General features: G+C 72.0%; 131 protein-coding genes, 5 rRNA genes, 3 pseudogenes and 1 riboswitch (1 of these 140 only partly in view). Of the genes and pseudogenes, 68 read left to right on the top strand and 71 right to left on the bottom strand.

The features are described 5' to 3' along the window. On the top strand, window positions 1–151 hold the final stretch of the coding sequence (locus BS80_RS03470) for a hypothetical protein (RefSeq protein ID WP_051965837.1). Its footprint begins 791 nt before the window's first position; the window shows 151 of its 942 coding nt (coding positions 792–942); its start codon lies off the left edge, out of view; it ends in the stop codon at window positions 149–151. Window positions 152–220: 69 nt separating this feature from the next. Here the strand turns inward: BS80_RS03470 and BS80_RS03475 are convergent, their stop codons facing one another. Next, the gene (locus tag BS80_RS03475; RefSeq protein WP_035793243.1) at window positions 221–1189 is read right to left on the bottom strand and encodes a helix-turn-helix transcriptional regulator; all 969 of its coding nucleotides are present in this window, start codon (window positions 1187–1189) and stop codon (window positions 221–223) included. 122 nt (window positions 1190–1311) lie between these two features. Here BS80_RS03475 and BS80_RS03480 point away from each other — a divergent pair, with 122 nt between their 5' ends. Continuing rightward, complete coding sequence (locus BS80_RS03480; RefSeq protein WP_051965839.1) at window positions 1312–2838, top strand: MFS transporter; 1527 nt, start codon at window positions 1312–1314, stop codon at window positions 2836–2838. A gap of 45 nt (window positions 2839–2883) precedes the next feature. On the opposite strand, the gene BS80_RS03485 is transcribed toward BS80_RS03480, so the two are convergent. Beyond that, window positions 2884–3396 (bottom strand): universal stress protein, encoded by a 513-nt coding sequence (locus tag BS80_RS03485; RefSeq protein ID WP_063771874.1) that lies wholly within the window; start codon window positions 3394–3396, stop codon window positions 2884–2886. A gap of 135 nt (window positions 3397–3531) precedes the next feature. After that, window positions 3532–5184 carry a SpoIIE family protein phosphatase gene (locus BS80_RS03490; protein WP_051965841.1) on the bottom strand — a complete coding sequence of 551 codons (1653 nt, stop codon included), beginning with the start codon at window positions 5182–5184 and terminating at the stop codon, window positions 3532–3534. Between the two features lie 148 nt (window positions 5185–5332). Between BS80_RS03490 and BS80_RS03495 the strand changes: the two genes are divergently transcribed. Then, window positions 5333–6853, top strand: a complete 1521-nt coding sequence (locus BS80_RS03495; RefSeq protein ID WP_198045433.1) for an MFS transporter — start codon at window positions 5333–5335, stop codon at window positions 6851–6853. Here the strand turns inward: BS80_RS03495 and purB are convergent. Further along, a complete protein-coding gene (gene purB / locus BS80_RS03500) occupies window positions 6850–8280 on the bottom strand; it encodes an adenylosuccinate lyase (RefSeq protein WP_035792409.1) in 1431 nt (476 codons plus the stop codon). The two genes, BS80_RS03495 and purB, sit on opposite strands and share 4 nt — an antisense overlap. Before the next feature lie 87 nt (window positions 8281–8367). Continuing rightward, window positions 8368–8805 (bottom strand): SHOCT domain-containing protein, encoded by a 438-nt coding sequence (locus tag BS80_RS03505; RefSeq protein WP_035792411.1) that lies wholly within the window; start codon window positions 8803–8805, stop codon window positions 8368–8370. 334 nt (window positions 8806–9139) lie between these two features. Between BS80_RS03505 and BS80_RS44245 the strand changes: the two are divergent. Then, window positions 9140–9679: pseudogene (locus tag BS80_RS44245) on the top strand (tyrosine-type recombinase/integrase); the annotation flags it as partial. Between the two features lie 132 nt (window positions 9680–9811). On the opposite strand, the gene BS80_RS40340 reads toward BS80_RS44245, so the two are convergent. Genes BS80_RS40340 through BS80_RS43425 form a run of 3 tightly spaced genes read right to left on the bottom strand, consistent with a single transcriptional unit; the run spans window position 9812 to window position 17881 of the window. Then, window positions 9812–10237 carry an SMI1/KNR4 family protein gene (locus BS80_RS40340; protein ID WP_157535828.1) on the bottom strand — a complete coding sequence of 142 codons (426 nt, stop codon included), beginning with the start codon at window positions 10235–10237 and terminating at the stop codon, window positions 9812–9814. A gap of 18 nt (window positions 10238–10255) precedes the next feature. After that, window positions 10256–11065, bottom strand: coding sequence for a hypothetical protein (locus BS80_RS40345; RefSeq protein ID WP_157535831.1), 810 nt, complete (start codon window positions 11063–11065; stop codon window positions 10256–10258). Window positions 11066–11107: 42 nt separating this feature from the next. Further along, window positions 11108–17881, bottom strand: a complete 6774-nt coding sequence (locus BS80_RS43425; protein ID WP_157535834.1) for an RHS repeat-associated core domain-containing protein — start codon at window positions 17879–17881, stop codon at window positions 11108–11110. A gap of 868 nt (window positions 17882–18749) precedes the next feature. On the opposite strand from BS80_RS43425, the gene BS80_RS03520 reads away from it, so the two are divergent. Then, entirely contained in the window at window positions 18750–22766 is a 4017-nt protein-coding gene (locus BS80_RS03520) for a LamG-like jellyroll fold domain-containing protein (RefSeq protein WP_035792417.1), read from the top strand. Window positions 22767–22913: 147 nt separating this feature from the next. Here BS80_RS03520 and BS80_RS03525 read toward each other — a convergent pair whose 3' ends face one another. The 3 genes from BS80_RS03525 to BS80_RS03535 form a co-directional block, all read right to left on the bottom strand. Beyond that, the gene (locus BS80_RS03525) at window positions 22914–23354 is read right to left on the bottom strand and encodes a MarR family winged helix-turn-helix transcriptional regulator (RefSeq protein WP_051965845.1); all 441 of its coding nucleotides are present in this window, start codon (window positions 23352–23354) and stop codon (window positions 22914–22916) included. A gap of 88 nt (window positions 23355–23442) precedes the next feature. Further along, window positions 23443–23826, bottom strand: a complete 384-nt coding sequence (locus BS80_RS03530; RefSeq protein ID WP_035792420.1) for a DUF3037 domain-containing protein — start codon at window positions 23824–23826, stop codon at window positions 23443–23445. Window positions 23827–23830: 4 nt separating this feature from the next. Further along, window positions 23831–24598 (bottom strand): HipA family kinase, encoded by a 768-nt coding sequence (locus BS80_RS03535; RefSeq protein ID WP_035792423.1) that lies wholly within the window; start codon window positions 24596–24598, stop codon window positions 23831–23833. Window positions 24599–24734: 136 nt separating this feature from the next. Here BS80_RS03535 and BS80_RS03540 point away from each other — a divergent pair, with 136 nt between their 5' ends. Further along, on the top strand, window positions 24735–26093 hold the full coding sequence (locus BS80_RS03540; RefSeq protein WP_035792426.1) for an NAD(P)/FAD-dependent oxidoreductase: 1359 nt from the start codon (window positions 24735–24737) through the stop codon (window positions 26091–26093). 116 nt (window positions 26094–26209) lie between these two features. After that, on the top strand, window positions 26210–27649 hold the full coding sequence (locus BS80_RS03545; protein WP_051965847.1) for a glycoside hydrolase family 47 protein: 1440 nt from the start codon (window positions 26210–26212) through the stop codon (window positions 27647–27649). Between the two features lie 52 nt (window positions 27650–27701). On the opposite strand, the gene BS80_RS03550 is transcribed toward BS80_RS03545, so the two are convergent. Next, complete coding sequence (locus BS80_RS03550) at window positions 27702–28880, bottom strand: GDSL-type esterase/lipase family protein (protein WP_051965849.1); 1179 nt, start codon at window positions 28878–28880, stop codon at window positions 27702–27704. Window positions 28881–29068: 188 nt separating this feature from the next. Next, window positions 29069–30421 (bottom strand): aminotransferase class I/II-fold pyridoxal phosphate-dependent enzyme, encoded by a 1353-nt coding sequence (locus BS80_RS03555; protein WP_035792429.1) that lies wholly within the window; start codon window positions 30419–30421, stop codon window positions 29069–29071. Window positions 30422–30456: 35 nt separating this feature from the next. Here BS80_RS03555 and BS80_RS03560 point away from each other — a divergent pair, with 35 nt between their 5' ends. The 10 genes and pseudogenes from BS80_RS03560 (at window position 30457) to BS80_RS03600 (ending at window position 38621) form a co-directional block, all read left to right on the top strand. Then, window positions 30457–31152: a pyridoxamine 5'-phosphate oxidase family protein gene (locus BS80_RS03560; protein ID WP_035792432.1), complete on the top strand. Its 696-nt coding sequence runs from the start codon at window positions 30457–30459 to the stop codon at window positions 31150–31152. Continuing rightward, window positions 31146–31772: an FMN-binding negative transcriptional regulator gene (locus tag BS80_RS03565; RefSeq protein WP_035792435.1), complete on the top strand. Its 627-nt coding sequence runs from the start codon at window positions 31146–31148 to the stop codon at window positions 31770–31772. The genes BS80_RS03560 and BS80_RS03565 overlap by 7 nt, the downstream gene beginning before the upstream one ends. 82 nt (window positions 31773–31854) lie before the next feature. After that, a complete protein-coding gene (locus tag BS80_RS03570; protein WP_083974149.1) occupies window positions 31855–33336 on the top strand; it encodes a sugar porter family MFS transporter in 1482 nt (493 codons plus the stop codon). 173 nt (window positions 33337–33509) lie between these two features. Next, window positions 33510–34226 carry a dienelactone hydrolase family protein gene (locus tag BS80_RS03575; protein WP_035792438.1) on the top strand — a complete coding sequence of 239 codons (717 nt, stop codon included), beginning with the start codon at window positions 33510–33512 and terminating at the stop codon, window positions 34224–34226. 261 nt (window positions 34227–34487) lie between these two features. Then, window positions 34488–34826 (top strand): annotated as a pseudogene (locus BS80_RS43760) (MFS transporter); the annotation flags it as partial. Window positions 34827–34888: 62 nt separating this feature from the next. Further along, on the top strand, window positions 34889–35665 hold the full coding sequence (locus BS80_RS43765) for an MFS transporter (protein WP_332262142.1): 777 nt from the start codon (window positions 34889–34891) through the stop codon (window positions 35663–35665). An 81-nt stretch (window positions 35666–35746) separates the two neighbouring features. Further along, the gene (locus BS80_RS03585) at window positions 35747–36103 is read left to right on the top strand and encodes a hypothetical protein (protein ID WP_157535837.1); all 357 of its coding nucleotides are present in this window, start codon (window positions 35747–35749) and stop codon (window positions 36101–36103) included. 34 nt (window positions 36104–36137) lie between these two features. After that, on the top strand, window positions 36138–36920 hold the full coding sequence (locus BS80_RS03590) for a glucosamine-6-phosphate deaminase (protein WP_035792442.1): 783 nt from the start codon (window positions 36138–36140) through the stop codon (window positions 36918–36920). 244 nt (window positions 36921–37164) lie between these two features. Next, window positions 37165–37785 carry a cyclodeaminase/cyclohydrolase family protein gene (locus BS80_RS03595; RefSeq protein WP_035792444.1) on the top strand — a complete coding sequence of 207 codons (621 nt, stop codon included), beginning with the start codon at window positions 37165–37167 and terminating at the stop codon, window positions 37783–37785. After that, entirely contained in the window at window positions 37782–38621 is an 840-nt protein-coding gene (locus BS80_RS03600; RefSeq protein ID WP_035792446.1) for a bifunctional 5,10-methylenetetrahydrofolate dehydrogenase/5,10-methenyltetrahydrofolate cyclohydrolase, read from the top strand. Before BS80_RS03595 ends, BS80_RS03600 begins: the two co-directional genes overlap by 4 nt. A gap of 198 nt (window positions 38622–38819) precedes the next feature. On the opposite strand, the gene BS80_RS03605 is transcribed toward BS80_RS03600, so the two are convergent. From BS80_RS03605 to BS80_RS03630, 6 genes are all read right to left on the bottom strand, one after another. After that, window positions 38820–39479: an MSMEG_1061 family FMN-dependent PPOX-type flavoprotein gene (locus BS80_RS03605; protein WP_035792453.1), complete on the bottom strand. Its 660-nt coding sequence runs from the start codon at window positions 39477–39479 to the stop codon at window positions 38820–38822. 81 nt (window positions 39480–39560) lie between these two features. Beyond that, window positions 39561–40109 (bottom strand): GNAT family N-acetyltransferase, encoded by a 549-nt coding sequence (locus BS80_RS03610; protein WP_051965851.1) that lies wholly within the window; start codon window positions 40107–40109, stop codon window positions 39561–39563. 160 nt (window positions 40110–40269) lie between these two features. Next, entirely contained in the window at window positions 40270–40989 is a 720-nt protein-coding gene (locus BS80_RS03615) for a Type 1 glutamine amidotransferase-like domain-containing protein (protein ID WP_035792455.1), read from the bottom strand. 122 nt (window positions 40990–41111) lie between these two features. After that, window positions 41112–42338 carry a PP2C family protein-serine/threonine phosphatase gene (locus tag BS80_RS03620; protein WP_035792458.1) on the bottom strand — a complete coding sequence of 409 codons (1227 nt, stop codon included), beginning with the start codon at window positions 42336–42338 and terminating at the stop codon, window positions 41112–41114. 177 nt (window positions 42339–42515) lie between these two features. Continuing rightward, the gene (locus tag BS80_RS03625) at window positions 42516–43103 is read right to left on the bottom strand and encodes a hypothetical protein (protein ID WP_157535840.1); all 588 of its coding nucleotides are present in this window, start codon (window positions 43101–43103) and stop codon (window positions 42516–42518) included. After that, a complete protein-coding gene (locus BS80_RS03630) occupies window positions 43100–44611 on the bottom strand; it encodes an alkaline phosphatase family protein (protein ID WP_198045416.1) in 1512 nt (503 codons plus the stop codon). Before BS80_RS03630 ends, BS80_RS03625 begins: the two co-directional genes overlap by 4 nt. A 221-nt stretch (window positions 44612–44832) precedes the next feature. On the opposite strand from BS80_RS03630, the gene BS80_RS03635 reads away from it, so the two are divergent. Continuing rightward, the gene (locus BS80_RS03635; RefSeq protein ID WP_035792462.1) at window positions 44833–45024 is read left to right on the top strand and encodes a YegP family protein; all 192 of its coding nucleotides are present in this window, start codon (window positions 44833–44835) and stop codon (window positions 45022–45024) included. An 81-nt stretch (window positions 45025–45105) separates the two neighbouring features. Continuing rightward, window positions 45106–45972, top strand: a complete 867-nt coding sequence (locus tag BS80_RS03640; protein ID WP_035792463.1) for a PhzF family phenazine biosynthesis protein — start codon at window positions 45106–45108, stop codon at window positions 45970–45972. A 25-nt stretch (window positions 45973–45997) separates the two neighbouring features. Here BS80_RS03640 and BS80_RS03645 read toward each other — a convergent pair whose 3' ends face one another. Beyond that, the gene (locus tag BS80_RS03645) at window positions 45998–46801 is read right to left on the bottom strand and encodes a CPBP family intramembrane glutamic endopeptidase (protein WP_408607333.1); all 804 of its coding nucleotides are present in this window, start codon (window positions 46799–46801) and stop codon (window positions 45998–46000) included. Between the two features lie 66 nt (window positions 46802–46867). Beyond that, window positions 46868–48370: a glutamate--cysteine ligase family protein gene (locus BS80_RS03650; protein WP_035792464.1), complete on the bottom strand. Its 1503-nt coding sequence runs from the start codon at window positions 48368–48370 to the stop codon at window positions 46868–46870. Between the two features lie 348 nt (window positions 48371–48718). Between BS80_RS03650 and BS80_RS03655 the strand changes: the two genes are divergently transcribed. Together BS80_RS03655 and BS80_RS03660 are read left to right on the top strand one after the other, a co-directional pair. After that, window positions 48719–49312: a hypothetical protein gene (locus BS80_RS03655; protein WP_035792466.1), complete on the top strand. Its 594-nt coding sequence runs from the start codon at window positions 48719–48721 to the stop codon at window positions 49310–49312. A 353-nt stretch (window positions 49313–49665) separates the two neighbouring features. After that, a complete protein-coding gene (locus BS80_RS03660) occupies window positions 49666–49857 on the top strand; it encodes a DUF5999 family protein (RefSeq protein WP_035792468.1) in 192 nt (63 codons plus the stop codon). Between the two features lie 90 nt (window positions 49858–49947). Here the strand turns inward: BS80_RS03660 and gcvP are convergent, their stop codons facing one another. Then, a complete protein-coding gene (gene gcvP, locus BS80_RS03665; RefSeq protein ID WP_035792472.1) occupies window positions 49948–52848 on the bottom strand; it encodes an aminomethyl-transferring glycine dehydrogenase in 2901 nt (966 codons plus the stop codon). 233 nt (window positions 52849–53081) lie between these two features. Next, window positions 53082–53187: riboswitch (glycine riboswitch) on the bottom strand. Window positions 53188–53358: 171 nt separating this feature from the next. Between gcvP and BS80_RS38485 the strand changes: the two genes are divergently transcribed. Then, the gene (locus BS80_RS38485) at window positions 53359–54390 is read left to right on the top strand and encodes a PRC and DUF2382 domain-containing protein (RefSeq protein ID WP_063771875.1); all 1032 of its coding nucleotides are present in this window, start codon (window positions 53359–53361) and stop codon (window positions 54388–54390) included. Window positions 54391–54572: 182 nt separating this feature from the next. Next, the gene (locus BS80_RS03675) at window positions 54573–56051 is read left to right on the top strand and encodes an MFS transporter (RefSeq protein WP_035792474.1); all 1479 of its coding nucleotides are present in this window, start codon (window positions 54573–54575) and stop codon (window positions 56049–56051) included. A gap of 145 nt (window positions 56052–56196) precedes the next feature. On the opposite strand, the gene BS80_RS03680 is transcribed toward BS80_RS03675, so the two are convergent. The 14 genes from BS80_RS03680 to BS80_RS03745 all read right to left on the bottom strand — a co-directional run bounded on the left by BS80_RS03680 (window position 56197) and on the right by BS80_RS03745 (window position 72810). Then, on the bottom strand, window positions 56197–57603 hold the full coding sequence (locus BS80_RS03680; protein WP_035792476.1) for a DNA polymerase IV: 1407 nt from the start codon (window positions 57601–57603) through the stop codon (window positions 56197–56199). Between the two features lie 36 nt (window positions 57604–57639). Further along, window positions 57640–58323 (bottom strand): SanA/YdcF family protein, encoded by a 684-nt coding sequence (locus BS80_RS03685; RefSeq protein ID WP_083974153.1) that lies wholly within the window; start codon window positions 58321–58323, stop codon window positions 57640–57642. A gap of 124 nt (window positions 58324–58447) precedes the next feature. Further along, entirely contained in the window at window positions 58448–59131 is a 684-nt protein-coding gene (locus tag BS80_RS03690) for a MerR family transcriptional regulator (RefSeq protein ID WP_035792479.1), read from the bottom strand. A 280-nt stretch (window positions 59132–59411) separates the two neighbouring features. Next, on the bottom strand, window positions 59412–59885 hold the full coding sequence (locus BS80_RS03695; RefSeq protein WP_035792482.1) for a bifunctional nuclease family protein: 474 nt from the start codon (window positions 59883–59885) through the stop codon (window positions 59412–59414). Window positions 59886–59987: 102 nt separating this feature from the next. After that, window positions 59988–60719: a transcriptional regulator FtsR gene (gene ftsR, locus BS80_RS03700; protein WP_035793274.1), complete on the bottom strand. Its 732-nt coding sequence runs from the start codon at window positions 60717–60719 to the stop codon at window positions 59988–59990. A gap of 143 nt (window positions 60720–60862) precedes the next feature. Beyond that, complete coding sequence (locus BS80_RS38990) at window positions 60863–61714, bottom strand: FHA domain-containing protein (RefSeq protein WP_083974155.1); 852 nt, start codon at window positions 61712–61714, stop codon at window positions 60863–60865. A gap of 202 nt (window positions 61715–61916) precedes the next feature. Then, window positions 61917–62903 (bottom strand): DUF881 domain-containing protein, encoded by a 987-nt coding sequence (locus BS80_RS03710; protein ID WP_232246330.1) that lies wholly within the window; start codon window positions 62901–62903, stop codon window positions 61917–61919. A gap of 17 nt (window positions 62904–62920) precedes the next feature. After that, window positions 62921–63253 carry a small basic family protein gene (locus tag BS80_RS03715; protein WP_035792488.1) on the bottom strand — a complete coding sequence of 111 codons (333 nt, stop codon included), beginning with the start codon at window positions 63251–63253 and terminating at the stop codon, window positions 62921–62923. Further along, a complete protein-coding gene (locus tag BS80_RS03720; RefSeq protein ID WP_083974157.1) occupies window positions 63250–64188 on the bottom strand; it encodes a DUF881 domain-containing protein in 939 nt (312 codons plus the stop codon). The genes BS80_RS03715 and BS80_RS03720 overlap by 4 nt, the downstream gene beginning before the upstream one ends. A gap of 111 nt (window positions 64189–64299) precedes the next feature. Continuing rightward, window positions 64300–66795, bottom strand: coding sequence for a mannose-1-phosphate guanyltransferase (locus BS80_RS03725; RefSeq protein ID WP_035792494.1), 2496 nt, complete (start codon window positions 66793–66795; stop codon window positions 64300–64302). A 125-nt stretch (window positions 66796–66920) separates the two neighbouring features. After that, entirely contained in the window at window positions 66921–67532 is a 612-nt protein-coding gene (locus tag BS80_RS03730) for a CDP-alcohol phosphatidyltransferase family protein (RefSeq protein WP_035792497.1), read from the bottom strand. 150 nt (window positions 67533–67682) lie between these two features. Next, a 5S ribosomal RNA gene (rrf, locus tag BS80_RS03735) occupies window positions 67683–67799 on the bottom strand. Window positions 67800–67883: 84 nt separating this feature from the next. Next, a 23S ribosomal RNA gene (locus BS80_RS03740) occupies window positions 67884–71004 on the bottom strand. A gap of 284 nt (window positions 71005–71288) precedes the next feature. Next, a 16S ribosomal RNA gene (locus tag BS80_RS03745) occupies window positions 71289–72810 on the bottom strand. Window positions 72811–73503: 693 nt separating this feature from the next. On the opposite strand from BS80_RS03745, the gene BS80_RS03750 reads away from it, so the two are divergent. Together BS80_RS03750 and ptsP are read left to right on the top strand one after the other, a co-directional pair. Continuing rightward, entirely contained in the window at window positions 73504–73953 is a 450-nt protein-coding gene (locus BS80_RS03750; protein ID WP_035792501.1) for a PTS sugar transporter subunit IIA, read from the top strand. Window positions 73954–74050: 97 nt separating this feature from the next. Further along, a complete protein-coding gene (gene ptsP / locus BS80_RS03755; protein WP_035792504.1) occupies window positions 74051–75721 on the top strand; it encodes a phosphoenolpyruvate--protein phosphotransferase in 1671 nt (556 codons plus the stop codon). A 54-nt stretch (window positions 75722–75775) separates the two neighbouring features. Here the strand turns inward: ptsP and BS80_RS03760 are convergent, their stop codons facing one another. From BS80_RS03760 to BS80_RS03770, 3 genes are all read right to left on the bottom strand, one after another. Beyond that, window positions 75776–77827 (bottom strand): acetoacetate--CoA ligase, encoded by a 2052-nt coding sequence (locus BS80_RS03760; RefSeq protein WP_035792507.1) that lies wholly within the window; start codon window positions 77825–77827, stop codon window positions 75776–75778. Window positions 77828–77951: 124 nt separating this feature from the next. Then, window positions 77952–78494, bottom strand: coding sequence for an NUDIX domain-containing protein (locus tag BS80_RS03765; RefSeq protein ID WP_035792509.1), 543 nt, complete (start codon window positions 78492–78494; stop codon window positions 77952–77954). 32 nt (window positions 78495–78526) lie between these two features. Next, window positions 78527–79321 (bottom strand): NUDIX hydrolase, encoded by a 795-nt coding sequence (locus BS80_RS03770; RefSeq protein WP_035792511.1) that lies wholly within the window; start codon window positions 79319–79321, stop codon window positions 78527–78529. A 150-nt stretch (window positions 79322–79471) separates the two neighbouring features. Between BS80_RS03770 and mmuM the strand changes: the two genes are divergently transcribed. The 6 genes from mmuM (at window position 79472) to BS80_RS03800 (ending at window position 86512) form a co-directional block, all read left to right on the top strand. Further along, the gene (gene mmuM / locus BS80_RS03775) at window positions 79472–80407 is read left to right on the top strand and encodes a homocysteine S-methyltransferase (RefSeq protein WP_232246332.1); all 936 of its coding nucleotides are present in this window, start codon (window positions 79472–79474) and stop codon (window positions 80405–80407) included. Between the two features lie 154 nt (window positions 80408–80561). Beyond that, complete coding sequence (locus tag BS80_RS03780; RefSeq protein ID WP_035792515.1) at window positions 80562–81326, top strand: IclR family transcriptional regulator; 765 nt, start codon at window positions 80562–80564, stop codon at window positions 81324–81326. Between the two features lie 399 nt (window positions 81327–81725). Then, window positions 81726–82445: an MIP/aquaporin family protein gene (locus BS80_RS03785; RefSeq protein WP_035792518.1), complete on the top strand. Its 720-nt coding sequence runs from the start codon at window positions 81726–81728 to the stop codon at window positions 82443–82445. Window positions 82446–82576: 131 nt separating this feature from the next. After that, the gene (gene glpK, locus BS80_RS03790; protein WP_035792520.1) at window positions 82577–84112 is read left to right on the top strand and encodes a glycerol kinase GlpK; all 1536 of its coding nucleotides are present in this window, start codon (window positions 82577–82579) and stop codon (window positions 84110–84112) included. A 124-nt stretch (window positions 84113–84236) separates the two neighbouring features. Then, window positions 84237–85832 (top strand): glycerol-3-phosphate dehydrogenase/oxidase, encoded by a 1596-nt coding sequence (locus BS80_RS03795; protein ID WP_035792522.1) that lies wholly within the window; start codon window positions 84237–84239, stop codon window positions 85830–85832. Between the two features lie 140 nt (window positions 85833–85972). Continuing rightward, window positions 85973–86512, top strand: coding sequence for a YbhB/YbcL family Raf kinase inhibitor-like protein (locus tag BS80_RS03800; protein WP_035792524.1), 540 nt, complete (start codon window positions 85973–85975; stop codon window positions 86510–86512). 110 nt (window positions 86513–86622) lie between these two features. On the opposite strand, the gene BS80_RS03805 is transcribed toward BS80_RS03800, so the two are convergent. Continuing rightward, window positions 86623–88035: a GntT/GntP/DsdX family permease gene (locus BS80_RS03805; protein WP_035793278.1), complete on the bottom strand. Its 1413-nt coding sequence runs from the start codon at window positions 88033–88035 to the stop codon at window positions 86623–86625. Between the two features lie 65 nt (window positions 88036–88100). Then, window positions 88101–88670, bottom strand: a complete 570-nt coding sequence (locus BS80_RS03810; protein ID WP_083974161.1) for a gluconokinase — start codon at window positions 88668–88670, stop codon at window positions 88101–88103. A 138-nt stretch (window positions 88671–88808) separates the two neighbouring features. On the opposite strand from BS80_RS03810, the gene BS80_RS03815 reads away from it, so the two are divergent. From BS80_RS03815 to BS80_RS03835, 5 genes are all read left to right on the top strand, one after another. Further along, complete coding sequence (locus tag BS80_RS03815; protein ID WP_051965855.1) at window positions 88809–89546, top strand: FadR/GntR family transcriptional regulator; 738 nt, start codon at window positions 88809–88811, stop codon at window positions 89544–89546. 82 nt (window positions 89547–89628) lie between these two features. Then, entirely contained in the window at window positions 89629–89946 is a 318-nt protein-coding gene (locus BS80_RS03820; RefSeq protein ID WP_157535843.1) for a hypothetical protein, read from the top strand. Between the two features lie 132 nt (window positions 89947–90078). Beyond that, a complete protein-coding gene (locus BS80_RS37450) occupies window positions 90079–91638 on the top strand; it encodes a serine/threonine-protein kinase (RefSeq protein ID WP_051965859.1) in 1560 nt (519 codons plus the stop codon). 44 nt (window positions 91639–91682) lie between these two features. Beyond that, window positions 91683–92141, top strand: coding sequence for a hypothetical protein (locus BS80_RS40350; RefSeq protein ID WP_035792527.1), 459 nt, complete (start codon window positions 91683–91685; stop codon window positions 92139–92141). A gap of 158 nt (window positions 92142–92299) precedes the next feature. Next, window positions 92300–92878 (top strand): hypothetical protein, encoded by a 579-nt coding sequence (locus BS80_RS03835; RefSeq protein ID WP_157535846.1) that lies wholly within the window; start codon window positions 92300–92302, stop codon window positions 92876–92878. A gap of 53 nt (window positions 92879–92931) precedes the next feature. Here BS80_RS03835 and BS80_RS03840 read toward each other — a convergent pair whose 3' ends face one another. After that, window positions 92932–94038, bottom strand: a complete 1107-nt coding sequence (locus BS80_RS03840; RefSeq protein ID WP_035792541.1) for an NADH:flavin oxidoreductase/NADH oxidase — start codon at window positions 94036–94038, stop codon at window positions 92932–92934. 120 nt (window positions 94039–94158) lie between these two features. Between BS80_RS03840 and BS80_RS03845 the strand changes: the two are divergent. The 4 genes and pseudogenes from BS80_RS03845 to BS80_RS03860 all read left to right on the top strand — a co-directional run. Continuing rightward, a pseudogene (locus BS80_RS03845) lies at window positions 94159–94506 on the top strand (ArsR/SmtB family transcription factor); the annotation flags it as partial. Between the two features lie 135 nt (window positions 94507–94641). Next, window positions 94642–95037, top strand: a complete 396-nt coding sequence (locus BS80_RS38490; RefSeq protein ID WP_083974163.1) for an SSI family serine proteinase inhibitor — start codon at window positions 94642–94644, stop codon at window positions 95035–95037. 328 nt (window positions 95038–95365) lie between these two features. After that, the gene (locus BS80_RS03855) at window positions 95366–99253 is read left to right on the top strand and encodes a Pls/PosA family non-ribosomal peptide synthetase (RefSeq protein ID WP_035792544.1); all 3888 of its coding nucleotides are present in this window, start codon (window positions 95366–95368) and stop codon (window positions 99251–99253) included. Between the two features lie 91 nt (window positions 99254–99344). After that, complete coding sequence (locus tag BS80_RS03860; RefSeq protein WP_232246334.1) at window positions 99345–100763, top strand: M1 family metallopeptidase; 1419 nt, start codon at window positions 99345–99347, stop codon at window positions 100761–100763. A gap of 141 nt (window positions 100764–100904) precedes the next feature. Here BS80_RS03860 and BS80_RS03865 read toward each other — a convergent pair whose 3' ends face one another. From BS80_RS03865 to BS80_RS03880, 4 genes are read right to left on the bottom strand one after another with little or no spacing between them, the layout of a single operon-like run. Further along, window positions 100905–101681 carry a group II truncated hemoglobin gene (locus BS80_RS03865; protein WP_408607334.1) on the bottom strand — a complete coding sequence of 259 codons (777 nt, stop codon included), beginning with the start codon at window positions 101679–101681 and terminating at the stop codon, window positions 100905–100907. Window positions 101682–101699: 18 nt separating this feature from the next. Next, window positions 101700–106253 (bottom strand): coiled-coil domain-containing protein, encoded by a 4554-nt coding sequence (locus tag BS80_RS03870; protein WP_035792549.1) that lies wholly within the window; start codon window positions 106251–106253, stop codon window positions 101700–101702. 35 nt (window positions 106254–106288) lie between these two features. Next, complete coding sequence (locus BS80_RS03875) at window positions 106289–107164, bottom strand: hypothetical protein (RefSeq protein WP_035792552.1); 876 nt, start codon at window positions 107162–107164, stop codon at window positions 106289–106291. Window positions 107165–107204: 40 nt separating this feature from the next. Further along, entirely contained in the window at window positions 107205–108737 is a 1533-nt protein-coding gene (locus tag BS80_RS03880) for a hypothetical protein (RefSeq protein ID WP_408607335.1), read from the bottom strand. 169 nt (window positions 108738–108906) lie between these two features. Here BS80_RS03880 and BS80_RS03885 point away from each other — a divergent pair, with 169 nt between their 5' ends. Both BS80_RS03885 and BS80_RS40355 read left to right on the top strand, forming a co-directional pair. After that, window positions 108907–109449 carry a hypothetical protein gene (locus tag BS80_RS03885; protein ID WP_051965962.1) on the top strand — a complete coding sequence of 181 codons (543 nt, stop codon included), beginning with the start codon at window positions 108907–108909 and terminating at the stop codon, window positions 109447–109449. Window positions 109450–109458: 9 nt separating this feature from the next. After that, window positions 109459–109602 (top strand): hypothetical protein, encoded by a 144-nt coding sequence (locus BS80_RS40355; protein WP_157535849.1) that lies wholly within the window; start codon window positions 109459–109461, stop codon window positions 109600–109602. A 7-nt stretch (window positions 109603–109609) separates the two neighbouring features. On the opposite strand, the gene BS80_RS03890 is transcribed toward BS80_RS40355, so the two are convergent. After that, entirely contained in the window at window positions 109610–110830 is a 1221-nt protein-coding gene (locus BS80_RS03890) for a saccharopine dehydrogenase family protein (RefSeq protein WP_051965861.1), read from the bottom strand. A gap of 281 nt (window positions 110831–111111) precedes the next feature. On the opposite strand from BS80_RS03890, the gene BS80_RS03895 reads away from it, so the two are divergent. From BS80_RS03895 to BS80_RS03910, 4 genes are all read left to right on the top strand, one after another. After that, window positions 111112–111888 (top strand): LamB/YcsF family protein, encoded by a 777-nt coding sequence (locus BS80_RS03895; RefSeq protein ID WP_232246335.1) that lies wholly within the window; start codon window positions 111112–111114, stop codon window positions 111886–111888. 17 nt (window positions 111889–111905) lie between these two features. Next, window positions 111906–112529 (top strand): 5-oxoprolinase subunit B family protein, encoded by a 624-nt coding sequence (locus BS80_RS03900; RefSeq protein WP_035793312.1) that lies wholly within the window; start codon window positions 111906–111908, stop codon window positions 112527–112529. Beyond that, a complete protein-coding gene (locus tag BS80_RS03905; protein WP_035792555.1) occupies window positions 112526–113395 on the top strand; it encodes a 5-oxoprolinase subunit C family protein in 870 nt (289 codons plus the stop codon). Before BS80_RS03900 ends, BS80_RS03905 begins: the two co-directional genes overlap by 4 nt. Before the next feature lie 89 nt (window positions 113396–113484). Next, entirely contained in the window at window positions 113485–114558 is a 1074-nt protein-coding gene (locus BS80_RS03910; RefSeq protein WP_035792557.1) for a MerR family transcriptional regulator, read from the top strand. An 84-nt stretch (window positions 114559–114642) separates the two neighbouring features. On the opposite strand, the gene BS80_RS03915 is transcribed toward BS80_RS03910, so the two are convergent. Further along, a complete protein-coding gene (locus BS80_RS03915) occupies window positions 114643–116106 on the bottom strand; it encodes a hypothetical protein (protein ID WP_035792560.1) in 1464 nt (487 codons plus the stop codon). A 311-nt stretch (window positions 116107–116417) separates the two neighbouring features. Between BS80_RS03915 and BS80_RS03920 the strand changes: the two genes are divergently transcribed. Next, window positions 116418–116783, top strand: coding sequence for a PAS domain-containing protein (locus BS80_RS03920; RefSeq protein WP_157535852.1), 366 nt, complete (start codon window positions 116418–116420; stop codon window positions 116781–116783). Between the two features lie 121 nt (window positions 116784–116904). Then, window positions 116905–117078: a hypothetical protein gene (locus BS80_RS41610; protein WP_198045418.1), complete on the top strand. Its 174-nt coding sequence runs from the start codon at window positions 116905–116907 to the stop codon at window positions 117076–117078. Window positions 117079–117088: 10 nt separating this feature from the next. On the opposite strand, the gene BS80_RS03925 is transcribed toward BS80_RS41610, so the two are convergent. Then, entirely contained in the window at window positions 117089–118558 is a 1470-nt protein-coding gene (locus tag BS80_RS03925; RefSeq protein ID WP_035792564.1) for a DNA-binding protein NsdB, read from the bottom strand. Window positions 118559–119106: 548 nt separating this feature from the next. Between BS80_RS03925 and BS80_RS03930 the strand changes: the two genes are divergently transcribed. Beyond that, window positions 119107–120228 (top strand): aminoglycoside phosphotransferase family protein, encoded by a 1122-nt coding sequence (locus tag BS80_RS03930; RefSeq protein WP_035792566.1) that lies wholly within the window; start codon window positions 119107–119109, stop codon window positions 120226–120228. A 47-nt stretch (window positions 120229–120275) separates the two neighbouring features. On the opposite strand, the gene BS80_RS03935 is transcribed toward BS80_RS03930, so the two are convergent. From BS80_RS03935 to BS80_RS03945, 3 genes are all read right to left on the bottom strand, one after another. Continuing rightward, entirely contained in the window at window positions 120276–121430 is a 1155-nt protein-coding gene (locus BS80_RS03935) for an acyl-CoA dehydrogenase family protein (RefSeq protein ID WP_035793315.1), read from the bottom strand. 377 nt (window positions 121431–121807) lie between these two features. Then, entirely contained in the window at window positions 121808–122302 is a 495-nt protein-coding gene (locus tag BS80_RS03940; RefSeq protein WP_035792568.1) for a hypothetical protein, read from the bottom strand. 578 nt (window positions 122303–122880) lie between these two features. Beyond that, on the bottom strand, window positions 122881–123102 hold the full coding sequence (locus BS80_RS03945; RefSeq protein WP_035793317.1) for a DUF397 domain-containing protein: 222 nt from the start codon (window positions 123100–123102) through the stop codon (window positions 122881–122883). A 339-nt stretch (window positions 123103–123441) separates the two neighbouring features. Between BS80_RS03945 and BS80_RS03950 the strand changes: the two genes are divergently transcribed. Both BS80_RS03950 and BS80_RS03955 read left to right on the top strand, forming a co-directional pair. After that, on the top strand, window positions 123442–123948 hold the full coding sequence (locus BS80_RS03950) for a PTS-dependent dihydroxyacetone kinase phosphotransferase subunit DhaM (protein WP_083974169.1): 507 nt from the start codon (window positions 123442–123444) through the stop codon (window positions 123946–123948). Window positions 123949–124108: 160 nt separating this feature from the next. After that, the gene (locus BS80_RS03955; RefSeq protein WP_035792571.1) at window positions 124109–125101 is read left to right on the top strand and encodes a polysaccharide deacetylase family protein; all 993 of its coding nucleotides are present in this window, start codon (window positions 124109–124111) and stop codon (window positions 125099–125101) included. Here the strand turns inward: BS80_RS03955 and BS80_RS03960 are convergent. Then, on the bottom strand, window positions 125015–125857 hold the full coding sequence (locus BS80_RS03960; protein WP_083974173.1) for a glutamate racemase: 843 nt from the start codon (window positions 125855–125857) through the stop codon (window positions 125015–125017). The two genes, BS80_RS03955 and BS80_RS03960, sit on opposite strands and share 87 nt — an antisense overlap. A gap of 71 nt (window positions 125858–125928) precedes the next feature. On the opposite strand from BS80_RS03960, the gene BS80_RS03965 reads away from it, so the two are divergent. After that, the gene (locus BS80_RS03965; RefSeq protein WP_083974175.1) at window positions 125929–127092 is read left to right on the top strand and encodes a glycosyltransferase; all 1164 of its coding nucleotides are present in this window, start codon (window positions 125929–125931) and stop codon (window positions 127090–127092) included. A gap of 6 nt (window positions 127093–127098) precedes the next feature. Here the strand turns inward: BS80_RS03965 and BS80_RS03970 are convergent, their stop codons facing one another. Continuing rightward, entirely contained in the window at window positions 127099–127788 is a 690-nt protein-coding gene (locus tag BS80_RS03970; protein WP_035792575.1) for a thiol:disulfide interchange protein DsbA/DsbL, read from the bottom strand. A gap of 230 nt (window positions 127789–128018) precedes the next feature. Here BS80_RS03970 and BS80_RS03975 point away from each other — a divergent pair, with 230 nt between their 5' ends. The 6 genes from BS80_RS03975 (at window position 128019) to BS80_RS04000 (ending at window position 135249) form a co-directional block, all read left to right on the top strand. Further along, window positions 128019–129203 (top strand): glycosyltransferase family 4 protein, encoded by a 1185-nt coding sequence (locus BS80_RS03975; protein WP_035792576.1) that lies wholly within the window; start codon window positions 128019–128021, stop codon window positions 129201–129203. A gap of 135 nt (window positions 129204–129338) precedes the next feature. Further along, complete coding sequence (gene mscL / locus BS80_RS03980) at window positions 129339–129779, top strand: large conductance mechanosensitive channel protein MscL (RefSeq protein WP_035792578.1); 441 nt, start codon at window positions 129339–129341, stop codon at window positions 129777–129779. 303 nt (window positions 129780–130082) lie between these two features. Continuing rightward, window positions 130083–130739, top strand: coding sequence for a DUF6643 family protein (locus tag BS80_RS03985; protein WP_051965867.1), 657 nt, complete (start codon window positions 130083–130085; stop codon window positions 130737–130739). A gap of 129 nt (window positions 130740–130868) precedes the next feature. Then, the gene (locus BS80_RS03990) at window positions 130869–131738 is read left to right on the top strand and encodes an MOSC domain-containing protein (RefSeq protein WP_035792580.1); all 870 of its coding nucleotides are present in this window, start codon (window positions 130869–130871) and stop codon (window positions 131736–131738) included. Window positions 131739–131915: 177 nt separating this feature from the next. Continuing rightward, a complete protein-coding gene (locus BS80_RS03995) occupies window positions 131916–134306 on the top strand; it encodes a right-handed parallel beta-helix repeat-containing protein (RefSeq protein WP_035792583.1) in 2391 nt (796 codons plus the stop codon). Between the two features lie 139 nt (window positions 134307–134445). Next, entirely contained in the window at window positions 134446–135249 is an 804-nt protein-coding gene (locus BS80_RS04000) for a DeoR/GlpR family DNA-binding transcription regulator (RefSeq protein ID WP_035792585.1), read from the top strand. A gap of 10 nt (window positions 135250–135259) precedes the next feature. Here the strand turns inward: BS80_RS04000 and BS80_RS04005 are convergent, their stop codons facing one another. From BS80_RS04005 to BS80_RS04015, 3 genes are all read right to left on the bottom strand, one after another. Further along, window positions 135260–135754: a GNAT family N-acetyltransferase gene (locus BS80_RS04005; RefSeq protein ID WP_035792587.1), complete on the bottom strand. Its 495-nt coding sequence runs from the start codon at window positions 135752–135754 to the stop codon at window positions 135260–135262. A gap of 44 nt (window positions 135755–135798) precedes the next feature. Then, complete coding sequence (locus BS80_RS04010; RefSeq protein ID WP_051965868.1) at window positions 135799–136899, bottom strand: PLP-dependent cysteine synthase family protein; 1101 nt, start codon at window positions 136897–136899, stop codon at window positions 135799–135801. A 138-nt stretch (window positions 136900–137037) separates the two neighbouring features. Next, window positions 137038–138234: an ROK family protein gene (locus tag BS80_RS04015; protein ID WP_035792593.1), complete on the bottom strand. Its 1197-nt coding sequence runs from the start codon at window positions 138232–138234 to the stop codon at window positions 137038–137040. Window positions 138235–138308: 74 nt separating this feature from the next. Here BS80_RS04015 and BS80_RS04020 point away from each other — a divergent pair, with 74 nt between their 5' ends. After that, window positions 138309–139559 (top strand): MFS transporter, encoded by a 1251-nt coding sequence (locus BS80_RS04020; RefSeq protein WP_035792595.1) that lies wholly within the window; start codon window positions 138309–138311, stop codon window positions 139557–139559. A 10-nt stretch (window positions 139560–139569) separates the two neighbouring features. Further along, window positions 139570–140073: a HutD/Ves family protein gene (locus tag BS80_RS04025; protein WP_035792597.1), complete on the top strand. Its 504-nt coding sequence runs from the start codon at window positions 139570–139572 to the stop codon at window positions 140071–140073. Between the two features lie 33 nt (window positions 140074–140106). Here the strand turns inward: BS80_RS04025 and BS80_RS04030 are convergent, their stop codons facing one another. From BS80_RS04030 to BS80_RS04045, 4 genes are all read right to left on the bottom strand, one after another. Continuing rightward, on the bottom strand, window positions 140107–140547 hold the full coding sequence (locus tag BS80_RS04030) for a GNAT family N-acetyltransferase (protein WP_035793328.1): 441 nt from the start codon (window positions 140545–140547) through the stop codon (window positions 140107–140109). Window positions 140548–140609: 62 nt separating this feature from the next. After that, complete coding sequence (locus BS80_RS04035) at window positions 140610–141368, bottom strand: acyltransferase (protein ID WP_035792599.1); 759 nt, start codon at window positions 141366–141368, stop codon at window positions 140610–140612. A 75-nt stretch (window positions 141369–141443) separates the two neighbouring features. Beyond that, window positions 141444–142226 carry an enoyl-CoA hydratase family protein gene (locus BS80_RS04040; protein ID WP_035792601.1) on the bottom strand — a complete coding sequence of 261 codons (783 nt, stop codon included), beginning with the start codon at window positions 142224–142226 and terminating at the stop codon, window positions 141444–141446. A 149-nt stretch (window positions 142227–142375) separates the two neighbouring features. Then, window positions 142376–143722, bottom strand: a complete 1347-nt coding sequence (locus BS80_RS04045; RefSeq protein WP_198045419.1) for an MFS transporter — start codon at window positions 143720–143722, stop codon at window positions 142376–142378. A 70-nt stretch (window positions 143723–143792) separates the two neighbouring features. On the opposite strand from BS80_RS04045, the gene BS80_RS04050 reads away from it, so the two are divergent. Continuing rightward, window positions 143793–144773 carry an ArsR/SmtB family transcription factor gene (locus BS80_RS04050; protein ID WP_035792603.1) on the top strand — a complete coding sequence of 327 codons (981 nt, stop codon included), beginning with the start codon at window positions 143793–143795 and terminating at the stop codon, window positions 144771–144773. Between the two features lie 34 nt (window positions 144774–144807). On the opposite strand, the gene BS80_RS04055 is transcribed toward BS80_RS04050, so the two are convergent. After that, window positions 144808–145983, bottom strand: a complete 1176-nt coding sequence (locus BS80_RS04055) for a geranylgeranyl reductase family protein (RefSeq protein ID WP_083974219.1) — start codon at window positions 145981–145983, stop codon at window positions 144808–144810. A gap of 229 nt (window positions 145984–146212) precedes the next feature. Between BS80_RS04055 and BS80_RS04060 the strand changes: the two genes are divergently transcribed. Next, a complete protein-coding gene (locus BS80_RS04060) occupies window positions 146213–147586 on the top strand; it encodes a dipeptidase (RefSeq protein WP_035792609.1) in 1374 nt (457 codons plus the stop codon). Here the strand turns inward: BS80_RS04060 and BS80_RS04065 are convergent. The 3 genes from BS80_RS04065 to BS80_RS37460 all read right to left on the bottom strand — a co-directional run bounded on the left by BS80_RS04065 (window position 147556) and on the right by BS80_RS37460 (window position 150587). After that, window positions 147556–148380 carry a DUF4184 family protein gene (locus tag BS80_RS04065; protein ID WP_035792610.1) on the bottom strand — a complete coding sequence of 275 codons (825 nt, stop codon included), beginning with the start codon at window positions 148378–148380 and terminating at the stop codon, window positions 147556–147558. The genes BS80_RS04060 and BS80_RS04065 overlap by 31 nt on opposite strands. Window positions 148381–148402: 22 nt before the next feature. Further along, window positions 148403–149464, bottom strand: a complete 1062-nt coding sequence (locus tag BS80_RS04070; protein ID WP_035792611.1) for an NUDIX hydrolase — start codon at window positions 149462–149464, stop codon at window positions 148403–148405. A 178-nt stretch (window positions 149465–149642) separates the two neighbouring features. Continuing rightward, window positions 149643–150587, bottom strand: a complete 945-nt coding sequence (locus BS80_RS37460) for an ROK family protein (RefSeq protein WP_051965873.1) — start codon at window positions 150585–150587, stop codon at window positions 149643–149645. 135 nt (window positions 150588–150722) lie between these two features. Here BS80_RS37460 and BS80_RS04080 point away from each other — a divergent pair, with 135 nt between their 5' ends. After that, window positions 150723–151286, top strand: coding sequence for a DUF1707 and FHA domain-containing protein (locus BS80_RS04080; RefSeq protein WP_035792617.1), 564 nt, complete (start codon window positions 150723–150725; stop codon window positions 151284–151286). A gap of 4 nt (window positions 151287–151290) precedes the next feature. Here BS80_RS04080 and BS80_RS04085 read toward each other — a convergent pair whose 3' ends face one another. The 4 genes from BS80_RS04085 to BS80_RS04100 all read right to left on the bottom strand — a co-directional run bounded on the left by BS80_RS04085 (window position 151291) and on the right by BS80_RS04100 (window position 155198). Beyond that, on the bottom strand, window positions 151291–152694 hold the full coding sequence (locus tag BS80_RS04085) for an acyl-CoA synthetase (protein WP_035792619.1): 1404 nt from the start codon (window positions 152692–152694) through the stop codon (window positions 151291–151293). Between the two features lie 88 nt (window positions 152695–152782). Next, window positions 152783–153745 (bottom strand): electron transfer flavoprotein subunit alpha/FixB family protein, encoded by a 963-nt coding sequence (locus BS80_RS04090; protein WP_035792622.1) that lies wholly within the window; start codon window positions 153743–153745, stop codon window positions 152783–152785. Between the two features lie 41 nt (window positions 153746–153786). Further along, window positions 153787–154572, bottom strand: a complete 786-nt coding sequence (locus BS80_RS04095) for an electron transfer flavoprotein subunit beta/FixA family protein (protein ID WP_063771876.1) — start codon at window positions 154570–154572, stop codon at window positions 153787–153789. Window positions 154573–154841: 269 nt separating this feature from the next. After that, window positions 154842–155198 (bottom strand): TlpA family protein disulfide reductase, encoded by a 357-nt coding sequence (locus tag BS80_RS04100; RefSeq protein WP_035792627.1) that lies wholly within the window; start codon window positions 155196–155198, stop codon window positions 154842–154844. A 317-nt stretch (window positions 155199–155515) separates the two neighbouring features. Here BS80_RS04100 and BS80_RS04105 point away from each other — a divergent pair, with 317 nt between their 5' ends. The 5 genes from BS80_RS04105 to BS80_RS04125 all read left to right on the top strand — a co-directional run bounded on the left by BS80_RS04105 (window position 155516) and on the right by BS80_RS04125 (window position 158984). Beyond that, window positions 155516–156304: a lysophospholipid acyltransferase family protein gene (locus BS80_RS04105; RefSeq protein WP_051965875.1), complete on the top strand. Its 789-nt coding sequence runs from the start codon at window positions 155516–155518 to the stop codon at window positions 156302–156304. A gap of 375 nt (window positions 156305–156679) precedes the next feature. Then, window positions 156680–157063, top strand: coding sequence for a hypothetical protein (locus BS80_RS04110; RefSeq protein WP_035792630.1), 384 nt, complete (start codon window positions 156680–156682; stop codon window positions 157061–157063). Beyond that, complete coding sequence (locus BS80_RS04115; RefSeq protein ID WP_157535858.1) at window positions 157060–158085, top strand: DUF4388 domain-containing protein; 1026 nt, start codon at window positions 157060–157062, stop codon at window positions 158083–158085. Before BS80_RS04110 ends, BS80_RS04115 begins: the two co-directional genes overlap by 4 nt. A gap of 34 nt (window positions 158086–158119) precedes the next feature. Further along, entirely contained in the window at window positions 158120–158569 is a 450-nt protein-coding gene (locus BS80_RS04120; protein ID WP_051965972.1) for a roadblock/LC7 domain-containing protein, read from the top strand. Window positions 158570–158609: 40 nt separating this feature from the next. After that, window positions 158610–158984, top strand: coding sequence for a hypothetical protein (locus BS80_RS04125; protein ID WP_035792633.1), 375 nt, complete (start codon window positions 158610–158612; stop codon window positions 158982–158984). A 169-nt stretch (window positions 158985–159153) separates the two neighbouring features. Here BS80_RS04125 and rrf (BS80_RS04130) read toward each other — a convergent pair. Both rrf (BS80_RS04130) and BS80_RS04135 read right to left on the bottom strand, forming a co-directional pair. After that, window positions 159154–159270, bottom strand: a 5S ribosomal RNA gene (gene rrf, locus BS80_RS04130). Window positions 159271–159354: 84 nt separating this feature from the next. Continuing rightward, window positions 159355–161491 (bottom strand): 23S ribosomal RNA (locus BS80_RS04135); the annotation flags it as partial.

A 161491-nucleotide genomic window follows, 5' to 3' on the forward strand; every position in this document is an offset into this window, starting at 1 on the left:
GATCGCGCCGGCCTCCACCACGCCGACGGGCCTGGCCTTCACGGGCACCAACGGCAGTGCGCTGGTCGAGGTCTCGGTCGGCGCCGCCGGCCTGCTCGTCGTCGGTGCCGGCGCCGTGGTCTTCGCCCGTCGTCGGGCCGCCAACCGCTGATCCCGCACCACCCAGCGGCCCGTGGCCACCGGATCTCCTCCGGTGGCCACGGGCCGCTTCGTATGCCGACTACGCTTGCCCGGCCGCGCGGGTGGCCCGGGCGCCCAGCTCGCGCAGGTGCCCGGCCAGCTCCGGCGGCTCCTCCACCCGGAACTCGCAGCCGAGCATCAGCAGCCTGGCCGCCAGCCACTCCAGCGTGTCGGCCTCGGTGCGCAGCCGGCAGTGCCGCTCGCCGAGCCGCTCCAGCCGCAGCCCGGCCCCGGCCCCACCGAGCCGGCGCTCCGCCTCGGCCAGCGACAGCTCCAGGACGGCCGTCGCCTGGTAGGTCCGCGCCCGGTGCTGGAGCTTGCGGCTGACGTAGGCCGCGGGGTCAGCGCCGTCCGGCAGCGTGCGCGGTTCGGTCCGCGCCCCGGTGGGCACCGGGTCGCTCAGCCGGTCCACCCGGAAGATCCGCCAGTCGTCGCGGTCGTTGTCGAAGGCGACCAGGTACCAACGGCGTCCGGTGGCGACCAGCCGGTGCGGCTCGACCAGCCGCCGGCTCACCGTGCCGTCGCCGGTCCGGTAGCCGAACCGCACCCGCTCGCGCCCGGTCACCGCCGCGGCCAGCACCGTCAGGTCGGCCGGGTCGACCCGCGGACCGCCGCCGGCCAGCGGGACGGTCGCCGCGTTCAGCGCGCCCACCCGCCGGCGCAGGCGCGAGGGCAGCACCTGCTCCAGCTTGGCCAGCGCGCGCACCGAGGCCTCCTCGATGCCGCTCACCGCGGCCCCCGCAGCCGTCCGCAGGCCGACCGCGATGGCCACCGCCTCCTCGTCGTCCAGCAGCAGCGGCGGCATCGCCGCGCCGGCGGCGAGCCGGTAGCCGCCCACCGCGCCCAGCGTCGCCTGGACGGGATACCCCAGGTCGCGCAGCCGCTCGATATCGCGCCGGATGGTGCGCGGGCTCACCCGCAGCCGTTCGGCCAGCTCGCTGCCCGGCCACTCGCGCGGGGTCTGGAGCAGGGACAGCAGGTTCAGCAGCCGGGCCGGAGTGTCGCTCACGGGATCCAGCATCGCAGCCATCTGGGACAGGACCTGTCCTAGATGCGGTCTAACGTCAGGGCCGAAGCGGAGCAGCCCGTCCGGGTGCCCGCACCGGCACCCGTCCCCGAAAGGCCGTACCCATGAGCGCCACCGTCCCGATAGCCGCCGCCGACCCGGTGTCAGCGGCCGGCGACCGCCGCCGCTGGATCGCCCTCGCCGTGGTGATGACCGCGTCCTTCATGGACCTCGTCGACGTCACCATCGTGAACATCGCCGTCCCCAGCATCCAGCACCACCTCGGAGCCTCGTTCAGCGCGATCCAGTGGGTCACCGGCGGCTACGCGCTGGCCTTCGCGATCGGCCTGATCACCGGCGGGCGGCTCGGGGACATCTACGGACGCAAGCGGATCTTCCTGATCGGCATCGCCGGCTTCACCCTCGCCTCGGCGCTCTGCGGTCTGGCCGGCGACCCGGGCGTTCTGGTCGCCACCCGGATCCTGCAGGGCGCCACCGCCGCGCTGATGGTGCCGCAGGTCCTGGCGATCATCCACGTGACCTTCCCGGCCCACGAGCGGGGCAAGGTGTTCGGACTGTTCGGCGCGATGATCGGCCTGGGCGCGGTCTCCGGCCCGCTGCTGGGCGCCCTGCTGACGGAGTGGAACCTGTTCGGCCTGGAGTGGCGGCCGATCTTCCTGATCAACCTCCCGGTCGGCATCGCCGGCCTGCTGCTCGGCCACCGCTACGTCACCGAGTCCCGGGCCCCGCAGTCGCTGCGGCTGGACCTGGTCGGCATGGCGCTGGCCGGCCTCGGGCTGCTGATGCTGCTCTACCCGCTGACCCAGGGCCGGGAGTCCGGCTGGCCGCTGTGGGGCTTCGTCTCGATGGGCTGCTCGCCGCTGGTGCTGGCGCTCTTCGTCCGGTGGGAGCGGATCAAGACCCGCCGGGACGGCTCGCCGCTGGTCGAACTCTCGCTCTTCGAGGTGCGCAGCTTCGCGGCCGGGGTGGGCGTGCAGCTGACTTTCGGGGTGGTCTGCGGCATCTTCTTCCTGGTCTGGACCCTCTACATGCAGCTCGGCCTGGGCTGGAGCCCGCTGCGGGCCGGGACGACCGGCATCCCGTTCTCGATCGCGGTCTCCACCGCCGCGGGGCTCTCGGTCGGCAAGCTGGTACCGCGGTTCGGCCGCAAGGTCCTCCAGGCGGGCGCGCTGGTGATGGCGGCCGGCGCGCTGATCTACCTCGCCGAGGCGAACCACTACGGCGCCGGCATCCAGCCGTGGCAGATGGCACTCCCGCTGGTGGTGATGGGCGCCAGCATGGGCCTGATCGTCGCACCGCTGACCGACTCGGTGCTCTCCGACGTGCCACGCGAGCACTCCGGCTCGGCCTCCGGGCTGATCAACACGACCCAGCAGCTGGGCAACGCGCTGGGCCTGGGCCTGGTCTCGGTGGCCTTCTTCACCGTGGTCGACAGCGCCGACCTGGCGCACTCCCCGGTCTCCGCGGTCTTCACCGACGCGTTCACCCACGCGATGTGGTGGGTGGTCGGCGGCCTGCTGGCGATGTCCGCGCTGATGCTGGCCCTGCCCCGCAAGGCCCGTCCGCACAGCGACGACCAGCCGCAGCAGGCTCAGCAGGCGCCGGCCGACCGGCCGCTGCCGGTGAGCTGAGCGGTGCCGGGCCCGGGCCGGGGGAGCAGCCCGGGCCCGGCACGCTCAGGCGCGGCTGCGGATCCCGGGCACCCGCTCGCCGAACGCGCGCAGCGGGAGCGCACCGGGCCGCAAGGTCTCCAGCAGCTCGGAGGGCGGGACGACCAGCACCTCGCAGCCGGCGTGCGCACGGCAGTAGCGGGCCACCTGGCCGAAGTGCCGGTGCAGCCGACCGGGCCGGCCGCTGCCGACCACCAGCAGGTCCGTGGGTCGGTCGGCGGCCGCCACCAGCGCCTGTGCGGCCTGGGCCCTGACCACCTCGGGGTGGATCAGGACGCCCGCCGGGTAGCCGCCGAAGGCCTGCTCGAAGACCCGGTCCAGCCGTCGGCGCGCCTGGTACTCCGGCTCGTCGAACGGCCGCAGCACCTCGTCCGCCCGCTGCCAGGCGGCCACCGGCACCAGTACCGCGTCGCGCCGGGCGGCCTCGCCGACCGCGCGGTACAGGGCCGCCAGACTGCTCGCCGAGCCGCTGACGCCGACCACGACCCGCCTGCCCCGAACGGTGTCGCTTCCCGTCATCACGATCGCTTCCTCTCCACGCCCGCCGGTCCCCGGGTCCACCTCCATTGGAGCCCCGCACCGGCCGCACCGCGCTGCCTCTTGACGCCCGCCCTACGCCCCGCCCGCCGTCCCTGACGACCTCTTGACGTCACCTCAGTCGTCGTCCCCGCCGTCCCGGTGCAGCAGCAGCATCGCCGCGTCGTCCTCGGCCTCCAGCCGCTCGCTCAGCGTGTCGCGGACGTGGTCGGCGAGCGCGGACAGCCGGACGGGACCGGCCGCGAAGACCTCGGCGAGCCGGTCAAGACCCTGGTCGAGGTCCTCGCCGGGCCGCTCCACCAGGCCGTCGCTGTAGAGCAGCAGGGTGTCGCCCGGTGCGAGGTGGAAGGAGGTCCGGGGGTAGGACGGCGGCCCCCACTCGGCCGGCAGCCCCAGCGGCGGGCCGCCGGCCACCTCGATCCGCTCCACCGTGCCGTCGGCGTGCCGCACCAGCGGCGGCAGGTGTCCGGCGTTCGCGGCCCGCACCGCGCCGGTCGCCAGCGACACCTGGGCGTACAGGCAGGTGGCGAACCGGTCGGCGTGCAGCTCGGCGAGGAACGCCGAGGCGCGCACCAGGACGCTCTCGGTGCTGTGCCCCTCGGCGGCGTATGCCGTCATCGCGATCCGCAGCTGGCCCATCACGGCGGCCGCCTCGGTGTCGTGGCCCTGCACGTCCCCGATCGCCACGCCCACGCCGCCGCCCGCCAGCGGCACCGCGTCGTACCAGTCCCCGCCGATCCAGGTCCCCACCCGGGCCGTCCGATAGCGCACCGCCAGCCGGCCGCCGACCAGCGACGGCAGTCGGCGCGGCAGCATCGCGCTCTGCAGGCCCGCCGCGATCTCCCGCGACTGGTCCACCAGCATCGCCCGCTGCAACGACTGGGCGATGCTGGTGGAGAGCGCGATCAGCAGGGTGCGGTCCTCGCTGCTGAAGCTCCGCTTGCCGTCGTAGACCAGCGCGATCGCCCCGACCGGGCGGCCCTGCGCGATCAGCGGCAGGAAGGCCGCCGCCGTGCCGCGGCTGTCGCCCAGGTACGGCGCCAGGATCGGGTAGCGGCGCAGGAAGGCCGAACGGGAGACGAAGAAGGCGGGCTCGCCGGAGCGGACCACGTCGTTGAGCGGCCAGGGCTCGGACAGCCGGGCCCGCTGCACCGCGCGGATCCGCACGTTGACCTCCCCCACCGCGCCGACCAGCCGCAGCCGTCCCTGGTCCATCACCCCCAGGGTGATCCCCTGGGTGCCCAGCCGGCGCATGCTCTGATCGCCGGTCAGGACGCCCACCACGTCGTCGACGGTGAGCGCGTCGCCCAGCGCCTGCGCCACCTCGCGCAGCGCGTCCTCCTGCTGGCGCCGGTCGTCCTCGGCCATCAACCGCAGCGCGGAGTGCGCCAGTTCCCGGGTGGCGTCGCGCACCACGCCGACCACCCGGATCCCCGGGCTGCCGGGGTCGCGGACCACCTGGCCCTGGGTGTGGGTCCAGCGCAGGACGCCGTCCCGCCGCCGGATCCGGAAGTAGCTGCTGTAGGCGTCGCTGCGGCCGGCGACGATGTCCTCCAGGAGCGAGGTCAGCCGGGTCGCCTCCTCGGGCGGAACCCGCTGGCCGAGGTCGTCCGCCGTCCCGTCGTACTCCTCCGGGAGCAGGTCGAAGACGTGCAGGCCGACGGCGTCCAGCGTGAAGCGGCCGGTGGCCGGGACCCACTCGAAGCAGCCGATCCCGGTCATCGCCATCGCCTCGGCCGCGTCGACGTGCGCGGCGGACTCCTCGCTCACGAGCGCTCCGCCTCCAGCCCCGGGAAGCACAGAACGGACATCACACCCAGAACGTACCCCGCCCCCGCCCGCCGCGCCGTCCATCGCCGGCGGCGGCGCCGCGCGGCGCCCTGTAGCGCCGCGCGGCGCTGTCCCGCAGGATCGGTGCGTGGAGAAGCAACCGAGCCGCATCCCGTCCGCCGGCGGCCTGCGGCTGGCAAGCCGTCAGGGGCGCTGGGTGGTGTTGGCCGCGGCGCTCGGCTCCGGCATGGCGATGCTCGACGGCACGGTCGTCAACGTCGCGCTGCCGCGGATCGGCGCCGACCTCGGGGCCTCACTGGCCGCCCTCCAGTGGACCGTCAACGCCTACCTGCTCACGCTGGCCGGCCTGATCCTGCTCGGCGGCTCGCTCGGCGACCGGTACGGACGGCGGCGGATCTTCGTGATCGGCGTCTGCTGGTTCGCCGCCGCCTCCGCGCTGTGCGCCGTCGCCCCCGGCGTGGGCGTCCTGATCGCCGCCCGCGCCCTGCAGGGCATCGGCGGCGCGCTGCTCACCCCGGGCTCGCTCGCCCTGTTGCAGGCCACCTTCCACCCCGACGACCGCTCCGCGGCGGTCGGCGCCTGGTCGGGCCTGGGCGGGGTCGCGACGGCGGTCGGCCCCTTCCTCGGCGGCTGGCTGGTGGACGGCCCGGGCTGGCGCTGGATCTTCCTGCTGAACGTGCCGGTGGCCGCCGCCGTCGCCCTCGTGACCCTGCGCCACGTACCCGAGAGCCGTGACGAGCAGGCCACGGGCGACTTCGACGTCTCCGGCGCCGTGCTGGCCGCGCTCGCCCTCGGCGGGGTCACCTACGCGCTGACCGCGGCCGGGGGCGGGGTGTCCGCGGGCGTCTGGGTCTCGGCGGTCGCGGGGCTGCTGCTGGGCTGGGCGTTCGTGCGGGTGGAACAGCGCAGCCCGCAGCCGATGCTGCCGCTGGAACTCTTCGACTCCAGGCTGTTCACCGTGGTCAACCTGGTCACGGTGGGTGTCTACGCGGCGCTGAGCGGAGTGTTCTTCTTCCTCCAGGTGCAGCTGCAGACGGTGGCGGGCTTCACGCCGCTGGTCTCCGGGGTCGCCTTCGCGCCGGTCACGCTGCTGATGCTGCTCTTCTCGGCCCGCGCGGGCCGCCTCGCCACCCGGATCGGTCCACGGCTCCCGCTCACCGCCGGTCCGCTGGTCTGCGCGGGGGGCGTCCTGCTGATGCTGCGGATCGGCGAGGGCGCCTCCTACTGGGCGGACGTCCTGCCGGCCGCCGTGGTCTTCGGCGTCGGGCTGACGCTGCTGGTGGCCCCGCTGACCGCGACCGTCCTGGGTGCCGTGGACGTGCGGCGGGCCGGGATCGCCAGCGGCGTCAACAACGCGGCCGCCCGGGCGGCCGGGCTGCTGGCGGTGGCGGCGCTGCCGCTGCTGGCCGGGCTGAGCGGCGAGCAGTACCGGAATCCGACGGCGGTGAACTCCTCGTTCCGTACCGCGATGCTGATCTGCGCGGGCCTGCTGGTGGCGGCCGCTCTGCTGGCGGCGGCCGCGGTGCCGGGCAGGGCGCCCGAGGTGGAGGCCGAGCCCGACGCGTCCTGGTACTGCGGCACGACGGCCCCGCCGGTGGACCCGGGACACGAGTGTCCGGGGTCACCGGCGGGGCCGGAGCCTGGCTAGAGAATGTCGCCCGGGGCGTACTTCGCGGCCTCGGGGTAACGGTCGGCGACCAGCTCGACCCGGCGGACCACCTCGGCCACCTGCGCTCCGGCCGCACCGGTGAAGGAGAGCCGGTCGGCGAGCAGCGCGTCCAGCGCGGCCCGGTCCAGCGGCATCCGCTCGTCGGCGGCCAGCCGGTCGAGCAGCTCGTTGTGCCGGGCACCGGCGCGCATCGCCAGCGCGGCGGCGACCGCGTGCTCCTTGATCACCTCGTGGCCGGCCTCGCGGCCCACGCCCGCGCGCACCGCGCCCATCAGCACCTTGGTGGTGGCCAGGAACGGCAGGTAGCGGTCGAGCTCGGCCTCGATCACCGCGGGGAAGGCGCCGAACTCCTCCAGCACCGTCAGGAAGGTTTCCAGTAGACCGTCGAAGGCGAAGAAGGCGTCCGGCAGGGCCACCCGGCGCACCACCGAGCAGGAGACGTCGCCCTCGTTCCACTGGTCGCCGCCCAGCTCGGCGGTCATCGAGGCGTACCCGCGCAGGATGACGGCCAGACCGTTGACGCGCTCGCAGGAGCGGGTGTTCATCTTGTGCGGCATCGCGGAGGAGCCGACCTGGCCCGCCTTGAAGCCCTCGGTCACCAGCTCGTGGCCGGCCATCAGCCGGATGGTCTTGGCCAGGCTGGACGGCGCCGCCGAGAGCTGGACCAGCGCCGAGAGCACCTCGAAGTCGAGCGAGCGCGGGTAGACCTGGCCGACCGAGGTCAGCACGTTGTCGAAGCCGAGGTGGCCGGCCACCCGCTGCTCCAGCTCGGCCAGCTTGCCGGCGTCGCCGCCGAGCAGGTCGAGCATGTCCTGGGCGGTGCCGACCGGGCCCTTGATCCCGCGCAGCGGGTAGCGGGCGATCAGCTCCTCCAGTCGCGTGAAGGCGACCAGCAGCTCGTCGGCGACGGTCGCGAAGCGCTTGCCCAGCGTGGTGGCCTGGGCGGCGACGTTGTGCGAACGCCCCGCCATGACCAGCTCGGAGTGCTGCGCCGCGAGCCGGGCCAGCCGGACCAGGACGGCGACCGTGCGGTCCCGCACGTGTTCCAGGGACTGGCGGATCTGCAGCTGCTCGACGTTCTCGGTCAGGTCCCGGGAGGTCATTCCCTTGTGGATCTGCTCGTGGCCGGCGAGTTCGCTGAACTCCTCGATCCGGGCCTTCACATCGTGCCGGGTGGCCCGCTCGCGCCGGGCGATCGACTCCAGGTCGACCTGGTCGACGACCCGCTCGTAGTCGGCGACGGCGGTCTCGGGGACGGCGATCCCGAGATCCTGCTGAGCCTTGAGGACGGCGAGCCACAGGTGGCGTTCGAGAACCACCTTGTGCTCGGGGGACCACAGCTGGGCCAGGGTCGCCGAAGCGTACCGGGAGGCCAGGACATTGGGGATCTGGGGCTTCGCGCTCACGCTTAGGAAGCCTAACAGCCGAGGTCAACGACCCCGCCCCCGCCTGCGGAAGTCGCCGCCCCGGCTGCCGGGACCCACCCACTCGCCTCAGGCGAGGAGCTTGGTCTTGGCCTTCTGGAACTCCTCCTCGGTGATCGAGCCGCTGTTCTTCAGCTCGGCCAGCCGGGCGAGTTCGTCGACGTGGCTGCTCGCCGCCCGCGCCCCGCCACCCGCGCTAGCGCTAGCGCCGCCACTCCCGTCATCGGCCGCGGCGTCCCGGATGTACGCCTTGAAGGCCGCGTCCGCCCGCTGCGCCTGTTCGATGTCGCGCTGGCCCATCGAACCGCCCCGCACGATGAGGTAGGCCAGCACACCGACCAGCGGCAGCAGGATCACGAAGATCGTCCAGAGCGCCTTCCCCCAGCCGCCCAGGTCGTGGCTGCGGAAGATGTCAGTGATGATCTTGAAGAGCAGGAAGAGCCAGACGATCCAGAGGAAGAACTCCAGCATCGTCCAGAACAGGTCCAGCAACGGGTAGTCGTGCATGGCACTCCCCTAGCGGCAGGCCACCGCGCCGCGGCGGCCACTCGGAAAACCGGGCCGCCCCGGAGAAGGGAGGCGGTCAATCGAGTCTTACCATGACAAATCGGCCATCGCATGTCCATGTCCGCCCGCTTGGACCCCCCGCAGTCCTCCGACGATGATTGCCTCCACGGAGCCCAGGGGTGCCTCAAAGTCCCGGCGATGACATGCAGTCCGCGCACCCCGAGCGATCTGGAGCGCCAGGGGCAACCCGTTCGAGGGGAAGAGATCCCGCACCTCCCTCACCGCCGCCCGGGGCCAGCTCCACGTACCATTCAAACCCCTTGGCCTTCGCTGAGAAGATCTCGACCTCGCAGGCGGAATAGCCAGCATCCGCCGCACCCTCCAGCGCACTAACTCCGGCAGCCTGACCGCCCTCCAACCAAGACCCACAACGCCGAGCGCCGCATCGCTCTGCTGACCCCGTGTCTACGCTCACTCGTACGCCACGGCGACCAGCAGTGCCAGGAACGCGAGGCGGCGGGCGCGGGCTGGCGGGACAGCGGCTACGTGTCCACCCGGCCCAACGGTGCCCCGATCGAGGGAGCCACACTCACCCGGCACTTCACCGCCCTGCTCCGCCGAGCCAGGATCCGTCGCATCCGCTTCCACGATCTTCGACACTCGGCAGCGACCCTCCTCCTCCAACAGGGCGTCGAACTCGTCGTCACCAAGGAACTCCTCGGTCACGCCCACACAGGCGTCACCGCCACCGTCTACACCACCTCCGACTCCGCCTCCAGCGCCAAGCCTCGACACCCTCCGCGCCCCCGCAACGGGCACCACCGAACCCGACGACGGCGACGAACCGGCACTTTGTGGAGCACCCGTCCGCTGACGTTGCCGTCAACTACTGCCGTCAGAAGACCCAGAAGCCCCACCGGGAACATCCCGGTGGGGCTTCTGGACGTTTTTCCTTTCGATCAGGAAAGGCAGCTCCACCGCCAGTCCTCCGACCAGAGGCGAAACATTACTGCCCTGCAGTCAAATCAAGATCCCGCGACGACTGGTCGATCAGGAAAGCACTGAATGACTCCCATCGAGCACGCAGTTCAGCACCACCCTCCTGATACATCGCGACGGGCGGATCGTCACCACGTGAAGATTCCATCCAATAGATCTGATAGCCCTGATGCATCGCAAATACGATTGAATTTTCTGCCATCAAGTGAGAGGCGCTACTCTCAGCAAGAAGTTCCAACGCATCGGACTTAATCCCCATCAACTCCGGATAGAAGGCATCCGTGCCGATGAGGAACCCACCAAGCCATCGACACCCTCGGCGATGCCCTCCGAGCCGCCAAGAGCCCTGACGACCCGCCACGTGCAGAAACCGTCCATTGACATTGCCGTCAAGACGCCGCGTGGCCCCGCCGAAGAGCTCGGCGGGCCACATGCACTGGATGCAACGGACCTATTCTTCGGCAGCTATATGGGGCCGAATACTCGCATTTCGAAATACGTCAGCAGCCACCTCACTGGCGACTCCGTCAGGGTCTGAGTCAGAATCGCTACAAATTCGATCTGCCACTATGTCGACAAGTGCCTGAGATTCCTCCATGGAAAGGAAAGGACTCAGTCGCCGAACCCATTCAACGATCATGCGGAGTCGATACGGGCTGATCTTCCGCAGGCCATCCACCCCCAGGGGCGATGTCAAGTAAATCAGTTTGACGGCAGCCGCGAGTCGATTAAACGGAAGATCGTGAGCCGACAGGATCAACCCGAGTTCATCTACCGGATCCAGTGGCATTCGCTCGACACTTCTAATCCGGGGCAGAGGATAATTCGGGACTGAATTTAGGTTACGTTCTTCATCGCCAGAGTCAATCAGAACGTCGATGCGAGAAGCGGAACCCGGGTCATCAACGGCGATAGTAACTCTATGCACACCTGCCTCGCCGAGCCTCGTGGAGTAACTAGACGATCCCGTAATATCGGTAACCGAAATAACCCCGTCAGCAAGCGTGAGATCTCCATTGAAGATCACCACGCCGTCGAACAGCCCCGCCCTGTGCCACAGTCGGACACGCACGAGACCGCTTTGAGCCCTGGCTGCGATCAAGACATGCTCGCCCGACACTGCCTGCGGAGCCCCACTGAGTTCCAACTTGCCATCGAGCGGCGCTGTCGCGCCAATAGCGATCACCGGATGATTCAAGTAGACGGCGACGCTACCAATGTTCATCTTCCCACCAAGCCTCGAAGTGGCGAATTTGGCCACGTGCCGGGCCCACCCTAAGGGGAGAGGGCCCGGCGTGCAACATCATTCGTCTGTGTGATCCGGCAGCATTTGCCGGAGATAATCGGGTGCGCTCAGGTACCCAGGCATTCCGGGGAATGTAGGGTCATGGTATCCGTGGTTCCGCAGAATTTGCTGCCCTCGCTGTACAGCCGTTGCCTGCTCACCGCTACAGACTGGACAGTGCGGGTATAGGTCCTGCGATGTACCCGGCCGAGTAAATCCCGTCGACGGCTGGTGATCACCGATCATTACCCAAGACGGGTCTGATTCCCCGCATGTGTGACAAGGCAAACCCTGCATCGCCTCGCTTTGCGCTGGACTTACCACAGGTCCGGTCGCAGGAACCGATTCGCCGGCGTGAGGGCCAACTTGGAGAGTATCCGCTTGCCTTTGCGTCAGCCTGATATTGCAGTTGTGGACCAGCACCGGCGTCGTCCCCGCCAGCACATAGTACGTGTGGACGGCGTCGATCGTCAGGTCGTAGGTGACCTGAGGTTTGACGTACGAACGCACTGTCAGGATGACAATGCTGCCACCGCCGGGCGTCTGCAGGCGGTCGCCCGCCTTGAGGGCGCCGCCGTTCGTCCACCGCTGGGTGGTCTCGTCGTAGTAGGGGTGGTTGGAGGTCGAGGTGATGGTCTGTGGGCCGTTAGGGGTCGAGATGGTGATGTCGGTGAAGTCGGTGTCCGTTGTGGTCTTGTGGACCGCGTCGACCCGGCGCTCTCTTACATCCGATCCACCGGGTTGCGAGTTTTCTATCTCATCGCCGACTCTGACATCCTGGATCTTCTTGCTGGACCCGTCGGCCATCAAGACCGTAACACCCGCAACAAAGCTGTGCCTGCAGAATGCCAGATCCCCGATGTCCCCGAGTGCCACGTCTTCGGGATTTGGAACCGCCATGGGAATGAAGGTCCCGGCGGCCCAGTTTGCGGTATCCGTATTTACGCCAGCGCTTATCACCCACTGCATGTAGCTATCTAGGGCAGTCGGCGACTTGGGATCGTAGGATGATCCTTCTATTGTTTTGTTATGGTAGAGGAAATTGAAGATATCTGAAACTGGTGCCACGAAGTCAGCCCCGAGTCCAGCAAGGAGGTCCCTATTGTTCCCCTCTCCATCGGCCTCGTTCTTTACCCGCCGCGCGTAGGCGAGGTGCTGCGCGTGGCTGAGCTGCTCGCTGTTGGTGATGAGGACTACTTCTTTGACGCGTGTCTTGAGCTGCTCAGTGGTACCGGCGGACACCCCGGTGTCGGAGTCGTATGCCATTTTGCCGCTCGGGTCGGCAAGGTTGACGGGGTTGTTGTTGCTGTAGGCGTAGCCGTTCCACTGCTGTGGGCTGGCGGCGTCCAGCAGTGGGTCGGGGTTGAGGAAGCGGCCGGTGGTGGGTTGGTATTCGCGGGCGCCGAGGTTGGTGAGGTTGGTGGTGGGGTCTTGGGTGCCGTTGATGAAGCCCTTGTCGCCGGCCCAGGTGCTGGGTTGGGTGCCGCGGGAGTTGCCGAAGGGGTCGGTGGGGCGGCGGGTTTCGGTGAGGGTGGTGGCGTCGATGGCGAGGGTGTTGGTGCCGTGGGGGTCGGCGAACTGGTAGGTGAGTTTGCCGGCCTGGCGGACCAGGGTGATGCCGTTGGGGATGGGGTAGTAGCGGGTATCGGTGGGGGGTGCCTTGGTGGCGGTGTTGTAGGTGAGTTCGTCGGTGCCCAGGGTGATGGTGACGGTGTTGGGGTCGCGGCGGATGAGCTGGTTGCCGTCGGCGTCGTAGAGGTAGGTGGTGGGGGTGCTTCCGGGGTTGGTGATCTGGTTGAGCTTGTCCTCGCCGTCCCAGGTGAGGGAGCTGGTTCCGGCTGTGCTGGTGATGGCGGTGGTGTTGCCGGCTGCGTCGTAGGTACTGCCGGTTGTGGTGGTGTTGCCGCCGGTGGTGACGGCGGAGGTGAGGAGGGCGTGCGGGCCGCCGGTGCCGGTGTTCGTGTGGCCGGGGGTGCCGAAGGTCTGGGTGGTGGTGATGTCGGCGGCGGTGTTGCCGGCGGGGTCGTGGTTGGTGAGGCCGGTGCGGTTGCCGGTGAGGTCGTAGGTGTAGCTCTGCCAGTAGGGAGCCGGGCCGCCGACCGTGGTGCGGGCGGGGGCGGTGACCCCGCTGGTGGGGGTGGCGTTGGCGCAGGAGCCCTGGCCGCCGACGGCGGGGTTGGGCTGCAGGTTGAGGTGTCCGGTGTCGGACCAGGCAGTGGTCAGGCGGTTGAGGTAGTCGTAGCTGAAGCACTGCAGGTCGGTGTTGGCGGGGTTGTTGTCGGGGATATCGCGGATCCCGGTGATCTGCCCGGCCTGGTTGTAGGCGTAGGTGGTCTGCTGGACGGCGCCGGTGCCGGCGGTCTGCTTGTCCAGGTAGCGGGAGAGCGGGCGTCCGGTCGACTCGTCGTAGACGGTGGTGGAGACGAGCTGGGTGCCCCAGGGGTTGACGGTGGAGCGGATCGAGCGGCCGTAGGCGTCGTAGTCCGAGGAGACGTCGTAGGCCACGCCGTTGGTGGCCGAGCTGATGATGTCCAGCGGGCCGTTGCTGTCGTAGAGGTAGTTGACGGTCTCGCCGGCGAAGTCGCCGACAGCAGAGTGGGTGTCGGAGGTGACGGCCGAGCGGGTGTCGGAGGTGACGGCTCCGGTGACCGGGTCGTAAACGGCGCTGTAGGTGTAGTTGAGGTTCTGGCTCTGGCCGATCTCGCTGCCAGGGATCGTCAGGGTCGTCGCGGTGGGGTGGTAGTCCATGTCGTACGAGCCGACGGCGCTGGTGTAGGCCGTGCCGGCAGCGCCGTTGACATAACGGGTCGAGGTGGCGGGCTGGCCGGGGAGCACGGTGTCGTAGGTGCGGGCGGTCAGCTGCTTCGTCGTGTCGCTGGTACTGGTACCGGCGAAGGAACCGGTCTGGCGACCCAGCAGGTCATAGGTGTAGGAGATGCTCTGCGCGCGGCCGTCCGTCGTGGTGGCGAGTCGGCCGTCAGCGTCGTAGCCCCGCGAGCTCGTGCCGGTGTCGGGGTCACCGGCTGTGGTCTGACGGCCGCGCAGGTCGTAGCCGTAGGTCCAGGTGTTCGCGGCGGCGTCCGTGCGCCCCGCGGGCTTTCCGGCCGGGGTGTAGGTGTAAGTGGTGACGTTGGCGTCGGCTCGGTTTCCGGTCGCGGTGGGGCCGGTGTACTGCCACAGTTCGGTGGTTTCGCCGCGGGCGTCGGTGACGGTGCTGGTCGGGGTGGCGCCGGTGGGCGGGGTGACGTCGGTGCGGTCCGCGCCGGGGTAGGCGGTGGTCGTCGAGTTCTGGACGGCGCCGTACGCGACGAACTGGGAGGTGACCGGGCGCCCGAGACCGTCGTAGATGGTGTGGGTCTGCGCCGGGACCTGCGCGGTTGCGGTCAGGTACGGGGCGGTGTTCGGCAAGTCTTCGTTGTTGTACCAGGGCGCGTTCGCCTGACGGACCCGGCCCTGCGAGTCGTAGACGGTGTCGCTGATCAAGCGCCCGCCGTAGCCCGAGACGCCAGTGGTGCTCTGCGTCTGAAAGGTGCGGCCGAGTCCGTCCATGATCTGGATGGACGTCATGTAGGTGGAGCCACCGGAGCGCAGAGTGGAGGTGGTGACGGTGGGTGGGTTGGCGGAGTTGCCGACTACTCCGGGGATGGAGTAGGCGAAGGTCTGGTCCGCGTTCTGTGCGGTGGTGCGGCCCGGCTTCCATACGGCGACAGAGCGGCCCAGTGCGTCGTAGGACTGGGTGGTCACGCGTCCGTTGGGGTCGGTAACGGTCAGCGGCAGCTGGCGCTCGGGGTCCAGGGTCGTGGTGGTCGTCCGGCCCGTGGCCGCGTCGGAGGCTCCGGCGGGGGCCGGCGTGGTGACGGTGACCTTGTTGGGCAGTTCCCCGGTGCCCGCCGCACTGTAGGCCGTTGTCACGATGGCGCCCGCAGCGTGGGCGCTGTCGGTGGAGTTGGGGTCGGTCGCGGTCAGGGTGCGGCCGTAGTCGTCGAACGTCGCCGTGGTCGTGGTGGTGAACTGCGCGGTGCCGGTGGCGTCGAAGTGGTCCAGGACCTGTGAGGCCGTGGCGTCGTGCGTGGCACCGAGCTGGCCCGCCGTTGTCAGGCCGTCGTAGAGCGTCCTCGTCCAGGCGGTGGTGTTCGCCGCGTTGGGGATGGCGGTGCAGGCTCCTGCCCCGCTGACGGTCGTGACGTCCGAGGCCAGCGCCGTGACCTGCGGGTCCATGGCATAGGCGGCGTAGGCGGTTCGGGTGCACAGATCGGGCAGGCCGTCAGCGGTGGCGAGGGAGGTGATCGTGCGGTTGTTGTTGGCCGGGTCGGTGGTCGCGGTCGTGGTGGTGGTGCGCCAGGTGCCGTCCGCCTTGAGCGCCTTGGAGGTCACGGTCGCGTTGGTGGCGGCGTAACGGGCGATGAGGTCGGGGACGGTGGGCTGGGTGGGGTGGGTGTGGGTGGCAGTGGGGAACGGTTTGCTGCTGGTGCTGATGGCGGCGGCGACGACGGTTCCGTTGGCCTGGTTGTAGGTGTCGGTCTCCAGGGCTTTGCCGGAGAGCCAGTCGTAGTCGGCCTGGGGTCCGCTGAGGTAGCCGCTGACGTTGGGGGTGCGGGTGCCTGCGGGGATGATGTCGCCGTACATGCCCTGGTAGTAGGTGGTGATCGTCTGGGACTGCGGGCCGTCGGCGGTGGCGCCGATGACGGCCCGAACTGTGGCGTAGCCGCGGAAGTCGTCCCAGGTGCGGTCCATCTCCTTGGTGAGCGGCGAGTCGTTGCGGTGCCAGGCCGCGTTCCCGTAGTAGTAGGTCGTCATCTGCGGGGTCGAGTTGACGGTGTTGGGGTTCACGGTGACGGACCGGACGGGGTAGCGCAGGAACCAGTCGTCAACCGGGTTGGCGCCCGGTTTCTCGTTGAAGGGGTGCCATTTCACGTTGAAGCAGGGCATCGTGTCGGTGTCCGCCGTGGCGGGCATGATGCCGTTGACGCGTGAGCAGCCCGGCATGCTGCCATAGTCGACGCCGATGGTGCCGCCGGTCTCGGTGGTGATCAGCTGGATCCGGGGCCGGTTGTAGTTGGGGCGGGCCGGGATCAGGTTGGTGCCGTCGACCCGGTTGGCCAGCAGCGCCGGGGTGAAGGAGACCGGCGGGAGGGGTGCGGGGATCGGCTGGGCCGAGGTGGCGGAGGCCGCGGTGTCCTGGCCGTTGCGCTGGACGGATGCGAGCCAGGGGATCTGGGTGTTCTCGGTGGCGTTGTTGACCTGTACGAACTGGTGCGTGAGCGTGTAGGTGTCCAGCGTCTTGAGCTGCCCGGCAACCTTGACGCTGGTGACGACGGAGCTGAGCCACTTGGTCGACCAGAACGTCGGGCCGTAGTTCGTGCAGGCCCCGCCCTGGGCGCAGTTCTGGTCCAGCGGTACGTCGGGCCAGTTGGCAGCGTTTGCGGTGTTGCGCTGTCCCGGGTCGCAAGAACCGGTGAGGCAACGCTCACCGGTGAAGAAGGAGATCTGTGCTGCACTCTGGTAGGTGCCGTTCGCGTTGAGCTGGTCCGACAGGTGCTGGCCGTAGGTGATGGTGGAGAGGACGCCGCCGCGGGTGTAGGAGACGGCAGCACCCGTGCCGTGGTTCTGGCCGCCGCCCACGATGTAGGAGTTGGCTTCGGGTGTGTAGCTGTAGGTCGTCAGGTTGTTGTGCGGGTCGACGACGTAGTCCAGGTTCCAGCGCCAAGCGGTCTGGCACCAGGACGCGTTGCCCTTAACGGGGTCGTAGCACGGGTCGCCCGGGTTGGGGGAGAAGACGGGGACGGTCCAGGCGGAGCCGCTGTTGGCTCCGACGGTGGTCGGCTTGCCGTCGGAGCCGGGCAGGTGGTTGAGGCCGAAGTAGAACACCAGGCCGCTGGTGTCGGTGACCTTCAGGTACGAGCCGTTGAAGGTTCCATTGGTCGCTCCGGTCAGGAATTGTACCTTCGTGCCGTCGTCGTCCTTGAGCCGCCAAGTGCAGTCCGACTGCTCCATCGCGTTCGAGGCGCTCTTGTTGCAGGTGGCGTCGTCGGGGACGAGTTCGCTGGAGTGACCGGCGAGTGACAGCGTCAGGTTGGCGCCGGCCCAGCAGTCGTCGCCGGAGCCGGTGATGCCGTCGTCGTTGCACGACTTGTAGGACCGCTCGACGAAGCCGGGGCTGTAGTCCCACCCGTCGCCGATCCAGGACGCCTGCGCATTGGTCGACGAGGTCTTGCCGTCCACCGACGAGGAGTCGTAGGAGAGCCCGACGGTCGGTGCCGCACCACCCAGGGCCGGTGGCACCGAGATCGGGTAAGTATAGGTGAAGGCGCCCGACGAACCTCCGCTCGCCCAGGACTGGGAGGGGTTGAGGCTGGTGGCGGAGTAGGTGCCCGCGCCGCTGGAGGAGCCGCTGACCGTGGCCAGCACAGTCGGCGCGGGTGTCTGCGCTGCTGCCGGGGTGGCGTAGCCGGCCGTCACCGCAATGCGCGGCGCTGCGGTCTTGGCCACCGCGACTGGCGCAGTGGAGGGCAAGTCGACGTCTGCCACGAGGCGGTCGGAGGCGCTGTCGTAGTGCGACGCCACGGGGGTCTGCTCAAGGCAGCCCGTCACCTCGGGGGTCGTCAGGGAGCAGGCCGGCAGCGACACCAGGTGTGATCGCGCTGCCCAGTCGCCGCCGAGGCCGGATCCCAGGCCCGCTATGTCCAGCGAGACCTGCACCGCCCTTGCGGTGCCCCCGTCCTGACGTGACAGTGAGACAATCGCGCCCGCCACGCCGGCGGCGGAGGAGGTCTTGGTGTCGGCCAGGGTCACCTTCACTGGTTCGGCGGGAGCTGGTGCCGTTTCGTCAGTGGCGGCTTCGCCGGGTACCCCTGCGATGGGAGCGAGGGTCACCGGCAGTGTGCCGGCCTGGGACTCCGGGCCCACGAGGGCGTCCGGCTGTGCGCCGGGCGTCTCGGCCTGAGGGTGGACGCCGACATCACTCGCGGTAGGAGTGGCGGCGAGCTGCACGATGTTCTCTCCGTGCGGCGCGGCCTTCACCGCCGGCGGTTTCCAGAAGGGGGGCACCGGGTGGGCGGGTTGGGCTACGGGAACCGGCGTGGCGTTCTTCCCGTGTACCGACGAAGTCTTGGGCAGCGCGGTCCCGGGTGGGGACCACGCCTTGGAGTAGTCGGGGCCATCAGCCGCCGCGGCAAGTGTGACGGGTGCCAGGAGCGAGGCCACCACCGTCAGGGCACTGGCAGCCGCCAGGCGCGATCTGAACCTGCGGCCGCGGTTTTTCGCATGCCGAACAGCGAACCCGGTATCGGGCACAGCAAACCCCCCAGCTGACCGGGCCTCAGCCCGCAGCCATCGTGACCATCCTGGAAATAGCTCTCACCCTATCGACGCTTGAACATCACCTGTCAATGAACATTATGAAGATGAGATGAGTGACTGATCTCACCGTCGTTACAGAGTTCGTTATTGACGACAAATCAGACAACCTCACTCGAGACACTCTTGCCCTCCCATCGTGCCGCCCGCAAGCATGCGGGTGATCTCTGCGCGCACAAGGGCGCGGTTCAGTACCAGTGGGGGGACCTTTTCCGTGACACCATCACGCCAACAGTGGCGGCACCGAACGCCGTGGCGCGTTCTCGCCACCGCAGCGGCGCTCGCCATGAGCGCCACACTTCCTGTGCAGTCCACTCACGCCGACACCACATCTGACCCACTGTCGGCGGCCTCGGTCGCAGCTGCGAACACCGCCCGTGCTGCAGATCTGCCGCCCGCGTCGGCCGCGGCCACCGCGATCGCCCAGGCCAAGACAACCGGCAAGAGCGTCCCGATCCCGTCCCTGTCGACGGAGTACTCCGAGACCGTCGCCACCCCCGCGGGGCACCTGAGCGAAACCCGGCACGTCGACCAGCAGCGCCTCAAGCAGAACGGCGCATGGGTCACACTGGACCCCTCCCTGGCCGCCAACCCGGACGGGACACTCAGCCCCAAGGCCGCCGCCAACAAGGTCTCGCTCTCCGGTGACGGCACCGGCCCGCTGGCCACCCTCAGCAGCGCGGACGGCAAACAGCTGTCCATCAGCTCGCCATTCCCCCTCACCACCCCCATCCTCAAGGGCGCCACCGCGCTCTACCCGAACGTCGCCCCCGACACCGACCTGCAGGTCACCGTCACCAAGGAGGGCGGCTTCGCCACCGTCCTGGTCATCAAGAGCGCCCAGGCCGCGGCCAACCCGGCCCTGAAGACGCTGCACTGGCCCACCAGCACGGTCGGCGTCACCGTCAAGACGGACAGCTCCGGCGGCCTCACAGCCACCGACGACACCAACACCACGGTGTTCGCCGCACCCACCCCGCTCATGTGGGACTCCAGCACCACCGCGCCCACAGCCCCGGCAGGCACGGCAGGCACGGCCACACCCGCCGGCACCGCGAACAGCCGTAGCGCCGGTGCGCACCTGGCCGTTGCCGCGGACGCCCCCGGCACCCCGAGCGCCACCCCGTCCCCGGACACCTCCGCCCCGGCGCCGGCCAGCACCGCCGACCACCCCGGCCCGGCCGCCACCACCGCTACCATGCCCGTCGCCACCGATTCCACCGGCATCGACCTGACACCCGACCAGGGCATCCTGACCAGCCCGACGACGAAGTACCCGGTCTTCCTCGACCCGGACTGGATCCACAGCATCGCGGGCTTCCAGTCCTGGACCTGGGTCCGCTCCGGCTACCCCGGCCAGAACTTCAATAACGACAGCCACCCCCTGGGCGTGGGACGCTGCGGCAACTACGCGACCGGCCCCAGGTGCACTCCCGACGACGTGGAGCGCACCTACTACCAGTTCGACATCAGTGGCTACAGCGGCGACGTCATCCACAGCGCCACCCTGACCACCAACGAGTCCACGAGCGCCGACTGGAGCTGCAGCAACACCTACCCCGTCAACCTCTTCCAGACCTGGGCGATCGACAGCACCACCACCTGGAACAATCAAGCTCAGCAGCCCAACTACCTCGCCACCAAGCAGATCCCCGGCTCCGGCGGCAGCACCTGCAACGGCAACGTCCCCGTCGCCTGGGACGTCACCGGCTCCATCCAGACAGGAGTAGGGGCCGCGAACTGGCACACCGTCGCATTCATGCTCCAAGGCGACGAGAACAACATCAACGCCCTCAAGTACTTCGACCACTCCCCCAGCCTCACCATCGACTACGACCGGGTCCCCCTCACTCCCACCAATCCGCACCTGGCACCCGTCGCCCCGCACATCGCCCCCGCCGACAGCCCCGCCACCGCAAACGTGCAGACCTGCAACGGCGAACCCTCCACCAGCTGGGGCTGGCTCGGAGCCGGCTCGGAGCAGGGTGGAGCAGTCACTCTCAACGCCACCGTCTCCAGCCAGACACAGGCCCAGGTGCAGACCTGGTCCCACATCTGGGACTACACCAACAACGGGCAAGAGGTCTACAGCGGCCTGTCCGCACCCGTCGCGAACAACTCCAACGCCTCCCTGGCCCTGCCCGCCGGATCACTGCAGGACGGCCACGGCTACGGCTACGGCATGAGCGCCGACGACGGGGTCGCCGGAGTGAGCTGGTCGCCTCCCACCTCGACCTGCACCTTCCTCGTCGACCTCACCAACCCCCAACTCTCCTTCCCCACCGTCAACTCGGACGGGCTCACGGCAGCACAGCTGGCGGCCCACCAGTTCCCGCCCTCCGGGAACGGCCAAGCCCCTCAGAGCTTCGCCGGCCAGCTCGGCTACGTCCCCTTCACCGCGGTCGACCCGAACCCGAGCGGCCACATGGCCTCCGGCGTCGCCTGCGCCAAATGGGGCTGGGACCCGCAACTCGCCGACGGAACCTGGCACTGCGGCTCAGCCTTCCCCGGCGCAGCCGGCATCCCCGTCGTCCCCGGGCACTGGGGCACCAACATCCTCTTCGTCCAGGTCATGGACAACGCCAACAACGTCTCCCCGATCGGCTCCTATGCCTTCTACGCCCCCTGGAACCCCAACGGCACCCCGCCGGTCTTCGGTGACATCACCGGCGACGGCGCCCCCGACATCGTCGCCCCGGACACAGCCGGCAATCTGCGTGCCTACACCGTCCCCGGCAACCCCGTAGCCACCAGCCCCGCCACCATCATCGCCTCCCCAAGCATCCTGTCCCCCGACAACGTCAACTGGGCCGACTTCCAACTCACCCACCGCGGCGCCCTCACCGGCGGCAAGGCCGTCGACGACGTCTTCGCCCACAAGACCAACGACAGCGTGCTCTACCACTTCGACAACCCCGACGGCACCGCGATACCGGGAAAGCTCGGCAAGAACGAATCAATCAACAAGCCGGCCGTCTGCACCGTTGCCCCCGCCAACCCCGTGAACACCAGCTGCGCCGGCTACACGACCGACTGGAGCAACACCCTCTCCATCGCGGCCCTCGGCGACCCCATGACCACCGACCTCGAACCCTCCATGCAGTTCAAGAACGCCACCGCGCTGCTCACCACCGAGCGCAACGCCACCGGCGACGCAGCCCTCTGGTACTACCCCGTCACCGGCGGCAGCTTCCAGCACCCCGTCATGCTCTCGGCCACCGGCTGGGCCAACATCGACCTCATCAGCCCCGGGGACTGGTCCCAGCAGGCCGACCAGAACGGAACCCGCCACCCCGGTCTCTGGGCGCGCGACCGGAACACCGGCGATCTGCGCGCCTACACCTTCTCCACCGGCACCCCCAGCTACACCGACACCAGAATCGACCCGGTCACCCACGCCACCACCAGCGTGACGTCCACCGGCCCCTCAGTCACAGGCATTGCCACGAACACCGTGATCGGCAACGTCAACTCCAAGACGTTCCCGACCATCGGATCCGACGGCGACCTCACCGGCAACGGTCACTCCTCCCTGTGGGCCGTCAGCAACACAGGGAGCATCCAGGTCTGGACCGGCCACCCCACTGGCACCCCCACCGCACCCGGCTACGGCTGGGACACCGGCCCCACCGCCATCGCCAGTACCGGTATGCCGGTCTACGAGTGGAAGCTCGACGGACCCAAGCCCGGCCAGCCCCAGCCGCTGGACATCAACGGCGCCAATCCCCTCACCATCAACGCCACCGGCGCGTCCCCCTACAGCTGGGGCCCCGACCACAACGGCACCAGCAACGCCGCAGCCACCTTCGCCAATGGCAACTACCTCCAGGCCGGCATCCCCGCCCTCGACACCACCCAGAGCTACTCCGTCTCCGCCTGGGCCATGGTCAACAACACCAGCGACTACCAGACCGTCGTCTGCCTCGCCGGCAACCAGCGCAGCCCCTTCTACCTCCAGTACTCCAAGGCCCTCGGCAACTGGGCCTTCGTCGCCACAGGCAGCGACGACATCAACACCCCCGTCTACTACAGCGCCACCGCCGACAACACGAAGACCCCGCTCCAGGTCGGCAAATGGACCCTCCTCACCGCCACCTACAACGCCGACACCAAGGCCATGACCCTCTACATCAACGGCCAGGCGGCCGGCAGCGGCTACAACCCCGCCCCCTGGAAGACCACCGGCCCCACCATCTTCGGGGCCTCCGCCGCCACGGGATACAACCTCACCAACCAACTCAACGGCTCCATCGGCGACGTCCGGCTCTACCCGTTCACCCTCACGAACGAACAGATCCGCAATATCTTCAGGAGCAGCTGACCCACTCGCGTCATCCGGGGTCACGCCCGGATCATGATCGGAGGAGGACCGGGCGCGGCACCCCGGTCCTCCTCCGAGCTGGCAGCGCGGGCAGCACCAGAGCCCTCCTCGCCCGCCTGCGTCCCTGCGCCAGCGCGGGATCCGGGCTCAGGCCACCAGCAGGGGCAGCACCTGGCGGCAGAGGTCGTTCAGGATGGTGCGCTGCTCGGGGCCGAGCGAGTCGAAGGCGTGGTGGGTGCGGGTCATGTCGGCCCGGACCAGGCGCAGGACCTCGGCGCCCTCCGGCGTGATGGTGACCATCTTGACCCGGCGGTCGGCGGCGGCGGCCTCCCGGCGGGCGAGGCCGAGCGTCTCCAGGCGGTCGACGATGCCGGTGACGTTCGAGGCGTCGCAGCCCAGGCGGCCGGCCAGGGCGCGCATCGGGACCGGCTCCAGCACCGCGGCCAGGGCCTTGGCCTGCGAGGAGCTGAGCCCGTGCCGGCCTGCGGCGGCGGCGAAGTCCAGGAAGTACGCGGAGCCCACGGCGGCCACCGCCTCCATGAGCTCGGCGGTGGTCACGGGAGGAACGGCGGTCGTCATCGGGGCCATGCGATCAGGGTACGCATAAACGTTTTAATGACTCCAGTTTCGAATCTGCCAAGCAGCCCGCAGGGCTCCCGGACCTGGACTCCCGGAGCTACCGGACCAGCAGGTCGAAGAGGTGGTCCAGCTCCGCTGCCGGGTCGGCGGTCAGCCCGGTGTGCACCGGGCCGGGCTGGACGACGGCGCTGCGCGGCGCGGTCAGCCAGCGGAACCGCTGCCCGGCGCTGTCCCCGGCCGCCGGACCGGCGGCCGCACCGCCCTCGCAGACCGCCTCGACGCCGCGCAGCGCTCGCGCCACGCCGTCCAGGTCCACCGCCGGATCGAGCGCCAGCAGCTTGGCCGGCGCCAGCAGCGTCCGGGCCGACAGCCGGCCCGCGTGGCGGCAGTAGAGCAGGACGCCGAGGTTGACGCACTCGCCGCGCTCCACCCGGGGAACCGCCCGAATCAGCGCGTACTCGTAGTCGTGCAGGGTCGTCACCGGGTCACCTCGGGGAGTCGGGCAGGACGGGCAGCCAGTCGCGCGGCCCCGCCGCCCGGGCGCAGAGCTGTGCGACGTACGCGGCGCGGACCGCGTCGGGGCTCTCGAAGCCCGGCTCGTCGTGCAGGAACTCGTCGGGGATCCGCGCCGCCGCCGTCGCGAACAGCTCGGCGGTGGCGAGGGGGGCCAGTGCCCGGTCGGCGGCCGCGAGGTCGGGGGCGAACCGCGCGAGGGCGTGGTCGCCGGCGTCGTAGCGGCGACGGGTCCAGGCGGCGGCGCCGGGCCAGTGGTGATGGAAGATCAGGCTGGCGCCGTGGTCGATCAGCCGCAGCCCCCCGTCGGCGACCAGCAGGTTGGGGTTGCGCCAGGAGCGGTCGACGTTGCCGATGAGCGCGTCGAACCAGAGCACCCGGCCGGCCAGAGCGGCGTCCACCTCGAAGCAGAGCGGGTCGAAGTTAAGCGCGCCGCTGAGGAAGGCCAGGCCGACGTTGAGGCCGCCGCTGGCCCGCATCTGCTCCTGGATCTGCTGCTCGGGCTCGCTGCGTGCCAGCACCGGGTCCAGGTCGATCCGGACCAGCTCGGGCACCGGCAGGCCGAGCTCGCGGCCGAGTTCGCCGGCCAGCACCTCGGCGACCAGCGCCTTGCGTCCCTGGGCCGCGCCGGACCACTTCAGCGCGTAGAGACGGCGGTCGTCGCCCTCCACCAGGCCCGGCATCGAGCCGCCTTCTCGCAGTGGCGTCACGTACCGGATCGCCGTTACCTCTCGGAGCACGCACACCACCCTACCCATCGGCGCCGTTGCGGTGGCGGGGGCCCTTGCCGCATGCCAGGGTGGCGAGGAAGCGGCCGGGAGCGGACAGACCATCAGCGACCGGCCGGCACCGGACCGGCATTGTGAGGCAGACGTCATGGAACGACCTCGGATCCTGGTGGTGGGCGGCGGCTTCGCCGGACTGGAGTGCGCCCGTCGGCTTGAGCGCAAGCTCGCCCCCACGGAGGCGCAGATCACGCTGGTCGCCCCGTTCAGCTACCAGCTCTATCTCCCGCTGCTCCCGCACGTGGCCGCCGGGGTGCTCACCCCGCAATCGGTCGCGGTCTCGCTGCGCCGCACCCTGCGCCGGACCGACATCATCCCCGGCGGTGCGATCGGGGTGGATCCGCGCTCCAAGGTCTGCGTGATCCGCAAGATCACCGACGAGGTGGTCGCCGAGCGCTACGACTACCTGGTCCTCGCCCCCGGCAGCATCACCCGCACCTTCGACATCCCGGGCCTGAGCGACTACGCCCGGGGCATGAAGACGCTCGCCGAGGCGACCTACGTCCGCGACCACGTGATCGCCCAGCTCGACCTGGCCTCCGCGACGCTGGACCAGCACGAGCGCGAGTCCCGGCTGCAGTTCGTGGTGGTGGGCGGCGGCTACGCCGGCACCGAGACGGCGGCCTGCCTGCAGCGGCTCACCACGGCCGCGCTCACGCGCTACCCCCGGCTGGACCCGCGGCTGATGAAGTGGCACCTGATCGACATCGCCCCCAAACTGATGCCCGAGCTCGGCGACCACCTGGGCACCCGGGCGCTGGAGATCCTGCGCAGGCGCGGCATCGAGGTGTCGCTCGGCGTCTCGGTGGCCGAAGTGGGCCCGGAGACGGTGAAGTTCACCGACGGCCGGGTGCTGCCCTCGCGCACCCTGATCTGGACGGCCGGGGTCGCGGCCAGCCCGCTGATCGGGACCCTGGACGCGGAGACCGTGCGCGGCCGGATCGCGGTCACCGCCGAGCTGCGCGTGCCGCAGTACGAGGGCCTGTTCGCGCTCGGGGACGCCGCCGCGGTGCCGGACCTCGCCAAGGACGACGGCGCCGTCTGCCCGCCGACCGCCCAGCACTCGGCGCGCCAGGGCAAGCGGGCGGCCGACAACCTGATCGCCACCCTGCGCAACCAGCCGCTGCAGCCGTACTTCCACAAGGACCTCGGCCTGGTGGTGGACCTCGGCGGCAAGGACGCGGTCTCCAAGCCGGTGCACGTGGAGATGACCGGGGTACCCGCCCAGCTGGTGGCCCGCGGCTACCACCTGATGGCGATGCGGACCAACGCGTCGAAGTTCCGGGTCGGCGCCAACTGGCTGCTCAACGCGACCGCCGGCGACGACTTCGTGCGCACCGGGTTCCTGGCCCGCCAGCCCGCGCGGTTGCAGGACTTCGAGTACACCGGCGCCTACCTCACCAGGGACCAGGTCCGCGAACACGCCCAGGCGCTCCAGGCCAGACAGTAGGCGTCAATCCCGTGCGGGACGGGTCAGCAGGACGAGTGGTTTGCCCTCACCCGTCCTGGTGACCCACCGCACCCAGGAGGACGGACCGCCGAGCGGACGGCTAGCGTCCGGTGCCCATGCGCCCCCTCCCCGCACCCGCCGTCCCGCTCCCCCGCCGCCGCGCCGTCCTCGGTGCGGCGGCGGGGGTGTTTCCGCTGCTGCCCGTCTCCCGCGCGGCGGCAGCGGCCGCCCCGGCCCGGCGGGCGCCGCTGCCGACCGACGCGACGGTGGCGCGCGAGGTGCGCGAGGAGTTCCTGCACGCCTGGGAGGGGTACCGGCAGGCCGCCTGGGGTTACGACGAGGTCCGGCCGCTCTCCGGCGGGCGACACGACTTCTTCGCCGACGGCCAGAGCTTCGGGCTCTCCGCCGTCGAGGCACTGGACACCCTGTATCTGATGGAGCAGGACGCCGAGGTCGCACGCGTCGCCGACTGGATCGAGGCGCACCTGGATCCGGCCGCCGACGCCGAGGTGCACGTCTTCGAGGCGGTCATCCGGCTGGTCGGCGGGCTGCTCGCCGGCTACCTCTGCACCGGGCGGAGCGGGCTACTGGACCGCTGCCGGGAGCTGACCGACCGGCTGCTGCCGGCCTTCACCGCCTCGCCCACCGGCATCCCGTACACCCGGGTGAACCTGCGCACCGGCGCGGTGGCCGGCACCGCGCCGCCACTCGCCGAGATCGGCAGCAACGTGCTGGAGTTCGGCCTGCTCTCCCGGCTCACCGGCGACAACCGCTACTACGCGGCGGCCAAGCGCGCCTACCGCGCGGTGCTGGACCGCCGCTCGGCGCTCGACCTGCTGGGGACCACCCTGCACACCGAGACCGGCCAGTGGCTGGACACCACCTCGTGTGCCCCCAACCCGCCGGTGGACTCCTTCTACGAGTACCTGTGGGCCGGCGGCGAGTTGCTGGGCGACCGTGAACTCACCGACTGGTACCGGCTGCTGACCGACGCCGTGCTGCGCCACCAGCTGGTCCGGCAGGACGGCGCGACCTGGTTCCAGCAGGTCGGCGCCACCGACGGCGCGGTGCTCGGGCAGGCCCAGTCGGAGCTCGCCGCGTTCTACGCCGGGCTGCTCGGCAAGGGCGGCGACCTCGCCACGGCCCGCGCCTACCACCGCTCCTGGAGCGCCGTGCTGGAGTGCCACCCGGTGCTGCCCGAGGAGCTGGACTTCGGCACCGGCGCGCTCACCTCGGTCCGCGACGACCTGCGCCCGGAGTACGCCAACGCGGCCTTCGACCTGTGGCGGCTGACCGGCGACGCGGAGTACAAGGAGTCGGCCTACCGCTACTTCCAGGGCCTGCGCGGCAACCTGCGGGTCCCCGGCGGCTACACGGTGGCGCAGGACGTCACCACCTCGCCGATCACGTTGGGCGACCTGACCCCGGGGTACTTCTTCGCGGAGAACCTCAAGTACGTGTATCTGATCTTCGCCGCCACGCCACGGTTCGACTACGCCAACGGCCTGCTCTCCACCGAGGGCAAGGTACTGCGCGGTGCCGTCCGCCGCAGGTGAGGGGCGGCGGACGGCACCGCAGTCCACAGAGCCGGTGTCCGGAGCCGGCGGCTCAGGACGCGGACGTCAGGTACATCCCCGAGGCGTCCGTACCGGGGGTGTTGCGGCAGGCGTAGTCGCTGCCGCTCTGCGCCCACAGGAGCGTGAGGCAGCGGCCCAGCGCCAGTTGGGCGTAGTAGTTCGGGTGCATCGACTCCTGGACCGTGCCCTGGGAGGCCGACAGGCCCTCGTCCACGAACCGCGCCCACTCGCTGGTGGTGGCCGACGGCGCCGTGCCCGGGGCGGCCTGCTGGTCGCTCGTGGAGCAGACCTCGCGGCCCTGCAGGAAGTCGCGCAGGTCGAGGAACTGCACTCCGCGACCGGCCGCGACGGCCGCCAACTGTTCGGAGATCTCCGGGACCATGGTGTCGCGGGCCCAGTCCGAGTCGGCGTCCCAGAAGGGACAGCCGCCGGCGTCGGCGCGGTCCCAGCCGCTCTCGGAGTAGCGGTTCTCCGAGCTGCGCGGGATCGGCGACGGGTAGGACTGCAGGACGATCCGGTAGGAGGAGGCCGCGTAGCCGTCCTTGGACATCGCCGCGCGGATCTCGTCGATCGACTTGCCGACCCCGGCCATCGCGGTGCTCATCTTGGAGTCGATGGCGGCCTGCTCGTCGCTCGCGCAGTAGGAGTCCCAGATCAGGTAGTCCTTGACGCAGCTGGTGATGACGTCCGAGAAGCCGAGGTCGTTGCCGCCGATCGAGAGCGTGATCAGCTTGACGTTGTTCTTCGCCGCGACGGTGGCGAGCTGGTCGGCCTGCGGCGCCTCGCCCTTGAGGCTCTGGCCGCCGTCGGCGGCGCGGAAGACGTTGGCAGTGGTGGCGCCGGAGCAGGCCAGGTTGATCTGGGTCTGGGAGATCCCGGCGGCGCTGCGGATCTCGGCCGAGTCCGAGCGGTCGCACCCGCTGGCGTAGGTCGAGCCGTAGACCGCCGACGGGTTGTACCCGCTGCCGTTCCAGGAGCGGTCGGTGCCGTCCCGGCTCCCACTGGCGGTGTCGCTGTTGCCCTGCCAGCGACCGGCCTCGCCGGAGATGTAACTGTCGCCCATGGAGACGCTCGCGGTGGGGAGCGAGGCCGCCCGGGCGGGGGTGGCGAGCGCCAGGAGGCTGGTGGCGCAGAGCGGGAGGGCCAGCAGGCCGGCCAGCAGGCGGTTGGATCCGGGGACGCGCGTGGTGCTGAGGCGACTTTCGAGCACGGCGGAACTCCTGCGATCAGCGCCTGCCTGAGGTGGGGCAGGGAGGCGCTACGAGTGAGGGTGGGCCGCCGGCCGGTGGCGCTGAGAATGTGACATGCCCGCGGTTGTTACCGCTAGGTATCTGCAGCACCTTTCTCGCTGAGTTACCGGCCGGTTCTCTTCCGTCGTCCTCACCGTCCCCGGGGGCCTCAGACCAGGCGGGAGGCACCGCCCGAGGCGCCCAGCACGTCGGCGAGGTCGGCGGCCAGCCGGGGTGCCTCGGCGGGGTCCAGCTCGGCCACCGTGATCCGGATCGCGGGCTCCGAGTGCAGCCGGTAGCGGATGCCGGGGGCCACCGCCCAGCCGCACTGCGCCATCGCCAGCACGGTGCCGGTCTCGTCCGCCACCGGGATCCAGACGTTCAGGCCGCTGGCGCCGTGCGCGCGGATACCGTGGCCGGCCAGCGCGGTCAGCAGGGCCTCACGGCGTTGGCGGTAGATTCCGGCGATCCGCTCCACCGGCGCAGCGTCGGCCCGCCACAGCTCGGCGGCGGTGCGCTGGAGCAGGTGGCTGACCCAGCCGGTGTCCAGCCGCTGACGGCCGAGCAGCCGCACGACGGTGTCCCGATCGCCCGTCAGCACGCCCAGTCGCAGGTCCGGGCCGAACGCCTTGGCCATCGAACGCAGCACCGCCCAGCGGGTGGTGACGGCTCGTCGGTCGGGACCGCAGGAGAGCGTCTGGAACGGCAGGTCGACGATGCCGTGTCCGTGGTCGTCCTCGATCAGCAGCGTGCCGGGGTACTGCGCGAGCACTGCTCTCAATTCGGTCGCCCGCTCTGCGGTGAGAGCGGCGCCCGTCGGATTCTGCGCGCGGTTGGTGATGAACAGGGCCCGGGCACCGGCGGCCAGCGCCTCCGCCACCGACTCGGGGCGCGGGCCCTGGTCGTCCAGCGAGACCGGGATGGTCCGCAGCCCGTGCGCGGGCAGCAGGTCGAGCAGGCTGCCCCAGCCCGGGTCCTCGACGGCCACCGAGTCGCCGGGGCGCAGCTGGACGGCGAGGATCCGGTCGATCGCGTCCAGCGCGCCGGCCGTGACGGCCAGCGGGCCGTCCGGCACCGCGTCGGCGCGGAAGCTCGCGGCGGCCAGCGCCAGCAGCTCCGGCTCGGCGGCGGCGTGGCCGTAGAGGACGGGCGCCCGGTCCAGGGCGGCGGCGGCCAGCGCCACCGCCGGGGCCAGCGGCGGCAGCAGCGCCGGGTCGGCGTTGCCGGTCGAGAGGTTGCGGGCGTGCGGCGGGACGGGGACCCGTTGCTCGTCGCGGGGCGCGCTGCTGGGCCGTGAGCGGACCCGGCTGCCCTTGCGCCCGGCGGTCTCGATCACCCCGCGGTCACGCAGCTGCCGGTAGGCGGCGGCAACGGTGTTGGGGTTGACCCCCAGGTCCTCGGCGAGGTCACGCAGCGGGGGCAGCCCCTGGCCCGGACGCAGCTCGCCCGATGCAACGGCGCGTTCGACGTCGGCGGCAATCTCCGTGGCGCGCCGACCCTGAATCCGATAGTCTCCTAGCACAAAGAAGATTATGCACTAGTACATAGAGGTTTGTCATGCCGACGGACACGACCCTCCCGGACGCCGCCGCGAACTATGCCCGGACCTCCCGCACCACGCCCACCCGTTACAAGGACCGGGCGACCTGGGAGCGCGAGGCGATCCACCGCATACTCGACAGCAGCTGGATCTGCCACCTCGGCTTCGTCTCGGACGGCGCCCCGGTCGTCCTGCCGACCATCTTCGCCCGGGTCGAGGACCGGCTCTACGTGCACGGCTCCACCGGCAGCCGCCCGCTGCGCGGCGCGGGCGCCGACCAGGGCATGCCGGTCTGCGTGACGGTGACCCAGCTGGACGGCATCGTGCTGGCCAAGTCCGCCTTCAACCACTCCGTCAACTTCCGCTCGGTGGTGGCGCACGGCGTCGCCCACCAGGTGACCGACCCGGACGAACTGACGGTCGCGCTGAACGCCCTGGTGAACCACGCGGTCCCCGGCCGCTCCGAGGACTGCCGCCCGGCCAACGCCAAGGAGCTGGCCGCGACCGCGGTGGTCCGCCTCGTCCTGGACGAGGTATCCGCCAAGACCCGTGACGACGACGCCGACGACGACGAGGAGGACCGCGGCCTGCCGCACTGGTCGGGTGTCGTCCCGGTCTCCACGGTCTACGGAACGCCCGTCCCGCACCCGGACAGCACCCGCGAACTCCCGGACTACCTGCGGGGGTTCCAGCCACAGGACCCCGCATGCTGATCCGCTCCTGGGACCGCGGCAGCGAGGCCGAGTGGCGCGCCTGGATGGCCGGGCGCGACTTCGGCGTGCTGGCCGCCAACTCCCCCGAGGGACCGGTACTGGTCCCGCTGCACTTCCTGCTGGACGCCGACCGCGGCGAGATCCTGCTGCACCTGGCCGCGCCCAACCCGCTCTTCGCGGCCGTCCGCGCCGATCCGCACGTCACCCTCGCGGTGACCGACGACTACGCCTTCGCGCCCGGCCACTGGCGGGAGGGCCAGGTGCCGACCAGCTACTACGCCTCGGTGCAGTTCCACTGCCTGGCCGAGCCGGTGGAGGACGCGGCGGGCAAGGCGGAGATCCTCAACCGCCAGCTCGCGCACTTCCAGCCGGAGACCCCGCAGACCCGGGTCGTCCCCGGCGCCGAGCCGTTCGGCCCGCTGCTGTCGGGGCTGCGCGGCCTGCGGCTGACCGTGCGCGAGGTGCGGGCCAAGTTCAAGTACGACGACAAGAAGCCGGTCGAGCAGCAGGCCGCGATGGCCCCGCTGCTGGCGGCCCGCGGCGGCCCGTCGGACGCCGGCGCCCGGGCCCAGCTGCTGCGCCGCAACGCGCTGCGAGCGGGCGGCTGCCCGCAGGGGTGAACCGGGCCCGGGTGGACCAGGCAGCGGTGCACCGGGCAGGGCCTCTCGGGTGCGACATGGCGTCATACCGGTTTCATTGCGGATGAGTCGGGCAGGCGCCTGGTCTGATGGAGATCGTCTCGCCCAGTCGGCCGCACCCCGGGAGCCTGCCCTGTCCACCACTCAGCAAGCACCGTCGGCGGACCACTCCCACCTCGGCCACGTCGTCTTCATCTCGGCGGCCGCGGCCATGGGTGGCTTCCTGTTCGGCTACGACAGCGCGGTCATCAACGGCGCCGTCACCGGCATCCAGAAGCACTTCAACGTGGGCAGCGGAGAGACCGCCTTCGTCGTGGCGATCGCCCTGCTCGGCTCGGCGGCCGGCGCCGTCGCGGCCGGGCGCCTGGCCGACCACCTGGGCCGGGTCAAGACCATGTTGCTGGCCGCGGTCCTCTTCGCGGCCAGCGGTGTCGGCTCGATGTTCCCGCCCAGCATCCAGGTGCTGGCCACCTGGCGGGTGCTCGGCGGTGTCGCGATCGGCATCGCCTCGGTGATCGCCCCCACCTACATCGCCGAGGTCGCCCCGACCGCCTACCGCGGCCGGCTCGCCTCCTTCCAGCAGATGGCGATCGTGCTCGGCATCACCATCTCGCAGCTGGCGAACTACGCCCTCAACTCGGCGGCCGGCGGTGAGTCCACCGGCCACCTGGGCGGCATCCAGGCCTGGCAGTGGATGCTCGGGGTGGAGACCATTCCGGCTGTCATCTACGGCGCGATGGCGCTGGCCATCCCGGAGTCGCCGCGCTACCTGATCTCGATCGGCCGCGACGACAAGGCCCGCGGCGTCCTGGCGGAGGTCGAGGGCACCGGGGGCGACCTGGACGCCCGGATGGCCGAGATCAGGGCGGTGCTGGACACCGCCCACAAGCCGAAGCTGAAGGACCTCACGAGCGGCCCGTTCCGGCTGCTGCCGATCGTCTGGATCGGCATCGGTGCCTCGGTCTTCCAGCAGTTCGTCGGCATCAACGTGATCTTCTACTACTCGTCCATCCTGTGGCAGTCGGTCGGCATCAACGAGAGCAACTCGCTGCTGATCAGCCTCTCCACCTCGATCGTCAACGTGATCGGGACGGTGATCGCGATGGTGCTGGTGGACCGGATCGGCCGCAAGCCGCTGGCGCTGGCGGGCTCGATCGGGATGACCGCCGCACTGGCCACCGCCGCCTGGGCGTTCTCCTACCGCAGCGGGACCGGCACCACCGCGACGCTGCCCAGCCTGCAGGGCACCGTGGCACTGGTGGCGGCGCACGTCTTCGTGCTCTGCTTCGCCTTCTCCTGGGGCGTGGTGGTCTGGGTGCTGCTCGGCGAGATGTTCCCGAACAAGATCCGCGCGCTGGCGCTGTCGGTGGCGGCCTCGGCGCAGTGGCTGGCCAACTGGGCGATCACCGTCACGTTCCCGGACCTGGCCGACTGGAACCTGTCGGCGACCTACGTCATCTACGCCTGCTTCGCGCTGCTCTCCATCCCCTTCGTGGTCCTGTTCATCAAGGAGACCCGCGGCCGGGCCCTGGAGGAGATGGGCTGAGCCGCCGCGGCGCGGGCGGAGTGATCCACGACACGCCCACGGCTGAACGGGACTGACGGACACTCGCCTCCCCGCCCGCATAGCATCGTGCCCGCGGGCCGCCAGGCCCGGCCGCTCGCGCACCGCGCGGCGCCGCCGCTCCGCCGCTCGCGCGGCTCACCGGGAGAAGCTCGATGGCCGACTCCGCCGCCGCCCACCCTGGCAACGCCCGACAGAACGTCACCTTCCCCAGCGGCGGAGGCCGAGCCCACGGGTACCTGGCGCTGCCGCCGAGCGGGCACGGGCCCGGCCTGCTCGTCGTCCAGGAGTGGTGGGGGCTCACCGCCCACATCGCGGACCTGGTCGACCGCTTCGCCGCCGAGGGCTTCGTCGCCCTCGCCCCCGACCTCTACGGCGGCGCCGTCACGCACGACCGCGCCGAGGCCGCCGAGCTGCTCCACAGGCTCCCGGCCGAGCGCGCGGTGCGCGACCTACGAGGCGCCGTCGACTTCCTGCTCGGCCACCCGGCGCTGGAGGGGGACGCGGTGGCGGTGGCGGGATTCTGCATGGGCGGCGGCTTCGCGCTGCGGCTGGCCGCGCTGGAGGGCGACCGGGTGGCCGCCGTGGTCCCGTTCTACGGCCTCCCCCGGGAGCCGGGCTACGACTACCGCGGCCTGACCGCGCACGTGCTGGGCCACTTCGGCGAGCGCGACCGCTCGCTGCCGCAGGACGTCGTGGACGAGGCGGCGATCCTGATCGGCGAGGCCACCGACCGCCGTCCCGAGTTCCACTTCTACCCCGCCGGCCACGCCTTCATGAACGACGAGAACCGGCCCGGCAGTTACGACGACCTCCAGGCCAAGATCGCCTGGCGGCGGACGCTCAGCTTCCTCCGCGGCCACCTCGGCTGAACTCCCGGCGGCCACCGGGAGCCGCCGCGACCCCTGCGAGCAGCACACTCGTCGGGCAAACGGGTCGAGCGAAGGTCGTTCGCACCGTGGACACAGGCCTGTGCCACCGTCATAGTCGAGCGGGTGGCGTACCGAACCGACGAAGACCCGACGACAACCGGTCGCTTCGCCTGGGCCGGGCGCAGCTACCTGATCCAGACCGGCGCGACGGTGGTCAGCGGCCTCGGCAACGCCGGTGCCCCGATCGCGACCGCCTTCGCGGTGCTGCACATGGGCGGCGGCGCGACCGAGATCGGCTATGTCACCGGCGCCCGGCTGCTGGCCACGCTGGTCTTCCTGCTGATCGGCGGCGCGGTCGCCGACCGGCTGCCCCGGCACCGGGTGATGGTGGCCGCCAACGTCGGCAACGCGCTCTCCCAGGGCGTGCTGGCCGCGCTGGTGCTGGCCGGCTCGGTACGGCTCTGGCAGCTGGTGCTGCTCTCGGCGGCGGGCGGGGTGGGCCAGGCGTTCTTCGCCCCGGCGGCCGAGGGCGTGATCATGGAGTCGGTCGACCAGCAGCAGGCCCCGCGGGCGTTCGCGCTGTTCCGCACCGCGCTGAACTCCTCGCTGATCGGCGGCGCGGCCCTGGGCGGCGCGCTGGTGGCGGCGGTCGGCCCGGCTGGGTGCTCACACTGGACGCGGTCTGCTTCGCCGCCGCCGGCGCCCTGCGACTCTTCCTGCGCCCGCCTGCCCCGCTGCCCCGGCGCGAACCCGGCCCTGGCATGCTCGCCGACCTGCGGGACGGCTGGCACGAGTTCACCTCGCGCCGCTGGCTGTGGACGGTGGTGGTCCAGTACGGCGTGGTGAACGCCTGCCTGTTCGCGGCGGAGTCGGTGCTCGGCCCGATCGCCGCCGACCAGCGGCTCGGCGGCGCCGGACCCTGGGGTCTGGCGAACGCCGCGATGGGGGCCGGCCTGGTGGCCAGCGGCCTGCTGATGGTGCGCTGGCAGCCGCGCCGGATCCTGCTGGCCGGCAACGTCGGCGTGCTGCTCTTCGCCCTGCCGGCGGTCGCGCTGGCGGGCGCCGCGCCGCTGCCCGTACTGGCCTGGGCGATGTTCGCCTCCGGCACCGGCGGGACGCTCTTCGGCGTCTGCTGGATGATCGCGCTGCAGCAGGAGATCCCGGCCGAGAAGTTCTCCCGGGTGGCGGCCTACGACTGGTGCGGCTCGGTCGCGCTGGCGCCGATCGGCACGGCGGTGGCCGGCCCACTGGCCGGGGGCCTCGGCCTGGACGGCGCGCTGTGGGCGTGCGCCGCGGTGATGACCCTGCTCTCGCTGGTGGTGCTGGCCGTGCCGGAGGTGCGCCGGCTGGCCCGCACGTCCGGCGCGGCCGCGACACCGGCCTCCGCCGGCGCCACCCCAGCGGCCGTCCCGTCCGGTGTCCCGCACGTGGCGGCCTGAACCTGGCCGCCGCGGCACAACCTTCCGGGCGCGGTGCTGGTCGAACCTGTCGGGGCCGCACCGCCCGGGGAGGGAGACCCGTTGCCACGAGCCGTACTCTGCTTCACCGTTGACGAAGCATCAGATCCGGTGGCCGAATGCTGGCTGGTCGAGCTGGCCGGCGTCGACGGCCGCCGCTACGCCTACCGCGTGTACGCGCCACGGAACGCGACGCCCGGCGACCTGTTCTGGTCGGCCCTACATCACCACGAGGAGGGCCCGCTCCCCCGCGTCCTGGACCTCTTCGACACGGCGCTGATCCGGCCGCTGTGGAACCTCTGCGAGCAGGCGGCGGCCCGCGGCGTCGTCGGCGACGAATCGGACACGATCGCGTCCGGGCAGGGCACGGCAGGCGAGCGGAATGGACCTGAGGGAGGGATTCACGACAGAATGGTCTAGACCTCCACGTCGATTCCAGAAATGGTGGACCAGCATGGAAATCGTGATCGTGCCCGACGCCGTCGCCGGCGGCAGCCTCATCGCCACGGCGATCGCCGATCTGCTGATCGCCAAGCCCGACGCACTGCTCGGCGTGGCCACCGGCTCGACCCCGACGCCGATCTACCAGGCACTCGCCGCGCGCGTGGCGGACGGCAGCGTGGACGCCTCCCGTGCGCGGATCTGCCAGCTGGACGAGTACGTCGGCCTCCCGGCCGGCCACCCCGAGTCCTACCGCTCGGTGGTCCTGCGCGAGGTCGTGGAGCCGCTCGGGCTGACCGAGGCGTCCTTCCTGGGCCCCGACGGCAACGCCCCGGACATCGCCGCCGCCGCGGCGGAGTACGACCGCGCGCTGGCCGAGGCCGGCGGTGTCGATCTCCAGCTGCTCGGCATCGGCACCGACGGCCACATCGGCTTCAACGAGCCCTGCTCGTCACTCGCCTCCCGGACCCGCATCAAGACGCTGACCCGGCAGACCCGCGAGGACAACGCCCGGTTCTTCGACAGCCTCGACGAGGTCCCGCACCACGTGCTCACCCAGGGCATCGGCACCATCCTGGAGGCCCGCCACCTGGTGCTGCTCGCCACCGGCGAGGCCAAGGCCGAGGCCGTCGCCCTCGCCGTGGAGGGCCCGCTGTCCGCGATGGTGCCCGCCTCGGCCCTGCAGCTGCACCCGCACGCCACCGTCGTCGTCGACGAGGCGGCGGCGTCGGGCCTCAAGCTCGCCGACTACTTCCGCGACACCTACGCGGCCAAGCCCGTCTGGCAGGGCCTCTGAGCGGTTCGTTGGTGGGAGTGGGACGTCTGCGACCGACGAGGGCGGCAGCCCCGCCGCCGGTCCGCCGGCGCCGGCCCGGGCAGCACGCGTTCTGACGCGTCGTCAGCCCGGGCGGGTGGGCGCGGCGCGGTCGCCGGACGAACCAGCGGAAACCGGGGTGCGTAGAATCATGCCCCGGGGCGCTGCCCGCAGTGCCGCGCGCACCCGCCCTCCCCACGACACACCGACTCCCTGAGGGAGACAGATGCGCGACCTGACGATCGGCGAGTTCCTGCGGCAACTGGGGGCCCGGGTGCCCGCGCCCGGCGGTGGCGCGAGTGCCGCGCTGCACGCCGCGCAGAGCGCCGCCCTGCTGAGCATGGTGGCCCGCTACAGCACCGGCGAGCGCTACGCCGAGGTCGAGGACGCGATCACCCGGATCCTCGCCGAGGCCGAGGAGCTGGGCGCCACCGCGCTGCGCCTCGCGGAGGAGGACGCCGCCGCGTTCACCGCTGTCACCGACGCCTACAAGCTGCCCAAGGCCACCGACGAGGAGAAGGCGGCCCGCTCGGCCGCCATCGCCCGGGCCCTGGTCGGCGCCGCCCAGCCGCCCGCCGCCACCATCGCGGCCGCCCGTCGCCTGGTCGAGCTCGGCGAGGAGCTGGCGCCGATCGGCAACCGCAACGTCCTCACCGACGTCGCGGCCGCCACCGAGGCGGCCCGCGCCGCAGCCACCACCGCCCGGGTCAACGTCGAGATCAACCTCGGCGGGATCAAGGACGAGGCGGTGCGTGCCGAACTGCTCGCCGCCACCGCCGATGTCGACCAGATCGCCGCCGCGGCCGAGGCCGTCACCAGTGCGGTGCGCAAGGAGATCACCAAGTGACCGCGAACGTTCTCGCCGGCGGCCCGCTCGCCACCCGGATCCGTACCGACGTCGCCGAGCGCGCCGCCAAGCTCACCGAGCAGGGCCGCACCCCCAAGCTCGCCGTGGTCACCGCGACCGACGACGAGGCCAGTGCCTGGTACGTCCGTTCGATCGCCAAGGCCGCCGGCAAGGTCGGCATCGACTGCGACATCGTCGACCTCGGCGCCGCAGCCTCCGCCGCGGAGATCACCGCCACCCTGGAGCGGCTCTCCGCCGACGACGGCGTGCACGGTCTGATGCTGCAGACCCCGCTGCCCAGCGGCGCCCGGCTGGAGGAGCTGGCCGGTGCGATCGCCCCGGCCAAGGACGTGGACGGCGCGAGCCCGCTCTCGCTGGGCCGCCTCGCCGCCGGCCTCTCCGCCTTCGCCCCGGCCACCGCCGAGGCCGTGCTGGCCGTGCTCGACCACTACGAGGTCGAGCTGCAGGGCAAGCACGTCGTGGTCGTCGGCCGCTCGACCGTGGTCGGCAAGCCCGCCGCGCACCTGCTGCTGGACCGCAACGCCACCGTGACGGTCTGCCACTCCCGCACCACCGACCTGGCCGCGCTGACCAGCACCGCCGAGGTCCTGGTCGCCGCCGTCGGGCGGACCGCCCTGATCACCCCCGCACACGTGCGCCCCGGCGCGACCGTGATCGACGTGGGCACCAACCCGACCGAGGACGGCGGACTGGCCGGCGACGTCGACCCGGCCGTGGCCGAGACCGCCGGCGCGCTCACCCCGGTGCCGGGCGGCGTGGGCCCGGTCACCACCGCGCTGCTCCTGCGGCACACGGTGCAGGCCGCCGAGCGCTGACAGCATCGGTAGTACGCCGGATTCGTCCGGGCGTCGCTGCTGCCAGGAGGCAGCCCGCGCCCGGACGTCCGGCGGAACCGACAGACCGTCGGGCTGATCTCCGCCCGCAGCTGTCATGACCCCTCCCGCCCCCGGCGCAGCCCGTCAGCTCAACCGCTCACACGTCGGCGGCCGGGCCGTGGAGGCTGAGTCAGGCCGTTACGCGTAGCGGTACTTCAGCGAGTCCGCCTCCGCCTGCTCGATGTCGGCGATCGTCAGCTCCGGCATCCGCAGTTGGGCCAGCATCACCTCGGCCGAGGCCGGCTGGGCGTCCGCCGGCAGCCACTGCTCCGGCTTCCAGGCTGCGCTGCGCAGCAGCGACTTGGGGCAGTGCGGGTAGACCTCTTCGATCCCCAGCACCAGCGCACTGGCCGGTGGCTTTCCCACGGCGGTCAGTTGCGACAGCAGGTCCGGGCGAGTGGAGACGCAGGCCCTGCCGTTGACTCGGAGGGTTGTGGTGCGCCCCGGGATGACGAAGAGCAGTCCGGCCCAGCCGGTGGCGATGACGTTCTGCAGGGTGTCCAGACGCTTGTTGCCGGTCGCGTCCGGTATCGCCACCGTCCGTTCGTCCAGGACGGCGACGAACCCGGCGGGGCCGCCGCGCGGGGAGACGTCGCAGTGGCCCTCGGCGTCCGCGCTGGCGATGAACACCAGCGGCGAGCAGCCGATCAACCGCCGGGTCTGCTCGGTGAGCTCGGTCATCTGCTTGCGCACGGCCGCTTCGCCGGGGAGTTCGTAGGCCCGGCGCAGCGTCTCCTGGTCGGGCACGGCGTCCAGGCGGAGCGAGTCGAAGGCACTGCCGGCGAGGGGTGTTGTCATATCTGCGACCCTAACGGGCGGACTCGCGACTGATCTTGGGGGATACCGGGACGGCCACCCGAGGTGTCCGGTGCGTGAGGCTCAGCGTGCCCGGGAGCACACGCCGAGCCACTGCTCGGCGCCGTAGTCCTCGAAACGCTCCACCTCGGTGAACCCCAGCTTCGCCGCGACGCTCATCGAGGCCTCGTGGGCGGTCTGCGTGGAGAGCACCACCGGCTCTCCGGGATGCGCGTCGACGAACCAGTCGAGCGCCGCCGCGCACGCCTCGGTGGCGTACCCGCGTCCCCACACCTGCGGCAGGAACATGTACCCGAGCTCGGGCTCCAGACCCTCTGGACGGATGTGCCCCTTACGCTCCGGGTCGCGCCGATCGAGCGTGATGACACCGATCGTTGTTCCGTCGAGCTCGACCACGAAGAAGCCGAAGCGCCGCCCGGGCACCTCGGGCATCGCGCGCTCGAGCTCGTCACGCGGCCGGGCGCCACCGACGTAGGTGCCCACCTCTGGCGAGGCGGCCAGCTCGATCAGCGCAGCACGGTCCCGGGCCTCGGACTGGCGGAGCACGAGCCGCGCAGTCTTAATCGGGGCGGGTGGCCAGGCGACGGGATGCGCAGTGATCTCATCCGACACGGAACGGCTCCTGGTTCTCTCGGCCGGACGGTCCGACCGCCTAAGGACTCCGAGACAACGGCTTCTGACGTCGTCACACCTCGAGACGTGCTCCGCCGAGATGCCGGTTGCGTTCGCCCGGAAACGAACGATCGCTTCAGCCAGTCACCGACCTCCCTGCTCAGCGCACCTGGCCGAGCCGGAGCCGCTCACCGGCGCGGTACGCGCGCACCGTGACACCCTGGACGCCGGCCCGCACCAGGTGGACCCGGCCGAGGCCGCGGACCTCGGCCTCGGTGCCGTCCACGGCCAGCACGGTGTCCTCGTCGATCGCGACGCCGGAGGTTGTCAGATCCCGCGCCACCGCCTCGATCAGCCTCGGCAGGGTGCCCCACTGGGCGGCGTGCACGTCCACCGTGACCTCGACCAGGCCGAGCCCCGGGCGGACCTCGATCTCCTCCAGGTCCTCGGCGGTCTCCTCCGGGCAGACCCGCACGCCGTCCGAGAGCCAACCGCCCACCAAGGCACGCCGGGCGGCGATCACGGCGCCCGCCGAGAAGCCCGCGTACGGGAGCGGGCGGCGGGCGAGGTACGCGGCGAGGGGTTCGGCGATCGCGTCCTGGTAGGCCGGGGTCAGGCCGCCGCAGACAAGGACAGCGTCGACCGAATCCAGGACCGACGCGTCGAGCGACCCGCCGATGGGCACCAGCACTGCTTCCGGGCGGCAAGGCGCCGTCCTGCGCAGCGCGTCCGCCCAGCGGGCAGCCTGCTCCGGGCCGTCGCCCTCGTCGAGGTAGATGCAGGCCACCGCCGGATCGGGGCCGGCCTGCGCGAGGAACGGCCCGTAGACCTGCCCGTACGCCGCCTCGTTCCACCCACCACCGATCAGATGAACCGTCATCTGCCCCTCCTCGCTCATGGTCGCCGCGCCACAGTAGCCGCCGGAGCGAGCGGCAGCACGATCATTTTCGCCGGCCCCGGTGCTCACCGCCCACCCCCGGGGTTCACCGGTAAGCCCTGGCGTCAGAGCCGGACGATGACCAGGGCGGTGTCGTCCGTCGCACCGCCCGCCGGGAGAAGGTCGAGCAGCAGGGCATCGGCGAGGGCCTCAAGGGCCAGCCCGCTGTGGCGCACCAGGGAGGCGGCGAGGCGGGCGAGGCCGGTGTCGATGTCCTCGCGTCGGCGTTCGATCAGGCCGTCCGTGTACAGCACGAGCGTGTCGCCCTCGCGGAACGCGGTGGTGGCCTGGGGGCGGGGGACGTGCTCAGGGCGCGCGCCGAGCGGCGGGTCGGTGGCCTGGTCCAGGAACTCGACGCTGCCGTCGGTGTGCAGCAGTGCGGGCGGGGGATGTCCTGCGCTGCTGTAGGCGAGGGTGTGGGTGTCCCAGTCGATGTAGGCCTCCACCGCCGTGGTGCTCTCGGCGCCTTCGACCGAGCGTGCGTACAGGCCCAGGACCTCCAGCGCGCGGGCGGGGCCGTCGGCGACGAGCGAGGCCGCGCTCAACGCGCTGCGGAGCAGGCCCATGACGCAGGCGGCCCGAAGGCCGTGGCCCACCACATCTCCGACGGCGACCGCGATGCGGTCACCGGGCAGGTCGACCAGGTCGTACCAGTCGCCGCACACGTTCAGCGCACCGACGGCGGGCCGGTAGCGCACGGCGGCCCGGTGGTGCCCGACCCGCCTGGGGGCGGGCAGCATCGCCTCCTGCAGAGCCAGGGCCACTTCGCGTTCGCGGGCGTGGGCCTGCCGCAGCCGCTCGTTGAGCTCCTGCAGCTCGCGGGCCCGGGTGTAGAGCTCGGCCTCCAGCACCCGGGCCCGGCTGCCCTTCGGGCCACCGCGGGCCCTGATGAGCTCGGTGACCTCCTCCACCCGGTGCACCAGCAGCACCACCCGGCCATCCGGCCCGAACACCGGCGCGTTGACCGGGCTCCAGTAGCGCTCCTGCCACTCCCCCGGCCGCTCCACGGACTCGACGTCGTACCGCTGCAACGCCATGGCGTCGCGCTCACCGCTCTCCAGCGCCCGCTTGAGCGACGCCTCCAGGTTCCGGGCGCCCGTCGCCGCAGGGTCGTTCGGATTGTCGGGGAAGACGTCGAAAAGCTGCCGGCCCACCAGCTGCTCGCGCGTACGGCCCGACATACGCACGAACTCCTCGTTCACGTCCGCGTACACCAGCTCGGGAGTCAGCACCGCCACCATGCCGGGCAGCGCCTGGAACACCGCCGCGTAGTCGATACCCGGATCCGTCATGCCAGTCCGCCTCAGGCTCGCCGCGGTCGTGTGGTTCAACCATAGGAGCGGAAGCCGGACGGCCGCAGATCAGAAGGACCCATGAGGTGGTTCGCGGTCATCCGGTCGAGGAGCCGGCCCAGGCGGCGGAGGACGCACGGGCCGCGGTCATGGGCCAACGCGGCCGACCGCAGCCGTTCAGTCGAGTTCGACCTCGAAATCCCAGGTGGCAAGCGGCCTTCCCGCGTTGTTCCAGGTCAGCGTGGAGTGGCCGGCCGCGAAGGTCCCGGAGAGGTGCAGGACGCCGTCGCGTCCGGGCACGGCGGTCACCGAGGCGGCGTCCACGGTGACCGGGATGCTCCGGCCCAGCTCGTCGGTGGCCACCAGGTCCTGTGCGCTCAGCTGCTGGCTTCCCGTCAGGACGTGCAGCCGCACGGTGACGGTGCCCGGGGACTGGGTCGGCGGCGCGGCGCCCGGCGAGGGGGCCGTGACCGCCAGGTCGGGCCCGGTTGCGGTGATCTCGCCCTGCTGGGCTCCCAGGTCGAGGTGGACGGCGTCGCCCATGGCGACCAGCTGCGCGTGTCCGGGGACGGCGGTGGGCACGATCGGTGCGGCCGGCGCGCTGGGGATCGGCACCCGTCCCAGGTCCGGTGCCTTCGCCGCACTCGCGCACCCGGCGGCGCCGGCCAGCAGCAGGAGCGGGACGAGCAGCACGGCCGCTGGACGGCGACGGCCGAGGCCGCGCCCACGGGGGGCACGGCCTCGGCTGCTGGAACGCTCGGTCACTTGCCGGCTCCGGGCTTCAGGCTGTCGTCGACGGCGGTGGGGCCGGTGAAGGCAGGTGCCACGACGGCTGCCTGGTCCTGCGGCTGCTGCGCGGTGGCCGACCAGACGCCGTTGCTGCCCATCGCGGCCGGCTGCATGGCCCGCCCGCTCGGGTTGGTGTAGACGTCGGGGCCGAACGGGCGCAGGCCCGGCGTCGCGGCGTAGCCGAGGTGGCCGTGGCCGTCGGTGCCGCCCTTGGTGACGTGGAAGAGGTCTTCCATGCTGCGCAGCCACGAGTAGTGGTTGTACGGCTGGTCGCTGATCGTGCCGGGCTTGATGTAGCGGGAGATGAGCACCGAGCCGGTGATGCCGCCGCCAGGGGTGGTGTCCTGGCCGAAGGCCTGGTCACCGGGCTGGGTGACGTTCGGGCCGGGCAGTTCGTTGCAGCAGGCCACCACGGACTGGGCGGTGTCGGTGGGGGTGTTGAGCGTCGGGTCGGTGTTGCCGGTGTAGTCGGCGGTGGAGTTGCCGTAGAGCTTGTAGGGCGGGAACGCCTCGTCGAAGGTGATGTCGATCATGCCGCCGTCCTGGAAGGCCGGCGAGGCCATGATCTGCGGGATCCACTTCTGCAGGAACAGGTCCGAGGCGTAGAGGCCGCCCTGGTGGTTGTTCGGGTCACCCGAGCCGTTGTCGCCCTTGCAGGTGGAGTCGTGCGCGTCCGAGCAGTTGTCCGGGGTGATCCAGGAGAACGCGGGCGTGCTGGCCTCGCTCTGCAGATCCTGGGCCAGGCCGCTCACCGCGTCGTGGCCCGGCTGGGCGGCGCGGCCGTCCAGCGGGACGACCTGCGCGCACTCCTGCGGGTCGTCGATCAGCGAGTGGAACCACGCGGTCGGGTTGTGCTTGGGCACGTACTGGTCCTGCGCCGTCGCACCTCCCGGGTCCACCACGCCCGCGCCCGACGGGTCGCCGGGGACGCCGCACTTGTACGGGTCCTCGCGGCCGGGGGTGTTGCCCATGTCCTGCATGTAGGCCTTCCAGCTGACGTTCTTGTCGTCGAGCTGGTTGAACAGCGTGTACACCGAGTCCGGGTACACGCAGCCCGAGGCCGCGTGGATCTGGCCGTCGGCGGCGGGCGTACCGGGCGCCACGTCGGTGTACTGCGGACAGTCGCCCTGGGTGGCAGGCGCCGGGGCCTGACCGCTGACCGCGCTGATGTAGTTGTCCAGGCTGTAGTGCCCGGTCCCGTAGTACTGGCGCAGCAGTTCGCCGTACTGCGGCAGGGTCTTCCACAGGTAGCTGTTCTGGTTGAGGCCGGTGAACGAAGCCTCGTACGACTTGTTCTCCAGCATGATCATCCAGACATGCTTGATCTTCGGCGGCTGGAAGTTGTGCGAGTCGGCCGACGCCGGGCCCGCTCCGCTGCCGCCCACCAGCCCCGCCGCGGCCAGCGCCCCCGCCACCAGCGTCGCGGCTATCCGCGGTCGGCTGGCCTTGCCCGTCCGGCTCAGCCGGAGTCCCCTGAGATTCATGGACCCTATGCTCGCGGGCACTCTACGCGCGTGCACCCACCGGAAAGTAAATCTTGCGTGAACCTCATGTCGCTGAAGTGTGACCGTACTTGTGCCTTCGCCAGGCATCGTCCAGCCCCTGACCGACTCCCACCCTGACGCCCCGCCCGGCATGCGGCGGCCCGCCGCCCGACCTACGGTGCGTCAGGAGGGGGCTGACCCAGTACGAGAGGTGAATCTCCATGGCAGGGAAGTTCGAGCTCTACACCGACGAGAGCGGCATGCACCGGTTCCGGCTCAAGGCGAGCAACGGAGCCGTCGTCGTGGTCGGCGATGCGCACGAAACCAAGGAGCAGTTGCTGAAGAACATCGAGTCGCTGCGCAAGCTCGCGCCCTACGCGGAGGTCCGCGAGGCGGCAGCCGCTCAGGGCTGAGCCGTACACGGCGGTGGGGAGTGGTCGGTCGACCGCTCCCCACCGCCGTACCGGCGTTCCCCAGCGGTCTAAGCTCGCGGAATGCGGATCAAAATCATCGACGCGTTCACCGAGCGCCCCTTCGCCGGGAACCCGGCCGCCGTCTGCCTGCTCGAAGGCCCGGACTGGCCGGCCGAGCGGTGGATGCGTCAGGTGGCCCGCGAGATGAACCTGTCGGAGACCGCGTTCGTCCGCCCGCTGCCGGCCGAGGAGGTCGTCCGGGCCGGGGCCGAGTGGGCGCTGCGCTGGTTCACGCCCGTCACCGAGGTCCCGCTCTGCGGCCACGGCACGCTGGCCACCGCGCACGCGCTGCGCACCGAGGGCTTGATCGACGACGGACCGGCCCGGTTCAGCACGCTCAGCGGGGTACTGACCGCCGCCACCCGGACGGACGGCACGATCTGCCTGGACTTCCCCGCCGCGACCCTGCAGTCCGTCGAGATCCCCGCCGGCCTGGAGGAGGCGCTCGGCACCCGGGTCGTCGGCTGCTGGACCACCGGAGCGCTGGACGTCCTGGTGGCGCTGCTGCGCAGCGAGCACTCCGTACGCGGCCTCTCCCCCGACCTGGCCGCCGTCACCTGCCAGGACGCCCGCGGCGTGGTGGTCACCGCCCAGGCCGAGGACGCCTCGGACGGCTACGACTTCGTCTCCCGCTACTTCGCGCCGGCGGCCGGCGTGGCCGAGGACCCGGTCACCGGCAGCGCCCACACCGCGCTGGCCCCGCTCTGGGCCGAGCGCCTGGACCGCCCCGACGGTGTGCTGACCGGCTACCAGGCCTCCCCGCGCGGCGGCCTGATCCGCTGCGAGCTGCGCACGAACGGGATCCCGCCGGCCGAGGGCCGCGGCAGGGTGCTGCTCTCCGGCCACGCCGTCACCGTGCTGGACGGGACGCTCCACAGCACCCCGTGAGCCGGACGCGGCGCACCGGGCTCCGTCAGCCGGTCGGCAGCCAGCTGACGTGCCCGGCCAGCAGCACGTAGCCGACGAAGGCCACGGTGTCGATCAGCGCGTGCGCCACCACCAGCGGCATCACCCGCCCCCAACGGCGGTACAGCAGGCAGAACACCGCGCCCATCACCATGTTGCCGACGAGCCCGCCGACTCCCTGGTAGAGGTGGTACGACCCGCGCAGCACCGAGCTGGCGGCCACCGTGGCGGGCCACCCCCAGCCGCGCTGGCCGAGCCGGCGGACCAGGTAGCCGAGGACGACCACCTCCTCCAGCACCGCGTTCTGGCAGGCCGAGGCGATCAGCACCGGGATCCGCCACCAGACGTCCGGCAGGCCGGACGGAACGACGGTGAGGTTGAAGCCCGCCGCGCGCGAGCCCAGGTAGAGCGCGAGCCCCGAGCCGCCGATCGCGGCGGCCACCATCGCCCCCCGGCCGAGGTCGGAGAGCTTGCGGCGCAGGTCGAAGCCGAGCACCCGCAGCGAGCTGCCCTCGCGCACCAGCAGGTACCCGACCAGGACCACCGGCATCAGGCCGCGTCCGACGTAGTACAGCTGCCAGGCCAGGTCGATCCACGGCCGGCCGGGCGCGAGGGAGGAGTTGAGCGGCGCGATCTGCTGCCCGAGCGAGACCGTCCGGGTCACCGAGTCGACGAAGCTGATCACGGCGCTGAGCCCGCTGGCGCCGAGCGAGAGCCCGAGGACGATCAGCAGCTCCACCCCGAGCAGTTTGCGGGTGAGGGGCGGGGACGGCTGGGCGTCCGCAGGCTGCTCGGTCGGTGCGATCATCATGGCCGATGATCCTGCCATAGGACGATGAGGCGACCCGGGAAGAGGCCGCTCAACAGGCTCGCGAAGTCAGGCCACCGGCCAGCTGTGGACGGGTTCCCCCGTGCGCATGTACTCCATGTAGCGACGGGTCATGGTGGCCAGCGCCGCGCCGCGGTCCATCCCGTACCGCTCGCGCAGCTGGTGGACGGTGGCCGCCTGCCAGGAGGCGCCGTTGGTGCGGCGCAGGCAGCGCTGCTCGATGATGCCGAGGTAGCGGTCCCGGTCGGACGGCTGCACGCCCCACTCGTCCAGGCCCTGCTGAGCCAGCGGCAGCAGCTCGCCGAGCACCAGGTCGACCACCGGCACCTCGGTCAGCGCCCCGCGCCCCGCGCGTCCCTGCTTCGGCCAGGCCAGTACGGCGTCGATGCCGTAGCGGGCCGCGGTGTCGAAGTTGCGGGCCGCCCGGTCGAACGGCAGCCGGCTCCAGATCGGCCGGGGTTGTTCACCGAGCGCCCGGACCAGCCCGTAGTAGAAGGCGGCGTTGGCCAGCGTGTCGGCGACCGTGGGGCCGGCCGGCAGGCAGCGGTTCTCCACCCGCAGGTGCGCCACTCCGTCGGCCACGTCGTAGACCGGGCGGTTCCAGCGGTAGATGGTGCCGTTGTGCAGCCGCAGTTCGCCGAGCCGCGGGACCCCGCCGGAGGCCAGCACCTTGATCGGGTCCTCGTCGTCGCAGATCGGCAGCAGCGCCGGGAAGTAGCGCAGGTTCTCGGCGAACAGTTCGAGCGGGGTGTCCACCCAGCGCTCGCCGAACCAGGTGATCGGGCGCACGCCCTGCGCCTTGAGCTCCGCCGAACGGGTGTCGCAGGCCTGCTGGAAGAGGACCGGACGGGTCTCCCGCCACAGCTCCCGGCCGAACAGGAACGGCGAGTTCGCCCCCAGGGCCACCTGGACGGAGGAGATCGCCTGGGCCGCGTTCCAGACCGAGGCGAACCGGTCGGGGGTGACCTGCAGGTGCAGCTGCAACGAGGTGGCCGCAGCCTCCGCCACCATCGACACGGAGTCCAGCACCAGGTGCTCGACCCCCTCGATGTCCAGCGCGATGTCCTCGCCGCGGGCGGCCATGATCTGGTCGCTGAGCAGGCTGTACCGGTTGTTGTGGGACATCGCGTCCAGGCCGGTGTGCTCGACGCCCAGCGTCGGCAGCACGCCCACCATGACGATCCGGGCGCCGGCCTCGGCGGCCTGCCGGTCGGCGTAGCGCAGCCCGGTGTCGATCTCCTCGCGCAGCTCCTCGAAGACGTGCCCGGTCAGCCGGTGCGGGGCGATGTTGACCTCGATGTTGAACTGGCCCAGCTCGGTCTGGAAGTCGCTCGAACCGATCGCCGAGAGCACCTGGTCGTTGCGCATCACCGGTAAGCCCTGCTCGTCGGCCAGGTTGAGCTCGATCTCCAGGCCCATCATGGCCTTGGGACGGTCGAAACGGCCCTCCCTGAGCATGCGCTCCAGTGCCTCCAGACAGGACTGCAGCTTGCGTCGGTACTGCTGCCGGTCCGACAGGTCCGCGCGGCTCGCGACGACCTTCTCCCCCATGGGTGTGCCCTCCTCGGCCGGATCCACCGTGCATCCATCATGCCCACCCGGAAGATCGATACCCGATGCCACTGAATGCCGTGCGACACACGATGTCTGACGGTGCGTCAGCTAGTCCCCGACTTGCCGACCCCCACGGAAGGTGATAAACAGGTCACCCTGCGCACTTGTTCGAGTAGACTCCGCGCTGCAAGCCGATCCGGCCCCGAGCCGGCGCGGCTCCCCTGCGTGCCGCGGAGTCCGCTCCCGCGCCCAGCCACGCGATCACGCCCAACCGGACCCGGCCTTGTCGCGCCACGCCGGTATGCCGCATTCGCACGCCGATCTCGCACGGAGAGGCGACCCGCCATGACCCTGCAAACGCCCCAGCCCCCGCCCAGTGCCCTGCGTGCCGTTCTGGCCGCGCTGACCTCCGACGCCGCCCTGCGGCAGTCGGGGGCCGGACCGCTGCGCAGTCCCACCGGCCCCCTGCTGCCGGCCCACCCCCTGGCCGTGCACCAGCTGCCGCCCGGGGGTGGCAGTACGCGCGCGCTGGCCACGGCGCCGCGTACCGGGTGGCGGTTCCTGATCAAGCACGGGGGCGAGGTGGTGGCGGCGGCCGAGGTGGTACGGGCAGCCGAGGGCCATACGTTCTCGCACTTCGCGGCCGGTCCGTATCTGGACTCCACCGTCCAGGCGCTGTCGCAGGCATGGCAGCTGGCCCATCCGCTGCGCTCGCGGCACCAGCCGCGCCTGCTGTCGATGCCGGGCCACTACGCCACCGCGCTCTGGCTGCACTGCACCGACACCGATGCGGACGGCGACCTGCTGATCCCGCTCGCGCCGGCTCCCCTGGGCGTCACCGCCCACCGCGCCTACCCCGCCGCCGAGCTCCTCGGCCTGCTCGCCCGTCCCACCACGACCACCGTCTCGGCGCCGCTCGCGGCCGTCCCGGCGTTCTGACCCACCCCGCCGACTTGTCCCGCCGGGTGGACGGGACACCCGGACGGACTACCTCGCCCCACCCGGCCGGGCCACCGGCCGGGTGACCCGTTCGGCACCGGGCGCTCGCCGGAGCCATCTGAATGGGTGATCTCTGACCCAGAGTTGTGGCGCAAGTCACCAAACTGCTGCGGGACGGCCGCTGGATGCCGACACTGGGAACCAGCGTGGAAGGACCCCCTGTCCTACCCACAGAAGTGCCGACTCACACCTGGGCCGGCCGGACAGGATCCGATCATCGGCACGACACCTCGGCCCGGCGGGTCGCGGGGCCGCTGCGGGGGCGAGGATCGCGAACAGAGCGAGGTACGAAGATGTGCCAGCACCGACCTGAGTGCCCGTCGGCCGAGTCCGCCGACCGGGAAGCGGCCATCCCGGTCGCCCGCCACCCCGAGCAGGGCTGGAGCCTGCTCTGCAACGGCGTCCTGCTCTTCGAGGACACCGGCGAGCTGCTGCCGGACGGCCGGGTGATCGCCCCGCACCGCGCGTTGGCCATCGCCGCCTGAGCGCCCTCGGCAGCACCGGGGCCGGGACGGCCGGAGGCCCGGCAGCGGATCCACTCCGCTGCCGGGCCTCCGTCATGCCGACACCAGGACTCAGGCGTCGTACGCGTCCATCGGCGGGCAGGAGCAGACCAGGTTGCGGTCGCCGTACGCGCCGTCGATCCGGCTCACCGGCGGCCAGTACTTGTCCGCCGGGTTCACCCCTGCGGGGAAGACCGCCTCGGCGCGCGAGTAGGCGTGCTCCCAGTCGCCGGCCATCGTGGCGGCGGTGTGCGGCGCGTGGTGCAGCGGGTTGTCGACCGCGTCCCAGTCACCGGTGCCGACCTTCTCGATCTCCGCACGAATCTCGATCATCGCGGCGCAGAACCGGTCGATCTCGTGCAGGTCCTCGGACTCGGTGGGCTCGATCATCAGCGTGCCGGCCACCGGGAACGACATCGTCGGCGCGTGGAAGCCGTAGTCGATCAGGCGCTTGGCGATGTCGTCCACGGTCACGCCGGTCGCCTTGGTGAGCGGGCGCAGGTCGATGATGCACTCGTGCGCGACCAGTCCGCCGGGGCCGGTGTAGAGCACCGGGAAGGACGGCGCGAGGCGCTTTGCGATGTAGTTGGCGTTCAGCACGGCGACCTGGGTCGCGCGCTTGAGGCCCTCGCCACCCATCAGCCGGACATACGCCCAGGAGATCGGCAGGATCGCCGCCGAGCCCCACGGCGCCGCCGAGATCGGGCCGACGCCGGTGGCCGGGCCCGCCTCGCTCTGCAGCGGGTGGTTGGGCAGGTACGGCGCGAGGTGCGCGCGAACCGCGACCGGGCCGACGCCCGGGCCGCCGCCGCCGTGCGGGATGCAGAAGGTCTTGTGCAGGTTCAGGTGCGAGACGTCCGCCCCGAACTTGCCCGGCTTGGCGAGGCCGACCAGCGCGTTCAGGTTGGCGCCGTCCACGTAGACCTGGCCGCCGGCCTCGTGCACGGCGGCACAGATGTCGGTGATCTGGGTCTCGAAGACACCGTGCGTGGACGGGTAGGTGACCATCAGGACCGCGAGCTGGTCGCGGTGCTGCTCGATCTTGGCCTGCAGGTCCTCGACGTCCACGTCACCGTCGGTCAGCGTCTTGACCACGACCACCCGCATGCCGGCCATCGCGGCGGAGGCCGCGTTGGTGCCGTGCGCCGAGGCCGGGATCAGGCAGACGTCACGCTGGGTGTCGCCGTTGGCGTGGTGGTAGGCGCGCACCGCCAGCAGGCCGGCCAGCTCGCCCTGCGAACCGGCGTTCGGCTGGATGGACACGGCGTCGTAGCCGGTCACCTCGACGAGCTGCTGCTCCAGCTGGCGGATCAGGGTCAGGTAGCCCTGGGCCTGCTCGATCGGGGCGAAGGGGTGCAGCTGGCCGAACTCCGGCCAGGTGACCGCCTCCATCTCGGTGGTGGCGTTGAGCTTCATGGTGCACGAGCCCAGCGGGATCATGCCGCGGTCCAGCGCGTAGTCCCGGTCCGAGAGGCGGCGCAGGTAGCGCAGCATCGCGGTCTCCGAACGGTGGCTGTGGAAGACCGGGTGGGTCAGGTACTCGTCCTCGCGCAGCAGCCCGGCGGGCAGCGCGTCGGCGACCTCGGCCACCTCGGCGCCGATGACGCCGAACGCGGTCCAGACCGTCTCCAGGTGCTCGCGGGTGGTGGTCTCGTCGCAGGAGATCGAGACCAGGTCGTCGCCGTCCTGGTAGAGGTTCACGCCGGCCTCGCGGGCGGCGGCCACCACCTCGGCGGCGCGGCCCGCGACGCGGGCGGTGACGGTGTCGAAGAACTCGCCGTGCAGCAGCTCGACGCCGCCGGCGCGCAGGCCGGCCGCGAGGGCGGCGGCGTAGCGGTGGGTGCGGCGGGCGATGTCGGCCAGGCCGTCCGGGCCGTGGTAGACCGCGTACATCGAGGCCATCACCGCGAGCAGCACCTGAGCGGTACAGATGTTGCTGGTGGCCTTCTCGCGGCGGATGTGCTGCTCACGGGTCTGCAGCGCCAGCCGGTACGCGCGGTTGCCGTCGGCGTCGACCGAGACGCCGACCAGCCGACCGGGCAGGTTGCGGGCGTACTCGGCGCGCACGGCCAGGTAGCCGGCGTGCGGGCCGCCGAAGCCCATCGGGACGCCGAAGCGCTGCGAGGTGCCGCACGCGATGTCGGCGCCGAGCGAGCCGGGGGACTTCAGCAGGGTCAGCGCCAGCAGGTCGGCGGCGACCGCGACGACCGCGCCCAGGCCGTGGGCCTGTTCGATCACGGCGGTCAGGTCGCGCACCGCGCCCGAGGCACCGGGGTACTGGAGCAGCATGCCGAAGACGCCGCGCTCGGCGATCTCGGCCGGGATGCCGTCGGAGAGGTCGGCGACGACGACCTCGACACCGGTCGGCTCGGCGCGGGTCTGGATCACCGCGATGGTCTGCGGCAGCGTGTCGGCGTCGACCAGGAAGACGCCGCCCTTGACCTTGGTGACCCGACGGGCCAGCGCCATCGCCTCGGCGGCGGCCGTGCCCTCGTCCAGCAGGGAGGAGCCGGAGGTGGCCAGACCGGTCAGGTCGGAGACCACGGTCTGGAAGTTGAGCAGCGCCTCCAGGCGGCCCTGCGAGATCTCCGGCTGGTACGGCGTGTAGGCCGTGTACCAGGACGGGTTCTCCATGACGTTGCGCAGGATCACCGGCGGGGTGAACGTGCCGTAGTAGCCCAGGCCGATCATCGGCGTGAGCACCTGGTTGCGGCCGGCCAGCTCGCGCAGCTCGGCGAGCACCTGGGCCTCGCTGCGACCGGCCGGCAGGTCCAGGCCGGTGATGCTGCGGATCGCCTCGGGCACGGCGGCGGCGGAGAGGTCGTCGAGCGAGCTGTAGCCCACGTGCGCCAGCATCTTGGCCTGCGCGGCGCTGTCGGGGCCGATGTGGCGGGACTCGAACGGGCTGGCGAGTTCGAGCTCGGTGAGCGTCGCGGAGCTGTGGGGGCGACCGGCGGTCGGCTGGGCATTCATGGTGGTCGAGGCCTCCTGGTCACGGACCGGCGGGGGCACGCACGCCGGTAGGCCTTCGCCGCTGTGACAGCGGGTCGACCTGGGACGGACGAGCCCAACAGGCCTCCCCCTCTGTCATCGGGACCTGAGAGCTTCGCCCGCGCGGGGCTGCTGCCCCGTCGGCTTGCACCGTCGGTGAGGGTGGTGGCCGTCGGCTCCCTCGCCGGCGGTCCTGCCCTGCTTTCCAGAGTGACCTATCCCACACGGTACGGATGCCTGAGAGATTCCGGGGAGGAGTTGCTCCTTCGGCGCCCCGATCCCCTCACGTACGAGGGGCGAGGACTCTCCCGAGCGGGTTCGGCGGTCGCGCCCAGGGTACCAGCGGAGACCGGTTCGATCACCGGTTGGGTGATCGATGCCACTCACCCGGACGGCGCAGCCTGCGCCCGGACGGCGGCGCTCCGCTCGCTGCTGTCCGCTTCGTGCCTTTTGGTGTGAACGGAGGCCGCAGCAGCCCACAGGAGGAACAGCGTGCAGACCGACATCGACCCCCGAGACCTGATCGGGCACAAGGCCGTCGACCGCAACGGCGACAAGATCGGCACGGTGGACGAGGTCTACCTCGACGACGCGACCGGCGAACCGGAGTGGGCCGCCGTGCGGACCGGGATCTTCGGGCGGGACGCCTTCGTCCCGCTGACCACCAGCGAGTTCTCCGGCGAGGAACTGCGCGTCCCGTACGACAAGTCGCTGATCAAGGACTCGCCGGACTTCGGCGTGGGCCAGCACCTCTCGCCCGCGCAGGAGCTCCAGCTCTACCGCTACTACGGCCTGGACTCCCCCGGCGCCGACCGCTCGACGGCCGGCGACTCGGCGATGCACGGGCGCAAGAGCGACGACCTCGACTTCGGCTCGGTCACCACCGCGACGCCCACCCCGGCGCAGATGGCGGCCCCGATGGCCGCGGCCGCCGCCGCGACCACGACGGCCCGCCCGCTGGCGAACGCCACCTCGACCTCCACCGCCACCTCGGCCGCACCCCCGCAGCCCAGCAGCGCCCCGGTGGTCGCGCCGACGACGGTGGGCCTGGACAAGCCGGTGGGCACGAGCACCAAGGCGACCACACCGGACCCCGTGCACGCCGCCGCCCCGAAGAGCGGCGCGGCGCACGGCCAGGCGACCATGCCGCCGCCCGGCCCGGTCGAGCTGACGCTGCGCGAGGAGCGCCTGGAGATCACCAACGAGTGGCACGTGATCGGGACCGCCCGGCTGCGCAAGTACGTGGTCACCGAGGCGGTGGAGCGGCGGGTCCCGGTGGTCCGCGAGCGGGTCCGGGTGGAGCGGGTGCCGGTCGGCGAGGCCGAGCACGCCACCCTCTCCGAGCAGGAGATCGCCGAGGCGGTCGAGGAGGTCACGCTGCACGAGGAGCGTCCGACGGTGCGCAAGTTCGTCGCGCCGATGGAGCGGGTGCGGCTGATGGTCGAGCGGTACACCGAGGAAGAGGTGGTCCGCGACGAGCTCCGGCGCGAGCAGGTGGAGATCCACGACGGCAGCACCACGTAGCACCGCCGACGACGGCAACACGGCCCGGACCTGCACCGTCAGGTCCGGGCCGCTGCGCGTCCAAAAGATTCAGCCATCGATATTTGACATCATGAAACACTTCTCGGCATGGTTACTTCAGTTGATTGACTTTCACCAGCTTCAAGCAGCTCGCTCGAAGCGCACGCACTGGAGGATTCACCGTGAGTGAGGCACCACAGCCCACCGCGACGGCCGAGAAGCAGAGCAGCTCCCGGGTGCTCCCCGCCCTGGTACTGGCGATGCTGGCGTTCAGCGTGGTGCAGACGGCGGTCGTCCCGATCCTGCCGTCGCTGGCCCAGGAGCTGAACGTCCACGGCTCCACCATCACCTGGCTGATGACGGCCAACCTGCTCTCCGCCGCCGTCCTCACCCCGCTGCTCGGCCGCTTCGGCGACCTGCGCGGCCGCAAGCCGATGCTGCTGATCTCGCTCGGCGGTCTGGTGCTCGGCTCCGGCCTCGCCGTCAGCACCCACTCCTTCACCTGGCTCGTGGTCGCCCGCGTCCTGCAGGGCGCCGGCGGTGGCGTGCTGCCGCTGGCCATCAGCATCGTCCGCGACGAGCTGCCCAAGCAGAAGGTCACCGGCGGCGTCGCCGCGATCAGCGCCAGCATGGGCGTCGGCAGCGGCCTCGGCCTGGTCGCCACCGGCCTGCTGCTGGAGCACTGGAACTACAAGTCCATCTTCTGGATGGGCCTGATCTTCGGTCTGATCGCGCTCGCCCTGGTCGCCCTGCGCGTCCCCAAGGACCCGGTGGTCGACAAGGCCGGCGGCGCCGACCCGCTCGGCGCGATCACCCTCGCCGGCTGGCTCTCCGCGCTGCTGATCGCCGTCAGCCAGGGCAACGAGTGGGGCTGGACCTCCAACAAGACCCTCGGCCTGTTCGCCGTGGCCGCGGTGATCGCCCTGGTCTGGGGCATCATCGAGACCCGGGTCAGCCACCCGCTGGTCGACATGAAGATGATGGCCCGCCCGGCCGTGGCCTTCACCAACATCTCCGGCCTGCTCATCGGCTTCGGGATGTACGGCTCCTTCCTGGTGATCAGCAACTTCACCCAGACGCCCGAGAAGCTCGCGCACTACGGCTTCACCGCCACCGTGCTGCACGCCGGCATCATGCTGCTGCCCTCGGCCCTCGGTTCGATGGTCGCCGCACCGGTCGGCGCCCTGCTGATCGCCCGGCGCGGTCCGCGTCTGCCGCTGGTGCTCGGCGGCGTGTTCGGCTCGGCCTCGATGGTCTTCCTCGCCCTCCAGCACAGCCAGCAGTGGAACATCTACGCCGCGTCGGCGGTCTTCGGCCTCGGCGTGGGCATGGCCTACGCCGCGATGCCGGCCTACATCAACGGCGCCGTCCCGGTCGAGCAGAGCGGCATCGCCAACGGCATGAACGCTGTGCTGCGCACCGTCGGTGGCGCCATCGGCACCGCCGTGATGGGCGCGATCCTGACCGGCGACACCATGAAGCTGCCGATCCCGCTGCCCGTCCAGATCCCGACCCTGGACGCCTACAAGCACGCCTACTGGGTCGCTGCGGCCGTCTGCCTGGTCGCCGCCGCCGTCCCGTTCGCGATCCGCCAGATCCGCCCGGCCGCTCCGGCCGCGGGTCAGGCCACCAGCCCCGAGCTGGCCAAGACCGGCGCCTGACGAGGCGCCTTCACCCGCCGACCAAGGGATCGGGCGGCGGGCAAGCCGGCGGCGGCCCACGAGGGCATCGAGGGCCACCGCCGGACACTCGTACACAGTGGCGCCATCCGGACCTCCGGGTGGCGCCGCTGTGCTGTCCGGGGCGTCACCCCGGGCGCAGCGGCAGCGGCTCGGACGCCTCCAGCAGCGGGTCGTCCACCAGGAACGTCCGCACCCGCCCCGGCGGGCTGTCCGGCGTCTCGAACCGGACGGTCACCCGGCCCACGCCGCTGCCCTGCACCCAGCCGGGCCCGTACTCCTCGTGCGTGACGTCCTGGCCCGGCAGCCAGATCCGCCGCTCGGGCGCCGCCGAGAGCGGTGCGGCGGCCGGACCGTCCTCGGCCGGCTCCTCGTCGGCGTCCACCGCCGTCACCTCGGCCACCTCGGCCTCCGCCTCCGCCTCCGCCGCCTCGGCGGCCGCCTGCGCGAAGAGGTCCTCCTGGGTGAACTCGGCGAGCTGGGACACCCCGACCCCGAGCAGCCGGATCCCGCCCGTGATCTCGACCTGGGAGAGCAGCCGACGCGCCGTTTCGACGATCACCCGCTCGTCGTCCGTCGGTCCGCGCAGCGTCTCCGAGCGGGTCAGCGTGCTGAAGTCGAAGCGGCGGACCTTGACCACCACCGTGCGCCCCGAGCGCCCGGCAGCCCTCAGCCGGTGCACGCAGCGCACCGCCAGGACGTCGAGCTCGCGCAGCACCACGCCGCGGTCGGCCAGGTCGACCGCGAAGGTGTCCTCCACCGAGATCGACTTGGCGTCCCGGTCCGGCACCACCGCCCGGTCGTCCACCCCGTGCGCCATCAGCGAGACCCCGACCCCGTGCGCCTTGCCGAGCAGCTGGACCAGCTCCTTCTCCGGCAGGTCGGCGATGTCGGAGACGGTGTTCAGGCCCACCCGGCGCAGCGCCTGCTCGGTGGCCGGGCCCACGCCGGGCAGCGCCCGCACGGACATCGGGCCGAGCACCGTGCGCTCCTGCCCCGGCGTCACCAGCACCAGGCCGTCCGGCTTGGCCTCCTCCGAAGCGATCTTCGCCATCAGCTTGGAACCGGCCGCACCGACGGAGGCGGTCAGCCCGGTCCGCTCCTGGATGTCGGCGCGCAGGTCCTGGGCGATCGCCCGGATCAGCTCCGCGCCCTCGCCCGGCGCCGCCGCCGCCAGCGCGGGTCCGAACGGACCTGCCTCCAGGTCGACGTACGCCTCGTCCACGCTGAGCTGCTCGACCAGCGGCGAGAGCTCGCGGATCATGGCCATCACCTGCTCGCTCAGGCTGCGGTAGGCGACGAACCGTGGCACCAGGAAGGCCGCGTTCGGGCACAGCCGCCGCGCGGTGGCCATCGCCATGGCGGAGTGCACCCCAAAGACCCGCGCCTCGTAACTGCAGGTGGAGACCACACCCCGGCCGCCCAGACCGCCCACGATCACCGGCTTGCCGCGCAGGCTCGGCTTGGCCGCCTGCTCCACCGAGGCGAAGAAGGCGTCCATGTCGAGGTGGATGATGCTCGGCAGTGTCCGCACGAGGCGATCTTCTCGCACGGGTACGACAGCGGGCGCTCAGCTGCGCCGTGCCGCGTCCGCCAGGGCCAGCGCGACGCCGGGTTCGGGGTGGCCCAGCAGGGCCGGGTCGGGGTGGAGGAGCGCGTCCAGTGAGGCCTCGCCCGCCCCCGGAATCTCCCGCAGGTTGCCGTAGTACCAGGTGGCGTCGTGCGGCTCGGACGCCCCGACGGCGTAGGCGTCGATCCCCGCCGCCCGGCAGTCCGCCAACGCGCGCCGGAGGTGGAAGTCCTGGCTGACCAGCACCGCGTGCTCGACCCCGAAGATCCGCCGGGCCCGGGTGCAGGAGTCCCAGGTGTCGAAGCCCGCGTCGTCACGCACCACCCGCGCGGCGGGCACCCCGTGGGCCACCAGGTAGTCGTCCATCACGCCCGGCTCGTCGTAATCGGTCCGGCTGTTGTCACCCGTCACCAGGATCGCCTGGACCTTGTGCGCCCGGAAGAGCGCCAGGGCGGTGTCCAGCCGGTGCGCCAGATAGTCGGAGGGCACCCCGTTCACCTCCCCCGCGCCGAACACCACCGCCACCGGCTCGGCCGGTACGTCCGCGACGCCGCGGATCCGCCCCTGCTGCATGCAGTACAGCCAGGCGGTCGGTGCCAGCGCCAGCGCGCAGAACAGCACCAGCGCCTGGAACGCCCGCCGCTGTCCGCGCCGCCCGCCCGGTATCCGTAGCACCGCCCGCATACGTCCTCCCCCGAGGATCACGATGATCCACTCACCGGCCCGGACGACGCGCAGGCCCCGGGCGGTTCCGCCCGGGGCCTGCGCGAAGGGGTGTCCGACGGTGTCGGGCGGGAGGTGTGAGGTGTCAGACCGCCCGGTTGCGCCGCTGCGCCAGCTCGTCCGCCGGGTCGTGGCCGACCAGCGTCTCGCCGGTGTCGGTGCGCTCGGCGTGCAGCCGGCCCAGCATGCCGTCCAGCTCCTGCCAGACCGCGCCGACCGCGATACCGAAGACACCCTGACCGCCCTTCAGCAGGTCGACCACCTGCTGGGGCGAGGTGCACTCGTAGACTGTCGCGCCGTCACTCATCAGGGTCAGTCCGGCGAGGTCGGCGAGCTCGGTGGAGCGCAGATGGGTGACGGCCACTCGGATGTTCTGCAGTGAGACCCCGGTGTCCAACAGTCGCTTTACGATCTTGAGGACCAGGATGTCGCGGAAGCTGTAGAGCCGCTGCGCGCCCACCGGCCCGGCCGTCCGCACGCTCGGCTCCAACAGGCCGGTGCGCGCCCAGTAGTCCAGCTGACGATAGGTGATGCCGGCGGCGGTGCAGGCCGTCGGGCCGCGGTAGCCCAGCAGCGCGGACGACGGCGGGATCCGCTCGATCGCCGGCTGGCCGGCCTGGACCGCCGGGAAGCGGCCGACCCTCGGCAGCTCGGCCGGGGCCTCGGGTTCCGGCTGCTCCCAGGAGCGACCGATCACCGTACGGCTGCCGCGAGGCATGTGGAGGGCGCACGGGCCTCCCACGGCCGCCTCATCGCCGGTGCTGCTCATGCCAACCTCCGTCCACTCGTCCTCCGCCCGCACGGGAGCGCATCCCGGTAGGCCACCCCTGACGGTAGGCAGTCGTCCGAGACGCGTCAACGATCGCCACGCCGGGCTGGCGAAACCGTGTCACTCCGGAGAGTGGTTTCGCGTGCCCCCAGTGTGGGTAGGACCGAACATTTTGGCAAAACAGCTGATCGAACCGACCGCCATCGCTGACACCCTCTGATCGCCCGGCCGATCACAGCAGAACGGCACGGGCGCTACGTGGCCGCACGGGCGGCCCGAGCTACTGGGCGTTGCCGCCGAAGTCCTCCGGCGAGACCTGGTCGAGGAACTCGCGGAACTTCTCGACCTCGTCCTCCTGCTCGTCCGGGATGGCGATGCCCGCCTCGGCGAGCACCTCCTCCGCGCCGTAGATCGGCGTGCCGGTACGCAGCGCCAGCGCTATCGCGTCGGACGGGCGCGCGCTCACCTCCACACCACCGGTGAAGACCAGCTCGGCGTAGAACACACCCTCGCGCAGGTCGGTGATCCGGACCTCGGTCAGCTGCTGGCCGAGCGCCTCCAGCACGTCCTTGAACAGGTCGTGCGTCAGCGGCCGCACCGGAGTCATGCCCTGTTGGGCGAAGGCGATCGCGGTCGCCTCGCCAGGGCCGATCCAAATCGGCAGATACCGATCACCCCCCACTTCGCGCAGCAGGACGATCGGCTGGTTGGAGGGCATCTCCACCCGGACACCTACAACGTCGAGCTCATTCACAAGGCAACCCTATGGCCCCACAAGCGGATATGAAAGCGCGGCCCTCCCCGACGCGGCCTGCCGGGGCCTGTGCGCAACCGTTCGGGGTGTCCACGGCATGCCTTACTGCGGCCGGACCCTGAGCCCCGACTGCACCATCGTGGCGTGCAGACGAACGGCGAGGGTGGCCAGCTCGCGCGCCGTGGTCTCGGCGTGCGCCCGGGTCTGCGGGTTGCGGTGGCGGCGCAGCGGTGCCACCACTTGGTCCACCAGGGCGATCTCCCGCTCGGCCGCGGCCTTCACCTGCCGCAGGTGGCGCGGCTCCAGGCCGAACCGGCCGAGTTCGGCGACCAGCCGGGCGATCTGCAGGGTCTCCGCGTCATAGCCGCCGTCCGGGCCCGCGACCACCAGGCCGTAGGACTCCCACTCGACGAGGTCGCGCTCCTGCGCGCCGGCCGCGGCCAGCAGCTCGGCGCGGCCGAGCCGGACGCCGGACGGCGCGACGGCGGCGGCGACCAGCTCGCGGTCGGCCTCCTCCAGCGGCCCCGGGCGTGCCTCGGCCGTCGGCAGCGCCGGGGGCGCCTCACCACGCTCGATCGCGTCCAGGTGCTCGCGGATCACCCGCAACGGCAGGTAGTGGTCGCGCTGCATCCGCAGCACGTACGCCAGCCGCTCGACGTCCGACGCACCGAACTTCCGGTAGCCGGACGGGGTGCGCTGCGGCTCGACGAGGCCTTCCGCCTCCAGGAAGCGGATCTTGGAGATGGTGACTTCGGGGAAGTCGTCACGCAGGAACGCGAGTACCGCCCCGATACTCAGCAGCTCCTGGCCCCGGCGCTCACCGGACCGCCGCAGCGGTCCGCCGGGCTGCCTGGGGGACGTCACGCTCTGATGCACGGTCACTCGGGCTCTCCTGCCGACGTCGTGGTGAGGGACCCCCGCCTTCAGTGCGACCGGACTGCGGTCCGGGCCCGACGGGCCCGGACCGTACCCAGGTTCTAGTACCGGTGCGGACCTGCGAAGAACACCAGGCGGTACTTGCCGATCTGCACCTCGTCGCCGTTGTTCAGACCGACCTCGTCGATCCGCTCACGGTTGACGTACGTCCCGTTCAGGCTGCCGACGTCGGCCACCGAGAAGCCACCGGGCTGGCGGCGGAACTCCACGTGCCGGCGCGAGACGGTGACGTCGTCGAGGAAGATGTCGCCCTGCGGGTGCCGGCCCGCCGTGGTGATGTCCGCATCCAGGAGGAAGCGGCTGCCCGAGTTCGGGCCGCGCTGCACGATCAGCAGCGCGGAGCCCGGCGGGAGGGCGTCGATGGCGGCCAGCACCTCGGACGAGAGCGCCGGGGTGGTGCCCGTGCCCGTGGCGTGCGGGTCGTACGACTCCAGGCCGGAGATCGAGATGGTCGAGGTGGTCTCGGCCGGCAGCTCCGGGGCACCGGGGCTGCGCAGCGGCGATCCGCAGTTGTTGCAGAACCGGGCCGAGGCCGGGTTCTGGGTGCCGCACCGAGCGCAGAGGAACGGGCCGGTCATGTTCGCAGCCTCCTGGCGCGGCAGTCCCCCTGGGACATGCCCGGCGTAGGGATCCGGGGCAAACCCTCCACCAGAGGTTGAGGGTCCTGACTGGAAACCTATGCGCGGCGAACCCGAAGGGTCAACCGACGCGCCGTAGCCGCCGTCACGGAAGAGCGGACGTTCACCGGCCGCCTGGTAGTCGTCCTGCGGCGCGCCCCGCATGCCCGGCACCATGCCGGGGTCCTCCTCGTCCCGGCGGTGACGCGCGGTGGGCATCTCCACCGCCGCGCCACGGCGGTTCTTACGACCGAACAGCTTCGAGAACAGACTCACGGGCGAATCCCCTTGCGTGAAACAGACCCGCCCGCGGGGCAGGGTGAGAACCTCGGACAGGCGGCCGGCCCGGCGTCGGGCCGGGACTGCGAAAGTGGTACAGGACAGTGTGGCCGACGGGCTCGGTGCGCTCCGCACCGGGGTCCTCTCGCAGGTGAGAGGCCTTGGGGCCGACGGAGTGTCAGCCCAGACGGGCGGCCCGTCACTTCGCCGCCGGCTTGCCGTACTGCGGCGGCCGGGGCGCGGCCAGCGCGTCCACGGTCACCTTCTGCTGAGCGACGATCGACGTGCCCACCTGCTCCCGCTCCAGGGTGCGCACGATGCCGCCGGGGATGTTCAGGGCCGGCGTCAGATCCTGCGCATTGCCGATCACCGTGAAGCGGTAGGGCTGTGCCACGCCCTTGCCGTCGATCTGGACGCCGCCTGACGGCACGTCGGTGAAGTAGGTGTCGGCCACCACACGGACATCGTTGATCTGAATCGCCTCCGCCCCCGCTGCTCGGAGTTCCTGCAGGGTGTCCAGCAGCATATCTGCCTTGACCTGCCCCTGCGGGTCATCGACCGTCAGTACGATTCCCGGTCCGCTCGCCTTCACCGTACCCGCCAGCACCCCCAGCTCCGCCGCTTTCTGGCCGGTCTGCTGCTGGGCCTCTTTCGCCTGGTTCGAGCTGTTCTCCAACTGGGCGTAGGACTGGTCGAGTTGGGCCTTCTCCTGCTGAAGCCGCTGCTGGCGGCTGTCCAGCTCGTCCAGGATGCGGACCAGGTCGTCCTGGCGGGCGCCCCGCAGGGCGCTGTGGTCGTTGGTGGAACGGACCTGGATGGCCAGGCCGAGGCCGAGCGAGAAGAGCAGCAGGGCCACCACCAGCTGCCCACGCGATACCCGCGGCGGCCAGAGAGCGGCCCGCAGCCGCCGACGGCCGTCCGACGGCACGGCAACGGGCGCGACGACCCCAGCGGCCTCGGGGGCCTCTATGGGCTCTGTGGGCACCGTGGGGGCCTCTTCGGCCGTCCCAGGCACAGGCTCCTCGACCTCAGGCTCGACCTCAGGCTGAGGCTCGGCCTCCTCCGCCTCCCCGGACGCCTCCTGCTCGGGCTCCTCGGACGTCTCGCCGGCAGGCTCGTCGGCAGCAGGCGCGGGAGCCGGCAGCTCGCGCGCCTCGTCGTCCTGGTCCATCACGTCCTTGGTCATCTGCGGCAACCCCGGGCTCAGGCTCGGAACACGTGGCGCCGGATGGCCGCCGCGTTCGAGAAGATCCGGATCCCGAGCACCACGACGACCCCGGTCGACAGCTGCGAGCCGACGCCCAGCTGGTCACCCAGGAAGACGATCAGACCGGCCACCACCACGTTGGACAGGAAGGAGACCACGAAGACCTTGTCGTCGAAGGTTCCGTCCAGCATCGCCCGCACCCCGCCGAAGACCGCGTCCAGCGCGGCCACCACGGCGATCGGCAGGTAGGGGACGACGGCGCTCGGCACCTCCGGCTGGGCGAAGAGCCCTACGACGACGCCGGCGACAAGGCCCAGTACGGCGATCACGGTGTTGATGCTCCTGTCGGGGAAGGGCCGGGAGGGGCGGACGGCGAGGCGGTGTCGGGCTGGGCCAGGCGCAGCGTGAAGCCCACCGCGGCCGGCAGGTCCAGCGAGCGCTGCGCGGTGACGGTGTACTTGATGCCGTAGCTGGTCTGCAGGACCTTCAGGTACTGACCGCCCGGCCCGCTCTGGAAGTCCGAGCTCAGCTGCTTGGAGTCACCGATGGCGAGCACGGTGTACGGCGGCACGAGGGGCCGGTTGTCCACCAGGATGGCGTCCCCGGCCGCGCGTATCGCGGAGAGCGCGGTCAGCCGCTGCCCGTTGATCGAGACCGCCTCCGCCCGGGCCTGCCACAGCCCGTTGACGATCAGCTGCAGGTCCCGGTCGTGCAGCCGTCCCCCGCCGAAGCCGTCGGTGGTGCGCGGATTCACGGCGCTGCTGTCGTCGGTGCCAGCCGCGTCGTCGACCAGCAGCTTGAGGCCCGGCCCGTGGAGCGCCCCCGTGCCGACCGATCCCGCGAGATCCGCGAGCGCGCCGTCGCCGCCGGCCGACTTCAGGGCCCGCTGCTGCGCCTGCTCGACCTGGGTGCGCAACGCCTCCACCTGGCGCTGCAGCTTGTCGGCAGCCGCGGTCTCGTCGGTGACCCGCTGGGCGAGCGCGTCACGCTCCTTGGCCAGCGTCGGGGCCGCCTCGTTGGCGTTGACCGCGCTGATGGTCACCACCACGGTCACCAGGGCCAGGCCGAGCGCGAGCACCAGCCGGCCCCTGGTGGACGTGGGCATCCGGCTGCTGCCCACGGCGCCGCGGGCCCGGGCGGCCTCGGCGTAGCCCTCGTCCAGGCTGTGGTCCATCACGTTGGTCAGCAAGGACATCGAGGCGTCGGGGCGGGCAAACCGTCCGTCCCGGTCGCTCGGTGGTCGCTTCGCTGGCATGCCGGACATCGTCCCATGGCTCCGGAGCCGCTTGTGAACACCCCCCGAACAGAGCAGGTCCCCCGAGGGTCCGGACCTCGGGGGACCTGCTCTGTTCGGCTCGGCCTAGGCCGACACGGCCTAGCGGCCCGCGCTGTTCACCACGGCCGCCCACTCGTCCAGCAGGCCCTGGGTGGCCTCGTCGTCGGGGCCCTCAGCCCACAGGTGGGTGGTCGCCTCCGCCGGGTCGGGCAACACCAGGGTCCAGCGCCCGTCGGGCTCGACGACCCGGACACCGTCCGTGGTGTCCAGCCGCCTGTTCCCGGCCGCCTCGACCACCGAGCGCATCACCATGCCCTTGGCCGCCCACGGCGTCGCGATGTCGCGCCGCTGCATGTGGGCGTGCGGGATCCGTGCGTCGATCTGGCTCAGGGTCAGCTGCGTGCGTGCCACCAGCCCCACCAGCCGGACGAAGGCTGCGGCACCGTCCAACAGGCCGCTGAACTCCGGGACGACGAACCCTCCGCGCCCGTCGCCGCCGAAGATCGTCTCCTCGGCCGCGGCGGCCTTGGCCAGATCGTCCGGTGACGTGGACGTCCAGCAGACCTGGGTGCCGTGGTACGCCGCCACCTGCTCGGCGATCCGCGTGGTGGTCACCGGCAGTGCCACCTGCCCGCTGCGCCGTTCGGCCGCCACCAGGTCGAGCAGGACCAGCAGCGCCCGGTCGTCCTCGATCACCCGGCCGAGCTCGTCCACGAAGGAGACCCGCTCGCCGACCGGGTCGAAGCGCACGCCGAACGCGGCCCGGGAGGACGCAACCAGGGCGCCCAGCCTGGCCAGACCGGCCCGCCGCTCCTCGGCGTCCTCGGTCGGCCTGGCCTCGTCCAGACCGCCGCTGACGGTCAGGGCCTCCACTCCCAGGCGTCCCAGGATGCTCGGCAGCACCAGGCCTGCGCTGCCGTGCGCGGTGTCCACCACCACCTTGAGCCCGGCCTCCCGTACCCCGGTGGTGTCGATCGCCCGCAACAGGTTGCCTGCGTAGGAGTCGAAGACGCTGGACGGGAAGGTCAGGTCGCCGATCTCCCCGGGGAAGGCACGGCGGTACTCCTGGCGTGCGTAGACCCGGTCGAGCTTGCGCTGACCGGCCTGCGAGAGGTCGGCGCCGCGCTCGTCGAAGAACAGGATGTCGAGCGAGTCCGGAACCCCGGGCGTGGTCCGCAGGAAGATGCCGCCCGCGCTGCCTCGCGCGGTGTGCTGGCGCGCGACCGGCAACGGGACGTTCTCCAGGTCCCGGACGTCGATGGCACTGGTCTGCAACGCCGAGATCATCGCTCGTTTGAGCGCACGGGCACCCCTGGAGTGGTCACGCGCGATGGTGACGCTGGCGCCCTTCTTGAGCGTGGTCGCGTACGCCCCGGCCAGCCGCACGGCCAGCTCCGGGGTGATCTCGACGTTGAGGATGCCGGACACCCCGCGGGCCCCGAAGAGGTGCTCCTGACCCCGGGACTCCCAGATCACGGAGGTGTTGACGAAGGCGCCGGCCTCGATGGTCTTGAACGGATAGACCCGGACGCCGCCGGCGATGATCGACTCCTCGCCGATCAGGCACTCGTCGCCGATGACCGCGCCGTCCTCGATCCGGGCCGCGCGCATCACGTCGGTGTTCTTCCCGACCACGCAGCCGCGCAGGTTGGTCTGCGGGCCGATGTAGACGTTGTCGTGGATCACCGCCTTGTGCAGGAAGGCACCCCGCTTGACGACCACGTTGCTGCCGAGCACGGTGTGCTCGCGCAACTCGACGCCGGCCTCGACCTTGGCATAGTCGCCGATGTAGAGCGGACCACGAAGGATCGCCTCCGGATCGACCTCGGCACCCTCGGCCACCCAGACCCCCGGCGAGATCTCGAAGCCGTCCAGCTCGACCTCGACCTTGCCGTCGAGCACGTCCGCCTGGGCCTTGCCGTAGCTCTCGTGCGTGCCGACGTCCTCCCAGTAGCCCTCGGCGACATAACCGAAGACCGGCTTGCCCTCCTTGAGCAGCTGCGGGAAGACGTCACTCGACCAGTCCACCGACTGCCCGGCGGCCACATAGCCGAAGACCTCCGGCTCCATGACATAGATGCCGGTGTTCACCGTGTCGGAGAAGACCTGGCCCCAGGTGGGCTTCTCCAGGAAGCGCTCCACCCGGCCCTCGTCGTCGACGATCGTGATACCGAATTCCAACGGATCGGGAACCCTGGTGAGACAGACGGTGACGAGCGCGCCCTTGCGACGGTGAAAAGCGATCAACTCGGAAAGATCGAAATCGGTGAGCGCGTCCCCGGAGATCACCAGAAAGGAGTCGTCCCGTAGGGCGTCCTCGGCGTTCTTGACGCTGCCGGCCGTACCGAGCGGGACTTCCTCGTTGGCGTAGGTGAGGTTCATCCCCAGGTCCTCACCGTCACCGAAGTAGTTCTTGACCAGGGAGGCCAGGAACTGGACGGTCACGACGGTGTCAGTGAGGCCATGCCGCTTCAGCAGTCTCAGCACGTGTTCCATGATCGGCCGGTTGGCGACGGGCAGAAGCGGCTTCGGCATACTCGAAGTCATCGGGCGGAGACGAGTTCCCTCGCCTCCTGCCATCACAACGGCTTTCATTGCGGGTGCGTCCTCCTTCGCGGCAATGGACTCGTCGTCCATCAAACCGTTCCAGGACTCCTCTACCCGGCAAAAATGATCCGACGCGCGGATGGACGATTTAACTGCGACGCGGTTACGGCGTGTCAGCCAATCGCCACAGCGTCGGCCTTGATGATCTGCCGCGCCTGGACGGCATAGAGGATGCCGGCCCACCAGTAGAGGACCGTTCCCCACCAGATGAAGGCCCAGCTGACGACCGCGGTCGTGGTGTGGAACCAGCCGTCGCCCTGCCCCAGCAGCAGAAGCGGAAAGGCGTACATCAGATTGAACGTTGCCGCCTTGCCGAGAAAAGTGACCTGGAGCGGGCCGTAGTCGTGCCGACGCAGGATCAACAGCACGCCGAGGACGAAGGCCTCACGGGCCACCAGGATCGCCGTCACCCACCAGGGCAGGATCCCCCGCCACGTCAGGCCCACCAAGGTGGAGACGACGTAGAGCCGGTCCGCCGCCGGATCCAGCAGCTGTCCGAGCCGGCTGACCTGACCCCACCTCCGGGCGAGCTTCCCGTCGAGGTAGTCGCTGATGCCGCTGGCCATCAGAATCGCCACGGCCCAGCCGTCGTGGTTGGGCCCGCCGAACTGCGGCCAGAGAATCAGCCAGAGGAACACGGGAACGCCGACCAGGCGGGCCATGCTCAGCAGGTTGGGGATGGTGAGGACGCGATCGGTCTGGACGCGCGTCTCCTGGACCTCCACCCGGGGGGCCTCCTGTCCGGTACGACGATGGTGCTGGGCCGACTTTACCCGGCCGCCGCCGATGCGAGCGACACTCACAGCCCCGAAAACGGTCCGGAAACGCAGGTAACCCCCACCCGATTTCTCGGATGGGGGTTACCTGGAATGATTGTTCGGCGGCGTCCTACTCTCCCACAGGGTCCCCCCTGCAGTACCATCGGCGCTGTGAGGCTTAGCTTCCGGGTTCGGAATGTAACCGGGCGTTTCCCTCACGCTATGACCACCGAAACACTATGAAACTGTCAACCGCACCACCCCATGGCCACGAGGTGGGGTCGTTGTTTCAGAACAACACAGTGGACGCGAGCAACTGAGGACAAGCCCTCGGCCTATTAGTACCGGTCAGCTCCACCCATTACTGGGCTTCCACATCCGGCCTATCAACCCAGTCGTCTACTGGGAGCCTTACCCTCTCAAGGAGGTGGGAATACTCATCTCGAAGCAGGCTTCCCGCTTAGATGCTTTCAGCGGTTATCCCTCCCGAACGTAGCCAACCAGCCATGCCCTTGGCAGGACAACTGGCACACCAGAGGTTCGTCCGTCCCGGTCCTCTCGTACTAGGGACAGCCCTTCTCAATATTCCTACGCGCACAGCGGATAGGGACCGAACTGTCTCACGACGTTCTAAACCCAGCTCGCGTACCGCTTTAATGGGCGAACAGCCCAACCCTTGGGACCTACTCCAGCCCCAGGATGCGACGAGCCGACATCGAGGTGCCAAACCATCCCGTCGATATGGACTCTTGGGGAAGATCAGCCTGTTATCCCCGGGGTACCTTTTATCCGTTGAGCGACGGCGCTTCCACAAGCCACCGCCGGATCACTAGTCCCTGCTTTCGCACCTGCTCGACCCGTCGGTCTCACAGTCAAGCTCCCTTGTGCACTTACACTCAACACCTGATTGCCAACCAGGCTGAGGGAACCTTTGGGCGCCTCCGTTACTCTTTAGGAGGCAACCGCCCCAGTTAAACTACCCACCAGACACTGTCCCTGATCCGGATCACGGACCTAGGTTAGACATCCAGCACGACCAGAGTGGTATTTCAACGTCGACTCCACGACAACTGGCGTTGCCGCTTCACAGTCTCCCACCTATCCTACACAAGCCGAACCGAACACCAATATCAAGCTATAGTAAAGGTCCCGGGGTCTTTCCGTCCTGCTGCGCGAAACGAGCATCTTTACTCGTAATGCAATTTCACCGGGCCTATGGTTGAGACAGTCGAGAAGTCGTTACGCCATTCGTGCAGGTCGGAACTTACCCGACAAGGAATTTCGCTACCTTAGGATGGTTATAGTTACCACCGCCGTTTACTGGCGCTTAAGTTCTCAGCTTCGCCTAGTCGAAACTAGACTAACCGGTCCCCTTAACGTTCCAGCACCGGGCAGGCGTCAGTCCGTATACATCGCCTTACGGCTTCGCACGGACCTGTGTTTTTAGTAAACAGTCGCTTCTCGCTGGTCTCTGCGGCCACCCCCAGCTCAGGAAGTAAATTCCATCACCAGGCGTGGCCCCCCTTCTCCCGAAGTTACGGGGGCATTTTGCCGAGTTCCTTAACCATAGTTCACCCGAACGCCTCGGTATTCTCTACCTGACCACCTGAGTCGGTTTGGGGTACGGGCCGCCATGAAACTCGCTAGAGGCTTTTCTCGACAGCATAGGATCATCCACTTCACCACAATCGGCTCGGCATCAGGTCTCAGCCTCAATGAGTGACGGATTTGCCTATCACTCGGCCTACACCCTTACCCCGGGACAACCACCGCCCGGGCTGGACTACCTTCCTGCGTCACCCCATCGCTCACCTACTACCCTGTTGGGCCAGCGGCTCCACCACGTCCCTTCGTCCGAAGACTCCAGGCCGGCTTCGCGGCTTTAGCATTCAGAGGTTCGACGTTGGCGCTTCAAAGCGGGTACGGGAATATCAACCCGTTGTCCATCGACTACGCCTGTCGGCCTCGCCTTAGGTCCCGACTTACCCTGGGCAGATCAGCTTGACCCAGGAACCCTTGGTCAATCGGCGCAAGAGTTTCCCACTCTTGTATCGCTACTCATGCCTGCATTCTCACTCGTGAACCGTCCACAACTGGATTCCTCCGCTGCTTCACCCGGCACACGACGCTCCCCTACCCATCACAGCCCCCGTTGGGAGTATTGCTGCAATGACACGACTTCGGTGGTGTGCTTGAGCCCCGCTACATTGTCGGCGCGGAATCACTTGACCAGTGAGCTATTACGCACTCTTTCAAGGATGGCTGCTTCTAAGCCAACCTCCTGGTTGTCTGTGCGACTCCACATCCTTTCCCACTTAGCACACGCTTAGGGACCTTAGTCGGTGTTCTGGGCTGTTTCCCTCTCGACCATGGAGCTTATCCCCCACAGTCTCACTGCCACGCTCTCACTTACCGGCATTCGGAGTTTGGCTAAGGTCAGTAACCCGGTGAGGCCCATCGCCTATCCAGTGCTCTACCTCCGGCAAGAAACACGTGACGCTGCACCTAAATGCATTTCGGGGAGAACCAGCTATCACGGAGTTTGATTGGCCTTTCACCCCTAACCACAGGTCATCCCCCAGGTTTTCAACCCTGGTGGGTTCGGTCCTCCACGAAGTCTTACCTCCGCTTCAACCTGCCCATGGCTAGATCACTCCGCTTCGGGTCTTGGGCATGCAACTCAACCGCCCTATTCGGACTCGCTTTCGCTACGGCTACCCCACACGGGTTAACCTCGCTACACACCGCAAACTCGCAGGCTCATTCTTCAAAAGGCACGCAGTCACGAGACACACAGCAAGCTGGTGTCCGACGCTCCCACGGCTTGTAGGCACACGGTTTCAGGTACTATTTCACTCCGCTCCCGCGGTACTTTTCACCATTCCCTCACGGTACTATCCGCTATCGGTCACTAGGGAATATTTAGGCTTAGCGGGTGGTCCCGCCAGATTCACACGGAATTTCTCGGGCTCCGTGCTACTTGGGAGAAGCTCAAGTGAGCCGTACAGATTTCGTCTACGGGGGTCTTACCCTCTACGCCGGACCTTTCGCATGTCCTTCGACTACCCATACGGTTTCTGACTCACCCAGCCGCCGGCAGACGACTGAAGAACTTTCCCACGACCCCGCATTGGCAACCCCTGCCGGGTATCACACCAATACGGTTTAGCCTCATCCGGTTTCGCTCGCCACTACTCCCGGAATCACGGTTGTTTTCTCTTCCTGAGGGTACTGAGATGTTTCACTTCCCCTCGTTCCCTCCACATACCCTATGTGTTCAGGTATGGGTGACAGCCCATGACGACTGCCGGGTTTCCCCATTCGGAAACCCCCGGATCAAAGCCTGGTTGACGGCTCCCCGGGGACTATCGTGGCCTCCCACGTCCTTCATCGGTTCCTAGTGCCAAGGCATCCACCGTGCGCCCTTAAAAACTTGGCCACAGATGCTCGCGTCCACTGTGCAGTTCTCAAACAACGACCAGACACCCACCTACACAACCCCAAAAATGAGGCAATGTCCGTGGGACCGGCTCCAGAGGTACCAGCCATACGGCCGTTCCCTCAGGACCCAACAACGTGCCCGACACACCCGACCCGCTGAAACGTTCCACGCACCGAAGTGCAGTACTGGTAACAACCAACCGTGTGTGCCGAATAGTCAACGTTCCACCCATGAGCAACCAACCCGGGACATTCGCCCAGGTCTGGCTATGTGCTCCTTAGAAAGGAGGTGATCCAGCCGCACCTTCCGGTACGGCTACCTTGTTACGACTTCGTCCCAATCGCTGGTCCCACCTTCGACGGCTCCTCCCCTTACGGGTTAGGCCACCGGCTTCGGGTGTTACCGACTTTCGTGACGTGACGGGCGGTGTGTACAAGGCCCGGGAACGTATTCACCGCAGCATGCTGATCTGCGATTACTAGCAACTCCAACTTCATGGGGTCGAGTTGCAGACCCCAATCCGAACTGAGGCCGGCTTTTTGGGATTCGCTCCGCCTCGCGGCATCGCAGCCCTTTGTACCGACCATTGTAGCACGTGTGCAGCCCAAGACATAAGGGGCATGATGATTTGACGTCGTCCCCACCTTCCTCCGAGTTGACCCCGGCAGTCTCCTGTGAGTCCCCATCACCCCGAAAGGCATGCTGGCAACACAGAACAAGGGTTGCGCTCGTTGCGGGACTTAACCCAACATCTCACGACACGAGCTGACGACAACCATGCACCACCTGTATACCGACCACAAGGGGGCGACCATCTCTGGCCGTTTCCGGTATATGTCAAGCCTTGGTAAGGTTCTTCGCGTTGCGTCGAATTAAGCCACATGCTCCGCTGCTTGTGCGGGCCCCCGTCAATTCCTTTGAGTTTTAGCCTTGCGGCCGTACTCCCCAGGCGGGGAACTTAATGCGTTAGCTGCGGCACCGACGACGTGGAATGTCGCCAACACCTAGTTCCCACCGTTTACGGCGTGGACTACCAGGGTATCTAATCCTGTTCGCTCCCCACGCTTTCGCTCCTCAGCGTCAGTAATGGCCCAGAGATCCGCCTTCGCCACCGGTGTTCCTCCTGATATCTGCGCATTTCACCGCTACACCAGGAATTCCGATCTCCCCTACCACACTCTAGCCTGCCCGTATCGAATGCAGACCCGGGGTTAAGCCCCGGGCTTTCACATCCGACGTGACAAGCCGCCTACGAGCTCTTTACGCCCAATAATTCCGGACAACGCTCGCACCCTACGTATTACCGCGGCTGCTGGCACGTAGTTAGCCGGTGCTTCTTCTGCAGGTACCGTCACTTGCGCTTCTTCCCTGCTGAAAGAGGTTTACGACCCGAAGGCCTTCATCCCTCACGCGGCGTCGCTGCATCAGGCTTTCGCCCATTGTGCAATATTCCCCACTGCTGCCTCCCGTAGGAGTCTGGGCCGTGTCTCAGTCCCAGTGTGGCCGGTCGCCCTCTCAGGCCGGCTACCCGTCGTCGCCTTGGTAGGCCATTACCCCACCAACAAGCTGATAGGCCGCGGGATCATCCTGCACCGCCGGAGCTTTCCACCCACCCCCATGCGAGGACAGGTCATATCCGGTATTAGACCTCGTTTCCAAGGCTTGTCCCAGAGTGCAGGGCAGATTTCCCACGTGTTACTCACCCGTTCACCACTAATCCACCCGAAGGCTTCATCGTTCGACTTGCATGTGTTAAGCACGCCGCCAGCGTTCGTCCTGAGCCAGGATCAAACTCTCCGTGAATGTCTGCCCGTAATCGGGCTCAACACCCGCGTTGAGCGGCACGACAACCACCGGAATAGGGTGGCTACGTGCACTGCGTCCTCGCTGTGTCTTACTTCAAAAGGAATCTCCAACCCCGATCAAAGACCGAGGCCGGGGATGTCAACATATCTGGCGTTGACTTTTGGCACGCTGTTGAGTTCTCAAGGAACGGACACTTCCTTCGAACTGCTTTCGCAGCATCTCCGGGCGCTTCGTTCTTCGTGTCCTCAGCGTATCAGACTTGTTTCACTCCGTTTCACCGGAGATTCACGTTGCCGACTCGCTGCATTCACCATCACCTCGCGGCGACCTGAGCAACGATAGCCCGTCCGGGCCGGTGCGCCTAATCGAGCATCGTGGACCCTCACCCAGCGCTCGGCCAGTACCTCGCGCGGTGGCGCGCCGGGGCGGGCGTCGGGCTCACCCGTATGCCGTAGAGTGCGGCGCGTCGACCAAGAGGACTAGACCACTTGGAGGCGGAAGTGGCCTGACCGGCCCGGGATCGGGCCTGTGACCGACGGCGAGTCGACCTCGGCGTGTCGGGCACAGGCGCTCGGGTCTGCGGTGCCTTCTGTCACGAGATGTCCGACCTTGACATGATTTAGGCTTCAGACGATCATCCCGCCGCTGCCTGCGGCAGCTCGCTGTACTCCGCACCTGGGAGGCTCCTCCATGACCACTGTGACGTCGCCGCTGAGCGGCCGCGCCGTTGGGCTCGCTGCCGTGCCCGACCCCGTATTCTCCGGCGCGATGGTGGGCCCCGGCACCGCCATCGACCCGGTGCGCGAGCCGACCTCGGCCGTCGCGCCCGTGGACGGTCTCGTCGTCTCGATGCACCCGCACGCGTTCGTCGTGATGGACGCCGACGGGCACGGGGTGCTCACCCACCTCGGGATCGACACCGTCCAGCTCAACGGCGAGGGCTTCGAGCTCCTGGTGAACAAGGGGGACCAGGTGAAGCGCGGTCAGCCGGTGATCAACTGGAACCCGGCCGCCGTCGAGGCAGCGGGCAAGTCTCCGATCTCCCCGATCGTGGCCCTGGAGGCCGCGGCCGACGCGCTCGGCGCGGTCGCCGAGTCGGGTGACGTCGCCAGCGGCGACGACCTCTTCACCTGGAACTGAGCAGCACCCCACAAGCGCGGACAGCGCACCGTCCCACGTGCTCTCGTGGGACGGTTCAGCACATCCAGGCCCAGAGCCAGGTGAGAGGAATGAAGCAATGGACAGGACGCTGCGCGGCGTAGGTGTCAGTCACGGGGTCGCGATCGGCCAGGTGCGGCACATGGGGACCGCGGTGCTGGAGCCGCCGGCCACCCAGATCCCGAGCGAGGACGCGCCGCGCGAGCAGGCCCGTGCCCAGCAGGCCGTGGACGCGGTGGCCGCCGACCTGATCGCGCGCGGCAACCTGGCCGGCGGCGAGGCGCAGGGGGTGCTGGAGGCCCAGGCCCTGATGGCACAGGACCCCGAGCTGATGGCGGACGTCCAGCGCCGGATCACCGTCGGCAGCAGCGCCGAGCGCGGCGTCTACGACGCGTTCGCCGCCTACCGCGCGCTGCTGGCCTCGGCGGGCGAATACCTGGCGGGCCGGGTGGCCGACCTGGACGACGTCCGCAACCGGATCGTCGCGCGGCTGCTCGGCGTGCCGATGCCGGGTGTGCCGGACAGCGACGAGCCGTACGTCCTGTTCGCCCGTGACCTCGCGCCGGCCGACACCGCGCTGCTCGACCCGACGCTGGTGCTCGGGTTCGTCACCGAGGAGGGTGGCCCGACCAGCCACAGCGCCATCCTGGCCCGGGCGATGGGCGTGCCCGCCGTGGTCGCGCTGCCCGGTGCGACCGACGTGGCCGAGGGTGTGGTCGTCGCCGTCGACGGCAGCAGCGGCGAGGTGCTGGTCGGGCCGAGCGAGCAGAAGCAGGCCGAACTGCGGCTGGCCGCCGCCGAGCGCAAGGCCGCGCTGGCCTCCTCCTCCGGTCCGGGGCAGACCTCGGACGGGCACCGGGTGCCGCTGCTGGCCAACGTCGGCGGGCCGGCCGACGTGCCGGCCGCGCTGGCGGCGGGCGCCGAGGGAGTCGGGCTGTTCCGTACCGAGTTCCTCTTCCTCGACGACTCCGCGAAGGCGCCGAGCGAGGAGCGGCAGGTCGAGGTGTACCGCACGGTGCTGGAGGCGTTCCCCGAGGGCCGGGTGGTGGTCCGGGCGCTGGACGCCGGTGCGGACAAGCCGCTGGACTTCCTCACGCCGGCCGACGAGCCGAACCCGGCGCTCGGCGTGCGCGGGCTGCGGACGTTGCTGGAGCACCCCGAGGTGCTGGACACCCAACTGCGGGCACTGGCGAAGGCGGCCGAGGGCCTGCCGGTCCACCTGGAGGTGATGGCGCCGATGGTGGCCGACCGGGTGGATGCCAAGGCCTTCGCGGACGCGTGTCGCAAGGCGGGGTTGCAGGCGAAGTTCGGCGCGATGGTGGAGATTCCGTCCGCCGCGCTGCGCGCGCGGTCGATCCTGCAGGAGGTGGAGTTCCTGTCGCTGGGGACCAACGACCTGGCGCAGTACACCTTCGCGGCGGACCGCCAGGTCGGCTCGCTCGCCCGGCTGCAGGACCCGTGGCAGCCCGCGCTGCTCGACCTGGTCGCGGCGTCGGCCGAGGCCGCGACGGCCACCGGCAAGAGCTGCGGCGTCTGCGGTGAGGCGGCTGCCGACCCGCTGCTCGCCTGCGTGCTGACGGGTCTGGGCGTGACCAGCTTGTCGATGGGCGCCGCGTCGATCCCCTATGTCCGGGCGGCGTTGGCCAAGGTCACGCTGGCGCAGTGCCGGCGGGCGGCCGAGGCGGCCCGGGCCACGGACAGCGCGGACGAAGCGCGCGCCGCGGCGCAGCACGTGCTGTCCGGCGAGTAGGACCGCGCGGGAAAGGGCGCCTCACCAGTGGTGGGGCGCCCTTTCGCGTTGGCCTCAGGCGCGGCGGTCGCGGCCGAGCTGCTCGAAGAACCGCAGGTGGTCGAGGTTGTCGACGGAGCCCGGGTTGACGGCCTGCTCCAGCGGGGTGCCGGAGAGCAGGCGCTTGACCGGGACCTCGATGCGCTTGCCGGTGAGGGTGTGGGGCAGTCCGGTGACGGCGATGACCTCGTCGGGGACGTGGCGAGGGGACAGCTCGGAGCGCAGCGAGTTGCGGATCCGGGTGCGCAGAGCGTCGTCGAGGACGGCGCCGGGGGCGAGGACGACGAAGAGCGGCATCCAGTAGCCGCCTTCGTCCTCCTCCAGGCCGATCACCAGGGACTCGGCGATCTCGGGGAGGCGTTCGACGACCTCGTAGATGTCCGAGGAGCCCATCCGGACGCCCTGGCGGTTCAGCGTGGAGTCGGAGCGGCCGTGGATCACCACGGTGCCGCGCGAGGTGACGGTGATCCAGTCGCCGTGCCGCCAGATACCGGGGTACATGTCGAAGTAGCTGTCGTGGTAGCGGACGCCGTCGGGGTCGTTCCAGAAGCCGGTGGGCATCGAGGGCAGCGGCTTGGTGACCACCAGCTCGCCGACCGCGTCGGTGTGCGGCGCGCCCTTGACGTCCCAGGACTCGACGGCGGCGCCCAGGCAGGGCCCCTGGATCTCGCCGAGGTGGACCGGGAGGGTCGGCACGCCGCCGACGAAGCAGCTGCAGACGTCCGTGCCGCCGCTGACTGAGGCGAGCCAGACGTCGGGCTTGACCTCGTCGTAGATCCAGCGGAAGCCGTCGGGCGGCAGCGGGGAGCCGGTGGTGCCGAGGCAGCGCACCGCGCTGAGGTCCAGGTCGCGGCCGGGGTGCAGGTCCGCCTTGCGGCTGGCGACCACGTAGGCGGCGGAGGTGCCGAGGACGGTGGCCTTGCTGCGGGCGGCCACCTGCCAGAGCGCGGAGGTGTCGGGGTGGCCCGGGCTGCCGTCGTAGGTGACGACGGTGGCGCCGACCAGGAGGCCGGCGACCAGGAAGTTCCACATCATCCAGCCGGTGGACGTGTACCAGAGGAAGCGGTCCTCGGGACCGAGGTCCAGGTGCAGGCCGGCCTGCTTGAGGTGCTCGACCAGGATGCCGCCCTGGCTCTGCACGATGGCCTTGGGCAGGCCGGTGGTGCCGGAGGAGTAGAGCACCCAGAGCGGGTGGTCGAAGGGCAGCGGCTCGAACACCGGGGACTCGTCGCCCGCCGTCAGGTCGTCCCAGTGCAGGGCGCCCTCGGGGGCCGGGGAACCGAGCAGCGGGACGTGGACGACGGCGCGCACGGTGGGCAGTTCGCGGCGCAGCTCGGCGACCGTGTCGGTGCGGTCGAAGTCCTTGCCGCCGTAGCGGTAGCCGTCCACGGCGAACAGGACGACGGGCTCGATCTGCTGGAACCGGTCCAGCACGCTGCGGGCGCCGAAGTCGGGGGCGCAGGACGTCCAGATCGCGCCGACCGCGGCGGTGGCCAGCAGCGCGACGACGGCCTGCGGGATGTTCGGCAGGTAGGCGCCGACCCGGTCGCCGGGGCCGACGCCCTGGGCGCGCAGCGCGGCGGCGAGGGAGCCGACCTGGCGGCGCAGCTCGGCCCAGGTGAGGGTGAGCGGCTCGGTGCTCGTCTCGTCGAGGTGCAGGATCGCCGGGCGCTCGGCGTGCGCGGGGTCCTCGCCGAAGCGCAGGGCGTGCTCGGCGTAGTTGAGGCGCGCGCCGGGGAACCAGCGGGCGCCGGGCATCGCTGCGTCGGCGAGGGCGGTCTGCGGCGGGGTGGCGAAGCGGACGTCGAACCACTGGGTGACGGCGGTCCAGAAGCGGTCCGGGTCCTCGGTCGACCAGGCGTGCAGGGCGGCGTAGCGGGCAGCCGCGGTGGCGTCGTCCGCCACCGGCGCCAGCGGGGCGGCGGGTGCGCCGTGGTGCTCGGCGGCCCAGGCCTGGAAGGCGACGATTTGGGTGGCGGCGGCCGCGGCCGGGTCGGGGCGCCAGAGCGGCTCGTCGGGCGCGTGAGCTGCGACGACTGGGGTCTGGTCCTGGGGTGGGGTGCTCACGGTGGTGGTCTCCCGGCCGAGGGTGAGGACGGGTGAGCGCTGTTGGCGCGGTCCGTCCGGTACGTGCTGACGGTGCAAGACCCTGCCATGTGATCGTCGGGTGCGCCAGGGGGGTATGGACGGCTCAACGGAGGTGGGCGAACTCGCCCTTGAACCAGGCGGCGCAGACCCGGGTGTGGAAGGGGAAGGCGAGCTCGACCGGGGTGTCGATCAGCTGCCAGCCCTCGGTCTCGTCGGTGGGCCGGGACGGCGGCAGGGCGGCGAGTTCCTGGGCGGGGAGCAGGGCGAAGAGGCAGAGGAAGCCGCCGCCGGAGTCGGAGTCGGTGGCGACCAGGGTGACGTCGGCCGCCTGGGCCAGGATGCCGGTCTCCTCGCGCAGTTCGCGGACGGCGGCCTGCTGCCAGCTCTCGCCGTAGTCCACGTAGCCGCCGGGGAGGGCGAGTTCGCCGTAGCCGGGCTCGATGGTGCGGCGGATCACCACGAGGCTCTGGCCGCCGTCGGGCCGGTTGACCGGGAGCAGGGCGACGGTCACGGGCAGCGGGTTGCGGTAGCTGATCGCGTCGCAGCCGGTGCAGGTGCGCGGCCAGCCCGTCGTCCCCGCCGGGTAGGCGGCGCCGCACCAGTGGCAGTGGGCGAACGGGGTCCCGGTGGCCTCGTGAGTGGTCATGGGGGGATGGTAGCGGGGCGGGGGTGGCGGGGTCAGGAGGATTCGGAGCGCTGCGGGGAGGGGCGCAGCAGGGCGGGGTGCAGGAGGCGGGCGGGGCCGGCGCGGTAGGTGCGGGCGCGGGGGCCGCCGCGGCTGCCGCCGCGTTCGGTGGTGGCGCCGGTGCTCTCGACGAAGCCGGGGACGGAGAGCACCTTGCGGTGGAAGTTGCCGGGGTGCAGCTTGTCGTCCCAGACGGCCTCGTAGACGGCGCGCAGTTCGGGGACGGTGAAGGCGGGGGGCAGGAAGGCGGTGGCCAGCGGGCTGTACTCGAGCTTGGCGCGGGCGCGGTCGAGGGCGTCGGCGAGGATCCGGGCGTGGTCGAAGGCCAGGCTGAGCGCCGACTCGGGGCGCACCAGCGGGCCGGCCGGGTGCCAGGCGGCGGCGGACGCGTCGGTGCCGGCCTGCGGGTCCGGCAGGTCGGGGGCGAAGGCGAGGTAGGCCACCGAGACCACGTGCATCCGCGGGTCGCGCCCGGGTGCGCCGTAGGTGCCCAGCTGTTCCAGGTGGACCCGGCCGAGGGTGGCGGCGTCCGTGCCGGTGGCGGCGAGGCCGGTCTCCTCGGCCAGTTCGCGGGCGGCGGCGGTGTGCAGGTCCTCCTCGCCGGCGCGCAGGAAGCCGCCGGGCAGCGCCCAGGCGCCCTGGAACGGCGGGCCGCCGCGCTCCACCAGCAGGACGTGCAAGGCACCCTGACGAAGCGTCAGGGCGACCACGTCGACGGTGACGGCCACCGGCGCGAAGGCGCGCGGATCGTAGGCGGCGAGGAACGCGTGCTCGTCCTGCTCGGGCATGGCACCCAGCCTCCGGCGCTCTGGTTGTTCTCGGTCCGAGGGCAACGTTACGCACCCGTCGGACCGGTGACCGACACCTCCCCACGTTCTACAGTGCGAAGCACGGGGGAAACTGTGAGGCAGGGGCGAGCAGCTGGGAGGCGGGTCGCGATGCCAATGCCGGACGGCGCGTTCGCGCGGGCGCTGCGGAGCGGGCCGCTGGTGCTGGACGGCGGGCTGTCGAACCAGCTGGCCGCGGCCGGGTACGACCTTGCGGACGCGCTCTGGTCCGCGCGTCTGCTGCTGGACGCGCCGCAGGCGCTGGTCGCGGTGCACCGGGCGTACTACGCGGCGGGCGCGGACGTGGTGATCTCCGCGAGCTACCAGGCGAGTTTCCGGGGGTTCGCGCGGCGCGGCATCAAGCGGGCGGAGGCCGCACGCCTGCTGGCGTCGAGCGTCACGCTGGCGCGCGAGGCGGCGGACCCGCGCGAAGGGGAGCCCGCGCCGCGCCGTCCGCGCTGGGTGGCGGCCTCGGTCGGGCCGTACGGCGCGGTGCTGGCGGACGGGTCGGAGTACCGGGGCCGGTACGGGCTCTCGGTGGGCGCGCTGGAGCGGTTCCACCGGCCGCGCCTGGAGGTGCTGGCCGCCGCCGGGCCGGACGTCCTGGCGCTGGAGACGGTGCCGGACGCGGACGAGGCGGAGGCGCTGGTGCGCTGCGTCCGCGGGCTGGGGGTGCCGGCCTGGCTGTCGTACAGCGTCGCGGGCGGCCGGACCCGGGCCGGCCAGCCGCTGGCGGAGGCGTTCGCGGTGGCCGCCGAGGCGCCGGAGGTGGTCGCCGTCGGGGTGAACTGCTGTGCGCCGACGGAGGTCGGCGAGGCGGTGCGGATCGCGGCGCGGGTCACCGGGAAGCCGGTGGTGGCCTACCCCAACAGCGGCGAGGGCTGGGACGCGCGGGCGCGGGCCTGGCGCGGCGCGCCGACCGCGCTGGCGGCGCCGGCCCGGGGGTGGGTGGCGGACGGGGCACGACTGGTGGGCGGGTGCTGCCGGGTGGGCCCGGTACAGATCTCGGCCCTGGCACAGGAACTGGGGAGAAGTCCGGCGATCTGAGCGGTGCGGTACCCGAACGAGGGCAAAAGCTCCGAGAAACGGCAGGCGACGTGCGGGCGCGGGGGTGGGCCTGGCAGACTCGGGACGATGCCCCCGCGGTCGACATCATCACTACCCGTGCGACATTGTCGACCGCCCTTCAGTGGAGGTCCCCATGCCCGGCCCGATCCAGTCGCTCTCCCGAGCCGCCGCGATCCTGCGTCTGCTGGCCGGCGGGGAGCGGCGGCTGGGCCTGTCTGAGGTCGCGACCTCGCTCGACCTCGCCAAGGGAACCGCGCACGGCATCCTGCGCACGCTCCAGCAGGAGGGCTTCGTCGAGCAGGACCCGGAAACCGGCAAGTACCAGCTGGGTGCCGAGCTGCTGCGGCTGGGCCAGAGCTACCTGGACGTCCACGAGTTGCGCGCCCGCGCCCTGGTCTGGGCCGACGACCTGGCCCGGGCCAGTGGCGAGACCGTCTACCTGGGCGTGCTGCACCAGCGCGGCGTGCTGATCGTCCACCACGTCTTCCGCCCCGACGACACCCGGCAGGTCCTGGAGGTCGGCAGCATGCACCCGCTGCACAGCACCGCGCTGGGCAAGGTCCTGCTGGCGTACGACCCGGTGGCCCGCGGTGAGCTGGGCGAAGGCCCGCTGGAGGCGCACACGCCGCGGACCCTGACGGACCTGGGCGACATCGACGCCGAGTGCGCGCTGATCCGCGAGCGCGGGTGGGCGGACGCGATCGAGGAGACCTGGGAGGGGGTGGCCTCGATCGGCGCGCTGATCCAGGACCGCCGGCGCAACCCGGTCGGCGCGGTCTGCATCAGCGGCGCGGTCGAGCGGGTCTGCGAGGACGGCTTCGTCCGCCCGCAGCTGGTCGCCTCGGTGCGCAGCGCGGCGCGGGCGATCTCCCGCGACCTGGGCGCCGGGCGGTTCTGAGCCGCCACCGCGCACCCCTTCGAGACGTCTCCGACGGCCGGGCAGCATGCTGCCCGGCCGTCGGTGTTTTATCCGATTTTGCGGCCGTTTCGCTGCCAACTCCCCTGTTGGCGGTATCTGCCCGGCCGAGGGGAGGGTCACAGGGCGGTCACCGGCCTTGACGTGGGAGTCCATTCCAGGAAAGCTTCCGCCTAGCGGTCGACATTGTCGAACGGTGGCCGCAGAGACCTCCCCCCACGGAGAGTCCTCTGCCCCCGGTCGCCAGCACCACCGCAGGGACCCCTCCCAGGGACGGGCCGCCCGCACCGCCACGGTGCTCCCCCACCGTGGCGATCTCCCCCACCCGCCTGCCACGGGCTCGACCCACTAGGCATCGGCCATACGGACAAAGGAGTCTTTGTGTCCGCCTTCTCGAACGGCGACATCTTCGTCGGCGAAACGCTCGGCACCGCCGCGCTGATACTCCTCGGCGGTGGCGTCTGCGCCGCCGTCACGCTCAAGAAGTCCAAGGCCCAGAACGCCGGCTGGCTGGCGATCACCTTCGGCTGGGGCTTCGCGGTCATGATCGCCGCCTACATGGTCGCCACGAAGTCGGGTGCCCACCTCAACCCGGCCGTCACGCTGGCCCTCGCCGTCAAGAGCGGCGACTGGAGCCAGGTCCCGCTCTACCTCGGCTCCCAGCTGCTCGGCGCGATGATCGGCGCCGTACTGGTCTGGCTCGTCTACCTCGGCCAGTTCCAGGCCAACGAGGAGCCGACGCTCGGCATCTTCTCGACCGGTCCCGAGATCCGGAACCCGATCCAGAACCTGCTCACCGAGATCATCGCCACCATGGTGCTCTGCATGGCCATCCTCACCCAGGGCCTGAACAAGGGTGTCGGCCTGTCCGGCATCGGCGTCCTGATCACCGCCTTCACGGTGGTCGGCATCGGCCTCTCGCTCGGCGGCCCGACCGGCTACGCGATCAACCCGGTCCGCGACCTCGGCCCGCGGATCGTGCACTCGCTGCTGCCCATCCCGAACAAGGGCGGCTCGGACTGGAGCTACGCCTGGGTCCCGGTGGCGGGCCCGCTCATCGGCGGTCTGCTCTCCGGTCTGCTGTACAAGCTCTGCTTCTGAGCCGAACCCCGTGTCGGCGAGGTGCCGCCTCGAAGGTTTGCGCCTCGCCGACACTCGGGGACTGAGAATGCGTCAGCCGCACCGGTCCCACCTCCCACCCCCTGACCTTCCCCCATGGAGCCGAGGACATCATGACCACGGGTAACAGCGAGCTCACCGGCAACTACATCGCCGCGATCGACCAGGGCACCACGTCCAGCCGCTGCATCATCTTCGGCGCCGACGGCCGCATCGTCGCCGTCGACCAGCAGGAGCACAGCCAGATCTTCCCGCAGCCGGGCTGGGTCGAGCACGACGCCGCGGAGATCTGGACCCGCGTGCAGTCCGTGGTCCGCGGCGCGCTGGAGAAGGCCGGCCTGACCAAGGACGACATCCGCGCGATCGGCATCACCAACCAGCGCGAGACCACCGTGCTGTGGGACAAGAACACCGGTGAGCCCGTCCACAACGCGCTGGTCTGGCAGGACACCCGCACCGAGGGCCTCTGCCGCGAGCTGGGCCGCAACGTCGGCCAGGACCGCTTCCGCCGCGAGACCGGCCTCCCGCTGGCCAGCTACTTCGCCGGCCCGAAGATCCGCTGGCTGCTGGACAACGTCGAGGGCCTGCGCGAGCGCGCCGAGGCCGGCGACATCCTGTTCGGCACCATGGACACCTGGGTCATCTGGAACCTCACCGGCGGCGTGAACGGCGGCAAGCACGTCACCGACGTCACCAACGCCAGCCGCACCATGCTGATGAACCTGAACACCCTCGCCTGGGACGCGAAGATCGCCGACTCGATGGGCGTGCCGCTCAACGTGCTGCCGGAGATCCGCTCCTCCGCCGAGGTCTACGGCTACGCCGCGGGCGACCTGGCGGGCGTCCCGGTCGCCTCCGCGCTCGGTGACCAGCAGGCGGCGCTGTTCGGCCAGACCTGCTTCGACAAGGGCGAGGCCAAGTCCACCTACGGCACCGGCACCTTCCTGCTGCTCAACACCGGCGAGACGGTCGTCCACTCCTACAACGGCCTGCTGACCACGGTCGGCTACCAGATCGGCGACCAGAAGCCGGTCTACGCCCTGGAGGGCTCGATCGCGGTCACCGGTTCGCTGGTGCAGTGGCTGCGCGACCAGCTCGGCATCATCTCCACCGCCGCCGAGATCGAGACGCTCGCCAACACCGTAGAGGACAACGGCGGCGCCTACTTCGTGCCGGCCTTCTCCGGCCTGTTCGCCCCGTACTGGCGCTCCGACGCCCGCGGCGTGATCGCCGGCCTGACCCGCTACGTGACCAAGGGCCACCTGGCCCGCGCCGTCCTGGAAGCCACCGCCTGGCAGACCCGCGAGGTCATGGACGCCATGGAGAAGGACTCCGGCGTCCAGCTGACCGCGCTCAAGGTCGACGGCGGCATGACCTCCAACAACCTGCTGATGCAGAACATCGCCGACGTCCTGAACGCCCCGGTCGAGCGCCCGTACGTGGCCGAGACCACCGCGCTCGGCGCGGCCTACGCGGCCGGCCTCGCGGTCGGCTTCTGGCCGGACCTGGACACCCTGCGGGCCAACTGGCACCGCGCCGCCGAGTGGACGCCCCGCATGGACGAGGCCACCCGCGAGCGCGAGTACAAGAAGTGGCTCAAGGCCGTCGAGCGCACCATGGGCTGGGTCGAGGAGGACGAGGAGAGCTGAGACGTCCGCCGGCCGGGGCGCTCGAACACCCCGGCCGGCGTGTTCCCCGGCCTCTTCGGAGGCCGCACCGCACATCGAGAGGAGAAACGGCGCCCGCCCGCACCGAGCGCCGTAAACACACACCATGGCAACCATCCCGACCCTGGGCGCCGAGCGCACCCCCGGCCGCACCGCCTCCCGCGCCGAGACCCGTGAGCTGCTGGGCAAGGCCACCTACGACCTGCTGGTGATCGGGGGCGGCATCCTCGGCACCGCAGTCGCCTGGACCGCCTCCCAGGCGGGCCTCAAGGTCGCCATGGTGGACGCGGGCGACTTCGCGGGCGCCACGTCCAGCGCCTCCTCCAAGCTGGTCCACGGCGGTCTGCGCTACCTGCAGACCGGCGCGGTCAAGCTCGTCGCGGAGAACCACAAGGAGCGCCGCGCGCTGGCCACCGACGTGGCCCCGCACCTGGTCAACCCGTTGACCTTCTTCGTCCCGGTCTACAAGGGCGGCCCGCACAGCGCCCCCAAGCTCGGCGCCGGCGTCTTCCTCTACTCCGCGCTCTCCGCCTTCCGCGACGGCATGGGCCGGGTCTCCACCGCCGCGCACGCCGCCCAGCAGGTGCCCGCGCTGCGCACCGAGGGCCTGCGCTCGGTCGCGGTCTACGGCGACCACCAGATGAACGACTCGCGGATGGCCGTCATGACGGTGCGCGCCGCCGTCGACGCGGGCGCCGTGGTGCTCAACCACGCCGAGGTCACCGGCCTGCGCTTCACCGGCACCCGGGTGACCGGCGCCGAGCTGAAGGACCGGCTGGACGGCAGCGAGTTCGGCGTCAACGCCCGGCTCGTGCTCAACGCGACCGGCCCGTGGGTCGACCACCTGCGCGCGATGGAGGACGCCGGCGCGGCGCCCAGCATCCGGCTCTCCAAGGGTGCGCACGTGGTCGTCAAGCGCCGTACCCCGTGGCGTGCCGCGCTGACCATCCCGATCGACAAGTACCGCGTCTCCTTCGCCATCCCGTGGGAGGACCACGTCCTGCTCGGGACCACGGACGAGGAGTACACCGGCGACCCGAAGGACGTCCGGGCCACCGACGCCGACATCGACCAGATCATGGACGAGGCCGGTCACGCGATCAAGGACGAGCATCTCGACCGCGACCTGATCACCTACTCCTTCGCCGGCCTGCGGGTGCTGCCCGGCGGCCCCGGCGACACCGCCGCCGCCAAGCGCGAGACCGTGGTGACCGAGGGCCGCGGCGGGATGCTCTCGGTGGCCGGCGGCAAGTGGACGACCTACCGGCACATCGGCCGCACCGTGCTGGAGAAGCTCTCCCACGTGCGCGGCACCGGGCTCTCCGAGGACATGTCGCCGATCCCGGCCACCGTCCCGCTGCCCGGCATCGGCGCGCCGAACGCAGTCGCGCACCGACTGCTGATCGACCGCGAGCCCGGCTCGCGGATGGAGCCGCTGGTGGCCAAGCACCTGGCCAGCCACTACGGCACGCTCTCCTTCGAGATCGCCCGCATGATCGCCGACGACCCGTCGCTCGGCGAGCCGATCCACCCGGACGGCCCGGACGTCTGGGCGCAGGTGGCCTTCGCCGCCGACAGCGAGTGGGCCTACACCGCCGACGACGTGTTGCGCCGCCGCACCACGATGACGGTGCGCGGGTTCGACACGCCGGAGATCGAGCAGCGGGTCAGCGAGTTCCTGGCCAAGCGCAACCAGAGCTGACGCGGCCGCCGGTGCGGGCACCGGCTCTGTCGTCGCGTTCGCGTCCTGAAGGGCGGTCACCCCGGGTCGGGGTGACCGCCCTTCGCGCGTGCCCTAGGCTCGTCGGTGACCTTGATCCCGCTCCGCAGGAGGCTTCCGACGTGTCCAGGCCACCACTTCCGCACGACTTCCAGCGCCCGGTCCCCTCGTTCACGGTCACCAGCACCGGACTGACGGACGGCGAGGCGCTCCCGCAGGCCCAGGTGCTGGCAGGCGATGACGTCTCCCCGCAGCTGAGCTGGACGGGCTTCCCGGCGGAGACCAAGAGCTTCGCCGTCACCTGCTTCGACCCGGACGCGCCGACGGGCAGCGGCTGGTGGCACTGGGTGCTGTTCGACATCCCGGCCGACGTGACGGAGCTGGCGAGCGGCGTCGGCAGCGGCGACTTCCCCGGCCTGCCGGACGGTGCGATCCACGCGCGCAACGACTTCGGCACCAAGAACTTCGGCGGCGCCGCCCCGCCGCCCGGCCACGGACCGCACCGCTACGTCTTCACCGTGCACGCGGTGGGCGTGGAGAAGCTCGGCCTGGACGCGGATACCTCGCCGGCGGCGGTCGGCGGGACGCTGGGGTTCCTCGCGGTGGGACGCGCGAGCATCGTGGGGACGTACGAGAACGCGGACGAGAGCGCGGGCGCGTAGGGCGGCAGCGGCGAAGAGGGGCAGCGAACTGAGCGGCGGGGGCAGGGACTTCGGTCCCTGCCCCCGCCGCTCAGTTCGCTTCGGACGTCTCGCGCGTCTCGCGCGTCTAGTCAGACAATCAGGCTCAGCGGGAGGATCAGCGCGATGGCGACGACCGAGATCACCGTCTCCATCGCCGACCAGGACTTGAGCGTCTGGCCCACGCTCATCCCGAAGTACTCCTTCACCAGCCAGAATCCGGCGTCGTTGACGTGCGAGAAGAAGAGCGACCCGGCGCCGACGGCCAGCACCAGCAGTGCGGTGTGTGAGGTGGACATCCCGGCCGCGAGCGGGGAGACGATGCCGGCCGCGGTGATGGTGGCGACCGTGGCGGAGCCGGTGGCCAGCCGGATCAGGACGGCGATGAACCAGCCGAGGAGGAGGGCCGAGATGTGCAGGCGGCCGGCCCAGTGGCTGACGGCGTCACCGACGCCGACGTCGATCAGGGTCTGCTTGAAGCCGCCGCCCGCGCCGACGATGAACACGATGCCCGCGATCGGGGCGAGCGACTTCTCGACGGTGCTGGAGATCCGCGCCTTGGTGAAGCCGGCGGCCCGACCGAGCGTCAGCATGCCGAGCAGGACGGCGGCGAGCAGGGCGATCAGCGGCGAGCCGACGAAGTCGAGGATGCGTTGGGCGCGGGCGTGCGGGTCGTCCAGCAGGACGTCGGCCAGTGCCTTGCCGAGCATCAGCGCGACCGGCAGCAGGATCGTCGAGAGCACTGCTCCGAAAGAAGGGCGGTGCTCTCGAAGCTGACTGCTGCTCTCGGACTTCTCGGACTGATCCTGGGACCCGGCAGGGGCTGCCGCCGCCTCGGGGAGGGTGAGCGGGCCGACCCAGCGTTCGGCGACCCGGCCGAAGAGCGGACCGGCGATGACCAGCGTCGGGACCGCTATCAGCAGGCCCAGGGCCAGCGTGACGCCGAGGTTCGCCTTGAGCGCGTCCACGGCCACCAGCGGTCCCGGGTGCGGCGGCACCAGTCCGTGCAGGACCGAGAGGCCGGCCAGGGCGGGGATGCCGACCCGGATCACCGGGAGGTTCCCGCGCCGGGCGACCAGCAGCACGATCGGGATCAGCAGGACGACGCCGACCTCGAAGAAGAGCGGGAGCCCCAGCAGCGCCGCGATCAGGGCCATCGCCCAGGGCAGCGTGCGCGGACCGGACCGGGCCAGCACGGTGTCCGCGATGATGTCGGCGCCGCCGGAGTCGGCCAGCAGCTTGCCGAGCATCGCGCCCAGTCCGATCAGCAGCCCGACGCTGGTGACGGTGGCTCCGAACCCGGTGGCGAAACTCGCGGTGAGCTTCTCCAGCGGCGCGCCGGCGACCGCCGCGAGCAGCACCGAGCCCAGCGTCAGGGCGAGGAAGGGGTGCAGCTTCACCCGGCTGATCAGCAGCACGATCGCGCCGATGGCCAGCAGGACGGCGAGGAGCAGCCGCCCGTCACCGACGGGGTGCGCGAGCGCCGCCGGGCCGGCCGCGAGCAGGGCGGGCGCGGCGGGGACGAGAGGTGACACGAGGGGCGGCACGAGGGCCGGGACGAGGGCGAGGGTCACGCGAGGTCTCCATTGACGGGCCGCAGCAGGGCGACGGCCTTCTCGACGAGTTCGTGGGGTGCGGGTCCGACGTCCAGCACGGCGCCGCGCTCGTCCGGCTGGAGGGGTTCGAGCAGCGCGTACTGGGAGTCGAGCAGCGAGGCGGGCATGAAGTGTCCGGTGCGGGCCGCGAGCCGGTGCTCGACGAGGCCGTGGCCCCCGTCCAGGTGCAGGAAGTACGCGTCCGGGCAGGCCGCGCGCAGCGTGTCGCGGTAGCGGCGCTTGAGCGCGGAGCAGGTGACCACGCCGCCGGTGCCGGCCCGTCCGCGCTCCCCCAGCCAGCCGCCGAGGGCGGCCAGCCACGGGGCGCGATCGCGGTCGTCCAGCGGGATGCCGGCCGACATCTTGGCGATGTTGGCGGCCGGGTGGAAGTCGTCGGCCTCCGCGTAGGGCAGGCCGAGGCGGTCGGCCAGCAGCTCGGCGAGGGTGGTCTTGCCGACACCCGAGACGCCCATCACCACGATCAGCGGCTTGGCGGGCGGATGGGCGAGGTGCCCGGTGGGCTGGTTCTCGGCGTTGAGAGCCATGGGGGTCTGCTCCTGACACTTCGTGCTGCGATGACGCCACTATCAACCCAAAGGTATGACCTATTCAAGCCAGCGACATCAAATCGTCATACTTACAGCCGCGAGCCCGGGCCTCTAGTGCGGCACTAGGCTGAGCGGATGGATATCCAGGGCCTGCCCGGCCGCCTGCTCGCCGAGCTCGGACCCGCCATCGCCTCCGGCGAGCTCCCCGAGGGGGCCGTGCTGCGGATCGAGGAACTGGAGGCCCGTTTCGGCGTCTCCCGGACGGTCGTCCGCGACGCGGTGCGGGTCCTCGAATCGATGCGGCTGGTGGAGTCCAGACGCCGGGTCGGGATCACCGTCCAGCCCAAGTCCGGCTGGGACGTCTTCGACCCGCTGGTGATCCGCTGGCGGCTGGCCGGCTCGGACCGTGCCGCGCAGCTGCGCTCACTCGGTTCGCTGCGGGCCGCCGTCGAGCCGGCCGCCGCCGCTCTGGCGGCCCGGCACGCCTCGCCCGACCACTGCCGGGAACTCAGCGCACTGGCGGTCGAGTTGACGGTCACTGCGCGGGCGGCCGACCTCACCGCCTTCCTCCGGCATGACATCGCCTTCCATGCGACGGTGCTGCGGGCGTCCGGCAACGAGATGTTCGCGCACCTCGGGGAGACCGTCGGCGCGGTGCTGACCGGTCGCACCGAGCACGATCTGATGCCACATCAACCCGAGCCGTACGCCGTCCAGTTGCACCGTGAGGTCGCGGAGGCCATCTGCGCGGCCGATCCCGGCCACGCCGAACGGGCGATGCGGACGATCGTGCTGGGCGCACTGGAGGAACTCGACGCGACCCTGGGGCATCCGGCCGATCACGGTGCGCCGAAGCGGTCCGGTTTGGCCTAGCCGTCCGGTTTGGTCTAGCCGGGCGTGGGCAGACCCTGGGCGGGGTGCGGTGGACACACCCCGCCGGACCTGGGGGTCGCCGATGCCCGCTGCACGCCGCCGGATGCCGGACGAGGTGCGCGAGGCCGCTGTGCGAGCGGTGATCTTCCTTGCCCTGACCGTGGTCAGTCTGATCTTCACCGCGCTGGCGTCACTGGCCCACAGCTGGGTCCTGACCCCGGCGCTGATCGTGACCGGGGTCGGCGTGTTCGCGATCGCCTACTGCATGCTGGACATCATGATCTCCCGCCAGATCGCCTCCCAGCGCCAGCGCGGCCCCGGCCACGACTCCCCGATAGCCCAGAGCCGGGACCGCCGCCCCGCGCAGCGCGACCTGCACGCCGACCGGAGCTGGGGCTAGGAGCCGGGCACCGCCAAAGGCCCTCCCTCGTACCCTGGTTGACCCGCAGACGGCCTCAGGGTAGAAGTAGCCCATTCGCGCGCGTCGGCCCGGCTTCGGGCACGGCGCTTCGCGAGGAATCGGGGGGGTTCCATGAGGTATGAGGCGCAGCCGGCGGCTGTCATCGCCGGGCGCTACCGGCTGGTCAGGGTACTGGGCGCGGGCGGATCCGGGCGGGTGTGGCTGGCGCACGATCTCCTGCTCGGCGACGTACCCGTTGCACTGAAGGAGATCCGCCTCCCGCTCTCCCCCGCCGAGGACGAATACGCCCGCCAGCTCGAACGGGCCCAGCGGGAGGCCCGCAACGCCCAGCAGTTGCGCGAGCACCCGAATATCGTGACCGTCTACGACTTCCTGGTCGAGGACGAAGTCCCGTGGATCGTCATGCAGTTCATCGCCGGTCACTCGCTCCATGAGGCGCTGGCCGACGGCCCGCTGCCCGTTGCCACCGTCAAGCGGGTCGCCGCCGCACTGCTGGACGCGCTCGAAGCCGCCCACGCCAAGCAGATCGTGCACCGGGACATCAAGCCCGCCAACGTCCTGCTCGCCGACGACGGAACCGTCCTGCTCACCGACTTCGGCATCGCGCACCATCTTCCCGACAGCGGCTTGACCATGACCGGCATGATCATCGGCTCGGCCGAGTATTTGGCACCCGAGCGCGCCCGGGGCGAGGACGGCGGCACCGCGGGCGACCTGTTCTCGCTCGGGGTGACGCTCTATCACGCTGTCGAGGGAACATCACCGTTCCGCCGCGACAGCGCCCTGGGTTCGCTGCACGCGGTGCTCAGCGACGAGGCTCCCGCACCACGCCGCGCCGAGTGGCTGGAGCCACTGATCATCCGGCTGCTGGCGAAGAACCCCGACAAACGTCCGAGCATCCGCAAGGCGCGTGCACTGCTCAACGAACCGACGACCGTAGTCCTGCCGCCCGCCTCCCCCACCGCGGTCCTGCCCACCAGTGCCCCGGCCGCCGACAAACCCCGGAAACCCAAAGCTGCTGGACCAAAACCTCAGGGGCCGAAACCTTCGGTGGCGCCGGCCGCACCCCCTGCCCGCGCCAGTGCCTGGCCCGGCCGACTCCTCGGCCTCGCCGTCGTCGTCGCCATCGCCGCGTGGCTGTACCACGGCAACCAGGGCTTCGCCGTCTTCATGACCGACCAGCTGGGCCTCTCCGGCGACGCCTCCTCCGCGCGGCACGGCGACTGCCTCCACCGCGACCCCGCGCACGGGTGGGTCGAGGTGCCCTGCTTCTCGGCGGCCGCCGAGCGGACCGTACTCGACGCGCTCCCCGCGTCGGGGACGGCTGCCGCCTGCACCACCGCCGCCGGCTGGGACAGCTCCCACGACACCGCGATCCGGCCCGGCGCCGACGGCCATGGTGTCCAACTCTGCACAGCACCCACGGGCCAGGCCGCCGCGGTCGCGGACCACACGCCGACCGCGGTCCCCAGCCGCTACGTGCCACCGACGTTCGCCCCCCGACCTACGCCCCGCCGACGTACGTCCCCCCGACCTACGCCCCGCCCACGTACGCGCCTCCCACCTACACCCCGCCGACGTACGACCCGCCGACGTACTCGCCCCCTCCCACGAGCCCGTCCTTCGACCCCGGCTCGCTCGACAGCGCGCAGACCGACCAGACCCCACTGACCGCCGACGCGCTGCTGCCCACCTCGTTCACCGACTCCAAGGGCGTGCGCTACACCAGCACGAGCGGCTCGCTGCAGAGTTGCCTGGCCGGCCACGAGAGCCAGGACGTCCAGACCGTGCTGCGCAACGGTGGCTGCGTCAACCAGATCGTCGGGACCTACAGCGACTCCAGCGCGAACATCATGGTGATCGTCTTCGTCGAGCCGATGACGAATTCCCAGACCGCCACGGCAGGTTACAACTCCCTCTCCAGCGCGTACGACAACGACTGGGGCTTGTGGTGCCCGAAGACCGGGACCGGCGCCCAGATCTGCGACAACGGCGAAGACACCAGCCGTGCCACGCAGTTCGGCTACACCAACCGAACTCACCGCTACCTGATTCACACGCTGGCGATCTACGCCAACCTGGGCACGGACAAGAGCGACACCCCGTGGACGGACTCGGCAGCCAGCGCCGCAGTCGAGGCGGCCGGCCCGCAGAACTACGCGGGCAACCGGTGACCGCAGCGACCCGAGCCGACCGGGTTCGCTGCGGGCGTCCGCCCAAGTCACCGTGCTGCGTGCCGGATTGTCCGCGAGTACCACCCACCGGCGGCACGCGTCCGGTATAATTCATAGGACGCGTCGGCCTCCTGTTGTCTGAGTCCGACGCTTTTTTCATGCCTACGAAACCTGCGCGGGAACGCGCTCGCGGAGCCCTCTTCCACACCAGGATCGCGGATCCGCGCGGCGACGAGCTGTTGCCGCTGTCGATGCTCCGGGAGCGCTATCCCGACCTCCACGCACGCCACAGCGCCAAGTACGCCGGCCGCGAGCACCGGTTGCGCGAGCGCGTGATCCCCCTCGACTGCGCGTGGTCCGACGTCGTCTTCCTCGCGCCCCTCGACTCCACCATGCTGTTCGACGCGGCGCGGAGCAGCGGCCGACGGGTCTGGGACGGCCCGGTCTGGACGCTGGACGCGGCACGGCTCGACCCGGAGCGCTGCTGCGTTCGACTGATGCGCGTCAGCCCGGGAGCCCGCAGCGCCGACCCCGGTACCGAGGACGACTACCTGCCGCTGACGACCGCCACCCTGCGGGCGGTCTCGGAGGTGACCGACCGCGCCCTCGCACGGCTGCGCAACCTCGGCCCGGACGAACCGCTCCTCCCGTGGGGGGACGTGCCGCACGTCCTGCACCGCGGACCGATCCCGCTCGACCTCTTCCGCGAGCTGCCACGGCGTCGGAGCCGCCCCTGAAGCCGTCCCCGGCAACCCGGCACGCCCCGCTGGTCGGTGCCGGCCGGTGCGGGTCAGCCGCGGGCGCCGACGGCCCAGCCGTACTGGGCGGGCCAGTGGCGGGCGGTGTCGAGGGTGCGGGCGGCCTGGTGGGCCCAGTAAGGGTTGCGGAGGAGTTCGCGGCCGAGCAGCACGGCATCGGCGGCGCCGGTCGCGATGATCTCCTCGGCCTGGGCGGGGTCGGTGATCAGACCGACGGCGGCGGTGGGCAGGCCGGTCGACTCGCGGACGGCGGTGGCGAAGGGGACCTGGAAGCCCGGGGCCGCCGGGATCTTCGCGGTCGCGACCAGGCCGCCGGTGGAGACGTCCAGCAGGTCGACGCCCGCGGCCTGGAGCTCCTTGGCCAGCCGGACGGTGTCCTCGCCCGTCCAGCCGTCCCGCTCGTCCTCGGCGTCCTCGGCGAGCCAGTCGGTGGCCGAGGTACGGAAGAATACCGGCAACTCCTGCGGCCAGACGGCGCGGACCGCCTCGACCACCTCCAGGGCGAACCGGATCCGGTTCTCGAACGAACCGCCGTAGGCGTCGGTGCGGCGGTTGGAGACCGGGGAGAGGAAGGAGTGCACCAGGTAGCCGTGGGCACCGTGCACCTCGGCGACCTGGAAGCCGGCCGCCAGCGCGCGGCGGGCGGCGTCGGCGAAGGCCTGGACGACGTCGGCGATCTCCTCGACCGTCAGCTCGTGCGGCTCCGGGTGGCCGTCGAAGGGCTCGGTGCTCGGGCCGACCGCCTGCCAGCCGCCGTCCGCGACGGTGCGCGGGGTCCCACCGAGCGCCGGGGGAAGGGTGGACGCCTTGCGGCCGGCGTGGGCCAGCTGGATCCCGGCGACCGCGCCGTAGCTCCGGATCGCGGCGGTGACCCGGGCCAGCGCGTCCTGCTGGCGCTCGTTCCACAGGCCGAGGTCGTGGGCGCTGATCCGGCCCTCGGGCTGGACGGCGGTGGCCTCGACCATCACCAGTCCGGTGCCGCCGGCGGCCCGCGAGGCGAGGTGGGTGAGGTGGAAGTCGGTGGCGACGCCGGTCTCCGGGCCTTCGGCGGCGGCCGAGTACATGCACATCGGGGCCATCCACACCCGGTTGGGAATGGTCAGCTCACGCAGGGTGACGGGCTCGAACAGGGCGCTCACGAGGGCTCCTCAAGGGCACGGCCGGCGGGAACCGGCACGACCGGAAAGTACGAGATTTACCGTACTACGAGAATTGCCGTACTACGAACGCCGCCGTACCAGCTGCCGTACGATGGGGGCGTGACCGAAGCAGCGACCGAAGCCTCCGCCCCCCTTGCCGAGCCCGCACCGGCGGACATCCGGCTGGCGACCGTGCTGCACGCACTGGCGGACCCGATCCGCCTGCGGATCGTTCGCGAACTCGCCGACGGGCACTGCGAGATGTCCTGCATCGCGTTCGGCCTGCCGGTCAGCAAGTCGACCAGCACGCACCACTTCCGGGTGCTTCGCGACGCCGGCGTGATTCGCCAACACCGGCGCGGGACAGCCCGGATGAGCATGCTGCGACGCACCGACCTGAACGCGCTGTTCCCCGCCCTGCTGGACAGCGTGCTGCTCGGCGCGACGGCCGAGGAGGCCCGCACGCCGGGAGAGCCGGGGGAACTGCCCGACGCGTCCGCGCAATTGGCCGCAGCACGCACGGTCGACGAAGTTACGGTCGACGCGCCCACGATGGGGTGACGGCTTAGGCGTGGTGACCGCGCCGGTGCTACTCCTGGGCCCATGATTTCCCTGCGCATCCGCGCGGCCGTGGCCGCCGCCGTCCTCGCCGTGCTCGCCTCCCCCTCACCCGCCCAGGCCCGACCGGTGGGCCGCCCCTGGGAGCTGTCGCTGGCCGTCCAGGACGACCGCACCGGCACCACGACCCGGGCGGAGCTGGTCTGTCACCCGACGGGCGAGGGCCACCCGCAGGCCCAGGCGGCCTGCGACGCGGTGGACGCCGCCGGCGGCGACCTGAACCGGCTGACCGGCATGCCCCGGACGCTCTGCTACCACCTGTCCCAGCCGGTCACCGCCAGCGCCACCGGCAGCTGGGCGGGGCGGCTCGTCCAGTGGCAGCAGACCTTCGGGAACAGCTGCGAGCTGCGCACGAAAACCGCTCCCGTCTTCGGTTTCTAGCCCGTGCGTGGTGCATGGAGCTGCCGATACACCCGTTCGGTGTTAGGTGGGTCACACCTCGAAAATTCGATCTGACGGACCGTCAATGTTACTGACGGTCCGTCAGAGTCCTTTCGATGCACCGGTCGTGCAATCTGATGGTCAGTCAGTTTTGGTCCGGAAAGCCCCAGTTGGCGGCATGATCGGCCTCGCCGCAACCGTCGACCCGACGTAGTATCGATTGGGTTGTTGTGCTCAGGACCGGAGCAGAGCGCCGGAGCATGCGGATACCGCAGATCACCGAGGCGTCCACGCCGGTCGTGGTGGGGGACCGAGGGACGAGGACCGTATGGCTGTCATGACCCAGATCGCTACACCGGGTGACCGGGACGAACCGAGCGGCGCACCCGGTGTGCCCGCCCTGTTCGGCGGGCGCCCGGCGCCCACTCCGCGCACCCTGGTGGACGTCCTGGACGCCACCGTGCGTGACCACCCGAACGAGCCCGCCCTCGACGACGGGACCACCGTCCTCAGCTATCGGGCGCTGGCCGCCGAGGTGGACGCGCTGCGCCGCAAGCTCGCCGCCGCCGGCATCGGGCTGGGCGACCGGGTCGGCATCCGCGTCCCGTCCGGCACCAACGACCTCTACGTCTCGATCCTCGCGGTGCTCGCCGTCGGTGCGGCCTACGTGCCCGTGGACGCCGAGGACCCGGACGAGCGCGCCGAGCTGGTCTTCGGCGAGGCCGAGGTGAGCGCCGTACTGGGCGCCGGGCGCGCGATCGCCACCGCCCGGGTCTCCGGCGCGCAGGCCGGCCGCCCCGGGCCGGAGCAGGACGCCTGGATCATCTTCACCTCCGGCTCGACCGGCAAGCCCAAGGGCGTCGCCGTCAGCCACCGCAACGCCGCCGCGTTCGTGGACGCCGAGGCCGCGATGTTCCTCCAGGAGGAGCCGATCGGCCCGGGCGACCGGGTGATGGCCGGGCTCTCGGTCGCCTTCGACGCCTCCTGCGAGGAGATGTGGCTGGCCTGGCGCTACGGCGCCTGCCTGGTGCCCGTCCCCCGCTCGCAGGTGCGCAGCGGCGCCGACCTCGGCCCGTGGCTGGCTGAGCAGGAGATCACCGTGGTCTCCACCGTCCCCACTCTCGCCGCGCTCTGGCCCGCCGAGACGCTCGGCGACGTCCGGCTGCTGATCTTCGGCGGCGAGGCCTGCCCGCCCGAGCTGGTCGAGCGGCTGGTCACCGAGGGCCGCGAGGTCTGGAACACCTACGGCCCGACCGAGGCGACCGTGGTCGCCTGCGGCGCGCTGCTCACCGGTGAGGGCCCGGTACGGATCGGCCTGCCGCTGGACGGCTGGGAGCTGGCCGTCGTCGACGAGGCCGGACGGCCGGTGGCGATGGGCGACAGCGGCCAGCTGGTGATCGGCGGCGTCGGGCTGGCCCGCTACCTGGACCCGGCCAAGGACGCCGAGAAGTACGCCCCGCTGGACTCGCTCGGCTGGGAGCGCGCCTACCGCAGCGGCGACCTGGTCCGGGCCGAGCCCGAGGGCCTGGTCTTCCTGGGACGCGGCGACGAGCAGATCAAGCTCGGCGGCCGGCGGATCGAACTGGGCGAGGTCGACGCGGCGCTCCAGGCGCTGCCCGGCGTCGCCGGTGCCGCCGCCGCCGTGCGCACCGCCCGTGGCGGCAACCAGCTACTGGTCGGCTACCTGGTCACCCAGGACGGCTGGGACCAGACGGCCGCCGTCGAGCGGCTGCGCGCCGAGCTGCCCGCCGCCCTGGTGCCGCTGCTCGCACCCGTCGAGGAGCTGCCCACCCGGACCTCCGGCAAGGTCGACCGCGACGCGCTGCCGTGGCCGCTGCCCGGCCTGCAGACCAGCGGCCCGGCCGAACAGCTCTACGGCACCGAGGCCTGGCTCGCCGAGCAGTGGAGCGAGATCCTGGGCGTGCCGGTCACCAGTGCCGACGCGGACTTCTTCGCGATCGGAGGCGGCAGCCTGGCCGCCGCCCGGCTGACCACGCTGCTGCGCACCCGCTACCCGGCCGCCGCCGTGCTGGACATCTACAACCAGCCCGTCCTGCGCAAGCTGGCCAAGCTGCTGACCCGCTCCGACCAGGGCGACGGCTCGTCCCGGACGATCGCGCGCACCCCGGCCCGGGCCAAGGTGACGCAGCTGCTCCTGCTGCTGCCGCTGTTCACCCTGGTCGGACTGCGCTGGACGGTCGGGCTGCTGGCACTGGGCAACGCGCTGGCCTGGTTCGGCTCCTACCCGTGGGCGCCGACCGCCTCCTGGTGGGTGGTGGGCGCCGGCGCGGTGCTGCTGTTCACCGCGCCCGGACGCCTGGCGATCGGCGCGGGCGGCGCGCGGCTGCTGCTGCGCGGGCTGCGGCCCGGCAGCTACCCGCGCGGCGGGAGCGTGCACCTGCGACTCTGGGCCGCCGAGCGACTGGCCGAGGCCAGTGGCGCGACCTCGCTCTCCGGCTCCTGGCTGATCCGCTACGGGCGGGCGCTGGGCGCCAAGATCGGCCCGGAGGTCGATCTGCACGCGCTGCCGCCGGTGACCGGGCTGCTCAAGCTGGGCCGGGGCTGCGCGGTGGAGGCCGAGGTGGACCTCTCCGGCTACTGGCTGGACGGCGACCGGCTGGAGGTCGGCACGGTCAAGGTCGGTCCCGGCGCCGTGGTCGGCACCCGCAGCACGCTCTTCCCGGGGGCCCGGGTGGGCAAGGGCGCCGAGATCGCTCCCGGCTCGGGCGTGACCGGTCTCGTGCCGACCGGCCAGCGTTGGTCGGGTGCGCCCGCCAAGAAGCTCGGCAAGGCCGAGCGCGGCTGGCCCAAGCGCCGCCCGGCCCGTCCGGCGCGCTGGGGAGCGGTGTACGGCGCGACGGGCCTGGCCCTCGCGCTGCTGCCGGTGCTCTCCGCGCTGCCCGCCCTGCTGGTGGCCGGCTGCTTCGTGCAGCCCGGCGACGACCTGGGCACGGCGCTGCGCGGAGCACTGCTCTCGGTTGCGCCCGCTGCTCTCGCTTTCGGTCTCACGTACGCGCTGCTCGTGCTGGCGGCCGTCCGGCTGCTCAGCCTGGGCCTGCGCACCGGCTACCACCCGCTCTACGGCCGGATCGGCTGGCAGGCCTGGACGGTCAGCCAGCTGATGGACCTCTCCCGCGAGGTGCTCTTCCCGCTCTACGCCGGACTGATCACGCCGGTCTGGCTGCGCCTGCTCGGCATGAAGATCGGCGCCGGCGCCGAGGTCTCCACCGTCCTCGCGCTGCCCAGCCTGACCACGGTCGGCGAGGGCGCGTTCCTCGCCGACGACACCCTGATCGCGCCCTACGAGCTGGGCGGCGGCTGGCTGCGGATCGACCGGGCCGAGATCGGCCGCCGGGCCTTCCTGGGCAACTCCGGGATGACCGCGCCCGGCCGCTCGGTCCCCGACCGGGGCCTGGTCGGCGTGCTCTCCGCCACGCCGAAGAAGGCCAAGAAGGGCAGCTCCTACCTCGGCATGCCCCCGATGAAGCTGCCGCGCGCCGCCGCCACCGGCGACCAGAGCCTGACCTACGACCCGCCGGCCCGGCTGCTCTGGGCACGCGGACTGGTCGAGGTCTGCCGGCTGCTGCCGGTGTTCTGCTCGGCCGCGCTCGCCGTGCTGACCGTCGGCGCGCTCTGCGCGCTGGCCTCGGCCGTCTCGGTTCCGCTCGCCGCGCTGCTGTCGGGCCTCGTCCTGCTGGTCGCCGGCCTGGCCGCCTGCCTGGTCTCGGCCGCCGCCAAGTGGCTGCTGGTCGGCCGGTTCCGGGCCGTCGAGCACCCGCTGTGGAGCGGTTTCGTCTGGCGCAACGAGCTGGCCGACACCTTCGTCGAGGTGCTGGCGGTGCCGTGGCTGGTCGGCGCGGTGCCGGGCACCCCGCTGCTCAACGTCTGGCTGCGCGCGTTGGGCGCGCGGATCGGGCGCGGCGTGTGGTGCGAGAGCTACTGGCTCCCCGAGGCCGACCTGGTGACCCTGGAGGAGGGCGTCACCATCAACCGGGGCTGCGTTCTGCAGACCCACCTCTTCCACGACCGGATCATGCGCATGGATACTGTGATCCTCCGCGAGGGCGCAACCCTGGGCCCGGGCGGAATCGTGCTGCCCGGCAGCACCGTCGGGGCCCGCAGCACGCTCGGGCCGGCCTCGCTGGTGATGCGCGCGGAGTCCGTCCCGGCCGACACCCGGTGGCTGGGCAACCCGATCGAAGCCTGGCAGGCGTAGCCAGATGATCGGTACGGCACTCGGTACGGAGCCCGTGGAACCCACGGAACCCCGGACGACACTCGGTGCGGCACAGGAAGCGGACACAGCGTTGAGCTCCAAGCAGGTCGACCCCTACTTCCCGGCCAGCGGGGACCCGCGCTACCGCGTGCACCGCTACGAACTGACCCTCGACTACCGCCCGGGGCCCAACCGGCTCGGCGGCACCGCCCGGATCAGCGCGCTGGCGGGCACCGAGCCGCTGCGGGAGTTCGCGCTCGACCTGGCCGACTTCCGGATCGGCCGGGTCCTGGTGGACGGCAAGGCCGCCCACTACACGCACCGCGCCGGAAAGCTGCGGATACGACCGGCCCGCGCGGTCGCGGCGGAGGCGGCGTTCACCGTCGAGGTGCACTACAGCGGCAACCCGAAGCCGGTGCGCAGCCAGTGGGGCGGCCTCGGCTGGGAGGAGCTGACGGACGGCGCCCTGGTGGCCAGCCAGCCGGTCGGCGCGCCGTCCTGGTACCCGTGCAACGACCGCCCGGCCGACAAGGCCTCGTACCAGCTCGCGATCACCACGCCCTCGCCGTACACGGTGGTGACCGGCGGGCGGCTGCTCACCCGGACCACCAAGGCCAGCAGCACCACCTGGGTCTACGAGCAGTCCGCGCCCACCTCCAGTTATCTGGTGGGGGTGGCGATCGGGGCCTATGAGAAGGTCCTGCTGGTCGACGCCGAACCCGGCGCGATCCCGCAGACCGGCTACGTCCCGGCCGGGCTGGTCCCGGACTTCGCCACCGACTTCGGCCGCCAGCCGCAGATGATGCGCCTCTTCGAGGAGCTGTTCGGCCCGTACCCGTTCACCGGCTACGCCGTGGTGGTCGCCGACGAGGAGCTCGACGTCCCCGTCGAGGCGCAGGCGATGGCGGCCTTCGGCACCAACCACCTGGACGGCGCGCGCGGCTCCGAGCGCCTGGTCGCCCACGAGCTGGCCCACCAGTGGTTCGGCAACAGCGTCACGGTGGCCGACTGGCGGCACATCTGGCTCAACGAGGGCCTGGCGAAGTACGCGGAGTGGCTCTGGGCCGAGCGCTCGGGCGGACGCAGCGCCCAGGCCCACGCGGCCGACGCGCACCGGCTGCTGGCCGGCCTCCCGCAGGACCTGAAGCTGGCCGACCCCGGCCGCAAGCTGATGTTCGACGACCGCCTGTACGAGCGCGGCGGCCTCACCGTGCACGCCCTGCGCACAGCCCTCGGCGACGACGCCTTCCACCGGATGCTGCGCGACTGGGCGACCGGCCGCCGGGGCGGCGTGGTCACCACCGCCGACTTCACGGCCCACGCCCAGCGCTACGCGGCGCACTCGCTGGCCGACCTCTTCGACGCCTGGCTGCACCGCCCGGAGCTCCCGCCACTGCCGGGCGTGGGCGCGGCGGGAACGGTGGGGCCGACGGGAGCGGCGGGGACCGCGGCAGCTGCGGTCCGGAGCCGGATATCGCGCCTCAACTTCGGGAGCAGCAGGGCGGAGTGAGAGCCCGCCGAGCACGCCGGGCACGGCGGGCGATGTGAAGGCCGAGTTCCTTTGACTGGGCCGCGATCGTGCATGGTGCGCCGGGGGATGTTGGCTTGATGCCGGCCACAGGGGCAGATCCAAGCCACTCCCCGGAGTGGGTCAGGGCTCGGGGTGGTAGGGCGGGGTGAGGCCCCAGCCCCATTGGGGCATCGGGGTTTGCAGGACGCGGGGGGCGTCGGGGGCGGAGAACATCGTGGCCATCCGGGTGCCCCATTCCAGGTAGCCGGTGAAGGCGGCGCGGAACTCGGGGTCGTCGGGGAGGCCCACCTCGTCGGCGGTGTCCTGGAGGAGGGCGACCCAGCGGCGGCGCTGGCGTTCGGTGATGGCGCGGCCGAAGTGGCGGGAGACCATGTGCGGGTGGCCGCCGCGCTCGGCGGAGTAGGCGGGCGGGCCGCCGAAGACCTCGCCGAGGAAGAGGGCGACGTGCTGCGGGTGTTCGCCGTCCATGCCGGCGAACACCGGCGCGAGGATCTCGTCGTCGGCGACGTGGGCGTAGAAGGCGCGGGTGAGCCGTTCCAGGGCCGCCGCGCCGCCGAGGTAGTCGTAGAGGCTCGGCGGCTCGCTCTGCGGTCCGCGGCCGCTCACGCCGGTGTCGGCGTAGTGCCGCATCTCCTGGATCGCCTCGACGTAGGGCTTGATCGCGGCGAAGAACGCGGCGAACTCCGGTGAGCGCCGAAAGCCCTCCAGATGGCCCTGGACCGAGGTCCAGCGGATCCGCAGGATGTAGGCGCCCGGTTCGTCGACGCTCTCGGTGAGTTCGTAGTCCACGCAGTACGGCGAGGACGCCAGCGGCACGGCGGCCTGGCGGTAGGCCGCCGTGAAGGCGTCGCGGTCGCTCTCGGGGATCAGGTAGCGGATGTACTCCACGGTGCTCATGGGAGTCATGATGCACCGTCAGCCGGCCGGGACCTCCGAGGGGCGCTTGAACATGCGGGTGGCGGTGATCTCGCCGTGGATGGCCGGGCCGTCCGGGTCCTGGGGGGCGGGCAGGCCGGGGCGCAGGTGTTCCTCGACGGAGATGTACTTGAGGCCGGCCCGCAGGTCGGCGTCGTTGCGCAGGCGGATGACGAGCGGGAACTCAGCGAGTGCGGTGGTGTCGAAGAGGCCGGTGGTGTAGATGAGTTGGACGCCCAGGGCGTCGGCCACCGCGCGCTGGAGCTCCAACAGGTAAGTGGCGTTGGCCCGGCCGATCGGGTTGTCGAGGAACAGCGTGCCGGCGTGCCGCAGTTGGGACTGGCCGCGGTCGTTGGCGCGCAGCGCGGCCATCGTGCAGTAGAGGGCGATCGCCGCGGTGAGCAGCTGGCCGCCGGAGAAGACGTCCGACATCTGGCCGACGCTCACCCGCTCGGCGCGCAGCACCGCGTCCGGCTTGAGGATCTCGACGCTGACACCCTTGGGGCCGATCGCGGCGGCGACGCCGCGCAGCAGCAGGGACATGCCGTCGCGGCGCAGGTCGCTGTTCTTGCGGACGGCGGCGCTGGTCGCCTCGTCGATCACCTCGCCCAGGCGTTCCACCAGCTGGGTCTGGTCCGGGTCCTCGAAGCGGATCCGCAGGAACTCCTGTCCGGACCACTCCCCCAGGCCCTCGGGCAGCCGGGAGAGCCGCTGGGCGGCGCGCAGGGTGCCGAGCGCGCTCTCCACCAGGCCGCGCAGGCGGTCGACGATCGAACCGCGGTTGCGTTCCAGCTGTTCGAGCTCATCGGAGAGCACCCGCAGGCGCGGGGCGAAGGCGTCGGCCCAGGCGGCGGCGTGGTCGGGCAGGGCGGCGGCGGGCAGCTCGCGGATCTGCTGGCGGGCGGGGGTGCGGACGGCCTCGTAGCGGGCCGCGTTGGCGTGCCGGACCAGGCCGTCCGAGGCGTCGCGGACAGCCAGTTCGGCGGCGGTCAGCTCGGCGGCGGCGGTGCGCAGGGTGCGGCGGGTCTCGGCGGCGACCGTACGGGCCTCGGTGAGGCTGTCGAGGTAGGGCTCGGCGCGCTGCTCCGCCTCCTCGGGCGCGTGGTCGCGCAGGCCGTCGCGCAGCTGGGCGGCCGCCTCGTCGAAGTCGGCGGCGGAGGACTGCGCGGACTGTTCGGTGCGCAGCAGCTCGGCGTGCTCGATCCGGGCGCTCTCCAGCAGTTCGCGTCGCTCCGCGAGCCGGCTGGTGGCGCCGCGCAGCAGCAGCTGGGCGTGCTCGGGGTCGGTGGGGACCAGCTCCTCGGGCAGCTCGGTGTGCGCCTCGCCGCTGGCGGGGGCCGAGCGCTCGACCTCTCCGCGCAGCCGGCCGAGCTGCTCGCTGGCGGTGGCGGCGCGGACCTCGATGGTGGCGACCAGCTCCTCGGCGCGGGCCGCGGCGGCCTGCCGGGCCGGACCGTCGGCGCCGTCGGGGCTGGAGAGCAGCTCCTCGGCGCGGGTGCGGACCTTGTTGGTGAGCCGGTCGAGTTCGGCCTGCGCGGCCGTCTCGTCGCTCTCCGCGCGGGCCTGTTCGGCGCGCAGGTCGGCGCCGACGCCGACCTTCTCGTAGAGCTGGGCGGCGGCCCGGTAGGCCTCGCGCAGCGCGGGCAGCGAGGCGCTCGACTGCTCGTCGGTCACCGCGACCGTGCCGGCCAGTTCGGCGCGCTCGGCGCGCAGCGTGCGGGCGGTGCGGCGGGCGTCGTCGGCGGCGCGCTGGGCGGCGCGGCGGTCCTCGTCGCAGACCCGGGCGCGCTCGGCGCAGCCGGCCTGGCGGCGCTCGCACTCGGCGGCGTCCTCGGCGAGTTCGCGCAGCGACCGGGTCCAGCCGGCCCGCTCGCGCAGCCGGAAGGCCAGGCCCGCCAGCGCGTCGGCGCGCCGGCGGGTGCGCTGGGCGGCCTCCCGACGGTCCTCGTGGACGGCGGCGACGGCGGCGCGGTCGGTCTCGGCCTCGGTGTGCTCGGCGCGGGCGGCGGCCAGCCGGGCGGTGGCGGTCTCGGCCTGCTCGGCGGCGACGGCGGCGGCCTCGGCGAGTTCGGCCAGCGTGCCGGGCGGGCAGTGGGCCTGCCAGGAGGCCAGCCGGGAGGCGAGGGCGCGGTCGCCGCCGAGCCGGGCGGCCAGCTCGCGGATGTGCTCCTCGCGGGCGGTGGCGCGGCTGCGCAGGCCGCGGCGCTCCTCATCGGCGGCGCTCTCGTCGTGCATGGCCGGGTTCGGCGGTACCAGGAAGAAGGCGGGCTCGTCGGTGATCGGGGCGATCAGCGAGGCGGCGGTGCCGACCGCGACGGTGGAGCGCGGCAGCAGGGCGGCGGCCTGCAGGGCCTCGCGGGCGCGCTCCAGCGAGTTCGGGTCGGTGACCACCACGCCGTCGACGAGCTCGGGGCGGGCCGCGAGGATGGCCTCGTGGTCGGCCGGGTCGACGGACTGGGCCAGGTAGCGCCAGCCCGGCAGCGCGGGGACGCCGTGCTCGCCGAGGTACTCGACGGTGGCCAGCACGTCCGGGCCGGGCGGCAGCAGGCCGCCGTCGCCCAGCGCCGCCAGGATCCGCGAGTCGTCGGCGGCGGCGGTGCGCAGGTCGAACAGGGTGCGCTCGGCGGCGGCCACCGAGCTGTCGAGCAGCTCGCCGAGGTCCTCGGCGGCGGCGTCCAGGACGGCGGGGGTGAGCACGCCGGGACCGTCCTCGCCCTCGTACGGGCTCAGCGAGAGCAGCTCGGCCAGCCGTGGTTCGGCGGCCAGCTCGGCGGCGGTGCGCTGCTCGGCGGCCAGCGCGCGCTGGGCGGCCGTGCGGGCGTCGCTGGCGCGGGCGGCGGCGAGTTCGGCGCGGCCCTCGGCGGCGGCGGCCTCGCGGGTCCGGGCGGTGGCCTGCTCGGCGGCGGTGCGGGCCTGGTCGAGCGCGAGGGTGGCGGCCTTCTCGGCGTCGGAGGCGTGCAGGGCGGCCCGGGCGGGGTCAGGCTCCTGGGTGGTGGCGTCGATCCAGCCGGCCTGGACGGCGGCCTGGGTCTCCTGCTCGACCTCGGCGAGGCGCTGGCGCAGGTGGTCGGCCTCGCTGCGGGCCTTCTGGGCGGCGGTGGCGGCGGCCAGGCCGTCGGCCTGCACGCGGGCGCCGTCCTCCTGGAGTTCGGCGGCGCGGGCCTCCTCGGTCTCGGCGCGCTCCTCGGCCGTCCCGGCGGCGGTCTCCAACGCGTGGGCGAGGGCGCCGGCCGCCTGGGCGCGGGCGGCCAGTGCCGGGGCGGCGTCCAGCTCGGCTTCACGGATGGCGACGGCGACCCGGGCCGCGCGGTCGGTGGCGGCGCGGTGGCGCAGTACCGCCTCGGCGGCCTGCCAGGCGGAGTGCAGGGTGCGCGCGTCCAGCAGCTCGCGGCGCAGCCCGGCCGCCTCGGCGGTGGCGGCGGCCAGGCCCAGGGTGGCGTGCCGGTGGGTGAGTTCGGCGGTGATCAGCGAGTGCCGGGTGCGGTCGGCCTCGGCGGCGGTCACCGCGCTCGCGGCGGCGGCCACCTCGATGGCGAGGTCCTGGGCGCGGTCACGCTCGGCGCCGGCCCGGGCGGCCAGCGCCTGGGCGAGGCGGCGGCTGCGGCGCTCGGCGGCGCGGTGCGTCTCGCGGACGGACTCGCGCGCGGTGGTGGCGTCCACGATGCGCTGGAGCAGGTCGAGCGAGCCGGCGGTGAAGTCGCGCTCGGCGGCGAGTTCGGAGCGGCGGCCGAGCTTGGCGGCGAAGCCGTGCACCAGGTCGGCCAGGCCGTCGGTGTCGCGGGTGTCGGTGACCGCGCGCAGCAACAGGTCGGTGAAGTCGGAGTCGTGCTTGACCGCGAAGAGGCCGGCCGCCTCGCCCTCGTCGGCGTTCATCTCGCGCTGGTAGCGGAAGAGTTCGGGGTCCAGGCCGAGATCACCCAGGTGCTCGTTCCAGCGGTCGTGGATGTCCTCGAAGGTGAGGTCGAGGTACGGGTAGGCCTTGCCGGCCTCGGTGAGCGAGTCGCGGAAGCCCTTCATGGTGCGGCGGCGGCCCCGGGTGCGCTGGTCGCTGCCCAGTGCGGGCCGTTCGGCGACCGGCAGCGAGTCCAGCGTCAGGCCCGGGCCGGGCCGGAAGCTGTACCAGGTCTCGGCGAACTTGCGCGGGTCGGAGGAGACCTGGCGGCCGCGCCACTCACTGACCTTGCCGACGACGATCAACTCGCCGGTGAGGGTGTGCTGCCACTCCAGCGCGACGTGCCCGCAGTCGTCGGCCAGCAGGAACTTGCGCAGCACGCCGGAGCTGGCGCCGCCGAGCGTGTTGCGGTGGCCGGGGAGCATCACCGAGAAGATCAGCTTGAGCAGGACGGACTTGCCGCCGCCGTTCTCCAGGAAGAGCACGCCGGCCGGGGCGGGCCTGCGCTGCGGGCCCTCGGGCTCCTCGCCGAAGAGACCGGGCTGCTGCGGGGCGGGGTTCGCCACCGGCTCGCCGACTCCGCGCAGGTCCAGCACCGTGTCGGCGTAGCGGGCGCCGGCCGGTCCGATGGAGTACAGGCGGACCCGGTTGAGCTCGTACATGAATCGCCTTCAGCAGTGGAGTCGGAGGGGGACGGTCAGAGGGAGTGGAAGGGCAAGCCGGCGTCGGCGACCAGCTCGTCGCTGTGGTCGGCGGGCAGCAGGGTGGCGCTGCCGTCGGTGACCGGGACCACGCCCAGGTCGATCAGTTCGGCCATCGCGGCGCTGCCGGCCAGGTCGCGGACCTGGAGCTGGTAGCGGGCGGTGGTGCGGTAGGTGCCACCCGCGTCGTCCGAGGCCTTCTGCAGGAACCCGGAGTCGACCAGGAAGGCCACCGCCTTGCCGGTGATGCCGATGGTGGAGCCGGACAGCCTGCGGGCGTCCTTGGTGGCGCCGGTGGTGGAGCGCCGGGCCCAGACCCGCCAGGCCGCCTCCAGGCCGGGGGCGTCACTGCTGGGGTCGGTGTTGTCGCCGGTCAGCTCGGCCTGCTCCTCCAGTCGGCGGCAGGCCTGCCGGACGAAGGCGTCCACGCCGTTGACGGTGATCCGGCCCAGGTAGCCCTCGTCGGCCAGGTCCTCCGGGCGGGGGAAGGCCATCGCGGCGACCGCCAGGTGGGCCAGGCCGTGCAGGAAGCGGTCGGTGGTCTCGGAGGCGGCGCGGCGGGAGTAGTCGCCCATCCGGACGGCGAAGACCGACTCCTCGGCCGCCGCCAGCGCCATGCCGGCGCGCGCGGAGACCTCCAGGACGACCAGGTTCAGGCCGGTGGCGACGGCGTCGGCGAGGCGGGCGAAGGCCGGGTCCTCGCGGTGGCGGCGGACCAGCTCGGCGTACTCGGCGTCCCGGGCGGGCAGCAGCTTGGCCTGCAGCCCGAAGGAGACCAGCCGGGCGGCGTCGGCGACGTCGGCGGGGGTGAGCGCCGCCGGGGCGGGCTCGGCCTCGGCGGCGGGCCAGGACGCGTCGTGCGGGGTCGTCACGGGTTGAGCTCCTCGGTGCGGTGGGTGGTCCGGGCGGCGCTCATCGGGCGTCCTTGCGGTCCGCGGCCATGCCGACGGCGTCCAGCAGGGCGCTGCCGACGATCAGGTCGGCGCCGCCGAACTCCGGGTCGGCGAGGGTGGCGCCGTCGTCCACCGCGAAGAGCAGGCGCTCCTCGCCCTGGCGGTAGGCGGTGCCGACCGGCGGGCTGGCGGCGTGCACGGCGAGCAGCGCGACGAGATACGGCAGTTCCGGGTCCTGCCGGCGGGCCTCGGCGAGCAGGCCGGAGAGCCGTCGGGGCGCGTCCGGCGGGAGGTCGAGCAGGTCGAGGGCGGCCTCCAGCTGCGCCTCGGAGAACCGGCTGTCGTCCGGGGTGGCGACCAGATCCGGGTCCGGCAGCTCGGCGCCCAGGTGCTCGCGCTCGACGGGCGGGGTGAGCAACAGGTCGACCAGGTCGGCGACCCGGACGGCGGTCGGGGTGCGCAGGCCCGCGCCGTGGGCGAAGAACGCGTCGGTGGGCCGGATCGCCTGCTCTATCGGCAGCCGCAGCACCGGCGCGAGCAGGTGCCCGTACAGGTCGATGCCGGAGCGGGCGGTCGGGGCGGCGAAGGCCTGGCGGTCCTGCTCGGCGCGGAACAGCGGGCCGGCCTCCAGCAGACGGGCCTGCAGTTGGGTGTGCCGCCGGATGCAGTCCTTGACGATGTCGACCAACTCGGCCGCCTGACGCTTGTGCGAGGGCTCCTCGGCCTCGTCGCGGGCGCGGCGGATGTTGGTGAGGATCGCGTTCTCGTGCCGGTAGCGGTCGGCGATGTGGTCGAGCGCCTCGTCGATCAGGTCGGGGACGGCCTGCATCCAGTCGACGGCGCGCACGTTGCGCCGGGTCGCGTCCAGGACGCGGCGCAGCGTCTCGGCGTACTGGACGGTGCGGTAGCGGGCCTGCTCGGCGGCGAGCTGGGCGTCGGCCAGGCGGCCGCGGCGGATCAGCACCTCCAACTTCACCTCCGCGGCGATCTGGGCCGAGGTGACGTCGGTGTCGAGCGCGCCGACCAGGACGTTGACCGCCTCGTCGGTGGTGCGCAGGTAGACGCCGCCGTCCGGGCCCGGCACCTCCTCGATCAGCTTGAAGTCGTAGTCGCGCCGGACGTACCCGCCGTCGGCGTCGAAGGTGCCGTAGACCGCGCGGAAACCGCGGTCGACGCTGCCGACGTTGATCAGCGACTCCAGCACCCAGCGGGCGACCCGCTGGTGCTCGGCGCCCGGCCGGTCCGGGCTCTGCGCGGCCACCCGCGGCAGCAGGCGGGCGAGGACTATCTCGCGGTCGGCGCCGGTGTCGAAGTCCATGTGCAGGGTGACCAGGTCGATCGCGGCCAGGCCGACCTCGGCCATCGCGTAGCCGCCGTACTCGCCGGCCAGGTTGACCTTGCGGTTGTCCAGGTCGTGCAGCGGCGCGGTGCAGGCGAGTGCCTTGAGGCGGCGGGCCAGCCCCTCGTCGGCTGCCGGGCCGGGCGCGGGGCGGGCACCTTGGGCAGGCGGCCTGAGCTCACGCTCGGCGGGCTGATCAGCGATGACGGTCACGGTGGACAAGATTAGGGCCCAGGAACGACAAGGTACGAAACGGGCCTGCTCGTCCTGCTTCGTCCGGGCCGGGCGGAGGTGGTTTGAACGTGTTCAATTCGAGGTCTAGAGTCCACGGTGACGGGGTGCACGAGCGAGTGGGGGTTGTGTGATGGCGATGGCCGCCGGGATGGCCGACGGAACCGAGGCGCGAACACTGCGGACGGTGCGGCGCTGGTTGTGGATCTTCATCGTCTGTCTGGTGCTGAGCGGGCTGACAGCCTTCCCGCTGCGCCTGGAGACCGGCTGGCTGACCTCGGCCGCCGAGCACGCCCCAACCCCGCCGGCCGCGCTGGCCTGGATCGAGCGAATCCGCACCGGCGTGGCCGAGACGGACGACCGCTACCCCTTCCTCGCCTACGGCACCGACTGGCTGGCCTTCGCGCACCTGGTGATCGCCGGCGCCTTCTGGGGACCGCTGCGCGACCCGGTGCGCAACGTCTGGGTGATCCAGTGGGCGCTGGGCGCCTGCGCCGGGATCCTCCCGCTGGCGCTGATCTGCGGGCCGCTGCGGGACATCCCGCTGTACTGGAGGTTTGTCGACATGTCGTTCGGCGTGGTGGGGGCGGTGCCGCTGCTGATCGTGCTGCGCGGAATCCGCCGCCTGGAGGCGGCTCAGGCGACGGCTCAGGCGACGGATATCCCTTGGCGGGCGGCCGGTTCGCTGCACTGACGTGCGCGGGTGGCCAACCCGAAGATGCACGACGACAACGGCCGCGGCTGGGCGCTGTCCATCGCGATCGTCGCGCTGCCCTCCTACGCGACCCGCCCCCCGGTCCTGGCGGCGAACGCGCGGGCCATGATCGGGGAGCTGCCGGCGGCCTGACGGCCGTTCAGCGAACCCGGCGCGGCGGGCCGCTCGGGGGACCGTCCAGGACGGTGAAGCGCAGGCCGGCGGCGGTGAGCCGGTCGATCAGCGCGGGGCCCATCGCGACGGCGGTGGTGACCTGGCCGGCGGTGGCCGGGAGGTCGTCGAAGGCCAGGCAGAGCGCCGACTCGGCCAGCATCTTGGCGGTCTCGGTGTAGCCGGGGTCGCCGCCCGAGACCTCGGTGAACACCCGCTTGCCGCCCTGGTCGCCGACGAACCGCACGGTGAACCAGGAGGACGCGCGCTGCTCGGCGCTCGGCCCCTCCCCCGGCTTGCGCAGCGCCGTCATCGCCCGGCGCAGCACCGGCAGTTGGGCCGCCAGGACGAGCAGCCCGATGGCCGCGGTGCCGGCCACCGCGATCGGCAGCCGCTTGACCGCCGCGTAGTGGCCGTAGCGGAACGCCGACCCGTACGCGGGCAGGGCGACGGCGGAGCGGCCGATGACCTGCGCGTCGATGGTGGGCAGCGGCAGCACCCAGGCGCGGGCCTCGCCCGAGAAGCGCGGCCGCCCGCCGGAGGTGCTCACCCGGCGCCCGGCGGGCCGCGGGTCGGCGGCGCGGCGGGCCTTGGCGGCCCGGGCGGCGGCGCGCGGGCGCGAGGCGGCGCTCAGCGCGGAGGCGAAGGTGCCGCCCGAGAACGTTCCGCCCGCCCGCACGAAGCCCTCCACCGCGACCGGCGCCTCCTCCGGCGCGCCCGCCTGCGCCAACTGCCCGACGGTGAACAGGACACCGAGGTCGTGCGGGATCGAGTCGAAGCCGCAGGAGTGCACCAGCCGGGCCCCGGTCTCGGCCGCGCGCCGGTGGTGCAGCACGAACATCCGGTCGACGAACTCGGGCTCGCCGGTGAGGTCGACGTAGTCGGTACCGGCCTCGGCGCACGCGGCCACCAGCGGCTCCCCGTAGTGCAGGTAGGGCCCCACCGTGGTGATCACCACCCGGGTGGACTCGGCGACCGCCCGCAGCGCCACCGGGTCGGCGGCGTCCGCGTCCAGCAGCGGCAGTTCGGCGCAGCCGGGGGCCAGCGCGGCCAGCCGCTCGCGCAGCGCCTCCAGCTTGCGCCGGTTGCGGCCGGCCAGCGCCCAGCGGCAGCCGGGCGGGGCGTGCTGGGCGAGGTACTCCGCGGTCAGCGCACCGGTGAATCCGGTGGCGCCGAACAGGACCAGGTCGTACGGGCGTTCGGCGTGCATAGTTTTCCTACCGGCCGGTAATGGTGGCCGCCACGCTAGGAGCCGGGCAGTCCCGTGTCAACGGGTCCCGGCCTGCGGCGCGGCGCCCGCTCCCCGCGACGGTTCGGCCGGACGGGGGAGGGCGTGCCGAGTCTGCCCGGCACGGGGTGGTCCCCGGGCGAGAGCGGTCCGGGGGAAGCCCTACGATCCCTTCAGACACCTCGACCGTGTCTGACGATCCCCGCCGGAGCCGCGACGCGAATTGTCGGACACGGCCCACCAGCTCTGGGAGGAAGACGGCCGTGACCGGCGCGGTGATCGATCTCAATGCGGACCTCGGTGAGGGGTTCGGACGCTGGACGCTGACCGACGACGAGGCGCTGCTTTCCGTGGTCACCAGCGCCAACGTGGCCTGCGGTTTCCACGCCGGGGACCCCTCGACGATGCGCCGGGTCTGCGCGCTGGCGGCGGAGCGCGGCGTGCGGATCGGCGCCCAGGTCTCCTACCGCGACCTGGCCGGGTTCGGGCGGCGCGCGATGGACGTCCCCTCGGAGGAGCTGGCGGACGAGATCGCCTACCAGATCGGGGCGTTGCAGGTCTTCGCACGCGCCGCCGGCTCGCGGGTGAGCTACGTCAAACCGCACGGCGCGCTCTACAACCGGGTGGTGGCGGACAGCGACCAGGCCGAGGCGGTGGTCGCGGGCGTGCTGCGGGCCGGGGCGGTCTGCGACGGTCCGCTGCCGGTGCTCGGGCTGCCGGGCTCGCGGCTGCTGACGGTGGCGGAGGGCGTCGGACTGCCCGTGGTCACCGAGGCGTTCGCGGACCGCGCGTACACCTGGGCCGGGACGCTGGTGCCGCGCGGGGATCCGGACGCCGTGGTGCACGACCCCGAGGCGGTGATCGCGCGGGCGGTCGGGATGGCCCGGGACGGACTGGTCACCGCGATCGGCGGCGAACCCGTCGCGGTGGACGCCCGTTCGCTCTGCGTGCACGGCGACACCCCCGGCGCGGCGCAGCTCGCCTGGCGGGTGCGCGGGGCGCTGGCCTCGGCGGGGATCCGGGTCGAGGCGTTCACGTGAGTTCTGCGGGAGCGTCGCTGACGGTGCGTCCGGTCGGCGACCGGGCGCTGCTGGTGGAGGCCGGCTCGTCCGACCAGGTGGCGGCGCTCTACGCGCGGCTGCTGGCGGAGCGCGCGGCGGGACGCCTCGGCGAGGTCGCCGAGATCGTCCCGGCCGCCCGCACGGTGCTGCTGGACGGGGTGGCCCGCCCCGAGGCACTGGCCCGGACGGTGGGCGGCTGGACGGTGACCGCGACGCCGCCGGCCGACGGGCCGCTGCTGGAGGTGCCGACGCGCTACGACGGCGCGGACCTGCCCGAGGTGGCGGCGCTCTGGGGCGTCGGCGTGGCCGAGGCGGTGGCAATCCACAGCGGCGTCGAGTACCGGGTGGCGTTCTGCGGTTTCGCACCCGGCTTCGGGTATCTGACCGGCCTCCCGCAGCGCTACGCCGTGCCGCGCCGGGCCACCCCGCGCCCGTCCGTGCCGGTCGGCGCGGTGGCGCTGGCCGGGCCGTACACCGGGGTGTACCCGCGCTCCTCCCCCGGCGGCTGGCAGCTGCTGGGACGGACGGCGCTGGCGCTGTGGGACGAGCGGCGCGAGCCGGCCGCGCTGCTCGCCCCCGGGGTGCGGGTGCGCTTCGTCCCCGTCGAGGCGTCCGGATGAGCGCGCTGATCGTGCTGCGGCCGGGGCCGTTGACGACCGTTCAGGACCTGGGCCGACGCGGCGTCGCGCATCTGGGCGTGCCGCGCGCGGGGGCGCTGGACGGCGCCGCGCACCGGGCGGCCAACCGCCTGGTGGGCAATCCGGCCGATGCCGCGACGCTGGAGACCACGCTCGGCGGGGTGACGCTGCGGGCGGTGGACGGTCCGCTGCTGGTCGCGGTGACCGGGGCGCCCGCAGCCGTCCGGGTGGCGGGACGGCCGGCGGCCTGGGGTGCCGCCGTGCCGGTGCCGGCCGGGGCGGTGCTGGAGGTCGGCGCGGCGCTGGCCGGAGTGCGCGGCTACCTCGCGGTGCGCGGCGGGATCGCGGTGCCGGCGGTACTCGGCAGCCGCTCCGCCGACCTGCTCTCCGGGCTCGGCCCCGCGCCGCTGCGCGCCGGCGACCTGCTGCCGGTCGGCTCAGCGCCGACCGCCGGCCCGCTCCCCGGGCTGGTCCCGCTGCCCGCGCCGCCCACCGAACTGGTGCTGCGGCTGCGGCTCGGCCCGCGGGCGGACTGGTTCACGCCGCACGCGCCGCTCGCGCTGGCCGCCGCCCGTTACCGGGTCGCGCAGGCCAGCAACCGGGTGGCGCTGCGGACCGAGGGCCCGCCGCTGGAGCGCGTGCGGCCGGGCGAGTTGGAGAGCGAGGGGATGGTGCTCGGAGCGGTCCAGGTCCCGCCGGACGGACAGCCGGTGGTCTTCCTGGCGGACCACCCCACCACCGGCGGCTACCCCGTGATCGGCGTGGTGCCGGCCGCCGACCTGGACGCCGCCGCGCAGGCCGGGCCGGGGACGCCGGTACGGTTCACGGTGGTCCGCGGACGGACCTGACGGGCCGGATGTTGACCTTCACCCCGGGGGAAGGCCCAGCATCGGCCGTACCGGACGAAGCGTCCGGTACGAGAAGGGGGAGAGGGCCTGTGCCACTGCTGACCATCGGTGCCTTCGCCCGCGCGTCCCGGCTGTCGCCCAAGGCACTGCGGCTCTACGACGAGCTGGGCCTGTTGCGCCCGGTCGAGGTCGACCCGCACTCCGGCTACCGGTTCTACCACCCGGACCAGTTGGAACGGGCCCGGCTGGTCGCCTGGCTGCGCCGGCTCGGCATGCCGCTGGCCCGGATCCGGCTGGTCTGCGACCTCGCGCCCGGACGGGCCGCCGAGGAGGTCGCCGCCTACTGGGCGCAAGTGCGGGCCGAGACCGAGGCACGCCAGGACCTCGCCGCCTTCCTCGTCGAGCACCTGTCCGAGAGGAACACCACCATGACCAACCCCGTCCCCACCCTTGGCATCCGCTACGCCGCCCGCTCCGACACCGGCCTGGTCCGCACCCGCAACGACGACGCCGCCCACGCCGGTCCCCGGCTGCTCGCGGTGGCGGACGGCTACGGCGCCGGCGGCGGCCTCGCCAGCGCGGCGGCGATCGACTCGCTGAAGCGGATCGACGCCGAGCTGCCGGCCGGCGACCTGCCGCCCGGCGACCTGCTGAACGCGCTGGAGCGGGCCTTCCGCGAGGCCGAGGCGGAGCTCGGCGACCTGGAACCCGGGCCGGGCACCACGCTCACCGCCCTGCTGCGCTCGGGCTCGCAGCTCGCGCTGGTGCACATCGGCGACTCGCGGGCGTACCTGCTGCGCGACGGCGAACTGTTCCAGATCACCCACGACCACACCCACGTCCAGTCGCTGGTGGACGAGGGCCGGCTGACCACGGACGAGGCCGCCTCGCACCCCCAGCGCGCCCTGCTGCTGCGCGGCCTCGACGGCTCCGGCGCCGGCCGCCCCGACCTGTCGCTGCACACCGCCCGGGCCGGTGACCGCTATCTGCTCTGCTCCGACGGGCTCTGCGCGGTGATCCGCACCGACCTGCTGCACACCGCGCTGAGCACCATCGGCGAACCCGAGCAGGCCGTCCAGCAGTTGATCGCACTGGCCAACCGGGCCGGCGGTCCGGACAACATCGCCTGCGCCGTGGCCGACGTCGTCGAGCTGCGCGACTGAGCCGGTGCGGCCCCTCCCGCGGCTGGTGATGCTCGGCGTCGCCGTGGCGTTCCCCGCGTTCCGGCGCTACTGCCCCGGGGGCGCTCAGCGCTCCCGGGAGGTCAGCCGGCCGCGGACGGCGGCGTGCACCTCGGCCTCCTCGGCGGGGTCCGCGGCGAGGCGGCGCAGGCGCTCCAGGACCCGGGCGTCGCCCGTGGTCACCACGTGGCGGGCGGCCAGCTCGCGGGTGCTCTCCTCGCAGTCCCAGAGGCACTCGACCGCGGGACCCGAGGCGAAGTAACGGTCGGTGACCGCGAGCGCCCGGGCGGCTCTGCCGCGCAGCTCCGAGGAGCCGGCCTCGCCGTAGACGTGGCGCAGGGCGGGGACGGCGGCTACGGCGGCCAGCCGCCCCGCACCGTCGACCAGCGTGCCGATGCCGGCGCCGGACACCCCGTGCACCTGGACCCAGCGGCGCAGCCCGGTGACCACGGCAGGGGCGTCGCCCGGCTCGCCGATGTCGGCCAGCAGCAGCACCGCGGCCTCGCCGAGCGCGCTGTCGGCGCCGCCGGTGGCCGGGTCGGCCCAGCGGCGGGCGCGCTCCAGGGCGCGTGGGCCGCGCATCCGGCCCAGGGTCTCCAGGGCGGCGCGCACGATCCGGTCGTCGGCGTCCGCGGCGGCCGCCTCGATCAGCTCGGGGACGGCCGGGTCGTCCTGGTCGACGAGGTGGCGCAGGGCGGCCCGGCGGGCGCCCTCCGCACCTGTGCGGGCCGCCTCCAGCAGGGCCGGGCGGTCCTCGGGGCGGGCCACGGCGGCCAGGCAGCGGGCGGCGGCGGCGGCGCGGCGGTCGACCGCGGCCGGGTCCCGGCCGTCGTCGGCGACGGCCTGCTCCAGGGGCGAGCCCACCTCGCGGTGGTCGGCCCAGGCCAGCACGTCGGCCACGCTCCAACCGGGCGTGATACCGCTGCGGCCCAGCTGGCGCTGCCAGAGGTCGAAGGGGGACTGCTCGCTCGCGGCGGCGACCCGGGGGTGGTGGGCGGCCCAGAGCCGCCAGGGGCGGGGCTCGTAGGCGGCGCGGATGGCGGCCCGCAGCGCGGCCTCGCCCTCGGGGCCGGCCGGGAATCGGTTCAGCACGGCGGGGGCCAGCGCGAGCAGCGCCTGGTCCTCGTCGCGCAGGGCCAGCTCGTCCAGGGCCCAGGCCCAGTTGCCGCCGGTGGCGGCGTACTGGCGCAGCAGCAGCAGCGCGTCGCGCCGGCCGTAGGCGGCGAGGTGGCCGAGCACGGCCAGGGCGAGGCCGGTGCGGCCCTCGTCCGGGTCGAGCAGGTCCTCGGGGTGGTTGAGGTGCAGCTCCAGACCGGCGAGCGGCGCCTCCAGGTCCATGTAGACCCGTGCGTAGTAAAGGGAGCGGTTCTCGACCTGCCAGTCGGCCCGCGGGTCGCTGGTGACGCACTCCTCAAGGGCGGCGATCGCTTCGTCCCGGTCCGCGGCAAGCGCATGCAGCTGCCCGTCGCCGCGGCCTCGCTGGAGGAGGCCGAGGAGGCTGGCACTGGGGGCTATCACGGGCTCGAACATGAGGTCAGCATCCGTTGCGGCGGTCGTAGTGGCAACGGGATTTCCGTCGCCGGGGGTCTGGTGGTCACGCTGGGCGGGCGCCCGGGCGCCGGAATCACCGTAGGTTACCGCCTGAAAGACCCATACGCACACAGTCCGTATGGATCCGCCTCGAACAGGCCCTCGGCCTCCCGGCGGGTGCCACGGCAGAGTTCTGGCATATGCCAGAGGGAACTTGCCAGGTTTTCTGTCAATGCCCCCTCACAGCGGGTGAGGGTGTGCGAGAGTCGTCAGGAGACACCACCCACCACCCTCACCCCGTGGGACGGCCGATGAGTCACCCCTCGACCACCGCTGCGGCCGGCGGTCGTTCCTCACCCGTCATGATCGCCGCCGCCGAGTGGGATCTGACGGCCGACACGGTGCGCTGGTCCCCCGGCGCCTACCGGATGCTGGAGCGCGAACCGGCCCTCGGCCCGCTGACTCTCGATCAACTCCCCTCCCTGATCGTCCCGCAGGACCGCCCGGCGCTGCGCCGGATGGTGACCGCCGCTCTGGTGCACGGCCGCGCGCTGGACGGCGTGGTCCGGATCGGGCGTCACGAGGAGGCCGCCTCGGCGGTGCGCTGCTCGGGCCGCCCGGCGCTCGGGCCGGACGGCCACGTGGTCTCGCTGCGGATCCTGCTCGAGGCCGGCTGAGCCGTCCGCGGCACACCGCGGCCTGCACCGCCGCCCCCGTGCGCATGCTTGCGGGGCGACGCACATATGCTGTGGCCGCATCGTCGGCACAGGGCGGGCGTGCGCGAGGGAGGACCTCTACATGGACAGCCAGATTCTGCACAAGGCCGCGTTCCTGCTGCACGAGTGCCACGAGCCCGAGCAGGTCGTCGTCGAGCGCCTGAAGGACTACTTCCCCAACCTGAGCCTGACCGAGCGCGAGCGCTTCGTCAGCGAGGCGTGGGACCAGGTGCACACCAAGAACGGCGCCGTCTGAGCACCCGCGGTCACTCAGGGGGGCGGCGGGCCGGCGGCACCGCCGCCCTGATCTCCGCCCGCAGCCGGTCCACCTGCGCCGTCCCCCGGTAGCGATCGGTCAGCCGGTACATCTCGCGCAGCCGGTCCCCGGTGCGGTGCGAGGACGTGTAGCCGATCGAGTCGAGCGCCAGCCGGGCCTGGGCGGCCGCCTCCTCGGGCTCCCCGGCGATCCAGTACACCGAGGCCAGGGTCAGCAGGTCGAGCACCGCCGAACGCTCCCGCCCCTGTGCCGCCCGCAGCCGCATCGCCTCCAGTGCGTGCTGCTCGGCCAGCCGCGCGGCCCCCGGATCGTGCTCGGCCAGCGTCCGGTAGACCAGCGCCTGCATGCCGTGCAGCTCGGCCTCGTCGAAGAGCTGCATCCAGCTCGGCGCCGGCTCCGGTGACTCCTGGACGAAGAGCTCCTCGGCCTCCCCCAGCAGCACCCCGACCTCCTGCGAGCGCCCCAGCGAGGCCTGCGCCCAGGCCTCCACGGTGTTGAGCATCGCTCTGGTGCGGGGCAGGCTGCGCTGCTTGCCGTCGGCCCTGGCCAGCCGCATCAGGTCCAGCGCCTCGTCGGCCCGCCCGTGGTGCAGCAGCTGTCGGGCCGCGCGGGAGACCGCCTCGCCGGCCCGCGGCCGGTCGCCGGCCTCCCTGGCCGCCTGCGCGGCGATCACGAAGTAGCGCTGGGCGGTGGATTCGAGGCCGACGTCGTGCGACATCCAGCCGGCCAGCACCGCCAGATTGGCCGCGACGATCCACAGCCGCCGCTCCAGCGCCCCCGGATGACGATGGGTCAGCAGTCCGCCCACCTCGTTCAGCTGGCCGATCACGGCCTTGCGCTGCAGGCCGCCGCCCCGGGAGGCGTCCCAGGAGCGGAAGACTTCGACCGAGCGCTCCAGCGCGTCGACCTCCTGGGCGCCGACCGGGCCCGGTTCGTAGACGTCCACCACCGGCCGGGCCATCGAGCCGGTGATGACCTGCCGGGCCCCCGGCCGGTCGGCCGCCTGGGCGACGCTGTGGCCGGAGAGCCAGTCGTAGAGGGAGAGGGGGATGACGGAGCCGCCGAGCAGTGCGGTGCTCGCGGCGGCCAGTCCGCGTCGGTTGAGCATGAGGTCCATTCCCGTGAACTCGGTGAGGATCTCAGCCGTCCGCTCCGGCTCGGGGGGCGCTCCGCGCTGCGTGTTGAACGCCCCTGTACGCCGTTGTCGTGCCAGGCCGAGGTCCTCGATGGAGACGACACGGCCGAGCCGCTCGGTGAACACGGCTGCCAGCACCCTCGGTACCGGATCGCGCGGGATCTCCCCCTGCTCGATCCAGCGCCGTACCCGCGAGGTGTCGGTGGACAGTTGTTGCTGCCCCATGCCGGCACCGCGGCGGTTGACCAGCCGGGCCAGCTCGCCCTTGGACCATCCGGTCAGGGCGAACAGGTCGGCGAGTCTGGCGTTGGGTTCCCTGCTCACGTCAAGCCCCCAGGCTCCTCGGCTGAGTTCGAGCCTAATGCGCTGTCATGTGCCACGCGAGCATTCGCCATGCTTCGCCAGGCCTCGCCAGCTGGTGAGCTACCGGCTTCCCGGTGTCAGGTAGAGATGCACCAACCCCACCCGGTCCGCAGGGCCCGGAACGACGGTCCAGGGCTGATCCCCGGGGCGTCCACCGGCCGCTCCGGCGGCCCGGACCAGGGGGTGGCGCGAACGGGTGGCGCGCCTGGCGCGGCCCCACCGGTACGGCGGTCCGACGCATTTCCCCAGGGTGCGCGGGCCGGCCGGGTCGGAGGGGGCCGGGACGGACCGCACCTCCCGGAGCACGGACGACCGCCGGTCCCACCCACCATGCGCGGTCCTCGCGCTCCCGTACGCCGGGGCACACCCCCAAGCGCCGGTTACCCCCCGGAAGCCGCGCACCAGCACCGCGCAACACCAGCGCAGCACCACCTCAGTACCGCGCAGCACCAGTGGCATCCGCACTGTTTGACATATGCCGTCGGCAAGGAAGGGATCTCCACCAGCCCATGTACCCCACAGCGACTTCCCCCACCGCGCCCCGGACCGGCCCCGCTCAGCGTCCGCCGACCGCGGCGGTCCGCCGACCCGGGCCGAAGCCGGCACTCCCCGCACGTCCGGCGGGGCGCATCGAGGCACCCGGGTTCGTACCGCGCGCCGGAGCCGAGCGCCTGCTGCGCCCCCGCGGCCCGCAGGCCGTCCCCGTCATCGAGCGGGCCGACCCGGCCGCGCTGGCCACCCCGTCGGTGCGGGCCGCGCTCGCCCACGTCACGCGGATATGTCCCGCGTTCGCGCCGCGCCAGGTGCTGCGCGAGGACAGTCGGCACATCCTGATCACCGGTCTGATCGGGCGCACCCCCGTGGTCGCCAAGTGCCTCTCCCCGCAGGCGGTGCAGAGCGAGCGGCGGGCCCTGCTGGTCGAGCAGTTCCACCGCGAGGTGGCGGTCTACCGGGCGTTCGTCCGGCACCGCCCGCCGGTACGGATGCCGCGCCTGGTCGCCGCCGACCACGACCGCTGCGTGCTGGTGATGGAGCGGATCCCCGGCCGCCCGGCCGCCGTCGAGCGGCACCCGGCCAACGCCCCGACGCCCGGCGAGGTGCGCGCGATCCTCGGCTCGGTGCGCGCGCTGAACCTCTGGCGCCCGCCGGCGGACGTCTTCCAGACACCGCTGGACTACCACTGGGAGACCAGCCGCTACCACTCGGTCGGCCAGCTCACCGACCGGGACGCCGGCGACCTGCGCCAGCTGCTGCACGGCCTGGCCCACACCCCGCAGCAGCTGTGCCACGGCGACGCCCTGCTCTCCAACATCCTGCTGGCGCCCTCGGGGCCGGTCCTGGTCGACTGGGAGCAGACCGGCTGGTACCTGCCCGGCTACGACCTGGCGGTGCTCTGGAGCGTGCTCTCCGGCGACACCGCGGCGCGCCGCCAGATCAGCCAACTCGCCCAGGCCGGCGGCACGCTGGCCCGGGACGCGTTCCTGGTCAACCTGGTCCTGGTGCTGATGCGCGAGCTGCGGCTGTACGACGTGCCGGGGGCCGGCGAGGAGCAGCGGATCCTGATCCGCCGGCTCTACGACGACGCCGCGCTGGCCCGCCGCGCGGTCCGGGCCGCGGTCGGCACACGCTGAGCGCGGGTGCGGGTGCGGGTGCGGGTGCGGGTGCGGCCGGCCGGCTCTCAGCCGCGCGGCCGGAAGCGCGCCAGCGCGGCGCGCCCGGCCTCCTGGAGCACCGCGTCCTCCGCCGGGCAGTGCATCCGCCCGCTCAGCGCGTCCCGCAGGTAGCGCTCCAACGGGTGGCGCCGGCTCAGGCCCGGGCTGCCCGTGAGGGTGACCGCCTGCTGCACCGACTCGATCACCGCCCTGGTGACCAGCAGCTGGACCGGGCCGGTCCGGCCCACCGCCGCCGGATCGCCGGCGTCGATCCGGGCCGCCAGGCCGCCGAGCAGTTCCTCCGCCCCGATCAGCGCGCTCTCCAACTCGCCCACGGCGGCCCGGTAACGCGGCAGGGTCCCGAGGGGTTCGCCCAGGTTGGCCGGGGTGCGCTGGCTGAGGAAGCGCACCAGCCAGTCCTGGGCCGCCCGGCCCACGCCCAGCTGGACGGCGGCCAGCGCCAGATCCCGCCAGGCCGCACAGAGCCCGGTCGCCACCGGGTCCGGCTCGGTGCGAAGGTCGAGCACCGCCTCGGGCGGCACGTACACGTCCGTGAACAGCACGTCGTGGCCGGCGCTGGCCCGCAAGCCCAGCTGGTCCCAGACCGGGTCGACCTCGACGCCGGCGCTCTCGCCGCGCACCAGGAAGGTCCCGGTCCGCGGCACCGGCTCGTCGGTGGTGGCCCGCACGGCCATCCAGGCCAGCGCCTCGGCGCCGGTGCAGCAGGTCTTGCGGCCCGTCAGGAGCCAGCCGTCGCCCTCCCGGCGGGCGAGTGCCGGGGGTCCCTCGACCGGGTCCGCCGCGAGCGTGTTGACCAACGCCGGGCCACGCCTGGACTCGTTGAGCAGCCGTCGGTAGAGCCCGGCGGGCCAGCCGGAGGTCCGTCCCTGCTCGGCGTGCAGCAGCAGCGTGAACGCGGTGACCAGCGCCACCGAGGCGTCCCCGCGGCCGAGTTCGGCCAGCACCCGGACGGTGTCGGAGAGCGTCCCGCCGGGGCCGCCGTAGCGCCGGTGCACGGTCAGGGTGAGCAGCCCGGCCTCGTGCACCGCCTCGATCCCCTGGTAGGGGAAGGTCGCGTCCCGGTCGTGTTCCTCGGCGCGGGCGGTCAGCAGGTCGACCACCCGGGGCAGGCCGGCGATCGCGGCGTCGAGGGATGACGTTTCGTCAGTGACGGTGCTCATGGCGCTGCCTCCGGGCGGCCGGCATCGGGCGCGGCAGCCGTCGTCGGCTGCACGGCTGTGGGGAGCGTGCGGGAGAGGAGGCACGGCCACGCCGTACGCGAAGCGCCGGAGCCGTCGCCCACCCTGCGAAACGCGGGTCGTGGGGACCGGCGGCAGGGACTATCGACAGTTCGCGCGACAGAGCGCGTCGACGGCGCACCGCGGGTCGGGACAGCTGCGGCGGGCACCCTCGGCCGAAGGCCTCGGGCAGGTCAGCAGCGGGCGGCGACACGACATGCTGGTGACTGTACGAAGTGTTGATCGAAACCGTCAAGCGCCGTCCGGTCGGCGACCGGCCCCGGAAAGGCCGGAAAACGCCCCTGCCGGAGCGAGCCCGCTCAGCCCTGCTGGAAGAGGTCCGCCGGGAGCGGCTTCAGCAGCTGGTAGAGGTCGTCCGCGATCGGCCGGTCCCAGGAGGCGATGGTGACCTGCACGCTGTCGCTACGGTCGAACTGGGCGCAGAACACCCGCTCCTCGGAGACCTTGACCTTCTTCACGATCAGCAGGTCGTCGCCGAGCATGACAGGGAAGTCCTCGGCGGAGACCAGCTCGACCGGCTCGTCGTTCTCCAGCGCCGCCAGCAGTTGTCTGACCTCGAACGGCACGCCGTCCTCGGCGTCCCGGGCCGGCGAGCCCTCGGGGAGATTGCCGATGAACATCACAGGTCCGCGGCCGCCGAACAGGTCGTACCGGAGGAAGATCCCCTGGCAACTCCCGTCCGGGCCGCTCATGATCGCTGCGCCGAAGTGGCCGGGCCAGTCGCCCGGATCCATCGCGAGTACGTCGAAGTCCGGGCCCGCTGGGGTGCCGGAACGTCGGCGGAGAAAAGACATGCCGCCATCGTACGTGCACCCGGTGCGCACACCGGCACCGGGCGCCCCGCCGTGCGGCGGAAACTCCACGCTCCGAGACGAATGTTGACGCTGAGCAACCGTCCGGGCTACGGTCGCGGATGTACGGCAGCTGCTGTGGGCGAGTTCCACGTGGGGGTGGTCTGCTGTGGCGCACCCCCGTGCGCCCGTCCTCCCATCGCGCCTCGTGGTACCCAGCGGCTGCAGCTCGACGGCAGTACACGCCTGTTCAAGCACCCTTTCACCCAAGCCTGGTTCGCGGGTTCCCCGACCCGTTCGCACTCGCGGACCAGCCCGGGACACCGACGCGTGGGGGCGTTCGGATCCCGGGCACCGGCGGCCAGGACCTCTGGTCCCGCCGCCGACCTCCCGGCGACTGCCGTCCCTCCGGGGCCGGCATCGGGGAACTACCTCGGGAGGAGGCCCGGCTTCGCGAGCCGGGTCTACACAGCAGACGCCGTGCACGACCGCGTGGGGGCGGTCGGCACGGCGTCTGTCTGTTTCTACGCGCTCACGGGCCCCGGGGAGGCCCCGGGGAGGCCCCGGAGCCGCACGCGGGCTCACGTCAGGTCGAACTCGCCGTCCCGGGCGCCGAGCACGAAGGCGCGCCACTCGGCCGGGGTGAAGACCAGCACCGGCCCGTCGGGGAACCGGCCGTCCCGCATCCCGATGTAGCCGTCCACGAAGGCGATCTGCACGTCACCGTCCTTGCCGTCGCCCTGGCTGCTGGAGAGCCAGGTGGCGTCGGTCAGGTCCAGTTGGGGCTTGCGCGCGCTGGGCACGGCCTCAGAGCCGCCGGCGCTCCCCTCGACGACCTCGCTGACGACCTCGCTGGCAGTCTCGCTGGCACCGATGTTGGCTGACACGTTCGTTGCTCCTCCCGACGATCCGGAGGCCAGGGTATCCGGGGCGGGCGACCTGGGCAGGGCACTTGGCCAGGTCTCATTCCTCCGGGTCGCATTCCTCCGGGGAGGGCCCGCCCGCGCTGACGCCGCCTCACAAGTGCGGCGGATCCCGGCGCGGGCGCGGGACGGACGCCGTGCGGTTTGCGACAGTGGGCGGTGGGCAGCACCGGTGCCGACGGGGGCGACCGGTTCCACCGAAGAGAGCGGGAGCAGCCGATGGGCCACCGGGACAGCACCGACGCGGACGTCATCCCGATCCTCGACGCACCCTCCGCGGTACGGGTGCCGAGCCAGGCACTGGTGCGGTCCGCCGCGTTGGGGCGGGTCGGCGTGGTGCTGGTGTCGCAGAGCCGGGACCTGGCCGAGGACGTCGCCGACCTCGCCCGGGCGGTGGCGCCCACCGACGACCCCGCCCCGGTCGCGGCCACCGGCGGACACCCGAGCGACGGCCTGGGCAGCAGCGCGCTGCTGATCGCCGCGGCCGCCCGCCGGGTCGACCAGGGCCACGGGGTCGTGGTGCTGGCCGACCTTCCGGCCGCCGTCCACACCGTGCAGGCGCTGCTGGCGACGGCGGACGAGCACGGGCTGCCGTTCCCCGTCCGGTTCGCCGACGCGCCGTTCGTGGAGGGCGCGGTGGCCGCGGTGCTGACCGCCTCGGCGGGCGGCGACCTGGCGGCCGTGCTGGACGCCGCCGAGGAGATGTACCGACAGGGGAAGGTGTAGTCCCCGCCACCGGCGACTTCCGGCCACACCGCGTCGCCGTTCGGCTACGATCTGTGCGCACGGTCGCCGCGCGGGCATACAACCTTTCGCCGGGCGCATGCGTCTTGACTGCATCGAGCGATCTCATGCCGGGTCAGTCCGGCCGTGCCTGGAGGGAACCGTGCCGCGATCGGACACCACCTCGGCGTCCCCACCCCAGCCGTCACCGAGCCCGCCGCGGCCCGGACCGCCGCCCGCCACGGCCGGCGGTTCCACCGGCCGGCTGAGCCACTGGCTGCGCTACTCCCCCGCCCAGCCGCTCTTCCGCGCCCGGGCGGCCCGCCGGCTCGCCGTCCTCGCCTACCGCCGGGTGACCGACCGCCGACGCTTCGGCGCCCAGCTGGACCGGCTCTGCCGGACGGCCGTCCCGATCTCGCTGCGCACCCTGGAACAGGCCGTGGCGGAGGGCCGGCCGCTGCCGCCGCGCAGCGTGCTGATCACCTTCGACGACGCCGACCGCGGCGTCCTGGAGTGCGCCCTGCCCGCGCTCAAGGCCCGCGGCCTGCCCGCCGTCGCCTTCGTGGTCACCGAGTTGGTCGGCACCGACCTGCCGTCCTGGCAGCAGGAGGCCGCCTTCCTCACCGCGCACGGCGGCCAGGCGCGGGCGCTCACGGCGGACGGCCAGGCCCGGCGGCTGGCCCAGCTGGCCGCGCTGCCCGACCCGGACCGCCGGCGCAGCCTGCACGAACTGCGGGTCAGCTGCACGGCCCGCCCACCCCGCCAGGAGCGGCTGGCCCCCGAGGACCTGCGGGAGCTGGCGGCCGGCCGGGTCGCGATCGGCAGCCAGAGCCTGGGGGCGGCCGAGCTGCGCCGCTGCGACGACGCGACGGTGCGCACCGAGATCCTCTCGGCGCACCAGGCGCTGACCGGCTGGCTCGGCACCGCGCCGACGGCCTTCGCCTACCCGGGCGGCGGCTACGAACCGCGCACGGCCGAGGTCCTGCGCGAACTGGGCTACCGGCTGGGCTTCCTGAGTGACCACCGGCTCAGCCGACGGCTGCCCGAGCAGGCCCTGCTGGTCAGCCGGCTACGGGTGGACGCCGCCGGCGGCCGGCACCACCTGGACACCGTGCTCTCCGGCCTGGACCCCGCGCTCAGCCGCTGGCGTACCTAGAAGACGACCCTGGAGGTAGTGCCCGGCGGCCGCCGGCAGGATGTCCGGGCGGCCGGTCGACAGGACGGTGAGGCTGCCGGTGCCCGTGCGGGTGACGGCGGCGACCCGGCGCAGGGCCTGGGCGGCGACGGCGTCGGCCGAGCCGAAGAACACCAGCGGCGCGGCCGGGTCCGGGATCGGCGCGACGGCCGCCCTGATCCGGTCGGCCACCAGTTCGTAGTGCGTGCAGCCGAGCACGAGAGCCGCGGTGCCCGGCGGGGTCAGCGCGGCCGCCGCCCGGATCGCCGCGTCGATCGCCGCGTCGTCGGCCCGCTCCACGGCGTCGGCCAGGCCCGGGCAGGGCACCTCGGTGACCTCCGCGCCCGTCGCGAAGTCGTTGATCAGCCCGCGCTGGTAGGCGCTGCCGGTGGTCGCCGGGGTGGCCCAGATCGCCACCGGGCCGCCGGCGGCCGCGGCCGGCTTGATCGCCGGGACGGTGCCGATCACCGGCAGCCCGGGTTCCAGCTCGGCCCGCAGTGTGGCCAGCGCATGCACCGAGGCGGTGTTGCAGGCGACCACGAGGGCGTCCGGCCGGTAGGCGGCCGCGGCCCGCGCACAGGCGAGCGCGTGTTCGGCGATGTCCTCGGGGGTCCGCGGACCCCAGGGCATGCCGTCCGGGTCGCTGGAGAGCACGAGATCGACGTCCGGCCGCAGCGCCCGCAGCGCGGCGGCCGCCGGGAGCAGTCCGATTCCAGAGTCCAGCAGTGCGATCTTCACGAGAATCGACCTTAGTCGATCCGGGCGTCGCACCCCTGACAACGGCCCCGCTGCGACAGACTTCCCCCGTGATGGTGCTGCTGTGGGTGAGTCTGCTGTCGGTGCTGTGCTGGGTGTGGCTGGCGTGCTGCCAGGGGTTCTTCTGGCGGACGGACGTCCGGCTGCCCGAGCGGCGCCCACCGGCGGCCTGGCCGTCGGTCGCGGTGGTGGTGCCGGCCCGGGACGAGGCCGAGGTGCTGCCGCTGAGCCTGCCGGGGTTGCTGGCGCAGCGGTACCCGGGGTCGGCCCGGGTGATCCTGGTGGACGACCACAGTACGGACGGCACGGCGCAGGTCGCCCGGCAGCTGAGCGCGGGCAACACCACCGGCGCACTCCCGCTCACCGTCGACACCCCGCCGCCGCTGCCGCCGGGGTGGACCGGCAAGCTCTGGGCCGTGCGGCACGGCGTCGAGACGGCGGGCGGGGTCGACTATCTGCTGCTCACCGACGCCGACATCGCTCACGGCCCCGACACGCTGGCGGCGCTGGTGGCCGCCGCCGAGACCCAGCGCCTGGACCTGGTCTCCCAGATGGCCCGGCTGCGCACCGAGAGCGGCTGGGAGCGGCTGATCGTCCCGGCGTTCGTCTACTTCTTCGCCCAGCTGTACCCCTTCCGCCGCAGCAACCGCCCCGGCTCCCGGACGGCGGCGGCGGCCGGTGGCTGCTCGCTGGTGCGCCGCGACGCGTTGGAGCGTGCGGGCGGGATCGCGGCGATCCGCGGCGCGGTGATCGACGACGTGTCACTCGCCCGCGCGGTCAAGCGCAGCGGCGGGCGCACCTGGCTCGGCCTGGCCGAGCGCACCCCCGCCCTGCGGGTGGACAGCGTGCGCCCCTACCAGGGCCTCGGCCCGCTCTGGCGGATGGTCTCGCGCAGCGCGTACGCGCAGCTGCGGCACTCGCCGCTGCTGCTGATCGGCACAGTGCTCGGGCTGGCGCTGGTCTACCTGGTGCCGCCGGTCGCGACGATCACCGGCCTGGTGACGGGCGACCCGGCGCTGCTGGCCGCCGGCGCCGTCGCCTGGACGCTGATGGCCGGGACCTACCTGCCGATGGTGCGCTACTACGGCCGGCCGGCCCCGGCGGCGTTGCTGCTGCCGTTCACCGCGCTGCTCTATCTGCTGATGACGGTGGACTCGGCGGTACAGCACTGGCGCGGCCGCGGCGCCGCCTGGAAGGGGCGCACCTACAGCGGTTAGGACTTGTCAGTGCTTGGCCGCAGGCACCTGCTGCTGGAGCAGGTCGTCCAGCACCGCGGGCATCCGGTCCACGCCGCCGGCCTGGACCGGCCCGGTGCGGTAGCTGCCCTGGACGACGAGGCTGGGCAGCTCGGTGACCTCGTAGCGCGCCAGCTCCTTCGAGGCCTGCGCGGTCTCCCGGCCCACCTCGTCGGACTCGTACGCGGCGCGGAACCGCTGCGCGTCCACCTGCTGCCCGGCCGCCCAGCCGGCGGCCAGGTCCTCGGTGGTGAGGTCGAGGCCCTCGCCGCGGACGGCGCGGAAGACGGCGCTCTGCAGGCGGTCCACCTCGCCGAGACGGTCGAGCGTGTAGAACAGCCGGGCGTGGGCCCGCTCGACGTCCTGGTCGGCGTTGTCGGACCAGACGGCGGGGATCCGGCGGAGCACCACGTCGGACGGGCGGTGCGCGGCCCAGTCCTCCAGCGGCTGCTCCAGCAACTGCGAGTGCTCGCAGCCGTACCAGAAGACCTCGACCACCTCACGGCGGGCCGAATCGGCCACCGGTTGGGGGTGCTGGAGGCGGACATAGCTGCCGCCCTCACGCGGCGCCGGAGCACCGGAGGGCACCGCGGCCACCGCCGCCCCCGGCGTCGAGGCCACCCCGAGGGTCAGACCGGCGGAGACGAGCAGGACGACGAGGCGCGAGACAGACGTCATGGCGACACCGTGTCAGTTCGAGCGCCGGCACTGCCAGTTGCGCGCCGACAGGTCCCCCGATCGGCGCAACAGCGGTTGCGCCGATCCGGACACCCCGTCAGGGCGAGCGGCCCCGGGACACGTTCCGCCGTGGATTCCCTGGCGGGCGGGGCGTCCGGGCTGCGATGCTAGGCCCGGGCGATGGCCGGCATGGGAGGCCGACCAGGCGCCGCGTCAGGGGGATGAGTCGGATGCATGTGCTCTACGTGATCGACAGCCTCAACCGGGTGGGCGGGGCCGAACAGGGGCTGCTGGCGCTGGCACCACAGCTGGTGCACTCGGGCGTCAAGCTCGACGTCGCGTACCTGACGGCGTCCCCGGGCGGGTTCCAACCCGAGCTGGCCGCCGCGGGTGCCACCGTCTTCGGCGTGCACCACCGCGGCCGGGGCCGCACCGCCGCGGCGCTGCGAGCGCTGGTCCGCGAGCGCCGTCCCGATCTGGTGCACACCACGCTGTACGAGTCGGACGTGCTCGGCCGGGCCGCGGCGCTGGCCGCCCACACGCCGGTGGTCTCCAGCCTGGTCAACCCCGCCTACGGGCCCGAACACCTGCACGCGCGCGGGCTGAGCCCGTGGCGGATGCGGGCCGCGCAGGCGGTGGACGCGGCGACCGCCCAGGGCACCCGCCGCTTCCACGCGCTGACCCGGCACGTGGCGGGCGCGATGGCCGGTCGGCTGCGGATACCGGCCGGCCGGATCGACGTGGTGCCGGCCGGGCGCGATCCGGAGGTGCTGGGCACGGTCACGGCAGAGCGGCGGGCAGCCGTGCGGGCCGGCCTCGACCTGGCGCCGAACACCCCGGTGGTGCTGGCGGCGGCGCGCCAGGCGTACCAGAAGGGGCTCGACGTCCTGCTCACCGCCTGGCCTCGGGTGCTGCACGGCGCTCCCGAGGCCGTCCTGCTGCTGGCCGGGGACCCGGGACCGGAGAGCGCGCGGCTGCACGCGCTGGCCGCGGCAGCCGGGGTCGGGGAGCGGGTGCGGTTCCTCGGACCGCGCGGCGACGTCTACGACCTGATGGCCGCCGCCGACGTGTTCACCGTGCCGTCCCGTTGGGAGGGCCTGGGCAGCGCCGCCATGGAGGCGATGGGCGTCGGCGTCCCACTGGTCTGCTCCGACGTGCCGGCGCTGCGCGAGACGGTGCGCTCGGAGGACTACGCGGTGCTGGTGCCGCCGGAGTCCCCGGAGCGACTGGCCGCCGCCCTGGGCGCGGTGCTCGCCGACCCGGGCGCCTCGACCGGCCGCGTCCAGGCCGCCCGGGCGCGCTTCCTGACCAATTTCACGCTCCACCAGGTCACCGCCCAGATGGTGGACTTCTACGAGCGTTCGCTGCACTCCCGGCGGGGAATGGCGGCACAGGTGCGTGCACGGACACTCTGACGGTCCGTCAACTCTCGTTTCCACGTTAGCTGGAGAGAGTGAGGCGGGTTGGACCGCACTCCCTCCGGTTGGCCAGGATGGCGGACGAGGGGGTGAGGTCATCACCCTCCGCCGATCCATCTGGAGTTCAACGCCGTGTTCAAGGGCTTCCGCAGCTTTCTGCTGCGCGGAAACGTAGTAGACCTGGCCGTCGGTATCGTCATCGGTGCGGCCTTCACCGCCGTCGTCACCGGCTTCGTCACGGCGTTCCTGACGCCACTGATCGGCGTCGCGACCGGCACCATCGGCGACTTCACCCAGAAGACCTTCGAGGTCGGCGGCACCGCGTTCCCCTACGGCGCGTTCCTCAACGCGCTGATCAGCTTCCTGCTGATCGCCGCGGTGATCTACTTCGTGGTCGTGGTGCCGGTCGGCAAGCTGCAGGCCCGCTTCGAGCCGAAGGCCTCCGAGCAGCCCAAGACCGACTGCCCCGAGTGCCTGAGCCGCATTCCGGCCGCGGCCGTCCGCTGCTCGTTCTGCACCTCCGAGCTGACGCCGCTGCCGGGCTTCCCCGCGCAGGCGCTGCAGAACAGCTGACCCTCACGGCTTCGAGGACGTGGCACCCGACCTGGCGGATCATCCAAAGAGATCGCCCCGGACACGACAGAGCGGTGCCGTGGTCGGTGATGAGGCCAGCTTAGGCCACCGTGAGCCCCCCGAAACCCGGGGGGCTCACCCCTGCTCGGCGTCCGAACAGCAGCCGAACGGCCGGAAAACGTCCGCGATATGCCCGATATTTCGTCATTCAGGGCCTTTGCGCGAGCGAAGACTGTGTAAACACTCGAACTACCCCCCTCCCACACTCCTCAGGTGGCACATTCTGGGCTTACGGTATGCCCCATGACCTCGCCCCGCTCCTACGACGGAGTCGGCTACTACGCTCCGTCCTTTTCGTCGGGCACGCCCATCTACGACAGCTTGGTCGCAGAGCGCGGAGTCCCCCAGATCGCGCCGATCAACGTGCCGGCGGCACTGCCCCCGGCCCCCTACCAACCCGCCCCGGGCTTCGGCTCGGCGCTGGAGAGCACCAGCCTGCTGCCGGCCCTGCCGCCGGCCCGGCTCGCTCTGGGCCCGGGTACGAGCACCGGCAGTAGCTATCCGGCTCCTTCGTACGCCACGCCGCAGCCCCCGGTGCCCGGTTACGGCGGCCAGCCGTACCTGCCCGGTCCGCGCGTGCCCGCCCAACCGGTGCAGCAGGGCTACCCCTCGCCGCAGCCGTGGGACACCCAGGGCGGCTTCCGGCCCTCGCCGCCGGCCCCGGTGGCGCCCGTGCGCCCGGTGCCGCCGGCGCAGTTCTTCCAGCAGCCCGGCCAGCAGGCCACGCAGCAGGGCATGGCCCAGCAGCCGGCGCAACAGAATTACGCGCAGGGGCAGTTCGGCCAGAGCCAATTCGGCCAGGGGCAGTTCGGGCAGGGGCAGTTCAACCAGCAGGGCCAGCAGGGCTATCAGCAGCAGTACGGCCAGCAGGCGCCGCCTCAACAGGGGCAGGCTTACTGACCGAAGGATCCAGGGGGGATTTTCGGTCATCCACGGGCCGTTCGGAGCACCGCAGCGCGGTGTCCCGGACGGCCCGTGCGCATACCCCCGTCCGTGGGCGCACCGGGCGGAGCCTGGCAGGATGGCGCTATGCCTCTCCTCACCGGTCTGCACCGCTACCCCGTCAAGTCGATGTACCGGCAGAGCCCGGCCAGCGCGACCGTCGAGCCATGGGGTCTCAGCGGCGACCGGCGCTGGATGCTGGCCGGCCAGGACGGCAAGGCGATCACCCAGCGCGACGCCCCCGCGCTGAGCCGCTTCCGCACCGAACTGGACGAGGACGGCGCGCTCCTGGTGACCTCCCCCGAGGGTGACCGGCTGCGGGTCCCGGCCCCGGCCGGCTCGGCGAGCCCCGCCGTGGGCGACATCTTCGGCTCCCGGTTCGCCGCCGCCGAGGCCGAGGAGAAGGCCCACCTCTGGTTCGCCGAGCACCTCCCGCAAGACCTGGGGCCCGTCCGCCTGCTGCACCTGGACGACCCGCTGGCCCGGCCGGTCAACGAGCGCTTCTGCACCCCCGGGGACACCGTCAGCATGGCCGACGGGTTCCCGCTGCTGGCCACCACGACGGCCTCGCTGGCCTCGCTCAACGACTGGATGACCGCCAAGGGCGCGACCGCCCTGCCGATGGAGCGGTTCCGCCCCAACCTGGTGGTCGACGGCGTCGAGGCCTGGGAGGAGGACGGCTGGCGGCGGGTCCGGATAGGCGAGCTGACCTTCCGGGCCGTCAAACTCTGCGGCCGCTGCGTGGTCACCACCACCGACCAGGAGACCGGCGAGCGCCAGGGCCCGGAGCCGCTCACCTCGCTGGCCGCCCACCACCGGCTGGACAAGAAGGCCGCCTTCGGCGTCAACCTGATCCCCGAACGCCCCGCCGGGGTGAGCGGCGACGTCCTGGGCACCGTCCGGCTGGGCGACCTGGTCACCGTGCTGGAGCGCGGGGAACGACTGCCCGCCGCCTAGCGTCTTCAGGAGAACGACTGGGCGACCGGCCGGGAGATCAGCTGGGAGATCGACCGAGCGATCGACCGGGAGATCGGCTGGGAGATCGGCTGGCACGACGGCCTCGCCGAGCGCGCTACGGTGGGCCGACTACGGTGGCGGAGAGCGACCAGCAGAGGGCGAGGGCGACAGAGCGTCATGGGTGAGCACAGGGTCCGGGTCACGCAGGACAGCGGCTCGCGCTGGCGGCGCCGCGCCGGGGAGTACGAGACGCTGGCCGAGGCCCTCGCCGCCGCCGAACCGGGCGACACCCTCACGCTGCGCCCCGGGGTGTTCCGGGAGAACGTCGTCCTGGACAAGCCGGTGACCCTGCAGCCCGCCGAGGGCCCGGGCACCGTGCGACTGGACCCGCCCTCCGGTGTCACGCTCACCATCACCGCGGCCGCCGTCGTGCGCGACCTGCTGATCGAGGGCTACGACAGCTCGGCCGCCGCCGTCCTGATCACCGGCCCGGAGGCCGCCGCCCGGCTGACCGGCTGCCGGGTGGACACCCACTCCGCGGTCGGCATCGAGGTGGACGACCGGGCCGACCCCACGCTCACCGGCTGCACGGTGGCCAATCCGGCGGGTCTGGGCCTGCGGCTGCGGGGCGGGGCGAGCGCCGCCTTCGAGGAGTGCGAGGTCTCCGCCGCCGGACAGGCCGGACTGGCCGTCCTGGAGGGCGCGAGCGCGCGCCTCACCCGCTGCCGGCTGCACCACGCCGCCGGAGCCGGCGTGCTGCTCACCGACGCCGGCAGTCGGGCCGACCTGACGGGCTGTGAGATCTACGAGATCCGCGGCAGCGGGGTGCAGGCGGAGGCCAAGGCGGCCGGCCGGCTGACCGAGTGTGAGATCCACCGGGTCACCGGCAACGGCCTGACCCTGGACACCGAAGCCGAACTGACCCTGGTCGGCTCCCGGTTGCACGATCTGCCGGAGAACGCCGCCGATCTTCGCGGCCGTTCGCTGCTGACGCTGGAACAGACCAACATCCGGGCGTTCGGCCGCGGCGCGCTCTCGGTCTGGGACCCGGGCACCCGGGTCGAGGCCACCGGGTGCGAGATCGAGGACAGCACCGGGGACTACCCGGCGATCTGGGTCAGCGACGGCGCGCAGCTCACGCTGGCCGACTGCTCGCTGCACGACCTGCCCGACGCGCTCTTCGTGCTGGACCGCGACTCCCGGGCCACCGTGACGGACACCTCGTTCAGCCGGATCCGCAGCTCGGCGGTCTCGGTCAGCTCGGGCGCCTCGGTCGCGCTGGAACGCTGCCGGGTCCAGCAGGCCGGGACCGGGATGTGGTTCCGCGACCACGGCAGCGGCGGGCTGCTGACGGGCTGTGAGATCTCCGACGTGGCGACCGGGGTGATCGTCACCAAGGGTGCCGACCCGGTGCTGCGCGACTGTGTGGTGCGCGGCAGCGCGGAGGCCGCGGTGTACGTCTCGGCGCAGGGGCGCGGCAGCTTCGAGGACTGCCGGGTGACCCAGGGCAACGGCTTCGGCTTCCACATCATCGACGGCTGCCGCAGCGCGCTGACCCGCTGCCGGGCCGAGCAGAACGCCCGCGCCGGCTTCGAGTTCTCCGAGCCGGGCCCGGTGGTGGAGGCCTGCACCTCGGACGACATCGCGCCGAGCGCGCCGCCGCCCGAGACCGTCCCGGCGCCGCGCACGGCCCAGCTGACCAGCGCCCCCGCACTCGCACCGCTGGCGCAGATCGCGCCGATCCCGGACTGCCGCCCGGCCGACGAGGCGCTGGCCGAGCTGGACGCGCTGATCGGCCTGGCCACCGTGAAGCAGGAGGTGCGCACCCTGATCGACCTGATCGCGGTCGGCCGCCGCCGCCGGCAGGCCGGGCTCAAGGCGCCCTCGCTGCGCCGGCACCTGGTCTTCACCGGCTCCCCCGGCACCGGCAAGACCACGGTGGCCCGGCTCTACGGCGAGATCCTCGCCTCACTGGGCGTGCTGCAGCGCGGCCACCTGGTCGAGGTGGCCCGGGTCGACCTGGTCGGCGAGCACATCGGCTCCACCGCGATCCGCACCCAGGCCGCGTTCGACCAGGCCAGGGGCGGTGTGCTCTTCATCGACGAGGCCTACGCGCTGGCCCCCGAGGACGGCGCCAGGGACTTCGGCCGGGAGGCGATCGACACCCTGGTCAAGCTGATGGAGGACCACCGCGACGAGGTCGTGGTGATCGTGGCCGGCTACACCGCCGAGATGGCGCGCTTCCTCTCCGCCAACCCCGGTGTCTCCTCGCGCTTCTCACGCACCGTCGCCTTCCCCGACTACTCGGACGCCGAGCTGCTGGAGATCGCCCGCACCCAGTGCGTGGAGCACGAGTACGAGCTCGCGGAGTCGACCGCGGAGGCGCTGCTGGGCCACTTCTCCACGCTGCACCGAGGGCCCAACTTCGGCAACGGGCGCACCGCCCGCCAGGTCTTCGAGACCATGGTGGAGCGGCACGCGATGCGGGTGGCCCAGCTGCCGGACCCCTCCACGCAGGACCTCCAACTGCTGGTTCCGGCCGATCTTCCGCTGCCCAGGAACTCCTGACCGGCGCCGCCGCGTTGGATCGGCGGCCCGGCCGGCCACCGGATCCGCCCCGCGATCTCCGTCCGAGTGGCCCGATGCCCGGTCCGGGCGTGGCAGGATGGGCTGAACGGTTGGATCACTGAGAGGCGGGGCGGCGTACGTGGCCGACAACAGCAACCTGCTAGCCGAGCAGCGCCGGGCGATGATCCTGGACGAGGTGCGCCGGCGCGGTGGCGTGCGGGTCAACGAACTGACCCGGCGGCTGAACGTCTCGGACATGACGATCCGCAGGGACCTCGACGCGCTGGCCAAGATCGGCGCGATCGAGAAGGTGCACGGCGGGGCGGTGCCGGTCGAGGAGGCCCGCACCCACGAGCCCGGCTTCGAGGCGAAGTCCTCGCTGGAGCTGTCCGCCAAGGAGGAGATCGCCCGCGCGGCGGCCGCCCTGGTGACGCCCGGCAGCGCGATCGCGCTCTCCGGCGGCACCACGACGTTCGCGCTGGCCCAGCACCTCACCCAGGTGGCACAGCTGACCGTGGTGACCAACTCGGTCCGGGTCGCCGACGTCTTCGAACGCGCCAAGGCGCTGGGCGAGGGCGCGGGCAGCACCGTGGTGCTGACCGGCGGTGTCCGGACGCCGTCCGACTCGCTGGTCGGGCCGGTCGCGGACCGGGCGATCCGCTCGCTCCACTTCGACCTGCTCTTCCTGGGCACCCACGGCCTCTCCCCGGAGGCCGGGCTCTCCACCCCGAACCTCGCCGAGGCGGAGACCAACCGGAACTTCGTGGCCTCCGCCCGCCGGGTCGTGGTCGTCGCCGACCACACCAAGTGGGCCACCGTGGGTCTGTCCACCTTCGCCGAGCTGGCCGAGGTGGACACCTGGGTGACCGACGCGATGCTCCCGGCCGAGGCCGCCGAGACCGCGCGCGAGTACGTCCGCGAGCTGGTGCTGGCCGGCGCCTGAGCCGCGCGGATCAGGCCGGCGTCGCCGCGTAGTACCTGAGCTCCTCGTCCTCGTGCGTGAAGGCCATTCCGGCGGCCAGCATCACGCGCTGGGAGGGGAGGTTGGTGTGCTCGGTGTCGCCCAGCAGCCGGCTCACGCCCCACCCGGCGGCGGCCGCGAGGATGCCGCGGACGGCCTCGGTCGCGTAGCCCTGGCCGCGCGCCGACTCGGCCAGGCCGTAGCCGATCGCGACCGAGCCGTCCTCGTCGGGGGCGCCGTGGAAGCCGATCCCGCCGATCGCGAGGCCGTCGGAGCGGCGGCGGATCTCGTAGCCGCCGAAGGGGTGGGTGTCGCCGCCGGCCAGCGCGTGGCCCTTGAGGAACATCCGGGCGCCGACCCGCTCGCCCTGGGCCGGGTAGTCGGCGGCCCAGCGGTCGTCCGGGCCGGCCTCGCCCGCCGCGACCCGCTCCGCCTCGGCGATGGTGAGGGGGTGCAGGATCAAACGCTCTGTCAGAAGATCATTCATGACAGAGTGACTATCACATCGCTTACTTCGCAGGCCAGATCCCGTTACCTCGCAGGCCAGCTCCCGTCGGCCAGGAACGCCTCCAGCTCCGCCCGGCAGGGCGCGATGTCCAGACCCTGCGCGGCCAGCCACTCGTCCGAGTAGTACTTGTCGAGATACCGGTCGCCCGGGTCGCAGATCAGCGTGACCACGCTGCCGTGCTCACCCGCGGCCCGCATCTGCGCGACGATCTTCAGCGCACTCCACAGGCCGGTCCCGCTGGAGGCGCCCGCCTTCTTGCCGAGCACGTTCTCCAGCACCCGCATGGCGGCGATCGAGGCGGCGTCGGGGACCTTCATCATCCGGTCGATCGCGCCCGGCACGAAGCTCGGCTCCATCCGCTGCCGCCCGATCCCCTCGATCCGCGAGCCGCGCTCGGAGGTGGCCTGCGGGTCGTGCCGCAGCCAGCCGTCGAAGAAGACCGAGTTCTCCGGGTCGGCGACACAGATCCGGGTGTCGAACTGCTGGTAGTGGACATAGCGGGCGATGGTGGCCGACGTGCCGCCGGTCCCGGCCGTGGCGACGATCCAGGCGGGCTCGGGGTGCGGCTCGCGGCGCAGCTGGGCGAAGATCGACTCCGCGATGTTGTTGTTGCCGCGCCAGTCGGTGGCCCGCTCGGCATAGGTGAACTGGTCCATGTAGTGCCCGCCGGTCTCCGCGGCGAGCCGCATCGAGACCTCGTACACCTCACAGGGATCGTCCACCAGGTGACAGCTGCCGCCGTGGAACTCGATCAGGTCGATCTTCGCCTGACTCGTCGACTTGGCCATCACCGCGATGAACGGCACCCCGACCAGCGCCGCGAAGTACGCCTCCGACACGGCGGTGGAACCACTGGACGCCTCGATCACCGGCTTGCCGGGACGGATCCACCCGTTGCACAGCCCGTAGAGGAAGAGCGAACGGGCCAACCGGTGCTTGAGACTGCCGGTCGGGTGGGTCGACTCGTCCTTCAGATAGAGGTCGATGCCCCAGGCCTCGGGAAGCGGGAAGCGCAGCAGGTGCGTGTCGGCCGAGCGGTTGGCGTCGGCCTGCACCTTGCGGACGGCCTCCTTGAGCCAGGCACGGTAGGCGGCATCGGTACGGTCCACATCCACGGTTTCCATGAACTCATGGTAATCGATAACTACGATAAGTAACTTTAACCGTAGCTCCAGCCTCCGCTTATCGCCGCCCGGCCCAGGGGTCGCACCGACGGGGGTCCGTCAGCATCCGGCTCACCGGCCTCACCCGGCTCACTCGGCTCACCGCGCCGCGAGTTGGGGGTCCGCCAGGTACGGCTCCCAAGCGAGTTCGGCTGCGCCGACCAGTTCGGCGTACTCCAGTTCGGCCGGGACGATGCGGACTTGGCAGATCCGGCCCCAGAGGCTGCGGTCGGCGACGACCGAGCGCAGGTGGTCGGGGGCGGCGGTGAGCAGGTCGCGGTGCAGGCCGCTGAGGACGATGCGGTCGGGGTTGAGGATGTTCGCCAGGCCGGCCAGGCCGATGCCCAGGAGTTTGGCCACCTCGTCGACGGCCTTGCGGGCGTCCGGGTCGTGGTCGGCAGTGCGGGCCAACGCACGGGCCTCGGCCAGCAGCGGGCGGCCGGGGGTGGGGGTCCGGCCGGCGGCGGCGAGGAGGGCCTGCGGGTCGGTCTCGACGTTGAGGCAGCCCCGGTTGCCGCAGGGGCAGTCGCGGCCGCAACGGTCGACCGTCAGATGGCCGACCTCCAGGGCGAGTCCGGTGCTGCCGGTGTGCAGGCGTCCGTCCACCACCAGGGCGCCGCCGACGCCGCGGTGTCCGGAGGTGACCAGCAGCAGGTGGCGGGCGTCGCGGCCGGCGCCGTGGCGGTGCTCGGCGAGGGCGGCGAGGTTGGCGTCGTTGGCGACGGCGGTGGGGAGCGGGTGGCGGGCGCGCGGGCCGAGGTCGACGGCGTTCAGCTGTTGGGCGAAGAGGGCGGCGACGGGCGTGCCGCTGGGCCAGCCGAAGTGCAGGGCGGCCAGGGCGGCGCCCTCCGGTTCGGTGACCGGATTGGGCAGCGCGAGGGCGGCGCCCAGGCAGCGGCGACGACTGCCGCGCACCAGGGCGGCGCCGGCCTCGGCGATCGCCCCGAGCATCGGTTCGGGGCCGGTCGCGGCGGGCAGCGGGTGGTGGACGGGTTCGCCGAGGTCGCCGCCGAGGCCGGCGAGCGCGACGCTCAGGCCGTCGGCGTGCAGTTGGGCGGCGAGTACGACCGGGCCCTCGGGGGTGATGCCGAGCCGGTGGGAGGGGCGGCCGCGGCCGGTGCCGACGGGGTGCGGGTCGACGGTGACCAGGCCGAGGGCGGCCAGCTCGGCCGCGACGGCGCCGGCGGTCGCGCGGGTGACGTCGAGCGCGGCGGTGAGCGCCGAGCGGGTGGGCGCCCGGCCGGTGTGCACCAGCGCGAGGGCCGGTCCGAGCAGGGTGCGCCCGCGGTCCGGCATCGGACGGCGGGTGGCGGGCCCGGGGCCGGAGCCGGGGCTTGAAGGAGTGTGCGGCACTCCTCTATTGTGACTTTGTGCCGCTCCTAAACAAAACTGCCCGCCCGACCCGCCCGGCAACCCTCCCCCACTCCCCCGCACCCAGCGCCTGGTCCGCCGCCCGGATCGCGCTGACCGCGATCTTCGCCGTCGACGGCTTCCTCTTCGCCGCCTGGGTGGTGCGCATCCCCGACGTGCGGGCCCAGGTGCACGCCTCGCACTCCTCCCTCGGCCTCGCGCTGCTCTGCCTGTCGGCCGGCGCGGTGGCCGCGATGCCGCTGATCGGCCGGCTCTGCGTACGGTTCGGCAGCCGGCGGGTCACCGTCGTCGCGCTCGCGCTGTTCAGCGCCGCCGCGGTGCTGCCGCCGCACACCCACTCGGTGCTCACGCTCGGCGCGGCGCTGGTGCTGTTCGGCGCCGGGTACGGATCGGCCAACGTCGCGATGAACAGCGCCGCCGTCGAACTGGTCGCCGAACTGCGGCGGCCCGTGATGCCGAGCTTCCACGCCGGCTACAGCCTCGGCGGGCTGATCGGCGCCTCGCTCGGCGGCCTGCTGGCCACCTCGCTGACGGCCAGTTGGGCACTGGCCCTGAGCGGGCTGCTCGGCGCCGCGGTCACGGCGGTCGCCGGCGCCGTCCTGCTCCGCGAGCCGCGCGGGACGGTGGCGACCGCACCTGCGGCCGCGCCCATGGCGGCGGCGTCCGGTCCCTTGGTGCCTGCCCGCTACCTGGTGCTGCTGCTCGGTCTGACCGCGCTCTTCAGCTCGTACGGCGAGGGCGCGCTCGCCGACTGGGCCACCCTGCACCTGACCGACGACGTGCACGCGAGCGCCGGCCTGGCGGCCATCGGCTACGCCGCGTACGCGTTCGCGATGACCACCGGCCGGCTGGGCGGGACCTGGCTGGCGATGCGGTTCGGACCGGCCCGGCTGATGGTGGCCGGCGGCCTGACCGCCGGTGCCGGGATGCTGCTCGCGGCGCTGGCGCCGTCGGTGGCGCTGGTGCTGGCCGGCTTCGTGCTGGTCGGCCTGGGACTGGCCAACCTCTTTCCGCTGGCGATCGCCCGCGCCGGGCAGGAGGGCGGGCCGCACGGGGTGGCGACCGCCTCCATGCTCGGGTACGGCGGCATGCTGATCGGGCCGCCGGTGATCGGCTTCCTGGCCGACGCGGCGAGCCTGCCGATCGCGCTGACCACGGTCGCCGCGGCGGGCGCGGGCGCGGCGGTGCTGGCCGCACTGGCGCACCGGCCGCGTCCCGCCGCGACCGTCCTGAGCGGCTCCGCGCGATAGCCTGACGCCCGTGACCCTCCACCAGCTGCCCGCCGCCGACCGCACTGCCACGCCCTGGCGCAACGGCGGCGGGATCACCCGCGAGGTCGCCGCCGCGTCCGACGGGTCCTGGCGGGTGAGCCTGGCCGAGGTGGCCGCCGACGGACCGTTCTCGGTCTTCCCCGGCCTGGACCGGATCCTCACCGTCGTCGAGGGCGCGGGCCTGGAGCTGACGGTCGGCGACGCACCGCCGGTCACCGTACGTCCGCTGGACCCGTTCGCCTTCCCCGGCGAACTCCCCACCGCCGGCCGGTTGTCGGACGGCCCGGTGACCGCGCTCAACGTGATGGCCCGGGGTCTCGCCCTCGCCGTCACGGTCGCCCACAGTCCGGTGGAGCTGCGGCCGGCACCGGGCACCACGGTCCTGGCCGTCGCGCTCGCCGGCCACGACGCCGTCCGGCTCACCCATCCCGACACCGCGCGGACGCGGGACGCCGTGGTCCTGACCATCGGTCCGGCGCTCCCGGCCGCTTGAGCGGCACAGGCCGGGAGCGGGATCAGCGCCCGTTCAGTCGGACGGCCCGGACGGGCGGACCATGAAGACGTCCACCGGGTCCTGACGCTCCACCCGGAACCCGTGCCGCTCGTACAGCCGCCGGGCCGGGCTGCCCTGCAGGACGTTCAGCCGGACCGTCAGGCCCAGGCGGTCGGCCCGGTCGAGCAACGTGCGCAGCGCCGCGGCGCCCAGGCCGCGGTTCTGGTGGGCCGGCGCGAGGTAGAAGTGCTCCACCCAGTGGCCGTCCTCGGCCGGGCGGAACGCGACACAGCCCGCGAAGGCGCCGGACACCAGCAGGACCCAGGTGCAGTCGGGATCGAAGGCGTCCCGCAGCCGTTGCCGCACCCGCTGCCCGTCGTAGCGGCCCAGCCGCTCCAGATCGGCGCGCATGACCACGGCCCGCAGCTCGGCGATGGGCTCGACGTCCGCGTGCGTGGCCGGACGCAGCACCAGGTCCGGCGAACCGGACGAGGTGGGCGAGGCGGGCGAGGCGGGCGTGCCGCTGTGCTGCCCGCTCACGGCTGCTTCTCCGTCGGCACGTGCAGGTCCCAGCCGACCAGCGCGCGCAGCTGCTCGGCGGTGACGCCCTCCGGGAGCGGACGCGGCGGGTCGGTGCGGAACGGCGGCTGCCAGCCCTCGGCCTCGGTGAAGCTGCGGACCACCCTCGCCGGGGCACCCGCCACCACGCTGTGGTCGGGGATCTCGCCACGGACCACCGAGCCCGCCGCCACCACCACGTTGCGGCCGATCCGGGAGCCGGGCAGGATCACCGCGCCGGTGCCGATCCAGCTGCCCGCGCCGATCTCGACGGGCTCGTTGCGCGGCCACTGCTTGCCGATCGGCAGGTCGGTGTCGCGGTACTCGTGTGCCTGGTCACTGATGTAGACGTTCGGGCCGGTCCAGACGTCGTCGCCGAGCACGATCGACTGATGGCCCACCAGGTGGCTGCCACGGCCGATCACGCAGCCGCCGCCGATCCGCACCACCGGCTCGGGACCGAGGTCCAGACCGGGCAGAAAACCAGCCGATATGGTCACCTGCTCGCCGATGATGCAGAACGGGCCGATCGCGATCGACTGCTCGTTGAAGACCGTCCCCAGCGGGAACGCCAGCTTGCTGCCGTCGCCGAGCGTGTGGAAGCGGTACGGGCCGGGGTTCTGGTTCGACACCGCACCGCGCTCCTGCACCCAGCGCCACCCGCGGTGCACCGCACGGCCGGTGGCCCGGCGGGCACGGGAGCGGACGGCGGAGAACACGGTGGCAGTGATCGACATGCGCTCACCGTATCCGCCGGGCCCGCCCGGCGACCGGCCGGGCGAGCAAGGTCACACCGGCTGCCGCGGCCGTCGCTACTCGGCGGCCGCCCACGGCGCCGGGCGACGCTCCAGGAAGGCGCGCATGCCCTGCTGCGCCTCGGGCGAGCCGAACAGGCGGGCGGACTGCTCGACCCGGGCGTCGGCGTCCTGCTCGAACGAGCGCAGCACGTCCGCGTTGACCAGCCGCTTGGACTCGGCGAGCCCCTGCGGGGAGGCCAGCCGCAGGGCGGCCAGCAGCTCTGCCAGGGCGGCCTCCGGCTCCTCGGCGGCCAGCGTGATCAGGCCGATCCGGGCCGCCTCCGTCGCGTCGAAGGTCTCCCCGGTCAGGTAGTAGCGGGCGGCGGCACGCGGCTCCAGCTTGGGCCGCAGCGGCAGCGAGATGACGGCGGGGGCCAGCCCGAGCCGCGACTCGGTGAAGGCGAAGGTGGCGGCCGGACCGGCGACCGCGAGGTCCGCCGAGCCGACCAGCCCGAGCCCGCCGGCCCGGACGTGCCCGTTGACATAGGCGATCACCGGCTTCGGGCACTCCACGATGGCCCGCTGGATGTCGACCAGCCCGCGCGGGCCGACCGTCGGGTCCGCGCCGGTCGCCTCCGACAGGTCGGCGCCCGCGCAGAACACCTTGCCGGTGTGCCCGAGCACCACGACCCGCACGGCCGGGTCCTTGGCCGCCCCGGCGAGGCCCTGCTCCAGCTCGGCCATCAGCCGGCTGGAGAGCGCGTTGCGGTTGTGCGGGGAGTCGAGTTCGAGGGTGGTGACGACTCCCGCGGTGGTGACGCGGACGAGCGGGGTTTCGGCGGGTGCTGCGCTGGTCATCGTGGTGGACCTGCTTTCCGGTATCCGATATGAGGGTGGGTCGGACTGGCCAAGGAGACTCTGGCATGCCGCACCCCGCCCCCACCAGTGCCGCAGTCCGCCGGGGCCGCGGCCGCCGGCCCTGGCGGAGCGGCCTCCCACCGGATACGTCAGGCCGTCGCGCCGGTGGCCGCGGTGACGCCGGTGGCCCAGCGGACGGCCGGGCGCATCGCGGCGCCCGTCACACCGAAGAGCGCGCCGAGCAGCAGCCAGCCCGCCAGCCCGTGGCCGACCACCGCGAGGGTGACCAGGGCGGGGCCGATCATCAGCGCGACCGAGCCGCCGGTGCTGAACACCCCCTGGTAGCTGCCGTGCGCGCCCTCGCCCGCCAGGTCGTAACTCAGCGCCCAGCCGCCGGCCTGGCTGAGCACCTCACCGCCCGCCTGGAACGCCACCCCGACGAGCAGGACGACGGAGGCGAGCACCGCGGACAGGCCGTGGGCCAGCCCGAGCACGGCGCAGGAGGCGGCGAGCAACAGGCCACCACGGGCGCAGGCGCGGGCGGCGGCGCCCGGCTGGTCGGTGCCGCGGGTGGCCCGGACCTGGAGGAAGACCACCAGCACCGTGTTGACCACCATCGTCGCGGCCACCAGAGCCCGGGGGGCGGTGGTGTCCTTGACGATCCACAGCGGCACACCGATCTCCAGCATCGCGAACTGCAGAGTGAGGACCGAGTTCAGGGCGGTGACCACCAGGAAGGGCAGGTTGCGCAGCGCCGGGTTGCGCCGGTCCCGCGGCTGCTCCTGCCCGGCTGCGGGCTGCCCGGCCCCGCTCTGCTCGGCCCCGGCCGTCTCCCGTGCGGCCGGAGCGCGTTCGGTGCCGGGCAGGCGCAGCAGGAGCAGCGCGACCAGGGCGTAGGAGAGCGCGTCCGCGAGGATCGTCGCGGTGTACGCGGCCCTGCTGTCGGCCTGCAGGGTGAGCGCGGCGAGCACCGAACCGAGGCCCATCGCCACGTTGGTGACGGCTCGCAGGTACCCGCGCCCGGTCACCCGCTGGTCGGGCGGCAGCACTTCGGCGTAGAGCGCGTTGCGCACAGCGGCCGCGCCGCGGTCGACGGCGGCGAGCAGGCAGGTCAGCACGGCGAACGCCGCGAAGCCGCCCACCAGGACGTAGCCCACCGTCCCGACCGCCTCCAGCGCGATCAGCAGGACCAGCACCGGCTTGCTGCCCCAGCGGTCGGCGGCCCGGCCCGCCGGGATTCCGGCCAGCACCCCGCACAGGCCGGCGACGGTCAGCACCACGCCGACCGCCCCGACGCCGTAGCCCAGGATCCGGGTGAAGTAGAGCGTGTTGACGGTCAGGAAGAGCCCGTTGCCCAGGCAGTTGACCAGCGTCGTCCAGGTCAGCAGCCGCAGCACCGGGTCGCGCGGCAGCAGCCGGGAGCCCCGGGGGGAGACAGGTGGGGCCGGGGGCAGGGCTGAGGGCGCGGCCGACACCGCGTCAGTTGTCGTCGTCATGACGAAATCAGAACGCGTCGAGCTACCCCGGGAGAACTGATTTAGTCTGTATCTCAATCGAAGGGCGGTCATGCACCGGTTCCATCTCGGCCTCGCCGATCTCGCCTCGGCCTCGTTCGCCTGCTCACCGCTGCACGAGGCGGTGCTCAGCATCCGGATGTGGACCCACCCGGGGGTCTATCCGGCCCAGCAACCGTGGTTCCGCCGGATCCGGCCGGACTTCGAGCGGCTGGACACCGAGCTGCTCCGCTCGCTGGTCTCCTCCAACCGGTACGTCCCGGACTTCCTCACCCCGCGCCCGGCCTGCCCCTCCCCCGACTTCCGGGCCGAACTCGCCACGGTGCGGGCCACCGCGCCCGAGCGGCTGCGCGCCGAGCTGGAGCAGACCTTCCTGCCGCACGACCGGGTACTCCCGGCCCCGCTCGCGGCCGGGCTGGACGACCCCGCGCGGCTGCTGGCCGACATCTGCGACGCGGTCGAGGAGTACTGGGACACCTGCCTGGCGCCCGCCTGGTGGCCGCGCGCCCGGTCCGTCCTGGAAGCCGACATCGTCTACCGCGCCCGCGTCCTGGCCCAGCACGGGGTGGCCGCGATGTTCGCCGAGCTGGACCCACGCCTGCACTGGACGGACGGCGTCCTGACGATCCGCCGGAACTGGACCGCCCGGGACGAGGACGTCCCGGTGGACCGGCGCGGCCTGGTGTTCGTCCCCAGCTGCTTCGCGCGCGGGGCGGTCACCTCGATCAGCGCCGAGCAGCCGCCGGCCGTCACCTACCCGGCCCGCGGCCAGGGCACCATGGCGGACGCGCTGGACCCGCCGCCGACCACCCGGGCGCTGGAACTGCTGCTGGGCGCGCCGAAGGCCCGGCTGCTGGCGATGCTGCACGAACCGGTCTCCACCACGGAACTCGCCCTGCGGCTCGGCGTGACGGCCGGCGCGGTGAGCCAGCACCTGGCCGTCCTGTCGCAGACCCGGCTGGTCACCCGCGCCCGGCACGGCCGCTCGGTGCTCTACCTGCGCAGCCCGCTGGGCGACGAGCTCTACCGGTAGCCCGCACTCCCCCAGGGGAGTACGGGCCACGACGCTACCGCGACGCCATCGCGGCGAGGCGGCGTGCGGCGGCGTACTGCCGCATGATCTGCGCGAACGTGGTCTGCCCCTGGGTGGTGCGGGCGAAGGCCCGCCAGGCGGGGGCGACCAGGCAGACCGCCGCGTGGAAGAGGTGCGGACGCCGCTCGAAGGCCTCCAGCATCACCCGACCGGCCCGCATCTCCACGCCCAGGCCCGCCTTGATCGCGAAGGCGTAGTTCAGCGCCTGCCGGCGCACCTCGGTCGGGCTGGCCGCCTCGGCCACCTGGGCGGCCCACTCGCCCGCCAGCCGGCCCGAGCGCAGCGCGTACGAGATGCCCTCGCGGGTCCACGGCTCCAGCAGGCCGGCCGCGTCGCCGGCCACCAGGACCCGGCCGCGCGAGAGCGGCGAGTCCTCGGTCCGGCAGCGGGTCAGGTGGCCGGACTCCACGGACGGCGTGAACCCGGACAGGCCGAGCCGGCGGATGTAGTCGGCCAGGTACTGCTTGGTGCGCTCGCCGTCGCCGCGCGCGGAGATCACCCCGACCGTCAGGGTGCCGGAGTCGGTCTTCGGGAACACCCAGCCGTAACTGCCGGGCAGCGGCCCCCAGTCCAGGTGGATCCGGCCCGCCCACTCGCGGACGACGTCCTCGGGCACCGGGATCTCCGCCTCCAGGCCGAGGTCGATCTGGTCGAACGTCACCCCGACGTGCCGGCCGATCCGGCTGGCGCTGCCGTCCGCGCCGACCACCGCGCGGGCCTGCACCGAGCGCCCGTCGGCCAGCGTCACGGCGACCGTGCGGCGGTCCTCGCCGCCCTGCTGCTCGATGCCGGTGACGGTCACCCCGGTCACCAGCACCGCGCCGGCCTGCTGGGCCGCCTCGACCAGGCGCAGGTCGAACTCGCCTCGGTTGACCAGCCCGAAGAGCATCCGCCGCGAGCGCCGGGTGCGGGTGTACCGCCCGTTGAGCGCGAAGGTCACGGCGTGCACCCGGTCCTGGAACGGGATCTTGAAGTCGCGCGGCAGGCTGTCCCGGGACGGGCCGATGATCCCGCCGCCGCAGGTCTTGTAGCGCGGGTGCTCGGCCTTGTCGAGCAGCAGGACCCGGCGGCCGTGGGCCGCCGCGGCGTGCGCGGCCGAGGAGCCGGCCGGTCCGGCGCCCACCACCACGACGTCCCAGACGCCGTCCATCGGATCGACGCCGTCCAGCGGCTCGGGGGCCGCCCCGCTCTCGGGGGCGATCGCGTCGGGCAGGCTCGGCTCGACGGGCAGGCTGGGGTCGCGTGGGCTTCCGGAATCTGTCACGTCAAGCAATCCTATGCGGCGCGCCACCGCAGTCCGTGACCCGCCGCCAAACATGCCGGTGCGCCGCGTCCACCTATGCTCGGCGGGACGATCTCTTCCACCTCAGGAGTCACCCATGTCCTCGCCGGACCTCGCCGCCGCCGTCCGTTCCCTGATGCCCCGTGCGCAGACGGACCTGGCCGCGTTGGTGGCCCATCGCTCGGTCGCCGACCCGCGTCAGTTCCCGGTCGAGGAGTGCCAGGCGGCCGCCCGCTGGGTCGCGGACGCGTTCGCCGCCGAGGGCCTGACGGGCGTTCGCCTGCTGGACACCCCGGACGGCACCCAGTCGGTCTACGGCGAGCTGGCCGGTCCGCAGGGCGCGCCGACGGTGCTGCTCTACTCGCACTACGACGTGCAGCCGCCGCTGGACGAGGCCGGCTGGCACACCCCGCCGTTCGAGCTGACGGAACGTGACGGGCGCTGGTACGGGCGCGGCGCGGCGGACTGCAAGGGCAACATCCTGATGCACCTGACGGCTCTGCGGGCGCTGCGGGCCACCTACGGGGACGCGCTGCCGGTCGGGCTCAAGGTGATCGTCGAGGGCTCGGAGGAGCAGGGCACCGGCGGCCTGGAGCAGTACGCCAAGGCCCACCCCGAGCTGCTGGCGGCCGACGCCATCGTGATCGGCGACGTGGGCAACTTCGCGGCCGGCCAGCCGACCGCCACCGCCATGCTGCGCGGGATCGTCGAGGTCGAGGTCGAGGTCGCCACGCTGGCCGGCAACCTGCACTCGGGCCAGTTCGGCGGCGCCGCGCCCGACGCGCTCCTCGCGCTGATCCGGATCCTCGCCACGCTGCACGACGAGCACGGCGGCACCACGATCCAGGGCCTGGAGTGCGACCAGAGCTGGTCCGGCGTCGCCTATCCGGACGAGCGCTTCCAGGCGGACGCCGAGGTGCTGGAGGGTGTGCGGCTGATCGGCACCGGCGGCGTGGCGGACCGGCTGTGGGCGCGCCCGGCGGCGACCGTGATCGGGATCGACGTCCCGCCGGTGGCCGGGGCCACCTCCTCGGTCCAGGCCCGCGCCAAGGCGCTGGTCAGCCTGCGGGTGCCGCCGGGCATCAGCACCGCGACGGCCCGCAAGGCGCTGACCGCCCACCTGGAGGCCGCCACCCCGTGGGGCGCGCAGGTCACCGTGACCCCGCTGGGCAGCGGCGAGCCGTTCAGCGCCGACACCGGCGGCCTGGCGTACGAGGCGCTGGGCGCCGCGATGCACGAGGCGTTCGGCGTCGAGATGGCGGTCTCCGGGATGGGCGGTTCGATCCCGCTCTGCAACACGCTGCGCACGCTGTACCCGCAGGCGGAGATCGTGCTGATCGGGGTGGAGGAACCGACCACCAAGATCCACGCGGTGGACGAGAGCGTGGATCCGGCCGAGCTGGAGTCGATGTCCCTCGCCGAGGCGCTCTTCCTGCGGGGTTACGCGCAGGCCTGGGCCGCCCGCGCCTGAGGCTGCGACGAGCGGCGCCGGGCCGCCAGCAGGACGGCCCCGGCCGCCGCGCCCGCGCCGGCGCCGAAGCAGAGGTCCGCGATCAGGCTGCGCGGCTGCCCGGGGCCGCGCACCCGCGCCGAGCGGGCGACCCGGTGGGCGGCGCCCAGCACGGCCGCGGCGCCGAGCAGGCGCCGTCCGGCCCCCCGGCCGCCGCTCACCGGCGGCAGGGTCGCGGGCGAGGGCGGCCGGGTCGCGGGCGCGGGCGGCGCCACCGGCAGCTCCCGGGCCAGGTACCGGCCCAGCCCGCCGAGCGCGAGCGCGGACGTCCCGTACTGCAGCACGGTGTACAGCGGCACCCCCGCCACCTCCCGGTTGAGCGCGGGCAGCAGCCGCACACCCGCCCGGCCCTGGTGGGTGAAGGCGTCCCAGCCCACGTGCGTGGCCGCCCCGACGGCGGCGGAGAGCGCGAACGCCGCCGCCTCGCCGCCCCCGGGCCGCCGCCCGGACGGCGCGGTGGCCGCCGTGGCCGCAGCCGCCCACGGGTCGGGCAGCAGCGCCAGCAGCGGCACCCGCACCCCGTACCAGCCCGCCACCAGCGCCCCCGCGATCGCCACGTCGAGCGTGGGCACCGCCCACCAGCGGTGCGTCAGCGCGCCGTGCCGGTAGAGCCCGGGGCGCAGCGAGGCGGCGAAGAACGGCACGTCGGGCGCCATCGACCCGGCGACCAGCGCCGAGGCGACCAGCGGCCCGCGCCCGCGCACCCCGCTCAGCAGCGGCAGGACGGCGGCGGGGTGGCTGAGGGTGAAGGGCACGCTGCCATCCTGCCCTACCGTCTCAGGTCCTCCGGGCGGCCGGGCCGAGGGCTGCCGGGAGGCCGGCCTCCAGGTAGCGCGGCTCGCCCAGGACGCGCGCCTCCAGGGCCCCGACCAGGCGGCGGAACCGGCCCTCCGTCAGCAGCTCCCGGGCCTGCGCCAGGGTGACGAACCGCCAGGCGCGCAGCTCGTCCGGAGGCAGCCGCAGGCCCGCGCGCTGGGCCGCGGTGAGCCGCCCGCCGTCGTAGACGAGCCGCATTCCGCCGCGCCGCTGGCCGATCCGCGGCTCCCAGTCCACCGCGAGCAGCCGCAGCAGGCCGGGGTCCAGGTGCAGTCCGAGCTCCTCCTCGATCTCCCGGACCGCGGCGCCGGTCGGCGCCTCGCCCTGCTCGACCACGCCGCCCGGGAACTCCCAGGCGGGCTTGTAGACCGGGTCCACCAGCAGCACCCGGTCCTGCTCGTCGAAGAACAGCACCGCCGCCGCGACGGTGTCACCGGCCCCGGCGGCGCTGCGCACGATCGGGCAGCGGCCCGCGCCCTCCTTGACCAGGGCGACCAGCGCCTCGGCCGTCTGGCGCGGCGTCAGGTCGTCGGTCCGTACGACGTGGGCGTCCCGGTGCAGCCAGGGCTGGGCCGCGCGGTAGGCGGCCAGCTGGCGCCGGCCCCGGTCGCGCACCCGCTCGCTCGCCTCGGCGTCGCCGGGAAACGCCTCGCCGCGCTCGATGCGCTCTTGCAGGATCGTTTCCTCAGCGTGCAGCACGAAGTGGTGCACCGAGAGTCCGCGGGCCGCCAGTCTGCCGAAGATCTCGTCGCGGTAGTCCTCCCGCAGCAGGGTCATCGGCACCACCAGCGGTCCGGGCAGCTCGGCCAGCATCGCCGTCGCCACCTCCGGCACCAGCGCGCGCCAGGACGGCAGGTCCTGGAGGTCGCCGACCTGGTCGAGCCGTTCCCGGGGCAGCAGCCCGCGCAGCACCGAGCCGACCTGCTCCGGATCGTAGAGTGTGCTCCCGGGCAGCAGTTCGACCAGCTCCCGGCAGGTGCTGGTCTTGCCCGCACCGAATGTCCCGTTGACCCAGACGATCACGACTTCCCCTGACCTCGGGCGTCCCCGGCGCCGTTCGCGCCGGGTGGTGAGCGGGGCCGCGCGCACGGATCACCCGGCCGGGCCGGAGCACCCCCACGCACCGGCGGTCCGGCACCACCCCGGTGGTACCCGCTCTGCCGGACGTCTCAAGCCTGCTGACGCGACGTCACCCGCGGGTTCACGCCCCGGCCACCCGCAGGGCGGCCGCCGCTGCGCCCACCAACCCGGCGTCGGTGGCCAGTTCCGCCGGGCGGACCCGCAGGCCGCGCACGTAGCTCAGCGTCGCGTACTGCGCCAACTGCACCCGCAGCGGCCCGAACAGCAGCTCCCCCGCCTGGGCGACGCCGCCGCCGATCACCACCACGTCCAGCTCGACCAGGGTCGCGGTCGCCGCGATGCCGGCCGCCAGCGCCTGCCCGGCCCGGCCGAAGGCGGCCAGCGCCCGCGGGTCGCCCGCCCGGGCCGCGACCGCCACCGCGGCGGCGCCCTGCCCGTCGGCCGGATCCGGCCGCCAGCCCGCCGCACGCGCGTGCCGGTCGATCGCCGTGCCGCTGGCCAGGCCCTCCAGGCAGCCGCGCCCGCCGCACGGGCAGGGGTCGCCGTCCAGGTCGACGCTGATGTGGCCGATGTGGCCGGCGTTGCCGGAGGGGCCCGGGTAGAGCGAGCCGCCCAGCACCAGGCCACCGCCGACACCGGTGGAGACCACCATGCAGAGCGCGTTGTCGAAGCCGCGGGCCGCGCCGAGCCAGTGTTCGGCGGCGGTCATCGCGACGCCGTCGCCGGTCAGCACCACCGGCCGTCCGCCGGCCAGTTCGCGCACCCGTGCCACGACCGGGAAGTCGCGCCAGCCGGGGATGTTCACCGGGCTGACGGTCCCGTGGACCGCGTCCACCGGCCCGGCGCTGCCGAGGCCCACCAGCGCCACCCGCGCCCAGTCCGGTCCCCCGGCCAGCTCGGCCAGCACCGCGGCGACCACGCCGAGAACCACCTCGCCGTCCGCCTTCGCGGGCGTCGGCCGCTCGGTGCGCCGGTGCAGCACGCCGTCGTGCGCGCCCACCAGTGCGCCGGCGATCTTGGTCCCGCCGATGTCGATCGCCGCCACCAGCGCCTGACCGCTCTTCATCCGCCCGCCTCCAGCTCCGTCGTCTCCGGCCGCCGACCCTACCCGCCCCCACCGCACGGGCCCGCCCCGCCGCGTCGGCACCCGCCGCCACCAGCGCCTGGACACCGCGAGCCGGTCCGACGGACAATCAGTTCCATGACCTCTCCCGAGCACCGGACCAGCACGGTGCCACCCTCCTGGCCGGCCCGGCTCTCCGAGGCCGAACGGGAGCAGGCGCTGGCCGTACTCCGCGACGGCGCGGGGGACGGCCGGCTCTCGCACGACACCTTCATGCACCGGATGGAGCTCGTCCTCGCCGCCCGCAGCCGGGCCGAGCTCAAGGCCGTGCTGGCCGACCTGCCCGCCGACGGGCCGCTCGCGCGCCTGGCGCTGCGCACGGTCGGCCGGCTCTCGGCCTTCGCCGTCCGGCTGCGCGGCGCCTGGCGCGCCGAGCGCCTGCCGGGCCTGACGCTCCCCCAACTCGGCCCGCAGGCCCTGCTGATCGGCCGCGCCCCCGGCAGCGACCTGCGGCTGGCCGACTCCTCGGTCTCCCGCTCGCACGCCGAGCTGCGCCGCGAGGCGGACGGCTGGGTGCTCCATGACCTCGGCTCCACCAACGGAACCCACGTCAACGGCCACCGGGTGACCGGCTCGGTCACCGTCCACCCCGGCGACCAGGTCGCCTTCGGAGGCCTCGCCTTCCGGCTGACCGGGTGCTGACCCCTCACCCCTCCAGCAGGCGCTTCTTCAGCACCTTGCCCAGCGCGTTGCGCGGCAGTTCGTCGACCAGGACCACCCGGCGCGGGCGCTTGTGGACGGAGAGCCGCTCGGCCACGAAGGCGGTCAACTGCTCGCCCGTCACCGGGCCGTCGGGGATCACGAAGGCCACCACCAGCTGGCCGAGGTCCGCGTCCGGGGCGCCGACCACGGCGGCGTCCGCGACGGCGGGGTGGTCGCGCAGGGCGGCCTCGACCTCGCCGGCGCCGATCTTGTAGCCGCCGCTCTTGATCACGTCCACCGAGGCGCGGCCGACGATGCGGTGGAAGCCGTCGGGGCCGATGGTGGCGACGTCGCCGGTGCGGAACCAGCCGTCGGACGTCCAGGCCTCCGCGTTCGCCTCCGGACGGCCGAGGTAGCCGTCGAACAAGGTCGGTCCGGCGACCTGGAGTTCGCCCAGGCTCTCGCCGTCCGAGGGGACGGCCGAGCCGCCGTCCTCGCCGACCAGCCGGGTGCGCACGCCGTCCACCGGCAGCCCGACGCTGCCGGGCCGGCGCTCCCCGGCGGCCCGGGTGCTGAGCGTGATCAGCGTCTCGGTCATGCCGTAGCGCTCGATCGGCGCCTGCCCGGTGACGGCGGCCAGCCGCTCGAAGACCGGGACGGGCAGCGGCGCGCTGCCCGAGACCAGCAGCCGGGCGCCGCCCAGCGCGCGGGCCGACGCCTCGTCGGCGGCGATCCGGGACCAGACGGTGGGGACGCCGAAGTACAGCGTGCCCTGGGCCTCGGCGTAGCCGGCCGGGGTCGGCCGGCCCGTGTGCACCAGCTTGCTCCCGGTGCGCAACGCGCCGAGCACGCCCAGCACCAGGCCGTGCACGTGGAACAGCGGCAGCCCGTGCACCAGGGTGTCCTCCGACGTCCACTCCCAGGCCGCCGCCAGCGCGTCCAGGCCCGCGGCCAGCGCACCGGGCGAGAGCTGGACGCCCTTGGGCGGCCCGGTGGTCCCGGAGGTGTAGAGCACCAGCCCGGCCCGCTCGCCGGACGGCTCGGGGTGGCGCGAGGTGGTGCTCTCGGCGAGGTCCACCGGCAGCGCCGCCACGGCCCCGGCCGGTTCGTCCGGCGCCCCGGCCAGCAGGTCGGCTCCGGAGTCGCGCAGGATGTGGTCGCGCTCGACGGGCCCCGCGTCGGGCGCGAGCGGGACGACCGGTACGCCGGCCAGCAGCCCGCCGACCAGCGCCACCACGGTCTCCAGCGTCGGCCGGGCCACCACCGCGAGCGCCGAGGCACCCGCGGCCCGCCCGGCCACCACCGAGGCCGCCCCGAGCAACTGCTCGCGGGAGAGCGTCCGTCCGTCGATCCGCAGCGCGTCGGCACTGTCGCCGAACCCGCCCTGAAGTGCCGTCAAGAGTTCCACGGGGGCACTCTACGACCCACCACAACGCCGCAGGGCGCGACCCTTCCGTAAGTAAGAAGGATCACGCCCTGCGGTGCGGAGGCGGTGCTCAGCCCTTGCGCGCCTTGACCTCGGCGGTCAGCTGCGGCAGGACCTCGAACAGGTCGCCGACCACGCCGTAGTCGACCAGCTCGAAGATCGGCGCCTCGGCGTCCTTGTTGATCGCGACGATCGTCTTCGAGGTCTGCATGCCGGCCCGGTGCTGGATCGCGCCGGAGATGCCCGCCGCGACGTACAGCTGCGGGGAGACCTGCTTGCCGGTCTGGCCGACCTGGTTGCTGTGCGGGTACCAGCCGGCGTCGACGGCGGCACGCGAGGCACCGACGGCCGCGCCGAGCGAGTCGGCCAGCTCCTCGACGACGCGGAAGCCCGACGCCTCGCCGACGCCACGGCCGCCGGAGACCACGATGGCGGCCTCGGTCAGCTCGGGGCGGCCCGAGGAGACCCGCGGGGTGCGCGAGGTGACCTTGGCGGCGTTGCCGGTGAACGCGACGGTGACGTTCTCGACCGCGCCGGCGGCCGCGACGGCCTCCGGGGCGACGGCGTTCGGCTTGACGGTGATGACCGGGGCGCCGTGCGACACCTTGGACTTCACCTGGAAGGACGCGGCGAACACCGACTGGGTGGCGACCGGACCGCCGTCGCCGGCCTCCAGGTCGACGGCGTCGGTGATGATGCCGGAGCCCAGGCGGAGCGCGACACGGGCCGCGATCTCCTTGCCCTCGCCGGACGAGGTGACCAGCACCGCGGCGGCGTCGGCCGCCTTGGCGATCTGGGTCAGCGCGTCCACCTTCGGGACCACCAGGTAGTCGGCGAACTCGGCGCCGTCGGCGACGTACACCTTGGCAGCGCCGAACTCGGCCACCTTGGCGGCGATGTCGGCGGCAGCGGCGCCGGCGCCGAGGACGACCGCCGAGGGCTCGCCGACGCGGCGGGCCAGGGTCAGCAGTTCGAGGGCGGGCTTGCGGACCACACCGTCGGCGTGGTCCACGAGAACCAGGATTTCAGCCATGATTCGTTACTCCTGATTGAACGTGAGGTCCGGACGGCGGGTCAGATGAACTTCTGGTCGGCGAGGTAGCCCGCGAGCTGCTTGCCGCCCTCGCCCTCGTCCTTGACGATCGTGCCGGCGGTACGGGCCGGACGCTCGGTGACGGTCTCCACGGCGGTCCAGGAACCGCCCAGGCCGACCTCGTCCGCCTCGATGCCCAGGTCGTCCAGGTCGTAGGACTGAACCGGCTTCTTCTTGGCGGCCATGATGCCCTTGAAGGACGGGTAGCGAGCCTCGCCCGACTGGTCGGTGACCGAGACGACGGCCGGCAGCGCGGCCTCGACCAGCTCGGTCGCCGCGTCGCCGTCGCGGCGGCCCTTGACGGTGCCGTCCTCGACCGAGACCTCGGAGAGCAGGGTCACCTGCGGCAGGCCCAGGCGCTCGGCCAGCAGGGCCGGCAGCACGCCCATGGTGCCGTCGGTGGAGGCCATACCGCAGATGACCAGGTCGAACCCGGTCTTCTCCAGGGCCTTGGCGACGATCGCGGAGGTACCGATCACGTCGGTGCCGTGGATGTCCTCGTCGTTCACGTGGACTGCCTTGTCGGCACCCATCGACAGCGCCTTCTTCAGCGCGTCCTTGGCGTCGTCCGGGCCGACGGTGAGGACGGTCACCTCGGCGTCGCCCGAGGCCTCGGCGATGCGGAGCGCCTGCTCCACGCCGTACTCGTCCAGCTCCGACAGCAGGCCGTCGACGGCCTCCCGGTCGGTGGTGTGGTCGTCCGCGAAGCGACGGTCACCGGTCGCGTCGGGCACGTACTTCACACAGACAACGATCCTCAAGCTCACGGCCTGTCTCCTGTACTGGTCTCGTCCGGCGGCTGCGGCGGTGCAACGTACGGGAACGCACGCAGGCGCCACCCGCTTCGGACAGCGCATTCCTGCTGCCCGACCGGCACTTCCGGCAGCATACTCGGCAGTATCCTGCTCTGGTTACTCGTCAGTATCTAAATACCGGTCGCCCACATCTTCCCGCAATAACCGGGCGCTCTACCGCCTGATCATTGTGACGAAGCTCTCGGCCGGACCGGCCCCGCAACCCACCGGGAAACCGCTGCTCAGAACGCCTGCGCCAGGGCGGCGAGGACGTCGGCCCGGCGGGGCTGCCCGGAGGCCCGGCGCACCACCCTGCCGGAGGCGTCCAGCACCAGCACGGTCGGGGTGCGTTGGATGTCGAGCCGGCGGACCAGCTCGAGGCGCTGCTCGGCGTCTATCTCCACATGCCCGACACCCTCGACCATCCCCGCGACGTCCGCCAGGATCCGGCGGGTCGCCCGGCAGGGCTGGCAGAAGGCGGTGGAGAACTGGACGAGGGTCGCCCGCTCCCCCAGCCCGGCCCCCTCGCCCAGATCGGCGGCGGACAGCAGCACGGCGTCATCCCTCCCGCACGCCCACGGCGCGCACAGCCCGGTCATACCGACCAGTGTGCGGCACGGTCCGCCCCGCGCCGGGCCACCGCGTCGCGCCGTCGCCGCGCGGCACTACGCACCACACATCAACGCGCGGCGCGATAGCACCACTGCCTCCCTCGCGCAGCCCGGGTGGCCGGGATGTGACGACCGTCTCCCCACCCCGAGGTCCGCCCAGGTGACAGATGGCACCCGTTCGGGGGACGATCGTCGGAGAATCACCCGTGGCAGCCGCGGCGTGCCGCGCCCCGAGCCCGGTCCACCACGAGCCTGCGGGTGCCGCCGCACCGGGCTCGCGCCCGTGGGAAGAAGTAGGGCTGATCGTGGCAGAGTTCGTGTACCCGCCGGTGATTCGAACCGCGATGACCGTCTTTCGTGCGCTCGACATCAAGATCAAGATTATCGGCGCGGAGAATGTCCCGGCCACGGGTGGGGCCGTCCTGGTCAGCAATCACATCAGCTATCTCGACTTCCTCTTCGCGGGCCTCGGCACGGTGAAGGGCGCCAAGCGCAAGACCCGCTTCATGGCCAAGGACGACGTCTTCAAGCACCGGATCTCCGGCCCGCTGATGCGCGGCATGAAGCACATCCCGGTCGACCGGACGGACGGCCAGCCCGCGTACGAGGCGGCGGTGCGCGCGCTGCGAGCGGGCGAGGTGGTCGGCGTCTTCCCCGAGGCCACCATTTCCCGTTCCTTCACACTGAAGAAGTTCAAGACCGGTGCGGCCCGGATGGCCGCCGACTCCGGCACGCCGCTGCTCCCGGTGATCCTCTGGGGCACCCAGCAGCTCTGGACCAAGGGCCGGCCCAAGACCCTCACCAAGCGGCACGTGCCGGTCATCATCATGATCGGCGAGCCGATCCACCTGCAGCCCGGCGACAAGCCGGTGATGGTCACCCGGCGCCTGCGAGCCGCGATGACCGAGATGCTCGACCGGGCCCAGCAGATGTACCCGGCCCAGCCGACCGGGCCGGACGACACCTGGTGGATGCCGGCCCATCTCGGCGGCACCGCGCCCACCCTGGAGGTCGCGGAGGCCGAGGACGAGCAGGAGGCGGCGGCCAAGGCCGCCCGCCGCGCAGCGGCAGCCGAGGCCGCGGGCCACAACTGACCCTCCTCGCACCACATCTGACACCGCGCACGCCTGACATCGAGCGCGCCTGACACCGAGCCCCGGACGGTAGCCGCCGTCCGGGGCTTCTGTGTAGCCGGACCGTGCCGCACCCGCGCGAATCGGCCAACGTCCTTGCCCAGGTGGGCGATCCGGGAACCGCATCGGATCAGCCCGGACAGCCGGTTTCCAAGCGGGCACAGACGGTAACCCTGGCCGAAAACCTACCTATCGGGCGTGAATATGCCAATGACATTTTCGTAGCAATGGACCTCCCTCGGTAGCCTTCCGTGTCGTGACTGCGACTCGGCGTAGCAGTCGCCGCGTGCCCCACACGCCCTCCGACCAGCCGCTGTGACCTCCGAAGGAGCCCGTGTGCCGGGTATCGACGAATGCCTGTCCCAGGCGATGACGATTGCCGGTGCGCGAGGTGTGAGCCTCATCGACTGGAGCAGTGGCCTGACGCTCGGGGCGTCCGGTCACAGTCCCACCGGCGATCACGAGGCGACGGCGGCGGAGGCGACCGACCTGGTCCGCGCGGCGGCCGACAGCCCCACCTTCGCCGACCCGGACGATGCCGGCACGCCCGTGCGGGACATCATCGTCACCTCCGACCGCAGCTACCACCTGCTCTGTTTCGTCGGGACGGTCTTCGACAGCAGGCTCGCCCTCCACCTCTGGCTCGACCGGGCCGAAGGGAACCTGGCGACCGCGCGGTTCCGTCTGCAGGCCATCGCGGAGGAGCTGGTGCTGGGATGAGCGGCGTCAGAGGAGCGCGGATCGAGGCGCCGGGTGCGACGCTCGGGATGCCGTTGGTGCAACACGGTGCGCCGCTGGGCGAACTGCTCGGCCGGCCGCTGGGCGAGACCGTCGAGCGGCTGGCCGACCGGCGCGCCACCGGCGCGCTGCGCTGCACCAGCGGCTCGGTCTACCTGGAGGCGGGCGTCGTCGTGCACGCCGAGAGCGAGTTCGCGACCGGCCTGGACGCCCTGCTGACCCGCTGTGGCCGGATACCGCCGGACGCCTGGCGGGCCTCCCTGCGGGCCTTCGGCGCGGAACACCGGGTCGGCCGGATGCTGGTCGAGCAGGGCCACCTGACCCAGGGCGAGCTGGAGCTCTGCCACCTGGGCGCACTGCACGACGCCGCGTTCTTCACCCTGGGCGCGCGGTCGATGGTCGCCTCCTTCGAACCCGGCGTGCGGCACTGGCTCGGCCCGGTGAGCGGGGTGAGCGCGCGGCTGCTGCGGCGCGAGGCCGTTCGGCGGCGGGACCTGCTGGAGCGGATCTGGCCCTGCCCGCAGGTCGACACCGCACCGGTGGCGCCGGGCCCGGCGGCCGGGCGCCGACGGGTGCGGACCAGCCTGCGCCAGCGCGAGTTGCTGCACCACGCCGACGGCCGAAGAACCCCGGCGGACCTCGCCCGGCTGCTGGGCCGCTCCGCCTTCTCGACGACGGTCGAGGTACGCCGGCTGGCCGCCGCCGGAATCGTCGCCACCCCGCCGTCAGACGCGCTGCGGCCGGGCGCCGTAGCGTCCGACGCCCTGGCGCCCGGTGCCCTGGCGCCCGATGTCCCGTGCCCGGACGAGCCGCTGCTCCCGACCACCCTCGCCGGACTCCAGCGACGCACCCCGGGCGCCGCCCTGCGACGCCCGTCCGACGACTTGGCCGGCGCGACCGTCACCGCCTGTCCGCCGAACGCGGCGGCCCACCCGCTGTCCGCCCACGACCCGGACATCGCTCTGCTGAACCGGGTCAGAATCGCACTGGAGGCTCGACTTTGACTTCCTCTCCGTCCGCGGCCACCTCCTCATGGCCATGAGGAGGGCGCTGAAGCAGCGCACCGGAAGGAGGCAACTGATCGCCCTGGAAACCGAGTTGCTGGCCGAGCTCCGCGCTCTCAAGAACCGGGTGCCCCATCTGGCGGGTGGTCTGGTGGCCAGCATGGACGGCCTGTTGATCGCCCATGACACCCACGACACCGAACCCGAAGGCCTGGCCGCGATGACCGCCGCGTCACTCGGCCTGGCCCAACGCCTGGCCGACGCCACCGGCCAGGGGGACTTCCGCGAGTCCCTGGTCCGCGGCGTGAACGGCTATGTCGCCACGTACGCGGCGGGCACCGTCTGCGTGCTCACGGTGCTCGCCCACCCGGACGTCAACGTCGGCCGCCTGCACCTGGAGTCCCGACGCTCCGCCGAACGGATCGGCCTGATGTTGGCGGGCCCGACTCCCCGACCCCTTCCCCATGACGACCAATCAGCATGACTCCGCACACCTTTGACCGAGAAGACAAGGACTGAAAACCATGGCAGATGTGGACACGACGCTCCGACTCGCGATGACCACGGTGGAAGGGGCCATCGGCGCCGCACTGGTGGACTACGGCAGCGGAATGGCCCTGGGAACCGTCGACGGCCCGGGCGGGCTGGACCTGACGGTCGCCGCGGCCGGCAACACCGACGTCGTACGCGCGAAGATGCGCACGATGGAAATGCTCGGACTGAATGACGGCATCGAGGACATCCTGATCACCCTGAGCAGCCAATATCACATGATCAGGCCGCTGACCGGACGCTCCGGAAAGGGCCTCTTCATCTATCTGGCCCTCGACAAGCGCCGCGCGAACCTCGCCATGGCGCGCCACCAGCTGGCCCGCATCGAGGCCGACCTGGAGGTCTGACCAGCCGGCAGCTGTCAGCTGGCAGGCCGGTGGCTCGGTGGCCCGGAGAGACGCCCCAGTTCTCTCCGGGCCACCGGGCTGCCGGCTGTCGTGGAAGCGGTCCGGAAAAGGTCCGGAAACGCAGGTAACCCCCACCCGATTTCTCGGATGGGGGTTACCTGGAATGATTGTTCGGCGGCGTCCTACTCTCCCACAGGGTCCCCCCTGCAGTACCATCGGCGCTGTGAGGCTTAGCTTCCGGGTTCGGAATGTAACCGGGCGTTTCCCTCACGCTATGACCACCGAAACACTATGAAACTGTCAACCGCACCACCCCATGGCCACAGGGTGGGGTCGTTGTTTCAGAACAACACAGTGGACGCGAGCAACTGAGGACAAGCCCTCGGCCTATTAGTACCGGTCAGCTCCACCCATTACTGGGCTTCCACATCCGGCCTATCAACCCAGTCGTCTACTGGGAGCCTTACCCTCTCAAGGAGGTGGGAATACTCATCTCGAAGCAGGCTTCCCGCTTAGATGCTTTCAGCGGTTATCCCTCCCGAACGTAGCCAACCAGCCATGCCCTTGGCAGGACAACTGGCACACCAGAGGTTCGTCCGTCCCGGTCCTCTCGTACTAGGGACAGCCCTTCTCAATATTCCTACGCGCACAGCGGATAGGGACCGAACTGTCTCACGACGTTCTAAACCCAGCTCGCGTACCGCTTTAATGGGCGAACAGCCCAACCCTTGGGACCTACTCCAGCCCCAGGATGCGACGAGCCGACATCGAGGTGCCAAACCATCCCGTCGATATGGACTCTTGGGGAAGATCAGCCTGTTATCCCCGGGGTACCTTTTATCCGTTGAGCGACGGCGCTTCCACAAGCCACCGCCGGATCACTAGTCCCTGCTTTCGCACCTGCTCGACCCGTCGGTCTCACAGTCAAGCTCCCTTGTGCACTTACACTCAACACCTGATTGCCAACCAGGCTGAGGGAACCTTTGGGCGCCTCCGTTACTCTTTAGGAGGCAACCGCCCCAGTTAAACTACCCACCAGACACTGTCCCTGATCCGGATCACGGACCTAGGTTAGACATCCAGCACGACCAGAGTGGTATTTCAACGTCGACTCCACGACAACTGGCGTTGCCGCTTCACAGTCTCCCACCTATCCTACACAAGCCGAACCGAACACCAATATCAAGCTATAGTAAAGGTCCCGGGGTCTTTCCGTCCTGCTGCGCGAAACGAGCATCTTTACTCGTAATGCAATTTCACCGGGCCTATGGTTGAGACAGTCGAGAAGTCGTTACGCCATTCGTGCAGGTCGGAACTTACCCGACAAGGAATTTCGCTACCTTAGGATGGTTATAGTTACCACCGCCGTTTACTGGCGCTTAAGTTCTCAGCTTCGCCTAGTCGAAACTAGACTAACCGGTCCCCTTAACGTTCCAGCACCGGGCAGGCGTCAGTCCGTATACATCGCCTTACGGCTTCGCACGGACCTGTGTTTTTAGTAAACAGTCGCTTCTCGCTGGTCTCTGCGGCCACCCCCAGCTCAGGAAGTAAATCCCATCACCAGGTGTGGCCCCCCTTCTCCCGAAGTTACGGGGGCATTTTGCCGAGTTCCTTAACCATAGTTCACCCGAACGCCTCGGTATTCTCTACCTGACCACCTGAGTCGGTTTGGGGTACGGGCCGCCATGAAACTCGCTAGAGGCTTTTCTCGACAGCATAGGATCATCCACTTCACCACAATCGGCTCGGCATCAGGTCTCAGCCTCAATGAGTGACGGATTTGCCTATCACTCGGCCTACACCCTTACCCCGGGACAACCACCGCCCGGGCTGGACTACCTTCCTGCGTCACCCCATCGCTCACCTACTACCCTGTTGGGTCAGCGGCTCCACCACGTCCCTTCGTCCGAAGACTCCAGGCCGGCTTCGCGGCTTTAGCATTCAGAGGTTCGACGTTGGCGCTTCAAAGCGGGTACGGGAATATCAACCCGCTGTCCATCGACTACGCCTGTCGGCCTCGCCTTAGGTCCCGACTTACCCTGGGCAGATCAGCTTGACCCAGGAACCCTTGGTCAATCGGCGCAAGAGTTTCCCACTCTTGTATCGCTACTCATGCCTGCATTCTCACTCGTGAACCGTCCACAACTGGATTCCTCCGCTGCTTCACCCGGCACACGACGCTCCCCTACCCATCACAGCAGGCGTTGGCCCTTCATGCTGCAATGACACGACTTCGGTGGTGTGCTTGAGCCCCGCTACATTGTCGGCGCGGAATCACTTGACCAGTGAGCTATTACGCACTCTTTCAAGGATGGCTGCTTCTAAGCCAACCTCCTGGTTGTCTGTGCGACTCCACATCCTTTCCCACTTAGCACACGCTTAGGGACCTTAGTCGGTGTTCTGGGCTGTTTCCCTCTCGACCATGGAGCTTATCCCCCACAGTCTCACTGCCACGCTCTCACTTACCGGCATTCGGAGTTTGGCTAAGGTCAGTAACCGGTGAGGCC

Source organism: Kitasatospora mediocidica KCTC 9733 (assembly GCF_000744225.1).
GTDB lineage: Bacteria > Actinomycetota > Actinomycetes > Streptomycetales > Streptomycetaceae > Kitasatospora > Kitasatospora mediocidica.

Bases quoted from the DNA above. Each gene is read 5' to 3' on its own strand.
- BS80_RS03905 (WP_035792555.1), top strand. From the start codon at position 112,526: ATGAGCGCGCTGATCGTGCTGCGGCCGGGGCCGTTGACGACCGTTCAG.
- BS80_RS03630 (WP_198045416.1), bottom strand. From the start codon at position 44,611: ATGAATCTCAGGGGACTCCGGCTGAGCCGGACGGGCAAGGCCAGCCGA.
- BS80_RS04090 (WP_035792622.1), bottom strand. From the start codon at position 153,745: ATGGCTGAAATCCTGGTTCTCGTGGACCACGCCGACGGTGTGGTCCGC.
- BS80_RS03770 (WP_035792511.1), bottom strand. From the start codon at position 79,321: ATGCCCGAGCAGGACGAGCACGCGTTCCTCGCCGCCTACGATCCGCGC.
- glpK (WP_035792520.1), top strand. From the start codon at position 82,577: ATGACCACGGGTAACAGCGAGCTCACCGGCAACTACATCGCCGCGATC.
- BS80_RS03685 (WP_083974153.1), bottom strand. From the start codon at position 58,323: ATGCGGGCGGTGCTACGGATACCGGGCGGGCGGCGCGGACAGCGGCGG.
- BS80_RS03525 (WP_051965845.1), bottom strand. From the start codon at position 23,354: ATGGCCCCGATGACGACCGCCGTTCCTCCCGTGACCACCGCCGAGCTC.
- BS80_RS03615 (WP_035792455.1), bottom strand. From the start codon at position 40,989: ATGACGGTTCATCTGATCGGTGGTGGGTGGAACGAGGCGGCGTACGGG.
- BS80_RS04060 (WP_035792609.1), top strand. From the start codon at position 146,213: ATGTCCTCGCCGGACCTCGCCGCCGCCGTCCGTTCCCTGATGCCCCGT.
- BS80_RS03975 (WP_035792576.1), top strand. From the start codon at position 128,019: ATGCATGTGCTCTACGTGATCGACAGCCTCAACCGGGTGGGCGGGGCC.
- gcvP (WP_035792472.1), bottom strand. From the start codon at position 52,848: ATGAATGCCCAGCCGACCGCCGGTCGCCCCCACAGCTCCGCGACGCTC.
- BS80_RS03590 (WP_035792442.1), top strand. From the start codon at position 36,138: ATGGAAATCGTGATCGTGCCCGACGCCGTCGCCGGCGGCAGCCTCATC.
- BS80_RS03545 (WP_051965847.1), top strand. From the start codon at position 26,210: ATGCGCCCCCTCCCCGCACCCGCCGTCCCGCTCCCCCGCCGCCGCGCC.
- BS80_RS03570 (WP_083974149.1), top strand. From the start codon at position 31,855: ATGAGTCGGGCAGGCGCCTGGTCTGATGGAGATCGTCTCGCCCAGTCG.
- BS80_RS03635 (WP_035792462.1), top strand. From the start codon at position 44,833: ATGGCAGGGAAGTTCGAGCTCTACACCGACGAGAGCGGCATGCACCGG.
- BS80_RS04100 (WP_035792627.1), bottom strand. From the start codon at position 155,198: ATGACCGGGCTGTGCGCGCCGTGGGCGTGCGGGAGGGATGACGCCGTG.
- BS80_RS03890 (WP_051965861.1), bottom strand. From the start codon at position 110,830: ATGCACGCCGAACGCCCGTACGACCTGGTCCTGTTCGGCGCCACCGGA.
- BS80_RS04055 (WP_083974219.1), bottom strand. From the start codon at position 145,983: ATGGACGGCGTCTGGGACGTCGTGGTGGTGGGCGCCGGACCGGCCGGC.
- BS80_RS04080 (WP_035792617.1), top strand. From the start codon at position 150,723: ATGACCTCTCCCGAGCACCGGACCAGCACGGTGCCACCCTCCTGGCCG.
- BS80_RS04125 (WP_035792633.1), top strand. From the start codon at position 158,610: ATGGCAGATGTGGACACGACGCTCCGACTCGCGATGACCACGGTGGAA.
- BS80_RS04005 (WP_035792587.1), bottom strand. From the start codon at position 135,754: ATGAATGATCTTCTGACAGAGCGTTTGATCCTGCACCCCCTCACCATC.
- BS80_RS03650 (WP_035792464.1), bottom strand. From the start codon at position 48,370: ATGGGGGAGAAGGTCGTCGCGAGCCGCGCGGACCTGTCGGACCGGCAG.
- BS80_RS03595 (WP_035792444.1), top strand. From the start codon at position 37,165: ATGCGCGACCTGACGATCGGCGAGTTCCTGCGGCAACTGGGGGCCCGG.
- BS80_RS03565 (WP_035792435.1), top strand. From the start codon at position 31,146: ATGCTGATCCGCTCCTGGGACCGCGGCAGCGAGGCCGAGTGGCGCGCC.
- ptsP (WP_035792504.1), top strand. From the start codon at position 74,051: ATGGACAGGACGCTGCGCGGCGTAGGTGTCAGTCACGGGGTCGCGATC.
- BS80_RS03720 (WP_083974157.1), bottom strand. From the start codon at position 64,188: ATGTCCGGCATGCCAGCGAAGCGACCACCGAGCGACCGGGACGGACGG.
- BS80_RS03815 (WP_051965855.1), top strand. From the start codon at position 88,809: ATGGATATCCAGGGCCTGCCCGGCCGCCTGCTCGCCGAGCTCGGACCC.
- BS80_RS04045 (WP_198045419.1), bottom strand. From the start codon at position 143,722: ATGACGACGACAACTGACGCGGTGTCGGCCGCGCCCTCAGCCCTGCCC.
- BS80_RS03995 (WP_035792583.1), top strand. From the start codon at position 131,916: ATGGGTGAGCACAGGGTCCGGGTCACGCAGGACAGCGGCTCGCGCTGG.
- BS80_RS03780 (WP_035792515.1), top strand. From the start codon at position 80,562: ATGCCCGGCCCGATCCAGTCGCTCTCCCGAGCCGCCGCGATCCTGCGT.
- BS80_RS04115 (WP_157535858.1), top strand. From the start codon at position 157,060: ATGAGCGGCGTCAGAGGAGCGCGGATCGAGGCGCCGGGTGCGACGCTC.
- BS80_RS03930 (WP_035792566.1), top strand. From the start codon at position 119,107: ATGTACCCCACAGCGACTTCCCCCACCGCGCCCCGGACCGGCCCCGCT.
- mmuM (WP_232246332.1), top strand. From the start codon at position 79,472: ATGCCAATGCCGGACGGCGCGTTCGCGCGGGCGCTGCGGAGCGGGCCG.
- BS80_RS03660 (WP_035792468.1), top strand. From the start codon at position 49,666: ATGTGCCAGCACCGACCTGAGTGCCCGTCGGCCGAGTCCGCCGACCGG.
- BS80_RS03970 (WP_035792575.1), bottom strand. From the start codon at position 127,788: ATGACGTCTGTCTCGCGCCTCGTCGTCCTGCTCGTCTCCGCCGGTCTG.
- BS80_RS03885 (WP_051965962.1), top strand. From the start codon at position 108,907: ATGGCCGACGGAACCGAGGCGCGAACACTGCGGACGGTGCGGCGCTGG.
- BS80_RS03480 (WP_051965839.1), top strand. From the start codon at position 1,312: ATGAGCGCCACCGTCCCGATAGCCGCCGCCGACCCGGTGTCAGCGGCC.
- BS80_RS04040 (WP_035792601.1), bottom strand. From the start codon at position 142,226: ATGACCAGCGCAGCACCCGCCGAAACCCCGCTCGTCCGCGTCACCACC.
- BS80_RS03560 (WP_035792432.1), top strand. From the start codon at position 30,457: ATGCCGACGGACACGACCCTCCCGGACGCCGCCGCGAACTATGCCCGG.
- BS80_RS03640 (WP_035792463.1), top strand. From the start codon at position 45,106: ATGCGGATCAAAATCATCGACGCGTTCACCGAGCGCCCCTTCGCCGGG.
- BS80_RS04050 (WP_035792603.1), top strand. From the start codon at position 143,793: ATGCACCGGTTCCATCTCGGCCTCGCCGATCTCGCCTCGGCCTCGTTC.
- BS80_RS03575 (WP_035792438.1), top strand. From the start codon at position 33,510: ATGGCCGACTCCGCCGCCGCCCACCCTGGCAACGCCCGACAGAACGTC.
- BS80_RS37460 (WP_051965873.1), bottom strand. From the start codon at position 150,587: ATGAAGAGCGGTCAGGCGCTGGTGGCGGCGATCGACATCGGCGGGACC.
- BS80_RS03870 (WP_035792549.1), bottom strand. From the start codon at position 106,253: ATGTACGAGCTCAACCGGGTCCGCCTGTACTCCATCGGACCGGCCGGC.
- BS80_RS03985 (WP_051965867.1), top strand. From the start codon at position 130,083: ATGACCTCGCCCCGCTCCTACGACGGAGTCGGCTACTACGCTCCGTCC.
- BS80_RS03820 (WP_157535843.1), top strand. From the start codon at position 89,629: ATGCCCGCTGCACGCCGCCGGATGCCGGACGAGGTGCGCGAGGCCGCT.
- BS80_RS03990 (WP_035792580.1), top strand. From the start codon at position 130,869: ATGCCTCTCCTCACCGGTCTGCACCGCTACCCCGTCAAGTCGATGTAC.
- BS80_RS03655 (WP_035792466.1), top strand. From the start codon at position 48,719: ATGACCCTGCAAACGCCCCAGCCCCCGCCCAGTGCCCTGCGTGCCGTT.
- BS80_RS37450 (WP_051965859.1), top strand. From the start codon at position 90,079: ATGAGGTATGAGGCGCAGCCGGCGGCTGTCATCGCCGGGCGCTACCGG.
- BS80_RS03915 (WP_035792560.1), bottom strand. From the start codon at position 116,106: ATGTTCGAGCCCGTGATAGCCCCCAGTGCCAGCCTCCTCGGCCTCCTC.
- BS80_RS04010 (WP_051965868.1), bottom strand. From the start codon at position 136,899: ATGGAAACCGTGGATGTGGACCGTACCGATGCCGCCTACCGTGCCTGG.
- BS80_RS03540 (WP_035792426.1), top strand. From the start codon at position 24,735: ATGGAACGACCTCGGATCCTGGTGGTGGGCGGCGGCTTCGCCGGACTG.
- BS80_RS04015 (WP_035792593.1), bottom strand. From the start codon at position 138,234: ATGCCGGACCGCGGGCGCACCCTGCTCGGACCGGCCCTCGCGCTGGTG.
- BS80_RS03725 (WP_035792494.1), bottom strand. From the start codon at position 66,795: ATGAAAGCCGTTGTGATGGCAGGAGGCGAGGGAACTCGTCTCCGCCCG.
- BS80_RS03940 (WP_035792568.1), bottom strand. From the start codon at position 122,302: ATGTCTTTTCTCCGCCGACGTTCCGGCACCCCAGCGGGCCCGGACTTC.
- BS80_RS03750 (WP_035792501.1), top strand. From the start codon at position 73,504: ATGACCACTGTGACGTCGCCGCTGAGCGGCCGCGCCGTTGGGCTCGCT.
- BS80_RS03645 (WP_408607333.1), bottom strand. From the start codon at position 46,801: ATGATGATCGCACCGACCGAGCAGCCTGCGGACGCCCAGCCGTCCCCG.
- BS80_RS04120 (WP_051965972.1), top strand. From the start codon at position 158,120: ATGAGGAGGGCGCTGAAGCAGCGCACCGGAAGGAGGCAACTGATCGCC.
- BS80_RS03920 (WP_157535852.1), top strand. From the start codon at position 116,418: ATGAGTCACCCCTCGACCACCGCTGCGGCCGGCGGTCGTTCCTCACCC.
- BS80_RS03795 (WP_035792522.1), top strand. From the start codon at position 84,237: ATGGCAACCATCCCGACCCTGGGCGCCGAGCGCACCCCCGGCCGCACC.
- BS80_RS38490 (WP_083974163.1), top strand. From the start codon at position 94,642: ATGATTTCCCTGCGCATCCGCGCGGCCGTGGCCGCCGCCGTCCTCGCC.
- BS80_RS40340 (WP_157535828.1), bottom strand. From the start codon at position 10,237: ATGTGGCCCGCCGAGCTCTTCGGCGGGGCCACGCGGCGTCTTGACGGC.
- BS80_RS03865 (WP_408607334.1), bottom strand. From the start codon at position 101,681: ATGAGCACCGTGGAGTACATCCGCTACCTGATCCCCGAGAGCGACCGC.
- BS80_RS03935 (WP_035793315.1), bottom strand. From the start codon at position 121,430: ATGAGCACCGTCACTGACGAAACGTCATCCCTCGACGCCGCGATCGCC.
- BS80_RS03620 (WP_035792458.1), bottom strand. From the start codon at position 42,338: ATGACGGATCCGGGTATCGACTACGCGGCGGTGTTCCAGGCGCTGCCC.
- BS80_RS03485 (WP_063771874.1), bottom strand. From the start codon at position 3,396: ATGACGGGAAGCGACACCGTTCGGGGCAGGCGGGTCGTGGTCGGCGTC.
- BS80_RS03605 (WP_035792453.1), bottom strand. From the start codon at position 39,479: ATGACAACACCCCTCGCCGGCAGTGCCTTCGACTCGCTCCGCCTGGAC.
- BS80_RS03950 (WP_083974169.1), top strand. From the start codon at position 123,442: ATGGGCCACCGGGACAGCACCGACGCGGACGTCATCCCGATCCTCGAC.
- BS80_RS03505 (WP_035792411.1), bottom strand. From the start codon at position 8,805: ATGCACGACTACCCGTTGCTGGACCTGTTCTGGACGATGCTGGAGTTC.
- BS80_RS03810 (WP_083974161.1), bottom strand. From the start codon at position 88,670: ATGGCTCTCAACGCCGAGAACCAGCCCACCGGGCACCTCGCCCATCCG.
- BS80_RS03765 (WP_035792509.1), bottom strand. From the start codon at position 78,494: ATGACCACTCACGAGGCCACCGGGACCCCGTTCGCCCACTGCCACTGG.
- BS80_RS03965 (WP_083974175.1), top strand. From the start codon at position 125,929: ATGGTGCTGCTGTGGGTGAGTCTGCTGTCGGTGCTGTGCTGGGTGTGG.
- BS80_RS03855 (WP_035792544.1), top strand. From the start codon at position 95,366: ATGGCTGTCATGACCCAGATCGCTACACCGGGTGACCGGGACGAACCG.
- BS80_RS04035 (WP_035792599.1), bottom strand. From the start codon at position 141,368: ATGTCGATCACTGCCACCGTGTTCTCCGCCGTCCGCTCCCGTGCCCGC.
- BS80_RS03835 (WP_157535846.1), top strand. From the start codon at position 92,300: ATGCCTACGAAACCTGCGCGGGAACGCGCTCGCGGAGCCCTCTTCCAC.
- BS80_RS03690 (WP_035792479.1), bottom strand. From the start codon at position 59,131: ATGAGCAGCACCGGCGATGAGGCGGCCGTGGGAGGCCCGTGCGCCCTC.
- BS80_RS03710 (WP_232246330.1), bottom strand. From the start codon at position 62,903: ATGACCAAGGACGTGATGGACCAGGACGACGAGGCGCGCGAGCTGCCG.
- BS80_RS41610 (WP_198045418.1), top strand. From the start codon at position 116,905: ATGGACAGCCAGATTCTGCACAAGGCCGCGTTCCTGCTGCACGAGTGC.